The sequence below is a fragment of the Cereibacter sp. Soil_C_27 genome (assembly GCF_057657095.1).
The window spans coordinates 1-216,833 of the sequence record NZ_JBDGJD010000004.1; the positions used below are offsets into that span (position 1 = coordinate 1).

Sequence of the window (216,833 nt, forward strand, 5' to 3'; positions counted from 1 at the left end):
CCGTCGGCCGCGTTCACCACCAGGATCGCGCCGTCCATCTGCGCCGCGCCCGTGATCATGTTCTTCACGTAGTCGGCGTGGCCGGGGCAGTCGACGTGGGCGTAGTGACGGGTTTCCGACTCGTATTCCACGTGGGCGGTCGAGATCGTGATCCCGCGAGCCCGCTCTTCCGGCGCACCGTCGATCTGGTCATAGGCGCGGAATTCGCCGAAGTACTTCGTGATCGCAGCCGTCAGCGTCGTCTTGCCGTGGTCAACGTGGCCGATCGTGCCAATGTTGACGTGCGGTTTGTTACGTTCAAACTTTGCCTTTGCCATTGGGTGGCGCCTCGCGGAATTGGGGGGCCGGAATGCCCTGTTCTACACCGCGGCGCACTTATCCATTGGAAAAGGGAAAATCAAGTCTCACTTGGCCGGATTGGCCCGCGCCGCGGGTTCGGGTGGCAGCGGCGGCAGGCCGAACCACTCGGGATTTTCCAGAAGCCAGCGCTCGACCGACTTCGCGGCATTGTAGGAGAGCGCCTCCATCTGCTGCTTCTTGGTCCGCGTGATCCCCGTGCCGATCACCGACTCGCCCGACAGGCTCTCGAAGATCGTCATCTGCTTGCCCTCGGGATTGAGCTTCTTCTGCGCGGCGTCGTCCCAGATGTTGGCCGTGATCACGAGCACCGATTTCGGCGCCGCCACCACGGGGATGCCGGGCGGGGCCAGCGCATAGCCATCGACGCTGATCCCGAGGTTGTAGAGCTTGTCGCCCTCGTAGCGCCCGAAGCGGTTGGCCACCGCCTCCTTCATCACCGATTCCCACTCCTCGACGCTGGCCTCGCGCGAGATCGGCACCTTCTCGACATTGTCGGCCACGACGATGTTCAGGCCCAGCGCGAAGTTGCCCAAGGGCACCGGCGGCTCCTCGAGGTCGTTCTTCTCGCAGCCCGCGACAAGGGCCAGTCCGAGGCAGAGGGCCGTCAGGCGGAGGAAGGACATCGGGAATTCCTGTGCTTGTGGTCGCGCCCGCATAGCCCGGGCGCCTTCGGCACGCAACTGCCGCAGGGGCGCAGGGGGGCGGCCGGGCCGCCCCCCGGTCAGGCGAAGCGGTTGTCGCGCGGGAAGCCGCGCGGCGCCATGCGGCCGGCGGTGGCGCGGGCGGCCTTCCACTCGCTCATGTCGGGTTCAGACCGGGTGCGGCCGCCGCTTTCCTTCCAGCTGATGCCGGTGGCCCAGTTGAAGGTCGTGGCATCCACCAGACCGCCGTCCTTGTATTTCTGCAGCCGGACGCCCTTGCCCTTGGCCATCTCGGGCAACTCGCCCAGTTCGAAGACCAGAAGCTTGCGGTTCTCGCCGATGACCGCGACATGGTCGCCCTTCACCGGCCGGCAGAGCGCCAGCGTCACGCCCTCCTTCACCGTCAGCACCGCCTTGCCGGCGCGGGTCTGGGCCAGGACCTCCTCCGAGGGGACGATGAACCCGTCGCCTGCGGTGGAGCAGACCAAGAGCTTCTCCGCCGGGCGCCAGATCGCCAGATCGACGATGGCGGCCTCGTTCGGCAGATCGACCATCAGCCGCACCGGTTCGCCCATGCCGCGCCCGCCGGGCAGGTTGGCACCAAGCAGCGTGTAGAACCGCCCGTTGGAGCCGATCAGCAGGATCTTGTCGGTGGTCTCGGCATGGAACAGGAAGCGCCCCTCGTCGCCGTCCTTGAACTTCACCTCGGTATCGAGCGGCTGGTGCCCCTTCATGGCGCGGATCCAGCCCATCTTCGAGCAGATCACCGTGATCGGCTCGCGCTCGATCATCGCCTCGTAAGAGACTTCCTCCACCTCGCCCGCCTCGGCGAATTCGGTGCGGCGGTTGCCGAGCTTGGTGCCCTTGCCGAAGGTCTTCTGGATGATCCGCAGGTCGGCGCCGATGCGCTTCCACTGCACCGGCTCGTTGGCCAGCAGATCCTCCAGCCCGGCCCGCTCCTGCATCAGCGCGTCGCGTTCGGCGATCAGCTCGAGCTCTTCCAGACGGCGCAGGCTGCGCAGCCGCAGGTTCAGGATCGCCTCGGCCTGCACCTCGGTCAACTCGCCCTCGCCAGAGGCGGGGGAGACATAATCCTTCTCCGACATCGCCCGCGGGAAGTCGCGGCCCCAGTGCTCGGCCATCAGCGCGGCCTTGGGGTCGGGGTCGTAGCGGATGATGTCGATCACCCGGTCGAGGTTGAGGAAGGCGATGATGAAGCCTTCCAGCACCTCGAGCCGGTGGTCGATCTTCTCCAGCCGGTGCTGGCTGCGGCGCAGCAGCACGTCGCGCTTGTGGTCGAGGAAGGCGCGCAGCACCTCCTTGAGCGAGCAGACCTTGGGGGTGCGCCCGTCGATCAGCACGTTCATGTTCAGGCTGAAGCGGATCTCGAGATCGGTGCTGCGGAACAGCATCCCCATCAGCATCTCGGGGTCCACCGTCCGCGCCCGCGGCTCCAGCACGATGCGCACGTCATCGGCGGATTCGTCGCGCACGTCGGCCAGGAGCGGCACCTTCTTGGTCTGGATCACCTCGGCCAGTTTCTCGATCAGCCGCGACTTCGGCACCTGATAGGGGATCTCGGTGATGATGATCTGCCATGTGCCGCGGCCCAGATCCTCGACGTTCCACTTGGCGCGCAGCCGGAAGCTGCCCCGCCCGGTGCGGTAGCTGTCGATGATCGACTGGCGCGGCTCGACGATGACGCCGCCCGTGGGGAAATCGGGGCCGGGCACCAGACCCACCAGCGCCTCGTCCTCGATCGAAGGCGTCTTGATCATCGCGAGGCAGGCGTCGATCAATTCATGCAGGTTGTGCGGCGGGATGTTGGTTGCCATGCCGACCGCGATGCCGGAAGCGCCGTTCGCCAGCAGGTTCGGGAAGGCCGCAGGCATCACCACCGGCTCTTCCAGCGTGCCGTCGTAATTCGGGCGGAAGTCGACGGCGTTCTCGGCCAGACCCTCCATCAGCGTCTCGGCGATGGCGGTCAGCCGGGCCTCGGTGTAGCGCGAGGCCGCCGGGTTGTCGCCGTCGATGTTGCCGAAGTTGCCCTGCCCGTCGACCAGCGGGTAACGCACGTTGAAATCCTGCGCCAGACGCGCCATCGCGTCATAGATCGCCGCGTCGCCATGCGGGTGATAGTTGCCCATCACGTCGCCCGAGATCTTGGCCGACTTGCGGAAGCCCCCCGTCGGCGACAGCCGCAATTCGCGCATCGCGAACAGGATGCGGCGATGCACCGGCTTCAGACCGTCGCGCGCATCCGGCAGCGCCCGGTTCATGATGGTGGACAGCGCATAGGTCAGGTAGCGCTCGCCGATGGCGCGGCGCAGCGGCTCCGACGTGGTGAGGGGCGCGGTGTTCGGATCTTCGGGTGGCTGAGTCATGCCCCGTCTCTAGTCGGGAGCGCGTCTCTGGTCCAGTCTCATGCATCGGCGCTTTTTCGCGGAACCATCGGCGGATTTCCGCATTGCATACCAGTCAACACTGAAAAAATAACCCATTTATCCGACGAGCGAGGTTTCCCCATGCTCCGCCTGACGTTTTTGCTCTGCTCCGCCCTTTTCCTGACCATGCTGATCGGGGGCCGCGATTACGGCCAGATGCGCGCCGGCCTCGCCGCCGCCGCCATCGACCCGTCAGAGATCACCGCCGATGCCGAGGCGCAACCGATCATCCAGCCGGTCGAGGTTGCCTCGCTCGACATCCATGCCAACCTGGCCAGCACCGCCGCCGAGGCTTCGGCCATTCCGATCGTGATCCAGGGCACGCCGATTCCGCTGCCCGAGCCGGCCGCCGCGCCGGTAGAGGACACGGGACTCTTGCTCTACGTCACCGCCGTGAACCTGAACGTGCGCAGCGGCCCCTCCACCGCCTATCCGGTGGTGGGCAAGCTGGCCGAGGGCGAAGCCGCGCTTCTGGTCGGGGATGACGAGGGCGGCTGGGCGCCGATCCGCATCGAGGGCGACGGCGTCGAGGGTTATGCCTCCGCGAAATATCTCTCGAGCGTCGCACCCTATTGATCGCTGCCCCTTTGCCTCCTGCCGGCAAACCTCCTAACAGGGGGTGGGTCTCGGCAGGAGTGTTTCGTGAAATCCGTTCTGATCACCGGCTGTTCCTCGGGCATCGGTCTTGATGCCGCCCGCAGCCTGCACCAGCGCGGCTGGCGCGTCTTCGCCACCTGCCGACAGGAGGCCGATTGCGAGCGGCTGAGGGCGGAGGGGCTGGAGAGCTTCCGGCTCGACCTCGCCGACGAGGCCAGCATCGGCGAGGCCGTCACCGAGACCCTGCGTCGCACTGGCGGCACGCTCGACGCGCTTTACAACAACGGCGCCTTCGCCTGCCCCGGCGCGGTCGAGGACCTGCCGCGCGGCGCGCTGCGCGAGATCTTCGAGGTCAATCTCTTCGGCACGCATGACCTGACCCGCCGGGTGATCCCGGTGATGCGGGCGCAGGGCCACGGGCGCATCGTCACCTGTTCGTCGGTGCTGGGCCTCGTCGGCTACCAGTGGCGCGGCGCCTATGTGGCGACGAAATTCGCGCTCGAGGGCCTCACCGACGTGCTGCGCATGGAGATGGCCGACACGCCGATCAAGGTGATCCTGCTCGAGCCTGGGCCGGTCACCTCGCGCATCCGCAAGAACTCCATCGCCGCCTTCGAGCGCTGGATCGACTGGAAGGCCTCGGCCCGCGCCGACCAATATCAGGCGAGCCTGCTGAAACGGCTCTACGAGGAGCGCGGCCCCGATAGGTTCGAGCTTCCGCCCTCCGCCGTCAGCGCTAAACTCATCGAGGCGCTGGAGCATCCGCGCCCTGCCCCGCGCTACTTCATCACCACGCCCACCCATCTGATGAACATCGCCCGCCGGCTGCTGCCGACCCGGGCGCTGGACTGGGTGATCTCCAGGGGCTGAGGCGAATTAGCTTTCGCTTTTGCCGCCCCTGCCGCTACATCTCGCCGACACACCGGAGGACGCCCCATGCTCGACGATCCGCTTTTCATCATCGCCGCCGTCGCGGTGCTGGCCGTGCTCTTCATCCTGCTGGTCGGCATCGGCGGTTTCGCCAAGGGTGGCGACTTCAACCGCAAACATGCCAACCGCATCATGCGCTACCGCATCTACGCGCAGGCCTTCGCCGTCGCGCTGATCCTGCTGTTCGTCGCGGTGCGGCAATACGGAGTTTTCTAATGGTCGTCCTGTCGAAGATCTACACCAAGACCGGCGATGCCGGCGAGACCGCGCTCGGCAACGGCGCCCGCGTCGCCAAGCATTCCAGCCGGGTCAACGCCTATGGCACGGTGGATGAGACCAACGCGACCGTCGGCCTCGCCCGCCAGCATGCCACCGGCGAGATGGACCTGGCCCTCGCCCGGATTTCCAACGACCTCTTCGACCTCGGCGCCGATCTCTGCCGCCCCGAGATGGAGCGCGACAGCGAGGCGGGCTATGTGCCGCTGCGCATCCTCGACACGCAGGTGGCGCGGCTGGAGCGCGAGATCGACGCGATGAACGCCAATCTGACGCCGCTGCGCAGCTTCATCCTGCCGGGCGGCTCGGCGCTGGCGGCGCATCTGCACCTCTGCCGCACCGTCTGCCGCCGCGCCGAACGGCTGACGGTGGAGCTCGGAACGATGGAATCGATCAATGGCGAGGCGGTGCGCTACCTCAACCGGCTGTCGGACTGGTTCTTCGTCGCCGGGCGCATCGCCAACGACAACGGCACAGCGGACGTGCTCTGGGTGCCGGGCCTGACCCGCGAGCCGTGAGGACGCGACGTAGTGGCATCAGGGCCTGTCGGTTTTGATCTGTTTTCCCTGCTGCGTTGCGGCTAACAACGGCTCGGAGTGCTTGAATTGGTGCCCTCCGGGGCACGGGATAAAGGGAGATTGCGCGGATGAAGGTTCTTGTGCCTGTCAAACGAGTGATCGACTACAACGTCAAGGTGCGCGTGAAGGCGGACGGGACGGGTGTCGATCTGGCGAACGTGAAGATGTCGATGAACCCCTTCGACGAAATCGCGGTCGAGGCGGCGATCCGTCTGCGCGAGGCCGGCACGGCGACCGAGGTCGTCGTCGTCTCCATCGGCGTGAAGCAGGCGCAGGAAACCCTGCGCACCGCGCTGGCGATGGGCGCCGACCGCGCCATCCTGATCCAGGCCGCCGATGATGTGCATCAGGACATCGAGCCGCTGGCCGTCGCCAAGCTGCTGAAGGCGGTGGTCGAGGCCGAAGCGCCGGGTCTGGTGATCTGCGGCAAGCAGGCGATCGACAACGACATGAACGCGACCGGGCAAATGCTGGCCGCGCTCCTCGGCTGGAGCCAGGGCACCTTCGCCTCGGAACTGGCGATCGAGGGTGACACCGCGCTGGTGACGCGCGAGGTCGATGGCGGGATGCAGACCATCAAGGTCAAGATGCCGACCATCGTCACCGTGGACCTGCGGATGAACGAGCCTCGCTATGCCTCGCTCCCGAACATCATGAAGGCCAAGAAGAAGCCGCTGGAGGAGAAGACCGCCGCCGACTACGGCGTCGATGTCGCGCCGCGGCTGACGGTGGTGAAGACCACCGAACCGGCGGGCCGCAAGGCCGGCGTCAAGGTCGGCTCGGTGGACGAGCTGATCGCCAAACTCAAAGACGAAGCGGGGGTGCTCTGATGGCTGTTCTGCTGATTGCCGAAGTGACCGGCGGGGCGCTGGGGCTCGACTCCACCGCCAAGGCGCTGAGCGCAGCGAAGGTTCTGGGCGACGTGACCGTTCTGGTCGCGGGCTCCGGCGTGTCGGGCGCTGCTGCCGAGGCGGCGGGGCTGGCGGGCGTGGGCAAGGTTCTGGCCGCCGATGACGCCGCCTATGGCAACGGGCTGGCCGAGCCGCTGGCCGATCTGATCGTCAGCCTCGCGCCGGGCTACAGCCACATCTTCGCGCCCGCCACCTCGGCGGCGAAGAACGTGCTGCCGCGGGTTGCGGCGCTGCTGGACGTGATGGTTCTGTCGGACGTGACCGCGGTGATCGATGCCGACACCTTCGAGCGGCCGATCTATGCCGGCAACGCGGTGCAGACCGTCAAGTCGGGCGACGCGACCAAGGTGGCGACGATCCGCACCGCGACCTTCGAGGCGGCGGCGGCGGGCGGTTCGGCCCCGGTGGAGACCATCGCCGCGGCCGGCGACAAGGGGCTGTCGTCCTGGGTCGAGGACAAGGTGGCGACCTCGGACCGGCCGGAGCTGACCTCGGCCAAGATCGTCGTCTCGGGCGGGCGCGGGATCGGGTCGGAGGAGAACTTCGCCATGATCGAGCAGCTGGCCGACAAGTTGGGTGCCGCCGTGGGTGCGAGCCGCGCGGCCGTCGACTCGGGCTACGCGCCGAACGACTGGCAGGTCGGGCAGACCGGCAAGGTGGTGGCGCCGACCCTCTATATCGCGGTCGGGATTTCCGGGGCGATCCAGCATCTCGCCGGGATGAAGGATTCGAAGGTGATCGTCGCGATCAACAAGGACGAGGAGGCGCCGATCTTTCAGGTGGCCGATTACGGGCTTGTCGGCGACCTGTTCACGCTGGTGCCGGAGCTGACCGGGAAGCTGTGATTTTCACGCGTGAAAATCGGGGCAAGACCTTGATTTTCCATGTGATTGCCGAAGACGTTAGGGATTTGGCAATTCTTTGACTCCCAGAAACGGGTGCCTGCGAGGGCACCCGTTTTGCGTTACAGAAGCCCCTTCAGCACCGGTTCGAGCTGCTCGGCCAGTTCGGTGTGGATCGCGGGGCCCGGCACTTCGGCGGCGGCCAGTTCGTCCAAGGGCGAGTAGGCCATGCCCGCCAGACCCTTGGCCCGGGCGGCGGGGCTGCTGACATATTCGACGTAATCCGTGGCATGCGCCCGCACCGCCGCCACCATTTCGGCATCGACGAGCACCGGGCTGCGGCCCAGCACGACCGGGCCGCCCGGCGGTTCGGGCGGATGGTCGGCCATCCACAGAAGCACCGTCTTACTGCCGATCCGGTCGAGCAGCAGCCGCATCCGCGCCACCCATGCCGTACGCAGCTCTTCCGCCAGCACCTCGAACTTGTCCGGCGAGACGGATTGCAGCGTCTGCAGCATGTGCCGGGTGAAGTGGAAATCGGCAAAATCCACCTCGCGGAACAGGGTGCAGAGCTGCGGCGAGGCGCGCAGGAAGCGGTCGTTGCGGCGCGGATGCACCGCGTAGAAGCGGTTGGTCAGATTGGCAGCGCCCACCACCTGCACCACGGTCACCCGCGCCGCCGAGGCCATGTCGAGCAGGGCGCAGTCGTTCACATAGACGTCGATCCCGGCGTTGATGCAGCCGAAGTTCACCATGCGCAGGCCGATCCCGGCCTCGACCAGCGCCGGATAGGGCTGCGCGACGAATTTGCCGTAGGTTTCGGTGCCGCCGAAGACGGCGCAATAGGGTCTGTCGAGCTCGCGGCGCGGGCCGCGAAACATCAGTTTCGATTTGCCATACCGGCATGGAAAATAATCCAGGGCACAATCGCCCGAAGACTCAAAAGCCATGTTCACCCACCCAAGTCAGTAACACCCGCCGGACAGACTGGCGGGAAGCCCTTGCCAAAAGGCTAAGGTGACAAAAGGCGGCAAGTTTTAGCCATCTTCGCGGCCTTGCACCTTCGGTCCGGCGAGGCCATTGTTCGGGCCGAGACAACAGGAGGCAGCACATGGACATCCAGAAGGTCGGCGTCGTCGGGGCGGGGCAGATGGGCAGCGGCATCGCCCATGTCTTTGCGCTGGCAGGCTATGACGTGCTGCTGAACGACATCAACGCCGAGGGGCTGCAGAAGGCCGTGGCGCTGATCGACCGCAACATCGAGCGGCAGGTGTCGCGCGGCAAGGTGACGGCGGAGGCCAAGGCCGCGGCGATGAGGCGGATCTCGACCACGCTGAAGCTGGCCGATCTGGGCCAGACCGATCTGGTAATTGAGGCCGCGACCGAGCGCGAGACGGTGAAGCAGGCGATCTTCGAGGATCTGGTGCCGCATCTGCAGCCGCATACCATCCTGACCTCGAACACCTCGTCGATCTCGATCACCCGGCTGGCCTCGCGCACCGACCGGCCGGAGAAGTTCATGGGGTTCCACTTCATGAACCCGGTGCCGGTGATGCAGCTGGTGGAGCTGATCCGCGGCATCGCCACCGACGGGCCGACCTATGACGCGCTGCTGGCGGTGGTCGGCAAGCTGGGCAAGACGGCGGCCAGCGCCGAGGATTTCCCCGCCTTCATCGTCAACCGCATCCTGATGCCGATGATCAACGAGGCGGTCTATACGCTTTATGAAGGCGTGGGGTCGGTGAAATCGATCGACGAGTCGCTGAAGCTGGGGGCCAACCATCCGATGGGGCCGCTGGAACTGGCGGATTTCATCGGGCTGGATACCTGCCTGGCGATCATGAACGTGCTGCACGAGGGGCTGGCCGATACCAAGTATCGCCCCTGCCCGCTGCTGACGAAATATGTCGAGGCCGGCTGGCTGGGCCGCAAGACGCAGCGCGGCTTCTACGACTATCGCGGCGAGGTGCCGGTGCCGACGCGCTGAGCGTCAGTAATCCTCGCCGAAGCGGGCGGAGACCAGAAGATCGAGCGCGGCCACCAGCTTTTCCGCATCGGCGCCGCTGGTGCGCACCTCGATCTCGGTGCCGCGCGAGGCGGCGAGCATCAGCAGCCCCATGATCGAGTCGCCCGAGACGCACATGCCGTCCTTCAGCACCTCGGCCTGCGCGTCGTGACGTTCGACCACCTCGACGAATTTGGCCGAGGCCCGGGCATGCAGCCCCTTCTCGTTCACGATCTGCAAAATCCGTGATGCCATTCAGTCCGCCTCGCCGCCAAGATCCAGACTGTTGATGTACTTGCGTCCGGCGTCGAGCGCCAGAGCGACAGCCTCGGGAACGGCGAGTTCGCGCGATTTGGCAAGCTTGATGAGCATGGGAAGATTGGCGCCGTAGATGATGCGGCGGTCACGGCCGGCACAGGCGGGCAGCGAGAGGTTGGAGGGCGAGCCGCCGAACATGTCGGTTACGACGACGACCCCCGCGCCGCGATCGACACGGGTGGCTGCCGCGCTGATCTCGGCCTGCTTGGCGGTGCGGTCGTGGTCGTCCTCGATGGCGATGGCTGCCATCGCCTCCTGCTTGCCGACCACATGCTCGACGGCGGAAAGATATTCCCGCGCCAGACCGCCATGAGCAACGATGACGATACCGATCACGCCCAGTTCACCCTGTTCCCGTGGGGAGCATCGTTGCCGCCCTGCGTTCCAGTTCCCTATGTCGTTTTGACACCGGCCAACCGGCCTGTGCAAGCACATTGCCCAACATTTCCGCCACGGCGACCGACCTGTGTTGCCCGCCGGTACAGCCGAAGCCGATGGAGAGATGCGCCTTGCCTTCCTCCAGTTGTGCGGGGAGCAGGAAGAGCACCAGATCGGTGAGTTTCTCGAAGAAGGGCAGGAATCGCGGGTCGGCGCGGATATGCTCGGCCACCGCGGTATCGCGGCCGTCGAGGCTGCGCAGCATCTCGACCCAGTAGGGGTTGCGCAGGAAGCGGCAGTCGAAAATCATGTCGACCCCGCGCGGCACGCCCCGCTTGTATGAGAAGGACTGCACCGAGACCGCCAGCCGTGTCGAGGCGCCGCGGTCGAACCAGCGGCCGAGATCGGCCTTGAGATCGTGCGGCGACATCTCGGTGGTGTCGATCAGGTGATCGGCGCGCACCCGGATCGGGGTGAGAAGATCGATCTCGCGCTCTACCCCTTCGGTCGGGGTTTCGGCGGGGGCGAGCGGATGGCGGCGGCGGGTCTGGGAATAGCGGCGGATCAGCTCGCTGGCGGCGCAATCGACATAGAGCACCTCGAGCGAGACGCGGGGATCCCGCGTCAGCGTGTCGATCAGTTCGATCAGGGCGGTGACGTTGAAATCGCGGTTGCGCACGTCGAGGCCGAGGGCGATGGGGCGGCCGAGTGGCGGGCCGTCGGTCAGGCGGGGAACGAGCGACAGGGGCAGGTTGTCGATCACCTCGTAGCCCATGTCCTCCAGCGCGTGGATGGCAGTGGACCGCCCGGCACCCGAGGGGCCGGTGACCAGCACGAGCCGGTGTTCCTGAAGCTGTTCCACCCTATCCATGATCTCTACCCGTGAGGCGGCCGGGCCCGGACGTCAGCCGCAGCAGCACCGCAGAGGGAAAATGGCTGCCTTCCTGCCCAAGCACAAGGTCAAGCGGCAGGCCGAGCACCGTAATGTTACGGGACTGTGGCAATCGCTCCGTCTCGCGCTGGCCCAGATCGACGGCCAGAACCACTCGTGCTTCCTGAATGGCGGGGCATGTCAGGATGCCGATGCCGCGCGCCTCGATCAGGCCGAAGAGCGTCGGCGGACAGCTGGCGAGGAGGCTGTCGCCCTCGCGCCGGAGGTGGGTGCGGTCGTCGGCGACGAGCGCGGCACCCAGGGCGATGAGCTGCAGCGCGAGGGAGGACTTGCCGGAGCCGGAGGGGCCGAGGATCAGCAGGCCCCGCCCCTCCACCGCCACGCAGCAGCCATGCAGGACGGTGCCCGCCGCCCCGGTCACACCGGCAGACCGACCACGAACCGGGCGCCGAGCGGATCGGAGGTGATGTCGGCATGGGTCGGGCGGATGTTCTCGGCCCAGATCACCCCGCCATGCGCCTCGACGATCTGCTTGGAGATGGCGAGGCCGAGGCCGGAGTGGTTGCCGAACTGGCCCTCGGGGCGTTCGGAGTAGAAGCGCTTGAACACCTTGGTCAGCGCCTGCTCGGGGATGCCGGGGCCGGTATCCTCGACCACCACCAGCACCCGGTTCTCGCGGCGCCGCGCCCAGACCCGCACCGCGTCGCCCTCCTCGCAGAAGGAGAGGGCATTGGTGATGAGGTTGACGAAGACCTGCGCCAGCCGCGCCTCGAGCCCGCGGATCACGATGGTGTCGGGCGGCAGGTCGGTGATGAAATCGACGCCGCGCTGCCGAGCCTGATCGGAGAAATAGTCGCTGAGGCCGGAGAGCGTGTGCAGCAGGTCGAACTCTTCCTCCTCCTCCTTCACCAGCTCGCTGTCGAGCCGGGAGGCGTTGGAAATGTCGCTCACCAGACGGTCGAGGCGGCGCACGTCATGCTCGATCACCTCGAGCAGCCGCTCGCGCTGGTCGTCGCGCTTGGCCACCCGCATCGTGCCGACGGCGGAGCGCAGCGAGGCGAGCGGGTTCTTGATCTCATGCGCCACATCGGCGGCGAATTGTTCGTTGGCCTCGATCCGGTCATAGAGCGCCGCCACCATGCCACGCATCGCCACCGAGAGCCGCCCGATCTCGTCGGGGCGGGCGGTGAGATCGGGGATGCGGACGCGGCCGGGGGCCATCTTGCGGGCATCGCGGTCGCGGCCCAGCTCGGCGGCGGCGGCGAGATCGGAGAGCGGGTTGGCGATGGTGGAGGCCAGGACGAGGCTGAGGCCGATGGAGACGAGGAGCGCCACGACGAACATCTGCAGGATCTGCTCGCGCTCGTAGCGCACCAGCCGGTCGATCTCCCCCGCAGCCGAGGTCAGGGCGACGACCCCCGCCACCTCGCCCCCGCGCCAGATCGGTGCCGCGACGGTAAAGAGCGCCCCGCCCGAGGCATCGCGCCCGACATTGGCCGACAGGCTGCCGCCACGGGCCAGCGCATAGGCCTGCCGCGCCAGATCCTCGGCCTCGACCTCGGCCGGCTTGGCACCGCCGAAGGAGAGCAGGCCCGAGGCTCCGTCCCAGAGGGCATTGAGGAAATCGGTGATGACCGTCGATTGCGCCGAAGGTTCGGGCGGCGCGCCTTCGTCACGGGCGGAGCCGACGAGGGCGCCGAAGCTGTCGTAGATGAAGACCTCGACCCCGGCATCGAGGTCGATGGCGGCCAGGGTCTCGGTCACGTCGATGCCGTCGCCCGCCGCCATGTTCACCGCGCCGGTGCCGGGCATCCGCGCCTCGAACACATTGGCGATCAGGCGCGACTGGCCGACCAGCGCGCGTTCGCGCTGCAGCACGAGATTCTCGCGGAACGGGTTGACGAAGAGCACGCCCGAGACGAGCACCACCAGCGCCAGCAGGTTGAAGATGATGATCTTGCGCGCCAGCGGCGAGCGGTTGAGCGACACCAGCCCGCGCCGGACGCGGGTCTGGTGCAGCGCCGGATCGGCGAGCTGGTCGGGGGACAGCCAGTCTTCGCCCAGCAGCACGTCACCGGGCCGGGAGGAAGCGGCGGGCCGGGCATCCTTGCCCGTGCCGGAAATCCGCGGCGTGGCCGTCATTTCACTCCTCGTTGTAGCGGTAGCCGATGCCGTAGAGCGTCTCGATGGCCGAAAACTCCGGATCGGCGCTGCGCATCTTCTTGCGCAGCCGCTTGATGTGGCTGTCGATGGTGCGGTCGTCGACATAGACCTGATCGTCATAGGCCACGTCCATCAGCTGGTCGCGGCTTTTCACGAAGCCGGGCCGCTGGGCCAGGGCCTGCAGCAGCAGGAACTCGGTGACGGTGAGCGAGACGTCGCGGCCCTTCCAGGCCACGGAATGGCGCAGCGGGTCCATCCGGAGGTTGCCGCGCTCCATGATCTTGTTCTCTTCCGAGACGGCGACCTCGCCGGTGGCGATGGCCTCCTGCCGGCGCAGCAGGGCACGGATGCGTTCGACCAAGAGCCTCTGCGAGAAGGGTTTCTTCACATAGTCGTCGGCGCCCATGCGCAGGCCCAGAACCTCGTCGATCTCGTCATCCTTGGAGGTGAGGAAGATCACCGGCATCGAGGTCTTCTGGCGCAGGCGCTGCAGCAGGTCCATGCCGTCCATCCGGGGCATCTTGATGTCGAGCACCGCCATGTCGGGCATACGCTTGTTGAAGGCATCGAGCGCCGACTGGCCGTCGTTATACGTCTCCACCTCGAAGCCCTCGGCTTCGAGCGTCATGGCGACCGATGTCAGGATGTTCCGATCATCGTCGACAAGGGCGATCCTGGACATGGGCGCATTCCTACTCATTTCGGAGACTTGATCGTGCTGCATGATCCGGGTTCCGCAGGGGGGAATCAACTGGTATTCGCGAATCGCCCCACCCGGCGGGTTGAGCCTGTTGCCGAAAACGACAAGGTCTGGCTAATTTACCGCACTCCTCGCCTGCGGTTGCGCTAACCTGTCGCTGGTTGCGCTAACGTTGAAACGCGACCCTTTTGCGACGCGGACCCCTCATGTTATAGCTTTTGTGTCGGCACCCGCTCCGGGGTCGACCGCATCCTAATTGGCCCAGGATGTCGCCTTCGGACCGGAAACCGCCGCTACACACGGCATCGGGGAGCTTGCAGTATGAATTTCGGACGCGTGAACCCAGCGCAAACGCTGGACGCACAAGGCATAAGCGGTCTCGCAAACGTTCATTACAACCTGGTCGAACCGGCGCTGGTCGAGGCGGCCGTCAAGCGCGGCGAAGGCCGGCTCGGCAAGGGCGGAGCATTTCTCTGCTCGACCGGGCAGTTCACCGGGCGCTCGCCCAAGGACAAGTTCGTGGTGCGCACCCCCGCGGTCGAGGATTCGATCTGGTGGGAGAACAACGCCCCGATGACTCCCGAGGCCTTCGAGGTGCTGCATGCCGACATGCTGGCGCATATGAAGGGCGGCGACTACTTCGTGCAGGACCTGTACCTCGGCGCCGACCCGACGCACCGGCTGGACGTGCGGATGGTGACCGAGCTTGCCTGGCACGGGCTGTTCATCCGCCACATGCTGCGCCGTCCGGAGCGGTCGGAGCTGGACAGCTTCGTGCCGGAATGGACGATCGTCAACTGCCCCAGCTTCAAGGCCGACCCCGCGCGCCATGGCTGCCGCAGCGACACGGTGATCGCGATGAACTTCGACAAGAAGATGATCCTGATCGCCAATACCGAATATGCCGGCGAGAACAAGAAATCGGTCTTCACGCTGCTGAACTACATCCTGCCCGGCAAGGGCGTGATGGCGATGCACTGCTCGGCCAATCATGCCCTCGGCAATCCGGTGGATACGGCGGTGTTCTTCGGCCTGTCGGGCACCGGCAAGACCACGCTCTCGGCCGATCCGTCGCGCACGCTCATCGGCGATGACGAGCATGGCTGGTCGGAGCGCGGCACCTTCAACTTCGAAGGCGGCTGCTATGCCAAGACCATCAACCTCAGCCCCGAGGCCGAGCCGGAGATCTTTGCCACGACCTCGCGCTTCGGCACCGTGGTCGAGAACATGGTCTATGACGAGGAAACGCTGGAGCTCGACTTCGAGGATGACAGCCGCACAGCCAATACCCGCTGCGCCTATCCGCTCGACTTCATCTCCAACGCCTCGGACACCGGGCTGGGCGGGCATCCCAAGAACATCATCATGCTGACCTGCGACGCCTTCGGGGTGCTGCCGCCGATCGCGCGGCTGACGCCGGCGCAGGCGATGTATCACTTCCTGTCGGGCTTCACGTCGAAGGTGGCCGGGACCGAGCGGGGCGTGACCGAGCCGCAGCCGACCTTCTCCACCTGCTTCGGCGCGCCCTTCATGCCGCGCCGTCCGGAGGTCTATGGCAAGCTGTTGCAGGCCAAGATCGCCAAGCATGGCGCGACCTGCTGGCTGGTGAACACCGGCTGGACCGGCGGCGCCTATGGCACCGGCACGCGGATGCCGATCAAGGCGACCCGGGCCCTGCTGACGGCGGCGCTCGATGGCTCGCTGGCAACGGGGCAGTTCCGCCGCGATCCGAACTTCGGCTTCGACGTGCCGGTGATGGTGCATGATGTCGACAGCAAGCTGCTCGACCCGCGCTCCACCTGGGCCGATCCGGCGGCCTATGACGCGCAGGCGGCGAAGCTGGTGGCGATGTTCGCCGACAACTTCGCGCAATATGTGCCCCATATCGACGCGGATGTGAAAGCGGCGGCCATCGGCTGAGGCCGAGCGACAGCCGGAATGGAAAGGGCGCCCCGGGGGCGCCCTTTTTCGTTCAGGACAGCGCCTGTCGGATCAGGTTGAGCCCGGTGACCACCAGCAGGATCTGGGTCCAGCGGCGGAAGCGGGTCTGGTCCAGCCTGTCCTGCACCGCGAAACCGGCCACCATACCGATGAAGGCGGGAACGGCGAGGGCCAGTGAGAAGGGAACGGTGGCGGCGTTCAGCACGCCGGAGTTCAGATGCGCGAAGGCCAGCGTCGCCGCGCCGATCAGGAAGACCACGCCCTGCACCCGGATTGCCTCCTGCTTTTCGGCGCCGACCGAGAGCAGGTAGATCAGCAGCGGCGGACCCCAGATGCCCGACACCCCGCCATAGAGGCCGCCGATGATGCCCAGCACCGTCTCGGCCCGGCGGCGATGCTCCAGCCGCAGGGCGAGGCTGCGGCCGGCCAATTGCAGCGCGGCGAAAGCGGTGATCGGCAGGCCGAGCATCAGGAGGAAGACGATCTGCGGAATGTCGCGGACGAATTGCGCCGAGACGAGAATGAAGACAATCGTGCCGGCGAGGAAGCGCCAGTATTTGCGCATCGAGTCGAAGGCCGCCTGCGAGCCCTGGCGGAAGGCCTGGCTGAAGTTGGTGAGCAGGGTCGGCAGGATCAGCCCGGCGAGGGCGACTTCGGGCGGCAGGAAGGCGGAGAAGGCCGAGATCATGATCATCGGCATGGCGAAGCCGACGGCCCCCTTCACGAAACCGGAAAACAGCGTGACCGCCATCGCGGCCCAGAAGGCTGCGGGGGTGAGCCCCGCCATCAGCATGTCCATGAAACCCCTCCGGTTGCGGAGGTGTCTTAACGCCTTGATCCTGCAAGCGCACGGCCAAATCGGCAGAGACACTTTCATGCGCCGAGAACTTCTCTCGTGAATTTTTGTTGCGCTGCGGATGCAAAGTGATTACCTCCCTCGCAGTCGCAGCAAGAGGAGTCTCGCCATGCCCAAGGACGCCATGCCCCGCCCCGCCGCCCCGCTGATCGCCGGTCTCCTGCCGCTGACCGCCGAGGCCCTGCCGGAGGTGGAGGCGCTGTTCGGCCGGGCGCGCGAGGCGCTGCGGGCCGAGGTGACGCTGGGCGGCAAGGTGTCGGGTGCGGCGCTGGAACAGCACCAGCATGCGGCGCATGCGCTGGCCTGGCTGGCCACCTATACCGAGGCGCTGCGGCAGATGCGGGCTTGGGCGGTGAAGCTGGAGGGCGAGGGTCGCTTCGGCGAGATGGAGGCGCTGATCCTGCAGATCGGCTATGGCGAATACCTCTGCCAGATCCGCGGCGGCATCCCGATGTCGCAGGGCGAGATGGCGCGGCTGTCGGATCTGGGGATCGAGGCGGAAGCTCCCGGTGCGGCAGTGGCGGCGCTGATGGCCGGCAACAGCGCGGCGGCGCGGATGCGGCTGGTGGAGCTGATGCGCGACAACCACGGGCGGGCGACCTTCGGCGCCTCGGGGCTGGACGAGGAGCTGGAGATGATCCGCGACCAGTTCCGCCGCTTCGCCGACGAGAAGGTGGCGCCCTTCGCCCATGGCTGGCACCTGCGCGACGAGCTGATCCCGATGGAGATCATCGAGGCGCTGGCGGAGATGGGTGTCTTCGGCCTGACGATCCCGGAGGAATTCGGCGGCTTCGGGCTGTCGAAGGCCTCGATGGTGGTGGTTTCGGAGGAGCTGTCGCGCGGCTATATCGGCGTCGGCTCCCTGGGGACGCGCAGCGAGATCGCGGCGGAGCTGATCCTGTGCGGCGGCACCGAGGAACAGAAGGCCCATTGGCTACCGAAGCTCGCCTCGGCCGAGATCCTGCCGACGGCGGTGTTCACCGAACCCAACACCGGGTCCGATCTTGGGTCGCTGCGGACGCGGGCGGTGAAGGAAGGCGAGGACTGGGTGGTGAGCGGCAACAAGACGTGGATCACACATGCCGCCCGCACCCATGTGATGACGCTGCTGGCGCGGACCGAGCCGGAGACGACCGATTACCGCGGGCTGTCGATGTTCCTGGCCGAGAAGATGCCGGGCACCGACGAGGCCCCCTTCCCCACCCCCGGCATGAGCGGCGGCGAGATCGAGGTGCTCGGCTATCGCGGGATGAAGGAATACGAAATCGGCTTCGACGGCTTCAAGGTGAAGGGCGAGAACCTCTTGGGCGGCGTGCCGGGGCAAGGCTTCAAGCAGCTGATGCAGACCTTCGAGAGCGCCCGCATCCAGACCGCCGCCCGCGCCATCGGCGTGGCGCAGAACGCGCTGGAGGTGGGCATGGGCTATGCCGAGGACCGCAAGCAGTTCGGCAAGGCGCTGATCGAGTTTCCGCGCGTCGCCGGGAAACTGGCGATGATGGCGGTGGAGATCATGGTGGCGCGGCAGCTGACCTATTTCTCGGCTTGGGAGAAGGACCACGGCCAGCGCTGCGATCTGGAGGCGGGGATGGCGAAACTGCTGGGGGCGCGGGTGGCCTGGGCCTCGGCGGACAATGCCCTGCAGATCCACGGCGGCAACGGCTTTGCGCTGGAGTATCAGATCAGCCGCATCCTCTGCGATGCGCGGATCCTGAACATCTTCGAGGGGGCGGCGGAGATCCAGGCGCAGGTGATCGCGCGGCGGCTGCTGGACTAGGCGGCCTTCGGCAGCGGCTGCCCGCCGCGCGAGGGGCGGGCGGTGCCGAGGCGGGGGTGCAGGCGGCCCGCCATGACCCATGCCGCCGCCATGCCGAGACCGCAGGCGGCGAAGACCCCGGCGAGGGGCGCTGCCAGCAGCACCAGATAGGCCGCGCCGGGGGTCAGAATGCCCGAGACATCGCGGAAGCTGGAATAGACGGCGGCCATCTCCGTCCGCTCCGAGGGTTTCACCGCCATCATAAAGGGCAGCCCCCCCGCCACGTCGAGAAGGACGAGGCTGGTGGAGCCGACCATCAGCAGCAGCACCGTGACCCACGGCAGGCCGGAGGCCAGCGTCGCGCCGATGAAGGCCATGGCGCAGAGTGCGAAGGCGGAGCGCACGGCGATGCGGACGGTGCGGCGGTAGACGAAGCGCAGGAGGAACGGCGTGGTGAAGAGGAGCGCGTTGGAGAGCGACAGCGCGACGCCGCCGACCTTGTCGCCGAGGCCGGATTCGATGCAGTAGATCGGCAGGTAGACCACATAGACCCACCAGCCGCAGGAGCGGATCACCGCGAAGAGCCACCCGGCGATCAGCCGCGGCTGGCTGAAGAAGCGGCCGAGATAGGCCAGCGGGTTCAGCGCCGGGCCCTTGGCGCGGGTGATCTGCTTGCCGTTGCCAAGCCGCAGGATCCAGAAGGCGATGCAGAGCGCCACCGAGAAGACCGCGGCGATCAGGAAGGGCGCGGGCTGCCAGAGGCTGCGCAGCCAGACGCCGAGCATCGGGCCGAGCGCCCAGGGGGCGGCGGCATAGAGCATCTGCATCGACTGGCAGCGACCGAGGTCGGCGCGGGCGATGTAGTCGAGCACATAGGCGTTGAAGCAGACGAAGATCGTCACCGTCGCCAGCGCATTGGCCAGAAGCGCCAGCGGCACGGTGATCGGCCCGCCGATGACCGCCAGCGTCATGCCGACGAGATAGAGCCCGGTGCCGAGCGTGTAGAGCCAGCGGCGCGGCACATGGCGGGTGGCCCAGGGCACCAGCAGGCCCCAGAGCAGCGAGGCGATGCCGACGAGGAAGTAGATCCGCGAGACCACGCCCGCGTCGCGCACCGCGTCATAGATAGTCAGCGGCATGACCGAGATCAGGATGCCGCGCACCGCGGCCTCGAGCCCGGCCAGAAGGGCGAAGGATTCGACACGCGGGGTCGGCGTGTGTTTCAGGAAGATGGGGATATTGCGCGTCGCCATGGCCCGCCCATTGGCCCCCTCCGGGCGCCCTGCGTCTGGCTTGTGCGCGACATTCCGGGTCGCGGATGGTCAGGGGCGGGAGAGCAGGTCGAGAAGCCGGGCCCGCGCCTCTGGCAGGCCGCGGTCGTTGCGGGCGTGGGCGAGCTCGCGCGTCAGGAAATGGCCGGTGATCGCCAGACCCTGGGCCAGCTCGGTCCGGGTGGCGGGCCCCTGCCCCAGAAGCACGGGCGGCAGCGGGAAGAGGCGCGGCGCCCAGTCGCCCGCCGCCTCGGCGCTGATGGCGCGGCCGGTCTTGGGGCTGACATAAGCCAGATCCTCGCGGCTGCCGGTGACGGCGCAGGTGGAAAGATCGAGCCCGAAGCCGATCTCGTCCAGCAGCAGCATCTCCCAGCGCAGGTAGTGCGGCGGCCAGCCGGGGGTCTCCAGCGCGTCTAGGAGCGCCATGGTCATGTGCCAGAGATGCAGATGCGGCTCGCGTTCTGGCAGGGCGACGCGGATCATGGCGCAGATCGCGTTGAGCCCGGCCAGCGCCAGCCGGTCGGCCATGAGCCCGGCGCGCGAGCGCAGCGGCTCCACCGTATAGGCGCCGATATGGTCGTCGAGCCGGGCGCGCCAGTTCACCGCGAGCTGGGCGCCAGGTTGCAGGATGGGGGCCGAGCGGCGCGAGGCCCCGCCGCGCACCACCCCGGCATGACGCCCATGCGCCGCCGTGAACACCTCGATGATCGCCGAGCTTTCGCCATGCCTGCGCATGGAGAGCAGCGCGCCCTCGTCCCGCCATTCCATCGCCGGACTATCGGGCGAAATGCGCGAGGCGACAAGTTCAGTTGGAGAGGCCGGGCTCGTCGAGCAGGGTGCGGCCCTGCCGGTCCTCGATCTCGATCACCCAGAGGTCTCGGTCGAAGCCGCGCTGCTTGGCGATGGAGGCATCGACCGTCGCCTCCTCGCCCTCGGCCAGCACGATCCAGGCCCGTTCGCCGGTCATCAGATCGAAGCTGCGGTGGAAGGCCTTCGCCTTGCCGTCGAGCGTGGCGAGCTTGACCAGCACCGCGCCCGAGGTGGCGTCACCCTTGGCGGTGATGAAGGCCGGGATGTCGGCCAGCCGCAGCCGGGCCAGATAGGCCCGGACCCAGAAGTCGGCGGTCAGCCGCGCCATGAAGCCTCAGTTGCCATCCTTGAAGTCCAGACCCATCTCGGAATAGCGCTCGGGTTCTTCCAGCCAGTTCGGGCGGACCTTCACCTGCAGGAAGAGATGCACCGGGCGCTCGAGGAACTCGGTCATGTCGATGCGGGCCTGCTGGCCGATGGCCTTGATCGTCTCGCCCTTGTTGCCGAGCACGATGCCCTTGTGGCCGTCGCGGGCGACATAGACGATCTGGTCGATCCGGGTGGAGCCGTCGGGACGGTCCTCCCATTTCTCGGTCTCGACGGTGAGCTGGTAGGGCAGCTCCTCGTGCAGGCGCAGGGTCAGCTTCTCGCGGGTGATCTCGGCGGCGATGTTGCGCATCGGCACGTCGGCGATCTGGTCCTCCGGGTAGAACCAAGGGCCGGCGGGCAGTTCGCCTGCCAGCCACTGCTTCAGCTTGTCGACGCCGTAGCCCTTTTCCGCCGAGATCATGAAGGTCTCGACGAAGGGGAAGGCGTTGTTCATCTCTTCGGTGAGGGCAAGCAGGGTCTCGGCCTTCACCCGGTCGATCTTGTTGATCGCCAGAGCCACCGCCTGCCCGCGCGGAATGCGGTCGCGCATCGACTCGATGATCGCCTTGGTGCCTTCGGTCAGGCCGCGATGCGCCTCGATCAAGAGCACGATGATGTCGGCATCGGCGGCCCCGCCCCAGGCGGCGGCGACCATCGCCCGGTCGAGCCGGCGGCGCGGGCGGAACAGGCCGGGGGTGTCGACGAAGACGATCTGCGTCGCGCCCTCCATCGCCACGCCACGGATGCGGGCGCGGGTGGTCTGGACCTTGTGGGTGACGATCGAGACCTTGGCGCCGACCATGCGGTTGAGCAGGGTGGACTTGCCGGCATTCGGCTCGCCGATCAGGGCGACGAAGCCGGCGCGGGTCTCGCCCGGCACGCCGCCGATGGCGCCGGTATCCTCGTTGTCCTCGGGGCCGGTGTCTTGCGGCCCGGTATCCTGGGGATCTTCAGTCATCTGTCGCCTCCATCCGCGCCAGAAGCGCCCTTGCCGCGGTCTGTTCCGCTGCCCGCTTGGTATTGGCCGAAGCCGTCTCTGCCGCGCCATTGCCCAGACGCACCTCGACGGTGAAGACCGGCGCGTGATCCGGGCCGGAGCGGCTTTGTTCGGTATAGGTCGGCGGCGGCAGGGCACGGGCCTGCGCCCATTCCTGCAGGGCCGTCTTGGCGTCGCGGGCGTCGGTCTCCACCGTGTGGATGCGCTTGCCCCAGAGCCTGAGCACCATGCGCCGCGCCGCCTCGAAGCCGCCGTCGAGATAGACCGCCGCGATCACCGCCTCGAGCGCGTCGCCGAGCAGCGCCTCCTTGCGGCGACCGCCCGACATCATCTCGGACCGGCCGAGCTTGAGCACCTCGCCCAGCGCCAGATCGCGGGCGACATCGGCGCAGGTTTCCTTGCGGACCAGCGCGTTGAAGCGCGGCGCCAGCTGGCCCTCGCTCGCCTTCGGGTCGGCCTGCAGCAGCGCTTCGGACATGACGAGACCCAGCACCCGGTCGCCGAGGAACTCCAGCCGCTGGTTGTCGGGCCGGGTTGCCGAGGAGATCGAGGCGTGGGTCACGGCGCGCAGCAGGAGCTCGGGCTCGCGGAACTCATGCCCGATGCGGCCTTCGAAGGCCCGGAGATCGGAGGATAGCTTCAATCGACCGCCTTGAAGAAACGGTCGGCCCGCCACGTCCAGAAATAGAGCATCGAGCGGCCCGCCGAAGAGAATACGATCCGGTCGGCGCGGCCGATCAGGTGGTCGAAGGGCACGAAGCCGACGCCGCCGACGGCCTGGCCATAGCGGCTGTCCTGGCTGTTGTCGCGGTTGTCGCCCATGAAGAAGAAATGCCCGGCCGGCACGGTGAAGACATCGGTGTTGTCGCCGAAGCCGTTGGTGTCGATGTTGAGCACGTCATGCGAGGGGCCGTTCGGCAGGGTCTCGGTGAAGCGCGAGCTGGTGCAGAGACCGCCCTCGCCCACAGGGCCGTTCTCGCAGCGCGGCAGGCTGCCCATCGGGCCCTGCTGCTCGTAGACCTCCTCGAAGGTGCCGTTCGGGGTCTGCGGCACTTCCTGACCGTTGAGGAACAGGATGCCGTTCTTCATCTGCACCGTGTCGCCCGGCAGGCCGATCAGCCGCTTGATGAAGTCCGACCCGTTCACCGGATGGCGGAACACCACCACATCGCCACGCTCGGGCTCGGAGCCGAGGATCCGGCCGGTGAAGGGGCAGAGCGAGAAGGGGCAGGAGAAGCGCGAATAGCCGTAGGCCATCTTGTTGACGAAGAGGAAATCGCCGATCAGCAGCGTGTCCTTCATCGAGCCGGAGGGAATCCAGAAGGGCTGGAAGAACAGCGTGCGGAAGATGCCTGCGATCAGCAGCGCATAGACGATGGTCTTGACGGTCTCGAGGATGCCGCCGTCGGTCTTTGCCTTGCTCGCCATTCGGTCCTGCCTTCTCTGGGTGCGGGGCTTGCCGCCCGACCATTTCCGAGTTTCGCGCTACATGCGCGCGGGGCGCGGGGGAGTCAAGTTGGCTGGTCGCCCGGAGGCGGCGCCGCGGCCGCCAGAGGCCGCGCCTCGATCACCACGAAGGCCTGCGCCCAGGGGTGATCGTCGGTGAGCGTCACATGCACGACGGCCTCGTGCCCGGCGGGCGTCATGCTCTGCAGCCGCTCCGCCGCCCAGCCGGTCAGATGCATGACGGGCTGGCCGGTCACGAGGTTGCTCACCGCCATGTCCTTCCAGGCGATGCCCATGCGCAGCCCGGTGCCGAGCGCCTTGGAGCAGGCCTCCTTGGCGGCCCAGCGCTTGGCATAGGTCGCGGCGGTATTGGCACGGCCCTCGGCCCGCGCCTGTTCGCGCGGGGTGTAGACCCGGTTGCGGAAGCGGTCGCCGTGACGGGCCAGCGTCTTCTCGATCCGCTCGATGTTGCAGAGATCGCTGCCGATGCCGAGGATCATGGGTGGCGGGACCAAGAGTTTTCACAAAACTCTTGGCAAGACTTTTCTGAAAAGTCTTGCCGGAGCGGGGAGCGCGCGGGAGGGAGCGGGCAAGATCCCCGGAAGGATCTTGCGAGAGTCTTGGAAAACTCCTGCGTCACGCCAGCGTCTCGCGGGCCGCGGACATCCGGCGGCGCATGCCTTCGATGGCGCTGCCCAGACCGCGGAAGATCGCCTCGCCGACGAGGAAATGGCCGATGTTCAGCTCCATCACCTGCGGGAAGGCGGCGATCTCGGCCACGGTGTCGTAGCTGATGCCATGCCCGGCATGGACCTCGAGCCCGAGCGAATGGGCGAGCGCCGCGCCTTCGCGCAGGGCCTCGAGCTCCACCGCGGCCTCGGCGCTGCGGCCCTCGGCGATCAGGTCGCAGTAGTGTCCGGTGTGCAGCTCGACCACTGCCGCCTTGATCTCGGCCGAAGCCTCGATCTGGCGCACGTCATGGCCGATGAACATCGACACGCGGCAGCCCGCCTCGCGCAGCGCGGCGATGTAGTCGGTGAGCCGCGGGATGTCGCCCGCCACGTCGAGCCCGCCTTCGGTGGTGCGCTCCTCGCGCTTTTCCGGCACGAGGCAGACGGCATGCGGGCGATGGCGCAGGGCGATGGCCTGCATCTCGGGCGTGGCGGCCATCTCGAAGTTCAAGGGCACGGTGATGCCCGCCATCAGCGCGGCGATATCGTCGTCGCGGATATGGCGGCGGTCTTCGCGCAGATGGGCGGTGATGCCGTCGGCGCCCGCCGCCTCGGCCACCAGCGCCGCGCGCAGCGGGTCGGGCCAAGCGGAGCCGCGGGCGTTGCGCACCGTGGCCACGTGATCAATGTTCACCCCCAGCCGCAGCCGCCCGAGTGGTTTCATGGCTTGGCGCCCCTTCCTGTGACTTGGCCCATGTTACGGCCTTCCGCTGCTTCCGTCATCCTGCGGCAGCAGCGGGCTGCGTATTTCTGTGAGCGGGCCGTGCTTTGCGTGCAACCGCCGCCGCTTGCGCTCGCAGGCCTGCTTGGCGCGCAGGATCTGGTAGGCGCGGATCACCGGGATGGTGAGGAAGTAGAAGACGAAGCTCACCAGGAGGCCGGGCAGGATGCCGCCGACCAGATAGGGCAGGAAGATGGTCTGGAGGAAGGCGCCGAGCTTGTGCCAGCGGGTCGACTCGGTGGTGAAGATCGCCAGCAGGTTGTGGGTGATCTCCTGACCGGCGCTGGTGAAGGATTCGAACACCGTCATCAGGTTGAAATGCGCCGTGGTGCCGAGCATCCAGTGGCCGAGCTCGATCGAGCTGACGGCGATGAGCGGCGTGGTCAGAGGGTTGCCGACGAAGGTCGCCAGCAGCGCCGCGAGGATGTTGCCGCGCAGGACCCAGGCGATCAGCGCCGCGCCGAGGAAATGGAAGCCGAAGAGCGGGGTGAAGGAGATGAACACGCCCGCGAAGACGCCGCGGGCGATGCGGTGCGGCTCGTCCGGCAGGCGTTGCAGGCGGTGCTGCACGTAATAGGCCGCCCGCCGCCAGCCGCCGCGCGGGTAGACGGATTCCGTCAGCAACTGCGTATAGGTGCGCTTGTCACGCCGTTTGAACACCAAGATCCTCCTCGCCCGGTCAGGGCTTCCTGCTCAGATCCCGGTGGCGCGAGATCTGCGCCACGTCGGTCTCCGCTTCCAGCGCGGTCATCACCATGTGCAGGTGTTCGACATCGCGCAGGTCCACGTCTACCAGCAGTCTGTAATAGTCCGGCTTCCGGTCGGTGAAGCGGAGATCGGAGATATTGGCCTTCTGTTCGCCGATCAAGGTGCAGATCCTTCCCAAAACGCCGGCGTCGTTCGAGATGGTCAGGTCGAGCGTCACCGTATGCACGGCGGCGTGGCGACCGGCATGCCAGTGCAAATCCACCCAGCGGGCAGGTTGTTCCTCGAATTCTTCGAGAGCGGGACAATCGATGGCATGGATCACCACGCCCTGCCCGCGATAGGTGATGCCGACGATGCGCTCGCCCGGCACCGGCTGGCAGCAGGTGGCGCGGCGGAACTGCTGATCCTGCGACAGACCGACGACGGGGCGCTGCGCATCGACCTCGGGCGCGCCGGAGCGGGCGAGCTCGGGATAGAGCGTCTCGACCACGCGGCGGGCGGTGAGCTCGGCGCTGCCCAGTTGCGCCAGAAGCTCGGTCTCGTCGGAGAGGCCGAGCATCTTGGCGGCGGTGCGCAACGCCTTGTCGGTGGCCTTGCGCCCCACGTGGTCGAAGGCGGCGCGGGCGAGCTCCTGCCCCAGCTTGACGAAACGGCCCCGGTCCTCCTCGCGCAAGCTGCGGCGGATCGCGGCCTTGGCGCGGCCCGTCGTCACGATGTCGATCCAGGAGGATTGCGGTCGCTGACCCTCGGCGGTGATGATCTCGACCGACTGGCCGTTCTTCAGCCGGGTCCAGAGCGGCACGCGGATGCCGTCGATCTTGGCCGAGACGCAGGAGTTGCCGATGCGGGTGTGGATCGCATAGGCGTAGTCGAGCGGCGTCGCCCCACGCGGCAGCTGCACCACATCGCCCTTCGGCGTGAAGCAGAACACCTGATCGGTGTACATCTCGAGCTTCACGTTCTCCATGAACTCGTCGTGGTCGTCCTCGTCCAGCCGCTCGGTCAGGCCGGCGATCCATTTCGCCGGATCGACGGCGAAGGGGTTCAGCGCGCGCACGCCCTCGCGGTAGGACCAATGCGCGGCCACCCCGGCCTCGGCGACCTCGTGCATCTGGCGGGTGCGCACCTGCACCTCGACCCGCTTGCCGTCGCGGCCCGAGACGGTGGTGTGGATCGAGCGGTAGCCGTTGGATTTCGGCTGGCTGATGTAATCCTTGAACCGGCCCGGCACGGCGCGCCAGCGTTGGTGGATGACGCCGAGGATGCGGTAGCAATCCTGCTCGGAGGCGCAGATCACCCGGAAGCCGTAGATGTCGGAGAGGCGCGAGAAGGCGAGATCCTTCTCCTGCATCTTGCGCCAGATCGAATAGGGCTTCTTGGCGCGGCCATAGACATCGGCCTCGATCTGGGCCTTTTCCAGCTCCAGCCGGATGTCGGCGGTGATCTTGTGCACCACGTCGCCGGTCTCGCGCTGCAGCGTGATGAAGCGGCGGATGATCGAGTTGCGCGCCTCGGGGTTCAGCACGCGGAAGCCGAGGTCTTCCAACTCCTCGCGCATCCATTGCATGCCCATGCGCCCGGCGAGCGGGGCGAAGATCTCCATCGTCTCGCGTGCCTTCTGCGCCTGCTTCTCCGGGCGCATCGACTTGATGGTGCGCATGTTGTGCAGACGGTCGGCGAGCTTGACGAGGATGACCCGCAGATCCTTCGACATCGCCATGAACAGCTTGCGGAAGTTCTCGGCCTGCTTGGACTGGGCGGAGGACAGCTCGAGATTGGTCAGCTTGGTGACGCCATCCACCAGCTCGGCAATCTCGGGGCCGAAGAGGCGCGAGACCTCGGTATAGGTGGATTTGGTATCCTCGATCGTGTCGTGCAGCAGCGCGGTCACGATGGTCGCATCGTCCAGCCGCTGTTCGGTGAGGATGGCGGCGACGGCGACGGGATGGGTGAAATAGGGCTCGCCCGAGTGGCGGAACTGGCCCTCGTGCATCTGCTTGCCGTAGGCATAGGCCCGGCGGATCAGATCGGCGTTGGTGCGCGGATTGTAATTGCGGACGAGGGCGATCAGGTCTTCGACGTCGATCATTGCCCTCGTCGCTTTCTCTTCAGTCGCTGCGGGTCAGTTCTGACCCTGCGCTTCCATCAGGGCGCGCAGCAGTTTCTCTTCCGACATGTCGTCCTGCATCGGACGATCGACCTCGCCGCCCATGAGCAGCGCCATCTGGTCTTCTTCCGGCTCGTCCACCTCGATCTGGGTCTGGTGGCTTTCGATCATCCGCTCGCGCAGGGATTCCGCGCTCTGGGTCTCGTCGGCGATCTCGCGCAGCGACACGACGGGGTTCTTGTCGTTGTCGCGGTCTACCGTCACCGGCGAGCCTGCGGCAATCTCGCGCGCCCGGTGGGCGGCAAGCATCACCAGCTCGAAGCGGTTCGGAACCTTGTCAACGCAGTCTTCAACCGTCACGCGGGCCATGGGATACTCCAGTTTCGGACAGGGGGCATGGAACGGCCCTATGTAAGACCTGCCAGACCTCTTGACAAGCCCGGAATCCTGGCCCTTCCGGAGCGGCTCATTCGGCCAGAGGCCGCACCGCCTCGCGGTCGGCGGCGGGCAGCGCGGCGAGCATTTCGGTGACCGTCAAGCCCAGGATCGGATGGCGCCAATCGGGCGCCAGGTCTTGAAGAGGAACAAGAACAAAGGCACGGTCCTGCATCCGCGGATGCGGCAGGATCAGCCGGTCAGGGGTGCGCCGCTGCTGCTCGGCGAGGGGCAGGTTGCGCCAGAACGTCTGCGTCGCGCGGTCGGGCAAGACCGAATCGCCCCAGGCGATCAGATCGACGTCAACTGTCCGAGCCGACCAGCGCATCAGCCTTTCGCGCCCGAAACGCGCTTCTACCGCGTGCAGGCGATCCAGAATTGCCGCTGGGTCAAGATCTGCATCAAAAGGGATTACGGCGGCTGCATTCACATAGTCCGGCCCGGCGCCGGCTGGAAAGCAGGGGGTGGCATAAAGCCGGCTCAACCGGCCAAACCCAAGCCCTGCCTCGCAAATCGCAGAAAAGGCGTTGCGGATCAGCGCCGCAGGCGGCAGGCCGCCGAGCGACAGGTTCCCGCCGAATGCAACCAGAGCGAGCTTTCCAGAAGGGTCGGGCAATGCTATAACTTTCTCAAGGGCCCCGCTTGTCGGCGCACTCTTTTGACTGATATCTCAGGACTTGTCGATTTTCCTAAAAAACGTATTGCGCGCGCAGAAGGCAGATTGACGGGGCACAGATTTCAAGGGGACACAAGTAATGTTTTACAAGGACGAACGGCTCGCGCTGTTCATAGACGGGTCTAACCTTTATGCCGCGGCGAAGGCGCTAGGGTTCGACATCGACTACAAGCTGCTCAGGCAGGAATTCATGCGCCGCGGCAAGCTGCTGCGGGCCTTCTACTATACTGCGCTGCTGGAGAACGACGATTACTCGCCGATCCGGCCGCTGGTGGACTGGCTGCACTACAACGGCTTCACCATGGTGACGAAGCCGGCCAAGGAATACACCGACAGCCAGGGCCGTCGGAAGGTCAAGGGCAACATGGACATCGAGCTGACCGTCGATGCCATGGAGCTGGCGCCGCGTGTCGATCATATCGTTCTGTTCTCGGGCGACGGCGATTTCCGCCCGCTGGTCGAGAGCCTGCAACGCCAGGGCGTGCGCGTGTCGGTGGTCTCGACCATCCGCAGCCAGCCGCCGATGATCGCCGACGAGCTGCGCCGCCAGGCCGACAATTTCATCGAGCTCGACGAGCTGCGCGACGTCATCGGCCGCCCTCCGCGCGAGCCGCGGATGGAACGCGAGGAGATCGCCGCCGAGGCGAAGTGACCCGAGCCGGGAGACACCCGGCAAGGGACGCCGAAGCGCAAGCGGCGTGACGACAGGGGGGCCAGCCGGTTTGGGGAAACCGCGCTGGTCCTTTTCATTGGCCCTGCCCCGCCGCCGGCCTTGCGGCGCGGGATGCGACGCCGTGGGGGACTGGACCTGCGGCGCCGCAGGGCTTACCTCTGGACCACCCTGACCGATGAGCCCTCGCATGACCCGACCCGCCCTGACCCTGTTTCTCGCCGCGCCGCGCGGCTTCTGCGCCGGCGTGGACCGCGCGATCAAGATCGTCGAGCTGTCGCTGCAGAAATGGGGCGCGCCGGTCTATGTCCGGCACGAGATCGTGCACAACAAGTTCGTGGTGGACCGGCTGCGCGAGATGGGCGCCGTCTTCGTCGAGGAACTGGACGAGGTGCCGCAGGACCGTCCGGTGATCTTCTCGGCGCATGGCGTCCCCAAGGCGGTGCCGGCCGAGGCCGAGCGGCGCGAGATGGTCTATGTCGATGCGACCTGCCCCCTGGTGAGCAAGGTGCATCTGGAAGCCGAGCGGCATCACGAGAACGGGCTGCAGATGGTGATGATCGGCCACAAGGGCCATCCCGAGACCATCGGCACCATGGGGCAGCTGCCCGAGGGCGAGGTGCTGCTGGTCGAGACGGTGGAGGATGTGGCGACGCTGGACGTGCGCGATCCGGAGCGGCTGGCCTATATCACCCAGACCACCCTATCGGTCGATGACACGGCAGCCATCGTCGCGGCGCTGCGGGCGAAGTTCCCCGCCATCGAAGTGCCGCACAAGGAAGACATCTGCTATGCCACGACCAACCGGCAGGGCGCCGTGAAGGCGATCGCCGACCGGATCGACGCGCTTCTGGTGATCGGCGCGCCGAATTCGTCGAACTCGCGGCGGCTGGTCGAGGTCGGGCGCGCGGCGGGCTGTGGCTATGCGCAGCTGGTGCAGCGGGCGACCGACATCGACTGGCGGGCGCTGGAAGGCGTGACCCGGGTCGGCGTGGCGGCAGGGGCCTCGGCGCCGGAAGTGCTGGTTGACGAGGTGATCGCAGCCTTCGAGGCGCGGTTCGACACGACGGTCGAGCTGGTGGAGACGGTGAAGGAGCGCGTCGAGTTCAAGGTGCCGCGCGTGCTGCGCGAGCCGGTGCCGAGCGCGGTCTGATCCGGGGCCAAAATCCTTGAGAAGGATTTTGGCAAGAGTTTTGTGAAAACTCTTGCCGCGCGGGGGGCGCGTTGCGCATCCTGCCGTTCGGGAGGATCGCCGCATGAGCTTCGAATTCCTGCTGACCGCCTTCATCGTCTGCGTCTCGCCGGGGATCGGCGTGGTCTATACCCTGTCCATGACACTCGGCGGCGGGATGCGCGCCGGGTTGCTCGCCGCGCTCGGCTGCACCCTGGTCACCGCGCTGCATATGGTGGCGGCGATGGCGGGGCTGGCGGCGGTGCTGCACACCAGCGCGGTGCTGTTCCAAGTGCTGAAATTCGCCGGCGTCGCCTATCTCTTGTGGATGGCCTGGGCCACGCTGCAGGGGACGGGCGGGATGCGGATCGACGCGGCCGAGCCGGGGACGGCGGGGCGGATCGTCTGGCGCGGCATCCTGCTCAATCTGCTGAACCCCAAGCTGCCCCTGTTCTTCGTGGCCTTCCTGCCGCAGTTCATCCCTGCCGGCAGTCCCACCGGGCTGCTGGTGGAGCTTGGCCTCGGCTTTACCGCGATGACCTTCGTCACCTTCGTCGGCTATGTGCTGCTGGTCGCCAGCTCGCGCCGCGCGATCCTGTCCAGCCCGCGGGTGATGACATGGCTGCGCCGCGCCTTCGCCGCCTCCTTTGCCGGGCTCGGGGCGCGGCTGGCGCTGGAGCGGGCCTAGCGGCTGCGGATCGTGTCGCCCGGCTGCAGCTTCGGCTCCAGCTCGGTGATGACCCCCGCAGTCGCCCCATCCTCGCGCAGCCCGGCGATGATCTCGGCGGCGCGGCGGCCGATCTCGTGGCGGCAGGCGTCCATCGTCGCCAGCCGGCAGGGCAGACCCTCCAGCAGCTCCACCCCGTTGAAGCCGGCGAGTCCGACCTTGCCCGGCACGTCGATGTCGTGGTGCAGGCAGTAGAGCAGCCCGCCCGCCGCGATCATGTCGTTGGAGTAGTAGAGGAAATCGAGATCCGGGCTGCGGGTCAGGATCGCCTCGGTCATCTCGCGCCCCTTCAGGAGCTGCGAGCCGCCGGAGTAGAACTCGCGGTCCTGCACCTCGAGCCCGGATTTCGCGAGCTCTTCCTCGAAGCCCTCGAGCCGCTTCCGGGCGCGGTGGTCATGCGGCATCATCGTGCCGAGAAAGCCGATCCTGCGGTAGCCCGCCGCGACGATGGCCGCCGCCATGTGCCGCCCGGCGCGGAAATGCGAGATGCCGACAGCGCTGTCGACCGGGGTGCCGTCGATGTCCATGACCTCGACGATGGGGATGCCGGCATTCTCCAGCATGGCGCGCGCGGCGGGTGAATGCTCCAACCCGGCGATGATGACGCCGGAGGGGCGCCAGGAGAGCATCTCGTAAAGCACCTTCTCCTCGCGCTCGGGCGAGTAGTTGGTGACGCCGACCACGGGTTGCAGGCCGGTGTCCTCAAGCACGTCGGAGATGCCGGTCATCACCTCGGGAAAGACCATGTTCGACAGCGACGGGATGATGACCGCGACAAGGTTCACCCGCTGGCTGGCCAGCGCCCCTGCGATCTTGTTCGGGACATAGCCCAATGCCCGCGCCGCCTCCAGCACCCGCTCGCGCGTGGTGCCCGAGACGTCGCCGCGGTTGCGCAGCACGCGGCTGACGGTCATTTCGCTGACGCCTGAAGCCTCGGACACGTCGCGGAGGGTCAGGGTGCGACGGGGAGGGGTAGCCGGGTCTTTTGCCACAGGGCGAGGGCCTTTCGTGCAGTGCTCATTTTCTTGTTAGCGCCAAAGGCGGGGCTTGTCCAAGGGCGCGTCTTGCGCTAATGTTAGCGGTAACGGCCACCAAGTTGTGGCGACCTCATCCTGCGCGTCATGCAAGCTCTCCGAAGACGACGCGACGGACCAGAGGGGGAGTGGTGGGCCAAAAGTCACTCCCCCTTGCCTCCCCCCTCCCCAGACCGCACAGCGCTCAGTTGCCCTGTTGCCGAACGCCGGCATCCGGTTTATGCAATGGGGCGGAGATGATGTCTGCGTAGCTCAGCTGGATAGAGCACAGGATTCCTAGTTCAAATTGGGCGTTGCGAGGGGAAACCGCGCAACGGATCTGCTCAAAGTCGGGGAACGCTAACGCGTCGAGGCGCCAGGCCAATCCCGAGCCAAGCCCGGTCCGCCGGGAAGGTGTAGAGACTGGACGGGCAGCACCTAAGGACGTTCGCGTCGATGGTGAAGGGACAGTCCAGACCACGAACTCCCGAAAGGGGGGCGGCGAAAGTCGAAGTGGTATGAATCCTGGGGCCGTGGGTTCGAATCCCGCCGCGGACACCATCTCCAAATCTCCCTCCGGCTCCCCTGCCCGCCCGTGCTTTCGCGCCGCGGCGGGTTCCGCTATGCAGGGGGGCTTGCGGGGAGAGTGCTATGATCGATGCGCTGGTGATCGGGGCCGGGCCTGCCGGGTTGATGGCGGCGGAGGAGCTGGCGCGGGCCGGGCGGCGGGTGGTGGTCTGCGACGGCAAGCCGAGCGTCGGGCGCAAGCTGCTGATGGCGGGGAAGTCGGGGCTGAACCTGACCAAGGACGAGCCGCCGGAGGTGTTTGCCGGACAGTATCTTGAAGCGGCGGATTGGCTGCGGCCGATGCTGGCGGCCTTCGGCCCGGCCGAGGTGCAGGACTGGGCGCGGGGGCTCGGGCAGGAGATGTTCACCGGGTCGTCGGGGCGGGTGTTTCCCGTCGCGATGAAGGCCTCACCGCTGCTGCGGTCCTGGCTCGCGCGGCTGGCCTCCCTGGGGGTGGAGGTCCGGACGCGCTGGCGCTGGACCGGCGACGGGTTCGAGACGCCGGAGGGGCCGCAGCATCTGAAGGCGCGGGTGACGGTGCTGGCGCTTGGCGGGGCGAGCTGGCGGCGGCTCGGCTCCGACGGGGCCTGGGCGCCCTGGCTGGAGGTGCGGGGCGTCGGGATGGCGCCGTTCCGCCCGGCGAACATGGGGTTTCTGGTGGATTGGTCGCCGCATATGGCGCGGCACTTCGGCGCGCCGGTGAAGGGCGTGGCCCTCTGCGTCGGTGCGCGCCGGGAGCGGGGGGAATTCGTCGTCTCCGGCCGGGGGCTGGAGGGGGGCGGGATCTATACCGTCTCGAAGGACTTGCGCGAGGGGGCGGCGCTGAGGCTGGATCTGCTGCCCGATCTGAGCGTGGAGCAGCTGGCGGCGCGGCTGGCGCAGGGCAAGGCCAAGGAGAGCGTGGCGAACCGGCTGCGCAAGCTGGGGCTGTCGCCTGTCGCCGTGGCGCTGCTGCAGGAGTTCGGTCGCCCGCTGCCCGAGGGCGCGGCGCTGGCGGGGCTTGTGAAGGCGCTGCCGGTGCCGCTGGCCGGGCCGCGACCGCTCGACGAGGCGATCTCGGTCGCGGGCGGGATCACGCGGGCCAGCCTGACGGAAGGGCTGGAGCTGCGCGCCCTTCCCGGCACCTACGCCTGCGGCGAGATGCTGGACTGGGAGGCCCCCACCGGGGGCTACCTGCTGACCGCCTGCCTTGCCAGCGGACGCTGGGCCGGGCGGGCGGCCGCAGGGCTGTAGGCTCAGAGCCCCGGCAGGACGTCGAGGATGCCGCGCTTGCCGAAGGTCACGCCCTGATTGGGGCCGAAGCTCATCTTGGCGCCGATACCGAGATAGGTTTCATTGCCGATGCCCATGCCGTCGGAGTTCAGCCGCCCGACTTCGGCGGTCAGCCCCATGCCGTTGAACATGGTGTAATCGCCGGTCAGGCCGACGCGGGTCAGCGAGGCATCGTCGAAATCGACATTCTGCAGCTTGCCGCCGAGACCGAAGGCGCCCGAAACGGCGAAGCGGCCCTCGACCCCCATCAGCGAGCCGGTCAGGCCCGAATCCTCGCCGCGACCGACATAGGCCTCGACGTCGAAGCTGTCGCCCTGCTGGCCGACCTCGAAGCCGTAATAATCCACATTGTCGCCGTCCAGCTTGTCGGAGCCGTAGAACAGGCCGAGCGAGGTCTGGTCGGTGACGTGGTAGAGCCCGTGCAGCGTGACGCTGGTGCCGGTCTCGTCGGTCTCGTTCAGCCAGTTCACCCCGAGATCGCCCTGCAGACCGAAGGTCGGGCCGAAGCCGAGCTCGGCCGATCCTTCCAGCGTGGTCTTGGCGTAGGAGGTGTCATCGGTGAAGAAGGAATGCGAAAGACCGACCTCGGCGCCGGTCATCTCGACGGCATGGGCGGGAATCGCAAAAGCGAGGGACGCGCCAAGCGCAATCCCGGTAAGTGGCCTGTTCATCGACTGCTCCGTCTTTTCTTGGTCTTGGAGGCAAAGCCTAGCATAGCACGATTCGCAGCGCATCCCGCAGATGTCGTCCGCGAGGGCAGGCAGAGGAGCGCGAGGGAGATCGGCGCCTTTCCGCCGCCCTCAGCGCGGCAGCATCGCGAGGCGGATCAGCGCCCGCTCCATCAGCGCCATCTGCGGCGCGCGGCTGGCCGAGCGCAGGGTCAGGTCGGTCTCGACCAGGAGGGCCAGCGCCTGCTCCAGCCGGAACAGGCCCCAGCGCTGCGCCTGCCGCTGCATCTGCTCCTTGCGCGGGCCGAAGAACGCGGGGCGCCCGCCGCCCCCGCCCGCTGCCGCCTGATGCAGCGAGCGGAAGTGCCGCATCGCGCCGATGCAGAGCGTCACCGGGTTGGTGCCCTGCGCCTCGAGCCTGCGGATCAGCGGGCCGATCTCGCCCCGGCGGCCCTCGGCCACGGCATGCAGCACGTCGTCCACCTCGGCCTCGATCGAGGCGGGGGCCATCGCCGCGACATCGGCGGAACTGAGCGGCGTGGTGTCGCCCCATTTGTAGAGCGCGATCTTCTCCACCGTCTGGCGGAAGTCGCCCGGGTCGAGATCGCGGGCCAGCGCCGACAGATCGGCCATCGCCGCGCCGTCGATGCCGCTGAGGCCCGAGGCCTTCAGCGTCGCCTCGATCTCCTCGCGGCTCGGCGGATCGTCGTAGAGCCCGGCGGAAAAGGCATTGGGATGCGCCTCGAACAGTTTCTTCAGCGAGGACTTGCCGGTGAGCCCGCCCGCCGTCACCACCAGCTGCGCATCGCCCGGGCGCCACTCCTTCAGCGCGACGCCGATGGTCGCGGTCGCGAAATCGCCTGCCTCCTCCAGGAGCACCACGCGCGGGCCGGGGAAGAAGCCGGTCGCGGTCAGCGCATCGAGCAGCGCCGCCGGGTCCTTGCGCAGATCGGAAGCGGGCAGCCGGGTCAGCCGCATCTCGGCGGGGCCCTCGGGGCCGATCAGCGCCGCCACCACCTCCTGCCGCTTCAGCGCCACCCGCATCGCGTCCTGACCGAAGATCAGCAGGCCGGTCTTCGTCGGATCGGGTTTGGCGAAATAGCGCGTGGCCTCGATGCCCCGAAGGATCATCCGACCCAGCTTCCCGAGGTGGCGACCAGCTGCATGGTGATCTGGTCGGCGAGGATGCGCATCAGCCGGTAGGCCGCATCCTGCTCGGCCGAGATCAGCGCGACGGTCGATCCGGTGGCGGAATAGGAGGTGAAGTTGCGCACGGTGCCGCCCGTGACCCTGCGGCCCGTTGCCGTCTCGGTCAGCGCCCAGTCGATGGCGCCGGTGAGATTGTAGCGGGTGATCGAGTTTTCCGTGGTGATGCCGACGCCGACCGGATCGGTGCGGATCGTGTAGCTGAGCGCGAAGCGTGGCGCCTCGGGGCGGCCGATGCGCTCTTCCAGCCGCTCGACCAGATCGAAGCCGTTCTTGTCGTCGGGATCGTCCACCCGGATCGAGCCCTGCAGCTGGGCCGCGGGCCCGCCCGGCGCATAGGCGGGCTGGAAGCCGCAGGCGGCGAGCGCGCCCACGGTCAGAAGCAGGAAGCTGCGGCGGTCAGATGACGACATTGACGATGCGGCCCGGGACAACGATGAGTTTCTTCGGGGCGCTGCCAGCCAGCACCTTGACGACAGTCTCATCCGCCAGCACCAGCTTTTCAACCTCGGCGATGGGCATGTCCTTCGGCACGCTGATTTCCGCGCGCCGCTTGCCGTTGATCTGGATCGGCAGGGTGACCGTGTCCTCGACCAGGAGCGCGGGATCGGCCTTGGGCCATGCAGCCTGCGCCACCAGCCCCTGCCCGCCCAGCATCGCCCAGATCTCCTCGGCCAGATGCGGCACCATCGGCGACATCAGCTGCGCCATGGTCAGCATCGCCTGCTTCCGCGCCGCAGCCCCGGCGGTGGAGCGGTTCAGCGTGTTGGTGAACTCGTAAAGCTTGGCCACCGCCTTGTTGAAGGCGAAGCCCTCGATCCCGGCGGTCACCTCGGCGATGGCCCGCGCCGTCGCCCGCTCCAGCACCGCATCCTCGGCATTGGGTGCAGCATCGGCGCGGCCGATCTCGTCGGCCAGACGCCAGACCCGGCCCATGTGCTTGAAGGCAGCCTCTGCGCCGGAGGCCGTCCATTCCACATCGCGCTCGGGCGGCGAGTCGGACATGACGAACCAGCGCGCGGTATCCGCGCCGAAGGACTGGATGATCGACACAGGATCGACCACGTTCTTCTTCGATTTCGACATCTTGGCCGAGGGGATCACCTCCACCGCCTCGCCCGTGGCCTTCACCGCGCCGTTCTCGACATCCTCCGGCAGGTGATAGACCGGACGGCCCGCCGCATCGCGGGTCATGTAGATCTCGTGCGTCACCATGCCTTGGGTGAACAGCGCGTTGAATGGCTCGATCGCCTTCGCGGGCAGGTGCCCGGTCTTGTGCATCGCGCGGGCGAAGAAGCGCGAGTAGAGCAGGTGCAGGATCGCATGCTCCACCCCGCCGATATACTGATCGACGTTCATCCAGTAATCGGCGTCTTCGGCATCGGTCGGCGTCGCGGCATGCGGCGCGGTGAAGCGCGCGTAATACCAGCTCGAGTCGACGAAGGTATCCATCGTGTCGGTCTCGCGCCGCCCCGGGGCGCCGCATTTCGGGCAGGTGCAGTCGCGCCAGGTCGGATGGCGGTCGAGCGGGTTGCCCGGGATGTCAAAGCTCACATCGTCGGGCAGGCGGACCGGCAGGTTTTCCTTGGCTTCGGGCACGACGCCGCAGCTTTCGCAATGGATCACCGGGATCGGGCAGCCCCAGTAGCGCTGGCGGCTGATGCCCCAGTCGCGCAGGCGGTAGTTGGTGACGCCGCGGCCCACGCCCTGCGACTCGCAGAATTCGATGGCGGCGTTCACCGCCTCCTCGCCGGTCTGCACTTCCTGCCCCGCGAAGCCGCGGATGTAATGCACCTTCTCGGATTTCAGCGGCACATAGGCCTCGGCCAGCGGCGCCTCCTCGGCGCCCTCGGCGACGAAGACCGGCGGGATCGGCAGGCCGTATTTCGTGGCGAATTCGAAATCGCGCGCGTCATGTGCCGGGCAGCCGAAGATCGCCCCGGTGCCGTAATCCATCAGGATGAAGTTGGCGATGTAGACCGGCAGCTCGAAGGCGGTATCGAAGGGATGCCGGACGCGGATTCCGGTATCCATGCCGCGCTTCTCGGCCTTCTCCAGCGCCTCCTCCGAGGTGCCGATGCGGCGGCATTCGGCGACGAATTCGGCGATCTCGGGATTGTCGCGCTCCAGATGCTTGGCCAGCGGATGATCCGGCGAGATCCCGGCGAAGGACGCCCCCAGTAGCGTATCGGGCCGCGTGGTGTAGACCTCGAGCCGGTCGAACCCCTCCGGCGCATCCACGAGCGAGAAGGCGAACTGCAGCCCGCGCGACCGGCCGATCCAGTTGGCCTGCATCAGCCGGACCTTCTCGGGCCAGTCCTTCAGCGTGTCCAGCGCCTCGAGGAGTTCGCCGGAATAGTCGGAGATGCGGAAGAACCACTGCGTCAGCTCGCGCCGCACCACCGGCGCGTTCGACCGCCAGCCCTTGCCGTCGATCACCTGTTCGTTGGCGAGCACCGTCATGTCGACCGGGTCCCAGTTCACCACCGCGCTCTTGCGATAGACCAGCCCCGCCTCCAGCATGTCGATGAACATGGCCTGCTGCTGGCCGTAATATTCCGGATCGCAGGTGGCGAATTCGCGGCTCCAGTCGATCGAGAGGCCCAGAGGCTTCATCTGCTCGCGCATCACCTCGATGTTGCCGTAGGTCCAGTCCTTGGGGTGGCCGCCCCGCTCCATGGCGGCATTCTCGGCGGGCATGCCGAAGGCGTCCCAGCCCATCGGGTGCAGCACCGAATAGCCGGCGGCGGCCTTCTGCCGGGCCACCACATCGCCCATGGTGTAGTTGCGCACATGGCCCATGTGGATGCGCCCCGACGGATAGGGGAACATCTCGAGCACGTAGTATTTCGGCCTGGCCGCGTCGCGCCTTGCGCGGAACACGCCCGCCTCGTCCCAGGCGGCTTGCCATCTGGCTTCGGTTACGGCGGGATCGTAGGACATGGCGGCCTCATGGGTCTGGCGTACAGGCGCAGTTACACCGACCCAAGCCCGGAGGTCCAGAGCCGCGCCCTGCTTCTTCTTGGTCGAAAGGCTCCGGGGCCCGCGGCGGGGCCCGACACTCCCGGGACCGGGGCGCCCCCCGCCACAGATGCCGGGGCGCCGCCGGGCTCAGAGGTTGGAGTCGCGGATGCGCAGCTGGCGCGCACGGGTCAGGATCGCATCCTCGATCGCGCGCTGGGTCTCGGCCGAGACCGGACCGCCCTGCGACTCCAGCGCCACCTTCAGCGAGCGGGCATCGAGCGCCGGGTCCTGCACATAGACGGTGGCGCGATAGGCGCGGCCGCCACCCGGCGGACGGCCATAGCCCGTGACGATGACACCGGTGAAGGGATCGACCGATTCGACGGGCAGGAAGTTCAGGACCTCGAGCGAGGCGTTCCAGATATATTTGTTCACCTCGACCGTGACATTCGGGTCGTCGGCATTGGAGAACAGGTCCCAGATCGTCGAGCGGCGCGGGGCATCCTCGCGCGACAGGCGCTGGACTTCCTGCGGGCCCAGCTCTTCCATCTGGCCGGGGCTCATGTAGGTGGTCGCGTTGATCGGTGGGTTGGCGGCGGGGCTGCCGCTGCAGCCTGCCATCGTAAGCCCGAGACCACCGGCGATGGCGGCGCGCACAAGGCGGTTCAAGGTCATGCAGTCCCCCGTTCACAGATAATCCGCTGTCTAGCCGAGCGGTTGGGGCCGAACAAGGCTTTTCCCAGAAGCACAGGCGCTTCGGCAGATCCCGGCCCGGTTTTTCCGCGCTGCAGCGCCCGGATCTGGCGTTCACGAGACTGTGGCAAAGCTGCACCAACCCCCGCGTTCTTCCCGAAAGCCCGGTCGTTCGGATTGCAATCGAGCCCTCAAAGCGGGAAACAAAGGCATACCCAGTTCGGATTCCCCTGAGTTGGGCAGCACCTTCCAGATAAAACGAGGGAAAACTATGAAAAAGATTCTGCTTGCGACTACCGTGCTCGCATTCTCGGCTGGCTACGCTGCCGCTGAAGTCAGCTTCGCGGGTCAGGCCAAAATGGGTCTGAAGTACGACGGCACCCAGGACGAAGAGACGACGGCCCACAGCGAAGCCGTTCTCTACGTTGCGATGTCGGGTGAAACCGACACCGGTCTGGCCTTCGGCGCCACCATCGACATGATCGTCGAGAACAACGGCGACCTGGCCAACGACGACACCACCGTCTTCATCTCGGGCGCCTTCGGCAAGCTGAGCATGGGTGCTGTTCCGGAAGCCGACGAAAACGGCGGCATCGCCGACACCGGCTGGGACGACCTGAACACCGACGACGTGGCCGAGAACATCTCGGGCGACGAACTCGACGACTACCTCGACGGCCAGTCCCTCGACCACAACGTGAACTACACCTACTCGGCCGACGCGTTCTCCGTGTCGATCTCGGGCAAGGTTGACCGCGACATGGCCGACAGCTACGCCATCGGCGGCAAGTACAACTTCGGCGACGCCTACGTTGGTCTCGGCTATGCCAAGCACGACGGCCTGCTGTTCTCGGCAGCCACCACCTCCGTGGTCGGCGAAGCTGAAGCTGAAGTCGTCACCGCTGTTGCCGGCGGCACCTTCGACGCGTTCGGCATCGCTGCGATGTACAGCGACGGCACGATCACCGACTCGATCGGCGATCTTGACGTCAGCGCCTTCGGTCTGCGCGGCTCCTACACCATGGACGCCCTGACCCTCGTCGCCGCCTACAGCGACGCCGACATGGGCGACTTCGCTGCTGACCAGACCATCTACAGCATCGGCGCGGCCTACGACCTCGGCGGCGGCGCTCAGATCGTCGGCGGCGTGGCTCAGTACGAGCTCGGCGACGCCGACAAAGAAACCATCGCGGACTTCGGTATCACGATGAGCTTCTGATCCTTCACAGGATCCGATCGGGAAAAGCGGGCTTCGGCCCGCTTTTTTCATGTCCGGGGTGCAGCGTCGCGCGGGTCGTGCTAGACCGCAGCCCTGACGACAGAAGGAGGGCGGCATGGGTCTCGAGGCGATACAGGCGCGGATCGCGGCGGCGGAAGCGGCCAGCGGGCGTGCGGCGGGCTCGGTGCATCTGATCGCCGTCTCCAAGGTGCAGCCGCTGGAGCGGGTCGAGGCGGTGCTCGAGGCGGGCCACCGGACTTTCGGCGAGAATTACGTGCAGGAGGCAGCGGGCAAGTGGCCAGACCTGCGGGCGCGGTTCGGCGCGCTGTCGGTGCACATGATCGGGCCGCTGCAGAGCAACAAGGCCAAGGTGGCGATGGGTCTCTTCGAGGCGATCCACACGCTCGACCGGCCCTCGCTGGCCGAGAAGCTGGCCAGGCTGGCGCAGGAGCGCGGCGGCTGCCCGGATCTCTTCGTGCAGGTGAACACCGGGGCCGAGCCGCAGAAGGCCGGCGTGCTGCCGGGCGAGGCCGATGGCTTTGTCGCCGCCTGCCGGGGGATGGACCTGCCGGTGCGGGGGCTGATGTGCATCCCGCCGGAAGAAGGCGACCCGGCACCGCATTTCACGGAGCTGGCGCAGATCGCGGCGCGGAACGGGCTCGCCGGGCTGTCGATGGGGATGAGCGCCGATTTCGAGGTGGCCATCGCGCATGGCGCGACCCATGTCCGCGTCGGCAGCGCGATCTTCGGCGCGCGCGACTACGCCAGCCAGAGCCGCGCATAGGGCGGCAGGGTGATCTGCCCGGCCTCGGGCAGCACCGGCGCCTCGGCCAGCACATCCTGCAGCCGCACGGCCCCCTGCCCGCGCAGAAAGGCCTCGGGCACGTCCAGAGCGCGCTCGGTGAAGTTGAAGAGGCAGAGCAGGCTGCCCACCGGCGCGCGGCGGGCGAAGGCGAAGAGGCCCGGAATCCCGGCCTGCAGGATCTCGGTCGGCACTGCCCCGTGCAGCTCGGGCGTGGCGCGGCGACGGGCGAGGATGGCGCGCAGCCCGCGAAAGACCCGCCCCGCCGGAGTCTCGGCCTGGGCCCGCGTCGCCGCCAGATCCCAATCCATGCGCGGCCGGTGGATCCAGCGGCTGTCCTGCGCGTGGTCGGGTTGGTCGAGATAGCTGCGGTCGTTCGGCATCGCCAGCTCGTCACCCATGTAGATCAGCGGGATGCCCCCATAGGCCGCGATCAGCGCATGGCCCATCAGGATGCGCTGCACCGCCATCTCCTCGGCCTCGGGCGTCACCGCCGCCTCCAACCCCGCCAGCGCGGCCAGGCTGCCGGAGATCCGCTTGTCGCCGGTCGCCTCGTTCACCTGAAACGGCACGCCGCGGGCGAAGGAGCCGGGAAAGCTGCCCTCGTAGAAGGACGAGAGAAAGCCGCGATGCGCCGGGCCGCTGATCCCGAGCGCGCCCGCATCCTCGTCGGTGATGGCCCAGCCGATGTCGTCGTGACAGCGCAGGTAGGTGGCGTAGGTGGCGTTGTTCAGCGTCAGCGGGAAGTGGGTGCGCAGCACATGGGTCATCATCCAGGTGTCGCGGGTGGCCAGCGCCGACCAGAACTGCACCATGAGCGAGTTGTGATAGGCGAGATTGCCCTCGCGCCCGTCATGCCGCCCGCGCCCGAGATAGGGCAGCATTTCGGCGGGGCCGACGATGGCCTCGGCCAGATGGATCACCGCCGGGGCCACGATGCGCGAGCAGGCCCGGAGCGCCTGCAGGATCATGTGCACCTCGGGCTCGGACTGGCAGCGGGTGCCGATGCGCTTCCACATGAAGGCGACGGCATCGAGCCTCAGCACATCGACGCCGCGATTGGCGAGGAACAGCATGATCTCGACGATCTCGAGAAACACCTTGGGGTTGGTCCAGTTCAGATCCCACTGGTGCTCGTTGAAGGTGGTCCAGACCCATTTGCCGAGCTTGGGGTAGAAGGTGAAGCTGCCCGGCGCGGTGTCGGGAAACACTTCGACCAGCGTCTCCTCGAAGCGGCGCGGCAGAGCCTCGCTGTCGAACATCAGGTAATAGTCCTGATAGGTCTCGCGCCCGCGCGCCGCCCTCACCGCCCAGGCATGCTCCTTGGCGGTGTGGTTCAGCACGAGGTCGATGCAGAGGCTGATGCCGCGCGCCCTGAGCGCCGTCGCCACCTCCTCGAAATCCTCCATCGTGCCGAAATCCGGGTTGATGTCGCGGTAGTCCATCACCGAATAGCCGCCGTCGCTATCGCCCGGGCGCGGCTTAAGGCAGGGCATCAGATGGACGTAGGTGATGCCCAGATCCTGAAGGTAGTCGAGCCGGTCGAGCACGCCCTTCAGCGTGCCGCTGAAGCGGTCGATGTAGAAGACATAGCCCGCCCGGTCGGGGCGCTGGAACCAGTCCGGCTCCAGATCGCGCTTCAGGTCCAGCCGCCGCAGGTCGGCGGGGCGTGCGGCCCAGCCCTTGCGCAGCACCTTCATCAGCGCGCCACGGAACACCGCATAGTCGTGGCGGTGGCCGTAAAGCTCCTCCAGCATGGGCCAGAGATCCGGGGCACTGCGTTCCAGCCGAAGCGTGAAAATCTCGTCGTCCGGGGCATGAGCCATCGCGGGATCTCCTTTTTGCCACGATATGCGGCAGCAGATCCCATGGGAAGCACGCTCAATGGACGATTAGTCGCGCTTCCGGGCGCAGGCGGTTGGCGATCCACAGCAAATCGGGGAGGGCAAAGGCGACGCATCCGGCGGTCGGGTGACGCGGCCTGCGCCAGCTGTGCAGGAAGATCGCCGAGCCCCGGCCCGGCTTCGCCCAGGGCCAGTTCCAGTCGGTGGTCAGCACCACGTCATAGAGCGGATCGGGCCGCGACAGCCGCTCGTGGCCGAAGGGATGCGGAGCGCGGACCATGTGGTTGTAGTCGGGATCGCGCGGGTCGTCGGACCAGAGATCGCCCGGCTGGATCGGCACCGCCCATTCAGGAAGCACGGATGGCGCGATGCGGTCGGGCCGGTAAAGCAGGCCGGTGATGCCATGCGTGCCGCGCGGCGTGGCGCCATCGCCCTCGCGCTTGGCCCCGGTGATCCCGCCGCGGCCGATGGAGCAGGCAAACTGCCGCCCGCCGAAGCGCGCCCCCCAGGGCCCGACCAGAAGATCGCCGCGCCTCATGCCAGATGCCCCGACTTGGCGGCCTTGGTCGCGAGATAGCCCGCGTTCTCCTCGGTCTGGCCGACATGCAGCGGCACACGCTCGGTCACGGTCAGGCCATTGGCGGCCATCATCCGCAGCTTGTTGGGGTTGTTGGTCATCAGCCGCACCGCCGAAAAGCCCATCTGTTTCAGCAACCCCGCCCCGATGCGGAAGTCGCGCTCGTCATCCTCGAAGCCCAGCCGGTGGTTGGCCTCCACCGTGTCGAAGCCCTGATCCTGCAGAGAATAGGCCCGCATCTTGTTGGCCAGCCCGATCCCCCTGCCCTCCTGATTGAGGTAGAGCAGCACCCCCGCGCCCTCGGTCCCCATCTGCGCCAGCGCGGCGCGCAGTTGCGGGCCGCAGTCGCATTTCAGGCTGCCCAGCACGTCGCCGGTGAAGCAGGCCGAATGCAGCCGCGCCAGCACCGGCTGGCTGCGGTCGGGGCGGCCGATCTCGATGGCGTAATGCTCGGCACCGCCATCCTCGGGCCGGAAGACATGCACCCGCCCGGCCTGCGAGGCGACCATCGGCACCCGGGCCGAGACCACCGGATGCAGCGGCGAGCCGCGCAGCAGCTCCGGCGCCACTTCCGACAGGGCGAGCAGGGTCAGCGCATGCTCGGCCGCCAGCGCCAGACCGTTCGGCACCGGCACCAGCAGCGCCGCCGGCAGGAGATGCGCCGATTTCGCCAGCGCGATCGCCGCGCGGTGCAGCCCGACCGCCCCGCCGCGCAGCGAGCGGAACGGCCCTTTCATCGGCACGCGCAGATCGTCGACCGGGTTGGCCAGCGCCCGCAGCCAATCGATCCCCGCCGTCTCCGGCACCTCGATCCGCGCCAGGTCGCCGTCATAGGCATGCGCCTTCAGCGTCTCGGCGCGGCGCTGGGTGATCGCCAGCTCCGGCGTGCCCAGAAGCCGCAGATCGGCCAGACGCGCGGCATCCAGCGCCTCCACCGCCACCACCAGCGCGGCCTGACCCGCATCGGTGAGCACCACCGGCACCCCCATGCGCAGATCGCCCCGCGCCCGGGCTATGCGTTCGACGATACTCGGAGCAAGCGGCATGGGCGTTCCTTTCCTCCGTCTGTCTAGCTCCGGCTGAAGCGAATTGAAACATTTCCCCGCTTTCCGACACGAGCCCGTGAGAAATCGGTCGCATTGCTTGTCGCAGGGGTGAGCCGGGCGCATGTCACTGTCAGAACAAAGGAGGACGCCATGGCATCCCTACGCAAGATCCTGCTGGTGGACGATGAAGATGATCTTCGCGAGGCGCTGAGCGAACAGCTCGTGATGACCGAGGATTTCGATGTGTTCGAGGCGAGCACCGGCGCGGAAGGCATGGAGAAGGCCAAGGCGGCGCTTTACGATCTCGTTATTCTCGACGTCGGGCTTCCCGACACCGATGGACGCGAATTGTGCCGCCGCATGCGCAAGGCCGGAGTCAAATGTCCGATCCTGATGCTGACAGGCCATGATTCGGACAGCGACACGATTTTAGGCCTCGACGCGGGGGCCAATGACTATGTGACCAAGCCGTTCAAGTTTCCCGTGTTGCTGGCCCGCATCAGGGCGCAGTTGCGCACGCACGAACAATCCGAAGACGCGGTGTTCCAGCTTGGCCCCTACACGTTCAAACCGGCGCAAAAGATGCTGGTGGACGAGAAGGAGAAGAAGATCCGGCTCACCGAGAAAGAAACCAACATTTTGAAGTACCTGTACCGCGCCTCGCAGGGCGTGGTGGCGCGCGACGTGCTGCTGCACGAGGTCTGGGGCTACAATGCAGGGGTGACCACCCATACGCTTGAAACCCATATCTACCGCCTGCGTCAGAAGATCGAACCCGATCCCTCCAATGCGCGGCTTCTGGTCACGGAATCGGGCGGATACAGACTTGTTGCATGAATCGAAATTGTTGCGCAGATTGTATCCCATAGGTTGAATTCCGCAGGACCGTTTTCTGCAAAACGCGATCCCTCCGCCGCGTCGGGGACTTCAGACGCGGCACCCTCCCTGTTGGACCTGGCCGGGCCTCGTGCCCGGCCTTTTTTTACCGTTTCTGCACCTTTGACCGGGTAGTTTCTTGCAAGACGGGTCCTCCTGTTTCGGGAAATGTCCGGGTTTTTAGGAGGTATCGGTAAAAATGGCTCGTTTCCTGTCTCTCTGCGCCCTGCTCGCGTGTCTCGGCCTTCCGGCTCTGGCCGAGGATCTTGCCTTCACGCTGGCCAACCTGTCCGGCGTCGATCTGGCCGAATTCTACGCCTCGCCCGCCGATGTCGACGATTGGGAAGAGGATATCCTCAGCAGCGCCATGCTGGCCTCAGGTGCCAGCGGCACGGTGACGATCGCCGACGGGCGGGCGCACTGCAGCTACGATCTGAAGATGGTCTTCACCGACGGCGACGAGCTCGAGAATTCCGTCGATCTCTGCGAGATCGGCAGCTACACCATCCACTGACCTCGGCGCCCGTTTCGGGTGGTGCAGCGGGCAGGCCAACGTTATCCTCCGGCTCCTGACCAGAGGAATACGCATGACCTTCACTCTCGCCACCTGGAACATCAACTCCGTCCGCCTGCGCGAAGGGCTGGTCTCGCGGCTCCTGGCCGAGGAGATGCCCGACATCCTCTGCCTGCAGGAGTGCAAGTCGCCGGTGGAGAAGATGCCGCTGAACGTGTTCCACGACCTCGGCTATCGCTATGCCGTGGCGCGCGGCCAGAAGGGCTACAACGGTGTCGCCATCCTGTCGAAGCTGCCGATCATGGATGCGGGCGAGCGCGACTTCGCCCAGCTCGGCCATGCCCGCCATGTCGCGGCGCGGCTGGAGAACGGGGTGACGATCCATAACTGCTATGTCCCGGCGGGGGGCGATATCCCGGACCGCGAGTTGAACGCCAAGTTCGGACAGAAGCTCGACTACCTGACCCAGATGCGGGACTGGTGCCGCTGGGAGACGCCGGACCGCGCGATCCTGGTCGGCGATCTCAACATCGCCCCGCGCGAGGACGACGTCTGGAACCACAAGGCGCTGTTGAAGATCGTCAGCCACACGCCGGTCGAGGTCGATCACCTGAACGCGGTGATGGAGGCCGGCAAGTGGATCGACGTGACCCGCCACGACATCCCGCAGGGGCAGCTCTATTCCTGGTGGTCCTATCGGGCGGCGGATTGGGATCTGGCCGACAAGGGCCGGCGGCTCGACCACATCTGGGCCACGCCCGACATCGTCAACGCCGCCCACGACAGCCGCATCCTGCGCAGCGCCCGCGGCTGGCTGCAGCCCTCCGACCACGCGCCGGTGTTCGCGACCTTCGATCTGTGACGCCATGAAGCCGCCGCAATCGCGGCTAGACTTCCCCGAAAACGGGGGGTCGGATGACGCAGGAAGCCACGGATTTCAGCCTCGTCCGCCGAATTCCCACGGGCACGCTCGCCGTGCTGGCCGACGGCGAGAACCTGTCGCGCGCCTCGGTCGAGCCCCTGCTCGGGCGGCTGTTGCAGGCGGGGACGCCGACGATCCTGCGGGCCTATTGTGACCGGCTGAACCCGAACGGCTGGGAAAAGGATCCGCGGTTCCAGGTGACCTATCTCGACACGCTGGCGGGCAAGAACTCCGCCGACATCCGGCTGGTGATCGACGCGATGGATATCGCCCATGCCTCGACGGTGGATTCCTTCGCCCTGCTGTCCACCGACCGCGACTTCGCGGCGCTGGCCCACCGGCTGCGCGCCTCGGGGTTCTGGGTGCTCGGCGCCGGGCGGGCGGAAGCCTCGGCGCAATTCCGGCTGGCCTGTTCGGAGTTCCACGCATTGCCCGGCGAGCCGGAACGCCGCCCGGCGGCGGAGCCGACGCCGACGGTCGATCAGCGCATCCTGAAGGCGGTGCGCACGGAGGCGGCGCTGATGGCCCTGCTGCCGCTCGGTCCATTGGGCAACACGCTGCGGACCAAGCACGCGCTGGTGAAGACCGACTGCGGCCGCACCACATGGTCCGCGTATTTCCGCAGCCGGCCGGAGCTCTACGAGATCGTCGGCGAGGGGCCGGCAACCTGCCTGCGGCTGCGCGGCACGCGCCCCGTGCCGCGCTGATTCCCCGTGGGCGGATATGCCGCCTTGCTTTCCACGCCAGATCCGCTAGTTTGGAATCATTCTAAACCACGGAGCCGCCATGATCCCCGGACTGTCCTCCCGTCGCCGCTTCAAGGATCTGTCCGAACAGGAGATCCTCGCGCTGGCCATCTCCTCCGAGGAGGACGATGCCCGGATCTACCGCGGCTATGCCGAGCGGCTGAGGGCGGAGTATCCGGCCTCGGCGGCGGTGTTCGAGGGGATGGCGGCAGAGGAGGACGGGCACCGGCAGCGGCTGATCGAGCTGCACCGCCGGCGCTTCGGCGAGACCATCCCGCTGATCCGGCGCGAGCATGTCGCGGGGGCCGAAGCGCGCAAGCCGGTCTGGCTGATGGCCAATCTCTCGCTGGAGACGATCCGCGCCGAGGCCTGGAACATGGAGGCGAGCGCGCGGCAGTTCTACGAGACCGCTGCCACCCGGGTCACCGACGCCGGCACCCGCAAGCTCTTGGGCGATCTCGCCGCCGCCGAGGCGGGGCACGAGCGCAAGGCCGATGCGCTGGCAGAGGACCATCTGACGCCTGAAGCACGCAGCGACGAGGACCAGACGGCGCGGCGGCAGTTCATCCTGACCTGGGTGCAGCCGGGGCTGGCCGGGCTGATGGATGGCTCGGTCTCGACGCTGGCGCCGATCTTCGCCACCGCCTTCGCCACGCAGGACCCTTGGACGACGTTCCAGGTCGGGCTCGCGGCCTCGGTCGGGGCCGGGATCTCGATGGGCTTCACCGAGGCGGCGCATGACGATGGCGTGCTGTCGGGGCGCGGCGCGCCGTGGAAACGCGGGCTGGCCTCCGGGGTGATGACGACGCTGGGCGGGCTGGGCCACGCCCTGCCCTATCTGATCCCGGATTTCTGGACGGCGACGGTCATCGCCATCATCGTGGTCTTCGTCGAGCTCTGGGCGATCGCCTGGATCCAGAACCGCTTCATGGAGACGCCCTTCGTCCGCGCCGCGCTGCAGGTGGTGCTGGGCGGCGGGCTGGTGCTGGCGGCGGGGATCCTGATCGGCTTCGGCTGAGCAATCCCGCAGGCCCGATGATTTCAGGGCAGCGGGCCCGGAAAGCCCGCCAGAAGTCGCAGAGACGGCCTCGGCGGCTTGCATCTGCCGGGGGGGCGTGAAAGCTTGGCCCGACACCGAGCCGAAAGCCCCGCATGCTGCCGATCCTGCTGAAAACCCTGCCCTTCTTCGCACTGATCGGGGTCGGCTACTGGGCGGGGCGCGTGCGCTTCTTCACGCCGGAGGCCACGGCCTATCTGACGAAGTTCGTCTTCTACTTCGCGCTCTCCGCGATGCTGTTCCGCTTCGCCGCCAATCTGTCGCTGGACGAGATCTATTCGACGCCCTTCGTGCTGGCCTATCTCCTCGGCTGCGGCACCGTCTATGCCCTGGCCACGCTGGTCGCACGGCTGCGCCGGGTCAGCGTCGAGGAGGCGGCGGTCGAGGCGCAATGCGCGGTGATCGGCAACACCGGCTTTCTCGGCATCCCGATGTTCGTCGTCCTGCTGGGGCCGCAGGCGGCAGGGCCGATGCTGATGACGCTGGCGATCGATCTGATCGTCTTCTCCAGCCTGATCACGCTGATCATCACCGGGATGCGACAGGGGCGGATGAGCTGGGCCGTGTTCCGCGCGCTGGGAATGGGGCTGTTGAAGAACCCGATGATCGTCTCGATGGTGCTGGGGCTGCTCTGGTCGTCGAGCGGGGTTCCGGTGCCGGGACCGCTGAACGAGTTTCTGGCGCTGCTCGGCGCCGCGGCCACGCCCGGCGCGCTCTTTGCCATCGGCGCCTCGCTCGCCACCAAGTCGGCGGAGCGGATGGAGGTGGCGGCCTGGCTCAGTTTCTGCAAACTTGTGCTGCATCCGGCGGCGGTGGCCTTTGCCGCGCTGGTGGTCTTCGAGGTGGAGCGGGAGGCGGCAGGTGTGATGATTGCGGCCTCGGCTCTGCCGGTGGCGGGGAATGTCTATATCCTCGCCCAGCATTACGGGGTGGCGCCGCAACGGGTGTCCGCCACCATCCTGATTTCGACGGCGATCAGCATCCTGACGATTACCGGGGTGATCGCCTGGGTCACGAGCTTCTGAGAGGAGAGAAGAGATGAAGACCATTTCCGAGAACCGGGCCTTCGGCGGCATGCAGGGGGTCTATACCCACAGTTCCGAAGCCACCGGCTGCGACATGACCTTCGGCCTGTTCCTGCCGGAAGAGGCCGAGAGCGATCCGGTGCCGCTGGTCTGGTACCTGTCGGGCCTGACCTGCACACACGAGAACGCGATGGTGAAGGCCGGGGCGCAGAAATGGGCGGCGGCCGAGGGTGTGGCGCTGATCTTCCCCGACACCTCGCCGCGCGGCGAGGGGGTGGCGAACCATGCCGATTACGATCTGGGGCAAGGCGCGGGCTTCTATGTCAACGCCACCGAGACGCCTTGGGCGCCGCATTTCAAGATGTGGGACTATGTGACCGACGAGTTGCCGCGGCTCCTGTTCAACGCCTTCCCGCTGGACGAGGGGCGGCAGGGCATCACCGGGCATTCGATGGGCGGGCATGGCGCGTTGACCATCGCCATGAGCTTCCCGGGCCGCTTCCGCTCGGTCTCGGCCTTCGCGCCGATCGCCAACCCGACGCAATCCGACTGGGGCCGCAAGCAGTTCACCGCCTATCTGGGCGAGGACGAGACGAAATGGGCGCCGCATGACGCGACGCTGCTGATGAAGAAGCGCGGCTTCGACGGGCCGATCCTGATCGATCAGGGCGCCTCCGACCAGTTCCTCGACCTCCTAAAGCCCGAGGCCCTGGCCGAGGCGATGATGCAGCGGCGGCAGAACGGCGCCTTCCGGATGCAGAAGGGCTATGACCACAGCTACTTCTTCGTCTCGACCTTCATGGAGGACCACATCGGCTTCCATGCCTCGGCGCTCTATGCCTGACGGGGGCGCGATCTACATCGACGCCGACGCCTGCCCGGTGAAGGCCGAGGCGGAGCGGGTGGCGACGCGGCACCGGATGCGGATGATCCTCGTCTCGAACGGGGGCATCCGGCCTTCGGCCAATCCGCTGGTCGAAAGCGTCTTCGTGCCCGACGGGCCGGACGTGGCCGACATGTGGATCGCCGAGCGGGCGGGACCGGGGGATGTGGTGGTGACCGGGGACATCCCGCTGGCGGCGAAATGCGTGGCGGCGGGGGCTCTGGTGCTCAAGCACAACGGCGAGCCGCTGACCCCGGCCAATATCGGCAATGCGCTGGCGACGCGCGATCTGATGCAGGATCTGCGCTCGGCCGATCCGTTCCGGCAGGGCGGCGGGCGGCCCTTCTCCAAGGCCGACCGTTCGCGCTTTCTCGAGGTGCTGGAACGGCTGGTGCGACAGGCGAAAGGAAAGCCATGAAACCGGAAGCGGTGGTGTTCGACATCGGCAATGTGCTGATGGAATGGAATCCGGAGCGGTTCTACGACGGGACGATCGGCGAGGCGCGGCGGCGGCAGCTGTTCGCCGAGGTCGATCTGATCGGCATGAACGAGAGCATCGACGCGGGCGCGCTGTTCCGCGAGACGATCCACGCGCTGGCCGATGCGACCCCGCATTGGGGCGCAGAGATCCGCATGTGGCATGACAACTGGATCGACATGGCCTCGCCCCGCATCGACCATTCGGTGGCGCTGCTGCGGGCGCTGCGCGCCAAGGGCGTGCCGGTCTTCGCCCTGACCAATTTCGGGGTGCACAGCTTCGCCTATGCCAAGACGCAGTACGACTTCCTGAGCGAGTTCGACCAGACCTTCGTTTCGGGCGAGATGGGCTGCATCAAGCCCGATCCGGAGATCTTCCGGCTGATGGAGGCAAGCTGCGGCGTGGCGCCGGAGGCGCTTCTCTTCACCGACGACCGCGCCGACAACATCGCCGCCGCCGAGGCGCGCGGCTGGCAGGTGCATCATTTCACCGGACCGGACGGCTGGGCACGGCGCCTCGTCGCGGACGGGTTGCTGAACGAGACGGAGGCGGGGCTATGATCGACATCATCGGGCCGGAGGCCGAGGCGCATCTGACCTGGAACGGCCTCACCGACGCGCTGGAGGCCGGACACCGCCTGCCCAAGGCCGAGATCGCCGACGTCTTCCTCTACCGCGGCAAGGACACGCTTCTGTCGCGGGCGGCCTGGATCAGCGGGCTGGGGCAGCTGGTGAAGACAGCGACGATCTTTCCGGGCAACCCCTCGCACGGCCTGCCCTCGGTGAACGGCGCGGTGAACCTCTATTCCGACCGCGACGGCACGCTGGAGGCGCTGGTGGATTTCCACCTCGTCACCAAGTGGAAGACCGCTGGCGACAGCCTGCTGGCGGCCAAGAAGCTGGCGCGGCCCGATAGCCGCAACATCCTGCTGGTCGGTGCGGGAACCGTGGCGCAATCGATGATCGAGGCCTATGGCAGCCTGTTCCCCGAGGCGCGCTTCACCGTCTGGAACCGGTCGCCCGGGAAGGCGCAGGCGATGGCGGGCGGCAAGGTGAGCGCCACCGAGGATCTGGAGGCGGCGGTGCGGGCGGCGGACATCATCTGCACCGCCACCATGAGCCATGAGCCCCTGGTGAGGGGCAAATGGCTGAAGCCGGGCACCCATCTCGACCTGATCGGCGCCTACCGGCCCGACATGCGCGAGGTGGATGACGAGGCCCTGCGCCGCGCCTCGATCTTCGTCGACTCGCGGGCGACGACCATCGGCCACATCGGCGAGATCAAGGACCCGATCGCGCGGGGGGTGATCTCGGAGGCGGATATCTTCGCGGATTTCTACGACATGCCGCAGGGCGGCTTCGCCCGCCGCTCGATGGACGAGATCACCCTGGCCAAGAACGGCGGCGGCGCGCATCTGGATCTGATGACCGCGTCCTACATCGCCGCCATGTGGCGACTGCGCTGAGGGGGATTGTCGGGAAAATTGGTCGGAGCGAGAGGATTCGAACCTCCGACCCCCTGCTCCCGAAGCAGGTGCGCTACCAGGCTGCGCTACGCTCCGACCGTGGCGTCGGGGTAAACCGTCCGACGGGCATTTGCAAGAGGGCAAGATGCGGTTTCCGCGCCGATCTTACAGGTCGCGGTCCCGCGCCTCGTAGCGTTTCAGGAGCAGCGAGATCCGCGGGCTGATGCCGCTGGCGGGGCCGGAGCGCGACTTCAGCACCGGCTGGTTCTCCGACACGCGGCCGTGCGACTCGCGCAGCACGATGTAGAGCCCGCTGGCGATGATGACCACCGCCCCGACCCAGGTGAAGAGATCCGGGCTTTCATGGAAGATCAGCGCGCCGAAGATCGCGGCCCAGATCATCTGCGAATACTGCATCGGCGCGACGATCACCGCCTCGCCCACCCGGTAGGCGGCGATGATGGCCAGCATGGCGACGAAACCGCAGGCGGCGATGATGCCGATCATGCCGAAATGCTCGACCGGCATCGGGCGGTAGACGAAGGGCAGCGCGAGGCCGAGTGCGATGAAGTTGGCCATCATCGGATAGATCAGCAGCACCACCGACCGCTCCGCCTGACCGATCTTGCGCACCGTGACCGAGGCGAGCGAGGAGGTGACCGCGGCGGTCAGCGCCGCCAGATGGCCGAGGCTCAGCGCATCCGCGCCGGGGCGCAGCACGATCAGCACGCCGACGAGGCCGGCGACGATGGCGAGACCGCGGCGGATGCCGATGGTCTCGCCCAGCATCGGGATGGCGAGCAGGGTGATGAGCAGCGGTGCCGCGAAGAGGATGGCGTAGGTCTGCGCCAGCGGCAGCACCGAGAAGGCGTAGAAGGCGCTGACCCCGGTGATGACGGTGCAGGCGCTGCGTAGCGCGGTCCACCACGGGTGGCGCGGCCTGAGATTGCCGTCGGTGCGGTCGTTCATCAGCATGACCGTGACAAGCGGGAAGGTCAGCAGCTGCGAGAAGAAGATGATCTGGATCGGCGAGTAATGCGCGCCGAGCATCTTCACCACGACATCGTGCGAGGCATAGATCGCGAAGGAAGCCAGAGCGAACAGGGCGCCGCGCAGGTTCGATTTCACGACGGTCATCGGGGCCGCTCTCTTGGGTCGGGTGACGGAATGTCGCACCATTGCCTGCCTCGCGCCGGAGCGCAAGGCAGGGGCTTTGCCGCGGCTCAGAGGCTGGCGTCGAGCGCGGCGACGATGGCGTCGCCCATGCCGGCGGTGGAGATCGGCGTGCCGCCTTCGGGGCCCATCAGATCGGCGGTGCGCAGGCCGTCTGCCAGCACCTTCTCCACCGCCTTCTCGACCCGCGTCGCCTCGTCACCCATGTCGTAGGAGTAGCGCAACGCCATGGCGAGGCTGAGGATGCAGGCGATCGGGTTGGCCTTGCCCTGGCCGGCGATGTCGGGGGCAGAGCCATGCACCGGCTCGTACATCGCGCGCGGGCGGCCGTTGGCCATCGGCGCGCCGAGGCTCGCCGAGGGCAGCATCCCGAGGCTGCCCGTCAGCATCGCCGCACAATCCGACAGGATGTCGCCGAAGAGGTTGTCGGTGACGATCACGTCGAACTGCTTGGGCCAGCGCACCAGCTGCATCGCGCCGTTGTCGGCATACATGTGGGTCAGCTCGACTTCCGGGTATTCGTTGTCATGCACCCACTGCACCTCCTCGCGCCAGAGGATGCCCGACTCCATGACATTGGCCTTCTCCATCGAGCAGAGCTTGTTGTTGCGGCGCTTTGCCAGCTCGAAGGCGGAACGGGCGACGCGGCGGATCTCGTCGGTGGTGTAGCGCTGGGTGTTGACGCCGAAGCGACCGCCCTCGTTGTCGGGGAAGATGCCACGCGGCTCGCCGAAATAGACGCCCGAGGTCAGCTCGCGCACGATGACGATGTCGAGCCCGGCGACGACCTCCTTCTTGAGGCTGGAGAAATCGGCCAGCGCATCGAAGCACTGGGCCGGGCGCAGGTTGGAGAACAGGTCCATCTCCTTGCGCAGGCGCAGCAGGCCGCGCTCGGGCTTCACGCTGAAGTCGAGGTTGTCGTATTTCGGCCCGCCGACGGCGCCGAGCAGCACTGCGTCGACCTCCATCGCCTTGGCCATCGTGTCGTCATGCAGCGGCGTGCCATGCGCGTCATAGGCAGAGCCGCCCACCAGATCCTCGGTCACGTCGAAGGTCACGCCGCGCTTGGCGCCGAGCCAGCCGATGATCTTTTTCACCTCGGCCATCACTTCGGGGCCGATGCCGTCGCCGGCAAGGATGAGGAGGGAAGGATTGGCCAATGTACGCTCCTGCGGTCAAGAAAGGTTGGTTTCCCGCCTATCGGCTTGCCCCCCCTCGGTCAAGCGCAGGAGGCTCAGGGCAGCAGAATGTCGACCCAGAGCGGGCGATGCCGCGAGGCCGTGGCGGCGACCTCGGCCAGAGGATCGCCCGGCGGCGGCCAGAGCACGCCGGCACCCGCGATCTGCAGATCGGCGGAGGGCAGCACCAGATCGACCCGCAGATGCCCGGGCCCGGCGCGGGCGCTGTAATCGGCCGTGTCGAGCGCCGGATCGCCCGACTGTCCGGCGTCGATATGGCCGCCGCGGCCCCGCGGCCGCGGGTCCTGCAGCGCAGGATGGGTGAGGAGACCCTGCAGCCCTTCGCGCCGCCCCTCGCCATCTGCGGGGTCGAGATTGGCATCGCCCAGAAGCACGAAAGGCCCCTCGGGCGGCGGCATCGGCAGGCGGCCTTCGAGCAGCTGCCGCCAGAATACCGCCTCGTCATGGTTGCGCCTGCCGTTGCGATCCTCCGGCCCGTCGAAGACCGGCGGGGTGGCGAGCCAGGTGAGCAGCCGCAGGCTGCCGCCCCGAGGCAGGAGCAGCGGCACCTCCCAATGCGCGGTGGTCGAGAGGCGTTGCAGATCGCCGAGCGGCCCCGTGTCAGGCGAAAGGCTGCCCGGCAGGTCACGCCAGAGGAAGCCGGAAAAATCGCGCACCGCCGCCGCATCGACCGGCAGGCGCGAGAGCAGCGCCATTCCACCCTGCCCGGCAAAGCTGCCGTAACCCTGCGCGTCGCGCGGCCCGCCCCGCCTGCCGTCGCCGTCAAGATCGAGCCCGGTCGCCCGCCCGGTATTGGGCCGCAACGCAAAGCGGTAAGGATAGGAAAGCCCCGCCGCCGCCAGCCGGTCTGCCAAGGCGCGCGAGGCGTGCAGCTCCAGATCGTAGTCGATGCCCGTCACCAACAGGGCATCGGCCTGCAGCGCGAGGATCATCCGCTCCACCGCCAGCACCTGCGGATCGTCCCCTGCAACAACGGCCTGCAACAGCAGCCCCGGCCCGTCGCGCGTGAGATCGGCATTGTAGGTGGCGATGCGCAGCGTCTCGGCCGCCGCGACCAGCGGCAGCCAGAGCGCGATCAGGCAGGCATATAGCCCGCAGCGCCGACGGCCACGCCAAGGCGGCGCTTCTCGCGGATCATCTCCGCGATGCGGGCCATGGCGATCCCGCGCATGAAGAGGCTGGCAGGCAGGAAAGCCCATGCTGTCATCGTCCAGATCAGGGTCTGCGGCGAGGTCAGCGTCAGCGGGGTCAGCCCGCTGCCGGCGATCTTCACCACGGCCGGGATCAGGAATGGCAGAAGAAAGCCTAAGGCCACGTTAAAACGCGCGTCGCGGTTCAGCCTCTGGATCACGTCGCCGCCGGCGGTCGGGTCGAAGGTCGGCAGGTTGACCCAGACGTTGAAGGCCTGCGCCCGCGTCGGCCAGCGGTTCAGCCGCAGCATGACAACGAAGACCGCCAGCCCCACCAGCGAGATGAGATAGCTCATCCCGGCGGCGGTGCGCACTGTGGCCACCTGACCCTCGCTCGCCTCGGGCGAGAGCATCAGCGTGGCCAGCCGGACCGGACTGTAGGGGAAGTCCATCGCCTGGCCGATGAGATTTCCGATCGCACTGACAAGGGTCGTCAGTGTGGTGGGCTGCACCGTCCCGGCCTGGATCAGCGTCAGCGCCAGAACCGTGACCAGCAGAAGCAGGTAGCGCACCCGGTTGAAGGGGGGCGCATCGCGGAATTCGATGAGGCCGGGATAGGTGGCATTGTATTCGACGAAGGTGAGCAGCGCGGCGAAGAGCGCCACCAGCGTCACCATCTGCTTGCCGTCGGACGTGACGCCCGGCAGCAGGATCGACGGGATGACAATGACGCCGATGATCAGGAATGCGCGCATCAATGCGCCCGTCAGCCGTGAGAACACCGCTTTTCCACCTTCAACCCGCGTGGACACGAAGGCCCACGCGCCCCTCTTTCCCATCAGGCCCCGCACGTTCCGGCGAGTTACCGCGATCTTGTTCAAAATTTGCCTGCTTTCCCCGGTCCCCGCAACGTTCTCCCATGGAAACTTAAACTTTGTGGCAGTTTGGCGGTAATTCTGTCGCGAAGTTGCATCAAAGTCGGGAACAAAAAAGGCCGCCCCTAAAGGCGGCCCCAGATCTAGTGCTTTTGGCGGTGCCTACACCCAAGGGCGTAGGGTCGCGGCGGACTTCTCGAAGCCGTCGATCGAAGCGGCTTTCTCCAGCGTCAGGCCGATATCGTCGAGCCCGTTCAAGAGGCAGTGCTTGCGAAACGAATCAACCTCGAAGGGGAAGGACTGGCCGTCGGAGGTGGTGACGGTCTGATTTTCCAGATCGACGGTCATGCGGGCGTTGGCGCCCTTGCGGGAATCCTCCATCAGCACCTCGACCACCTCGGGCGGCATGACGATCGGCAGGATGCCGTTCTTGAAGCAGTTGTTGTAGAAGATGTCGGCGAAGCTGGTGGAGATCACGCAGCGGATACCGAAATCAAGGAGCGCCCAAGGCGCGTGTTCGCGCGAGGAGCCGCAGCCGAAGTTGTCGCCCGCGACGATGATCTCGGCATTGCGGTAGGCCGGCTGGTTCAGCACGAACTCCGGGATCTCCTGCCCGTCCTGGGTGAAACGCATCTCATCGAACAGGTTCTTGCCGAGGCCGGAGCGCTTGATCGTCTTCAGGAACTGCTTGGGGATGATCATGTCGGTGTCGATGTTGACCAGCGGCATGGGGGCCGCGACACCGGTGATCTTGGTGAATTTATCCATAATGGTTTCCCTTGGGTTACCGGCTCCGGAGGGTCCGGGCGGCATGCACATCGGATGCACAGGTCATGCACATCCGATGCAGACGGGTTCAGACGGTCTCGGCCATCATCTCGCGCACGTCGGTCAGGTGGCCGGTCACCGCCGCCGCCGCCGCCATGGCGGGCGAGAGCAGGTGGGTGCGGCCGCCGCGACCCTGACGCCCCTCGAAATTGCGGTTCGAGGTCGCGGCGCACCGCTCGCCGGGCGAGAGCTGGTCGGGGTTCATCGCGAGGCACATGGAGCAGCCCGCCAGACGCCATTCGAAACCGGCGTCGATGAAGATCTGCGCCAGACCCTCTTCTTCGGCCTGCGCCCGGACGAGGCCGGAGCCGGGGACGACCATGGCGCGCATGCCCGGCGCCACCTTCTTGCCCTTCAGGATTGCCGCCGCCGCGCGCAGATCCTCGATCCGGCCATTGGTGCAGGAGCCGATGAACACCGTGTCGATCTTGATGTCGGTCAGCTTCTGGCCCGGGGTCAGGCCCATGTAGTCGAGCGAGCGCTGCGCCGCCTCGACCTTGCCCCCGGTGAAGTCGGTCGCGGCCGGCACGCTGCCGGTGATCGGCAGCACATCCTCGGGCGAGGTGCCCCAGGTGACAACGGGGGCGATGTCTTCGCCCTTCAGGGTGATGACCTTGTCGAAATGCGCGCCCTCGTCGGTGTAGAGCGTCTTCCAATAGGCGAGCGCCGCTTCCCACTGCGCGGCCTTCGGCGCATGCGGGCGACCCATGACATAGGCGAAGGTCGTCTCGTCCGGCGCGATCAGGCCGGCGCGGGCGCCGCCCTCGATCGCCATGTTGCAAACGGTCATGCGGCCTTCCATCGACAGTTCGCGGATCGCCTGACCGCAATATTCGATGACATAGCCGGTGCCGCCCGCCGTGCCGGTGGCGCCGATCACGCTGAGGGTGATGTCCTTGGCGGTGACACCGGGACGCAGCGAGCCGGTGATCTCCACCTTCATGTTCTTCGACTTCTTCTGGATCAGCGTCTGCGTCGCCAGAACATGCTCCACCTCGGAGGTGCCGATGCCATGCGCCAGCGCGCCGAAGGCGCCGTGGGTCGCGGTGTGGCTGTCGCCGCAGACCACGGTCATGCCCGGCAGCGTCCAGCCCTGTTCGGGGCCGACGATGTGGACGATGCCCTGACGGATGTCGGAGACGGGGTAGTAGTTGATCTTGAAGTCGCGCGCGTTCTTGTCGAGCGCATCGACCTGGATGCGGGATTCCTCGTTGTCGATGTGGACATCGCGGCCCGCGGTGGTCGGCACGTTGTGGTCCGGCACGGCGATGGTCTTTTCGGGCGAGCGGACGGTGCGGCCCGTCATGCGCAGGCCTTCGAAGGCCTGCGGGCTGGTCACTTCATGGACCAGATGGCGGTCGATGTAGAGCAGGCAGGTGCCGTCTTCGGCCTGATGGGCGACGTGATCGTCCCAGATCTTGTCATAGAGGGTACGCGGAGCGGTCATGGCTCTCACCTTCGATTGGGGGATAGCTGTAGGGTCTCTCGGATCAGCGGCATCGCGGCGCGAAATGCGCCCGCCGCGTCAAAGCCGGGCGAGGATGGTGCGGGTCATGCCGAAGAAGCGGGCCGGAAGCCGCGCATGATCGGTGATGTTGAAATAGACGAACCCTTGCATGGCTTTCGAAATAAGCCCCTGCCGGAGAAATTGCAAAGTCTTTCGCGCGGGCTGCCCGCTTGCCCTGCGCCCGGCAAGCGTCTATTGGCACGCTTTGCACTGGCGGGGCGCGATTGTTGAGTCGGCGTCCTTCGGGTGCTATGCTGAAACCTGTGACCCCTGCGCCGGGGCATGATCGGCGCGCAACTCTGGAGGACGATGTCCTGTCTCATTCTGACCCCACGACCGGGCTTCCGGTCGGGCAGCGGCCGGCTCGCATGAGCGCCGCACAAAACGCAGCCGATCAGCCGACGAGCGAAGTCTTGCTGGAGCATATCCTTGCGTCGCTCGACGACGACAAGGCCGAGGATGTCGTGCAGATCGATCTGCGCGGCCGTTCCGACATGGCCGATTACATGGTGATCTGCTCGGGCCGCTCGTCGCGTCAGGTCGCGGCGATCTCGGAAAAGCTGATGGACCGGCTGAAGCAGCAGTTCGGGCGGCTGTCGAAGGTCGAGGGCAAGGAGACCGGCGACTGGGTGCTGATCGACACGGGCGACGTGATCGTCCATGTCTTCCGGCCCGAGGTGCGCGAGTTCTACCAGCTTGAGAAGATGTGGCTTCCGGGCGGCACCCAAGGGCTGTCGTCGGGCATGTCGCAGGACTGATGCGGCTGCATCTGTGTGCGGTGGGGCGGCTCCGGACCGGGCCCGAACGCACGCTGGTCGACGATTATCTGGGACGTTTCGACAAGACCGGGCGGGCGCTGAGCCTCGGCCTGGTTTCCCAGCATGAGGTCGAGGACAAGCGCGGGGGCGGCATGGAGGCCGAAGCCGAGCTGCTGGCCCGCGCCGTGCCCTCGGGGGCGCTGCTGGCGGTGCTGGACGAACGCGGGCGGGTGCTGTCCTCGCCGGAATTTGCGACGCAGATCGGCGGCTGGCGCGATTCGGGGCGACAGGACGTGGCCTTCGTGATCGGCGGCGCCGACGGCATCGCCCCCGCGCTGCGCGACCGGGCGGATTTCGCCCTGTCCTTCGGGCGGATGGTCTGGCCGCATATGCTGGTGCGGGTGATGCTGGCCGAACAGCTGTATCGTGCGGCGACGATTCTCGCGGGCGGGCCCTATCACCGGGTCTGACTTGTGCTGTGTCGCGTCCTTGTGTAGCGGGAGCCCATGCCAGATCTTTTCGCCTATACCGACGGAGCCTGCAGCGGAAACCCCGGACCGGGAGGCTGGGGTGTGCTCATGCTGGCCCGCGAGGGGGCCGAGGTGGTGAAGGAACGCACGCTTTCGGGCGGCGAGGCGCTGACCACCAACAACCGGATGGAGCTGCTGGCGGCGATCTCGGCGCTGGAGGCGCTGTCGCGCGACAGCGAGATCACCATCGTCACCGACAGCGCCTATGTGAAGAATGGCGTGACGACCTGGATCCACGGCTGGAAGCGGAACGGCTGGCGCACGGCGGACAAGAAGCCGGTGAAGAATGTCGATCTCTGGCAGCGGCTGGACGAGGCGCAGGCGCGGCACAAGGTGATCTGGCGCTGGATCAAGGGCCATGCCGGCCATGCCGAGAACGAGCGCGCCGACGAGCTGGCCCGCGCCGGGATGGCGCCTTTCAAGCCGGCGCGGCAGAAATCGCTTTGATTTAGCGAACGGTCGTTTACCCTGCGGTGCATGGGCCGTCCGAGAACCATTCCCGATGCCGACATCCACGCCGCGATCTGCACGCTTCTGGCGCAGGGCGGCGACAAGGCGGTGTCCTTCTCCTCCGTCGCCCGGGTCAGCCGGCTGGCGGCGCCGACGCTGGTGCAACGCTATCAGTCGCGCGAGGGCATGATCCGCGCGGCGCTGACGGCGGCCTGGGACGGGCTCGATCAGGCACTGGACGCGGCCGAGATGGAGCAGAAGCCGGCGGCGCTGCTGAAGCAGCTGTCGGAGATCAACTCGGTGTCGCTGATGCCCGCGACGCTGCGCGATGCGGGGCTGCGCGAGCGGGCGGCGGGCTGGCGTGCCCGCGTCGAGGCGGCGCTGGCGCTGCGGCTCGGCGGCGGGACCAAGGGGCGCGAGGCAGCGTCGCTGATGTTCTCGGCCTGGCAGGGGCAGATGCTGTGGCAGGATGCCGGCGGCCGGGGCTTCAAGCTGAAGGAAGCGGCGAAGCGGGTTCAGCGCGCGACATAGCGCCGCCAGAGCCAGATCAGCAGCGCCGCGCCCAGAACCGCGCCGACGAACATCGCCAGCGCGCCGGAGAGGAAGGCGAGCAGGCGCAGCAGCAGCCAGCCCATGACGACGCCGCCGACACCGACGGCGATGGTGGTCGGCACATCGGCCTCGACCCGCATGATCCGAGTGGCGAGAAATCCGGCGGCCGTGCCGATGACGAGGATCAGGAGCAGCGTGGGCATGGGGCACCTCCGGCCCTGATATGGGGGCGGCCCCGTTCGCCGCGCAAGGGATCAGAGATCGTGGGCCAGCGTGCCGGGGGCGAGGGGGAAGCCGCGCAGGAACTCGTCACGCTCCATCGGGCGCTTGCCCTCGCGCTGCGCGAGGGTGACCTCCACCGCGCCGCTGCCGCAGGCGAAGGTCAGCCCGTCGATCAGGGCGCCGGGGGCGCCGGAGCCTTGGGCGAGACGGCTGCGCAACAGCTTCACCCGCTCGCCATTCAGGAGCGTCCATGCGCCGGGAAAGGGCGAGAGGCCGCGGATACGGCGATCCACCTGCTCGGCGGGCTGCGTCCAGTCGATCTGCGCCTCGGTCTTGGCGATCTTGTCGGCATAGGTCACGCCGGTCTCGGGCTGCGGCTGCGGCGCCAGATCGTCGAGCGAGGCCAGCGCGCCGAGGATCAGCCGCGCGCCCATGTTGGAGAGCCGGTCGTGCAGATCGGCGGTGGTCTCCTCGGGGCCGATATGGGTCGCCTCGCTCATCAGCACCGGGCCAGTGTCGAGCCCCGCCTCCATCCGCATGATGCAGACGCCGGTCTCGGCATCGCCCGCGAGGATCGCCCGGTGGATCGGCGCCGCCCCACGCCAGCGCGGCAGGAGCGAGGCGTGGATGTTCAGGCAGCCATCGGAGGGGGCGTCGAGAATCGGCTGCGGCAGGATCAGCCCATAGGCGACGACCACGGCGACATCGGCGCCCAAGGTCGCGAACTCGGCCTGCGCCTCGGGCGTGCGCAGCGAGGTCGGGTGGCGGGTGGGCAGGCCCAGCGCCTCGGCGCGCGCCTGCACCGGGGAGGGGCGGTCCTTCTTGCCGCGCCCGGCGGGGCGGGGCGGCTGGCTGTAGACGCAGACCACCTTGTGATGCGCGTGCAGCGCCTCGAGCACCGGAACCGAAAACTCGGGCGTCCCCATGAAAATCACTTTCATTCGCGCGCCTTTCCCTTCCGGTTTCCGGAAGAATTTTTCATTTCCGTGGCCGGAGCTTTTCCGACTTCGTGATCAGCATCTTGCGCTTCAGGGGCGAGAGATGGTCGAAATACATCTTCCCGGCCAGATGGTCGATCTGGTGCTGCACCGAGGTGGCCCAGATATCGACGAAATCGCGGTCTTCCATCTCTCCGGCCGCGTTGAGGAAGCGCACCGTCACCGCGCGCGGTCGCGAGATCACCGCCGAGACGCCGGGCAGGTTGGGGCTGCCCTCGTCATGCTCGCGGAACTGGCCCGAGGCATGCAGCACCTGCGGATTGGCCAAGAGGATCGCCTTGCCCCGGCTTTCCGAGCAATCGACCACCGCCAGCGCCAGCCCGACGCCGATCTGCGGCGCGGCGAGGCCGTAGCCGGGCATGGCATCCATGGTCTCGACCATGTCGGCCCAGATCGTGCGGATCTCGTCGGTGATCGCCTCGACCGGGAGGGCCGGGGTCTTCAGGCGCTTGTCGGGATAGGGGACGAAAGGGCGTTTCATGCGGCATATCCGGCGAGGGCTTCGGCCCGGGCCTCGGGCGTGAGGCGGTCGAGGGTGACGAGACCGTCAAGATGGTCGTATTCGTGCTGGGCGCAGATGGCGGCCATGCCGGTCAGCGTCGCCTCCTGCACCGAGCCGTCGAGCGCCGCCCAGCGCAGGCGGATGCTCTCGGCGCGGGGGACGAAAGTAGTGACATCGGGGATCGAGAGACAGCCTTCGGGGCCCTCGACGCGGGTATCGGAGGACCAGAGGAGTTCCGGGTTCACCATGACCAGCGGATCGGCGGTGCCTTCCTTCCACGTCACGTCCATGACGAAAAGGCGCAGCAGCACGCCGACCTGCGGCGCGGCGAGACCGCGGCCGGGGGCGTCATACATCGTCTCCAGCATGTCGGCGGCCAGACGGTCGAGATCGGCGCCGAATTCCGCCGGGGCGCAGCGGGTGGAGAGGCGCGGGTCGGGCCAGCGCAGGATCGGCAAGAGGGCCATCAGACCCGCGATCCGGTTTCGCGCGCCTTGTCCCGTTTCAGCTTTTCCAGTTTGCGGGTGATCATCTGCCGCTTCAGCGGGCGCAGATAGTCGATGAACAGCTTGCCATCCAGATGGTCGATCTCGTGCTGCACGCAGGTCGCCCAGAGGCCGGAGAACAGCTCTTCCTCCTGCTTGCCGTCGATGCCCATCCAGCGGACCTTCACCGAGGCCGGACGCTCGATATCGGCGAACTGGTTCGGCAGCGACAGGCAGCCCTCCTCGTAGGTGGAGATGTCTTCCGACGACCAGACCACCTCGGGGTTGAGCATGGCGATCGGGCGGGCCTTGCTGTCGGGCTCCTTCTCGCAATCCATCACGATCATCCGCTTGATGACGCCGACCTGCGGTGCAGCGAGACCGATTCCGGGCGCGTCATACATGGTCGAGAGCATGTCATCGGCCAGACGGCGCAGGTCGTCGGTGATCTGGCCCACCGGGTCGCAGATCTTCTTCAGGCGCGGGTCGGGATGGATCAGGATCGGGCGTATCATAGGCCCGATTTAAGGGAAGCGCCGGGTTGGTGCAAGGATCAGCAGGCGGCCCGGATGCGTCACGGCTTCGCAGCAGCGACAGGCCCGGACTTGCACCTGCGGAGCGTCGCGCTAGGCTGCGGCAAAACAAGGAACCTGCGATGAGCTTTGACGAGAAGATCGACCGCCTCGGCACCCATTCGGTGAAATGGGACATGATGGAAAAACTCTATGGCGTGCCGCCCGAGACCGGGATCGCCATGTGGGTGGCCGACATGGAGTTCCGCCCGCCGGCCTGCGTGCAGCAGGCGGTGGAGAAGATGGCGGCGCATGGGGTCTACGGCTATTACGGCGACGATGCCGAATATCTGGACGCGATCCGCTGGTGGATGAAGACCCGGCACGGCTGGGACGTGGCGCGCGAGGAAATCTTCACCACGCATGGGCTGGTGAACGGCACCGCGCTCTGCGTCGATGCCTTCACCGCGCCGGGCGATGGCGTGGTGCTGATGACGCCGGTCTACCACGCCTTCGCGCGGGTCATCAAAGCCGCCGGTCGCACGGTGGTGGAATGCCCGCTGGCGCTGGAGAACGGGCGCTACGAGATGGATTTCGCCGCCTGGGACAAGCAGATGACCGGGCGCGAGACGATGCTGGTGTTCTGCTCGCCGCACAATCCGGGCGGGCGGGTCTGGACGGTGGAGGAGCTGCAGGGGGTCGCGGACTTCTGCCAGCGGCACGGGCTCTTGCTCGTGTCGGACGAGATCCATCACGATCTGGTCTATCCGGGGCAGAAGCACAGCGTGATGCCGGTGGCGGTGCCCGGGATCGAGGACCGGCTGGTGATGATGACCGCGCCGACCAAGACCTTCAACATCGCCGGCTGCCATACCGGCAATGTCATCATCCCCGATCCGACGCTCAGGGCGAAGTTCGCCGCGCGGATGGCGGCGCTGGGGATCTCGGCCAATTCCTTCGGGCTGTTCATGGCGACGGCGGCCTATTCGCCCGAGGGGGCGGCCTGGGTCGATGACCTGATGGGGTATCTCGAGGAGAACCGGCGGATCTTCGACGCGGGGCTGCAGGCGATTCCCGGGCTGAAGTCGATGCAGTTGGAGGCGACCTATCTGGCCTGGGTGGATTTCACCGATACCGGCATGACCGCGCCGGAGTTCATCGCCCGGGTCGAGACGGAGGCGCAGATCTGCGCCAACCACGGCGCGACCTTCGGCACGGGGGGCGAGAGCTTCCTGCGCTTCAACATCGCGGCGCCGCGGGCGCAGGTGGAGGAAGCGGTGCAGCGGTTGCAGAAGGCCTTCGCCGATCTGCAGTGACAGGCCCGGGTGGGGGAGACCCCACCCGCCTCAGTGGCGCGGCAGATAGCCCACCGGCGCGTTCTCGTCCTTCCAGAAGTCCAGCGCCGCCGTCTCGCTGGCCGGGGTGGCGCGCTTGAATTCGCAGATCAGCTCGCCATTCTCGACCGTCGACAGCACGATCAGGCAGTGGCAGACGTGACGCGCGCCGTCGTAGAGATCGACGAGGCCGCGCAACTGCGGCATCTGGTCGGCGTCGAGCGCCAGCCCGCCCTCCCACAGCCGGAGCACCGGCAGTTCGGTCCCGCCCACGCGGACGCGCAGGCGCGACTTGCGTTTCAGCTCGGTCTTGCGGGCGGCATCGAGGCCGTCGCGTATGTCTTGTGGTAAATATTCAAGCATGAGTTCCCCCTGCTGCCTGAATAACAGTCTGATCGCAAACCGTTAAAAATCAAGCTACCCGAATGGCGTGCCGCGAGATGTTCGGGGCCGTGCCAATTCCGCCACGCGGTCAGGCGGCGCGGCCATAATGCTCGACGATGGCGGCCAGATCCTGCACCGGCGTGGCGCTGCGCAGGAAGGCGCAGGCGTTGGAGCAGAGGCCGAAGATCGACCCGTCGGAAAAGACGGTGCTGTCGGTCAGGAAGACGATCTTGGCCCAAGGCTGGCGGAATGCGGCGAAATCGGCCACGGCAAGGGCCGATCCGCGCTCCAGCATCAGGTCGAGCATCACCACCTGGATGCGCTGGCGCGCCAGCACCTCGCTCGCCTCGTCCTGAGTCGCGGTGACATGCACGGTGCAGCCCGCCTCGCGCAGCGGCGCGGCCCAGGCGCCGGCCAGATCCTCGCGCGCTTCGACGATCAGGACATGCATGGGGTGCCTCGAGTTTTAGGAAAGTTTAATGCGTCCCGATCAGGCTTGCCGGAAATCCTTAATCATTGGTTAACAGATCAGAAAGATTGATTAATGGCGCAAGGATCCGCTCATCGGCTCGCCAGTTGCCTTGGCGGTCGGAATGCGCTTTGTCAGGCCGAGGCGCGGAGGCAGCATGACCCATATTCCGGAACCACCCGATCACGGCGGCGGCGTCGATGCGGCGGCCGCACGCCATGGCGGCACGCGCGGCGACTGGCTGGACCTGTCGACCGGGATCAACCCCCTGCCCTATCCGCTGCCGCCGCTTGCCCCCGATTCCTGGACGGCGCTGCCGGATGCCGGGGCGATGGCCCGGCTGGAGGCGGCGGCGCGCGGCTTCTGGCATGTGCCCGACACGGCGGCAGTGCTGGCCGCGCCGGGGGCTTCGGCGCTGATCGCCCGGCTGCCCTTCGCGCTGGAGGGGGGGCGGGTGGAAATCACCGCGCCGACCTATAACGAGCATGGCCGGGCCTATGCGGCGGCGGGCTGGGGTTTCGGTCCGGACGGTGCGAAGGTGCTGGTGCATCCGAACAACCCCGACGGGCGGATCTGGCGCGAGGAGGAGGCCGGAGCGGAGATCTGCGTGATCGACGAGAGCTTCTGCGACGTGATGCCGCAAGCCTCACTGATCCGCCTTGCCGCAAGGCCCGGGACGGTGGTCCTGAAGAGCTTCGGCAAGTTCTGGGGGCTGGCCGGGCTGCGGCTGGGCTTTGCCATCGGCGATCCGGCGATTCTTGCGCGGCTGGCGCAGATGCTGGGGCCTTGGCCGGTCTCGGGCCCGGCGCTGGAGATCGGCGCGCAGGCGCTGGGCGACAGCGGCTGGGCCGAGGCGACGCGCGCGCGGTTGGCGGCGGATGCCGCGCGGCTCGACGCGCTGGTGGGGCTGCCGCTGGTCGGCGGCACGTCGCTGTTCCGGCTCTACGAGGCGGGCGATGCGCGGGCGCTGCAGGAGGCGCTGGCACGGCGGCGGATCTGGAGCCGGGTGTTTCCTTACAGCGACAGCTGGCTGCGGCTCGGCCTGCCGGGGCCGCAGGACTGGCCGAGGCTCGAGGCGGCGCTGCGGGAGATCAGGGCATGAGCGCCGCACTGCTGGTTCCCGCGCTGCTGCTCGACGCGGCTTTGGGCGAGCCCGACTGGCTGTGGAAGCGCTGGCCGCATCCGGCGGTGCTGATGGGCCGGGTGGTGGGCTGGTGCGACGCGCGGTTGAACCACGGGCGGGCACGGCGGGCGAAGGGCGTGCTGGCGATGGCGCTGATGGGACTCGGCGCGCTGATCCTCGGGGCGCTGATTGCGGCCGTGCCGGATTACGGGGTGCTCGAGGTGATCGTGGCGGCGATCCTGCTGGCGCAGCGCTCGCTGGTCGATCACGTCCGCGCCGTGGGCAATGCGCTGCGCCAGAGCCTCGGCGACGGGCGGCTGACGGTGGGCTGGATCGTCGGGCGCGATACCGCCGCGATGGACGAGCCCGCAGTGGCGCGTGCGGCGATCGAGAGCGCCGCCGAGAACCTGAGCGACGGCATCGTCGCCCCGGCGCTGTGGTTCCTGGTCTTCGGCCTGCCGGGGCTGATGCTCTACAAGATCACCAACACTGCCGACAGCATGATCGGCCACCGCACCCCGCGGCATGAAGAGTTCGGCTGGGCGGCGGCGCGGCTCGACGACGTGCTGAACTGGATCCCGGCGCGGGTGACGGCGGCGCTGATCGCGCTGAGCCATGGTGTGACCGATGTCCGCCGCATCCTGCGCGACGCGCCGCTGCACCGTTCGCCCAACGCAGGCTGGCCCGAGGCGGCGATGGCAGTCGTGCTGGGCGTGGCGCTGTCGGGGCCGCGCAGCTATCACGGGCGACGGCAGGACTTCCCATGGGTGAATGCCGAAGGCCGCCGCGATGCCGGGCCGGAGGATATCGACGCAGCCTGCGGCGCGTTGTGGCGGGCCTGGGCGGGGCTCTTGCTGCTGGCGCTGGGAGTGGCGCTTGTCTGAGCTGCCGCGCTGGGGCGTCGTGGCAACGGTGAAGGCGCCGCTCGACCCGCTGCGGGCCTTCGTGGCGCATCATCTCTGGCTCGGGGCGGCGCGGGTCTGGCTCTGTTTCGACGACCCGACCGATCCGGCGATTGCCGCCGCCAAGGCCTTGCCCCGCGTCACCGTGCTGCGCTGCTCGGCCACCTACTGGCGCGAAACCTGCGGCAGGCGGCCCGAGCGGCACCAGAACCGCCAGTCGCGCAACGCCCAGCGCGTCTATGCCGAAACCGATCTGCCCTGGCTCGCGCATCTCGACGTGGACGAGTTCCTGCTGCCGGAGCGTCCGCTGGCGGAGATCCTCGCCGAAGCCCCCGAAGATAAGCCGATGCTGCGCGTGGCGCCCTGGGAGGCGCTGCACGACCCGGGGCTGCCCAACGACATCTTCACCGCCCGAGAGTTCCGCGCCGCGATCCGCGACCCGGCGGCGCGCGAGATCGCCTTCGGCCGCTATGCGCCGCTGCTGCCCGAGGGGGTGATGAGCCATGCGGCGGGCAAGTGCCTGTTCCGCACCGGGCTCTCGCGCTTCGAGCCCCGGCTGCACGGTGCCTTCCGCGCCGGGGCGCGGCTGGAGGGCGGCGCGTTCCATCCGGACCTTGCGCTGTTGCATTTCCATGCCGAAGATCCGGCGACATGGCAGGCGCGGCTGGATTTCCGGCTGTCGCTTGGGGCATATCAGTATAATCCGGCGCTGCAGGCGCATCTTCTGGCCGCCGATGCGGCGGAGGTGGCGGCCTTTCATGCCCGGGTCCAGTCGCCGGACGCGGCGACCCGGGCGCGGCTGGCCGGGCTTGGCCTGCTGCGCAGCGAAACCCTGAAGCTGCGCGAGAAGATCGCGTGGATGGAGACGACATGCCTGTGACCGAAGCCGATCTCGCCGCCGCCCTGCCGCATGTGCTGGCCGCCCCGAAGACAGAAGGCGCGATCGACAGCCTCTGCTTCCGCCCCGGCTTCAACCAGCGGACCTTCCCCGACAGCCTGACACTGACCGTCGCCGAAGGCATCCCCGGCGAGCGCTGGATGACCCATCCCTGGCTGCGGCTGGAGGACGGGAGCCCCGACCCGCGCATCCAGGTCTCGATCCTGCCGACGCGGGTCTGCGATCTGGTCTGGCGCGACCGCGAGGCCACGCCGCATCCGGGCGATACCATCGTGGCCGATATCGACACGTCCGAGGCGAACATGCCCGTGGGCACGCTGCTGCGCGCCGGCACCGCGGTGCTGCGGGTGTCGGATGTGTTCAACGACGGCTGCGTGAAGTGGAAGGTGCGCTATGGCGCGGCGGCGAAGGCCTGGATCGTGGCGCCGGGGCATCCCGAACTGCGGCTGCGCGGCGTGTTGTGCGAGATCGTCGAGGACGGGGTGGTGACGCTGCGCGACCGGCTGATCCGGCTGGATTAACCACGAATCGCGGCGCTGCTTTACTTTTTGTTAGCGACTGCGCAGCATAGTGGAGGAACGGCGATAGTTCCTTTGTTTCCAGTGCTCACGAAACGACCCCGCAGAGCGGCTACTCTGCGGGGTCTCCTTTTTATCGGGTCAGTTTCCGATCCAAAGGCGGATGATGGCGATCAGCAACATTCCTGCTGCAATCAGCACCATCCATCGGCGATAGCTGTGTTCCTCCAGCTTGCTCACCTCCGTTCACCGCAAAGGCTTGCGGCACCGAAGGCGTAGCGCGGCAGGGTTAACAAAGGCTTGAGTGGTTCAGGCAACCAGCGCCTCGGCCTTCTTCAGATCGACCGAGACCAGCTGGCTCACCCCTTGCTCGGCCATGGTCACGCCGAAGAGCCGGTCCATCCGCGCCATGGTCACCGCATGGTGGGTGATCACCAGGAAACGCGTCTCGGTGCGGCGGGTCATCTCGTCGAGCATGTCGCAGAAGCGGGTGACGTTGGCATCGTCGAGCGGCGCGTCCACCTCATCGAGCACGCAGATCGGTGCGGGGTTGGCGAGGAAGACGGCGAAGATCAGCGCCATCGCCGTCAGGGTCTGCTCGCCGCCCGAGAGGAGGCTCAGCGTCGCCAGCTTCTTGCCCGGCGGCTGGCACATGATCTCGAGCCCCGCTTCCAGCGGGTCGTCGCTTTCCACCAGCACCAGACGCGCCTCGCCGCCGCCGAAGAGATGGGTGAAGAGCGTGGCGAAGCTGCCGTTCACCTGCTCGAAGGCGGTCAGGAGCCGCTCGCGACCCTCGCGGTTCAGCCCCTGGATGCCGGCGCGCAGCTTCTTCACCGCCTCCTCCAGATCGGCCTTCTCGCTGGCGAGCGTGTCATGCTCCACCTGCACGCTGGCCGCATCCTCCTCGGCGCGCAGGTTCACCGCGCCGAGGCTCTCGCGCTGCCGCTTCAGCCGGTTGACCTCTGCCTCCAGCGTCTCGGCGTCGGGCATCTGTGCGGGATCGGCACCGAGGCTTTCCAGCAGCTGCGGTGGGGTCAGGTCGGTCTCCTCACGGATGCGCTCGGCGGCGGCCTGCACGGTTTCCAGCGCGGCATCGGCGCGGGCCTCGGCGCGGGCGCGCGCCTCGCGGGCTTCGCCGGCCAGCCGTTCCGTGTCGCGCTCGGCCATCTGCGCCTCGCGCAGCGCCGCTTCCGCCGTGGCCAGCGCCTCGGAGGCATGGCTGCGGCGGTCTTCGGCGGCCTCGATCGCCTCGCTCAGCTCCTCGCGCTTGGCGGCAAGCTCCTCGGGGACTTCCGCCGCCTCGCGCAGATCCTCCTCGGTGTCGGCCTTGCGCTCGGCCAGTTCGGAGGAGCGTTTCTCGGCGGTCTCGAGCCGGTGCTTCCAGCCGGAGAGTTCCTTCGCCACCTCCTGCCGCCGCCGGGTGCGGGCCTCGCCCTCGCGGCGCAGCTCGTCGTGATGCGAGCGGCGCGACATCATGGTGATGCGCGCGGCCTCGACCGCCATCTTCAGCGCCTCGATCCCGGCGCGGGCCTCGTCGAGATCGGGCAGGCCGCTGGCCCCGGCCTCGGCCTCGCGCAGCCGGGCGCGGGCTTCCATCGCCTCGTCCTCGTAGCGGCTGACGGCGAGGCGCGCGGCCTCCAGCTTGCCCCCGGCGATGGAGCGGTCGGCCTCGGCGCGGGAGGCGGCGCGGTTCGCCTCGGTCACGCGGGCATCGGCGGCGCGACGGGCGTCGCGGGCCATCTGGTCGGCGCGGGCCAGTTCGGCCAGCCGGGCCTGCAGTGCCTCATGCGCCTGTTTCGCCTCGTCGGCGCGGGCGCTCACCTCGTCGAGATCGCGTTTAAGCGCCGCCAGACGGTTCAGCTGCTTCAGCCGCAGCGCTGCCGCCGAGGGCGCATCCTCGCCGCCCGCGCGGAAGCCGTCCCAGCGCCAGAGGTCGCCGTCGAGACTGACCAGCCGCTGCCCGGGACACAGCGCGGCCTGCAGCGCGAACCCCTGCTCACGCGCGACGAGGCCGATCTGGCCGATCCGGCGGCGCAGCACCTCGGGGACCACGACATGCGCCGCCAGAGGCTCGGCACCCACGGGCAGGGGCTGGGGATCGCTGTACTCCGGCAGGCCGGCCCAGCCGGAGCGGGCATCGGCGGCGACCTCGGGGGCGCGCAGGTCGTCAGCCAAGGCCGCGCCCAGCGCCGCCTCGTAGCCCGGCGTCACCTGCACCCGGTCGAGAAGCTGCGCCCCGGCCGAAGCCTCGCGCTCCACCAGCCGCGACAGGGCGGCGACCTCGGCGCGCAGCGCATTGGCCTCGCCCTCGGCGCCGGAGCGGGCGGCGCGGGCCTCGGCCTCGCGGTTCTGCGCCTCGGCGCGGGCCTCCTCGGCCAGGGCCAGGGCTTCCTCGGTGGCCTCGGCCTGCTCCTGCGCCTCTTCCTGTGCGGCTTCGGCGGCCTCATAAGCCTCGGCGGCGGCGGCTTGCGCCTCTTCGGCGGTCTCGGCGGAGTCGCGCGCCTTCAGCGCCTCGGCTTCCAGCTTCTGCAGCGTGGTCCGGGTGTCCTGCAACAGCCGCTGCGCCGACTGGTGCCGGGCGGCGAGCCGGGCGACATCCTCGGTGCGTTCCGACAGCGAGCCCTCGCGCTCGGCCAGCACCGCCCCCGCCTCGCGCGCGGCCTCGGCTGTCTCGGTGAGCCGGTCGTCATGGCCGTCATGGGCGCGGGCAAGCTGCTCCTGCTCGCCGTCCAGCCGGGCGATGGTGTCGACCGCGTCGCGGTTCAGCCCGGCCTCGCGGTCCATGTCGCGGGAAAGCTGATCGACCCGCGCCATCAGCGTCTCGATGGTCTGGCGGGCGCGGGCATCCTGCTCGGTCAGCGCGTCGCGCTGCACGGTCAGCCGCTGCAGGATGGCCCCGGCGATGGCCTCTTCCTCGCGCTTGGCGGGCAGGCCCTCTTCGGCGGCGGCGCGGGCGGCGGCGGCGCTGCGGGCGGCGGTCTCAGCCTGACCGGCGCCGAGCATGCGGGCGCGCAAGAGGGTCTCGGCCTCGGCGCGGGCCATGTCGGCCTCGCGCCAGCGGCGGAACAGCAGCGAGCCTTCGGCGCGGCGCAGGTCTTCGCCGATCTCGCGGTAGCGCGCCGCCTGCCTGGCCTGCCGCGCCAGTGTGGCCAGCTGCTGCGCCAGCGCTTCCAGCACGTCATCGACGCGGGCGAGGTTGGTCTCCGTCGCGGCCAGCCGCAGCTCGGCCTCGTGCCGCCGCTGGTAAAGGCCGGAGATCCCGGCGGCCTCCTCCAGGATGCGGCGGCGGGATTTCGGCTTGGCGTTGATCAGCTCGGCGATCTGGCCCTGCCGCACCAGCGCGGGCGAATGCGCCCCGGTGGAGGCATCGGCGAACAGCATCTGGATGTCGCGCGCCCGCACCTCCTTGGTGTTGGCCTTGTAGGCCGACCCCGCGTCGCGGGTGATGCGGCGCACGATCTCCACCGTGTCGGCCTCGTTGAAGCCTGCGGGGGCGAGCCGTTCCTCGTTGTCGATCACCAGCGCCACTTCGGCGAAGTTGCGGGCCGAGCGGGTGGCGGTACCGGCGAAGATCACGTCTTCCATGCCGCCGCCGCGCATCGCCGTGGGTCGGTTCTCGCCCATCACCCAGCGCAGCGCCTCGAGGAGGTTCGACTTGCCGCAGCCGTTCGGCCCGACAACGCCGGTCAGCCCCTCGTGGATGATGAGATCCGTGGGGTCGACAAAGCTCTTGAAGCCGTTGAGACGCAGGCGGGTGAACCGCAATTGGATGCTCCGTTGATTCCGAAGGGCTGGAATAGGGTCTGGCGCGCGGGGTTGCAAGTCAACCGCCACTCCCCGCATCTGGCGGTTTGGCGCTGGTTATCCCCAAGATGTTGGCGTCTTGACCCGGGAAGCGGCGGGATGCCAGATGCCGGGATGGATAGCATGACCCCCCGGCGCGCGACGCATGACGAAGACTGGCCGGCCCTTCTGGCGCTGATCCGGCAGGCCTTCGCCGGGATGGAGGGGCGGATCGACCCGCCCTCCTCGATGCACCGGCTGACGCCGGAGGGGATTGCCCGGCAGGCGGCGGAGGGCGAGATCTGGCTGATCGGCGCGCCGGTGCTGGCCTGCGTGTTCCTGACGCCGAAGCCGGATGCGCTTTATGTCGGCAAGCTGGCGGTCTCGCCTTTGGCGCAGCGTCAGGGCCATGCGCGGGCGCTGATGGCGGTGGCCGAGGAGCGGGCGCGGGCGCTCGGGTTTCCGGCGCTGGAGCTGCAGGTGCGGGTGGAGCTGGTGGAGAACCATGCGACCTTCGCGGCGCTCGGCTTTCGCCAGACGGCGGCGACCGCGCATGAAGGCTACGACCGCCCGACCTCGCTGACCTTCCGCAAGCCGCTCTGAGCTTGCGCGCCGCCTGCGGCAGGCTACCATCGCGGCAAAGCGAAGGAGACCGCATGACCCTGACCCTGCTCGGCATTTCCGGCGCGTTGCGCGCAGGCTCCACCAACCGGCTGCTCTTGGCCGAGGCCCGCCGCCGCTTCGGCGCGGCGACCCATACCGAAGGCGATCTGCGCCTGCCGCTCTATGACGAGGATCTGGAGATCGCGGAGGGCATCCCCGAAGCGGTGCAGCGGCTGGCGGAGCAGATGAAGGCCGCCGATGCCATCGTCATCGCCACGCCGGAATACAACAAGGCGCTGCCGGGAGTGCTGAAGAACGCGCTCGACTGGGTGAGCCGGGTGAAGGGCGGGGCGATGCGCGACAAGCCGGTGGCGATCGTCTCGGCCTCGGACGGGCGGGCCGGGGGCGACCGGGCGCAATTCTCGCTGCGGCTCTGCCTGACGCCGTTCCGCCCGCGGCTGATCTCTGGACCGGAGGTGATGGTGGCCTTCTCGCGCTCGGCCTTCGACGAGGCCGGGGCGCTGAAGGACGAGCGCACGGCGAAGGCGCTGGACGAGCTGATGGCGGGGTTGCGGGCCGAGGCCGAGAGGAACTGAGGTTGGCAGGGGCTGAGGCTCAGGCCTGCCCCTTCACCCGCGCCCGCCAGAGGGTGAAAAGCCCGGCGCAGACCACGACGCCCGCGCCGATGGCGACGTTGGTCCGCAGCGTGTCGCCGAAGATCACCATGCCCAGCACCGAGGCGAAGACCAACTGCAGGAAGGCAAACGGCTGCACCGCGCTGGCCTCTGCCACCTCGTAGGAGCGGATCAGGCACCAGTGCCCCAGCACCCCGGTGCAGCAGAGCGTCACCATCCAGCCCCAGTCGGGCAGGGTCATCGGCTCCCAGAACCAGACGCCGATACAGGTCATGGCGACGGCGCCCACCGTGCCCGTCCAGAAGAAGCTGACGGCGGCGCCGTCGCGGCGTGAGACGTAGCGGGTCAGGAGGCCATACATCGCGAACATGAAGGCGGCGGCGAGCGGCATCAGCGCCCAGGGCGAGAACACCGCGAAGCCCGGCTTTAGGATGATCATCACCCCGACGAAGCCGATGCCGATGGCCGTCCAGCGCCGCCAGCCGACCTTTTCGCCCAGCACCGGGCCGGAGAGGGCGGCCACCAGCAGCGGATAGGAGGTGAAGACGGCATGGCTTTCGACCAGCCCCAGATGCACGAAGCCCACCACCATGACGCAGACCTCGGCCGCCAGCAGCAGCGCCCGCGTCGCCTGCAGCACCGGATGCCGCGCCCGCAGCGCCACCTTGAGGCCCCCGGAGGTGCGGCTGGTCAGCGCGATGACGAAGGCGGCGAAGAACCAGTAGCGGATCATCACCACCATGAAGACGTTGTATTCCCCGGCCAGATGGCGCGAGAGTCCGTCCTGTATGGTGAAGATGAAGGTGGTCAGCACCATGAGCCAGATGCCGAGCCGCGTGTTCTGTTCGGTCATGTCCGCAGTTTTCCCGAGGACATGTGCCGTTTGCGCCCATGTCCCGGCGACCGTGTGACCTCGAATGCCGCCGCCTGCAAGGCCCGCCGCACATGACCGGCCGCCGTATAGGTGGCGAATGTGCCCTCGGGGGCCGTGTGCCCGGCAACCGCGCACATCAGCTCTTCCGACCAGAGCTCGGGGTTCTTGGCGGGCGAGAAACCGTCGAGAAACCACGCATCCGCCTGCCCCTGCCAGGCGGGAAGCGTCCCGCGCGCATCGCCGAGGATGACCTCGACCTGCAGCCCGCCATTCGTGAAGCACGAATGACCGGCCTGCCAGGCGGCAAGGAAGGGGCCCGCCACCGCCTCGGCCTCGGGGAAGGCCTGCAGGGCGCGGGCGATCTCTTCGGCGCGCATCGGGAAGGCCTCAAAGGAGGTGTAGTGCAGCCTGCCCTCGCAGCCCGCGCCCTGCCAGGCGATCAGGGTCGCCAGCATGTTGAGCCCGGTGCCGAAGCCGAGTTCGGCGATACGGAAGCCGGGGCGGAAGCGGTCGGGCAGGCCGTTTCCGGCGAGGAACACATGCCGCGTCTCGGCCAGACCGTCGGCCAGCGAGAAATACGGGTCGTCGAACCGCGTCGAGACCGGAACGATCCCGTCGCGCCACGCGACATCTGCGCTCTGGTCGCTCTCTGCCATCTGTCCTAAGCCTGCTGGTTCGGAGCGGACAATGGACAGGGAAGCGGGCAATGGCAACGCCGGATCTGACGGTAAGGGGCGCGGGCATCTTCGGGCTGGCGACCGCATGGGCCGCCGCCCGGCGCGGCGCGAAGGTGCGGCTGATCGAGACGGTGCGGATCGGCGCCGGATCGTCGGGCGGGCTGGTCGGCGCGCTCTCGCCCCATGTGCCCGAACAGTGGAACGACAAGAAGGCCTTCCAGTTCGACAGCCTGGCGATGGCCGAGGGCTGGTGGGCCGAAGTGGCCGAGGTCTCCGACCTGCCCACTGGCTATGCCCGGCTCGGGCGCTATCAGCCCTTGGCCGATGCGCGCGCGGTGGAGGCGGCGCGGGCCCGGGGGGTGGAGGCGCAGAGCCTCTGGGAGGGGCGTTTTCACTGGCAGGTGCTGGCGGCGGGTGCGCCGGGGATGCCGCAGAGCCCGAGCGGCTTCGTGATCCATGACACGCTGAGCGCCCGCATCCACCCGCGCCTCGCCTGCGCCGCGCTGGCCGCGGCGATCCAAGCCGCAGGGGGCGAGATCGTGATCGGCGCGGCGGAGGAGGCCGGGCCGGTGATCTGGGCGACGGGCCTCGACGGGCTGCAGGCGCTGGGCGAGGATCTGGGCAAGCCGGTGGGCAGCGGGGTGAAGGGGCAGGCGCTGCTGGTCGAGGCCGATCTGCGCGACCAGCCGCAGGTCTTCGCCGACGGGCTGCTGATCGTGCCGCATGCCGATGGCACGGTGGCGATCGGCTCGACCAGCGAGAAGGAGTGGCTTTCGCCCGACACGACTGACGAGCAGCTGGAGGCGGTCCATGCACGGGCGCTGGCGGTCTATCTGCAGCTGGAGGGCGCGCCGGTGCTGGAACGCTGGGCGGCGCTCAGGCCGCGGGCGCGCAGCCTTGCACCAATGCTGGGAGAGTGGCCGGGGCGGTCGGGGCAGTTCGTCGCCAATGGCGGCTTCAAGATCGGCTTCGGCATGGCGCCGAAGGTGGCCGAGGTGATGGCCGATCTGGTGCTGGAGGGGCGGGACGCGATCCCCGAGGGTTTCCGCGTCGCGGCCTCGCTGGTCTCGCGCAAGGGCCGCTAGGCGCTGGTCCAGCTCAGGCAGCCGACCGAGACCGGGCCGCGCGAGACGAGCAGCGCGCCGTGCCGGTAGAGGCTGAGCGCGCTGGCCTCGGGGCCGAGCGCCATGATCCAGACGGCCTCGCTGGCGTCGGTCCAGATCAGCCGCCCCTCCACCGCATCGGCGGCGGCGGCGACCTCGGCGAAGGAGATGCCGGGGCGGAAGAGGACGAGCGTGCGGCCATCGGGATCGGCCTCGGGAGGCAGCGCGGCAAGCGGACCCGCGACCAGCACCGCCAGCGCCAGCGTGACGGCAGCGCGCCGCCCCGTGCCGCCGGGGCCGGGCGGCGGGCTTCGCAGCAGGTGGATGCCCAGGGCCAGCACGGCGAGGCCGAAGGGGACCAGCCAGGCGAGATCCCAGAAGAGCGGGTAGGCGCTGTCCATCCTGATCCGGTGGATCTGCAGCAGCCAATGCGAGAGCACCGCGTCGAGCACATGCCAGCTGCCGAAGCCGATCAGCGCCCAGCCGGTGAAGCGCCGCTCCACCCCCGGCACGGCGAAGGCGGCACGGCGGGTCCAGATCAGCCAGAGGCCGAGCAGCGCGAAGAGGTAATGCGAGACATGGAACAGCCCGTCCGCGAGGATCTGGAAACGCAGGTCCTGCGGCGTCTCCGAGGGCGCCATGCCAGAGAGCAGGTGGTGCCACTGCAGCACCTGATGCAGGAGGATGCCGTCGAAGAAGCCGCTGAGCGCGAAGCCGAGCCAGAAGCCGCCCCAGAGGAGCCGCCGGGTGGGGTCCGCCGCCGATCGGTCTGCCATGCGCCGCTCCTTTTGGTTGCCTGGGGCTGCAACATGGGATGGGGGGCGTTGTTCCGGGGGCCGCGCGGGATGGGAATTGTTGGGGTGATCCGCTGGCGGGCGCGCCTCCTCCGGGGCTGCCAAGGGGCGCGCGTGACATCGGGAAACGGTCCACCGGCGGGCGCGCCTCTCCCGGCCCGCCGCTTGCGCGGCGTGCGTTCGGCGCTGACGATCTTCCACTGGAAGATCGTCCGGGCGCGCCTTACCCCTTCAGCTCCTCCGTGATCCGGACGGGGCCGCCGGTGCCGCGGAGCTTGGCGCGGTAGATCACCACCGATTCCGCCACGCGCATCACATAGGTCCGCGTCTCGGCGAAGGGGATCGTCTCGACCCAATCGACCACATCGACATCCGGCAGGCGCGGGTCGCCGAATTCCTGCACCCAGCGACGCGGGCGGCCCGGGCCGGCGTTGTAGCCCGAGGCGATCAGCGCGATCGAGGGGCCGAACTCCTCGACCAGCTGCGCGAGATAGGCCGTGCCCATCCGCACGTTGAAGGCGGGATCGCTGGTCAGCATCCGCGGCTCGAAGACCGAGCCGGTCTTGGCCGCCATCATCTTGCCGGTGCCCGGCATGACCTGCATCAGCCCGCGCGCCCCGGCGGGGCTGACCACCACCGGGTTGAACTCGCTTTCGCGCCGCGCGATCGACAGGGCCAGCGCCCGGCTGACCGGCAGCCCGTCCGAGGGCACCATCTCCGACACCGGGAAATAGGCCGAGGGCAGGATGATCCCACGCTCCGCCCCCTGCTTGCCCAGGAGCACGGCGATATGCGGCTCGTCCATGGCAAGCGTCATGTCGGCCAGCATCGCCAGATCCTCCGGCCCCAGCCCCTCGGCCAGATGCAGAAGGAAGCGCTTGCCCAGATCGAGTTCCCCGGCCCGCAACAGAAGCCGCGCCGCCTCCAGCACCGACGATCCGGCAAAGCCCGCCTGCCGCCAGTCGCCGACCCGGGTCGGCTGCAGCAGCGCGGGGTCGAGCGGGATGCCCGCGCGCTCGGCCGAGAGCAGCCCGTAATAGGCCGTCTGGTGCTTCGCCCCTTCGGCATAGGCAGTCCCGGCGGCGTCCAGGCGGCCGAGGGTCTCCAGCGCGCGCGCCTGCCAGTAATGCGCGCGCGACAGGCTGATCGGGGTGCGCACCGCCGCCTGCAGCCGCTGGAAATGCCCCAGCGCCGCTTCCGGCTGGTTCAGCTTGCGCAGGGCGATGAAGCCCGCGAGGAACTCAAGCTCGGCGAAATCACTGCCCGAGGTCAGCCAATGCTCCGCCGCCGCACGATAGGCCAGCGCCGCCTTGCCCTCGTCGAGCAGCCCGCGCGCGATCCCGGCGCGGCGCCCGGCCCATTGCGCCGGATCGCCCAGCGTCGCGGCGCTGGTGCTGCGCTCCATCAGCAGCGCCGCCGCATCGTCGGTCCGGCCCTTGCGGGCGCGCCAGATGAACCGCTCGTAGGCAAGCCCCGGATCGTTGGCGAGCGCGGCCGGAACGGCGGCGATCAGCGCGTCGATGCCGGGCGTGTCGGCCCGCAGGGCCATCCGCGCCCGCGCCAGCGCCTGCCAGCCCGCCGAGACGCGCGGCAGCATCCGCAGCGCCTGCTCGGGCCGGTTCTGCCAGAGGAGCTGGTCGAGTCGTGCCTCATGCGCCCGGGCCAGCGCCTGCGGGTAGAGCCCCAGCAGGACGGCTTCCTCCTCCGGCTCGAAGCCGAGCGTCGTCCAGGCCCGCAGCGCCTCGGCTTCGGCCTCGGCGCCGCGCCCGGCGCCGGCCAGCGCGCGGACATTGGCGATGGCGCCCGCCGCCGTCTGCGGCTCGGCCCCGTCGAAATAGCCCAGCACCCGGGCGGGCGTGGTGGAACGTGCCACCGCCGCCTCGCCCTTCTCGCGCAGGAGCGGCATGCCCGGCCAGTCGGGATAGCGCGCGAGGAACTGCTCGTAATCGCCGAGCAGCCCCTGCCCGGCGCGCAGCCGGTGCCATTCGATCACCGCCTGCCCCACCGATCCGGCCCCCTGCGCCGCCGTGGCCGCCGCGGCCCAGTCGCGCTGCGCCACCCGCTGCAGCGCGCCGCGCAGCGCATCTGCCTCGTCGGCGCGGGCGCCATGCGGTGCGGTCAGCCCGGCGACAGCCAGACCGAGGATCAGGACAAGCGGCGCAAGGCGCCCGGCGGGACGGGAAGGGAGGCGGAGCATTCGGATCATGGCGTGGATTTTGCCCCAGCCCGCAGGCCCCCGCAACACACATCCGCGCCAGCCTGCATCCCTGCGGCGTCAGGAACTTGGCAAGCCAGACGACCGGCGCTAGGAAGGCCGGGTTTGCAACCGGGCGACTCAGGGTCAGCCCACCCATCAGGAGAAGCGTGTCATGATCAAAGGGTCCATTCCCGCCCTTGTGACGCCGTTCAAGAACGGCGCCCTGGATCTCGAGACGCTGAAGAAACTGGTGGATTGGCAGATCGCCGAAGGCTCCACCGGCCTCGTGCCCGTCGGCACCACCGGCGAAAGCCCCACGCTGAGCCACGAAGAGCACGAGACGGTGATCGAGGCCGTGGTCAAGGCCGCCGCCGGCCGGGTGCCGGTGATCGCGGGCGCGGGCTCGAACAACACGGTCGAGGGCATCCGCCTGATCCGCTTCGCCGAACGGGTCGGCGCCGATGCCGCACTGGTGGTGACGCCCTATTACAACAAGCCGACGCAGGCCGGGCTGATCGCGCATTTCACCGCGCTGCACGACTGCTGCACCCTGCCGATCATCATCTACAACATCCCCGGCCGCTCGGTCGTCGACATGACGCCGGAAACGATGGGCACTCTGGCGAAACTGCCGCGCATCGTCGGCGTCAAGGACGCGACCGGCAAGATCGAGCGTGTCAGCCAGCAGCGCGCCAGCTGCGGCGCCGATTTCATCCAGCTTTCGGGCGAGGATGCGACGGCGCTCGGGTTCAACGCGCATGGCGGCACCGGCTGCATCTCGGTGACGGCGAACGTGGCGCCCCGGCTCTGCGCCGAGTTCCAGCAGGCGACGCTGGCGGGCGACTACGCCCGCGCGCTGGAGTATCAGGACCGGCTGATGCCGCTGCACGAGGCGATCTTCCTCGAGCCGGGGCTCGCGGGGGCGAAATACGGCCTCTCGAAGCTCGGTCTCTGCGAGGAGGAGGTCCGCCTGCCGCTGATCGGCCTGACCGACGGCACCAAGGCGCGGATCGACGCCGCGATGCGCCACGCCGGGTTGATCAACTGAGCCTGCTCCGGCCTTCGGCAGCGGAGGCCAGCGCGGGCAACCTGCGCGGCAGCATCCTCATGGTGATCTCGATGGCGGGCTTCGCCATCGAGGACATGCTGCTCAAGTCGGTGTCGCGCAGCCTGCCGGTGGGCGAGATCCTGATCCTCTTCGGTCTGGGCGGCATGATCTGCTTCATCGTGCTCGCCGCCCGGCGCGGCGAGCACGCGCTGCATCCGGCGATCCTGTCGCGCCCGATCCTGCTGCGCGCGCTCTGCGAGAGCGCGGGACGGCTGTTCTACACGCTGGCCATCGCGCTGACCCCGCTCTCGAGCGCCTCGGCGATCCTGCAGGCGACACCGCTGGTCGTGGTCGGCGGCGCGGCGCTGATCTTCGGCGAGAAGGTCGGCTGGCGGCGCTGGACGGCGATCGGCGTGGGATTCCTCGGCGTGCTGGTGATCCTGCGGCCGGGGGTGGAGGGCTTCAGCCTGGCCTCGCTGCTGGCGGTGGCGGGGATGCTGGGCTTTGCCGGGCGCGATCTGGCAACCCGCGCCGCCCCGCCGGTGCTGTCGAACCTGCAGCTCGGCATCTATGGCTTCTTCATGCTGATCCCCACCGGCGCGGTGCTTCTGGCCCTGACCGGCGGCGCGGTCCGTCCCGATGCCACGCAGGCGGCGCTGCTCCTTGCCGCGACGGCGGTGGGGGTCGGCGCCTATTACGCACTGACCGCCGCCATGCGGATCGGCGAGGTCTCGGTCGTCACCCCGTTCCGCTACACCCGGCTACTTTTCGCGCTGATCCTCGGCGTGCTGGTCTTCGCCGAACGCCCCGACGCGCTGACTCTGACCGGCAGCGCCATCGTGGTGCTCTCGGGCATCTACACCCTGCTGCGCACCGGCCGCCGCGCCGCCCGCTGACCAGCTTGGGCGTGCCACCCTCGGCCGGCTCCTCCGGCTGATTCGGCTGAAGGCCGCAGATCATGGTTTCGCGAAGCTTGGCGAGCGGGGGGCTGCGGGATGGTCGGGGCGGCCAGGGCGCGCTGTTTCGCGGCGGGCGCCAATGCCCTGTGCGGGCCGTTTCTGCGACGAAAATACGTCAGAATTCCGGTGCTTATTGGGCGCAGGGCCGTTTCTGGCCGTTCTCGTCTCTCCCACCGCCTCACACAAAGGATCGCGTCATGTTCATGCAGGATATCGCCTGTCTCGCCCGCGCTGCCGCTCCCGTCGGTCGCCCGGAGCCCACCCCGATCTGCGGCCCGCTCACCGGCCTCCTGACCGGTACGCTGGTCGAGACCGCCACCGGCTGGCAGCCGGTGGAGCGGCTGGCGGTGGGCGACCGGGTGCAGACGCTCGACGGCGGGCTGCGGCCGATCCTCGGGCTCGACCGGCGGGAGGTCGGGGCCGAGGCGATGGCGCTGCATCTGCCGGGCGGCGCCTTCGGCAATTGCGCCGATCTGCTCGTCCTGCCGGGTCAGGAGCTGCTGGTCGATACGCTGGGTGCCCTTGAGGATGCCGCCTTCGCGAGGTTCGCTGCCTTGGCGCTGGAGGGGATCGCCGGCATCCATCGGGTGCCGCTGCCGCAGGCGAGCGCGATCGTCACCCTGCGCTTTGCCGAGGAGGAGGCGATCTGGGCCAACAGCGGACTGCTGCTGCATTGCCCCGCGCTTCCGGGCGAGACGGACTGCTTCTACCCGCAGGTCGGCGCCGCCGAGGCCCAGGCGCTCATCGCCCCCTTCGCCAGGGCGGCGTGAGGCTCAGTGCCGCTTAGACGCCGCCTGGTTCATCCGCACGTGGCGCAGCGCCTCGACCAGAAGCGCCGTCAGCAGGCCGAAGTTCAAAAGCCCGTTGGCAGCCGCCATCGCCCCGAGGATGCGCCAACGCTGCGGCATCAGCACATCGCCGTAGCCCAGCGTGGTGAAGGTCACCATCGAGAAATAGAGCGCTTCCTCCATCGTCCGGAAGGCGCCGAGCACCCAGAAGGTCAGTGCCCAGAGCCAGACCCCCACCGTCAGCATCGCCAGCGCCCAGAGCGCCGTGCCCGCCACCACGAGGATCAGCTTGGGGCGGTGCGGCTCGATCATCAGCCAGCGGTGCCAGCGCAGGAAAGCGGCCTCGACCAGCCATGCGCTGGGGGCCATCAGCAGGATGGAGGTCAGCAGCACGATGGAACCGGACAGGATCTGCAGGAACATGGGGAGCCCTCCGCCTTTCCTCTACACCGGCGCGGCGCGGCTTGTCTTCTGTCTCGCATGCCGCAGAGCCGCCGTCGCAGGCCTGCACTGGACTTGGCGGCACCGCTCGCCTATCTCGGGGGGATCATGGCCGAAAAATCCGATCCCAACAGCAAGCTCATCGCCGAAAACCGCCGCGCGCGTTTCGATTACCATATCGAGGACGATCTGGAGGCCGGCATCATGCTGTTCGGCTCCGAGGTCAAATCGCTGCGGCAGGGCGGCTCGAACATCGCCGAGAGCTATGCCTCGGTCGAGAATGGCGAGCTCTGGCTGATCAACGGCTATATCGCGCCCTACGTCCGCGCCAAGACCTTCGGCCATGAGGAGCGGCGGCGGCGCAAGCTTCTGGTCTCGAAGAAGGAGCTGTCGCGGCTGTGGAACGCCACCGCGCGCGAGGGCATGACCATCGTGCCGATGAAGATGTATTTCAACGAGCGTGGCATCGTGAAGATCAAGCTTGGCGTCGCCAAGGGCAAGAAGCTCGCCGACAAGCGCCAGACCGAGATGAAGCGCGACTGGGACCGGCAGAAGGCCCGGCTGCTGAAACAGGGCTGAAGCCCGGTTTTTCCGGCTTGCGTTGACAGGTCACGCCCGGGGGGCTTGCCTGCCCGGCCTTCGGGCATTACTCCGGGCGGGCCTTGCGAGGAGCCCGGACATGACCGCCGCCGCCACCGACGCCACCACAGCCGCCGCAAAAGACGATCCCAGAACGCTGGTCTCGACCGACTGGCTTGCCGCCCATCTGCGCGACCCCGACCTGCGCCTGCTCGACGCTTCCTGGTTCATGCCGGGCACGCCGCGCGACCCTCGGGCCGAGCATGAGGCCGCCCATATCCCCGGCGCGCGCTTCTTCGACATCGACGAGATCAGCGACCAGCGTTCGTCGCTGCCGCATATGGCGCCGCCGCCCGAGAAGTTCATCAGCCGGATGCGGGCGATGGGCGTGGGCGACGGGCACCAGGTGGTGGTCTACGATTCCACCGGCATCTTCTCGGCGCCGCGGGTCTGGTGGACCTTCCGGCTGATGGGCAAGCTCGATGTCGCGGTGCTGGATGGCGGCTTTCCCAAATGGCAGGCCGAGGGCCATCCGGTCGAGGACATGCCGGCGCAGGTACGCGACCGCCACATCACCGTGCAGCGGCAGGCCGGGCTGGTGAAGGACGTGACGCAGGTCGCCCATGCTTCGAAGCTGGGCGAGGCCGAGATCATCGACGCGCGCTCCGCCCCGCGCTTTGCCGGCAGCGAGCCCGAGCCGCGGCCCGGCCTGCGCTCGGGCCATATCCCCGGCTCGAAGAACCTGCCCTGGGGCAACCTGCTGAATTCCGACGGCACGATGAAATCGCCCGAGGCGCTGCGCAGGCTCTTCACCGAGGCCGGGGTCGATCTGGCGAAACCGGCGATCACCACCTGCGGCTCCGGCATTTCCGCCGCCATCCTCAGCCTCGCGCTGGAGCGGATCGGCCACCGCAACCATTCGCTCTACGACGGGTCCTGGGCCGAGTGGGGCATGTATGACGACCTCAAGGTCGCGAAAGGATAGACGATGCTCTCCGCGCTGAAACCGCAACCCGCCGACAAGATCCTGCAGCTGATCCAGATGTATCGTGACGACCCGCGCGAGGCGAAGATCGACCTCGGCGTCGGCGTCTACAAGGACCCGACCGGGCTCACCCCGGTGATGCGCGCGGTGAAGGCGGCCGAGGCGAAGCTCTGGCAGACCGAGACCACCAAGACCTATACCGGGCTCGCGGGCGAACCGGCCTATGCCGCCGCCATGGCCAAGATGATCCTCGGTGAGGACGCCGCGGCCGACCGGATCGCGGCCATCGCCACCCCCGGCGGCACCGGGGCGATCCGGCAGGCGCTGGAGCTGATCAAGCTGGCCTCACCCGAGGCGACCGTCTGGCTCAGCAACCCGACCTGGCCGAACCATCCCTCGATCATCCGCTATCTCGGCATTCCGATGCGGGAGTACCGCTATTTCGACGCCGAGACCGGGGGCGTCGATTTCGAAGGCATGATGCAGGATCTCGCCGGGGCGAAACCCGGCGACGTGGTGCTGCTGCACGGCTGCTGCCACAACCCGACCGGGGCCAATCCGAATGCGGTGGAATGGGCCGCCATCGCCGCATTGCTGGAAAAGACCGGGGCGATCCCGCTGATCGACCTGGCCTATCAGGGCTTCGGCGACGGGCTGGAGGAGGACGCCGCCGCGACCCGGCTGATCGCCGCCCGCCTGCCGGAAGTGCTGATCGCTGCCTCCTGCTCGAAGAACTTCGGCATCTACCGCGAGCGCACCGGCGTGCTGATGGCACTGGGCGACCCGGCGCTGAAGCCCACGGTGCAGGCCAACCTGAACTTCCTCAACCGGCAGAACTTCTCCTTCCCGCCCGACCACGGCGCGCGGCTGGTGACGATGATCCTGACCGATGCCGAACTGACCGCCGACTGGAAGTCGGAGCTGGAGGAGGTGCGGCTGAACATGCTGACTTTGCGCCAGCTTCTGGCCGACGCGCTCAGGGCCGAGACCGGATCGGACCGCTTCGGCTTCATCGGCCAGCACCGCGGCATGTTCTCGCGGCTAGGGATCACGGCGGACCAGGTCGAGCGGCTGCGCAGCGAGCATGGCATCTACATGGTGGGCGACAGCCGGCTGAACATCGCCGGGCTGAACCGCAACACTGTGCCGGTGCTGGCCCGCGCGGTGGCGCAGGTGATCCGCTAGACCGGACGAGCCGCCCTCGGGGCCATCGAGGCCCCTCGGACGGCATTGCCATGGACGAAAGGAACCGGCAGGCGCAGACCGTCTGCCGGTTTTTCCTTGCCCAAATACTCCCCGCCGGAGGTGCCTTGGGTCAGCCGGGGACGCTCCGCGGGGGAATATTTCTGCGAGGAGAAGGCCAGGTGCCGCACCGGGGCGGCTTGCGGCGGCAGGCCTTCGGCGCGGGTTCGATGCCCGCGACGACGGCTCCCCCCCCCCCGCCGGCAGGAAGCCCGGACGGCAAAAGGCCCGGACCGAGGTCCGGGCCTTTCGGAGGGCGGCGGGGGGAGGACCCGCCTGCCCCCGTGGTCTCAGGCGTGATAGGCCGATTCGCCGTGCGAGGTCTGGTCGAGGCCGATGCGTTCGCTCTCGGTGTCGACGCGCAGGCCGACGATCATGTCCACCAGCTTGAACAGCACGAAGGAGACGATGCCGGTCCAGACCACGGTCACCGCGACCGCCTGGATCTGCACGATGGTCTGGCCGATCATGGTCTGGGCCTCGTCGGCATAGCCGATACCGCCGAGCGAGCTGGAGGTCAGGATGCCGGTGCCGACCGCGCCGACGATGCCCGCGACGCCGTGGATGCCGAAGACGTCGAGGCTGTCGTCATAGCCCATGGCATTCTTCACCACGGTCACGAAGAAGTAGGCGAAGAGCACGGCAATGATGCCGAGCAGGATCGCGCCCATCGGGCCGACGGTGCCGCAGGCCGGGGTGATGGCGACGAGGCCGGTCACCATGCCCGAGGCGGCGCCCAGCATCGAGGCCTTGCCGCGCTGCATGCCTTCCACGACACACCAGGCCACGGTGGCGGCAGCGGTGCAGATGAAGGTGTTGATCATGGCGAGGGTCGCGCCGCCGTTGGCCTCGAGGTTGGAGCCGACGTTGAAGCCGAACCAGCCGACCCAGAGCATCGAGGCGCCGATCATGGTCATCACCATCGAATGCGGCGCCATGTTCTCCTTGCCGAGCCCGATGCGCTTGCCGATCACCATGCAGCCGATCAGAGCCGCCACACCGGCGTTGATATGCACCACGGTGCCACCGGCGAAGTCGATGGCGCCCCAGTTGAAGATCAGGCCCGAGGCGTCCCAGACCATGTGGGCGATCGGGAAATAGGCGAAGGTCACCCAGAGGGCCGAGAACAGCAGCACCGCCGAGAACTTGATGCGTTCGGCGAAGGCGCCGACGACCAGGGCGGGGGTGATGCAGGCGAAGGTCATCTGGAAGCAGATGAACAGGTATTCCGGGATGACGTAATCGGCCGAGAAGGTGGCCGCCATCGACTCGGTGGTGACGCCGGCGAGGAACATCTTGCCGAACCCGCCCCAGAAGGCGCTGGTGCTGCCGCCGAAGGCGAAGGAATAGCCGTAGATCACCCAGATCACCATCACCAGACAGGCGACCAGCGTGCACTGCATCAGCACCGACAGCATGTTCTTCGAGCGCACGAGCCCGCCGTAGAACAGTGCGAGGCCCGGCAGGATCATGAACAGGACCAGCACGGTCGAGATCATCATCCAGGCCACGTCACCCTTGTCCATCACGGGGGCCGCCGCCTCGGCGACCTCGGCGGCTGCGGTGGCGGCCTCGGTGGTCGCCTCCTGCGCCCAGAGGGGCAGCGCGGAACCCGCGACGAGCGCGGAAAGTCCCGAAAGTTTCGCCAGAGTCTTCATTTATTCTATCCCTCTCCCGTCCGCGTCAGAGCGCGTCGTCGTTGATTTCGCCCGTGCGCACGCGGACAGCGTGTTCGACATCAAGCACGAAGATCTTGCCGTCGCCGATCTTGTCGGTCTTGGCGGTGGCGCGGATCGTCTCCACCACTGGGTCGGCAAGGCTGTCGCTCACCACGATCTCGAGACGGACCTTCGGCACGAAATTCACGGCATATTCCGCACCGCGGTAGATCTCGGTGTGACCCGATTGCGAGCCGAACCCCTTGATTTCCGTGACCATCATGCCGCGCACGCCGATGGTGGTGAGCGCCTCGCGCACCTCCTCCAGCTTGAACGGCTTGATTGCTGCAATGATGAGTTTCACATCGTTCCCCTGTCTTACTCGGCCCTCGCCGGACCCCACGTCATCACAAGGCAAGGTTCGACCCCGACGCACAACAATCGGGCAGGAGAAAAGCGGGCGGACCCTTCAGTTGTTGCACATTTTTTGCACTCATTTGAGGGATTGCTTAAATTAAAAGCAACATGATGAGTGGCTTTAAAGCCGCGCCCACTCCACATTCCCGACCGCGGCAGATAGAGTCGCGCGAAACGACATCGCGAAACAGGCGGGCAGATCGGGCATGAGCGGCACAGGCAAGCGGCGCGCGCCGCTGGTGGCGGACAAGCGATATGCGCCTTCGGGCGGCGGGCGCGGCACGGGTGGGAACTCGGGCGGCGGCTCGGGCAGTGGGCGGGGCGGTTCGGGCGGCGGCTCGAAGCCGCCGCGCAAGCCTGCGCCGCGCAGGCCCGCCAAGCGGCGCAACCCCTTGGTGGCGCTTGTGCTCGGCTTCTTCGGGCTGATCTGGCGCATCGTCTGGGGTGTCGGCTGGCGCATCGCCTTTCTGGTGGCGCTGGGGCTCGGCGCCACGACCTACTACTTCTCCGCAAAGCTGCCCGAGGTGACGGCGCTGCTCGACGCCCGCGCCAAGGGCTCTGTCACGCTGCTCGACCGCGACGGCAAGGTCTTCGCCTGGCGCGGCGAGACCTTCGGCGGGCAGATCACCTCGGATTCGGTATCGCCCTACCTGCGCGACGCGGTGGTGGCGACCGAAGACCGCCGCTTCTACCGGCATTTCGGCGTCAGCCCGCGCGGCGTCGCCTCGGCGATCAAGATCAACCTCTCCGAGGGCCGCGGCCCGCTCGACGGCAACGGCGGCTCGACCATCACGCAGCAGGTGGCCAAGCTCCTCTGCCTCGGTACCGAATACGATCCGGCGGAGTGGAAGTCCGAGGCGGAGTACGAGGCCGACTGCCGCAAGGGCGGGATCTGGCGCAAGATCAAGGAAGTGCCCTTCGCCATGGCGATGGAGGCCAAATATTCCAAGGCCGAGATCCTGACGATCTACTTCAACCGCGCCTATCTCGGCGCGGGGGCGCGCGGCTTCGAGGCGGCGGCGCAGCGCTATTTCGGCAAATCGGCCAATGCGGTGACGCCAGCCGAGGCCGCGATGCTGGCGGGCCTGCTGAAGGCGCCGTCCTATTACGCGCCGACCGGCAATATGCAGCGCGCGCGCGACCGGGCGAACGTGATCGTCGGGCTGATGCAGGAGCAGGGCTATCTGACCATGGCCGAGGCCGAGGAGGCTCGGCGCAACCCGGCCAAGCTTTCGGAGGCGGCGCAGAGCCGGTCGGGCGGGTTCTTCGCCGACTGGGTGATGGAATCGGGGCCTTCGTTCCTGACGCGTGACACGACCGAAGACGTCATCATCCGCACCACGCTGGACCAGAAGCTGCAGAAGGCCGCCGAGACCGCGCTGGCCGATGTCTTCGCGACCAAGGTCAAGGAAGGCTCCAAGGCCCAAGCGGCGGTGGTGGTGATGTCGGCGGATGGCGCGGTGCGCGCGATGGTCGGCGGCCGCAACATCGAGGCGGCGGGCTCGTTCAACCGCGCGACGCAGGCGCTGCGCCAGACCGGCTCGGCCTTCAAGCCCTTCGTCTATGCCGCCGCGATGGATCTGGGCTACAGCCCGGCCGATTTCGTCGACGACAGCCCGCTGACCATCAACATCCGCGGCTCCGGCCCGTGGTCACCCTCGAACTACGACCGCAAGTTCCGCGGGCTGGTGACGCTGACCGACGCGCTGAAGCAGTCGCTGAACATCCCCGCCGTGCGGATCTCCGAGGCGGTGGGCAGCGATCTGGTGCGGCAGGTGGCAGCCAACTTCGGCATCCAGAGCGATCTGGCCGCCGGTCCGGCGCTGGCGCTGGGGGCCTCGGAATCGACGCTGCTGGAGACGACGGGGGCTTATGCCGGCATCCTCAACGGCGGCTCGGCGGTGAAGCCCTACGGTCTGGTGGAGTTGCGCCTGCAGGGCGATGACGCGCCGCTGATCGGTCAGGAGGGCGGCATCGGCGAGCGGGTGATCTCGGAAGAAGCGGCAAAGCTGCTGACCTACATGATGACCGAGGTGATCAACTCCGGCACCGGCACCCGGGCAAAGCTGCTCGACCGCGAAGCGGCAGGCAAGACCGGCACCACGCAGGCGGCGCGCGATGCGTGGTTCGTGGGCTTCACCGCCGATTACGTCGCCGGGGTCTGGATGGGCTACGACGACAACAAGCCGCTGACCGGCGTCACCGGCGGCGGGCTGCCCGCCGAGATCTGGCGCGAGGTGATGATCCGGGTCAACGCCGACCTGCCGCCGCGCCCGCTGCCCAAGATCATCCCCGAGCCGCGCGTACCGCCCGCCACCTCGGCCGATGTGAACACCCAGCCAGTGCCGCAGGGCTCGCAGGACTGGATGGCGGCCCCCGTGCCGCAGGCGCGGGTCCAGCCCCGGCCCGAGCCGCAGCAGGACATTGGCGAGCGCATCCTGAACGACGTGCTCGGCGTGTTCGGCGCCGGGAACTGAGACAGCAAAACGCCGCCCCGAGGGGCGGCGTTTTTCGTTTCGCGCCTTGGGCGGCGGTCAGCTTGCGGTCTTCAGCTCTTCGGTCAGGCCCGCGATGCTGCCGCGCTGGCGGTCCAGCATGGCACCGATCTCGGTCCGCTCGGAGGCGAGCATGTTCACGCCCTCGATGATGATGTTGAAGAACAGCGGCCGTCCGGCCTTGTCCGACACATGCCAGCGCAGCTCGAACGGGGCCTCGCCGCGCAGATAGGCGGTGGAGATCACCTCGACGCTGCTCTTGAGCGGGCGCGCGTCGTTCACCTTGATCTCGCCGCCGATGAACTCGCGGAAGCGGCTGCCGTACTTGCGGCTGATGTAGCCCTGATAGGCTTGGGTGAAGGCCGCCATCTCGGCGCGGCTGGCGCTGCGGCCCGCCACGCCCAGCGCGGTGCGGGCGATGGCCGGAACGTCGGCGTATTGCACGAACATCCGCTCGAAATCGCCATACATCTGCTGCTCGGACTTGCCCGAGTTGATCGTCCGGTTGACCTCGGCGATCGCCCGCACCACGAGGTCGCGGGCCACGCCCACATCGAGCGCCTGAGCGGGCTGCCACGGCAGCGCCGCGACGGCGACACCGGCGAGCAGACCCAGCGTCACGGCGCGGCGGGTCAGCAAGAGCGGGGAAAACTGATCATTCGACATTGGGGTCCTCGATGGTATCGGTCGCATAGGGATCAACGAACCCCGCATCGGCATCCGTCGCATAGGGGTCGATGAACTCGTCATCGGCACCGCCGGTCTGGCCAAGCTCGAACCGGCGATTCTGCAGGTAGAGCAGCCGGGCCTGCGCGTAACTATCCGCGCTTCCGTAGAGAACGGAATCCAAAGTGTCGGCATAACGGTGGCGATCACCAAGCTTTGATCCGAGCTGGGCGGCGGTCACGTAATAGCCCTCAGGATTCGGGATCACCAGACGCAGCGGGTTCAGCGCAATGTCGACGGCGGTGCCGACCAGATCGCGCTCGGTCGTCGGCCCGATCCCCGGAAACTCGCCATAAACGCCTTCCGGCGCGCCCCAGACATGCATCGTCTCGCCGAAATCGGTCTTCTTGCCCTGCAGCCCCATGGAAGAGGCCACATCGAACAGACCGCCGATGCCGAACACCGTGTTGACCGCGAAACGCGCCGTGTTCTGCGCCGCAAAACCCAGCCGGGCCTGCAGCACGTTGTTGACGACATCGCCCGGGAGGTCGAGATTGGAGGCGAGGTTGTTGACGCCGCGCTGCACCGGCTCGGGGATGACGCTGCCATAGCCGTTCGCCGCCGGACGGATCAGCGCCCGGTCGATCCCGCGGTTGAAGGCATGGACCCGGCGGTTGGACGCCTCGGCCGGATCGTTGATCCCGACCGGCGCCGGCGCGGGTCCACAGGCGGTCAGCGCCGCGAGAAAGATCAGCGAGACGGCGGTCTTCGGCGAGGAAAGCAATGGTGTTTTCAAGGTCATCTTTCTATTGTCCGCCCTAGCAAGTCGCTAACCACCGACTTTTACGATAATTGACAAGCGATAAGCAGCCTCTCACGGCGAAGCAACCGGAGACCGTGACCGCAGGGATACGCAGGAAGATTCCTGCCGAAGCTCAAGACATCGCGGTAACGATACGGAAGCGCCGGGGGGATACAAGAGGTCGAATGACAAGCGGGACGAACGGATCATGAGAGGCAGGGACACAAGGCGCGGCATGCAGGAGCTGCGTGCGGCACGGCGGCTCTCGCTGGGGCTGATGCTGACGGTCTTCGTGTTCAGCATCTTCGTCAACCTGCTGATGCTGACAGGCCCGCTCTACATGCTGCAGGTCTACGACCGGGTGCTGGGCAGCCGCTCCGAAGAGACGCTGCTGGCGCTCTCGGTGCTCGTCACCTTCCTCTTCATCGCCATGGGCCTGCTCGACCATGCGCGCAGCCGGATCATGGCGCGGATCGGCGCCAAGTTCCAGGATCAGCTCGACCGCCGCGTGTTCGAGGCCTCGGTGCGCCGGCTTTCCGTCGCCCCGGGCGATCCCGCCGCGATCTCGGCCCAGCGCGATCTCGAGTCGATCCAGCGGCTCTGGGCCTCGCCGGTGCTGACCGCGCTCTTCGACCTGCCCTGGACGCCGCTGTTCTTCGCCGCGATCTTCGTCTTCCACTCCTGGATGGGCTGGCTCGCCATCGGCGGCGGCGTGATCCTGATCTGCGTGACCCTGCTGAACCAGCGCTTCACCGAAGTCCCGATGCAGAGCGCGACTCAGCTCAGCCTGCAAGCCGAACGCTTCGCCGACAACATCAAGGCCGAGGCCGAGGTGGTGCGCGCGCTCGGCATGTCGGGCAACGGCTTCGACCGCTGGCAGCGCGCCCGCTCCGAGGCTCTGGGACAGAACATCAAGGCCTCCGACCTCACCGGCGTCTTCGGCGTCCTCTCGAAGACGCTTCGGCTCTTCCTGCAATCGGCCATGCTCGGCCTCGGCGCCTGGCTGGTGCTGCGGCAGGAGCTGAGCGCCGGCGCCATGATCGCCGGCTCCATCCTGATGGGCCGCGCCCTCGCCCCGATCGAGGTCGCCATCGGCCAATGGGCCGTGGTCCAGCGCGCCCGCGAGGGCTGGGGCCGTCTGGCCGAGCTCTTCACCTCGCAGCCGCCGGAGCAGAAGCGCACCGCCCTGCCCCGCCCCAAGGCGCATATCGAGGCGCAGAACCTCTCCGTAGTGCCCCCGGGCGAGTCGACGGCGGTGCTGCGCGGCATCAGCTTCCGGCTGGAACCCGGTCAGGCGCTGGGGGTCATCGGCCCCTCCGGCTCGGGCAAATCCACGCTGGCGCGGGCGCTGATCGGCGTCTGGCGGCCGATGGGCGGGCAGATGCGGCTCGATGGCGCCACGCTCGACCAATACGACCCCGACGTGCTCGGCGGCTACATCGGCTACCTGCCGCAGCGGGTCATGCTATTCGAGGGCACCATCGCCGAGAACATCGCCCGGCTGAAGGGCAGCCCCGACGGCGGCGCCGTGGTCGAGGCGGCGAAGAAAGCCGCCGCGCATGACATGATCCTCTCGCTGCCCGACGGCTATAACACCCGCGTCTCCTCGCTGGGCGGCCGGCTCTCGGGCGGGCAGATCCAGCGCATCGGCCTCGCCCGCGCCATGTATGGCAACCCGGTCTTCCTCGTTCTGGACGAGCCGAACTCCAACCTCGACAACGAGGGCTCGATGGCGCTGAACCTCGCGATCCGCGCCATGAAGGAGGCGGGAGGGTCGATCTTCATCATGGCCCACCGCCCCGCCGCGATCCAGGAATGCGAGTTGCTTATGGTGGTGGAAAACGGCATGCGCCGCGCCTTCGGTCCGCGCGATCAGGTGCTGCGCGAGATGGTGAAGAACCACACCGAAATCGTGAAAAGTGCAGGCCCCGGAGGCGTGACATGACCGAGAGACCCGTCTGGTCCACCCGCAAACCCGCCGCCATCGGCCTCGCCACCCTCCTGATGCTGGTCGGCGGCTTCGGCACCTGGAGCGTCGCCTCCTCGATCTCCGGCGCCATCATCGCCCACGGCCAGATCGAGGTGGAGCAGAACCGCCAGATCGTCCAGCATCCAGATGGCGGCGTGGTCGAGGCGATCAACGTCTCCGACGGCGACACCGTGGCGGCGGGCGACATCCTGCTGACGCTGGACGGCTCCACCCTGCGCTCCGAGCTCGCCATCGTCGAGGGCCAGCTCTTCGAGATCTCCGCCCGCCGCGCCCGGCTCGAGGCCGAGCAGGACGATGCCGAGGCCGTGGTCTTCCCCGAAGAACTGGAAGCCGCCGCCGAACGCCGCGCCGATGTCGACGAGCTGGTGCGCGGTCAGGCCCGGCTGTTCGACGCCCGCCGCGCCACCCTTGCCCAGCAGGTCGATCAGCTGGCCAAGCGCCGCGGCCAGATCGCCAACCAGATCGAGGGCATCGCCGCGCAGAGCGACGCGCTCACCACCCAGCTCTCGCTGATCCAGCGCGAGCTGACCGACCAGCAGAGCCTGCTCGACCGCGGCCTCGCGCAATCCAGCCGCGTCCTCGCCCTGCAGCGCGAGGAGGCCAGCCTGCGCGGTCAGGTCGGAGAGCTGACCGCCAGCAAGGCCGAGGCCGAGGGCCGCATCACCGAGATCGACATCGAGATCCTCAGCCTCGGCTCGCGCCGCCGCGAAGAGGCGATCACCGAATTGCGCGACTTCGGCTATCGCGAGCTGGAGCTGGTCGAGCGCCGCTCGGCCCTCGGCGAACAGATCGCCCGGCTCGATATCCGCGCCCCGGTCTCGGGCATCGTGCTGGGACTGCAGGTCACCACCCCCCGCGCCGTGCTCAAGCCCGCCGATCCGGTGCTCTACCTGATCCCGCAGGACCGCCCCCTGGTGATCGCGGCGCAGGTGCCGCCGATCCACATCGACCAGCTGCATACCGGCCAGCCGGTGCGTCTGGTCTTCTCGGCCTTCTCCAGCCGCACCACGCCCGAACTCGCCGGCCATGTCACGGTGATTTCCGCCGACGCGCTCTCCGACCCGCGCACCCAGGCCTCCTACTACCGGGCCGAGATCGTGCTGGACGAGGGCGAGATCGGCAAGCTTGCCGACAAGGCGCTGGTCCCCGGCATGCCGGTGGAGGCCTTCATCAAGACCGCCGACCGCTCGCCGCTGGCCTATCTCTTGAAGCCGTTCACCGACTACTTCACCCGCGCCTTCCGCGAAACCTGAGCCCCCTTGCCGCCCCCGGCGGAGGGGGCTAGCCTCCGCCCCAACTGAAGGAGGCCCCCCATGTCGATCGAAACCCGCCTTGCCGAACTCGGCGTCACCCTGCCCGACGCCCCCGCCCCGGCGGCGAATTACGTTCCTTACGTGATCAGCGGCGATCTCGTCTTCGTCTCCGGCCAGATCAGCCAGGGCCCCGACGGCCAGATCAAGGGCAAGCTCGGCGCCGACATGGAGATCCCCGCCGGGGCCGAGGCCGCCAAGGCCTGCGCCATCAGCCTGCTCGCCCAGGTGCGCAAGGCCTGCGACGGCGACCTCTCGCGCCTCGTCCGCGTGGTCAAGCTGACCGGCTTCGTCAACTCCACCCCCGACTTCGGCGACCAGCCCAAGGTGATCAACGGCGCCTCCGATTTCCTCGTCGAGGTGCTGGGCGACGCCGGCCGCCACTCGCGCTCCGCCGTCTCCGCCGCGAGCCTGCCCTTCGGCGTCGCGGTCGAGATCGAAGGCATCTTCGAGATCCGCTGATGCGCATCCCCCTGCCCGCGGCTTTCCGCACCACGCCCATTGCCCACCGCGCGCTGCACGACCGCGCGGCGGGACGGCCGGAAAACTCGCGCGCCGCGATCCGCGCGGCGATCGCCGCCGGCTACGGCATCGAGATCGACCTGCAGCGGTCGGCAGACGGGCAGGCGATGGTGTTCCACGACGACGATCTCGACCGGCTGACCGGGGCCAAGGGTCCGGTCGCCGCTCTAATGGCGGCGGAACTCGGCGCGACCCGGCTGCGCGACGCCGAAGACGGCATCCCGACCCTCCCCGAGGTGCTGGCGATCGTCGCGGGCCGCGTTCCGCTGCTGATCGAGCTGAAGGACCAGACCGGCGACATGGGCAAGGCCGTGGGCCCGCTGGAGGCCGCGACCGCCGCGGCCCTCGTCGGCTATGACGGCCCGGTGGCGCTGATGTCCTTCAACCCGCACAGCATCGCCGAGATGGCCCGCCTCGCCCCGAACCTGCCGCGCGGCCTCGTCACCTGCGATTACGACCCCGCCGACTGGGCCCCGCTGCCAGCCGAAACCTGCGCCCGGCTGCGGGACATCCCGGATTACGACCGGGTGAACGCCAGCTTCCTGTCGCATCAATGGCAGGATCTGGCCCGCCCGCGCGTCGGCGCGCTGCGCGATGCCGGTGCGGCGATCCTCTGCTGGACGGTCCGCTCGCCCGAGGCCGAGGCCGAGGCGCGGCGCATCGCGGAAAACATCACCTTCGAAGGCTACCTCGCCCCGTTCCCGGCTTGACCCCGGCGCGCGCCGCGCCACCATCCCCGCCGGACCCGGGCTTTCATCTTCGCTCAAATATCCTCGGGGGGTCCGGGGGGCAGACAGCCCCCCGGCCTAGCCCGTGCAAGAGGCGCGCCGCATGACAACCGAGATCGAGCTCACCGCGCTGAGCTCCCTGACAGAGATCGACGCCGCCGACTGGGATGCCGTCGCCTGCCCCGAGGCGGCGACCGGTCGGCCTGTCGATCCCTTCACCACCCACCGCTTCCTCGCGGCACTCGACCGCTCGCACTCCACCGGCACCGGCACCGGCTGGCACCCGCGCCCGCTGATCGCCCGGGCCGCGGGCCGGGTCATCGCCGCCGCCCCGCTCTACGCCAAGGGCCACAGCCAGGGCGAGTACATCTTCGACCACAACTGGGCCCGCGCCTATGAACAGGCGGGCGGGCGCTACTACCCCAAGCTGCAGCTCGCCGTGCCCTTCACCCCCGCCACCGGCCGCCGCCTGCTGACCCTGCCGGGGCTGGAGGCGACGGGCCGGTCCGCGCTGCTGCAAGGCGCGCTGTCCATCGCCCAGCAGAACCACCTCTCCTCGCTGCACATCACCTTCTGCACCGAGGAGGAGGCCGAGGCCGGCGCCGAGATGGGTCTCCTGCACCGCGTCACCCAGCAATTCCACTGGGAGAACCGCGGCTACGGCGACTTTGCCGATTTCCTCGCCGATCTCTCCTCGCGCAAGCGAAAGACGATCCGCAAGGAGCGCGAGACGGCCGCGGGTTTCGGCGGCGAGATCCGCTGCCTGACCGGCGACCAGATCGAGCCGCAGCACTGGGATGCCTTCTGGACCTTCTATCAGGACACCGGGGCGCGCAAATGGGGCACCCCCTATCTCACCCGCCGCGCCTTCTCGGAGTTCCACGCCACGATGCGCGACGACATCCTGCTGGTGCTGGCCGAACGCGACGGCCAGCCGGTGGCCGGGGCGCTGAACTTCATCGGCCGCGACACGCTCTTCGGCCGCTACTGGGGCTGCACCGAGGAGCACCCCTGCCTGCATTTCGAGCTCTGCTACTATCAGGCGATCGACTGGGCCATCGCCAACGGCCTCTCCCGGGTCGAGGCCGGGGCGCAGGGCGAGCACAAGCTGGCCCGCGGCTATCTGCCGAGCCCGGTGCATTCGCTGCACTGGCTGGCCGATCCGGGCCTGTCCGACGCGGTGGAGCGGTATCTTGTGGCCGAACGCGAGGCGATCGACGAGGAGATCGAGGTTCTGACCGCCTACGGCCCCTTCCGCCGCAGCGGCGCCGAGGAGTGACGGGGGCGCCCGGCCATGGCATCCTCGTCCGCGCATAGCTGAAGGAGACCGCCATGCAGGCACTCACGCTCTACACCCATCCGCAGTCGCGGGGCCGCATCGCCCGCTGGATGCTGGAGGAGATCGGCCAGCCCTATGAGGCCGTGGTGCTCGATTTCGCCGGCGGCGCCAAGACGCCGGAGTTTCTCGCGCTGAACCCGATGGGCAAGGTGCCGGTGCTGCAGCATGGCGAGCGGATCGTCAGCGAATGCGCCGCGATCTGCGCCTATCTGGCCGACACCTTCCCCGAGGCGGGGCTCCTGCCCGAGGAGACCTCGGCCTACTACCGCTGGATGTTCTTCGCCGCCGGCCCGCTCGAGGCGGCGGTGACCAACAAGGCACTCGGCCTGACGATCCCGGCGGAGCGCGGCGTCATGGTCGGCTACGGCGATTTCGACCGGATGCTGGCCGCGCTGGAAAGCGCTGTCTCGGGGCGGGACTACATCGCGGGCCACAGGTTCTCGGCCGCCGATGTCTATGTCGGCAGCCAGATCGGCTGGGGCCTCGCCTTCGGCACCCTGCCCGCCACCCCCGCGCTCACCGCCTATTGGGACCGGCTGAAGGACCGCCCCGCCCTTGCCCGCGCCAATGCCGCCGACGACGCGCTGATGGCAAGGGCATGAGCGGCCCCGTCGATCCCGAAGCGCTCGCCGCCCTGATCGAGGCCGGCTGGAGCCATGACGCGACGCGCGGCGCGCTCCGCAAGACCTTCACCTTCCGCAACTTCATCGAAGCCTTCGGCTTCATGACCCGCGCGGCGCTCTGGGCCGAGAAATGGGATCACCATCCCGAATGGCGCAACGTCTACAAGACGGTGGAAGTCACGCTCACCACCCATGACGCGGGCGGGCTGACCGAGCGCGACCTCAGGCTCGCCCGCAAGATGGACAGCCTGACAGCCTGACCGGGGGCGCAAAATCCTTGAGAAAGGATTTTGCCAAGAGTTTTTCTCAAAACTCTTGGCCCCGGCCCGGCCGCCGCGCCCTCAGATCGCCTCGAGCATCGCCTCGCCGCCCGACACGGTGCAGGCGCCGGGGTTGTCCTCGATCTGCAGCACCCGCACCTCGCCATCCACCACCTGCATCGCATAGCGGTGCGAGCGACCGATCAGCCCGGCGGCCGGCGCGTCGAAGGACAGGCCCATCGCCTTGGTCAGCGTGCCCTCGGCATCGCCCAGCAGCGTGATCCCCGCCGTCCCGGCGCCGGTCACCTCGCTCCAGGCCTTCAGCACGAAGGGATCGTTGACCGAGACGCAGACGATCTCGTCGACGCCCTTGGCATCGAAACCGGCCTTGGTGCGGATGAAGCTCGGCAGATGCGAGATCGAGCAGGTCGTGGTGAAGGCGCCGGGCACCCCGAAGATCACCACGGTGCGCCCCTTGGTCAGCGCCCCGAGATCGACCTGTTCCGGCCCGTTCTCGCCCAGTTTCACCAGTGTCGCCGCCGGCAGGCGGTCGCCTACAGAAATCCGCATCAGTTCGTCCCTCGTGCGTTGCGTTTCCAATGGGCCGAGATATAGGCTCCGCCCCGACGCCCGGCCAGCGATTTTGCCGCAGACGGGCCGCGAACGGAGAATGCGCATGACACATATCGTGGTGATCGGAGCCGGGCAGGCCGGGGCCGCCCTGGTCTCGAAGCTGCGCAGCGCCGGCCATGCGGGCGAGATCACCCTGATCGGCGCCGAACCCGCGCTGCCCTACCAGCGCCCGCCGCTCTCCAAGGCCTATCTCTTGGGCGAGATGGAGGAAGACCGGCTCTACCTGCGCAATGCCGCGTTCTACGCCGACTCCGGCATCGCCCTGCGCCTCGGCACCCCCGTCACCGGTATCGACGCCGCAGCGAGGACGGTGACGCTGGGCCCCGAGACCCTCACCTATGACCAGCTCGCGCTGACCACCGGCTCGATCCCGCGCCACCTGCCCGCGGCCCTCGGTGGCACGCTGGCGGGCGTCTTCACCGTGCGCAGCCTCGCCGATGTCGACGCGATGCGCCCCGAATTCGTGGCCGGGCGCCGCCTCGTCATCATCGGCGGCGGCTATATCGGACTGGAGGCGGCGGCGGTGGCCTCGAAGCTCGGGCTCGACGTCACTCTCGTCGAACTGGCTCCACGCATCCTGCAGCGCGTCGCCGCCCCCGAGACCTCGGATCACATCCGCGCCCTGCATGCCCGCCACGGGGTGAAGATCCTCGAAGGCACCGGCCTCGACCGGCTGCTGGGCGAGACCCGCGTCACCGGCGCGCGGCTGACCGATGGCAGCGAACTTCCCGCCGATTTCGTCATCGCCGGCGTCGGCGTCGCCCCCGCCACCGCGCTGGCCGAACTGGCGGGCCTGACGCTCGACAACGGCATCGCCACCGATGCCCATGGCCGCACCTCCGACCCCGCGATCTGGGCGGCGGGCGATTGCGCCTCCTTTCCGTGGCAGGGTGGGCGGCTGCGGCTGGAATCGGTGCAGAACGCCATCGATCAGGCCGAACTGGTGGCCGTGAACATGCTGGGAGCCGCCCGCGACTATCACCCGATGCCGTGGTTCTGGTCCGACCAATATGACACCAAGCTGCAGATCGCCGGGCTCAGCACCGGCTACGACCGCATCGTCACCCGTGGGCCGGAGGGCGAGACGGTCTCCTTCTGGTATTACCACGGCGAGACGCTGCTGGCGGTCGATGCGATGAACGACCCCCGCGCCTACATGGTCGGCAAGCGCCTCTTGGAGAGCGGCCGCAGCCCCGATCCGGCCCGGGTCGCCGATCCCGCGACGCCGTTGAAGACCCTGCTGACATGAGGATCATCGGCGGCGCGCGGCGCGGCACCCATCTCGCGCCGGTGGGCGAGGGCGATGCCAAGGCGCATCTGCGCCCCACCTCCGACCGGGTGCGCGAGGCGATCTTCAACCTGCTGATCAACGGCGGCTACGGCGCGCCGCTGCAGGAGGCCCGCGTGCTCGACCTCTTCGCCGGCACCGGCGCACTGGGGCTCGAGGCCCTGTCGCGCGGCGCCGCCCACGCCAGCTTCGTCGAGACCGGCGCCCCTGCCCTGGCCCTCCTGCGCCGCAACATCGACATCCTGCGCATGGGCCCCGCCACCGCGATCCTGCGCCGCGACGCCACCGCCCCCGGCGCCAACCCCGGCGCGCCCTTCGACGTGGTCTTCCTCGACCCGCCCTACGGCAAGGGCTTGGGCGAGGCCGCGCTCGCCGCCGCCGGCCAGACCGGCTGGCTCGCCCCCGAGGCGCTGGTGGTCTGGGAGGAAAGCACGCCCCCCGCCCCGCCCCCGGGCTTCACGCAACAGGACCAGCGCCGCTACGGCGACACGCTGGTCACCATCCTGAGAGCCCCATGACCAAAGCCGTCATCTTCGATTGCGACGGCGTGCTGGTCGACAGCGAGCCGCCCGCCTTCGCGCTGCTCGCCGAAGACCTCGCCCGCCACGGCCTGCCGCTGACCCCCGCCGAGATGGAGCTGCATTTCCTCGGCGGCACCATCAGCGGCGCCGCCGACAAGGCCCGCGCCCTGGGCGCCGCCCTGCCGCGCAACTGGGTCGCGGATTTCTACGAAAGGCTCTACGCCCGGCTGGCCGAAGGCATCCCGCTGATCCCCGGCGTTACCGACCTGCTCGACCATCTCGACGCGACGCGCATCCCCTATGCGGTGGGTTCCAACGGCACGCTCCGCAAGATGCAGGTGACGCTGGGCCAGTTCCCCGGCCTGCACCAGCGCTTCCACGGTCGGCTCTTCTCCGGTCAGGCGCTCGGCGCGCCGAAACCGGCGCCCGACCTCTACCTGCACGCCGCCGCCGCGCTGAACACCCTTCCAGCCGATTGCGCGGTGATCGAGGACAGCCCGACCGGCGCCCGCGCGGCGAAAGCCGCCGGCATCCCCTGCTTCGGCTATGCCGCCGCCGGCCATGCCGAGGCGCTGGCGGCCGAAGGCGCCACGATCTTCACCGACATGGCGGAGCTTCCCACCCTGCTCGGCCTCTGATCATTTTCTGTCTCTAAATATCCTCGGGGGTGGGGTCCGGGGAGGGGGCAGACAGCCCCCTCCCCGGCGCTCGGCCCCTAGCCATAGGTCGGGTGGAATTTCCCCGCCGGCGACAGGGTGAAGATCTCGCAGCCCGTGGCCGTCACCCCCACCGAATGCTCGAACTGCGCCGAGAGCGACTTGTCCCGCGTCACCGCCGTCCAGTCGTCGGCCAGCACCTTGGTCTCGGGCCGCCCGAGGTTCACCATCGGCTCGATGGTGAAGAACATGCCTTCCTCCAGCACCGGCCCGGTCCCCGCACGACCGTAGTGCAGCACGTTCGGCGGGGCGTGGAACACCCGGCCCAGCCCGTGACCGCAGAAATCGCGCACCACCGACATGCGGCTGCCCTCGACGTAAGCTTGGATCGCCGCGCCGATGTCGCCGAAGGTATTGCCGGGCTTCACCGCCTCGATCCCCTTCATCAGCGCATCATGCGTGACCTCGATCAGCCGCTCGGGCTTGCGGCCCAGCGCGCCGGCCACATACATCCGGCTGGTGTCGCCGAACCAGCCATCCACGATCACCGTCACGTCGATGTTCAGGATATCGCCGTCCTTCAGGACCTTGGCGCCCGGAATCCCGTGGCAGACCACATGGTTGACCGAGATGCAGGAGCCGTGCTGATAGCCCTTGTAGCCGATGGTGGCCGAGGTCGCGCCGTGGCGCTCCACCTCGGCGGTGATGAAATCGTCCAGCGCCGCGGTGGTGACACCCGGCTGCACCAGCGGCGCCACGGCATCGAGGATCTCCGCCGCGACGCGGCCCGCGGCATGCATTCCGGCGAAATCCGCCGGCTCATACAATCTGATGCCGTTCTTCGTGATACGTCCGCGCGACTCGTCCAAAGCGCCAGTCCTTCCGGTGCAAGTTTGAGCCAAGATAATCAGTCTTCCCCGGCTTTGCCAGACCTGCCCCCCGGGAGAGGGTTTGAAACGCCGCCCGCCGCGCCCTATAGCTTGGATCAGCCGCAGCCAAGGAGCCGTCATGCCCGCCAATCCCACCGCCGCCATGCTGGTCATCGGAGACGAGATCCTCTCGGGGCGCACCCGCGACGGCAACACCCATTACCTCGCGGGCGAGCTTACCCGGCACGGCATCACCCTGCGCGAGGCCCGCGTCGTCTCGGACGACCGCGAGGCGATCATCGAGGCGGTGAACGCGCTGCGCGCCCGGCACGACACCGTCTTCACCTCCGGCGGCATCGGCCCAACGCATGACGACATCACCGCCGAGGCCATCGCCGCCGCCTTCGGCGTGCCGATCTCGATCCGCGCCGATGCCTTCGCCCTGCTCGACGCGCATTACAAGCGCCGCGAGATGGAGTTCAACGAGGCCCGGCAGCGCATGGCCCGCATCCCCGACGGCGCCACGCTGATCGACAACCCGGTCTCCATCGCCCCCGGCTTCACCCTGGGCAACGTGCATGTCATGGCCGGGGTGCCCAACATCTTTCAGGCCATGGTCGCCTCGGTGATCCCGACCCTCACCGGCGGCGCACCGCTGCTCAGCCAGTCGCTCCGGGTGGATCGCGGCGAGGGCGAGATCGCCGGCCCCTTCGGCGAACTCGCTGCCGCGTTTCCCGACCTTTCGATGGGCAGCTATCCCTTCGTGCAGGACGGCGCCTTCGGCTCCAACCTCGTGATCCGCGGCACCGACGCGGGCCGCATCTCCGAGGCGATGACCCGGCTCGCGGCACTCTTCCCACAAGCGAGATGACCCCCGCCGAGCTCTACGCCACGCTCGACGCGACATGGCCCGCCGCAGGCACCCATCGCGCGGGGCCCTGGCTCATCCGCGACGGCCAGGGCGGCGGCAAGCGCGTCTCGGCGGTGACCGTCGCCGCCCCCTGGGCCGCCGAAGACATCCCGCTCGCCGAAGCCGCGCAGGCGGCCCTCGGCCAGCCCGCGCTCTTCATGCTGCGCGACGGCGACGCGGCGCTCGACGCGGAACTGGAGCGTCGCGGTTATGCCATCGTCGATCCTGTCATCGGCTATGCGATGGATCTGGGCAGGGTGGAGCCCGCCCCGCCGATGAGCGCCTTCGCTCACTGGCCGCCCCTCGGCATCGCCGAGGATCTCTGGGCCGAGGGCGGCATCGGCCCGACGCGTCTGGCGGTGATGCAGCGCGTCCAAGGCGCCAAAGCCGCGATCCTCGGGCGGCACAACGACCGTGCCTCGGGCGTCGCTTTCGTCGCGATCCACGGCGAAACCGCCATGCTGCACGGGCTGGAGGTGACGCCGAGCCAGCGTCGGCAGGGTTCCGCCAACAACATGCTGCGTTGCGCCGCAGCATGGGCGCAAGATCATGCTGCAAAACGCTTTTCTCTGGTCGTCACCACCGCCAACGATCCGGCGCGCCGCCTCTATGCTTCCTTTGGCATGCAATCTGTGGGACAGTACCACTATAGAATGAAGTGAGCCCGAAGAGGCCAGAGCAGTTGCCCATCGACCGGAAGCGACCCGCGGCCCCGCGCCGCCTTCTGCCCCTGTTCGCCGGTCTGGCGGCGTTCTGCCTCGCCCAGTCCGCCTTCGCCCAGCCCGCCGCAGCCCTCACCCTCAGCTTTCCCGCGCCCGACACCGTCACCGCCTCGCGCGCCGAGGCGCTGACCTCCTACCGTCTGCCGGTCGGGCCCTGGACCCCCGCAGGCATCACCACCAAGCTCACCGAAGGCCCGCTGGAGCAGGGCGCCTGGCGCATCGACGGGCCGGGGCTTACCACGCTGCAGCTGCTGCGACCGCTGCGCGAGCAGCTGACGCAGGCAGGCTACCGGGTGATCTTCGAATGCGAGACCGATGTCTGCGGCGGCTTCGATTTCCGCTATGGCACCGACATCCTGCCCGAGCCCGATATGCACGTCGATCTGGGCGATTTCCGCTACCTAGCGGCCGAGCGCCCCACCCCCAATGGCACCGAGGCGCTGAGCCTGCTGGTCAGCCGCTCCGCCACCGCCGGTTTCGTGCAACTGACCCGGATCGGCGCGCCGCCCGAAGTGCCGCTCGTCACCGCCTCCACCAAGTCGCCCGAGCCCGAAGCGCCGCTTGCGACCTCGGGCCTCGGCGCGCGGCTGGAGACCGGCGGCGCGCAGGCGCTGGAGGATCTGGTCTTCGCCAGCAGCTCCGCCGAGCTGGTCGAGGGCGACTATCCTTCGCTGGTCGAGCTCGCGGCCTATCTCACCGCCAATCCCGCCCGCAACGTGACCGTGGTCGGCCACACCGATGCCTCCGGCGCGCTGGCGGGCAATCTGGTGCTGTCGAAACAGCGGGCGCAATCGGTGCGCAACCGTCTCGTCGGGCTCGGCGTGCCCGCCACGCAGGTCAGCGCCGATGGCGTCGGCTATCTGGTGCCGCGCGACAGCAACCTGACCGAAGAAGGGCGCACCAGAAACAGACGGGTCGAGGTCATGCTGACCTCGACCCAGTAGCGTCGCACCTTCGGCTCGTCCTCACCAGTTGTCGGGGCCCTTGTCCATGTAGCGGCGGGCCAGAAAATCGATGAAGGCCCGCACCTTGGGCTGGGTGAAGCGCCCCGGCGGGTAAACCGCATAGATCCCCAGCGTCTCCACCGGCAGCCCCGGAATCGCCTCTTCCACCTGCCCCGCCCGCATCGCCTCGGCAAACAGGAAGGACGGCAGATAGGCGATGCCCAGCCCCGAGATCGCGGCGTTCAGCAAGGACTGGCCATCGTTCACCGTCAGCCAGCCCGCCGTCCGCACCTGCCGCCGCTCGCCCGAGGGGGCGATGACCTTCCAGACATTGCCATTGGCCTGATTGGAATAATGCAAAAGCTTGTGGTCGTTCAGATCGTCGATCTTGATCGGCCGCCCGAATTTCTGGAAATACCCCGGCGCCGCGATCATCCGCTTTGTGGTCTCGGTCAGCTTGCGGGCCCTGAGGCTCGAATCCTCCAGATCGCCGATCCGGATTGCCATGTCGAAGCCTTCGGAAATCAATTCCACATAGCGGTTGTTCAGCACCATGTTCACGGTGATGTCGGGATATTCCAAAAGGAAATCGCCCAGAATGGGCGACAGCAGATTGACCCCGAAATCGGTCGCCACCGAAATGCGCAACAGCCCCGAAGGTGCCGATTGCATCGATGTCACCAGCGCATCCGCCTCGCCCGCGTCATTCAGCACCCGCCGCGCCCGGTCATAATAGGCAAGGCCGATCTCGGTCGGGCTGACCCGCCGCGTGGTCCGGTTCAGCAATCGCGCCCCAAGCCGGGCCTCCAAGGCCGAGACATGCTTCGAGACCGCCGATTTGGAAATACCCATCTTCTTGGCCGCATCGGTGAAGCCGCCCTGATCCACAACCGTGGCAAAGGCTTCCATTTCGGTCAATCGGTCCATTGTCGATCCCATGCGGATAGTGCTCGCGTCCCTTTCTTATTGACGCTGAATTCGGGCGAGATTGCGGTGGCGGGCGGGCAAGTAGACGATTTTCTCCTGTTCAGTTAACCATTTAGAAACAGCAGCTTATCCGGATAGGTTGCGCACACACGCCCAGGTTGCGGCGCTCGCGTGGCGAGGGCGTGGCAGGCGTTAGTTATCTTACTGAGAAGTTTAGCTTTCCCCGCGCCGCCCGCTCACAGCGCCGCCGCCAGCCGCGCGCCCTGCTCGATCGCGCGTTTGGCGTCGAGTTCGGCGGCCACATCGGCGCCGCCGATCAGGTGGTGCCTGATTCCCGCCACAGTCAGCGCCTCGGCCAGCGCCCGCTGCGGCTCCTGCCCGGCACAGAGCACCACCGTATCGACCGCCAGCAGCACCCGCTCGCCCGAGGCGTCGAGAATCTCCAGCCCCTCCGGCAGGATTCGCCGATACTGCACCCCGCCCTGCATCTTCACCCGCTTCATCTGCAGCGCCGCGCGGTGGATCCATCCGGTCGTACGCCCCAGCCGCCGCCCCGGCTTCTCGGCCCGGCGCTGCAGCAGCAGCACCTCGCGCGCCGGGGCCTCCGGCTGCGGCGCGACCACGCCGCCGCGCACCTCCGCCGGATCGCCGACGCCCCATTCCCGCCGCCACAGCGCCGGATCGAGCGTAGGGCTCTCGCCGCCCTGCACGAGAAACTCCGCCACGTCAAAGCCGATGCCGCCCGCGCCGATCACCGCCACCCGCGGCCCGACCGGCGCGCCCTGCAGCACCTCTATATAGCTCAGCACCTGCGGCCCCTCCTGCCCCGGGATGCCCGGATCGCGCGGCAGGACCCCGGTCGCCACCACCACCTCGTCGAAGCCGCCCAGCGCCTCGACCGTGGCCGCCTGCCCGAGCCGCACCCCGATGCCCAGCCGGGCCACCTCGGCCTCGAACCAGCGCACCAGCCCGTGGAACTCCTCCTTGCCCGGCACCTCGCGCGCGAGGTTCAGCTGCCCGCCCAAGCGCTCCGAGGCCTCGAACAGCACCACCTCATGCCCCCGCCCCGCCGCCACCAGCGCCGTCATCAGCCCGGCAGGCCCTGCTCCCACCACCGCGACCCGCTTGCGCACCGACGCTGCCTCATAGCGCAGCACCGTCTCGTGACAGGCGCGCGGGTTCACGAGGCAGCTGGTCAGCTTGCCGCTGAAGGTATGGTCGAGACAGGCCTGATTGCAGGCGATGCAGGGCGCGATCTCCGCCGCCCGGCCCTCCGCCGCTTTCCGCACGAAATCGGCATCCGCCAGAAACGGCCGCGCCATCGACACCATGTCGGCCACGCCCCCGGCCAGCAGCCCTTCGGCCACCTCCGGCGTGTTGATCCGGTTCGACACGATCACCGGAATCCCCACCTCCGCCCGCAGCCGCGCCGTCAACCAGGCAAAGCCCGCCCGCGGCACCGAGGTGGCGATGGTCGGCACCCGCGCCTCATGCCAGCCGATCCCGGTGTTCAGCAGCGTCGCCCCGGCCGCCTCCACCGCGCGGGCCAGAAGCACGACCTCCTCCCAGGACGACCCCTCCGGCACCAGATCGATCAGCGAGATGCGGTAGATCAGGATGAAGGCCGGCCCCACCGCCGCCCGAACCCGCCGCACCACCTCGACCGGCAACCGCATCCGGTTCTCGTAGGCACCGCCCCAGCGATCCTCGCGCCGGTTCACATGGGTCACGAGGAACTGGTTGAGGAAATACCCCTCGCTCCCCATGATCTCCACGCCGTCATAGCCCGCCTCCAGCGCCCGCTCCGCCGCGGTGACGATATCGGCGATCTGCTTTTCGATCCCCGCCTCGTCCAGCGCCTTGGGTGCAAAGGGCGAGATCGGCGATTTCACCGCGCTCGCCGACACGCAGTCCTTGCCATAGGCATAGCGCCCGGCATGCAGGATCTGCATCGCGATGCGGCCGCCCGCCGCATGCACCCTGTCGGTCACGCGGCGGTGGTTGGCGATGTCCTCGGGGGTGAAGAGCCCCGCCGCGCCGGGAAACACCCCGCCTTCGAGGTTGGGCGCCATGCCCCCCGTCACCATCAGCCCGACCCCGCCCCGCGCCCGCGCGGCATAGAACTCGGCCACCCGCTCCCAGTCGCCGGTCTCCTCCAGCCCGGTGTGCATCGAGCCCATCAGCACCCGGTTGGGCAGCACGGCAAAGCCCAGATCCAGCGGTGCCAGAAGATGCGGATAGTCGGTCATGCGGGCCTCCCTGCCTGCCGCGCAGCATGGCGCGCAGCCCTTCTGCTGTCACGGCGAACGCGGCGTCATACGCTAACGCTGCAATGCAGCATCGTCATGGCACCCATGCAGCATTGTCTGTGAACATCGGTATGCAAAGCCACTATATCCGCCGCAGAGACAGGAGAAACCCGATGATCCGCACGATCCAGACCACCCCCGCCAAAGCTGCGTCCGATGCGCTGCCGGCCTATTACACGCCCGACCACAACCTGCGCGCCCTGCGCGTGCTGACCGAGCTCGAGCAGATGTACGGCTACTACAGCGCCGAGTGACCGCGCCGGAACCGGCTATCCCGCCGTTTCCAGACAATGGCGCCGGAACGCGCGCTTGAGCATGTCGAGCTCGGCGCGCAACAGGTCGATCTCGGCCCGCAGGTCATCCTCCATCGCCACCCCGGTGATCAGGGTGAAATGCCCCAGCCGCTCGCCCGAGGTGGCATCGCGGATCAGGAAGGTCTGCACCCCCTCCGACAGCACCTCCACCGGAATCGGCACCCGCACGGCCCAGCCGCCGGGCTGGCCCGGCAGCGCGGCGATCTGCAGCGCAACCGGCGCCTCCAGATGCGTCACCGCCAGACGCGGCTCCGCCTCCCTCCCGGTCAGCACCCCCTCCCAGACCCCGGCCCGGATGCCCAGCGGCGTCAGCTTCGCCCCGCTCACAGCTCCGCCCTCGGCCTGCGGCACAGCGTGACGTCGCGCAGGATGATCTGGTTCATCTCCGGTCCCTCGAAGATCAGATCCACCCACATCCGCTCCACCCGCTTCTCGTTCATCCGCGTATAGGCTAGGTCGAACTCCACCATCACCTCCTCCTCGTTCAGCGGCAGCTCGCGCACCACCTGCTCGACATTCGGCCCGTGGCGGACGTTCAGCCTTGCATAGATCTCCAGCGGCTTCTCCATCTCGACGATCACGTCGAGCCGGATCACGTGCCGGAGCTTCAGCCCCGCGACCGCCTCCTCCGGCAGATCCAGCACCAGCGACAGGAAGCTGCCGTCGAACCGGAAGACATCCATCCTGAGCCCGAAGGGCGCCAGATCGGCCTCGCGCGTGTTGCGGATCTGGCGCAGCGTCAGCTCGCTCATCCGGCAGTCGTGAAACAGCGTCGCCCCCTCGGCCACGGGCGCCCGCCCCGGCACCGAGGCCAGTCCCGGCATCGGGATCGGCCCGCGCCACAGACTCGGGCGCCAGACCCAATCGGCCCCCATCGGCCGCCGGATCGCGTTCGATCCGATCACCGGCAGCGCCAGCCGGTTCTCCGCCACATGGATCACCCGGTCGAGCTGCCGCCTCAACGCCCGCGCCCGCCCGCCGAGGCTGCGCAGCGCCGCCAGATCCAGTGCCGCCGTGCGCTCGGCAAGTGCCGTCCAGCGCCGCAGCATCCGGCGATGCCGCCAACGGTCGATCAGCGCCCCGATACCTCCCATCCCGCTCCCCGGCTTGCCCAGCCGCGGATCGGGCGGCTGCAGGCCGGGCCATGTCAGCACAACCGGAAAGGGAATTCACCGTTACCCGCTGTCGCGCCCCCGAAGCCTCAGCCCTGCGCGCTGCGGCGATTGGCCTGCGTCATCGCGCTGACGAAGCTCTCCAGCAGCTTGCGCCCCGCGTCGCGGCTCAGGGGCGTCGAGGCCGTGCCGGTGGTCGTCAGCGTCACCAGCCGCCCGCCGAGTCCCAGCACCGCCCGCCAGCTCTCGCCCTGCACGCCGCGCCCCGCCGAGGCATCGCGCCAGCGGATCAGGAAGGCGCCGCGCCACGACATCGCTTCCAGCACCGTCACCGGCCCCGCCCGCCCGCTGCGGCTCAGCGCCGCCCGCCCGGCCTCGGAGGTGAAGAACTCGGCCAGCGCCTTGCCCTGATCGGCGAGGCCGACGCCCGAACCCGGCGCACCGACCGCCACGGTCAGCACCGCGGGCGGGCGGTTCGCCACCCCGGCGCAGCGGCCGATCAGCACGATCCCCGGTCCGGCCTGCGTCTCGCGGTCGACGCAATACCCGGCGGGGGGGCTGATCCGCAGCCCCTTCGACTGCGCCGCGGCGCCCCCCGCCAGAAGCGCCAGCGCCAGCGCCAACCCGAGCTTACTGATCCATGTAGACATGCCGTTCCGCCTTGGCCCCCGGATGCGTCACCGCGCCCTGCCGGGCTCCGCCCACCAGCCGCGCATATTTCCACAAGGCCCCGCTGGCATAGTCGGTCTGGCGCGGCCCTGCCCATGCGGCCTTCCGCGCCGCCAGTTCGGCGTCGCTCAGCGCCACCGACAGCTCGCCGGTCAGCGCGTTCAGCGTGATCATGTCGCCGTTCCGCAGCAGCGCGATCGGCCCGCCATGCGCCGCCTCGGGCCCGACATGGCCAACGCAGAAGCCCCGCGTCGCCCCCGAGAAGCGCCCGTCGGTGATCAGCGCCACCTTCTTGCCCATCCCCTGACCGCTCAAGGCCGCCGTGGTCGACAGCATCTCGCGCATCCCCGGGCCACCTGCGGGCCCCTCGTTGCGGATCACGATCACCTCGCCCTCGGCATAGGCGCGGTTCTGCACCGCCTCGAAGGCCTCCTCCTCGCAGTCGAACACCCGCGCCGGGCCGGTGAAGACCTGCTCCTCCGGCGTCATGCCCGCCACCTTCACGATGGCGCCATCCGGGCAAAGGTTGCCGCGCAGCCCCACCACCCCCCCGGTGGCCGAGATCGGCGCCTCGACCGGATAGATCACCTTGCCATCGGCCTCGCGGGTGATCAGGTCCAGCTCCTCGCCGATCGCCCGTCCCGAGGCGGTCACGCAATCCTCATGGATCAGCCCCGCCTTGCGCAGCTCCTTCAGCACCACCGGCACCCCGCCCGCCTCGTAGAGATCCTTGGCCACATAGGCGCCGCCCGGCCGCAGGTTCACGAAATAGGGCGTGTCGCGGAAGATGTCGCAGACGTCGAACAGGTCGAAGTCGATCCCCGACTCATGGGCGATGGCGGGCAGATGCAGCCCGGCATTGGTCGAGCCGCCGGTGCAGGCCACGACCCGCGCCGCATTCTCCAGCGACTTCCGCGTCACGATGTCCCGGGCGCGGATGTTCTTCTCGATCAGATGCATCACCGCGACGCCCGAGGCATCGCCATACTGGTCGCGGCTCTCGTAGGGCGCGGGCGCGCCCGAGGAATTCATCAACGCCAACCCGATCGCCTCCGACACGCAGGCCATGGTGTTGGCGGTATACTGCCCGCCGCAGGCCCCGGCCGAGGGGCAGGCCACCCGCTCGAGAATCGCCAGCTCGGCATCGCTCATCCGGCCAGCCTGATGCTGGCCCACCGCCTCGAACACGTCCTGCACCACGACATCCTTGCCGTTCAGCCGCCCCGGCAGGATCGAGCCGCCATAGATGAAGACCGAAGGCACGTTGAGCCGCACCATCGCCATCATCATCCCCGGCAGCGACTTGTCGCAGCCCGCGAGCCCGACCAGCGCGTCATAGCAATGGCCGCGCATGGTCAGCTCCACCGTATCGGCGATGGCGTCGCGCGAGGCGAGCGACGACCGCATCCCCTCGTGGCCCATGGCGATCCCGTCGGTTACGGTGATGGTGGTGAATTCGCGCGGCGTGCCGCCGCCCTTCTTCACCCCCATCTTCACCGATTGCGCCTGACGGTTCAGCGCGATGTTGCAGGGCGCGGCCTCGTTCCAGCAGGTCGCGACCCCCACCCAGGGCTGGTGGATCTCCTCCTCGGTGATGCCCATCGCATAGAAATAGCTGCGATGCGGCGCCCGGCTCGGCCCCTCGGTGACATGGCGCGACGGCAGCTTGGCCTTGTCGAAACGGCTGTTCTTCATAGGCGTCCTCCCGGAATGGCTCCTTTCGGGATAAGCGGCAGGCGGCAAGGCGGCAAGGCCGAAAGCCAGGTCTTCTGCGAAGACCCCGAAGCCGATCTTTCGCAGAAAGATCGAAAACCCAAGTTTTCGCAGAAAACTTGGCCCCCGCGCTTTCCGCAGCTTCCGGCTTGCCCCACCGTCGGGCGCCGGCAAGTCTGACACGTCAGAAGGAGCCCGCCCATGCGCCCCGTCACCACCTATGCCGCGCTCGACCGCCTCGGCCGCATCCGCCTGTCGCGCCATTTCTTCCTGCGCGACTTCCTCTTCTCCGAGATCGCCAGCTTCCATGCCCTTCCCAACCTGCCCGACGATCCCGAGCTGATGATCGCCGCCGGGCGCCGCCTCGCCGGCGATCTGCTCGACCCGCTGGTCGAGACCTTCGGCCCGCTGACGCTCCGCTCCTCCTACCGCTCGCCCGCGGTGAACGGCTTCGGCAATACCCACGGCCTCAACTGCGCCCGCAACGAGGCGAACCACGCCGGCCACATCTGGGACCGGCGCGACGCCCGGGGCCGGATGGGGGCGACAGCCTGCCTGCAGATCCCCTGGTTCGCCGACCAGTATGACCGGGGGCGCGACTGGCGCGACCTCGCCTGGTGGCTCCATGACCACCTGCCCTATTCCGAGCTCCAGTTCTTCCCGATCCGCGCCGCCTTCAACCTGAGCTGGCACGAGGCGCCGGCGCGCAGCATCTCGAGCTACATCGCCCCCAGGGGCCGCCTGCTAGCCGCCGGAGCGGAGCCCTCCGAGAGCCCCGAAGCGCGCCGGGCGCGCTACGCCGACTTCCCCCTCTTCCGCGGCATCGCCCTGCCGCCGATCCCAGAGCGCTGGCGTTCCGCGTCCGCATGAGCCGTGCATCGCCCGTGCATGCCCGGTGCATCGCCCGGAATCCCATGCCGATTGCATTTCCCGCCCCCCGGGACTATCTCGGGTCCCAACCGCCGCGACGACAGGGCCGCCCGCAATGAACTGGATCTCGAACTACGTCCGTCCCAAGATCAACTCGCTGTTCTCCCGCCGCGAGGTGCCGGAAAACCTCTGGACCAAGTGCCCCGAATGCGGAACCATGCTGTTCCACCGCGAGCTGGCCGACAATCTGAACGTCTGCACCACGTGCGACCACCACATGGCGATCAGCCCCCGCGAAAGGTTCAACGCCTTGTTCGACGGCGGTATTTTCACCGAGGTGAAGGTGCCCGAGCCCCTGGCCGACCCGCTGATCTTCCGCGACCAGAAGAAATATCCCGACCGGATGAAGGCTGCGCAGAAGTCGACCGGCGAGAAGGAGGCGATGCTCGTTGCCGAGGGCGAGATGGCCCGCGCGCCGGTCGTCATCGCCGCGCAGGACTTCGCCTTCATGGCGGGTTCGATGGGCATGCATGTCGGCAACGCCATCGTCGCCGCCGCCGAGCGCGCCGTGAAGCTGAAATGCCCCCTGGTGCTTTTCGCCGCAGCCGGCGGCGCCCGGATGCAGGAGGGGATCCTGTCCCTGATGCAGATGCCGCGCACCACGGTGGCAGTGCAGATGCTGAAGGAGGCGGGGCTACCTTATGTGGTCGTGTTGACCCATCCCACCACCGGTGGTGTGACGGCCAGCTATGCCATGCTGGGCGACGTGCAGATCTCCGAGCCGAATGCGCTGATCTGCTTCGCCGGTCCCCGGGTGATCGAGCAGACGATCCGCGAGAAGCTGCCCGAAGGCTTCCAGCGCGCCGAATACCTTCTGGACCACGGCATGCTCGACCGCGTGACCCACCGCAAGGCGATGCGCGACGAGCTGGTGACCATCCTGCGCATGCTGATGAACCTGCCGCCGGCGATCAAGGGCGACCTGCCCGCGCCCGCTCCGGCGGCACCGCCAGTGGCGGAGCCCGCGCCGCCCCTCCCCGAGGCCGAGGCGAAGGCCGCCTCGTGATGCCCTCCTCCGACATCATCCTCGAGCGGATGATGTCGCTCCACCCCAAGGTCATCGACCTGACGCTGGACCGGGTGCACCGGCTGCTCGCCGCCCTCGGCCACCCCGAGCGCGCCCTGCCGCCGGTGATCCATATCGCCGGAACCAATGGCAAGGGCTCGACACAGGCGATGATCCGCGCCGGGCTCGAGGCCTCGGGCGACCGGGTGCATGCCTATACCTCGCCACATCTGGCGCGATTTCACGAGCGCATCCGGCTGGCCGGAGAGCTGATCTCGGAGCCCGCGCTGGCGGCGCTGCTCGACGAATGCGTGGCGGCCAACGGGCCGGAGGAGATCACCTTCTTCGAGATCACCACCTGCGCCGCCTTCCTCGCCTTCGCCCGCACCCCTGCGGATTTCACCCTGCTCGAAGTCGGGCTCGGCGGCAGGCTCGATGCGACGAATGTGCTGGAAAAGCCGCGACTTACCATCATCACGCCAGTCTCGGTCGATCACCAGCAATATCTGGGCGAGACCCTGCCCGAGATCGCGGGCGAGAAGGCGGGCATCCTGAAGCGCGGCGTTCCCTGCGTCGTCGGCCCGCAGAGCCCCGAGGGGCTCGAGGTGATCGAGGCGCGGGCGGCGCGGCTCGGCGTGCCGCTGCTGGCGCATGGCCAGCACTGGCAGGTCTGGACCGAACGCGGGCGGCTGGTGTTTCAGGACGAGACCGGGCTTCTCGATCTGCCGCTGCCCAACCTGCCCGGCCCGCACCAGATCCAGAACGCCGGGGCGGCGCTGGCGGCGCTGCGCCATCTGGGCAAGGACGAGGCAGCCTGCGAGGCAGCGGTAACCCGCGCCTTCTGGCCGGCGCGCATGCAGCGGCTGCGGCAGGGGCCGCTGGCCGAAAGCGCACCGGGGGTGGAGCTCTGGCTCGACGGCGGGCACAATCCGGCGGGGGGCGAGGCGGTGGCGGCGACGCTGGCCGGGATGCCGAAGCGCGCCACCTATCTGATCTGCGGCATGCTCAACACCAAGGATATCGGCGGCTACCTGCGTCCGCTCGCCCCGCATGTGACGCGGCTGCATGCCGTGTCGATCCCGGGCGAGAAGGCCACGCTTCCGGCGGCGGAAACCGAGGCTGCCGCTCGTGAAGCACGAATGGCGGCGGTCAGTTCGGGGTCGGTGGCCGAGGCTCTGGCGGCGATCGCCGCCGAGGATGCCGGGGCGCGGGTGCTGATCTGCGGCTCGCTCTACCTGGCCGGAACAGTGTTGCGCGAGAACGGGTAAGGCGATTTTCACGGAATGACATTTGCGTGAAAAACCTGCCACCAATCAGAAGATGTCTGGGAGAGTCACGAACCCCGGATAGAGTGGCCTCCAGTTCGACCCAGCATGGAGCCAGACCTGTGAACCTGATCGCGAAAACCCTTATTGCCAGCCTCGCCCTCGCCGGGGCCGCCGTGGCCAAGGAAGAGCCGAAAGATCCGACCGTGAAGGCACGGGTCGCGGTCATGCAGACCATCGCGCAGAACACCAAGACGCTCGGCGAGATGGCCAAGGGCACGACCGCCTTCGACGCGGCCAGCGCCGAAGCCGCCGTCGCCGCCATCGAGGCTGCCGCCAAGGAAATCCCCGCGAAGTTCGAGCCGCAGGCCACCGACCCGGTGTCGGAAGCCAAGCCTGAAATCTGGACCAACTGGGCCGATTTCACCGCCAAGGCCGAAGCTCTGGCCACGGCGGCCTCGGCGGTGGATACCTCCTCGCTCGACGGCGTGAAGGCCGGGGTCGGCGCGATGGGCGGTGCCTGCAAGGACTGCCACACCGACTACCGCATGTGACGCGCTCGGATCAGCCGCAGGCCACGCGGCTGATCCGTTTCGCCTCGTCGATCTCGATGTTCAGCCGTTCGGCGTTGAAATCCATCGTCACCGCCATGTCGGGCGTGATGATCCGCGTCGGCTGGGCAAAGCGCATGGTGTCGAGCACCGAGGCGGGCTGACCCACCAGCATCTGCAGACCCGAGGCCTGACAGGCGTCCTCCGCCGGAGCGGCGGCGGGCGGAGCTTCCGGGCTCTGCATCTGGCAGGCGGCGAGGGCCAGAACGAGGCCGAGCGGGACGAGGGTCGGGATCGGGCGCATGGGGATCTCCTTTTTTCGCGCAGGCTAGAGAGCCCTGCCGCGCGCGGCAAGCCGGGCCTCGGTCGATCAGCGCATTGCTGCGCAACCGGGAATGCGCGAGGGCGGTTGCAGCGCGCCGCGGTTTCCATCACTCTGGCGGCAAATATCTGACAGGGAGAAACACAGTCATGCGCACCCGTGCCGCCGTCGCCGTCGCCGCCGGAAAACCGCTTGAGATCATGGAGGTAAACCTCGAGGGGCCGAAGGCCGGCGAGGTTCTGGTCGAGATCAAGGCCACCGGCATCTGCCACACCGACGAATTCACCCTCTCCGGTGCCGATCCCGAAGGTCTGTTCCCGGCAATCCTCGGCCACGAGGGCGCGGGCGTGGTGATCGAGGTCGGCCCCGGCGTGACCACGCTGAAGCCGGGCGACCATGTCATCCCGCTCTACACGCCCGAATGCCGCCAGTGCCCCTCCTGCCTCAGCCAGAAGACCAATCTCTGCACGGCGATCCGCTCCACCCAAGGCCAGGGCCTGCTGCCCGACGGCACCACCCGCTTCTCGATGCTCGATGGCACGCCGATCCATCACTACATGGGCTGCTCGACCTTCGCCAACCACACGGTCGTGCCGGAGATCGCGCTGGCCAGGGTGCGCGAGGACGCGCCCTTCGACAAGATCTGCTACATCGGCTGCGGCGTCACCACCGGCATCGGCGCGGTGATCAACACCGCCAAGGTCGAGATCGGCGCCAAGGCGGTGGTCTTCGGTCTGGGCGGCATCGGGCTGAACGTCATCCAGGGTCTGAAGCTGGCCGGGGCCGACATGATCATCGGCGTCGATCTGAACAACGAGCGCAAGGCCTGGGGCGAGCGGTTCGGCATGACGCATTTCGTCAATCCGAAGGAGATCGAAGGCTCGATCGTGCCTTTCCTCGTCAACATGACCAAGACGCCCTTCGACCAGATCGGCGGGGCGGATTATTCCTTCGACTGCACCGGCAACGTGAAGGTGATGCGCGACGCGCTGGAATGCACCCATCGCGGCTGGGGCGTCTCGGTGGTGATCGGCGTGGCGCCGGCCGGGGCCGAGATCCAGACCCGGCCTTTCCAGCTGGTGACCGGGCGGGTCTGGAAGGGCACGGCCTTCGGCGGCGCGCGCGGCCGCACCGACGTGCCGCAGATCGTCGACTGGTACATGGACGGCAAGATCCAGATCGACCCGATGATCACCCACACGCTGAAGCTGGAAGACATCAACAAGGGCTTCGACCTGATGCACGCCGGCGAGAGCATCCGCTCTGTCGTGGTGTATTGATGGCCGATGCACGCGCCCCCCGTCTCTGCGTCCTGATCGACGCGGACAACGTGCCGGCGGGCTATGCCGAGGCGATCTTCGAGGAGATCGCCAGCCTCGGCGAGGCCTCGGTGCGGCGGATCTACGGCGACTGGTCGGCGCAGCGTCTGGGCGGCTGGGCCAAGAAGGTCGCCGCCCTCGGGCTGGTGGCGGATCAGCAGTTCTCCAACACCAAGGGCAAGAACGCGAGCGACATCGGGCTGGTGATCGCCGCCATCGACTTCCTGCATTCGGGCTTGTTCGACGGCTTCGTGTTGGTCAGTTCGGACAGCGATTTCACCCGGCTCGCGGCGCGCATCCGCGAGCAGGGGCTCGATGTCTACGGCATCGGCGAGAAGAAGACGCCCGAGGCCTTCCGCATGGCCTGCAAGCGCTTCATCTATGTCGAGAACCTCAACAGTGACGAGCCGGTGCGCGAGACGCCGCCGCGCCCCGCCGACCAGCCCGAGCCGGTGCCCGAGCCTCCGGTGCAGCGCGGGGTGAAGGAGCCGCCGGCCAAGGCGATTCCGCTGATCGCGGCGGCGATGCGCGCCATCGACCCGGAAGGCGAGTGGTACACGCTGGGCCAGATCGGCCAGTTCATCACCCAGGCCAATCCGGATTTCGACACCCGGACCTACGGCAGTGCCAAGCTGTCGGACCTCATCAAGAAGATCAGCCGTTTCGAGGTGAAGCCCGGGCCGGGCGGCCAGCTTCTGGCCCGCGACGTCGCCTGACGTCCGAAAAGGCCTGGGCCGTCCTTGACCGTCGCCGCGCATCGTCTAGGGTGCGCGGCACTTCCCCATTGTATAGGAGCGTCCGCCATGGCCCAGCGTCTGCATCTCGTGTTCGGCGGCGAGTTGGTCAACCCGACCCAGAACGTGTTCAAGGACGTCAACGCCATCCATGTCGTCGGCATGTTCCCCGACTATGCCTCGGCCTTCGCCGCGTGGAAGTCGGAGGCGCAGCGCACGGTCGACGATGCCCACATGCGTTACTACATCGCCCATATCCACCGCCTGCGCGACGAGGCGCAGCCCGCGTCTTCCACCGAAGAGCTTGGGAACTGACACCCGGATGTAATGGCTTATTCCTTCGGCTTCCCGCTGCAGAAATCCACCGCGCGGCGCGAGACCGTCCCGGACCTGCCACGCCCGGCCCGACCGGACGGGCGTCTCGTCTGGCTGCATGCACCGACGCTTGACGCCGCCCGGTCGATGACCGAGCTGGCGCGGCGGGTGATCTTCGACGAGGGCTTTCAGGTGCTGCTGACGACACCCGCGCCGGTGGCCTCGGTCGGCGGGCTGATCGTGCAGCCCGCCCCGCCCGACACGCCTGCCGAGGCGCGGGCCTTCCTCGACCATTGGCAACCCGAGGCCGCGGTGATGTCGGAGGGCGAGCTGCGCCCCTCGCTGCTGCGCGAGGCCATCGACCGGCATGTGCCGCTGGCGATGGTCGACGGCATGAGCCCGCATATCCTGCAGGGCCGCGAGCGCTGGTGGCCGGGGCAGATGCGCGGCCTGCTCGCCCATTTCCGCTATGTGCTGACGGTGGACGAGACCGCCGCCCGCGCCTTCCGCAAGGGCGGCGGCGCCGCCAACGCGGTGGTGGTCTCGGGCCGGATGGAAGAGGGCAGCGGCGTCCTGCCCTGCACCGAGGCCGAGCGCGCGGCGCTGGCGCGGGTGCTGGCGACGCGGCAGGTCTGGCTCGCGGTGGCGCTGCCCGAGGCCGAGGAGGCCGCGGTGATCGCCGCGCATCGCCACGCGCTGCGGCTGGCGCATCGCCTGCTCTTGGTCATCGCCCCGAAAGACCCGGCCCGCGCCGCCCCGCTTGCCGAGGCGCTGCAGAAGGACCCCGGCTGGACGGTCGCCTGCCGTGCCGCCGACGAGGAGCCGGAACCCGAGACAGAGGTCTTCATCGCCGACGGCCCGACCGAGCTCGGCCTCTGGTATCGGCTGGCGCCGGTCAGCTATCTCGGCGGCAGCCTGACCACGGGGTGCCTGCGCGACCCGATGGAGGCGGCGGCGCTTGGCTCGGCGGTGATCCACGGGCCGCGCGCCGGACAGTTCGGCGGGGCGATGGGACGGCTCGGGGCGGCGCGGGCGACGATCCCGGTCAGCTCCGACGCCGAGCTGGCCGAGGCGCTGAGCGACCTCCTGGCCCCCGATCGCGCCGCGCGTCTGGCGCATGCGGCCTGGGCGGTGGCTTCGGACGGAACGGATGTGACGGATCGCGTGGTGGCCCTGATCGGGCGAATGATGGATATCGAACGATGATACTTCGCCCCCTCTCCTTCTGGCTGACCCCGCCGGGCCAGCCCTCGTGGCAATCGCGGCTGCTCTCGCCCCTCGGCGCGCTCTATGCTGCCGCCACCGCGCGGCGGATGCGCCAGCCGGGCTATGCTCCGCAGGTCCCGGTGATCTGCATCGGCAATCTGAGCGCAGGCGGCACCGGCAAGACGCCCACCGCCATCGCGCTGATCCAGCGGCTCTCGTCCTGGGGGCTGAAGGTGCATGTCGTCTCGCGCGGCTATGGCGGGAAGCTCGACGGTCCGGTGCGCGTCGATCCGGCGAAACATCTGGCGGCAGAGACCGGCGACGAGCCGATGCTGCTGTCGGCCTTCGGCCCGGCCTGGGTGGCACGCGACCGTGCGGCAGGGGTGAAGGCGGCGGAGGCGGCGGGTGCAGATGTGATCCTGCTCGACGACGGGTTCCAGAACCCCACGGTGCAGAAGTCGCTGTCGCTGGTGATCGTCGATGCGAGGATGGGCTTCGGCAATGGGATGTGCCTGCCTGCCGGGCCCCTGCGCGAACCTGTGCCGGTGGGGCTGGCGCGGGCCGACATGCTGCTGTCGATCGGCGATGCCGAGGCGCAGGCGGGCTTTGCCGCCGCCTGGCCGGGCCTCGGCCTGCCGCATCTGACCGGGCGGCTGCAGCCCCTGGCGACCGGGATGGACTGGCGCGGAGCGCGTCTGCTGGCCTTCGCCGGAATCGCCCATCCGTCGAAGTTCTTCACCACGTTGAAAGCCGAGGGTGCCGATCTGGTGGGGGCCGTGCCGCTCGACGACCACCAGCTGCTGCCGCTGCCGCTCCTGCAACGGCTGGAGCATGACGCGGCGGCGCTCGGCGCGCAGCTGGTGACCACCGAGAAGGACGCCGTCCGCCTGCCGCCCGACTGGCGCGCCAAGGTGCTGACGCTGCCGGTCCGGCTGGAGCTGGACGATTGGGCGCCGTTGGATCAGGCGCTGGCGGGCCTCGGGCTCAGGGCGCCCAGCACCTCGGCCTGATGCTCGCCGAGCTTCGGCGCCGCGCGCTCCAGCGCCAGATCGGCGCCGGAGAAGACGAAGGGCGAGCGCAGCCCCGGCACGCCCTCGACCGTCAGCCGCATGCCGCGATGCACGATCTGCGGATCGGCGAAGACCTCGGCCAGATCGTTGATCGGCCCCGCCGGAACCCCCTCGGCCTCGCAGGCGGCGAGCAGATCGGCCTTGCTGCGCTGGCTGGTGGCCATGGTCAGCGCCTCGGTCATCGCGGCGCGATTGGCCACGCGGTCGGCATTGGTGGCGAAGGCGGGGGCGGTCGCAAGCGCGGGCAGGCCCAGGAGCCTGCAGAGCCTCTGATACTGCCCGTCATTGCCGGTGGCGATGATGATCCAGCCATCGGCGCAGTCAAACACCGCATAGGGCGCGAGGTTCGGGTGGGCGTTGCCCATCTTCTGCGGCGCGGTGCCGGTGGCAAGATAGTTCATCGCCTGATTGGCCATGATACCCGCTGCCACATCCATCAGCGCCATGTCGACCTGCTGACCCACGCCGGTGCTGCCGCGCTGGTGCAGCGCCGCGAGGATTGCGGTCGCGGCATAGATGCCGGTGAAGATGTCGGTCACGGCGACGCCGACCTTCTGCGGCTGGCCTTCAGCCTCGCCGGTGACGCTCATCAGCCCGGCCATGCCCTGAATGATGAAATCGTAGCCCGCGCGATGCGCATAGGGGCCGGTCTGGCCGAAACCGGTGATCGAGCAATAGACCAGCCGGGGGTTCACCTTGCGCAGGCTTTCCCAGTCGAGCCCGTATTTCACCAGCCCGCCGACCTTGAAATTCTCGATCACCACATCCGCCTCGGCCACCAGACGGCGCACCGTTTCCTGCCCCTCGGGGGTGCGGAAATCGACGGTGACCGACCGCTTGCCGCGGTTGGTCGCGTGGAAATAGGCGGCGGAGCGGTCGCCCTCGCGCTCGATGAAGGGGGGGCCCCAGCGGCGGGTGTCATCGCCCTCGGGCGCCTCGACCTTGATGACATCGGCACCGAGATCGGCGAGCGTCTGCCCCGCCCAAGGCCCGGCAAGGATCCGGGCCAGTTCGATCACGCGGACGCCGGCAAGCGGCGCGGGCCTCATTCCGCCAGTTCGGCGTCGAGGACTTCCTTAAGGTCGGCATAGCTCATGTTCGAGTGCTTCTCGCCGTTGACGAAGATCGTCGGTGTCGCGGTCACGTCATCGGCCGCCGAGTTCTTCTGATAGGCATCGACCATCGCCTGCGCCATCGCTCCGTCCTCGAGACAGGCGCTCAGGGTCGCATCGTCCATCCCGGCGGTGCGGCCGATCTTCTTGAGGTTCTCGACCACGGTGGCCGGCTCGTTCGAGGCGGCCCATTCCTTCTGCGTCTCGAACAGGATGCCGGAGACGCCGAAATAGCGCATTTCGCCGCCGCAGCGCGCGACCATCGAGGCCCAGAGGCCGTAGCGGTCGAAATAGACCTCGCGGAAGGTGAACTTTACCTTGCCGGTGTCGATGTAGTCGGTCTTCAGCTGCTTGAAGACCTCGGAGTGGAAGGTCGCGCAATGGGGGCAGGTGTAGGAGGCGTATTCCACCATGGTGATCGGCGCATCGGCGGCACCGATGGTCATGTCGGGCACCACGGGCGCCTCGGCGGGGGCGGCAGCGGTCTCCTGCGCCTGAGCGGCGAAGGACAGCGCGCCGGTCGTCCCGCCCTGCCCCAGCCACAGCCCGGCACCTGCCATCATCACCAGCGCAAGCGCCGAAAGCCCGAAATTCTTGACCATTCTCTGCCTCATTGTGTCTTTGCGCGAGATAAGAAGTTTTGCGCGAGGGTTTCAAGGGCTGCACGCAGCCCCTCGTCCTTGGCCCCATCCGCCGCCGCATGGGCCTTGGCCTGAACCGCGGGGTCCAGCGGCTTGGGCGCGGGGGGAGCCGGATCGAACTGGGCCTGCCCTTCGGCGAAGCCGGTGGGAGCCGTCTGGGTCAGGGTGATGCGGGCGATGGCGGCATAGCCGTAGACCGCATTCACCCGGTCGCGGATCTTGGGCAGCTGCATCTGCACCATCGGCGCCTGCGCCGAGGCGACCAGCACGGTCAGCGTGGCGCCGAAGCCCTCGCGCCCATAGCCCACCTTCACCGGGCGGGTGATCCGGGCGAGGTCTTCGCCGACGATATCGGCCCATTGCGTCAGGAGCCGCGTCACAGCGAAGCCGCGCTTCTCGCCCACCACGCGGATGCGGTCCTTCAGAAGGCCCGACGCCGGCTCGAACCCGCGCATCCGGCGGGTCGGCTTGGCAGACGGGGGGGCCGGGGCACGGGTCATCTGTTCATTCCTGCAACTGGACCTATTCTATGCGACGGGGCGCGGGGCGCCAGCATCCTGCGACCACGGGGAGCATAAAGATTGCGTGACATGAAGGATAGCGGGCCGAGCGCGGTGCTGCTCGGCTGGTACGATCGTCACGCGCGGTCGATGCCGTGGCGCGTGCCGCCCGCCGAGCGCGCCGCGGGGGTGCGGCCCGATCCCTACCGGGTCTGGCTGTCGGAGGTGATGCTGCAGCAGACCACGGTGGCGGCGGTGCGCGACTACTTCCACCGCTTCACCGCGCGATGGCCCGATGTCGCGGCGCTGGCCGCCGCCGAGGATGCCGAGGTCATGGCCGAATGGGCGGGGCTTGGCTACTACGCCCGGGCCCGCAACCTGCTGAAGGGCGCGCGGGCGGTGGTGGCCGAACATGGCGGGCGCTTTCCCGAAACGCGCGAGGGGCTGCTGACCCTGCCGGGGGTCGGGCCCTACACCGCCTCCGCCGTGGCGGCGATCGCCTTCGACGAGGCGGCGACCGTGGTCGACGGCAATGTGGAGCGGGTCATGGCGCGGATGTTCCGCGCGGAAACCCCTCTGCCCGCCGCCAAGCCCGAGCTCACCCGACTGGCCGAGACGCTGACGCCCGCCGAGCGTCCCGGCGATTATGCGCAGGCGGTGATGGACCTCGGCGCCACGATCTGCACGCCGCGCAAGCCTGCCTGCGGCATCTGCCCCTGGTATGCGCTTTGCGAGGCGCGCGCGGCGGGGGTGCAGGCCGACCTGCCGCGGCGCTCACCCAAGGCGGAAAAGCCGGTGCGCGAGGGCACGGTCTGGGTCTGCTTGCGCGAGGATGGCGCGGTGCTGCTGGAGACGCGGCCCGAGAAGGGGCTTCTGGGCGGGATGCTCGGCTTTCCCGGCACCGACTGGGATCGCGGCAAGACCGATGCCGCCCCGCCGCTCGCCGCCGACTGGCAGCCCGGCGGGACCGAGGTGCGCCACACCTTCACCCATTTCCACCTGAGGCTGACCGTGCTCGTGGCCAAGGTGCCGCCCGACGCCCGCCCCCAGCGCGGCACCTTCCTGCCGCGCGCGGGCTTCCGCCCGGCCGACCTGCCCACCGTGATGCGCAAGGTCTGGGAAGTCGCAGCGTCGATTGGTCATGGTGAAGCCAAGCCCCCGGTGCTCTAGCCTGCGCGACTCGTAGTCGTGTTAGTGTGGAGTGTTCACATGGTATCCTCTCCCGACGTCGGCACCTCCGGTTCCCCGCCCGATATCGCAAGGCTGACCCACGCCCTGCCGTTCGCGCTGTCGCTGCTGACGGTGCCTCTCGCCATGATCGGAGCCGCCTATGGCGGCTGGACGGTCCTGCTGCTGCCCCTCTTCGCCTGGGGCTTGTTCGATATCCTCGATCTCGCCATCGGCCTGAACACCAGAAACGAGGACCCAGCGACCGAAGAGAAGGATCTCTTCTGGTATCGCGCCATCACGATGATCTGGGCGCCGGTCCAGTTCTGCCTGATCTTCGGCCTGATCTGGTACGTCACCCGCGCCCCGCATCTCGCGCCGCTCGAGAAGATCGGCCTCTTTTTCGGTGTCGGCGTCGTCTCGGGCATCGTCGGCATCGTGCATGCGCATGAGCTGCTGCACCAGAAGAACCGGCTGGAGCGCTGGCTGGGAGACCTCCTGCTGGCGATGGTGTTCTACAGCCATTTCCGCACCGAGCATCTGCGGGTGCATCACGTCCATGTCGGCACGCCGCGCGATGCGGTGACGGCGCGCTACAACGAGAATTTCCACCGCTACCTCAAGCGCGTGCTGCTGGACTGCCCGCGTTCGGCCTGGCAGGCCGAGGTGGCGATGCTGACCCGTGCCGGGCGCAAGCCGTGGTCGGCTTCGAACCCGTTCTGGGTCTATGCCGCGCTGCAGGTCGCCATGCTGGCGCTGGCGATCTGGATCGGCGGGGCGCAGGGCGCGCTTCTGCTGGTCTGGCAGGCCGTGGTCGCGATCTGGCAGCTGGAGCTGACCAATTACGTCGAACATTACGGCCTGACCCGCCGCCATCTGGGCGAGGGCAAGTACGAGCCGGTCATGCCGCATCACAGCTGGAATTCGGCGCATCGCGCGTCGAACTGGCTGCTGATCAACCTGCAGCGCCATTCCGACCACCATTTCAAGCCGGACCGGCGCTTTCCGCTGCTGCAGACCTATGGCGAGGATCAGGCGCCGCAGCTGCCCTACGGCTATCCGATGATGGCCGCCGTGGCGCTGGTGCCGCGGCTCTGGCGCAAGAAGATGAACCCGCGGGTGCAGGCCTGGCGGGCGAGATACTATCCCGACATCACGGACTGGCAGACCTACAACAAGGCGCAGAACCCGATGCCGGCGGGCGCCTGCTGACAAACTCCGCAGAAGCCAAAAGACCCCGCCGTGCAGGCACGGCGAGGGAAGTGGGTGCCGCGGCAGGCTGCGGCACCGGCGGAAACTGAAATCTCGGGTATCTTCCCGGTGGCGCGCCCGCCTCAGTGCGGGCGGCCGTCTTCCATCTCGGCGCGGATCTGCTGGCGCAGGATGTCGATCGGGATCATCTTGCCCTCGCGCTTGAAGTGCCAGTAGGTCCAGCCGTTGCAGCTTGGCGCGCCTTCCAGCGCGGCGCCGACCTGGTGGATCGAGCCTTTCACGTCATTGCCGATCAGCGTGCCGTCGGCACGGACCTTGGCCTTGTGGCGGTTGCCGATCGAGAACAGCTCCTCGCCCGGGCGCAGCATGCCGCGCTCCACCACCTGCCCAAAGGGCACGCGCGGCTCGGCCCGCTTGGAGCCGGTGACCTCCAGCGCGGTCGCGTCATAGCGGCGGACGCGGGTCATGCGCTCGGCGGCGACCTTGCGGTAGGCCTCCTCGCGCTCGATGCCGATGAAGTCGCGGCCCAGCATCTTGGCGACGGCGCCGGTGGTGCCGGTGCCGAAGAACGGGTCGAGCACCACATCCCCCGGATTGGTGGTGGCGACGATCACCCGGTGCAGCAGGCTTTCCGGCTTCTGCGTCGGATGCGCCTTGTCGCCGGCCTCGTCCTTGATCCGCTCGTGCCCGGTGCAGATCGGCAGCACCCAGTCCGACCGCATCTGCACACCCTCGTTCAGCGCCTTCAGCGCCTCGTAGTTGAAGGTGTATTTGCTGGCCTCTTCCTTCGAGGCCCAGATCAGCGTCTCGTGGGCGTTGGTCAGCCGCTTGCCCTTGAAGTTCGGCATCGGGTTCGACTTGCGCCAGACCACGTCGTTCAGGATCCAGAAGCCCTGATCCTGCAGTGCCGCGCCGACGCGGAAGATGTTGTGATAGCTGCCGATCACCCAGATCGCGCCATTCGGCTTAAGCAGGCGGCGCGCCGCCGCGAGCCATTCGCGGGTGAACTTGTCGTAGACGGCGAAGCTGGAGAACTGGTCCCAGTGGTCGTTGACCGCGCCGACCAGCGAGTTGTCGGGCCGGTGCAGATCGCCTCTGAGTTGCAGGTTGTAGGGCGGGTCGGCAAAGATGAGATCAACGCTGCCCGCGGGCAGGCTGTTCATCACCTCGATGCAGTCGCCCGCAAGTATTTCGTTCAGCGGAAGCGTCGCCGCCTCCGGTTCTCTTGTCTTCGTCGCCATGTCTGCCTCTGCCCCCGGCTTTGCGCCGTTTTATGTGAAGGCAGGATGAGTCATTGGCGAATCGCCGTCAAATTCTTTATTGAATCAAGGGGTTAGCAAAACCTCTTGATACAAGATATTGTGGACGGGCCGGAACGAACGCCTATGGTGAGGGGTCACACCAAGATTTAGGAGCGCCGCGAGATGGTCCTTGGTGGGGTAGCCCGCATTGCGGCACCAGCCGTAGCCCGGATGCTGTTGCTCCAAATCCACCATGAGCGCATCGCGCGTCACCTTGGCCACGATCGAGGCCGCCGCGATCGACAGCGAGAGGGAGTCGCCACGCACGATCGCCCTGCACTTGTGCGGCAGACCGGCGGGGATCATGTGGCCGTCGATCAGCGCGAAATCGCAGCGGACGGGCAGGCCGGCAATGGCGCGGGCCATGGCCAGATGGCTGGCACGCAGGATGTTCAGGCTGTCGATCTCCTCGACCGAGGCATGGGCCACCGAGACTTCCGCCAGGGCATGGATCTCCTGGCAGAGCTCGGCGCGGCGGGCGGCGGTCAGCTTCTTGCTGTCGTCGAGCCCTTTCGGAATGCGCCCCGGCGTCAGGCGGACGGCGGCAGCGGTGACGGGACCGGCGAGCGGGCCGCGCCCCACCTCGTCCACGCCGATCACGCAGGTGAAGCCGCTCTGCAGGGCTTCGGTCTCGTGGCTGAAATCTGGGAAGGTCGGTTGCATGGGCCAGCAATACCGCTGCTGCCGCGGCAGGAAAAGGCCCGGGGGAAAATCGGGGGGCGAAAGCTGCTCGGCCTTCCGCCCCCCACCGAGCGCCCGGGGGGGCGCGCCCGGAACCTCAGGAGCCGTAGCCGCGGGAATGGCCGTAGCGGTTGCCCCGGCCATGGTCGGGCTGCAGGCGGAAGCCGGCTTCGGCCAGACAGCGGGCCGGGTAGAAGCGCTCGATCTGGCCCCGGCTGCGGACCTCTTGCGCGCAGTCGCGCGGCAGGCGGTGGCTGAACCCCTCCTTGCGCAGGCAGCTTTCGGGGTAGATCACCGAGTCGCGCCCGGCGCTGTCGATCCGGTAGGCGCAGGCCGAAGGCAGCACCGGCGCGCGGCTCTCCTGCTGCGGACGCCCGGGATGCGGGCGCCCGTTCCAGCGGCCGTCGTTCCAGCGCCCGTTGTTCCAGCGGTCGTCGTTCCAGCGCCCGTCGTCCCAGCGGTCGGTCCGGCGGTCATCGGGCCTGCGGTCCTCGTCCCAGTGGTGCGAGTCGCGGCGGTCTTCGTCCTTGTCGTCGTCGTCATCGTCCTCGCGGTTCTTCTTCACCTGATGGGCGATGACCGCGACGGCGGCGAGGGCGGCGAGCGCCTTGGCGATGTCTTCGGGCTCGGCCGAGCGGGCGGGAACGGCGGCGGCAGTCATCGCGGCGAAGGCGGTGGCGGCGGCGGCCAGTGTCGCGGTGAGGCGTCTGAGGGGCGTCATGGCGGGGCTCCTTGCTTGCCCGGTGTGGGGCGGGAGGGGGAGGGCGCACCGGGGTGCGGCGACCGTCGGCCCAAGGCTGCGGGTCAGGCAATATCGGCCCCCTGCTATGCGATAACAGCTGCGTCAAACCCCTTATGTTATTGAATATCCATCCCCAGATGCGCAGTATGCGGGGAAATCAGAACAACAGGAGCAGTCGATGAAACTTCCTGCCTTGCTGGCGGCACTCGCGCTGGGGGTTGCCTTGGCCGCCCCGGCGGAGGCTGCCTGCTACGCGGATTACAAGGCCAAGCAGGACCGCCCCTTGCGGCTGCATTATGGCGTGGCAAAAGTTCCCGACAAGGCGTGCAACCGAAAGGCCGCCACGCAGGTTTTGTCGCGGAGGCTGGATCGCGGAGGCTGGACGCTGTTGAACGTCCTGTCCACATTCGGCCCCGAGGGTCTGGAAGAAAGGAAAGCAAGTGCCGGAGACTACTTCCTCCGCTACTGAGGCGCTGAGGGCCGGCAACCGGGTGGTGACGGGGGGGATCGCGGCCATCGTGCTGATCCTCGCCGCGACGGCCGTGTTCCTGTTCCTCAACCTGCCCGACGCCGACGCCTTCAACGCGCGGGTGGAGCGGATCTTCATCGAGAACGACGCGCTGCGATCGGGCACCGAGATCAGGTTGCTGGAAATCCTCGCGCAATCAGGCACTTCCTTCTCGGATGTGCTGGCGAGCTACCGCATGGTGATCTTCGTGCTGCTGGTGTTCTCGGCAGCATTGCTGATCGCCGCGCTGGTGCTGCTGGTGACGATCATCGCGCTGAACCGGCGGATGTCGGCGATCCAGCGGTCGGGGATCCAGGTCGCCTCGCTGATGATCTCGCGCGAGAGCCGGGCGGTCTACATCAACGACATGGAGTTCTCGCTGACCGAGGCCGCCATCGAGACGCTGAGCGTTCTGGCCGAGGCGCGGATGGATGACGAGGTGCTGAACGGGGCGCAGATCGAGGGCATGATCTCGGGCCGCGACGCTGCCGATTGCGACGAGGCGGCGGGGGCGACGCGGGTGAAGCGGTTGCGCGACGCCCTTGGCAACCAGATGGTCAGCGAACTTCTGGTCAAGACCATCGCCCGGCGCGGCTACATGCTGGCGGTTGGCAAGGACGTGATCCGCATGGTCTGACGAAAGGCGACGAACGGGGGTTAAGCACTTGGCGACGCTTGAGTTTGGCCCCGTGCAACCGATGCACATCCGATGCACGGGGCGTGCAGACGAAAATCCGGCCTGCGGGCGTTAACCCTATTCGCGGCTGTCATGCCGCTGTCACGCGCCGCGGCCACAAGGCTTGCACCTGAGGGGGTGTGGCCTTATACGCGCTGCTTTCCCTTTCGCCTGACCGGGAGGCCGCGATGATCCAGACGCCCTACTACCTGATCGACGAGGCCAGCCTCCTGCACAACATGCAGAAGGTGGCCGAGCTGCGCCGCCTGTCGGGGGCCAAGGCGCTGCTGGCGCTGAAGTGCTTTGCCACCTGGCCCGCCTTCGACGCGATGCGCGAGCATATGGACGGCACCACCTCCTCCTCGCTCTACGAGCTGCGGCTGGGCCGCGAGAAGTTCGGCAAGGAGACCCACGCCTATTCCGTCGCTTGGGGCGATGACGAGATCGACGAGGCGGTGGGCTATGCCGACAAGATCATCTTCAACTCCATCGGCCAGCTGGAGCGGTTCGCGGGTCGCGCCGAAGGCATTTCCTGCGGTCTGCGGCTGAACCCCGGCATCTCGACCTCGGGCTTCGATCTGGCGGACCCGGCGCGGCCCTTCAGCCGTCTGGGCGAGTGGGATGCCGAGAAGATCGCCGGCGTGCTGGACCGGATCAGCGGCGTGATGATCCATTACAACTGCGAGAACGCCGATTTCGACCTGTTCGACCGGCAGCTGGCCGAGATCGAGACCCGCTTCGGCGCGGTGCTGGAGCGGCTGGACTGGGTGAGCCTCGGCGGCGGCATCCATTTCACCGGCGAAGGCTATCCGCTGGAGAAGCTGGCGGCGCGGCTGAAAGGATTTTCCGAGCGTTTCGGCGTGCAGGTCTATCTGGAGCCGGGCGAAGCGGCAATCACCCGTTCGGCCTCGCTCGAGGTGACGGTGCTCGACATTCTGGACAATGGCAAGCAGCTGGCGATCGTCGACAGCTCGGTCGAGGCGCATATGCTGGACCTGCTGATCTATCGCCAGTCGGCGCGGATCGAGCCGGACCGGGGCGACCACAGCTTCATGATCTGCGGCAAGTCCTGCCTCGCCGGGGACATCTTCGGCGAGTTTCGCTTCGAGGAACCATTGAAGGTCGGCGACCGCCTGTCCATTTCGGATGCGGCGGGCTACACGATGGTCAAGAAAAACTGGTTCAACGGGGTGAAGATGCCGAGCATCGTTCTGCGTGGAACCGATGGTTCGCTGCGCGTCGCGCGTGAGTTCGGCTATGCCGATTATGCCTCCAGCCTCGGCTGAGGCGCTTCCCTCTGTCCTTAAAGGAGACGGTCCGAAGTGAAGAAGAACGTGTTGATCATCGGTGCCGGTGGCGTCGCTCAGGTGGTGGCGCATAAATGCGCGCAGGCCAACGATGTGCTGGGCGACCTGCATATCGCCTCGCGCACCCTGTCGAAATGCGAGGCGATCCTTGCCTCCGTCGAGGAAAAGGGCTCGATGAAGGCGCCCGGCCTGTTCAAGGCCCATGCCGTCGATGCGATGGACACCGGCGCCGTGGCCCAGCTGATCCGCCACACCGGGGCCGAGATCGTCATCAACGTCGGGTCGTCCTTCGTCAACATGACGGTGCTGGAAGCCTGTCTGGACACGGGCGCCGCCTATCTCGACACCGCGATCCACGAGGATCCGGCGAAGATCTGCGAGACGCCGCCGTGGTATGGCAACTACGAATGGCGCCGCCGCGAGCGTTGCGCCGAAAAGGGCGTGACGGCGATCCTCGGGGTCGGCTTCGATCCGGGCGTGGTGAACGCCTATGCGCGGCTGGCGGCGGACGACTATCTCGACACGGTGACGAGCATCGACATCGTCGACATCAACGCGGGCTCGCACGGGCGCTGGTTCTCGACCAACTTCGACCCGGAGATCAACTTCCGCGAATTCACCGGCACGGTCTATTCGTGGCAGAAGGGCGCTTGGCAGGAGAACAGCATGTTCGAGGTCGGGCAGGAGTTCGACCTGCCGGTGGTGGGCAAGCAGAAGGCCTATCTAACCGGGCATGACGAGGTGCATTCGCTCTCGGCCAACTATCCCGACGCCGATGTGCGCTTCTGGATGGGCTTCGGCGATCACTACATCAACGTCTTCACCGTGCTGAAGAACCTCGGGCTGCTGTCGGAGAAGCCGGTGGTGACGGCCGAAGGGCTGGAAGTGATTCCGCTGAAGGTGGTGAAGGCCGTGCTGCCCGACCCGTCCTCGCTGGCGCCGGACTACAAGGGCAAGACCTGCATCGGCGATTTCGTCCGCGGCACCAAGGACGGCGCCCCGGCGGAGGTCTTCGTCTACAACGTGGCCGATCACGAGGAAGCCTATGCCGAAACCGGCGCGCAGGGGATCAGCTATACCGCGGGCGTGCCCCCGGTGGCGGCGGCGGTGCTGATCGCGCAGGGCGAGTGGGACGTGGCGCGGATGGTCAATGTCGAGGAGCTGGACCCGAAGCCGTTCCTGCGGCTGCTGGGCGAGATGGGCCTGCCGACGCGGGTGCGCGACGCCGCGGGCGACCGGGCGATCTGACTTTGAGCGGCCTGCCTTCGGGCAGGCCGTTCGCTTTCGGGCTCAGTCGAGCCGCTGCACCCGGCGCAGGTCGGGAAAGAGCCGCGCCCACAGGGCCGCGACAGCCAGCGTGGCGGCGCCGCCGAGCGCCACGGCGGCCACCGGGCCGATGAGCGTGGCCATCGTGCCGGCCCGGAAGGCGCCGAGCTCGTTCGAGGCGCCGATGAACACCTGATTGACCGAGTTCACCCGCCCCCGCAGCGCATCCGGCGTCCAGAGCTGGATCAGCACGCTGCGCAGGTTGACGCTGACCATGTCGAAGGCCCCTGTCATCAACAGCGCCAGCGCCGAAAGCCAGAGCGTGGTGGAGAGGGCGAAGACGAGGGTGAAGAACCCGAAGGCCGCCACCGAGAGAAACATGATGAGCCCCGCGTTCCGGCGGATCGGATGGGCCATCAGCCAGAAGCCGACACCAATCGCCCCCACCGCCGGGGCCGAGCGCAGCAGGCCGAGGCCGGTCGGCCCGATCTCCAGCACGTCGCGGGCATAGACCGGCAGCATCGCCATCGCCCCGCCCAGAAGCACCGCGAAGAGGTCGAGCGAGATCGCCCCCAGCACTGGCTTCGAGGCCCAGATGTAGCGGAAGCCCGCGCTCAGCGTCTCCCATGTCTTTGCCCCCGCCACGGCGATCTGGCGCGGCTGGCGCGGGATGGTCAGCACCAGCGCGGCGGCGGTCAGCAGCAGCACCAGCGTCACCGCATAGGGCAAGCCCGGCGAGAGCCCGTAGAGCAGCCCGCCCACCACCGGCCCGCAGATCGTCGCCGCCTGATTGGCGGTGGAATTGGCGAGGATGGCGTTGGAGAGATGCTCGGGCGGCACGAGATTGGGCGCGAGCGATTGGCGGGCGGGGTTGTAGAAGGCCCGCCCGGTGCCGAAGACCAGAATCAGTGCGAAGATCGGCCATGTGGGCGAGGTTGCGTCGAGCGTAGCGGCGTAGGTGAGGAGGCCCGCGGCGACGCAGGATTCGACCACCAGGCAGGCGCACATGATGCCCCGGCGCGAGAATCGGTCTGCGGCGGCCCCGGTGACGAGCACCAGCAGCAGGGCGGGCGCGAATTGCGACAGGCCGACCAGCCCCAGATCGAACGGGTCGCGGGTGAGGTCGTAGACCTGCCAGCCGATGGCGACGGTCTGGATCTGCACGGCGAAGCCTACGAGTAAGAGGGCGGTCCAGTAGGCGGGATAGCCGCGATGGCGGAAGGCCACCCAGCGGCCGACGGGAGCACGGTCTTGCACAGTCACGCCGCGTCCTTCTCGTCTGTCCGGGCTCGGATGCGAAAAAGCCGAAAGCGGGGCGGAAGGCCAGCGGAAATCGTGTCAGTATGGCAAGTTCATGACAGCGGCATGCGCTTGGTCTGCGATGTCAGGAGATGTTCGGGGGATTGGTGAGCGGGGCGGGTATCGAACCCGCGACCCGCTGATTAAAAGTCAGCTGCTCTACCACTGAGCTACCCGCCCTCACCATCCCGAGGCCGGAGCCTCAGCACCGAAACAGCTTATCGTGGCGCGGTGTCCCGGCCAGTCATTCCGTCTCGACAGGGCCGCTTCCTAAGTGGGGATCGGCAGGGGGTCAAGTGGCAAAGCGCAGAAATCTTGACGGCTCTGGCAAAAACCCTGCGCGGAGCGTATATGCCGCGCCATGATGGATATGCGCGCCTCCGACGGGCTCGGCTTCATGAAGATGCATGGGGCGGGCAATGACTTCGTGGTGATCGACTCGCGCGGGCGCGGGGCGGTGACGACGGCTGCGCTGGCGCGTGCGCTGGGAGACCGCAACCGCGGCGTGGGATTCGACCAGCTGGCCGAGATCCGCGATTCGGCTGAGGCCGATTTCGCGCTGGATTTCTGGAACGCCGACGGATCGCGCGCCGGGGCCTGCGGCAATGCCACCCGCTGCGTCTGCGATCACGTGATGCGCGGACTGGGCCGCGATGCGGTGACGCTGGTGACGGCGCGGGGTCTGCTGCGCGCGGTGCGCCGGGCCGACGGGCTGGTGAGCGTGAACATGGGGCAGCCGCAGCTTGACTGGCGCGAGGTGCCGCTGGCGCAGGAGGTGGACACGCTGCGCCTGCCGCTGGCGGGCGAGCCGGTGGCCGTCGGCATGGGCAACCCGCATTGCATCCGCTTCGTGCCGGATGCCGAGGCGGTGGCGCTGGCCGCCGAAGGCCCGGGAATGGAACATGACCCGCTGTTCCCCGAGCGCACCAATGTCGAGTTCGCCAGCCAGACCGGCCCGGACCGGCTGCGGCTGAGGGTCTGGGAGCGGGGCGCGGGGATCACGCTGGCCTGCGGCTCGGGCGCCTGTGCGACGGCGGTGGCGGCCAACCTGCGCGGGCTGACCGGGCGGCAGGTGGTGCTGGAGATGGACGGCGGCGTGCTGGAGGTCGACTGGCGCGAGGATGGCGTCTGGCTGACCGGGCCGGTGGCGCATGTCTTCGACGGCTGGCTCTCGCCCGCCTATCTGGAGGCCCACGCATGAGCGCGCCGATCTTCGCCACGCTGGGCTGCCGGCTGAACGCCTATGAGACCGAGGCGATGAAGGAGCTGTCCGCCGCCGCCGGGATCGAGAATGCGGTGGTGGTGAACACCTGCGCAGTGACGGCGGAGGCGGTGCGCAAGGCCAAGCAGGAGATCCGCCGCCTGCGCCGCGAGAACCCCGAGGCGACGCTGATCGTCACCGGCTGCGCCGCGCAGACCGAGCCCGCGACCTTCTCGGCCATGGCCGAGGTGGACCGGGTGATCGGCAACACGGAAAAGATGCAGGCAGGGACCTGGGCTGCGATGGCCGCGCCCGACCTCATCGGCCAGACCGAGCGGGTGCAGGTCGATGACATCCTGTCGGTGAAGGAGACCGCCGGGCATCTGATCGACGGCTTCGGGCGGCACCGGGCCTATGTTCAGGTGCAGAACGGCTGCGACCATCGCTGCACCTTCTGCATCATCCCCTACGGGCGGGGCAACTCGCGCTCGGTGCCCGCCGGGGTGGTGGTGGAGCAGATCCGGCGGCTGGTGGACAAGGGCTTTCACGAGGTGGTGCTGACCGGGGTCGATCTGACCTCCTGGGGCGCCGACCTGCCGGCGACGCCGCGTCTGGGCGATCTGGTGATGCGCATCTTGCGGCTGGTGCCGGATCTGGCGCGGCTCAGGATTTCCTCGATCGATTCGATCGAGGTGGATGAGGCGCTGATGGGGGCCATCGCGAGCGAGCCCCGGCTGATGCCGCATCTGCACCTCAGCCTGCAGGCGGGCGACGACATGATCTTGAAGCGGATGAAGCGGCGGCATCTGCGCGACGACGCGATCCGCTTCACCGAGGAGGCGCGCAGGCTGCGGCCCGACATGGTGTTCGGCGCGGATATCATCGCGGGCTTTCCGACCGAAACCGAAGAGATGTTCGCAAACTCGCTGAAGCTGGTCGAGGACTGCGGGCTGACCTTCCTGCATGTCTTCCCCTTCTCGCCGCGCAAGGGCACGCCGGCCGCGCGGATGCCGCAGCTGGCCGGTCCGGTGATCCGCGAGCGGGCGGCGCGGCTGCGTGCGGCGGGGGATGCGGCGCTGGCGCGGCATCTGGCGGCGCAGCGGGGCGCGCAGCATGAGGTGCTGATGGAATCGGCGCGGATGGGGCGGACGGGGCAGTTCACCGAGGTGAGCTTCGACGCCGACCAGCCGGAGGGGCAGATCGTGCGGGCCACGATCACCGGGCAGGAGGGCGGGCGCTTGACCGCCACCGTTGCCGATCAGGTGCGGGCGGCGTAGAACGGCGTCAGATCAGCGAAAGGCCCCTGCAATGAGCGCACCGAAACCCGTCGTCCTCTGCATTCTCGATGGCTGGGGGCTGCGCGCGGAGCGGGAGGCGAATGCGCCCGCCTTGGCGAACACGCCGAATTTCGACCGGATCATGGCGGGCTGCCCGCATGCGACGCTCATCACCCACGGGCCGGATGTCGGGCTGCCGCGCGGGCAGATGGGCAATTCGGAAGTGGGCCACACCAATATCGGCGCGGGCCGGGTGGTGGCGATGGATCTGGGCGCGATCGATCTGGCCATCGAGGACGGCACCTTCGCGCAGAACAAGGCGCTGCTCGGCTTCATCGCCGCGCTGAAGGCCAGCGGCGGGACGGCGCATCTGATGGGGGTCGCCTCGGACGGCGGTGTGCATGGGCATATCCTGCATCTGCTGACCGCCGCGCGGGTCGTGGCGGCGGCGGGTGTGCCGGTGGTGATCCATGCGATCACCGACGGGCGCGACGTGCCGCCCTCCTCGGCGCCGGGCTATCTGGCGCAGCTGGTCGAGGGGCTGCCGCCGGGGGTCAGCATCGGCACGGTGATCGGGCGCTACTGGGCGATGGACCGCGACAATCGCTGGGACCGGGTGCAGCGCGCGACGGACGCCATTCTGCATGCGAAGGGCGAGCGGGCGGACAGCGGGCCGGAGGCGGTGGGCGCCGCGATGGAGCGGGCCGAGACCGACGAGTTCATCGCGCCGACGGTGGTGAATGGCTACCAAGGCGCCAGGGACGGCGACGGGTTCTTCTGCCTGAACTTCCGCGCCGACCGCGCGCGCGAGATCCTCGCGGCGCTGGCCCAGCCGGGGTTCGACGCCTATGACACGGGCAAGCGGCCTGATTGGGCGGCCTTCCTCGGGATGGTGGATTATTCCAAGACGCATGACGGCTTCATGTCCACCGCCTATCCCAAGCAGGTGATCGAGAACACGCTGGGCGAATGGGTGGCCAAGCAGGGCCGCAGCCAGTTCCGGCTGGCCGAGACCGAGAAATATCCGCATGTGACCTTCTTCCTGAACGGCGGGCGCGAGGCTCCCGAGGCCGGCGAGGACCGCTACATGGCGAAATCGCCCAAGGTCGCGACCTACGACCTGCAGCCCGAGATGTCGGAGCCCGAGGTGGCCGGGCAGCTGGTGGCGGCCATCGAGCATGGCTACGACCTGATCGTGGTGAACTTCGCCAATCCCGACATGGTGGGCCATACCGGCATCCTCTCGGCGGCCATCGCCGCCTGCGAGGCGGTAGACGAGGGGCTGGGGCTGGCGCTGGCGGCGCTGGAGAAGGCGGGCGGGGCGATGATCGTCACCGCCGACCACGGCAATTGCGAGACGATGGTCGATCCGGTGACGGGCGAGCCGCATACCGCGCATACCACGAACCTCGTGCCGGTGATCCTTGTCGGCGGGCCGGAGGGGGCGAAGCTGCGCGACGGGCGGCTGGCCGATCTGGCGCCGACGCTGCTGCAGCTGATGCAGCTGCCCCAGCCTTCGGAGATGACCGGCGTGAGCCTCATCACCGCATGATCCGTCCGCTGGCCCTCGCGCTGCTCCTGGCCGCGCCCGCCTCGGCGGCGACGGTGGCCGAGCAGGCGGCGCAGGCAGCGGCGGAGCTGCAGACGGCGGTGGCCGAGCTGCAGCAGGCGGAAACCGCACGCGACCGGGTATCCTCGCTGACCCGGACGATCCAGGCCTACGAGCAAGGCTTGGGCGTGCTGCGCGAGAACCTGCGGCAGGCCTCGATCCGCGAGGCGACGCTGGCGCTGCAGTTCGAGGCCAAGCGCGAACGGGTGTCGCAGCTTCTGGGCGTGCTGTCGCGGCTCGACCCGCGCCCGGGGCCCTTGCTGCTGATGCATCCTTCGGGGCCGCTGGGCACCGCGCGCTCGGGCATGATGCTCGCCGATGTGACCCCAGCGCTGCAGGCCGAGGCGGAGAAACTGCGCACCGATCTGCAGGAGCTGCGCGACCTGCGCGCCTTGCAGGCCTCGGCGGGCACCACGCTGGCGGCGGGGCTGGAGGCGGCGCAACAGGCGCGCACCGCGCTGTCGCAGGCGATCTCGGACCGCACGCCGCTGCCGCGCCGCTTCATCGAGAACCCGGAGGTGCTGAAGGGCCTCGTCGAGAGCGCCGACACGCTCGACGCCTTCGCCAACGGGCTGAGCATCGACATCGGCGCCGACGGGCCGGATTTCACCGCCGCCAAGGGCACGCTGCCCTTCCCGGTGCTGAGCACGGTGCTGCGGCAGGCCAACGAGTCGGACGCGGCGGGGGTGCGGCGCCCCGGCATGGTGCTGGCGACGCGGCCCCGCGCGCTGGTCACGGCGCCCTGGCCGGGGACGATCCGCTATCGCGGGCCGCTGCTCGACTACGGAAATGTGATGATCCTTGAGCCCGGTGGCGGCTATCTGTTGGTGCTTGCCGGGATGCAGACCGTCTATGGTGAGGTGGGCGAAGTGGTTTCCGCCGGAACGCCGCTCGGCCTGATGGGCGGGGGCGAGCCGGGCGTCGCGGAGTTTCTCGTCTCGGCCCAAGATGGCGGTGGCGCGCGGGATACGGAAACGCTTTATATGGAACTCAGGCAAGGAACCGAGCCGGTCGATCCGGCGGAATGGTTCGCGGCAAGCGGAGAATGAGACGGCAATGAGGAAATTCGTGATGGCCGCTCTGGGCGGCACGGTCGCAGGCGTGCTTCTGACGACCCAGATCGCCGGGCCGCTGGTCGCGCAGGAGGCCACGAAACAGACGTCGGTCTACGAGCAGCTCGACCTGTTCGGCGACATCTTCGAGCGCATCCGCGGCCAGTATGTCGAGGAAGTGGACACGACGAAGCTGATCGAGGCGGCGATCAACGGCATGCTGACCTCGCTCGACCCGCATTCGAGCTATCTGGCGCCGAAGGACTTCGACGACATGCAGGTGCAGACCCGCGGCGAGTTCGGCGGTCTGGGCATCGAGGTGACGCAGGAAGAGGGCTTCGTGAAGGTCGTCTCGCCGATGGACGACACCCCCGCCGATGCCGCCGGGATCGAGGCCGGCGACTTCATCACCCATGTGAACGGCGAGTCGGTTCTGGGCCTGACGCTGGATCAGGCGGTGGAGATGATGCGCGGCCCGGTCGGGTCGGAGATCCTGATCACCGTGGTGCGCGAGGGCCGGGCAGAGCCCTTCGACGTCTCGATCATCCGCGACACGATCAAGCTGGTCGCCGCGCGCAGCCGCGTGGTCGGCAACACCGTCGTCGTCCGCCTGACCACCTTCAACGACCAGACCTTCTCGGGCCTTGAAGAGGGGCTGAAGAAATCGATCGAGGAAGCCGGCGGTGCCGACAAGGTCTCGGGCGTCGTGCTCGACCTGCGCAACAACCCGGGCGGTCTGCTGACCCAGGCGATCCAGGTCTCCGACGCCTTCCTGGACAAGGGCGAGATCGTCTCGACCCGCGGGCGCGAGGCCAGCGACGGCGAGCGGTTCAACGCCACCGCGGGCGACCTCACCGGCGGCAAGCCGATGGTCGTGCTGATCAACGGCGGCTCGGCCTCGGCCTCGGAGATCGTGGCGGGCGCGTTGCAGGACCACCGCCGCGCCATCGTCGTCGGCACCAAGAGCTTCGGCAAGGGCTCGGTCCAGACCGTGATCCCGCTGCGCGGCGAGGGCGCGATGCGCCTGACCACGGCGCGCTACTACACGCCCTCGGGCCGCTCAATCCAGGCCCTGGGCGTGGCGCCCGACATCGTGGTGCAGCAGCCCGCCGCCAAGCCCGCCGAGGAGGAGACCGAAACGCCGAGCATCGCCACCTCGCGCTCGGAAGCCGATCTGCGCGGCGTGCTGTCGAACGACTCGATGACCGAGGACGAGAAGAAGCAGGCCGAGGAAGAGCGCGCCCAGGCCGAAGAAGCCGCCAAGCTGCGTGACGAGGATTATCAGCTGGCCTATGCGGTCGATATCCTGAAGGGCCTTTCGGCTATCGCGCCGAAACCCTGAGCTTGCTATGGGTGGGGCGCCCTGCCCCACCCATAGGTTCGCCATGATCGACCCCGCTTCCCTGCCCTACCGCCCCTGCGTCGGCATCGTGCTGATGAATGCCGACGGCCTGATCTTCGCCGGGCAACGGCTCGACAACCCGGTGCCTGCCTGGCAGATGCCGCAGGGCGGGATCGACGAGGGCGAAAAGCCCCGGGCCGCCGCGCTGCGCGAGCTGTGGGAGGAAACCGGGATCACCGCCGATCTGGTGGAATTCGTCGCCAAGACCCCGGACTGGGTGACCTACGACCTGCCGCCGGAGCTTCTGGGCAAGATCTGGGGCGGCAAATATCGTGGCCAGCGGCAGAAATGGTTCCTGTTCCGCTATCTGGGGCGCGACGACCAGATCCTGATCGGCACCGAACATCCCGAGTTCTCGCACTGGCGCTGGATCGGTGCCGAGGAGATGGTGGCGGGCATCGTGCCCTTCAAGCGCGCCGTCTACGAACAGGTGGTCGCCGCCTTCCGCGACCACCTGCGCTGAAGGTCGGGCGCTGAAGGTCAGGCGCCGGAGCGCAGCCGCTCCAGCACGCCCGGGCTGGCATAGCCGTCGGGGATCAGCCCGACCGATTGCTGCCAGGCCCGGAGCGCCCTGATCGTGTTCGGCCCCACCATGCCATCCGCGCCCTCGGTGTCGAAGCCCGCCCGGGTCAGCAGCTCCTGCAGCTCGATCCGCTCCGCCGACAGGAGCGCCCGCTCGCCCTCGGGCCAGGAGGCGCGGATCGGCGGGCCGCCGCGCAGGCGGTCGGCCAGATGGCCCACGCCGATCACATAGGCATCGGCGGCATTGTAACGCGAGATCGCCCGGAAGTTGCCGTAGATCAGGAAAGCAGCGCCCCGCGCCCCGCCGGGCAGGAGCAGCGCCGCCTCGCCATGCTCGGGCAGGGCGCCGCCCTCTGCCGTGCGCAGCCCCAGCCCCCGCCACTCCGCCGTCGGGCGCCGCAGCGCCTTGCCCGACCCGGCGTAGTCGAAGCCTGCGGGCAGCGTCACCTCAAGGCCCCAGGGCTGGCCCGTCTCCCAGCCGGATTTTGCCAGATAGGCGGCGGTGGAGGCCAGCGCATCGGCGGGATTGTCCGACCAGATGTCGCGCTTGCCGTCGCCGGTGAAATCCACCGCGAAGGCGAGGTAGGAGGTCGGGATGAACTGGGTATGGCCCATCGCCCCGGCCCAGCTGCCGGTCATCACCTGCGGCTCCACATCGCGCTGCTGCACGATCTGCAGGGCGGCGATCAGCTGCTCTTCGAAGAAGGCGCCGCGCCGCCCGTCATGCGCCAGCGTGGCCAGCGCACCGATCAGCGGATGGTCGCCGCGATGGCTGCCATAGGAGCTTTCCATCCCCCAGACCGCCAGAACCACATGCCGGTCGACACCGTAGCGCGCCTCGATCTCGCGCAAGAGCGCGCCATGCTCGGCCAGCGCCGCTTGTCCGTTGGCCAGCCGCCGCTCCGACACGGCAGAGGCGAGGTAATCCCAGACCGTGCGCGAGAATTCCGCCTGATTGCGGTCGCGGGCGATGGCATCGGCATCGTAGCGGAGGCCGCGGAAGGCCCGGTCCAGCGTGGCAGGCGCGATGCCCGCCGCCTCGGCACGCGGGCGAAACGCCGCGACCCAGGCCTCGAGCCCGGCCTGATCCTCGGCGCTGGCCACCGGCTCCGCCGGTTTGGTCTCGCTCGCCATCGCCGCCCCCCGCGCTGCGGGCCGGGGCGAGACCTCGACCGGCCCGGCCTCGGCCATATCCGTGACAAGAAGGGCCGCGAGGGCCATGACTGAAGATCGCATCGTCGAACCTGCCCGTTGTTCTTGTGATTGCCCCCAGCCTACCCTGCCCGGCCCGCCGCGCAAAGCGCCGCGACGGCCCTCCGGCGAAAGCCCGCAGGTTTCCCTCGGACGAAAAGCGGGCGACCGGCCGGCAGTCTGCGATGGCAATGCCGCCCGAGGGGGCTCGATGCCCCCGAGGGCGGCTCCCCCCGGCTCACTTCCGGCTGCGCACCACCTTGCGCTTCAGCTTGGCGTCGCGCGCCGCGGCCTTGCCGGGCTTGCGCGGCATCGGTCGGCCGCGCTTCGGACGGCCCGAGCGCAGGGCGCTGCCCTCGATCTCCAGGAGTTCCAGCATCAGCCCGCCGGTCAGCGGGATCGCCTCGGCCAGCCGCACCGTCACCCGCTGGCCGATGCCGATCACCGTGCCGGTGTCGGCTCCCATCAGCGTCTGGCTGTCGGCGTCGAAATGGAAGAACTCGCGCCCGACCGATCGGATCGGGATCAGCCCGTCGGCGCCGGTCTCGTCCAGCTTGACGAAAAGCCCGAAGCGCTGCACGCCCGAGATCCGCCCGCCGAACTCCGCCCCCACCCGGTCTGCCAGGTAGGCAGCGAGATAGCGGTCGGTCGTGTCGCGCTCGGCCATCATGCTGCGCCGCTCGGTGTCCGAGATCAGCTTGGCGGTATCGGCCAGATCCTCGATGTCCTGCGGCGACAGCCCGTCATCGCCCCAGCCATGGCCGAGGATCAGCGCGCGATGCACGATGAGGTCGGAATAGCGCCGGATCGGCGAGGTGAAATGCGCGTAGCTCTGCAGGCTGAGGCCGAAATGGCCGAAATTCTCCGGGTGGTAATAGGCCTGCGTCATCGAGCGCAGGGTGGAGATGTTCAGCAGCTCGTCGAACTCGGTGCCCTCGGCCTGCGCCAAGAGCCGGTTCAGATGCGCGGTCTTCAGCACCTGCCCCTTGGCCAGCGTGAAGCCCGAGGCCTCGGCCACGTCGCGCAGCGCCTCCAGCTTCTGCGGGCTCGGCTCCTCATGGACGCGGAACAGCAGCGGGCGGCGCAGCCGGGTCAGCTCCTCGGCGGCGGCGACATTGGCGAGGATCATGAATTCCTCGATCAGCCGATGCGCGTCGAAGCGTTCGCGGAAGGCGACCGAGGTGACCTTGCCCTCCTCGCTCAGCTCGATCCGCCGCTCCGGCAGGTCGAGATCGAGCGGCTGGCGCAGGGTGCGAGCCTGCTTGGCGGCCTCGTAGGCGGCATAGAGCGGCTTCAGCACCGGCTCGAGCAGCGGCTCGGTCCTGGCGTCCGGCGTGCCATCGATGGCCGATTGCACCTGCCCGTAGCTGAGGCTCGCCTTCGAGCGCATCATGCCCCGGGTGAAGCGATGCGCGAGCTTCGCCCCCTGCGCCGACAGCTTCATCCGCACCGCAAGGCAGGGCCGGTCGACATGTTCGTGCAGCGAGCAAAGATCGCCCGACAGCACGTCGGGCAGCATCGGCACCACGCGGTCGGGGAAATAGGTGGAGTTGCCGCGCTTCCTCGCCTCGCGGTCCAGTTTCGAGCCGGGGCGGACGTAATGCGCCACATCGGCGATGGCCACCCAGACGATATGCCCGCCGGGGTTCTGCGGATCGCTGTCGGGCTCGGCGAAGACCGCGTCGTCGCGGTCGCGCGCATCCGCCGGATCGATGGTGATCAGCGGCAGCTCGCGCAGATCCTCGCGCTGGCCCAAGGGCGCCGGGTTGGCGGCATCGGCCTCGGCCACCACCGCATCGGGGAAGCTGTCGGGGATGCCGTGCTGGTGGATGGCGATGATCGACACGGCGCGCGGGCCGGAGGGATCGCCCAGCCGCGCCACGATACGGGCCTGCGGCAGGCCGAGGCGCTTCGGCCCGGCCTGTTCGGCCTCGACCAGCTCACCGTCGCGGGCGCCAGCCGTGCCGTCGCGCGGCACCCGCCATTCCTTGTCCTGCCCCTTGTCGATCGGCACGATCCGCCCGCCCTCGGATTCGGCGCGGAAGATGCCCAGAACCTTGTGCGGATTGGCCCCGAGCTTGCGGATCAGCCGCGCCTCGTAGGCGTAGGTCTCGCCCTCGGTCTCGGTCAGCCGCGCGAGGATGCGGTCGCCCTCGCCCAGAGCCGGATCGGTCTTCTGCGTGACCACGAGGATGGCGGGCGGCTCGCCCTCGCCCAGCCATTCCAGCGGGCGGGCGAAGAGATCGCCATCGGCATCGGGCGCCAGCACCTGCAGGATCGACACCGGCGGCAGGGCCGAGGCATCGCGGTAGGCGCGCTTGCCCTTCTCCAGCGCGCCCTCGGCCTCCATCTCGCGCAGGAGCCGCTTCAGCTCGATACGCTCTGCGCTGCCCTTGATGCCGAAGGCGCGGGCGATGTCGCGCTTGGCGGTCAGGGTGGGATTGTCGGCGATCCACTGCAGGATCTGCGGCTTTGAGGGTAACTGGTCCATCTTCCGGAGGTAGCACGCGGCAAGCGGGGCGTCATCCTCGAAGCGGAAACATTCTGGCCCGCTCAGCCGAGCGCCAGCACCATGTCGCGATGCGGGATGCCGGCGTCGATATATTCCGGACCCAGAGCGGTGAAGCCGAGCTTCTCGTAGAAGCCGAGCGCATGGGTCTGGGCGCCGAGCCTGGCCTGACGCACCCCGGGGATGCGGCGCAGCTCGGCCACCGCCGCGCGGATCAGCGCCGCGCCGAGCCCGGTGCCGCGCTGCTCGGCCAGCACGCAGACCCGGCCGATCTTGCCGGTCTCGCCGCGGACCAGCAGGCGGGCCGAGCCGACCGGGCGGCCCTCGACCTCGGCCAGCAGGTGGATCGCCTCGCCGTCGAGATCGTCGATCTCGTCGGCTTCCGGCACACCCTGTTCCTCGATGAAGACGGTGCGGCGCAGGGCGCGGCAGGCGGCGATGTCGGTGGTGACGGCGATCATGCGAAATAGTCCCGCAGGACGCGGCCATAGATCGCCTTCAGCGCCACGATCTGCGCCACCTCCACCCGCTCGTCCACCGCATGCATGGTCTTGCCGACGAGGCCGAATTCCACCACCGGGCAATGGTTCTTCACGAAGCGCGCGTCCGAGGTGCCGCCCGAGGTCGAGGGCACGGGGCGCAGGCCGGTCTCGGCCTCCACCGCATCGGCGATGAGATCGGAGAAGCTGCCGGGCGGCGTGAGGAAGCTGTCGCCGCTCACCACCACCTTGAGCGTGATCTCCACCCCGGTCTCGGCCTGCACCTTCGCGGCCTCGGCGGCGAGCCAGTCGCTCAGGCTCTGGCCCGAGTGCAGGTCGTTGAAGCGGATGTTCACCGTGCCGCGGCAGAGCGCCGGGATGACATTGGTCGCCGGGTTGCCGGTATCGACCGTGGTGATCGCCAGCGTCGAGGCGTCGAAATGCTCGCTGCCCTCGTCGAGCACATGGGTGTCGAGCCGGTCCATCAGCCGGCAGAGCGCCGCGACCGGGTTCTTGGCGCGATGCGGATAGGCCGAATGGCCCTGCACGCCGCGGGCGGTGACATGGGCGGTGAGCGACCCGCGCCGGCCGATCTTCATCATCTCGCCCAGCCGCTCGGGCGAGGTCGGCTCGCCCACGAGGCAGACCGCCATCGCCTCGCCCTCTGCCGCCATCCAGTCGAGGATCGCCTGCGTGCCGTCGACAGAGGCACCCTCCTCGTCGCCGGTGATGGTCAGGATCACCGCGCCGTCGGGCGGGGTCTCGCGCACGAAATCCACCGCCGCGGCGGCAAAGGCGGCGACGCCCGATTTCATGTCGGTGGCGCCGCGGCCCCAGAGATAGCCGCCCTCGATCTCGGCGCCGAAAGGGTCATGGGTCCAGGCGGCGGCATCGCCCACCGGGACGACATCGGTATGGCCGTTGAAGCCGAAGGACCGGTTCGCGCCGCGCCGCCCCCAGCGGGCAAAGAGGTTCGGCACCCCGTTGCGGTCCACCCGGGTGCAGTCGAAGCCCGCCTCGGAGAGCAGGCGCTCCAGCAACACCAGCGCCCCGCCCTCCTCGGGCGTGACGGAGGGGCAACGCACCAGAGCGGCGGTCAGGGCGACGGGATCGACGGGAGACGGCATCGGCAGGTCCTTGGCGTGGGGATCAATCGTAGAACGGCGTCATCTGCGCCACGACGACCGAGTTCTCGGCCAGGGCGCGCTGCATCAGCGCGCGCTCCTCGGCGTCGATCTCCTCGCCCGCCTCCAGCCGCTCCTCGAGCGTGCCGTAGCCCGACACGTCGAGCGGCGCCATGTCGGCGGTCTTCAGCAGGGCCACCGTCTCGCGCACGGCCTCGGCCTCGTCGACGCCGGTGGCATAGCACATCAGCGCGGCGCCGGTGGCGTCCTTGGGCAGGCCGTCATTCGGCCTGCGGCCCACCTCGATCACGAGGGTATAGACCTGCTGCGGGCGCTTGATCTTCTCGGGCTGATCCTCGGTCATCTGACGGCTCCGTTCCTGTCGCCTCCCGTTCGCGCGTTTTTTCCTGCGGTGCAAGCGAAAGCCGCGCGCGGTTGGTGTCTTTGCAGAAGGGACAGGGCTCGCCCTCGGTGGCCGGGTCGAGCCAGGCGCCGCAGTTGCGACAGCAGGCGGGCTGGGCCAGCACCGAAGGCATGGGCGGCGTGATCTCGAAGGGCGGCACGATGGACAGGCCCGGGCAGACCGGGTCGTTGCGGAAGACAGAGAGATGGCCGCTGGCTTCCAGATAGGCGCGGCGCACCTGGCCGAGGTTCTCGATTCCCTCCAGCCGCAGCATCTCCTTCAGCTCTATCGGCCCGATCTTGCGCTCGGTCAGGCCGGGCATCAGGATGCGCCCGTCGCGCATGATCTCGACCGGAACCCCGTCGACGATGCGCTTCACCGGCTGGTAATGCCGGATCAGCACGTCGATCAGCTTGTCGAGCGCCACCACCACGGTGATGACCACCATCGCATGCAACAGCGGCACGTCCGGGTAGAACAGCGCATCCCCCACCGCCGAGCCGAGCGCGATGACGAGGAGGAACTCGACGATCGACAGCTGCGCCACGCTGCGCCCGCCGACCCAGCGCAACAGCATGAGCGTGTAGCTGTAGATGACGAGGGTGCGGAAGACGATTTCCAGAAGGAACAGCGGCGGCTCGTCGCCGAGGAACATCCGCGCGAGGTCGAAGGGAACGACGGGATCTTCCATGCAACGCACACTCCGCAAACAGGCGCGGCACCCGGCGCCGCGCCCTCGGAAACGCCCCGCCCCGGGGGCGGTTCCGCCGGGTCAGGAACGCGTCAGTCGCGCAAGAGCTCGTTGATCGAGGTCTTGGAGCGGGTCTGGGCATCGACCTTCTTCACGATCACCGCACAATAGAGGTTGATGCCGTTCTTCGAGGGCATCGAGCCCGCCACCACGACCGAACCCGCAGGCACCTCGCCATAGCTCACCGAGCCGGTCTCGCGGTCGACGATCTTGGTCGACTGGCCGATGAACACGCCCATCCCCAGCACCGAACCCTCTCGGACGATGCAGCCCTCGACCACTTCGGAGCGCGCGCCGATGAAGCAGTTGTCCTCGATGATGGTCGGGCCGGCCTGCATCGGCTCCAGCACGCCGCCGATGCCGACACCGCCGGAGAGGTGGACGTTCTTGCCGATCTGGGCGCAGGAGCCGACCGTGGCCCAGGCGTCGACCATGGTGCCCTCGTCGACATAGGCGCCGACATTGACGAAGGAGGGCATCAGCACCACGCCCTTGGCCACATAGGCCGAGCGGCGTACGACGCAGTTCGGCACGGCGCGGAAGCCCGCGGCGCGCCAGTCGGCCTCGGTCCAGCCGGCGAACTTGCTGTCGACCTTGTCCCACCAGCCGCCGGCCTGCGGACCGCCCGGCTGCTGCTCCATGTCCTTCAGACGGAAGCCTAAGAGCACCGCCTTCTTGGCCCACTGGTTTACATGCCACTTGCCGTCGGCCTGCCGCTCGGCCACGCGCAGGCGGCCCTTGTCGAGCGCCTCCAGCGTCGCCTCGATGGCGTCGCGCGCCTCGCCGGTGCTGGCGGGGCTGATGCCGTCGCGGGCCTCCCAGGCGGCTTCGATGGCGGTTTCCAGGGCGGCGTTCGCGGGGGCGGTCGACATGGCGGCGTCCTTTTTCATGGTCTTGTCCGGTCAAGGGCTATAAACCGTGGGGTCACCTCCCGCAATCCGCCCAAGGTCGGCAAGGAAGCTCATGAAAGACGAACCCCGCAGCCATCCGTTCCGCGACTCGACCGAGGATCTGGAAACCACGCACCGGATTCCCGACACGCCGCAGAGCCGCGCCCCGGCCTACCGGCTGGCCTATGCCGATCTCGACTTCCTGATGCGCGACGACCTGAGGCCGGTGCGGCTGCAGCTTGAGCTGATGAAGCCGCAGATCGTGATGGACGAGCGCGGCATCGCCTCGACCATCGTGCTGTTCGGCGGCGCGCGCATCCCCGATCCCGCGCACAAGGAGACGGCGAAGACCCCGGTGCTGGCGGAGCTGTCGCATTACTACGAGGAGGCGCGGCGCTTTTCCCGGGTGATGACCGAGCGCAGCATGGAGAGCTATGGCCGCGAGAACGTCATCGTCACCGGCGGCGGTCCGGGGGTGATGGAGGCGGGCAACCGCGGCGCCAACGAGGCGGGCGGGCAATCCATCGGGCTCAACATCGTGCTGCCGCACGAGCAGGCGCCCAACGCCTATGTCACGCCGGACCTGTCGTTCAACTTCCACTATTTCGCGATCCGCAAGATGCATTTCCTGATGCGGGCCAGGGCGGTCGTGGTCTTCCCCGGCGGCTTCGGCACGCTGGACGAGATGTTCGAGAGCCTGACGCTGATCCAGACCAAGCGGATGAAGCCGATCCCCTTCCTGCTGTTCGGTCGGGCCTTCTGGGAGAAGATCATCAACTGGGAGGCGCTGGCCGAAGCCGGCACCATCTCGCGCGAGGATCTGCGGCTGTTCCGCTTCGTGGAAACGGCGGAAGAGGCGGTGGCGGCGATCGACGGCTGGCCCGATCCGGGGTGTTGAGGGAAGGGCTCGGGTGTCGGGGGCGTTTCCGTGAGGGGCGCGATGACGGCGGGTTGTTGGGGTGTGGCACGGGTGGGGTGTAACCCCACCCTACGAAGACCGTGGGGCCCGCCCACGTGCCACCAAACGCTCCGCGTAGGGTGGGGTTTTACCCCACCTTCCCCGCGACGCCGTAGGGTGCGCATTCATTGCGCACCGAACTCCACGCCACGTTGAAATGCCTCCGCCCCGTCCCCGTAGGGTGGGGTTCCACCCCACCCCCGCCGCACCATCCCCACCTCACCCCATCGTCTCCCGCATCCACCCCGCCTCGAACCCGACCCGCTCGCACCCGGCGAACCGCGCCATCCGCTCCAGCTCCGCCTCGAGCCGCGCCATCCTCCCCGTCCCGAACCGCACCCCCGGCTCCGGCCAGAGCGCCTTCACCTGCAGCACGCTCTGGTCACGGAAGGCCTTCATGTCGATCCGCCCGACCAGCCGCGTGCCTTCCAGCAGCGGGAAGACGTAGTAGCCGTAGGTCCGCTTCGGCTCGGGCACGAAGACCTCGATCCGGTAGCGGAAGCCGAAGAGCCGCTCGGCGCGGTTGCGGTCGCGCAGCGCCGGGTCGAAGGGCGAGAGGATGCGAAGCCGGGCGGGCGGTTCGGGGGCGGTGGCGGCGCGCTCCATGAGATCGGGCCGGGCGAAGCTGCGACGGGGCGCGCCGTCGGCGCCCTCGATCCGCGCCTCGACGATCTCGCCCCGCGCCAGCGCCGCGTGGCACCAGTCGCGCGCGTCCTGCGGAGCGACGGTGGCCCAGAAGGCGGCGATCTCGCCCGAGGTGGCGAAGCCCAGCCGGTCGAGCGCCGCGTTGCAGGCCCAGTCGATCGTCTCCTCCGGCGCCGGATGCCGCGCCAGAACCTCCGCGGGCATCACCCGCTCGGTCAGGTCATAGACCTTCTGGAAGCCGGCGCGGTGGCAGACCGAGATCTCGCCCACCCGCCACAGATATTCCAGCGCCGCCTTCGACGGATGCCAGTCCCACCAGCCACCGGTGCCGCGCGCCTCGCCCTCGCCGACCTCGGCCGCCGAGACCGGGCCGTGATCGGCGATGCGCTGGCGCACCGCGTCGAACTGGGTCTCGAAACCGTCGCGTTGCCAGCCGCGCCAGCGCTCCAAGAGGCGCGGGCGGTCGCGGGCAAAGCGCATCCGCCAATGCGGAAAGAACTCGGTCGGGATCAGCGAGGCGTCATGGGTCCAATGCTCGAAGAGCCAGCGGTGCCGGTCGAGGAGCGGGGAGAGCGCCTCCTGCCGGTAACTCTGCCGCCGGGCGAAGAGGATCATGTGATGCGCCCGCGCGACGGTCGAGATCGAGTCGAGTTGCACGAAGCCCAGCCGCCGGATCAGCGCCAGAAGATCGGGCCCGCGCGCCGGGCCGGTAGGCGGCTCGGCCAGCGCATGCAGATCGAGGAACAGGCGGCGCGCGGCGGGGTTGGGCAGGAGCACTGTCATGCAGAAGGGGTAACAGGGTGAGAAAACCCGTCAAGCTGCCGCGCGTTCCGGCTTTTCCCGCTGCACGCCGCGCGATATAGGGCCGCATGCGCCAGACCCTGACCGAGATCTACGACGCCCGCATCAAAGCCGGAACCCTGCGCCCCGATCCGGCCCAGCACGCGGTGCTGGCCGATCTGGAGGTGCTGCGCGACTGGCTGGAGGCCAACCCGGAGCGGAAGCGCGGGTTGTTCGGCCTGTTCTCCAAGCCACCGCAGCCGCCGAAGGGGCTCTATCTCTGGGGCGGGGTCGGGCGCGGCAAGTCGATGCTGATGGATCTCTTCGTCAATGCGGTGGACATTCCGGCCAAGCGGCGGGTGCATTTCCATGCCTTCATGCAGGAGATGCAGCGCGGCATGCACGAGGCGCGCAAGCGCGGCGTCGAGGATGCGCTGCAGCCGGTGGCCGATGCGGTGGCGGCGGAGGTGCGGCTTCTGGCCTTCGACGAGATGCAGATCACCGACATCACCGATGCGATGATCGTGGGGCGGCTGTTCGAGAAGCTGTTCGCGGCGGGGGTGGTGATCGTCACCACCTCGAACCGCCCGCCGGAGGGGCTTTACGAGAACGGGCTGAACCGCGAGGTCTTCCTGCCCTTCATCGATCTTCTGCGCGATCACCTCGTGGTGCGGCCGCTGGAAAGCCCGACCGATTACCGCCAGCACCGCTTGGCCGGGGCGCAGGTGTATTTCCACCCGGCGGTGCGGGCCAAGACCCTGATCGCCGGCATCTGGACCGATCTGACCGGCGGCTCGAAGGGCGCGCCCTTGGTGCTGCCGGTGAACGGACGCACGGTGGAGCTGCCCTGTTTTGCCAACGGCGTCGGCCGCGCGACCTTCTGGGATCTCTGCGCGAGGCCGCTCGGCCCCGCCGATTTCCTTGCCATCGCCGAGGCGGTGCGGGTGCTGATCCTCGAGGACATCCCGCGGCTGTCGCAGGAGAATTACAACGAGGCCAAGCGCTTCGTCACGCTGATCGACGCGCTCTACGAGGCGAAGGTGCGGCTGATCGCCTCCGCCGCCGACGAGCCGGAGCGGCTCTATATCGAGGGCAGCGGCAGTTTCGAGTTCGCCCGCACCGCGAGCCGCCTGCGCGAGATGCAGGCGGCCGACTGGGGTCAGGCCGAGACGAACGCCGACCGGGCATAGCCCTGCACGTAGAGCAGCGCCGTCAGGTCGCCGTGGTTGATGCGGATATCACATTCCGCCGCCACCACGGGCTTGGCATGCAGGGCCACCCCGGCCCCGGCGCGCTTCAGCATGCCGAGATCGTTGGCCCCGTCGCCCACCGCCATCGCCTCGGTCACCGCGATGCCCAGCCGGGCGCAAAGCTCCTCCAGCGTCGCAAGCTTGGCCTCGCGCCCGAGGATCGGCTCGGCCACCCGGCCCGTGAGCTGCCCGCCCTCGGCCAGCAGAGTGTTGGCGCGATGCTCGTCGAAGCCGAGCCCCGCCGCGACGCGGGTGGTGAAATCGGTGAAGCCGCCCGACACCAGCGCGGCATAGCCGCCATTGGCCCGCATCGTCGCCACAAGGTCGCGCCCGCCCGGCATATAGGTGATGCGGTTCGTGAACACCCGTTCGATAACCTCGACCGACAGCCCGCGCAGCAGCCCGACCCGCTCGCGCAGCGCCGCCTCGAAGTCGAGCTCGCCGTTCATCGCCCGGGCGGTGATGCCCGCGACATAGGCGCCGACGCCCGCCTCGTCGGCCAGCTCGTCGATGCATTCCTGCTGGATCATCGTCGAATCCATGTCGGCCAAGAGCAGCCGCTTGCGCCGCCCCTCGGCCTTCTGCACCACCAGATCGACCTTCAGCGCCTGCATCTCGGCCCAGACATCCCAAAGGTTCGCCGGGCAGTCCTCCAGCGGAAACTCCGCCGCGACGCCGGGATCGAGCCAGAGGGCATCGCCGCCGCCCCAGGCATTGCGCAGCGCCTCCACGGTGGCGCTGTCGAGCGCCGGAGAGGCGGGGTCGGTCAAGAGGGTCGCTACATACATCGGGGGTCCACCATGCAAGGGCTGCCATCGCGCGGCTGCGTCGTTTTGGCCGCATGAAGCGGCGCTTTACGGCAATTTCTTTTCTTGCGCCAGAGAGCAACCCCCGATAGACCCGACGGCGGGACACCCCTCCCCAACGGGGGGCATTTATCTGGAAGGATACCATGTCTGATCTGCAGACCCCGGCCACGCGGCCGGCAAATCCGCGCTTTTCTTCTGGCCCCTGCGCCAAGATCCCCGCCTATTCGCTGGACATGCTCGCCGACGCGCCCTTGGGCCGCTCGCACCGTGCCGCCGTGGGCAAGGCCAAGCTGAAACGGGCCATCGACCAGACGCGCGAGATCCTCGGCGTTCCGGCCGACTACCGCATCGGCATCGTGCCGGGGTCGGATACCGGCGCGGTCGAGATGGCGATGTGGTCGCTGCTCGGCGCCCGCCCGGTCGAGATGCTGGCATGGGAGTCCTTCGGCGAGGGCTGGGTCACCGATGTGGTGAAGCAGCTGAAGCTCGACGCCACCGTGACCAAGGCGCCCTATGGCGAGGTGGTCGATCTCGCCACCGTCGATTTCGACAAGGACGTGGTCTTCACCTGGAACGGCACGACCTCGGGCGTGCGGGTGCCGAACGGCGACGCGATCCCGGCGGATCGCGCGGGTCTGACGATCTGCGACGCCACCTCGGCGGCGTTCGCGATGGAGCTGCCCTGGGACAAGCTCGATGTCGTCACCTTCTCCTGGCAGAAGGTGCTGGGCGGCGAGGGCGCGCATGGCATGCTGATCCTGAGCCCGCGCGCGGTGGAGCGGCTGGAAAGCTACGTTCCCGCCTGGCCGCTGCCGAAGATCTTCCGGCTGACCGCCAAGGGCAAGCTGATCGAGGGCATCTTCCAGGGCGAGACGATCAACACGCCCTCGATGCTGGCGGTGGAGGATTACCTCGTGGCGCTGGACTGGGCACAGAGCATCGGCGGGCTGACGGGCCTCGTCGCCCGGGCCGAGGCCAATGCCAGGGTGGTGGCCGAGTTCGTGGCGCAGAACGACTGGATCGCCAATCTGGCGGTGCGGCCCGAGATCGCCTCGACCACCTCTGTCTGCCTGAAGTTCACCGATCCGCGCATCATCGACGGGGCGGCCTTCGCCAAGGGCGTGGCCAAACGGCTGGAAAGCCAAGGGGTTGCCTTGGACGTGGGCGCCTATCGCGACGCGCCTCCGGGGCTCCGGATCTGGTGCGGATCGACGGTGGAAACCGCCGATGTCGCGGCGCTGATGCCCTGGATCGACTGGGCCTTCCAGGCCGAGATCGCGGCGCTTCAGGCGGCGTGAGCGCCAAGGGGTGCGCAATGAATGCGCACCCTACCGTTGGACGGTCACCGTCCCGCCAAACCCCAGACTCCCGTAGGGTGCGCATTTATTGCGCACCGTCCCGCCCCATCCTCTGAAGGACCGCATCCATGGCTCCCCGCGTTCTCGTTTCCGACGAACTCTCCGAAACCGCCGTCCAGATCTTCCGCGACCGTGGCGTCGAGGTCGACTACATGCCCAAGCTCGGCAAGGACAAGGACAAGCTGGCCGAGGTCATCGGCCAGTATGACGGCCTTGCCATCCGCTCGGCCACCAAGGTCACCGAAAAGCTGCTGGGCCTCGCCCCCAACCTCAAGGTGATCGGCCGCGCCGGGATCGGCGTCGACAATGTCGACATCCCCGCCGCCTCGAAGCGCGGCGTGATCGTGATGAACACGCCCTTCGGCAACTCGATCACCACCGCCGAGCATGCCATCGCCATGATGTTCGCCGTGGCGCGGCAGCTGCCCGAGGCCAATGCCTCGACCCATGCCGGCAAGTGGGAGAAATCCCGCTTCATGGGGGTTGAGCTCTACAACAAGACGCTGGGCGTGATCGGCGCGGGCAACATCGGCGGCATCGTCTGCGACCGCGCGCTGGGGCTGTCGATGAAGGTCGTGGCCTACGACCCCTTCCTCAGCGACGAGCGTGCGAAATCGCTGGGCGTGACCAAGGTGGAGCTGGACGAGCTTCTGGCCCGCGCCGATTTCATCACCCTGCATGTGCCGCTGACCGACAAGACCCGCAACATCCTCTCGGCGGAGAACCTCGCCAAGACCAAGAAGGGCGTGCGGATCATCAACTGCGCCCGCGGCGGTCTGGTGGACGAGGCGGCGCTGGCCGAGGCCTTGAAGTCCGGCCATGTCGCCGGCGCGGCCTTCGACGTCTTCGCGGTGGAGCCGGCGACCGACTCGCCGCTGTTCAACCTGCCCAACGTGGTGGTGACGCCGCATCTCGGCGCCTCGACCACCGAGGCGCAGGAGAACGTGGCGCTGCAGGTGGCCGAGCAGATGTCGGACTACCTTCTGACCGGCGCGGTGCAGAACGCGCTGAACATGCCCTCGGTCACCGCCGAGGAAGCCGCGGTCATGGGCCCTTGGGTCAAGCTCGCCAGCCATCTCGGCGCCTTCGTCGGCCAGATGACCGACGAGCCGATCAAGGCGATCAACGTGCTCTATGACGGCGCGGTGTCCGAGATGAACCTCGCGGCGCTGAACTGCGCCACCATCGCCGGCATCATGAAGGCCACCAACCCGGACGTGAACATGGTCTCGGCCCCGGTGATCGCCAAGGAGCGCGGCATCCAGATCTCGACCACCCGGCAGGAGAAGACCGGCGTCTTCGACGCCTTCATCAAGCTGACGGTGGTCACCGACAAGCGCGAGCGCTCGGTCGCGGGCACCTGCTTCTCGGATGGCAAGCCGCGCTTCATCCAGATCAAGGGCATCAACATCGACGCCGAGGTCGGGCGGCACATGCTCTACACCACCAACGAGGACGTGCCGGGCATCATCGGCCTTCTGGGCATGACCATGGGCAAAAATGGCGTCAACATCGCCAACTTCACCCTCGGCCGCTCAGGCGAGGGGCAGGAGGCCATCGCCATCCTCTACCTCGATCAGGCACTGGATCAGAAGGTGGTGGACACTCTGGAATCGACGGGTATGTTCCAGCAGGTGAAGCCGCTGGAATTCGATGTGGCCTGAAAGCGGGCCCTGCGTCCCGTTTCGGCGGCTTGACCGCCGGATATCCTGAAGGGGATCGGGGATAAGGCTCCCCGGTCCCGCCATCCATCAGAAGGCGTCTTCATGCGGACCTACGCCATTGGCGACATTCACGGGCATCTCGACCAACTGCTGGCCGCTCATGACCGGATCGCCGCCGACCGGCGCGCCACTGGCGACGAAACGGCCCCCGTGGTGCATGTCGGCGATCTGGTGGACAGGGGACCGGACTCGCGCGGGGTGGTCGAACACCTGCGGGCGGGGATCGACGCGGGTGAGAACTGGGTGGTGCTGAAGGGCAACCACGACCGGATGTTCACCGGCTTTCTCAAGGACATCAAGGATCACGACGCCGGGCTGCGCCGCGACCTGAGCTGGCTGCACCCGCGGCTGGGCGGGGGGGCGACGCTCGAATCCTACGGGGTGCGGGCGCCAGCCGGGCGGCCGCTGGCCCCGGTCCATGCCGAGGCGCTGGAGTTGGTGCCCGGCGCGCATATCGCCTTCATCGACGCGCTGCCCACCTTCTATCGCCGCGGGCCGGTGGTCTTCGTCCATGCCGGCATCCGCCCCGGCACGCCGGTCGAGGCACAGACCGAAACCGACCTGCTGTGGATCCGCGAGCCCTTCCTGTCGGACCATGACGACCATGGCGCGCTGGTGGTGCATGGCCATACCGCCATCGACGCCGCGACCCATTACGGCAACCGGCTGAACCTCGATTCCGGCGTTGCCTATGGCGGGCCGCTGAGCGTCGTGGTGATCGAGGATCAGACGGCGCATCTCCTGACGGCGGAGGGCCGGGTGCTGCTGCGCCCGATGGCCTGACTCAGCGCAGCCGGACCTGCGACCGGGCTGAGCGTCCCTCGGCATCGATCACCGACAGCGTGAGAAACCCGGGCCCCGGAAGCGCCAGCATCGTCTCGCGCCCGCGCTGCGCCACGGCGACCGGCACGCCATCCGCAAGCCAGGTGAAGGGCCCCGCCCCGCCGCGCACCCGCACCAGCAGCGCGCCGTCGTTCAGTTCCACCTCGGCGCCGTCGGGCGGGAAGGCCACGGCAGGGGCATCGGCGGCGGGCGCGAAGGCCGCCATGCGCGAGCGGAATCGGCGCAGCGGCTGCGGCAGTTCGGCGTTGGAGACCATCAGCGTCGCGGGCGGCGCCGGGCCGAGTGGCTCCAGCTGCGGCTTCAGCCGGGCGAAGGCGCGGAACAGCACCGGCGCGGCCAAATCGGCGCCGAACACCCCCGGCACCGGGGTGCCATCGGCCCGGCCCAGCCAGACCCCGATGACATGCCGCCCGTCGAAGCCGATGGCCCAGGCATCGCGGTGGCCGTAGCTGGTGCCGGTCTTGTAGGCCAGCCGGTTCAGCGGTGCCCCCGGCGGCGGCGCGAGACCCGAGAGGATATCGCCCACCTGCCAGGCCGCGACCTCCGACAGCACCCGCTCGCCCGGCAGGGCCTCGCCCGTGACGCGCAGCGGCAGCGCCACGCCGCCGCGTGCGAGGGCCGCGTAGATCTGCACCATGTCCTCCAGCGTCACGCCGACGCCGCCCAAAGCCACCGCCAGCCCCGGCTGCCCGCCCGGCACCACCGCCTCCACCCCGGCGCGGCGCATCGCGGCCAGCAGCTTCGCCGGGCCCAGCGCATCGGTCAGCGCCACCACCGGGATGTTCAGCGACAGTTGCAGCGCCTCGCGCACCCTTATGTCGCCACGGAACACCCGGTCGAAGTTCTGCGGCGTGTAGCCGCCGAAGCTGGTCGGCCGGTCTTCCACCAGCGTCTCGGGATGGGCGAGGCCCTCGTCGAAGGCGAGCCCGTAGATCAAGGGCTTCAGCGTCGAGCCCGGGCTGCGCAGCGCCCGCGTCATGTCGACGAAGCCCTGCCGCGCATCGCCCTGATAGGCGGCGGACCCAACCGAGGCGAGGATTTCGCCGCTGCGGTGATCGGCCACCACCATCGCCACCTGCAGACGCGCGCCACGCCCGGCGACGGTCTGGGCCGCCAGCTCCTCCATCTTGCGCTGCAGCGGCGCGTCCAGCGTCAGCTGATGCCGCCCGACGCCCGGGGCGGCCAGCCGCATCCGGTCGGCGAGATGCGGGGCGAGCGCCGGGAAGGGCCGGCGCACCGTCGGCACCGCCTCGCGCTCCGCCGCATCCGCCTGTTCGGCGTCGATCAGCCCGTCGCCCACCGCCCGCGCCAGAACGCGCGTGCGCGCCGCCTCGGCCCGCTCGGGGGCGCGGTCGGGGCGCCGGCCTTCGGGCGATTGCGGGATCGCCACCAGCAACGCCGCCTCGGCCGGGGTCAGCCGCCCCGGTTCCTTGCCGAAATAGGCGATGCTCGCCGCCCGCACCCCTTCGAGATTGCCGCCGAAGGGCGCAAGCAGCAGATAGAGCGACAGGATCTCGTCCTTGCCGAGCCGCCGCTCCAAAGCCAGCGCTACCCGCATCTGCCGCAGCTTGCCTGCAACCTTGCCGGTCCCGCTCTCCTCCAGCAGCCGCGCCACCTGCATCGTCAGCGTCGAGCCGCCCGAGATCACCCGCCCGTTCCAGACCGCCTGCCCCACCGCCCGCCCAATCGCCCGAAGGTCGATGCCCGGATGCTGGCGAAACCGCTTGTCCTCGTAATTCACCAGCATGGCGAGGTAACCCGCGTCCACCGCCCCCGGCGTCACCGCCATGCGCCAGCGCCCGTCAGCCACCGTGTAGGCGCGCAAGAGGCTGCCGTCGCGGGCCACCACCTCGACCGAGGTTTCCAGCGCCAGTGGCGGCAGGTCGGTGCGGGCGATCCAGCCCGTCACCCCGTCCTTCGCCACGGCGGCGAGCCAGAGCCCTGCCGCCGCCGCCATGAACCAGCGCGCCCGCATCACTCGGTGACGGTGACGGTTCCGGCGTCGGTCCGGGCGCGGAAGTCGGGCTGATACATGTCCTCGACCGAGGCCGCGGCATGGTGGAAGGTGCCGGGCGAGACGGCGCGGACGATATAGGCCAGCTTGAAGGGCGCGCCATCGGTGCGGTCCAGCGCGGTCAGGAAACGGTCCTGCCGGAACTCGCTATGCGCGACCTCCTCCTCGACCCCGAGCCAGTCGAGCGACGAGACCGAGCCCGCGCGCAAGAGGTTGGGGTTGTCGATCTCGAAGCCGGCGGGCAGCGGGTCCGACACCATCAGCCGCGCCTCGCCCGTGCCGAAGGGCGTCACCTCCAGCACCGTCACCAGCCGGGTGCCGACAGCGACACCCGAGGGCGAGACCGCCTCGCCCTCCAGCGTGTAATAGCTGCGCTTGATCGCATAGCCATTGCCCCCCGCCGGCTCCGGCTCGGCCGGCACGCCATAGGTGGTGACCGTCAGGAAGGTATCGGCGCCGTTGTTCCTCACCTCCACCGGCGCACCGCTGTCGTCGAGCATCCGCACCAAGGGCCCGGTCGGCGCCACGCCGTCGATGGTCACATCGGTGTCGGGCCGGTCGATCAATGCTTTGGCCGCCAGAAGCGCCCAGGTCGTCTCCTGCGTCGAGAGCGGGCCGTCGTTGGTGGCGATCCGGTCGGTCAGCACGCCGCGGTCCACCGCCTGCGACCCCGCCTCCACCGCCAGCGTCAACAGCGCCGCCGCATCGCGGAAATTGGTGCCGTAATCGGCGCGGAACACCTGCGCCGTCTCCTCTGCCTTCAGCCCCGCCATGCGGATGCCCGCCTTGCGGAACATCGCGTCGGCCCGGGTCTGGTCGCCATAGCTCGCCAGCGCCGCGCCGAGCTGCGCCTGCGCGATGGGCGTGGCGAAGGCATCGCCCTTCACATCGGCATAGTAGCGCAGGTCGCCCACCGCCGCCGCGCCCTCGCGCGCCAGCACCATCAGCGCATAGGCCAAGGCCTCGCCGCCGGTCTCGAAATCGGCGGTGTAGTTCACCTGATTGCGCAGGTTGTCGAGCGCCGAGCGGAAGGCCTGATCCGGCACCGCATGGCCCTGCGCCTTGGCGCGCGACAGGAAGTCGGTGACATAGGCATCGAGCCACATGTCGCCCGAAGACGGGTTCCACAGCCCGAAGGCACCTTCCGCCGTCTGGTTGGTCAGCACCTCGGCAATCGCCTCGTCGATGCGCTGGCCGATGGTCCCGGCCCCCTGCAGCTGCATCGCCTGCGCCACCTGATCGTAATAGATCAGCGGCAGCGCCTTGGAGGTGATCTGCTCGGTGCAGCCATAGGGATAGCGGTCGAGACTGGCCAGCAGCCCCGGCGCGTTCAGCCGGGCGATCGGCCCCACCGCCAGCGTCGCCTTGCCCGAGCCGGGCACCAGACCGGCGAAGACATTGGAGTCGAAGGTGAAGCTTTGCCCGCGGGCCAGGTCGAAACGGGTGATCCGCGCCACCTCGGGGTCATTGGCCTGCACCGGGATCGTCAGATGCTTGGTCAGCTGCCGGCCATCCGGCGTGGTCAGCGCCACGTCGATGCTTTGCAGACCCACATCACCCGCCGTGATCGGCACGGCGAAGGTGACCTTGCCCTTCTCGGTGATCTCGAAGCCCGAAGGCGCCGCGCCGATGCTCAGCCCCTGCGCCGAGACATCCATCCCGACCCGGCCCACCGGCCCGGTAGCATGGACGATCTCCAAGAGCATCCGGCTCTCGTCGCCCGGCGACAGGAAGCGCGGCACCGAGGCCGTCACCACCACCGGGTCGCGCACCAGCACATCGGCCTCGGCCTTGCCGACACCCTTGCCCGACCAGACCACCGCCATCACCCGCACCGTTCCGTTGAAGGACGGCAGATCGAAGCTGGCGCGGGCGTAGCCATCGGCCCCCACCGTCACCGGGCCGGTGAAATAGGCCACCAGCTCCTCGGTCGGCGGCGGGGCCTGCAGGCGGCCCTTGGCCCCTGCATCGCCGCCCGAACGCACCGTGCCCTGCGCCCCGTTCAGCCCGTCGATCAGCCGCCCGTAGACATCGCGGATGCCGACACCCAGCTTGCGCTGGCCGAAATAGTGATCGTCCGGATCGGGCGAGGTGAAGCCGGTCAGGTTCAGGATACCGACATCGACCGCGGCGATGGTGGCATAGGCGGTATCGCCCTCGGTCAGCCCGTCCACCTTCACCGCCACCTCCAGCGGCCCGCGCGGGGCGGCTTCAGGCGCGGTCTCCACCGTCGCCGTCAGACGGCGCGCGCCGGGGTCGATGGCGGCATGGGCCAGACCCATCGCCCGCGTCGGGTTGCGCCCCGCCGCCACATCCATCGGTCGCAGCACCGAGGCCGTCACATAGACCCCGGCGCCCCAGTCATCCGTCACCGGCAGCGAGATCAGGTTCTCGCCCTCCTTGACCTCGACCGCCTGCATGGCGACCAGCCGGTTCGACAGCACCGTCACCAGCGCCGTCCCCGCCGCGCGCGGCACCAGCCGCAACTCGGCCGTCTCGCCCGGCCGATAGGCGGGCTTGTCCAGCGACAGTTCCAGCGTGTCGGGGGTGGAGGTCACGTCGGCGGGCGCATACCAGCCCGCAGAGAAGGTGGTGGAGGTCGCGGCGGGTTGGCCGTCGGTTCGCTCCACCAGCAGCTCGTACTCGCCCCATTTCACCGCGCCGGAGATCTGCACCGGCTCGGCCCCCAGCGTCGCTTCGCCTTCGGCCACGATGCTGCGGCTGACGATCGGCTCCCAGTTCCAGTTGCCGTATTGCTGATACCATTGATAATCGGTCTCGATCCGGGTCAGCACCCATTTCACCGGCATCGGCGCCGGAGCCTGATCCGGCCCGACTCCGATCAGCTGGAAACGCGCGTCGGAGCCCTCGCCCACCACGCCGTCGAACAGGGGCTTCACCCCGATCATCGGCGCGGTCGGGGTGATCGGCTGCACCAGCTGCCGCTCCACCGGACGGCCCGAGCCTTCGGTGACGCGGGCGGTCACCTGCATCTCCAACGGGCGCGCCGGGTCGGTCACCTCGGGCAGCGTCAGCGCGACGGTCGCCGTGCCGGTGTCATCGGTGCGCTCGCCGCCGAAGGAGGCCATCTGCGCGTTGAACGGCTCGTCATGCCGCCCGAAACGGTAGCCGGGGAAGGCGGCGAGGCCCTTAGCCTCGCGCAGCAGCACCTCGCCCTCGATCCCCAGATCGGCCCCCGGCGCGCCGAAGAGATAGCGCGCGTCGAGCGTCAGCTCCGGGCTGTCCTCCAGCCGGACCTCGGGCTGCGTCAGCGCCAGCGCAAAGTCGATCCGTTCCGGCAGGAAATCCTCGACGAGGAAGGTCTGGCTCGCCAGCGCCTCGGCCTCCAGATCGGCGAGAACCTCCAGCCGCCAGACGCCGCGCGGCGCCGTGCCCGCGATCGGCAGGGCGAACACATGTCCGCCCGCGCCGCCATCCTCGGCCAGCGCGCGCGCATATTCCACGCCATCGGGCCGGGTCAGCACCGCCGTCAGCGGCAGGCCCGGGATCGCCTGCGCCTGCGCGTCGCGGGTCAGGGCGGTGACATGCACCGTCTCGCCCGCGCGATAGGCGCCGCGGTCGGTGGTCAGGAAGACATCGACCGGCGGCGCGGGCTCGTGCCCCTCGACACCGCGGTCGGACAGATCGAACTCCGGATCGGTCAGCGACAGGAAGGCGAGATCGCTGTCGCCCTCGCGGACCACGACCAGCGCCGGATCGGCGCCATTGGCGCCCCGCGTCAGACCGGGGGCGAAACTGGCATAACCCATCGCATCGGTGGTCGTCGTCGCCAGCACCGCATTGGCGCGCGACACCAGATCGACCGTCACCCCCTCTTTCGCCGCCGCCGTCCCGAGGCTGCGCACGAAGACATGCAGCCCGTCGACGCCCGACATGGTGGTGATCCCCAGATCCGAGATCACGAACCACTGCCAGGCCGCGGGGGTCTCGTATTCATCCACCCCCGGCACCGCCGCCTTCAGCGCATAGATCCCCGCCGGGAGCCCCTTTATCGCTTCGTCCATCGGCAGGCGGGTGGTGACGTCACGGTTCACCTCCATCCCCACCTCGGCGCTGCCCTTCCACAGCTCCTCGCCGACCTGCGACGAAAAGCCCTCGACCTGATACTGCGCCAGCGGCCGGGCGAAGTAATCGTCCTGGATGGTGCGCAACAGGTTGCGATCCGACACGCGGTAGAGCGTCAGGTCCAGCTTGGCGGTGTTCACCGTCTCCACCGGAATCGCGGCGCTTTCCGCGCGCGGCAGGATATAGGCGCGGCTCGGGAAGCGGGCGCCCGGGCTGCGGTCGCGGACATAGATGTTCAGCGCCACCGATTTCAGCAGCCCCTGCCCGTCCGCCGCCGGAAGCCCCTCGCGGAAGGTCAGCGCATAGCGCGCGCCATGCGCCATGCCGCCGACGCAGAGCTGGCGGTAACCGCCCTTCTCCACCGTCAGCCCGGCCTCGGGCAGCTGCACATAGCTGGAATAATCGACGCCCGACTCGGCCAGATCCTCCGAGAAGGTGGCGCAGACGCGGGGCCGGACGGAATCGGCCTGCACCTCGTGCTCCAGCACCCGGAAACCGTATTTCCCGGCGGCATCCTCCAGCAGCGCCGCCGTATCGTCGCGCGGCTGGACGCGCTGCGCCAGACGCAGCGCCAGAACCTTGTCGCGGCCGCGATCGATGCCCTCGGCGGCCTCGCCCAGCATCACCAGCGCGCTGTGGCGCAGCCCGTCGGGCTCGGCCCGCAGATAGCCGTTGATCGCGGCGTTGAATGCCCGCTCGCGGAAGGCGCGCTGGTTCTGGCCCTCGGGTGCGCCCGCCGCCAGCAGTAGCCGCGCATATTCGACCCAGCCATCCGCCCGGTCCTCGGCATTCAGCGCCGCCCCGGCGAAGTTGCTGGCCAGCGCGACATCGCCATTGGCCTCGGCCTCCCGCGCCGACTGCAGATGCTCCGCCGCGCTCCAGCCGTTCGTCGTGTGCAGATTGGCAAGCCCCTTCGCCTGCTCGGTCGCCTGCGCCAGATCGTAATCGGACAGAAAGCCGAGATCGGCCCGCCGTGCCACCGCCCGCGCCTGAACCGCAGGATCGGCCTTCACCACGAAGCCCGAGAACGCCCCCTGGAAGAAGCTCGGCGCGCCGGGGTCGGATTTGGGAAAGCACGAGCCGTTGCGCGAATTGAAGGTGAAGGCGGTGCAGCTTTCATTGGTGGCGCAAGCCCGCTCGCAGCCCTCCAGCGTGGTGTCGAGCAGCGTCGCCAGATCGCCGCCGGGCAGGTCGGTATCCGCGCTCAGGTTGAACCGCTGGTCGGGCACCAGCTCCTGCGAGAACACCGCCGTCGGCAGCGCCAGCCCAAGGGAAACAACGACAGCCCGGACAATCGTACGCATTGCACACCTCCTCCGCCAATGGCCGGATGCTCGCACCAGACCCCGGTTTTGACAAGCATTAGCATAGGTTGTGTGACTTTCGCTTGTTAAGCATCAATTCATCTTGCTGTCGCAGACTGCCCCGACACCGGGCCGGCCCCATGCGACCGGGCGGCGGGACAGGCAGCGGATCGGGGCTCGGGCGATGGATATGGCGGAACGGCTGGCGCGGGAACGCCGCGCGCGACTCGCTGCGGAGCGTCTTCTGGAACACAAGCAGCGCGAGCTCTTCGCGGCCAACGAGAAGCTGGCGCTGCATGCCCGCTCGCTCTCCGACCAGATCGTCGAGCAGCGCAACGTGGTCCGCGTCGCGCTCTCCGAAGCCGAGGCGCTGAAGGGCCAGAACAGCCGCTTCGTCAGCGATCTGGAGCGCGCGCATACCGCTGCCGTCATGGCCGAGCGCCGCCTGTGGGATTCGATCCAGACCATCCGCGACGGCTTTGCCGTCTTCGACGCCGGGCAGCGGCTGGTGACGGCCAATCTCGCCTATCTCTCCGCCTTCGAAGGCATCCAGATCGCCCCCGGCCTGCTCTACGCCGACCTCCTGCAGCGCATTGCGGGGTCCGGGCGGCTGGGGCTCGACGGCGCGGCGCCCGACGACTGGTGCGCCAGCATGCTCGCCCGGTGGGAGGCCGACCACATCGACCCCGTGGTGGTGCAACTTTCCAGCGGCACATGGCTGCGGCTGGAGGATCGGCGGGCGCGCGACGGCGACATGGTCTGCCTGATCGTCGACATCACCGAACAGATGCGGATCTGGGCCGCGATCGAGGCGATTCCCGACGGTTTCGTGCTCTACGATCGGGACGAGCGGCTGCTCACCTGCAACGCCCGCTACCGCGAGATCTACCCCCGCTCCGCCCCCGCCATGGTCCCCGGCGCGCGGTTCGAGGACATCCTGCGCTACGGGCTGCAGCACGGCCAGCACGCCGATGCCGTCGGGCGCGAGGAAGACTGGCTGATCGAGCGGCTCCTGCGCCACCGCAACCCGGTGGAGATGACCGAACAGCTGCTCGACGACGGGCGCTGGCTCCGCGTGCTGGATCAGGCGACGCCCGACGGCGGGCGCGTCGGCCTGCGCGTCGACATCACCGAGCTGAAGGAGCAGCAGTCGGCGCTCGAGGCCGCCCGTCTGGCCGCCGAGGCCGCGAACCGGGCGAAATCGGCCTTCCTCGCCAACATGAGCCACGAGATCCGCACCCCGATGAACGGCGTCGTCGGCATGGCCGAACTGCTCTGCGACACCCCGCTGACCGAAGACCAGCGCCTCTTCGCTGAAACCATCCGCTCCTCGGGCGAGGCGCTTCTGGTCATCATCAACGACATCCTCGACTACTCGAAGATCGAGGCCGGGCGGCTGACGCTGCATCCCGAGCCCTTCGATCTGGAACGCACGATCCACGAGGTCGCCATGCTCTTGCAGCCCCGCGCCCGGGCGCAGGGCATCGACCTCATCGTGGATTTCGACATGTTCCTGCCCACCCGCTACGTCGGCGACCCGGGGCGGCTGCGGCAGGTACTGACCAATCTCGTCGGCAATGCGGTGAAGTTCACCAGCACGGGCCATGTCACCATCCGCGTCGTGGGGCTGGAGACGGCGCCGGGCCTGCAGCAGCTGCATGTCACCGTGGAAGACACCGGCATCGGCATCGCGGCGGAAAACCTCGTGCACATCTTCGGCGAGTTCAATCAGGTGGAGGCCGAGACCAACCGCAAGTTCGAGGGCACCGGCCTCGGCCTCGCCATCACCAAGCGGCTGATCGAGATGATGGACGGCGCCGTCTGGGTGGAGAGCGAGGCCGGGCGCGGCTCCTGCTTCGGCTTCCGGGTGACGCTGCCGGTGGCCGACGACGCGGGCGCGCCGCATGCCGCCGACACGCTGACCCGCGCGCTCGTGGTGGACGACCAGTTCATCAACCGCACCATCCTCGAACGCCAGCTCACCCCCTGCGGGATCGAGGTCACGCTCTGCCGCTCCGGCGCCGATGCCTTGGCCGAGCTGGCGCAGCGCGGGCCGTTCGACCTGATCCTCACCGATCACGAGATGCCCGAGATGGACGGCTGCACCCTGGCCGAAAAGGTCCGCGCCGGCGGCTGGGGAATGCCCATCGTGCTCCTCTCCTCCGCCCCTGCCAAGGCCCGCGCCTCGGCCAGCGGCGCGCTCTTCGCCGCCGTGCTGCAAAAGCCCCTGCTGCGGTCGGAGCTCTACCGTCAGCTGCAGGTGCTCTCCGTCCCCGCGCCCCCGCCCGAGGCGCCGCCCGCGCCAAAACCGCGCGGCGAGCGTCGGATGCGGGTCCTGGCCGCCGAGGACAACCGCACCAACCAGCTCGTCTTCGGCAAGATGGTGCGCGACCTGCAGATCGAGCTCACCTTCGCCAACAACGGGCGCGAGGCGGTGGCGCTGTTCGGCAGCCTCGCGCCGGACCTGATCTTCATGGACATCTCGATGCCGGAAATGGACGGGCGCGAGGCGGCGCGGACCATCCGGCGGCTGGAGGCCGGGCAGCACCCCGGGCAGCACCATGTGCCGATCGTGGCGCTCACGGCGCATGCGATGGAGGGCGACGCCTCCTCGATCCTCGCCGCCGGGATCGACCGCTATCTGACGAAGCCGCTGCGCAAATCCGCCATCCTCGAGGTGCTGACCGAATTCCACCCCGCCGAGGCCTGCGATCTGGCCCCGCTCGCAGACGCCCGCTAGGAGGCGCGCAGGAACACCGGGCGGTCGGGTTCCGACAGCTCCGGCGCATGGGCATAGCCGCCCGCAGTGAAGCCGAGGATCTCTTCCGGCGCGGTCAGCCGGTTCTCCGCGATGAAGCGCGCCATGGCGCCCCGCGCCTTCTTGGCCCAGAAGCTGACGATCTTCTGCTCGCCGCCGCGATCCTCGAGAAAGGTCGGCGTCACCACCCGGAGCTGCAGCGCGTCGCGGTCGGCGGCGGTGAAATACTCGACCGAAGCGCAGTTGATCAGCACCGTGCTGCCGGTCTCCGCCGCCGTGGCGTTCAGCGCCTCTGCCACCCGGTCGCCCCAGAAGTCATAGAGCGTCGCACCGCGCGGATTGGCCAGCCGGCTGCCCATCTCCAGCCGGTAGGGCCGGATCGCGTCGAGCGGGCGCAAGAGCCCGTAGAGACCCGACAGGATGCGCAGATGCCCCTGCGCCCAGCGCAGCGCATCGGCATCCAGCGTCTTGGCCTCGAGCCCGGCATAGGTGTCGCCGTCGAACAGCCCCACCGCCGGGGCTTCCGGCGTCTCCGGCGCCTCGAAAGCCGCGAAACGGTCGCGGTTCAACAGCGCCAGCGGCTCGGAGATATGCATCAGCCTGCGCAGATCGCCCGCCGTCAGCCCGCGCGCCACGGCGGCAAGCTCGCCCGCCTCGCCGCCGAACTGCGGCACCGTCGGCGCAAGGCCCTCCGGCAGGGTCAGGGGCTTCGCGGCAAGCCGCTTGGCCGGAGAAAGCACCGTCAGCACGTCCTACGCCTCCCGCAACACGGCGAGGAAGGCCTCGCCGAACCGTTCGATCTTCTGCGGCCCGAGATCGCCGACCCGGTCCAGTTCCGACAGCGACGCAGGCCGCGCCTCGGCGATCTTGCGCAGCGCCGATTGCGGCAGGCTCAGCGGCTTGCCGGTGCCATCCTCGCCGCGCATCAGGTCCACCTGCACCTCGGCCAGCCGGTCGAAGACGGCACCCGCATCGCGTCCCGCCAGCCGGCGCCGCTGCGGATGCTGCGCCTCGGCCTCGCCGTTGATGACGGCGAGGAAGGCCAGACCGTAGCTGTCGAGCTTCTTTGCCCCGACCCCGGTGATATGCGCCATGTCGTCGAGCGAGCGTGGCCGCCGCTCGGCCATCTCGATCAGCGTGCGGTCGGTGAAGATCACATAGGCCGGCACGCCGCCGGCCTCGGCCAGCGCCCGCCGCTTGGCTTTCAGCGCCGACATCAGCGGCGCGTCCTCCTCGCTGACCATCGACTTCACCACCGGGCGCGAGCCCGCCGACTGGATCGTGTCGCGGCGCAGGGTGATCGCCGCCTCGCCGCGCAGGATCGGCCGCGCGGCCTCGGTCATGCGCAGCGCGCCGTAGCGTTCCGGGTCGGGCCGCACCAGATCGCGGCCCATCATCTGCCGGAACACCGCGCCCCAGGCCGGTTTCGACAGATCGCGGCCCACGGCGAAGGTCGGCAGCTGGTCATGGCCGCGCTCGCGCACCTTGGCCGTCGAGGTGCCGGTCAGGATGTCGATCAGATGCCCCGAGCCGAAATACTCGCCGGTGCGCAGGATGGCCGACAGCGCCTTGCGCACCGCCTCGGTCGCGTCGAAAAGCTCCGCCGGCCGGTCGCAGAGATCGCAATTGCCGCAGGGCTGCGCCGTCTCGCCGAAATAGCCCAAGAGCACCTGCCGCCGACATGCCGCGGCCTCGGCCAGCCCCAGCAGGGCGTTCAGCCGCGCGTGGTCGGCCTCCTTGCGGTCCATCGGCGCCGCGCCCTCGTCGATCTGGCTGCGGCGCAGGCGGATGTCGTCGGGACCGTAGAGCGTTAGCGTCTCCGCCGCCGCCCCGTCGCGCCCGGCGCGGCCGATCTCCTGATAATAGCCCTCGATCGATTTCGGCAGGTCGGCATGCGCCACCCAGCGGATGTCCGGCTTGTCGATCCCCATGCCGAAGGCGATGGTCGCCACCACGATCAGCCCGTCTTCCTGCTGGAACCGCACCTCCACCCGCCGCCGGTCCTCGGCCTCCATCCCGCCGTGATAGTGGCAGGCCGAATGCCCGGCCTCGCGCAGCGCCTGCGCCAGCGTCTCGGTCTTGGCGCGGGTCGCGCAATAGACGATCCCCGACTGGCCCTTGCGCGAAGCGGCAAAGCTCAGGATCTGGTCGCGCGGCTTGTCCTTCACCGCGAAGGCGAGGTGGATGTTGGGCCGGTCGAAGCCGCGCAGGAAGCTTTCGGGCGCGACGCCGTCGAACAGCCGGGTGACGATCTCGCCCCGGGTCTCCTCATCCGCCGTGGCGGTGAAGGCGGCCAGCGGCACGCCCAGCGTGCGGCGCAACTCGCCGATGCGCAGGTAATCCGGGCGGAAGTCGTGGCCCCACTGGCTGACGCAATGCGCCTCGTCCACCGCGATCAGCGTGACGTTGATCCGGCGCAGAAGCGGCGCCGCCGAGGCCAGCCGCTCCGGCGCCATGTAAAGCAGCTTGATCCGCCCCTCGTCCAGCGCCTGGAACACGCCCTCGGTCTCTTCCTCGGTATTGCCCGAGGTCAGCGCCCCGGCCTCCACCCCCACCTCGCGCAGCGCCCGCACCTGATCCCGCATCAGCGCGATCAGCGGCGAGATCACCACGGTGACCCCGTCGCGGCACAGCGCGGGCAGCTGGAAGCACAGCGACTTGCCGCCCCCGGTCGGCATGATCGCCAGCACGTTGCGCCCCGCCAGCACCGCATCGACGATCTCCTCCTGCCCCGGGCGGAAGGCGGAAAAACCGAAGACGGTGGCGAGCAGATCCTTGGGAGCGGGCATCAGGGTCAGTAGAAGGCCGCCGCGTTGTTGATCAGCACGATGCGCAGCGCATAGACCGCCAGCAGCACCACCAGCGGCGCGAGGTCGAGCCCGCCCATGTTCGGCAGGATTGAGCGGATGCGCGAGTACATCGGCTCCAGCAGACGGTTCAGCCCGTCCCACAGCTGCGCGACCAGAGGCTGCCGCAGGTTCAGCACCTGGAAGTTGATCAGCCAGCTCATGATGATATGCGCGAAGATGATGAACTGGACGACACTGAGGATCAGAAGCAGGATCTGCAGCAGGGATTGCATGTCGGAGGGTCCTTCACGATGGGTTGCGCCACAGGTATAGGCGGCCCCGGCAAAGGGCAACCATTTCCGCAGCGTCCGGCCTTGACGCCGCAGCCGAGACATAGCAGCCGGGCAGTTAAGGAGAAATTGATGTATCCCTACGCTCGCCTCGCCTGGCAGATGTGGAAGGCGCGCCATGCGCCCAAGCTCGGCCTGCTCGATCCGCATCTGTCGCAGCACCTCTGCCTGCCCTGGGATCTCGACCCCTGGATCGAGCTGAACAACGGCCGCACGCTGACGCTCTACGATCTCGGCCGGGTGCCGATGGCGCGGCGCATGGGGCTCGACCTCGTGGCAAAGGCGAACGGCTGGGGCATGACCGTGGCGGGCAATTCGCTGCGCTACCGCAAGCGCGTCGTGCTCTTCGACCGGCTCGACATGGTGAGCCGCTGCATCGGCTGGGACGCGCGCTTCTTCTACATGGAGCAGAGCATGTGGCGCGGGCAGGACTGCACCAGCCACATGCTCCTGCGCTCGGCGGTGATCTCGAAGGCCGGGATGGTGCCGCCGGCAGAGGTGGTGGCCGCGATGGGCCAGCCCGCCGAGAGCCCCGCCCTGCCCGACTGGGTGCAGCGCTGGATCGAGGCCGACGCGACGCGCCTCTGGCCGCCCCAGCGCTGAAGCTTGGGCTGAGCCCTGCTTGCGCGGCGGGCCGATTTCGGGCTTTCTGCGCGGCAGAACCTGCGGGGGGACCCATGGCAAGCGCGCGACAACGGATCTGGGGCTGGTTCTTCTTCGACTGGGCCAGCCAACCCTACAGCACCCTCCTGCTGACCTTCATCTTCGCCCCCTATTTCGCGCAGGTCGCAACCCAGCATTACATGGCCCTCGGCGCCACGCCCGAGGCCGCAGGGGCCGCCGCGCAATCCTACTGGGGGCTCACTCTCGGCATCTCCGGCCTGCTCGTCGCCCTCCTCGCCCCGCTTCTGGGCGCGGTGGCCGACAGCACCGGGCGGCGGATGGTCTGGATCTGGGCCTTCTCGGCGGTCTATGTGCTCGGCGCGCTCGGGCTCTGGTGGGTGATGCCCGGCGGTGGCCTCCTCTGGGGGGCGGCCTGTTTCGGGCTCGGCTTCATCGGCATGGAATTCGCCACCATCTTCACCAACGCACTCCTGCCCGCGCTCGGCACCCGCGACGAGATCGGCGCGATCTCCGGTTCGGGCTTCGCCTTCGGCTATCTCGGCGGCGTGGTGGCGCTGGCCGTGATGCTCCTCCTCTTCGCCGAAAGCGCCGAGACCGGCAAGACGCTGATCGGCCTCGATCCCGCGCTCGGCCTCGACGCCGCGGCGCGCGAGGGCACCCGCGCCGTCGGTCCCTTCACCGCGCTCTGGTATGCGGTCTTCATGGTCCCCTTCTTCCTCTGGGTGAGAGAGCCGCGCGCCACCCATCGCAAGCTCAGCCTGCGCCCCGCCGTAGCCAGCCTGACCGGCCTCCTGAAAAGCCTGCGCCACCGCCAGAGCCTCGCCGCCTATCTCGCCGCCTCGCTGTTCTACCGCGACGCGCTCAATGCGCTCTACGGCTTCGGCGGAGTCTATGCCTCGGGCGTGCTCGGCTGGAGCATCGTCGAGATCGGCAGCTTCGGCGTGCTCAGCGCCCTCACCGCCATGGTGGCCAGCTGGCTTGGCGGCCGCGCCGACAAGCGCTGGGGCCCGAAGCCGGTGATCGCCGTCTGCATCCTCATCCTGGTCGCGGTCTGCATCACCGTGGTCGGCATGACCCGCACGCAGCTCTTCGGCATGCCCCTGCCCGAAGGCTCCGCCCTGCCGGACCGGATCTTCTTCGCCTGCGGCGCGCTGATCGGCGCCGCGGGGGGCGCTCTGCAGGCCGCCAGCCGCACGATGATGGTGCGCCACACCACGCCCGACCGCGCCACCGAGGCCTTCGGGCTCTACGCGCTCTCGGGCAAGGTGACGAGTTTCCTCGCCCCTTCGCTGATCGCCCTGGCCACCTGGATCAGCGGATCGCAGCGCCTCGGCATCTCGCCGCTGATCCTGCTGTTCCTTATCGGGCTGGTTCTGCTAGTCTGGGTCAAACCGAATGGTGAACAGGCAGGCCGATGATCCGCATACTCACGCTTCTCCTCGGGCTGACGCTCGCCCAGGGCGCCCAGGCACAACAACTGGCCAACAGGCTGTTCGGCGCGCAGGATGCGCCCTCGCAACAGGCGCCGATGCCGATCGGCAGCTATGCCAAGGGCTGCGGCGCGGGTCTCGTGCAACTGCCGGAGAGCGGGCCGACCTGGCAGGCGATGCGCCTGTCGCGCAACCGCAACTACGGCCACCCCGAGATGATCGAGTTCCTGCAGGCGCTGTCGGTTGCTGCCCGGCAGATCGGCTGGAACGGTCTCTACATCGGCGACATCAGCCAGCCGCGCGGCGGGCCGATGACCTCGGGCCATGCCAGCCACCAGATCGGCCTCGATGCCGATGTCTGGATGCTGCCGCCGCCCCGGCTGAACCTGACGGTGCGCGAGCGCGAGAACATCAGCTCGATCCCGGTGCGCTCCGCCGACCAGCGCAGCGTCACGGCGAACTGGACCCGCTCGCACGAGGTGCTGCTGCGCTCCGCCGCCTCGGACGACCGGGTGGACCGGATCTTCGTCGCCGCCGCCGTGAAGATCGAGATGTGCAAGACCGCCACCCGTGCCGACCGCGGCTGGCTGCAGAAGATCCGCCCGATCGCCGGGCATGACACCCATTTCCACGTCCGTCTGAAATGCCCCTCCGGCGCACGCTTCTGCCAGACCCAGACCCCCTCGGTGGCCGAGCTGTCCAAAGGCGGCGACGGCTGTGACGAGACGCTGAACTGGTGGGTCACCGATTACCTCAATCCGCCCAAGCCCAGCGGCAAACCCGCCAAGCCCGCGCCCCGCGCCAAGACGCCGCGCGAATTCACGATGGCCGACCTGCCCGCTCAATGCGTCGACGTCCTCAACGCGCGCTGATCGCCGGGCTGGTTCTGCTGCTGGGGCTCGGGCCGGAAGGCAGCGCCACGCCGCAGCCCACCCCCGGCTATCTCGCCAGCTACCGCTGGACGATGCCCGACGACCCGCTGTTCGGCGGGCTCTCGGGCATCGAGGTCTCGCCGGACGGCACCGCCCTCACCGTGATCTCCGACCGCGGCACCTGGACCAGCGGCACCATCCGCCGCGACGCCGCGGGCCGCATCGTCTCGGTCGAGGCGGCACCGATGCAGCACCTCAGGGGCAAGGGCCGCGCGCCCCTGCAACGCGCCCGCAGCGACAGCGAGGGGCTGGCCATCGCCGCCGACGGCACGATGTTCGTCTCCTTCGAGGGCGCCGCCCGTGTCCTGCGCTACCGCACCCCCGGCGGCTCGGCCGAAAACCTGCCCGTCCCGCCCGCCTTCCGCCGCATGCAGGGCAACGGCGCGCTGGAGGCTCTCGCCATCGATGCCGAGGGCACGCTCTACACCCTGCCCGAACGCTCCGGCAGCACCACCCGCCCCTTCCCGGTCTACCGTTTCCGCAATGGCGAATGGGACCAGCCCTTCGCCATCCCGCGCCGCGACTCCTTCCTGCCGGTCGGCGCCGACATCGGCCCCGACGGCCGGCTCTATCTGCTGGAGAGGCAGTTCCGTGGCATCCTCGGCTTCGCCAGCCGCGTGCGCCGCTTTTCCCTCACCGACGACCGGCTCGGCCGCGGCGAGACCCTGCTGCAGACCGCCGCCGGCACGCATGACAACCTCGAGGGCGTCAGCGTCTGGCGCGATGCCGCGGGGCAGCTGACCCTCAGCCTGATCGCCGACGACAACTTCAAGTTCTTCCAGCGCACCGAGATCGTCGAATACCGCATCCCCGATTGACAGCGCCCCGCCCAGGGATTACGCCGCGCCGTCTCATCCGCCCCCCGAGAGGGGCCAAGTCTCCGCGACCTTGTCAAAACGGAACCCGAAATGACCCGCTCCTACACCTTTGGCGTTCTCGCCATGGCCATCGTCGTGGTGGCCTCCAACATCCTCGTGCAGTTCCTCTTCGGCCAGTGGCTGACCTGGGGCGCCTTCACCTATCCCTTCGCCTTCCTCGTCACCGACGTGATGAACCGCGTCCACGGCGTGCAGGCCGCGCGCCGCGTGGTCTGGGCGGGCTTCGCCACCGGCCTCCTCTGCTCGCTCATCGGCACGCAGATCATGGGCGAGTTCGGCCCCCTCGTCTCGCTGCGCGTGGCGCTCGCCTCCGGCACCGCCTTCCTCGTCAGCCAGATGCTCGACATCACCCTGTTCGACCGGCTGCGCGGCGGCAAATGGTGGCGTGCGCCGCTGGTCTCCAGCCTCGCGGGCTCCTTCCTCGACACGGTGATCTTCTTCGGCATCGCCTTCTCCGCCAGCCTCGCCTTCATCGAACCGGGCAACGACGTGTCCTGGGCGAACGAGGCGCTGCCGCTCCTGGGCTCCGGTCCGCTGGCCCCGCTCTGGGTCTCGCTCGCCACCGCCGACTGGGGTGTCAAACTTCTGCTCGCTTTGGTGGCACTTTTGCCCTTCCGCATCATCGTGCGGCGCATGACCGCACGGCTTGCGTAAAAAACCTTGACGCACACAAAATCTGTGCCACCTTTCCCTTATCGGCAACCATTTGAAAGGAGGTGATCCAGTGTCTAGAGTGATATTGGAGAGACGCGTCGGGACAGTCAGTGGGGGTGTTTGCTGAAGGCAGACCTTCGGTCGACAGACCGCTGATTGGATGATGTTCCTAACTGGCTCATCTCCTTGAACTCGGAAAGGGTCGCCAGCCGTGGCGACCCTTTCTCCGTTTCCGACCCTGCCCTGCGCCAACGAGTGACCTTCATGCTGCGGATCAACGACACCATCACCCTCGCCGACTGGGAGCTGACCGAGAATTTCTCGCGCTCCTCCGGTCCCGGCGGGCAGAACGTGAACAAGGTGGAAACCGCGGTGGAGCTGCGCTTCGAGGCGGAACGCTCGCCGCATCTCTCCGGCCCGGTGAAGACCCGGCTGAAACGCCTCGCCGGTCGGCGCTGGACGCTGGACGGCGCCATCGTCATCCGCGCCGAGGAGACCCGCAGCCAGATCCGCAACCGCGAACTGGCGCGCGAACGTCTGGTGGAGATGATCCAGGCCGCGCTCGTCGCCCCCAAGCGCCGCATCGCCACCAAGCCGACGCTGGGCAGCCAGCGCCGCCGCCTCGCCGCCAAGGCGGTGCGCGGCGAGGTGAAGGCCGGGCGCGGCCGCGTTGCGGAAGAAGACTAGACTACCACCTCGACCGGCTTCTGCGCGCCGACGCCGAACACCCGCTTGTAGCGCTCGATCTCCGAGGCCGGGCCCATCGCCTTGTTCGGGTTGTCCGACAGCTTCACCGTGGGCCGCCCGTTGGCCGCGATCGCCTTGCAGACAAGGCTGAACGGCGCCAGCGCATCGTCCTGCACCAGCCCGCGGAAATCGTTGGTCAGCATGGTGCCCCAGCCGAAGGACACCTTCACCCGGCCGAAGAACTGCCGGTGCAGCTCCTCGATCTTATCCACGTCCAGCCCGTCCGAGAAGATCACCAGCTTGCGCCGCGGGTCTTCGCCGCGGCTCTTCCACCACTCGATCGCCGTCTCGGCCCCCTTGGCCGGATCGCCGCTGTCGATGCGGATGCCGGTCCAGGTCGACAGCCAATCCGGCGCGCGCTGCAGGAAACCCTCCGTCCCGTAGGTATCGGGCAGGATGATCCGCAGGTTGCCGTCATGCTCCTCGTGCCAGTCGGCCAGCACCTGATAGGGCGCCTGCGCGAGCTCGGCATCGCTGTCGGCCAGCGCCGAATAGACCATCGGCAGCTCATGCGCATTGGTGCCGATGGCCTCGACCTCGCGCCGCATGGCGATCAGGCAGTTCGAGGTGCCGGTGAAGGCATCCTCCAGCCCCTCCTGCATCGCCTGCACGCACCAGTCCTGCCAGAGGAAGGAATGCCGCCGCCGCGTGCCGAAATCCGCGATCTTCAGCCGCTCGATCTTCTTCAGCCGCTCGATCTTCTCCCAGAGCTTGGTCATCGCCCGGGCATAGAGCACCTGGATCTCGAACCGGCCCATCTTCTCCAGCACCACGCGGCTGCGCAGCTCCATCAGCACCGCCAGCGCCGGGATCTCCCACAGCATGACCTCGTGCCACTTGCCCTCGAAGGTCAGCTCGTACTGCCCGTCGCGCTTCTCCAGATGGTAGGGCGGCAGCTGCATGCCCTCGAACCATTCCATGAAGTCGTGCCGGAACATCTGCCGCTTGCCGTAGAAGGTGTTGCCGCGCAGGAACGTGCTCTCGCCCCGGCTGAGCCGCAGCGTTCGGATATGGTCCAGCTGCTCGCGCAGCTCGCCCTCGTCCACCAGCTCGGCCAGACGGATGCTTTTCGTCCGGTTGATCAGGCTGAAGGTGACGGTGGTCTCCGGCTTGTTGCGGAACACCGACTGGCACATCAGGAGCTTGTAGAAATCGGTATCGATCAGCGAGCGGACGATCGGATCGATCTTCCATTTGTGATTGTGAACCCGTGTCGCGATATCGGCCATCTCAGTGCTCCAGAGCCACGCCGGCGGCCCGCATCTCTGCGCGCGCCTCGGCCAGCGAGCCGTTCAGGTCTATCCCGGCGCAAGCGCCCTCCAGCACGGTCACGGCAAAGCCGAGCCGCGCCGCGTCCAGCGCCGAATAGGCGACGCAGAAATCCGTGGCGATGCCCACCAGCGTCAGCGCCGTGACGCCCCGCGTCCGCAGATAGCCCTCGAGCCCCGTGGGCGTGCTGCGGTCATTCTCGAAGAAGGCCGAATAGCTGTCGATCCCGGCCCGGAACCCCTTGCGGATCACCAGATCCGCCGGATCGGTCGCGAGCGCGGGGTGGAACGCCGCCCCCGCCGTGCCCTGCGCGCAATGGGTGGGCCAGAGCACCTGCGGCCCGTAAGCCATCTCGATCATCGAAAACGCCTCGGCCCCGTGGTTCGCCGCGAAGGAGGAATGATCCGCCGGATGCCAGTCCTGCGTCAGCACCTTCACCGAAAACTCCCCCAGCAAGCCGTTGATCCGCGGGATGATCGCATCGCCCCCGGCCACGGCCAGAGCACCGCCGGGGCAGAAATCGTTCTGCACGTCGATGACGATCAGGGCTTCGGTCGCTGGCCGCATCGGCGCCTCCTCGCAGAGCATTAACGCTTTGGGTAAGTGCGCATCCCCCATACGTCAATGGCAGGGCTTGCATTTTCAGGCCCCGAGGGCCAATCAGCCGCGCATGATCACCGTCGCCGCGCTCTATCATTTCACCCGCCTCGCCGATCCCGCGGCGCTGATCCCGCCGCTGCGCGCGCTGGCCGAGGCGGAGGGCGTGCGCGGCACCCTGCTGCTCGCCCCCGAAGGCGTGAACGGCACCATCGCCGGCAGCCGCGCAGGCGTCGACGCGGTGCTCGCCCATCTCCAGACCCTCTGCCCCGGCCTCGAATGGAAGCAAAGCCACGCCGAGACGCTTCCCTTCAAGCGCCTCAAGGTCCGGCTGAAGCGCGAGATCGTCACCATGGGCCAGCCCGACGTCGATCCGCTGGCCCGCGTCGGTCATTACGTGGCGCCGCAGGACTGGAACGCGCTGATCTCCGACCCCGACGTGGCGGTTATCGACACCCGCAACGCCTACGAGACCGTCATCGGCACCTTCCAGGGCGCGATCGACCCCGGCACCGCCAGCTTCCGCGACTTCCCCGCGTGGTGGCAGGAGAACCGCGAGCGCTTCACAGGCAAGCGCATCGCCATGTTCTGCACCGGCGGCATCCGCTGCGAGAAATCGACCAACTACCTGCTCGGTCAGGGCGTGCCCGAGGTCTTCCACCTCAAGGGCGGCATCCTGAAATACCTCGAGGAGGTGCCCGAGGCCGAAAGCCGCTGGCAGGGCGAATGCTTCGTCTTCGACGAGCGCGTCTCGGTCGGCCACGGCCTCGTCCCCGGCGGCCACACCACCTGCCACGCCTGCGGCGACCCGCTGGCCGAGGCCGACAGGGCGAGCCCCGCCTACGAGCCCGGAGTCTCCTGCCCGCGCTGCATCGACCGCTATTCCGAGGCCGACAGGGCCCGCTTTCGCGAGCGTCAGCGCCAGATGAGCGAAGCCGCCGATCAGGGATAGGCCGCCGCACGCGGGTCTTGACGCATCGCCGACAATGCAAGACACCAAGGCGGCAACCCGCGCCAAAAATCTTGAGAAAGATTTTTGCAAGAATTTTTCAAAAATTCTTGCGCGCCCAGATCGAAGGCCTCGCATGACCGACGACCCGAGCTTCCCCGACCTCCGCAACGCCTCCGTCTTCATCACCGGCGGCGGTTCCGGCATCGGCGCCAGCCTGACCGAGGGCTTCCTGCGCCAGGGCGCGAAGGTCGCCTTCGTGCAGCGCTCCGACGCCTCGGCCTTCTGCGACGAGATGGAGCAGGCCACCGGCAACCGGCCGCTGTTCTTCCCCTGCGACATCACCGATATCGCCGCATTGCAGGCGGCCATCGCCAAGGCGGCCGAGGCGCATGGCCCGGTCACCGTGCTGGTGAACAACGCCGCCAACGACAAGCGGCACGAGACGCTGGAGGTCACCGAAGACTTCTGGGACTGGTCGATCTCGATCAACCTGAAAGCCTATTTCTTCGCGGCGCAGGCCGTGCTGCCCGGCATGAAGGCGGCGGGCGGCGGGTCGATCATCAACTTCTCGTCGATCTCCTACATGATGGGCAATGCCGGCTACCCGATCTACACCACCGCCAATTCCGGGATCAACGGCCTGACCCGCAGCCTCGCGCGCGAATTCGGCCCCGACCGGATCCGCGTCAACGCGCTGGCGCCGGGCTGGGTGCTGACCCAGAAGCAGAAGGATCTCTGGGTGACCGAAGAGGGCCTGCAGGCCCATGTCGACCGGCAATGCCTGAAGGACACGCTGGAGCCCGCCGATATCGTCGGCGGCGTGCTGTTCCTCGCCTCGAAGGTGTCGAAGATGATGACCGGCCAGTCGCTGGTGATCGACGGCGGGGTCGTGGTGACCGGATGACGGCTGTTCCCGCCGACTGGATCGCGGTCGACTGGGGCACCACCCATCTGCGCGCCTATGCGATGGGCGCGGCGGGCAAGCTGGCGGAGGCCTCTTCGACCGAGGGCATGGGCAGCCTCGGCCGCGACCAGTTCGAACCCGCGCTCCTGCGGCTGATCGAGCCCTGGCTCGGCCCCGGGACCACCCGCGTCATCGCCTGCGGCATGGTCGGCAGCCGTCAGGGCTGGGTCGAGGCACCCTATCGCGCCACGCCCTGCCTGCCGGTCGATCCCGCGGCCCTGCTGCGCATCGAGACGCGAGACCCGCGTCTCGCCGTCCACATCGTCCCCGGTCTCAGCCAGTCGCAGCCCGCCGACGTGATGCGCGGCGAGGAAACCCAGATCGCCGGGGCGCTGGCCTGGATGCGCAATTTCGACGGCGTGCTCTGCCTGCCCGGCACCCATTCCAAATGGGTGCAGGTCTCGGCGGGCGAAGTCGTCAGCTTCCAGACCTGCATGACCGGCGAGCTTTTCGCGCTGCTCTCCACCCAGTCGGTCCTGCGCCACGGCATCGGCGAGGGCTGGGACGAGGCCGCCTTCCAGACCGCGCTCTCCGACACGCTCTCCCGCCCGGAGCGTCTGGCCTCGCGCCTGTTCTCGCTCCGCGCCGAAGGGCTGCTCGCGGGCCTGCCGCCTGCCACCGCCCGCGCCCGGCTCTCGGGCCTGCTGATCGGCATGGAACTGGCGGCGACCAAACCCTATTGGCTCGGCCAGCCCGTCGCGCTGATCGGGGCCGAGGCCTTGTCGCAGACCTATGCCAGCGCACTGCAGACCCAGGGCGTCACGGCCAGGATCCTCCCCGCCACCGAATGCACCCTCGCCGGCCTCGCCGCCGCACAGGAGGTCAAATGACCCGCCCGCTGATCGCCATCCTGCGCGGCATCACCCCGCCCGAGGCGCCCTCCGCCACCGCGGCGCTGATCGAGGCCGGGATCACCACGCTGGAAGTGCCGCTGAACTCGCCCGACGCCTTCGCCAGCATCGAGGCGATGATCGGCGCGTTCGGCACTGACGCCACCATCGGCGCAGGCACCGTCCTGACGCCGGAGGAGGTGACCCGCCTTGCCGCGATCGGCGGCCAACTGGTCGTCTCGCCGAACTGCGACCCCGAGGTGATCGCCGCCACCAAGGCCGCCGGGATGCAAAGCTGGCCCGGCGTCTTCACCCCGACCGAATGCTTCGCCGCGCTGAAGGCCGGGGCCGACGGGCTGAAGCTCTTCCCCGCCAGCCTGATCGGCCCCGAGGGGCTGAAGGCGATCCGCGCCGTGCTGCCGCCCGCTACCAAGGTCTACGCCGTCGGCGGCGCCAGCCCCGCCAATTTCGCCACATGGCGCAAGGCGGGGGCCGACGGCTTCGGCATCGGCACCGCGCTCTACACCCCCGGCCTCTCTGCCGGCGAAATATCCACCCGCGCCCGCGCTCTCGTCGCGGCCTGTGACGAGGCGATGGCATGATCTTCGACACCCGCCCCTGCACCCTTGGCGAAGGCCCGCTCTGGCACCCCGAGCGCCAGCAGCTGTTCTGGTTCGACATCATCGGCAAGCGGCTGATGACCCGCTCCGAGGCTGGCCCCGAGGAATGGCAATTCGCCGAACACTGCTCCGCCGCCGGCTGGATCGATCGCGACCGGCTGCTGATCGCCTCCGAAACCGCGCTCTTCCGCTTCAACCTCGCCACCGGCATGCGCCACGACCTCTGCGCGCTGGAGGCGGACAAACCCGGCAACCGTTCCAACGACGGCCGCGCCGATCCTCAAGGCGGGTTCTGGATCGGCACCATGGGCAAAGCGGCGGAAAAGGGCGCCGGCGCCGTCTACCGCTACCACGGCGGCACCCTGCGGCGGCTCTACACCGGCGTCACCATCCCCAACGCCATCTGCTTCACCCCCGACGGTCGCCACGCCCATTTCGCCGACACCGATCTCGGCAAGGTCTGGCGCGTGGCGCTCGATGCCGAGGGCTGGCCCGCCTCCGAGCCCGAGCCCTTCCTCGACCTCGCCGCCGAGGGGCTGAACCCCGACGGCGCGGTGGTCGATGCCGAGGGGCTGTTCTGGAACGCGCAATGGGGCGCGGGCCGCGTCGCCGCCTATGCGCCCGACGGCAGCCTCGTGCGCTCCATCAGCTTCGACGCGCCGCACACCTCCTGCCCGGCCTTCGGCGGGCCGGGGATGACGACGCTGCATTGCACCACCGCACTGCAGGGGATGGACGCCGCCGCCCGCGCCGCCCATCCCTCCGCCGGGATGACCTTCGCCGCGCGCGAGATCGCGCGCGGTCAGGCCGAGCCCCGCGTCGCCCTCAGCCGGTGACGCGGCAATAGCCGAAGCCGTTCGGCCCCAGCCGCAACGCCTCGCCCTCCAGCACGGCAGCCTGTGACGGACCGTCCAGCCTGACCGCCCCCGGGACCGTCACCGAAACCGGCGCGCGGCCGAGGTTGAACACGCAGGCCAGCGCCTCCCCGTCCAGGTCCCGCACAAACCCCAGCACCGGCTCCGGCAGGTCGAGGAAGCGGCTCCGCCCCGCCACCAGCACCCGGTTCGCCTTCCGGAAGGCCAGCAGCGCCCGGTAGGTCTCCAGCACCGACCCCGCGACCCCCTCCTGCGCCGCCACGTTCCGCGCCAGCTGCGGCGGCTTCACCGGCAGCCAGGGCTTGCCTTCGGTGAACCCGCCCTCAGCCGATCCGTCCCAGACCATCGGCGTCCGGCAACCGTCGCGGCCCTTGTAATCCGGCCAGAAGGTGAAGGCCGGCGGGTCGGTCAGCTCGTCGTAGAGCACATCCGTCTCGGTCTGCCCCAGCTCCTCGCCCTGATAAAGGCACACCGACCCTTCGAACGACAGCAGCATCCCCGCCGCCAGCCGCGCCAGATCGTCCTGCGCGCCATGCTCGGCCCAGCGCGTCACATGGCGGATCACGTCATGGTTGGAGAACGCCCAGCAGGGCCAGCCCTCCGGCGCCGCCTCGTGGAAGCTCTCGATCTGGTGGCGGAAATGCGCGGCGGTGAAATGCTTCTTCAGCATCTCGAAGGTATAGGCCATGTGCAGCCGCTCGGGCCCGCTGGTGTATTCGGCCATGATCTCCAGCCCGCGCAGATCCTCGCCGACCTCGCCCACCATGGTCCGCCCCTCGTATTCATCCAGGAGCGCCCGCATCCGCAGCAGGAAGCCGATGTTCTCGCCTTGCGTCTTCGAGAACCGGTGGTCCTGCATCTCGTAGGGGTTCACGGCGGGCCGCAGCGCATTGGCCGGGTTCGGCGGGTTCGACCGCAGCTCCGCATCGTGGAAATAGAAGTTCACCGTATCCAGCCTGAACCCGTCCACCCCGCACTCCAGCCAGAAGCGCATCTGCTCCAGGAGCCAGTCCTGCACCTCGGGATTGTGGAAGTTGAAATCCGGCTGGCTCACCAGGAAATTGTGCAGGTAATACTGCCGCCGATGCGCGTTCCATTCCCAAGCCGAGCCGCCGAAGACCGAGAGCCAGTTGTTCGGCGGGCTGCCATCCGGGTTCGGGTCGGCCCAGACATACCAATCGGCCTTGGGGCTGTCGCGGCTCGACCGGCTCTCCTTGAAGAACGGATGTTCCGAGGAGGAATGGCTCAGCACCTGATCGATGATGACCTTCAGCCCCAGCCCATGCGCCCGCTGCAACAGCCCGTCGAAATCCGCCAGCGTGCCGAACAGCGGGTCGATTGCCGTATAGTCCGACACGTCATAGCCCATGTCGTCCATCGGCGAGGGGAAGATCGGCGACAGCCAGATCGCATCCACCCCCAGCCCTGCGATATGGTCGAGCCGCCGGGTGATCCCGGCAAGATCGCCGATCCCGTCGCCGTCGCTGTCCTGAAACGACCTCGGGTAGACCTGATAGGTCACCGATCCGCGCCACCAATCCTGCATGAAGACCTCGCATTCCGTTCCGTTCGCAGAAGACCTAAGCCCCCGGCGCAGGATTGAAACCGCCCCCCGCCGGTTTTCGTGCAGCCTGAGCTTCCGACCGCCGGCACGCATCACGGATCGCAAACCCTCGCATCACGAAATAGATATTGACCCTGACCCCGCGTCACCGCACCTTCGCCGCCTGCCCCGGAGCGTGCCATGACCAAAGCCCCCCTCTTCACCCCCGTGCTGATCGCCGGATGTGTCATCCTGATGCTCAGCTTCGCGATCCGCGCCAGTTTCGGCGTCTTCCAGATCCCGATCGCCGAGGAATTCGGCTGGATGCGCTCGGACTTCTCGATGGCCATCGCCATCCAGAACCTCGCTTGGGGCATCGGCCAGCCGATCTTCGGCATGCTGGCCGAACGCTTCGGCGACCGGAAGGCGATCATCGCCGGCGCGGTGCTCTATGCCGCGGGGCTCGTCCTTTCCAGCTTCGCCGTCACCCCGGGCCAGCACCAGTTCCTCGAGATCCTCGTCGGCTTCGGCATCGCCGGCACCGGCTTCGGCGTCATCCTCGCCGTGGTCGGCCGCGCCGCCTCGCCCGAGCATCGTTCGCTCACCTTGGGCATCGCCACCGCCGCCGGATCGGCGGGGCAAGTCTTCGGCGCGCCGGTGGCCGAAATCCTGCTCGGCTTCTACAGCTGGCAGGTGGTCTTCATCATCTTCGCCGCGGTGATCCTCGCCGCCCTGATGGCGCTGCCCTTCATGCGCGCCCCGATCACTGCCACCAAGGCCGAGCTCGAGGAATCGCTCGGCACGGTCATGCTGCGCGCCTTCCGCGACCCGTCCTTCACGTTGATCTTCGTCGGCTTCTTCTCCTGCGGCTATCAGCTCGCCTTCATCACCGCCCATTTCCCCGCCTTCGTGACCGAGATGTGCGGCGCCATCGACCCCACCGGCCCCTTGGCGGCTCTCGGCATCACCACGACCTCGGCCTTGGGGGCGGTATCGATCTCGCTGATCGGGCTGGCGAACATCGCGGGCACCATCACGGCGGGCTGGCTCGGCAAGAAATACTCCAAGAAATACCTGCTCGCCGCGATCTACACCGGGCGCACCATCGCCTCGGCGCTGTTCATCATGCTGCCGATGACGCCCGCGACGGTGCTGCTGTTCTCGCTCAGCATGGGCGCGCTCTGGCTGGCCACGGTGCCGCTGACCAGCGGGCTCGTCGCGCATCTCTACGGCATGCGCTACATGGGCACGCTCTACGGCTTCGTCTTCCTCAGCCACCAGATCGGGTCGTTCATGGGAGTCTGGCTCGGCGGCAAGCTCTATGACCTGAACGGCGATTACACCCTCGTCTGGTGGATCGGCGTCGGCATCGGGGCCTTCTCGGCCATCGTCCACCTGCCGATCCGCGAGAACCGAATGACGCTGCAAGCCGCCTGACGTTCAGGAAGCACGAAGGGTGGCGCATCCCGCGCCGCCCCCGCGTTCCTTGCCCCGTCGATCCTTGCCCCCCGATCCGCCCTTGCCCCCGCCGATCCAGCCGCTACACCTGTCCGGCCCGGTCCGGGCACCCTTGGGAGGGGGGAGGAGAATGCGCGCAGGAATCGTCTGTCTGGTCTTGGCCTATGTCCTGAGCCAGTTCTACCGCGCCTTCCTCGCCGTTCTGACCCCGGTGCTGAAATCCGAGCTCGGCGCCACTGCCGAAGATCTCGCCGCCGCCTCCGGCCTCTGGTTCCTCGCCTTCGCCCTGATGCAGCTGCCCGTCGGCTGGGCGCTCGACCACATCGGTCCCCGCCTCACCTCCGCCGTGCTGCTGGCTGTCGGCGGCGGCGGCGGCGCACTCGTCTTCGCCATGGCGCAGGGCCCGGGCGCCATCAGCCTCGCCATGGCGCTGATCGGCCTCGGCTGCGCGCCGGTGTTGATGGCCACCTATTACATCTTCGCCCGCATCTATTCCCCCGCCGTCTTCGGCACATTGGCAGGCGCGGTGATCGGCATCGGCAGCCTCGGCAATATCGCGGGCTCCCTGCCGCTGGCCTGGACGGTCGAGGCCTTCGGCTGGCGCGAGACGCTCTTCGCCCTCGCCGCCGTCACCCTCGCCACCGCCGCCGCCATCGCCCTCCTCGTCCGCGACCCCGCGAAACCCGAGGGCGGCGCCAGGGGCTCGGTCCTCGACCTCCTCAGGATGCCCGCGCTCTGGCCGGTGCTCATCATGATGGTGGTCTGCTACGCCCCCGCCGCCGGCCTCCGCGGGCTCTGGATCGGGCCCTATTACACCGATGTCTTCGCCGCCTCCGCCGCCCAGATCGGCACCGCGACGCTGGTCATGGGCCTCGCCATGGTCGCGGGCAACTTCGCCTACGGCCCGCTCGACCGCGCCTTGGGCACCCGCAAGGGCGTCATCCTCGGCGGCAACCTCGCCACCGCCGCCTGCCTGCTGGCCCTCTGGGCCTTCCCCACCGCCGGCGGCCTCGGCACACTCGCGCTCTTCGCCGGCATCGGCCTCTTCGGCGCCTCCTTCCCGATGGTCATCGCCCATGGCCGCGCCTTCGTGCCGCCGCAGCTGATGGGCCGCGGCGTGACGCTCTTGAACCTCTTCGGCATCGGCGCCGCGGGCATCGCGCAATTCGTCACCGGCCGCATCCACCATGCCGCCCCCGCCACCCCGCCCGAAGCCCCCTACACCGCGCTCTTCCTGTTCTTCGCCCTGGCCCTCCTCGCCGGTTGCGCCGTCTACGCCTTCGCGCAAGACCGCACCGACTGACTTCCGCCCACCCGCCTTCTGCGCTATCCCGGGAGGGCAAGGAGTCCGGATGCCCGCCACCGCCGCCCAGATCGAGGTCATCGCCCCCAACCTCAAGCGCCGGCTCTCCGGCGTGACGGCGACGATCGCCCGGCTCGTCCCGGTGCAGGCGCGCCAGATCGGCATCGCCGCCACCGGCCCCGGCCTGCCCGCCAGCCTGCCGCACCTGCCGCTGACAGCACTCCCCTTCCTGCCGCGCGACCGCTGGCGCGTCTGGCACGCCAGACGCAACACCGAGATGCTCCTGGGTCTCGCGCTGAAACACCTCTGCCGCCGCAAGCTGAAGCTGCTCTTCACCTCGGCCTCGCAGCGGACGCACTCCGGCTACACCCGCTGGCTCATCGCCCGGATGGACGCGGTCGTGGCGACCTCGCAGCGCAGCGCCCGCTATCTGGAGCGCCCCTCTACCGTCATCCTGCACGGCATCGACGCCGAAAGCTTCCGCCCGCCCGAAGACCGCGCGGCCCTGCGCCAGAGGCTCGGCCTGCCCGACGCCACCCTGATCGGCTGCTACGGCCGCATCCGGGCGCAGAAGGGCACCGACGCCTTCGTGCAGGCCATGCTGCGCAGCCTGCCGACCCGACCCGGCACCACCGCCCTCGTCATGGGCCGCGCCACCGACAAGCATCAGCCCTTCCTCGACGGGCTGAAGCAGGAGGTCGCCCGCGCCGGGATGCAGGACCGCATCCTCTTCCTGCCCGAGGTCAGCGTCGATGCCATGCCCGACTGGTATCGCGCGCTCGATCTCTACATCGCCCCGCAGCGTTGGGAGGGCTTCGGCCTCACCCCGCTGGAGGCGATGGCCTGCGGCGTCCCCGTCATCGCCACCCGCGTCGGCGCCTTCGAGGAGCTGGTGACCGAAGACACCGGCGCGCTCGTCCCCCCCGACGACATCCCGGCACTTGTCGCCGAGGCCGCGCGGCTGATCGACGACCCCGCGCTCCGCGCCCGGAAAAGCGCCGCCGCCCGCACCCGCGTCACCGCGGGCTTCCGCATCGAGGACGAGGCCGAGGCGCTGATCGCCGTCTACCGCCGCCTCTTGGACAGCGCGCCATGAACCATCTGAGCTTCCTCCTCGCCCGCACCCTGCGCCGCGAAGCGCCGCTGCGGGCCGCCTCGATCACCCCCGAGATGCTGCTCGCCCACTTCGCCGGGCAGAACATCGCGCTGATCGGCAATGCCCGCGGCCTCGCCAATTCGACCCACGGGGCCGAGATCGACCTCGCGCAGACGGTGATCCGCATCAACCGTGCGCCGATGCCCAGCCCGGTCTCGCATGGCACCCGCACCGATGTGCTGGCGCTGGCAACCTCGCTCGATGCGGCGGCGCTAAACCAGCTGAACCCGGATTACACCCTCTGGATGTCGCACAAGCGAAAGCGGCTGCCGTGGCATGTCATCAACCGCCCCGGGTTCTACCTGCATCCGCTGGCCGCCTACACCACGCTGAAGCGCAAGCTGAAGGCGCCGCCGACCACCGGGCTCATGCTGATCGACATGCTGGCGCGCTCCGAAGCGGCGCATGTCACGCTCTACGGCTTCGACTTCTTCGCCTCGCAATCGCTGTCCGGCCGCCGCCGCGCCGACCAGACTCCGCATGATTTCGCCGCCGAGGCTGCCTTCGTGCGCAACATCATCGCCACCGATGCGCGCTTCACCCTCAGGCATCACCCGGCGTAAACCCCTTTCCCCCGTGGCCCGGTTGCGCTAAAGGAGCGCGTCATTCCGACAACACGAGAGGAAGTCCCCGATGGGCTACAGGGTCGTCGTCGCGGGTGCCACGGGCAACGTGGGCCGCGAAATGCTGAACATCCTCGCCGAGCGCGAGTTTCCGGTGGATGAGATTGCCGCACTGGCAAGCCGCAAATCCATGGGCACTGAAATCAGCTTTGGCGACAAGACCGTCAAGACCAAGGACCTCGACACTTTCGATTTCACCGGCTGGGACATCGCGCTTTTCGCCATCGGTTCGGACGCCACCAAGAAATACGCCCCCATCGCCGCCGCTGCCGGCTGCGTGGTGATCGACAACTCGTCGCTCTACCGCTACGACCCGGCCGTGCCGCTGATCGTGCCGGAAGTGAACGCCGACGCGATCGAGGGCTACAAGAACAAGATGATCATCGCCAACCCCAACTGCTCGACCGCGCAGATGGTGGTGGCGCTGAAGCCGCTGCACGACCGCGCCCGGATCAAGCGCGTCGTCGTCTCGACCTACCAGTCGGTGTCCGGCGCGGGCAAGGAAGGCATCGACGAGCTCTGGGACCAGACCAAGGGCCTCTACGTCCCCGGTCAGGAAGTGGCGCCGTCGAAGTTCACCAAGCAGATCGCCTTCAACGTGATCCCGCATATCGACGTCTTCCTCGACGATGGGTCGACCAAGGAAGAGTGGAAGATGGTGGCCGAGACCAAGAAGATCCTCGACACCTCGATCAAGGTCACCGCGACCTGCGTCCGCGTGCCGGTCTTCGTCGGCCATTCGGAATCGATCAACATCGAGTTCGAGGATTTCCTCGACGAGCACGAGGCCCGCGACATCCTGCGCGAGGCCCCCGGCATCATGGTGATCGACAAGCGCGAGAACGGTGGCTACATCACCCCGGTCGAATGCGTGGGCGACTACGCCACCTACATCAGCCGCGTCCGTCAGGACTCGACGATCGACAACGGCATCAACCTCTGGTGCGTCTCCGACAACCTGCGCAAGGGCGCGGCGCTGAACGCGGTGCAGATCGCGGAAGTGCTGGGCAACCGGTGTCTCAAGAAGGGGTGAGCCGCGTCCGGCGATCCTCCAGTGGAGGATCGCCAGCGGCGAACGCCCGGAGCGCAAGCGAAGGGCCGGAGGAGGCGCGTCCGGCCCACGATCTTTCTGCGAAAGATCATATTCGCCCCGTAGGGTGCGCATTCATTGCGCACCCTTCTTCACCTCAAAAGGGTAAAGCATTCCCTAACGGAATCCGGAAACCCGTTCTTTTCCAAACCCTTACCCCGATTTTCACGCGTGAAAATCACACGGCCACATAGCCGATCCCCGGCACGAACTGCTCCAGCCCGCCCTCGCCGGTATTGGTCCAGAGCCCGTGCAGCGTCATCCGCTCGCCTTCGACGGCCTCCTTCACGAAGGGGAAGGTCATCAGGTTCTCGAGGCTGACCAGTACCGCTTCCCGCTCCAGCGCCGAGACCCGGTCCTCCGGGGGAAGATGCTCGATCCGCTGGAACCCGGGCCGCAGGATATCCATCCAGCGCCCGACGAAGCTCGACCTGAGCTCCAGCTCCGGCGCGATCCCCGAACACATGTCATGGCAGCCCCGCACCCCGCCGCAGTTGGAATGCCCCAGGACGACGATATGCGCCACCTTCAGCGCCAGGACGGCATATTCCACCGCCGCCGAGGTCCCGTGAGCCTCGCCATCCGGGCTGTAGGGCGGCACCAGATTGGCGATGTTGCGGTGGATGAAGAACTCCCCCTCATCCGCCCCGAAGATCGAGGTCACATGCACCCGGCTATCGCAGCAGGAGATCACCATCGCCCGCGGATGCTGCCCGCTGTCGGCCAGCTTGCGGTACCAGGCCTTGTTGTCGGCATAGGCCGTCGCCCGCCAGCCATGGAAACGCTGCACCAGATAGTTCGGAAGGGGTTTGGCCTGCTCCATCTGACATCCTCTCGCTGGGTATCCGGCTCATCTGATTAGGCCGCAAACGCGGCAAATTCGAGGGGTTTCTTGCAGCCGCAGAAACCTTTTCTTCAGCCCCCCGGCGCCACTCTCTCCACGGGTGTGCATTGAGGACGGGTGTGATGAACTGCACGATAACGGCCCTGCGGCCGAAGGAAAGGGTATGCCAGGATGCGGAACCGATTGCCGCGATGTATCGCGAGATGGGCACGCAGGCCGCCGAGCTGGTGGTCAACCGGGCTCTTGGTGAGCTGACGCTGACGATGGCGGGCCTCGCCGCGCAGGTCCGGGCGCATGATCTGACCGATATCGCCCGGCAGCTGCGACGGCTGCAGCGTATGTCGGAGCATCTGGGGATGACCAGCCTCGGCCATGTCGCCTCGGATGTCAGGCGCTGCATCGAGGCGGGGGACGTGACGGCCTTTGCCGCCGTCTGGGCGCGGCTGATCCGGGTGGCCGAACGTTCGCTGAGCGGCGACAAGGATCTGCTCGACCAGACGGTCTGAGGCTTCCGGCCTTGCGGGCAGCGGCGGAATGGCTAGGCTCCGCCGCGATATCCCTCTGAACCGGAACCTGCCCATGGCCCTCGCTTTCGCCGATCCCGCCGCCCCGTCGCGCCCGCTGCATGTGGTCGCCGCCGACAGTCTCGCCGTCTGGTGCGAGACGCAGAGCGACGCGGTGCAGGCCTGGCTCGAGGCGACCGGGTTCGAGGCGGCGCTCGGGGATCTGCGGCTGATCCCGGCGGCGGATGGCGGGGTGGCGGCGGCGGTCGTGGGCTTCGGCACGGCCAAAACCCGCGCCCGCGGGCGCTTCGGGCTGGCCCGCGCCAGCGCAGCACTTCCGGCGGGCGACTGGCATCTGGAGGGCGATCTGACCCCGGAACAGGCGGATGAGGCGGCGCTCGGCTGGCTGCTTTCGGGCTACAGGTTCGACCGCTACCGCAGCAAGGCCAAGCCCGCCGCACAGGCCCGGCTGAAGGCGCCCGAAGGCTGCGATGCCGCCCGGCTGCTTGCCATGGCCGAGGGCGAGATGCTGACCCGCCGCCTGATCGACACGCCCGCCTCGGACCTGGGGCCGGCGGAGCTGGAAGAGGCCTTTCTGGCACTTGCGCAGGAATTCGGTGCCAGCAGCACGGTCGTCCGCGGCGAGGATCTGCTGGCGCAGAACTTCCCGATGATCCATGCGGTCGGCCGCGCCTCGCCGCGCGCGCCGCGGCTGATGGAGATGCGCTGGGGCAGCGCCGGGCCGAAGCTGACGCTGGTCGGCAAGGGGGTGTGCTTCGACACCGGCGGGCTCGACATCAAGCCGAGCGCCGGGATGCTGCTGATGAAGAAGGACATGGGCGGTGCCGCGACGGTCATGGGCCTCGCCCGGATGATCATGGCGCTGCAACTGCCGCTACAGCTGCGGGTGATCGTGCCCGCGGTCGAGAACAGCATTTCCGGCGCGGCGATGCGGCCGCGCGATATCCTGACCTCGCGCAAGGGCCTGACGGTGGAGGTGAACAACACCGATGCCGAGGGGCGCCTGATCCTCGCCGACGCGCTGGCGCTGGCGGATGAGGAGGCGCCAGAGGTCATCATCTCGATGGCGACGCTGACCGGGGCCGCGCGCGTGGCGGTCGGCCCCGATCTGGCCCCCTTCTACACCGATGACGAGCCGATGGCTGCGGCGCTGCAGCAGGCCGCGCCCGGCGCCTGCGACCCTGTCTGGCGCCTGCCCTTCTGGGAGCCCTACGAGCCGATGATCGAGCCGGGGATCGCCGATCTCGACAACGCGCCCTCGGGCGGCTTTGCCGGGTCGATCACCGCGGCCCTCTTCCTGCGCCGCTTCGTCGAAACCCCGCGCTACATGCATTTCGACATCTACGGCCACAGCCCCTCCGACCTGCCTGCCCGCCCGAAAGGCGGTGTCGGTCAGGGGGCGCGGGCGATCCTCGCCGCGCTGCCGGGAATCCTCGACCTGTGAGCGACCGTCGCACCACCCCCGCCAACGCCCGCGCCGCGCATGAGAGCCTGAGTGGCGTGGTCGAGGCGCCACGCTACACCCCGGGCGAGGCCGCCGAGATCGCCGTGCCGCTGACCGATCTGCTGGCCGGCCCGCGCGGGGCGCGCGACCGGCAGCTGCTGATGGGCGACGGCTTTCTGGTGATCGACCGCCACGCGGGCTTCGCCTTCGGGCGCGCCGAAAAAGACGGGTTCTGCGGCTATGTCGCCGAGACGGCGCTCGGCGTGCCGCAGGGGGGGACGCATTGGGTCAGTGCCCCGGCGACGCACCTTTACCCCGAGCCCCGGGTGCAGGCGCGCGAGATCGCCAGCCTCAGCTTCGGCGCGAAGGTCTCGGTCATTCGTGAAGCACGAGATTTCACGGAAACCACGGCGGGTTACGTCCCAACCGGCCATCTGCGCCCCTTGGGCGAACGGTTCGCCGACCCGGTGGAGGTGGCAATGCTGTTTCTCGGCACGCCCTATCTCTGGGGTGGCAACAGCCGGAGCGGGATCGACTGTTCGGGGCTGGCGCAGGCCGCACTGCTGGCTTGTGGCATCGCCTGCCCGGGCGACAGCGACCTGCAGCGGGAGATCGGCACCGAGGTCGAGGAGGCCGACTTGCAGCGCGGCGATCTGCTGTTCTGGAAGGGCCATGTCGCACTGGTGGCCGACGAGACGCGGATGATCCACGCCACCGGCCAGTTCATGCAGGTGGTGATCGAAGACCGGCAGGCCGCCATCGACCGGATCGCGGCGCAGGATGCCGGGCCGGTGATCGCCCGCCGCCGCCCGCGCTAGTCGATCGGGCGGATCAGCTTGCGCTCGAGCACGCGCAGCACCGCGTCGAGGTCATGGCCGCGGCGCAGGATCTGACCGTCCATGCCGACGACGGAATACATGCCCTGCTTGTTGCGCAGGCGCGGGCGCTTCTCGATGCGGTAGAGCGGGTGTTCGGCGGTGCGGCGGAAGACCGAGAAGACGGCAATCTCGCGCAGGCACGACAGGCCGTAGTCGCGCCATTCGCCGCAGGCCACCATCCGGCCATAGAGCGACAGGATCTTCCCGAGTTCGCGTCGATCGAAGCTGACCTGTTCCGAGATCTGCGGGGCGAAGGGGATCGGGGGCTGCGCGGTCATGGGTCGAGCTTAGCGGGTTCGGCCTGCAAAGCAAGCCCGCCGACCCGCCGCAATCCGGCCACGGAAAGGCCCAGACAACTCCTTGCTTCCCGCATGAGCCTGCCCGGATCGGCGGCGATAACGGGTCTGGTAGCGAGTGACCTGTCCGGTCCCAAGACGGTGAAGCCCCCACCAGCCGCCCGGGGGCCGGATGTAAAGCGTTCGCAAATCCCCCTGCCGCATCCCCATTGCGGCAGGGGTCGATCTGCCCGAGGCTCAGCCCGGAAAGCCGACGGAAGCCTTCAGCACCCCGGTTTCGAAGCCGCGCCAGTTGCTCTGCACCGCGTTCAGCCGCTTCAGCGTCGCCGGGTGATCGGGGTCGAGAACGCCGAGCCGCACCAGCAGCGCCGCGATGGCCGCCTCGGCAGCACGGGTGCCGCCATCGACGATCTTCAGGGCGACGCCCAGCTTCTGCTCGGGCAGGATCGCGACAAAGACGGCTTCCGCCCCGGTCTTGATCGTCACCCGCCCGCGCATCGCCCGCATCAGTTCGGTGCAGGCCCGGCCCTCGCCAGCGACCAGCTCCGGAAAGGCCGCCATTGCCCGGGTCAGCCGCGCGGCCGAGCGTTGACGCAGATCCCCGCTGTCGTCGGCGGCGGCGAAGAAGGCCATCGCCCGCGCCAGACCATGCACGGTGGTGGCGAAGTTCGGCGCCGAACAGCCGTCGATGCCATGGCCGGGGCTGGTCTCGCCGGTGACCTCCTCGAAGGCGCTGCGCACGGCGCGCTGCACCGGATGGTCGAGCTCGATATACTCCGGGCCGGCCTTCAGATGCTGGTTGAGCATCAGGAAGCCCGCATGCTTGCCCGAGCAGTTGTTGTGGATCTGGCAGGGCTGCTCGTAGCCGCGGATCAGCCGGTCACGCTCTTCGGTGTCGCCGGGCATATGCGCGCCGCAGCGCAGGTCGGGCTCGGCCAGACCGAGCTCTCCGAGCCAGCGCGACACGTGGCCGGTGTGCAGCGCGGCGCCCTGATGGCTGGCGCAGGCCAAGGCCAGCTGCTGCTCGCCCAGCCCCGCCCCTGCACCGCTTTCCAGAAGCGGCAGCGCCTGCAGCATCTTGCAGGAGGAGCGCGGGAAGATGACCTTGTTCGGGTCGCCCCAGGCCTCGACCACCTCGCCGCGCGCATCGCAGATGACGGCGTGGCCGGTATGGGTGCTTTCGAGCAGGCCTCCGCGCCAGAGCTCGATCATTGGAACCGGACGTGACATGACGACCCCCTCACGGATGCGCGATTTTATGCCCATAGGGCTTTCATGACATGCGTTCTTTGCGTTAAAGAGGGTTATCGAGTTGAAACGGCCTGCGCTACAGGAAAAGCTCGCTTTTTCAAAGCGACGTAGATCGGGCAGAGGCATCTGACAGCTTGGAGGCTGTGAACGACATGAACACCTGGAAGGGGCGCGTCCTCGCCTGCGCAATGACCGCACTGGCCGGGACTGCCGTCGGCAGTATCACCATGGCGCAGGAATCCACCAACCGCGTTGCCACCAAGACCGACTGGAGCGTGTTCACCGAAGGCTCTCCGAAGGAGTGCTGGGGCGTGTCGAGCCCGAAGGAGATCGTGAACTCGCGCGATGGCCAGCCCGTCACCGATGCGCGGCGCGGCGATATCCTGCTCTTCGTCACCTTCCGGCCCGGCACCGGCGCCAATGGCGAGATCTCCTTCACCGGCGGCTATCCCTTTGCCGCGGGTTCGACGGTGAACGTGGCGATCGACGGCGCGAGCTTCGAGATGCTGACGGATGGCGAATGGGCCTGGCCGTCGAGCACCGCCGATGACGGCGCGATGCTGGCGGCGATGAAGCGCGGCTCCACCGCCGTGCTGACCGCCCGTTCGGGCCGCGGCACCCAGACCCGCGACACCTTCTCGCTCGCCGGTTTCACGGCCGCGATGACCGACGCCGAGGCACGCTGCAAGTAAGCCGCGGCGCCGCGCAGCCTTTTCGCCCCGGCCACGGCCGGGGCGTTTTGCATTTCTGCCGCGCTTGACGGTTTCGTTTCGGCCGCGAATCCCTTATATACATCGCCTTGCCCATCCCGAGGACGCCATGACCGTTACCGCCCCGATCACGCAAGACGTGCTGACCCTGCCGCGCAAGCTGCCCGCGGGCGGGAAGACCAATATTATCGGCCTCACTCGCGACCAGTTGCGCGCGGCGCTGATCGCGGCGGGCACCGAGGAACGGCAGGCGAAGATGCGCGTCGGGCAGGTCTGGCAGTGGGTCTACCACTGGGGCCTGCGCGATTTTGCCGGGATGACCAATCTGGCCAAGGACTACCGCGCTTTCCTGGCCGAGCATTTCAGCATCGAGCTGCCCGAGGTCGTCACCCGCCAGATCAGCGCCGACGGCACGCGCAAGTATCTCGTGCGGATCGCCGGCGGGCATGAGGTCGAGACGGTCTACATCCCCGAGGAAGGCCGCGGCACGCTCTGCGTCTCGAGTCAGGTCGGCTGCACGCTGACCTGCTCCTTCTGCCACACCGGCACGCAGAAGCTGGTGCGCAACCTGACCGCGGGCGAGATCGTCGGCCAGCTGATGCTGGCGCGCGACGACCTGGGCGAATGGCCGGAGCGCGGCGCGCCAAAGGACGAGACGCGGCTGGTGTCGAACCTCGTGCTGATGGGCATGGGCGAGCCGCTCTACAATTTCGACAATGTGCGCGACGCGATGAAGGTGGTGATGGACGGCGAGGGGCTGACCCTTTCGCGCCGTCGGATCACGCTGTCGACCTCGGGCGTGGTGCCTGAGATCGCACGCACCGCCGAAGAGATCGGCTGCCTTCTGGCCGTGTCGTTCCACGCCACGACCGACGAGGTGCGCGACCGGCTGGTGCCGATCAACAAGCGGTGGAATATCAAGACGTTGCTGGATGCGCTGCGCGACTATCCGCGGCTGTCGAACTCCGAGCGGATCACCTTCGAATATGTGATGCTGCGCGGGGTGAACGACAGCGACGCGGATGCGAAGCGGCTGGTCAAGCTGATCGCGGGAATTCCGGCGAAGATCAACCTGATCCCGTTCAACGAGTGGCCGGGGGCGCCTTATCAGCGCTCGGAGCCGGAGCGGATCGCCGCCTTTGCCGATATCATCTACAAGGCGGGTTATGCCTCGCCGATCCGGACGCCGCGCGGTGAAGACATCATGGCGGCCTGCGGTCAGCTGAAGTCGGCGACGGAACGGTCGCGCAAGTCGCGCGCCGAGATTGCCGCAGAGGCCGGGTTGTAAACCGGCCTCACTGCGGCAGAAGGGTCAGGCGCGCGCGGCGGCTTCGGCGGCGATATCCTCGATCTGGCCACGGCAAAGGCCGATGTCGGCGAGATCGCGGTCGGAGAGCGACTGAAGCTCGTTGCGGACCTTGCGGTAGACCTTGTTGCGGCGGGCTTCGACCGGGTCGATGGAGAAGGCGTTGCGGATCGCCTCGAACAGGCTGAACGGGCGTTGGGCGACAGTGGGAGCGTAGGACATGATCTGCTTCTTTCTCTGATTGATCCTTGTTTGCCTGCCAAATTTAAGCGATCCCCCCTCGGGTTTCATCAGACGTTCCGGGAATGCCGCAATGCGGCAACTGCATGGCTTGCGCGCATCTCCGTGTCACAAATAGCTGCGCACGAGGGCGCCGGAGATCAGGCTCCAACCGTCGGCGACGACGAAGAAGGCCAGCTTGAACGGCATCGAGACGATTGCGGGCGGCACCATCATCATCCCCATCGACATCAGCACGGCGGCGACCACCAGATCTATGATCAGGAAGGGCAGGAAGATGAGAAAGCCGATCTCGAAGGCGCGCTGGATCTCCGAGAGGAGGAACGCGGGCAACAGCAGCGACAGCGGCGCATCGACCGCCGCCCCTGTTTCTCCCGGCCGCAGCGCCTGAAGCGTAGCGAAGGTGTCCGGGTCGAGCCTGCCCGCCATGAAGCTGCGGAAGGGCGCCAGCACCAGGGGAATCGCCGCCTGAAGATCGAGCTCGCTGCGCCCGAGCGGTGCCACGCCCCTTTCCCAGGCTTCGGTGAAGACCGGGTCCATCACATACCAGGTGAGAAAAAGCGCCAGGCTGACGATCAGCATGTTCGGCGGCGACTGCTGCAGGCCGATCGCCTGCCGCAGGATCGACAGCACCGTGACGATGAAGGGAAAGCAGGTCACCATCACCGCAAGGCCCGGCACGAGGCTGAGAAGCGTGATCAACACGAGAAGCTGGATGCTGCGCGTCGACAGCGAGCCGGCGTCGCCGAAATCGATCGAGAACTCCTGCGCCAGCGCGGGCCCGGCAAGCCCCGCCAGCAGCAGCGCGAGGAGAAGGCGCAGCGTCACAACCCGCCACGCAGATTGGCCACTTCGGTGAGCCGGACCGCAAGCTGCCCCGCCTGATCGCCCTCCAGCTCGGTCAGCTCGCCCCGGGCGATCAGCCGGTCGCCGACGAAAAGCTCCACCGGGTCGTCCACGCGGCGGTCGAGCGCCAGCACCGCATCGCGCTGCAGCCGCAGCAACTCGCGCACCTGCGGCCGCGCCTTGCCGACCGAGATCGTGATCTCGATCGGAACCTGACTGAACGGGTTCGGGTCGGTCGTGTCATCCATGGCGGCGGTCCCTTTCGGTCAGATCGAAGAAGCCGCGCAGCGCCGCGGCAATGTCGGCGCTGGCGCGATCCAGATCGATGCGCGTCTCGCTCTGTCCCAGCCGCAGATGTGCCTGGCCCTCGCTCAGCGACGGCTCGTCGCAGAGCGTCAGCGGCAGACCCAAGGCCTGATCCAGCAGCGCCTCGACCGCAGGCCGGGCAGCCGGGTGGACCATCAGCGTCAAGGGCGCCTCGGCCATGTCGTCGGCCAGAGGCATCAGCGTCTCGAGCACCAGCGGTGCCAGCGCCTCTCGCGCGAGGCTGGGCAAGAGATGGGTCACGACCTCCACCAGCAAGGGCTCGATCGCGCGCAGCACATGCACCCGGGCCTCGTGGAAGGTGAAGCCAAGCGCCTGCAGATTGCGGGCCAGATCCGCTCGCAACCGCGACTCCTCGGCGGTCTGGGCCGCGGTCGCATCCTCCCAGCCGGCGCTGTAGCCCTGCTCGTAGGACTTGAGCCTGCCCTCCTCGAGCGCCAACGCATCGGTCACCACCGTCTCCGACCGCGGACCCTCGGTCTCGAAGACTTCAAGACGCAGCGGGGCCATCTATTTCTCCCGCTCCAGTTCCATCCAGCCCCTGAGGATCTCGACCGATTCCGTCTGCCGCTCCTCGATCAGCCGCCGCAGCCGGGCCACCGGGTCATTGTCTTCCTCGAGATCCATCGCGCTGGTATTGACCATGGAGAAGGTTGGCAAATCCCCGCCATCGTCGATCTCGCCCGTCAGGACACGGCGCGCATCGCCCTCCTCCCCCCCGTCATCCCCGCCCAGGGGCGCCGGGAGCGCAGGCAGGTCAGCTGCCGCGCGCGGCGGCGCCAGGAGCAGCGGACGCACGACGAAAAGCCCGAGGATCAGCGCCACCAAGGCCAGCACCGCAATCTGGATCGCCGACATCAGATTCAGCCCGCCCATTGCATCGAGAAAGCCCGGGCTGGCCAGCGTGCCCTCCTGCGGCAGCGGTTCGAACGCCAGCGAGCGCAGGGTCAGCTTGTCCCCGCGCGTCTCGTCCAGCCCCACGGCGGAGGCGACGAGATCGCGCAGGACGGCCAGTTCCTCCTCCGGTCGCGCCGTCCAAGTCACCGTGCCATCCTCTGCGGTGGCCTTCACCCCGTCGACCAGCACCGCGACGCTGATCTTGCGGATGGCCCCCGGCTGCCGCAGCACCTCGCGCTGGGTCTGGGACACCTCGTAATTCACCGTCTCCTTGGTCTCGTTGCTGCTGCTCTTGCCATCCCCTCCCGCTGCCGCATCGCCCTGCGGCAGGTTCGAGGCCACTGTCACCCCCGGTGCAGGCTGGGTGGAAGAGCTGCTGCGCTCCTGCGTCTCCGAAGAAATCGGCACCCGACCCTGCGGGTCGTAGGTCTGCTCGACGATCTGCTCCCGTTCGGTCTCCACATCGACGCTGACCTCGACCACCGCTCTCCCGGGCCCCACCCGCGCCGCCAGCAATCTTTCGACATTTCGACGCAGTTCCTCCGCGCGATCGCCCCCATCCGCACCCGGCTGCGCCTCCTCGCCCAGCTGGACCAGCCCGCCCACACTGTCGATCACCGCCACATCCGCAGGGCTCATGCCAGAAACCGCCGAGGCCACCAGATGCTTGAAGGCGCGGGCCTGCGCCTCCGTCACACTGCCCGAGCCTGTCGTGACCGTCACGCTGGCCGTCGGGTGCTGGTCGCGGCGGAAGGGTTGCGACATGCCCTGGGCGATATGCACGCGCGCCGCACGGATCTGCGGACTGGCCAGGATCGTGCGGGCCAGTTCTCCCTCCTTCGCCCGCAGATAAGCGGCGTCGAACATCTGCGACGTCGTCCCGAAGCCCGAAAGCCCGTCGAGCAACTCGTAGCCCGCCGCGCCGGCCGCCGGCAGCCCCTCGCCCGCAAGGATCATCCGCAACGCATCGCGCCGCGCGCCATCGACATAGATCGAATCGCCCCTGACCTCGAAGGCCACCTTCTGCTGCTCGAGCGCCGCGACCACCTCGCCCGCCGCCCCGCTGTCGAGCCCGGCGTAGAGCAGTGCCATCGAGGGCGTGCCCGCCATGCGGGACAGGCCCAGAACCGCAAGGAACATCGCCAGCGTCGCCCCGAGGACGACCACGCGCCGCCGGTTGTCCATGCTGGTCCAGAGCGAAATGAGATTCTGCACGCGGGCTCTCCGAAGGGGAGGCTTCTGCCTCGTCTGGCCCCAGAAATGACCGATCGGACTTAAGAATCGGTTAGGAGGATCGGGCCTATAAGTCGGGACGCCACAGAGCCGGAGACGATCATGGCCGCCGTCGACATTCCGCAGGACGAAGCCCCGAAGAAGAAATCGAAACTCCCGCTGATCATCGGGCTGGTGCTGGCGCTGCTGCTGGGCGGGGGCGGGTTTTACGCCACCTGGTCGGGGCTGATTCTCGGCCCCCCGCAGGAGGATCACGCGGCGGAGGAAGAATCGCCCCTGCCGGATCTGGCCTTCGTGCCGATCGAACCCGTGGTGATCAGCCTGGGGCGCGGCGCGGCGATGTCGCACCTGCGTTTCACCGCGCAGCTCGAGGTCGAGAAACCCTTCGTAGCCGAGGTGACGCTCCTGTTGCCCCGCATCCTCGACGTGCTCAACGGCTACCTCCGCGCGGTGGAGGTGGCGCGACTGGAGGATCCAGCAGCGCTGATCAGCCTGCGTGCGCAGATGCTGCGCCGAATCCAGATCGTGACCGGCGAAGGCCGGGTGCGCGATCTGCTGATCACCGAATTCGTGCTGAACTAGGAGGGGCCGATGGAACTCATTGCGGATATCCTGATGGCGGCAGGTGCATTTGGCGCGTCGCTCTACTGCTACGTCCTTGCCCAACGCCTGCGCCGCTTCTCGACGCTGGAAGGCGGCATGGGCGGGGCCATTGCCGTGCTCTCGGCCCAGGTCGACGACATGACCCGGGCCCTGGAGCGGGCTCGCGCCGCGGCCAATTCCTCCACCGCCACGCTGGAGGCGCTGACGGCACGGTCGGAGGCTGCGGCCTCGCGGCTGGAGCTCCTTCTGGCGTCGATGCATGACATGCCCGAGGCCAGACCCGACCCGCGTCATGAGGCAGAGCAGGAAGCCGAGCGGCGGCTGCGCTTCGTCCGCCGCAGAAGCCTGCGCGAGAACGCAGAGGCCGGGCCATGAGGCGCCACACGCGTCGCGGCGCGCTGGTGTTGCTCGCGCTGCTTCTGGCCTCGTCGGGCGCGCTGCGCATCGGTGCCGGTGTCGGCATTGCCCTTGCCCGCGCCCCGGAAAAGCCTGCCGATGGTGCGCCGTTGGTCTGCCCCGAACCGCCCGTCGCCCTCGCCGAAGCGCTCCGGCGGCGGGAGGAACAGGTGGCGGTGCAGGAGGCGGCGCTGGACGACCGGAAGGCCGCCCTTGCCCTCGCGGGACAGGCCATCGACGCCAAGCTGGCGGAACTCGCCGCCGCCGAGGCGTCGCTCTCCGACACGCTGGCCCGCGCCGATGGCGCCTCCGAAAACGATCTCACCAAGCTGACCTCGGTCTACGAAACCATGAAGCCGAAGGATGCCGCCACCTTGTTCGAGGCGATGGCCCCTGAGTTCGCCGCCGGCTTTATCGGACGGATGCGCCCCGACACCGCCGCCTCCGTCCTGTCGGGCATGAGCGCCGATGCCGCCTACAGCATCAGCGTCCTGCTGGCCGGGCGCAACGCGCTGGTCCCCACGGAATGACGGCTCGCCCGCCTACCGGGGGCCCTGCCCTCCCGGCCCCCTACAGGAGAAGAAGATGTTCGGCATAATTGGCATCGTGGTGATCTTCGTCATGGTGTTCGGCGGCTATGTTCTCGCGGGCGGCAAGCTCGGCATCATCCTGAAGGCCGTCCCTTTCGAGATGATCATGATCGGTGGCTCCGCCGCCGGGGCCTTCCTTCTGTCCAACGACGCAAGCTCGGTCAAACAGGCGCTCAAGGATATCAGCAAGGTCTTCAAGGGCCCGACCTGGAAGCCCGCCGATTACCGCGACCTGCTTTGCCTGCTGTTCGAACTCATCCGGATCGCGCGGGTGAACCCGGTCGGGCTTGAGGAGCACATCGAGAACCCCGAAGAATCCGCTGTCTTCGCCCGCTATCAGAAGATCAAGCACGACCACGAGGCGATCGAGCTGATCTGCGACACGTTGCGCGCCGCTTCGATGAATTACGACGACCCGCATCAGGTCGAGGAGGTCCTCGACAAACGGGTCGAGAAGGCCCAGACGCATGCGCTCCATTCCAGCCACGCCCTGCAGAACATGGCCGACGCGCTGCCCGCCCTGGGCATCGTCGCGGCGGTTCTCGGGGTGATCAAGACCATGGGGTCGATCGATCAACCGCCGGAGATCCTCGGCAAGATGATCGGCGGCGCCCTGGTCGGCACCTTCCTCGGCGTGTTTCTCGCCTACGGGATCGTCGGCCCCTTCGCGGCCCGCGTGAAGGCCGTGGTGGAGGAGGACGCCCATTTCTACAATCTCATCCGCGAGGTGCTGGTGGCAAACCTGCACAACCATCCAGCGAACATGTGCATCGAGGTCGGGCGGCAGAACACGCCCCACAACGTCCGCCCCAGCTTCACCGACCTCGAGGAGGCACTGCGGGCCCTGAAGCAGGAGGCGGCATGAGGTGGCTGGTGATCCTCGCCCTGCTCGCGCCCCCGGCGATGGCGCGCGAGGCCAATCTGCGATCCGGCGAACACGCCGGCTTCACCCGGATCGTCGTGGAGGATGCCGGTCTGACCTCATGGCAACTCCGGCGCGAGGGTGACCGCTATGTGCTGAGGGTCTCCCCATCTGACGTCCGTTTCGATCTGGCCAATGTCTACAAGCTGATCCGTCGCGACCGGCTGGCCGACATCCGCGCTGGCGCCGAGGAGGGGCGGCTGGAACTCGACCTCGGCTGCCTCTGCCATGCGGAAGCCGAGGAACTCCGCCCGGGGGTGATCGTCATCGACCTCGCCGATGGCCCTCCCGCCGCCGAGTCTCCCTTCGAAGAACCGCCGATGGCCGCGCCGGCACCCAAGCCGCCCAGCTACAGCTATGACTGGCGAGCCCCTGCATTCGCCGAACCGGCACCCACCCTACCGCTCGAAGATCCGGCGCTCAGCCTCATGCGGCAGTCGCTTCTGGAACAGATCAGCCGTGGCGCGGCAGCAGGCACGGTCGAAATCACGGACCCGCTTCCCGACTTGCCCCCAGCGACCGAGGCTCCGTCGCTTCCGCAAGTGCGCGTCGGCGAGGCCGCGGGCTTTGCGCCACAAGCCACCGATCGCCCCCCCGATCAGCTGACCGCCACCGGCCTGCAGTGCATTTCCGATGATCGGCTGGCCATCGACAGCTGGGGCAAGGAGGGTCCGGTCGCGGAGTCGATCTCGGCGGTCAGCAGCAGTCTGACGGCCGAGCTCGACCGTCCCGACGAAGAGAAGATCAGGGCAGCCGTGCGCTACTATCTCTTTCTGGGTTTCGGCGCCGAAGCGGCACAGATCATGCACAGCTTCAACCTTGCTGACCCGGAGCGCCCGCTGTGGGACGCGATGGCCCGCATCCTCGACGGTACGCAGGAGGATCCCGAAGTGCTGCAAGGCATGGAGGCCTGCGACACGGCAGCCGCGCTCTGGGCCGTCCTGGCCGACCCAGGCTCGAACACTGGCGCGCGGCAGATCGCTGCGGTGCTGCGCAGTTTTTCCAGCCTGCCGATCCACCTGCGGCGCGGTCTCGGGCCGCGCCTGGCGCAGATCTTCCTCGATGATGGCGATCCCTCCACCGCCCGCGCCATCCGCGACGCCATCGCCCGGGCGCCCGGGCCTCCCGGCCCGCAGGTCGAGGTGATGGAGGCAAAGCTCGAGATCGCGGAGGGGGACAGGGAGGCGGGCGAAAGGACGCTTGATGCTTTTGCGAGCACGCCTGGACCGGCCGAGCCGGAGGCGCTCCTCGCCTTGGCCGAACAGAAGATCGCCACCGGCGGCAACATCGCGCCCGATACGGTGACGGCACTCGCCGCACTCCTGCGGGAAAACAGCGGCGCAGCACTGGAGCCGCGAATCCTCACGACCTACCGCCGCGCCCTGGCGGCCTCGGGCGACAGCGACGCGGCCTTCGCCCTTCCCGCGTCGGATGAAGATGCGGTCTTGTGGAAGATTCTCGCCGAAAAGGGCTCCGACAGCAGTCTCTTGGCCCATGCCGTCCTCGGCGCGGAGGCCCCTGTGCCTGCTCTGCCGCCAGAAACCCGGACCGCGCTCGCACGGCGGCTGGTCGGGCTCGGCTTTGCCGATGCTGCCGCGCGCTGGGTCGACGATCGACCGGACGCTGCGGAGGCGGACCGGCTGCTTGCCGGCGAGATCGCCTTGCAGCAGGAGGACGGTCGCGCTGCCTTGCGCGCCCTTGCCGGGCTCACATCGGAGAAAGCGGCAGCGCTGCGCGGCGAGGCGGCCCTGCGGCTGGGCGATCCTGCCGCCGCCGAGACGGCTTTTGCCGAGGCGGGTGATCAGACAGGAGTGCTCCGGGCCGCACGGCGCGCCGAGGACTGGGACAGGATGGCCAGGGACGGCACGGGCGCCTGGAAGGACGCGGCAGATCTTCTCGTGCCCCCCGACCAACAGGCGGCGACCCCACCCGCGAGCGACATGGCCGAGCCAGATCCTCCCGGCCCGCTGGCCCTCGGGCGCGCGGCTTTGGCCGAGAGCGCTGCGACCCGGAACGCCTTGGCCGCCCTGCTGCGCGACACGCCCGCAGCGTCGCCCTGAGGCTGCTAACCGCTTCGAAAGACTCGCCCGATAGAGTGGCGATGCCGCCCGTGACGGCGAACAGGGAGAACCCCGTGCCCCTTCTGGATCTTGCCCATCGCCTGCTTTTCGCAGCAGGCTTCGCCATGTTGGCGCTGCCGATGCCGGCTCTCGCGCGGGCCGTCGACAGTCCCGGTCTCTGCGAAGAGGCGGCGGGCCGCGCAGCGCGGCAGTCCGGGGTTCCGCTTGATGTGCTGCGGTCGATCGCCCTGGTCGAAACAGGGCGGACCCAGGGCGGCGACCTGCGTCCCTGGCCCTGGGCAGTGAATGTCGGCGGCGAGGGACATTGGTTCGCAACCCGCCATGAGGCCGAAGGCTTCGCTGCCGAGACCCTGCGCATGGGACAGCAGAGCTTCGACATCGGCTGTTTCCAGATCAACTACCGCTGGCATGGCGCCGCCTTCGGGTCTATCGGGGCGATGTTCGATCCCGAGGCCAACGCGCTCTATGCGGCGCGCTTCCTGCAGCAGCTCCATGAGCAGAGCGGCGACTGGAGCATGGCCGCCGGCGCCTATCACTCCGCAACGCCCGATCTCGCGACCGCCTATCGCGCGCGCTTCGACACAGTCTACGCCGGGCTTGCCGGGGCGCCGCTGGAGTTGGCAGGCGCCAACGGGTTCCCTCTGCTGCAACCGGGCAGCGTAGGCACGCCGGGCTCGGTGGTTCCGGTCTCGCTCGGCGGCGGCAGACCGCTGATCGGCTACTGAGATGGCAGCGCGCGCCCCCGGCACCGGCAGCCTGTTCCAGCCGACTGTTCTCCTCGCCCTCGCGCTGATGGCGATCATCGTGATGATGGTGCTGCCGATCCCGGCCTGGATGCTCGATCTCGGCCTCGCCCTCTCCTTCGCGCTGGCGATCCTCGTCTTCACCGTCACGCTGTTCATCGAACGTCCGCTGGATTTCTCCGCCTTCCCGATGATCCTGCTCGCCTCGCTGATGCTGCGCCTGTCGCTCAACATCTCCTCGACCAAGCTCATCATCGGTCAGGGCCACACCGGCACCCAGGCGGCAGGGCATGTGATCGAGGGTTTTGCCAGCTTCATCATGGATGGCAGCGTGCTGATGGGGGTTGTGATCTTCTGCGTGCTGCTGATCGTGAACTTCATGGTCATCACCATGGGCGCCGGGCGCATGGCCGAGGTGGGCGCGCGCTTCGCGCTGGACGGGATGCCGGGCAAGCAGCTGGCGATCGACAGCGACATGGCGGCGGGAGCGATCGACCATGCCGAGGCCAAGCGGCGGCGCGAGCGCGAGCTGGCGGAGACGAATTTCTTCGGCTCGCTCGACGGGGTGTCGAAATTCGTCAAGGGCGACGCGGTGGCCGGCCTGCTGATCACCGGGCTGAACATCGTGGTCGGCCTGATCGTCGGCATCGTGCTGCACGAAATGCCGGCGGGCGAGGCGTTCAAGACCTATGCCATCCTCACCGTGGGCGACGGGCTGGTGAGCCAGATTCCGGCCGTGATCATTTCCATCGCCGCGGCGCTTCTGCTTGCCCGGGGCGGTGCCACCGGGGCGGCGGATATCTCCTTCTTTCGCCAGCTCGGCGCCTATCCGGGGGCGCTGGCGACGGTGGCGGCGCTGATGGCGACCTTCGCGCTGGTGCCGGGCATGCCCTTCCTGCCCTTCATGCTGGCCGCCGCCTGTCTCGGCGGGCTGGCGCTGGCGGGATACCGCACGCCGCCCGCCTCACCCGAACAGCCCGCGACGCCGGAGGCTCCGCGCCAGCGCCCCCTGGGGGATGTGCTGGATTTCGACGATATCCATATCGAATTCGCGCCGAACCTGGTCTCGATGGTACTCGATCCGGCGACGGGGCTCGATTCGCGCATCGCCAACATGCGCACCCATGTCGCCAGCGCCTTCGGCCTGATCCTGCCCGAGATCCGGCTGACCGACGAGGTGATGCTGCCGCCCGGCACCTATCGGATCCGGCTTCAGGGGGTGGAGCGGGTCCGCGACCGCCTGCTGCCGGAGCGGGTGCTGGTGCTTCTGACCGAGGGCATTGCCGCCCCCGAGGGCCTCGACGTGCGCGAGCCGGTCTATGGCGCCCCGGCCCGATGGGTGCTGCCCGACCATCAGGAGGATGCGGCGCTGGCTGGTCTCACCGTGGTTTCCCCCGCCGAGGTTCTGGCGACGCATCTTCTCGAAGTGATGAAATCCAATCTTTCGCGGCTCCTGACGCTGAAGGGGCTGCGGCGCCTGCTCGACGAATTCACCAATCTCAGCGACCGCACGCGGGCCGAGAGCAACCGGCGCCTGCTGGACGAGCTGGTGCCCGACAAGGTGCCGGTCGACCTGCTGCTGACGGTGCTGCGCCTGCTCCTGGACGAGCGGGTGTCGATCCGCAACCTGCCGCTGATCCTCGAGGCGATCTCGGAGGCGCGCGGTCTCGGCGCGCCGGAGCTGGTCTGCGAGCATGTCCGCCAGCGCCTCGGCTTCCAGCTGGTCGCCGAGCTGAAGCGGGAGGACGGGACGATCCCGCTGATCCAGCTCGCGCCGGAGTGGGAGAAGACCTTCGCCGCGCATCAGATCGAGGGCGACCGTGGCCTGCGCGATGTCGCCCTGCCGCCGGAGGCCTTCGGCCGCCTCGCCAATGCCATCGCCGAGCGGTTGAACCGCGCCGCCGAGAACGGCACCTATCCCGCCCTCGTCACCTCCACCCTGCGCCGCCGCTTCCTGCGCACCGTGATGGCCGCGCGCAACCTGCCCGCCCCGGTGCTCTCCTACGAGGAGATCGGCACCGAGGCCCGGCCCTCGATGGTCGGCCTCGTCCCCGCATGACGCCGCTTATCTCCCCGCTTGAGGCGCTGACCGGCCTTGCCGCACCGCTGATCTGGGCGGGGTTTCTGGTCTTCCTGCGGGTCGGCGCGGTGATGAGCCTGCTGCCGGCCTTCGGCGAGCAGTCGGTGCCGCAGCGCGTCCGCCTCGTGCTGGCACTGGCCTTCACCGCGGTCGTCGCGCCCGCCGTCATCGGCGTGGCCGCGCCGCCGCCGGGCACTGTGCTGCCGCTGCTGGCCGAGGTGGCGACCGGGCTCGCGCTCGGGCTCGGGCTGCGCTTCTTCGTGATGACGCTGCAGATGGCAGGGGCCATGGCGGCGCAGGCCACATCGCTGTCGCAGCTCTTCGCCGGGGCCGCGCCGGAGCCGCAGCCGGCCATCGGCAATCTCCTGATCACGGCGGGGCTGGCGCTGGCGGTGATGGCGGGGCTGCATGTGCGGGTGGCGGAGCTCCTGATCTTCTCCTACGATCTCCTGCCGATCGGCCGGCTTCCGGGCAGCGCCGACATGGCCGACTGGGGGCTGCATCAGGTGCGGCGGGGCTTTGCGCTGGCCTTCACGCTCTCCGCCCCCTTCGTCGTGGCCTCGCTGATCTTCAACATCGCCCTCGGCGTCATCAACCGCGCCATGCCGCAGCTCATGGTGGCCTTTGTCGGCGCCCCGGCCCTGACCCTCGGCGGGCTGGCGCTGCTGGCCGCGGTCACCCCCCTCGCCCTCGGCCTCTGGATCGAGGCGCTGAACGGCTTTCTCGCCGACCCGTTCCAGGTCGCGCGATGAGCGGCGAGGACGACAGCGAGAAGCAGCACGACCCGTCGCAGAAGCGGCTGGAGGATGCGCGCCGGAAGGGCGAGATCGCCCGTTCGCCCGATCTGACGGCAGCCGCGGCCTCCGCCGGGCTGCTGCTGGCCGCCGCCACCTTCGGCCCCGCCGCCCTGCGCGATGCGGCAGAGGCGGGCATGGCGCTTCTGGCCGAGCCCGACCGTCTGGCGCCGCAGATAAGCGAAGGCGGCGCGGCCCCTCTGGCGGGGATCCTGCGGGCCTGGCTCACCGCGGTCTCGCCGCTGTTCCTTGTCCCGGCGCTGGCGGCGCTGGCGGCGATCCTTGCGCAGAATGCGCTGGTCGTGACCGGCGAGAAGCTCTTGCCGCAGCTCTCTCGCCTGTCGCTGATCGCCGGGGTGAAGCAGCGGTTCGGGCGGAACGGGCTGTTCGAGTTCGCCAAGAGCCTCGTCAAGCTGCTGCTGGTCTCGGCGCTTCTCGGCTTCTACCTCGCGCAGCATGGCGCCGAGATCCTCGGCACGCTCTATCTCTCCCCGGCGCTCGCCATGGCGGCGCTGATGCGGATGCTGCTGCAGTTCCTGATGATCGTGGTGATCTTTTCCGGGCTGAACGGCGGCATCGACTATCTCTGGCAGCGGCTGGAGCTTCTGCGGCGCAACCGCATGTCGCGGCAGGATCTGATGGAGGAGATGAAGAGCGCCGAGGGCGATCCGCACATGAAGGCGCAGCGGCGGCGGCGGGGCTATGACATAGCCACCAACCGGATGCTGGCCGAGGTGCCCAAGGCCGATGTCGTGGTGGTCAACCCGACGCATTACGCCGTGGCGCTGAAATGGGCGCGCGGCCAGCGCCGTGCCCCGGTCTGCCTTGCCAAGGGCGTCGACGAGATCGCCCAGCGCATCCGCGAGACGGCGATCGAAGCCGGGGTGCCGCTGCACAGCGATCCGCCGACGGCGCGCGCGCTCTACGCTTCGGTGAAGCTCGGGCAGGAGATCCGGCCCGAACATTACCGCGCCGTCGCCGCCGCCATCCGTTTCGCCGAAACCATGCGCCGCAAGCGCCGGGGCCTGTCGTGAGCGCCCGCGCGCGGCTGGCCGCGCTCGAGACGATCGGGCAGCTGATGCTGGACGCGCGACTGGCCGAGCTGCGGGCCGCCGCCGCCGCCCGGGCGCAGAGCCTCGACCGGCTGGAGGCGCTGGTGGCCCGGCCTGCCCCGGATCTGGAGCCGATCGCCGCCGCCCAGGCCGAGCTGCGCTATCAGCGCTGGGCCGAGGCGCGGCGGGCGGAGATCAACCTCCAGCTCGCGCGGCAGACGGTGGCCTGGATGGCGGCGGAGGAGGCCACCCGGCAGGCCTTCGGCAAGACCGAGGCGCTGCGGCTCCTGCGGGAGAAGTTGCGCTAAGGCTCAGGTGTCCTGCCGCATGATGTCGACGATCAGCACATCCGAGACCATCTCGCCCAGCACCGATTGCGACACCTCGAGCAGCGCCTTGCGCAGCATCACCAGGTTGGAGCCATCGGTGAAGGAGCCCCGGAAGCCGCCGCTGTTGGCGTGATCGAACAGCACCTGCAGCATCGCGTCGCGCAGCTTCGGCTCGACCGCATAGACCTTCTCGGAACCGCCGGTCGTCACCTCGAGGCTGAGCGACAGGATGACCATCGAGGCCACCCGTCCCGCCTCGACCACCGGCACGATGAACTGGTTGTTCATCTTGACGTAGTCGGGCTGCTGTTCGGGCGGCAGCTCGGCCTCCGGCTTGGCCGGGGGCGCCTCGCCCTCGGCATGCGCGTCGGCGGCGAGCTCGGGCTCGGGGGCGGGACGCAGGAACAGCCCCGCCCCGGTTCCGGCGCCCAGCCCGATCAGGGCGAGCAGGATGGGAAGGATCTTGCCCATGGTCAGAACGGCAGCACGATGTCGGCGACCTGCTGGCCGAGCCGGGGTTGCTGCACGTCGCTGATCTGGCCGCGCCCGCCATAGGAGACGCGGGCCCCGGCGATTTTGTCATAAGTGATCTCGTTCTGCCGCGAGATGTCGGTGGGGCGGACATAACCGGTGACGATCAGCTCGCGCAGCTCGAAGTTCACCCGCACCTCCTGCTGGCCCTCGATCCGCAGCACGCCGTTCGGCAGCTCTTCCACCACGGTGGCGGCAACCCGCAGCGTCAGCTTCTCCTTGCGCTTAACCGTCCCGTCGCCGGAAAAATCCGAGCTGGAGCTGGTGTCCACCGCATCGGCCAGCGTCGCCCCCTCGGGCAGCGCGCGGTCCAGCCGCTGCGGCAGGCCGAGAAGCGACGGAATGGCCATCGACTCGGCGCCCGAGCGGCTGCGCCCGGTGGAGTTGGAGATCTCCGCCTTGTCGTCGATCTCGATCACCACAGTCAGGATGTCGCCGCGCTGCCCGGCGCGGCGGTCGCCCAGCAGCGAGGCCGTCCCGCCCGTCCAGAGCGAGGAGGCCTCGGTCGGGCCGGTGGGGTCGGCGGAGCGCGGCAGGGGCGAGGAATACATCGCGTGATGCTGGTAGCTGCCCTCCAGCGGAGAAAAGCCGGGCGCCTTGCCGACCTCTTCCAGTCGGGCGCAGGCGGGGATCGTCAGGAGAAGCAGGAGAGCGCGGCGCATGGGGATTCCTTCAGGGCGTGTCGCCGACCCGCACCACGCCATCGGGTCCGATCCGGCCATCGACGGTGGTGCGGGAGGCAAGGGTCATGACGCGGATGACATCGCCGACCCCGCCGCGCCCCAGCGCCCGCCCCTCGGCGGTGATCGCCAGACCGCCCGCGGCATAGGAGAGGGCGACGCGTTGGTTGCGGTCGACGATGGCGGGCGGGCCGATATCGGCAGCGAGGATCGGACGCCCGGCATAGAGCGCCACGCGCGCCTCGCGGCCCAGCACCTGCGCCGGATCGGCCAGCGCGCCGGGAAAGCTGTCTTTCGTCAGCGCGATATCGGCGGGGCCGAGCAGGCTCTGCGCGCGGATGGTGCGCGTGGCCACCAGGCTGTCGGCCTCGGCCATCAGCGGCAGCAGGATGAGGAGCAGCGCCAGACGCATCATTTCACCTGCGTCGTGGCCGATAGCATCTGGTCGACCGCAGTGATCACCTTGGCGTTCAACTCGTAGCCGCGCTGCGCCTTGATCAGCTCGGTCACCTCGCGGACCGAATCCACCGCGCTTTCCTCGAGATAGCCTTGCCGCAGCGTGCCCAGCCCGTCGATCCCCGGCGTTCCGACGATGGGCGGGCCAGAGGCCGGGCTTTCGACGAAGAGGTTGGAGCCGATCGCCTCCAGCCCCTTCTCGTTGGTGAAGCCGCTCAGCGACAGCTGGCCCAGAAGCTGCGCCTGCGCCTGATCGGTGAAATAGGCATAGACCTCGCCCGCGGCATTGATCGACAGGCTGGTGGCGTCGCTGGGGATGGTGATGCCCGGCGCCACCTCATGCCCGTCGGAGGTGACGATCAGCCCGTCCGCCGTCCGCTTCAGTGCGCCGTCGCGGGTGAAGGCCGCCCCGCCCGACGGCAGCGTCACCTCCAGATAGCCGCGCCCCTCGATGGCGACGTCGAGATCGCCGTTGGTCTGGGCGAGCGAGCCCTGCGCCAGTACCACCGAGACCGAGGAGGGCCGGACACCGAGGCCGAGCTGGATGCCGGTGGGCAGCATGCGGCCATCCTCGGCGGTCACGGTGCCGGGGCGCGCAAGCTGCTGATAATGCAGGTCGGCGAAATCGGCGCGGCGGGCGTTGTAGCCGGTGGTCGACATATTGGCGAGGTTGTTCGAGATGACATCGACGCGCGTCTGCTGCGCACTCATCCCGCTCGCCGCGATCTGCAGGGCCTTCATGGTCGTCTCCTACTGGCCAAGGATGCGCACCACGGCGCGCACCCGTTCGTCTTCGCGGTCGAGAAAGGCCTGCCCCGCCTCGTAGGCGCGCTGCACGTCGATCATCCGCACCACCTCGGCCACGGCATCGACGTTGGAGTCCTCCAAGGCGCCCTGCAGCAAGACCCCGCCTTCGACCGGCCCGAGATCGCCCTCGGCGGCAAAGAGCGTGCCACCTTCGTGGCGCAGGCTCAGGGGATCGGCGGGCTGCCAGAGCCCGACCCGCCCCAGCGGCGTGCCCCCTGCCGAAAGCGTGCCATCCTCTGCCATCGACACCGCGCCCGCGTCGGGCGGGATGAAGATCGGCGCGCCGCCCTGATCCAGCAGCCGGTCGCCATCGGGTGTCACCAGTTCGCCCTCCGCCGAGGGGGTGAAGCTGCCGGCGCGGGTCAGGCGCTGGCCGCGCGGCGTGTCGATCAGGAAGAACCCCTCGCCTTGGATCGCGAAATCGAAGGCGGCGCCGGTCCGGCTGATCCCCGCTTGCGAGAGATCGACCTGCCGCGCGCTGGCGCTGGCCATCGACAGCGAGGGATCGCCCTCCAGCCGCTTGACATACTCGCTGAACACCACCCCCTCGCGGCGGAAACCGCTGGTGGAGAGGTTGGCCATGTTGTTCGCCACCACCTGCATCTCGCGCATCAGGCCGGACTGGCGGGTGAGGGTGACGTAGCCGGCGGCGTCCATCTCAGCCTCCGGAGATCAGGGGGATGATGCGGTCGGTGAAGAAGGCGACCAGCGTCGCGGTCATGAAGCTCATCGAGGCCCAGAAGACGATCAGCATCGCCCCCACCTTGGGCACGAAGGTCAGCGTCATCTCCTGGATCGAGGTCAGCGCCTGGAAGAGGCCGATGCTGACCCCGGCCACCAGCGCCACCGTCAGGAGCGGCGCCGAGATCAGCACCGCCGTCCAGAGCGCCTGACGCAGGGTGTCGTAAAGCTGCGCCTCGGTCATACCGGCATCCTCAGGATCTCCTGATAGGCCTCCACCACCTTGTCGCGGACGGTCACCGCGGTTTCGACAGCCATCTGCGAGGCGGCCAGCGCCTGCACCAAGGCATGGGGGTCGGCCTTGCCGGACATGGCGGCAATGGCCGTCTGCTCGCCCTGCGCCAGCGTCTCGGCGAAGCTTTCCGCCATCTGTGCCAGACCCGCACCGGCCGGCTGCGGCTCGGGAGCCGCGGCCGACCGGGCCTTCGCATAGGTCTCGGCGGCAATCGAGGTTCTGATATCCATTCTGGAACTCCTCTATCTACGCAAAAGCTCGAACAGGCTCTGCGTCATCTGCCGCGCCTGATCGAACATCCTGAGGTTCGCCTCGTAGCTGCGCTGCGCTTCGCGCGCGTCAGCAATCTCGATCACCAGATCGACATTGGAGCCGTCATAGTGACCGCTATCGTCGGCCAGGGGATGGCCGGGATCGTAGATCTGCACCAGTTCGGCCTGATCGAGCTGGACCGGGCCGGGGGCGACGCGGCCTGTATCGGTCTCTTCCTGGAAACTGAGCGTCTTGCGGTGGTAGCCGGGGGTATCGGCATTGGCGATATTTTCCGAGACATGGCGCAGACGCATCGCCTGGGCATGCATCCCGGAGGCGGCGAGGCCGAGGGAGGTGGAGAGATCGCTCATCACCCGTTCCGCCCGAGGCTGCTGCGCAGCAGGCGCGAGGCGCTCTGATAGATCGAGAGCGCCATCTCGTGCTGCTGCTTGACGTCGACGGCCTTCACCATCTCCGCCTCGAGCGAAACGGAGTTGCCGTTGGGCGCGTCGGCGCCCCCGGCCTCGCGCGGCCCGGGCAAGGCAGGGCCCGAAGTGCTGGCCATGTGGCCTGGCCTCGTGCTGCGCAGGCTGGCCGTGGCGCCGTAGCTTTCGGCGAACTCAGGCAGGTCCTGCGCCTTGTAGCCGGGTGTGTCGGCATGCGCGACATTTCCGGCGATCACACCCATCCGCGACCCGGCGTGCACCGCCAGAGCATCGGCCATCCTGAAGATTTCCAGCTTCTGAAACACCGGGGCTTCTCCCTCGATCTGCTTCACCAAGGCTTAAGGGTGATTCCTTTAGAAACGGTTCTCACAGAACAAAGGGGGACTCGAATGTCGGAACTATTTGCAGCGCTTCGTGCAGAAATCGCGGCAGTGCCGCGCTGCCGCCGGATCGGTCGCGTGGCCGAGCTCGGGCGTGGCACGGTGCGGGTGACGGGGCTTTCCTCCGGCACCGCGCTCGGCGACCGGGTGCTGATCGTCGGGCAGCGCCGGGCGGTGGGGGGCGAGGTGTTGCGGCTGGCGCGCGACGGGCTGACGGTGCTGCCGGACGGGCTGTCGGAGGGGCTGGCCATCGGCGATGCGGTGGAGCTGGTGGGCCGGGCCGAGATCGCGCCCGACGACAGCTGGATCGGGCGGATCGTCGATCCCCTCGGGCGGCCGCTCGACGGGCGGCAGCTGTTCCGCGGCCCGGTGGCGCGGCCCCTGCGCGGCCCGGCCCCGGCTGCGGCCAGTCGCCGCAGCTTCGGCCCGCGGCTGGAAACCGGGGTGGCCGCCTTCAACACGCTGCTGCCTCTGGTGCAGGGGCAGCGGATCGGGCTGTTTGCGGGCTCCGGCGTGGGCAAATCCTCTCTCCTTGCGAAATTCGCGCGGGGGGTCAGCGCCGATCTCGTGGTCATCGGGCTGGTGGGCGAACGCGGGCGCGAACTGCGCGATTTCACCGAAAAAGTGCTTGGGGGCGAGGGGATGGCGCGGTCGATCATCGTGACCGCCACCTCCGACCAGTCGCCCCTGCTCCGTCGGCGCTGCGCCTGGGCCGCGATGGCCGTGGCCGAACATTTTCGCGATCAGGGCCTGCATGTGCTGCTGCTGATCGATTCGATTACCCGGTTCGCCGAGGCGCATCGCGAGGTGGCGCTGGCCGGGGGCGAGGAGGGCAACATGCGCGGCTTCCCGCCCTCGACCGCCCATACCATCATGTCCTTGGCCGAACGCGCGGGGCCCGGGCCCGAGGGGTCGGGCGACATCACCGCGATCTTCTCGGTTCTGGTGGCGGGGTTGGACATGGACGAGCCGGTGGCCGACATCCTGCGCGGCGTGCTCGACGGGCATGTGGTGCTCGACCGCAAGATCGCGGAGCGCGGGCGCTTTCCGGCGATCGACCTGCTTCGCTCGGTGTCGCGCAGCCTGCCCGATGCCGCTTCCGAGGCCGAGAATCAGCAGATCGCCACGGCGCGCCGCCTTCTGGGCAGCTTCGACCGGGCCGAGATGATGATCCAGGCCGGGCTCTACGCCAAGGGGTCGGACCCGCAGGTGGATGCCGCGATCCGCGTCTGGCCCGCGCTCGACGCCTTTCTGGCCGAGGATGCGCCGGATGGAATCGCGGGCAGCTTCCGTCGGCTCGCCGCCTGCCTGTCTGCCCCGTGATCAGTGGAGCAGCGACAGCAGACTGGAGGGGCGCGCGGAGTTCTGCAGCAGCTGCAGCGCAGGCGAGCTTGCCGCCTGCGCCGCGCTCTCCGACCGGATCAGGAAGCGGCGGATCAGCAGCTCCGTCTTCCCCGGATCGGCAAATTGCGCCACGCCTTCGTTGCCGAAGGCCGCCCCCGCCTTGGCCCGCAACGTCGCCACCTGCTGATCGAGATCGATGGAGGCGAAGCTCGTCGGCAGGCCGAAGGCACTTTCGAAGACCTTGCGCAGCGGGGCGGAGCCCAGCACGGTATACCACTTCGCCGTCTCGCTCGTTTTTGAGGCCGCGAGCGTCGACAGCTCGCGCTCCGCATTCAGCGCCAGCCGCATGTCGTCGTTCTGCGCCCCCACGGCCGTCTCGAACTGGCGGGCGTCATATTGCGCGAGGATCTTGTCGGCAAAACCCGAGATCTGGGTGCTCGCTGCGCCCAGCGCGAAGCCGAAGGCGGCAGAGAGTTTCTCATATTGCTTGTTCGCCAGCTTGTTGGCGAGGGCATCGGCGCTCAGTGTGCCCTCCTCCAGAACCTTTCGGATGAAATACCTGTTGTTGATGTCGGCCTCGAGACCGAAGGCGCCCAGCGCCACCTTCAGCAGGCGACGGTCAGACACCAGCGCCTCCGCCGTGGTGATCTTGCCGATCTTCTCGCGGAAATAGGCTTCGTCGCGCTGGTTGGCCGGAGCCGCCTCGAAAGCGGCCTTCTGCGAGGGCAGGGTGAGCTTGAGGAAGGTCCACCCCGCAACGCCACCGAAAGGGACGACCGGCGCGAAGCTCATTCCGACCGTGCGGCAAACAGCCGCTCCTCCCGGGGCAAGAGGCTGCGCAGCGCCTTCAGCACCTGGTAATGCTGATCCTCCATCACCGCCTTGGTCGCCACCGCGAACTGCAGCCGACTGTCGGGGTCGGTCAGCACCTGACTGAGCTGTTCGATGCCGCGCAGCAGCTGCAGGCGGGCCTCCGCCGGATCGACATCGCCAGACAGCACGAGCTGCGCGATATAGCAGACGCGGCGCACCGGCGTCGTCACCTCGCCGGGGTGGATGGCATCGCGCAGCCGCAGGATATTGGCGTTCGGCGTCATCACCGCCAGCCGC

Annotated in this window: 224 protein-coding genes and 2 tRNA genes (1 of these 226 running past the window's edge); 117 read left to right on the forward strand and 109 right to left on the reverse strand. The window is 68.4% G+C overall.

Features of this window, described 5'->3' with window-relative positions; genetic code table 11:
• The 3 genes from AC3A5Z_RS14775 to AC3A5Z_RS14785 form a co-directional block, all read right to left on the reverse strand.
• The coding region (locus AC3A5Z_RS14775; protein WP_487520117.1) for a GTP-binding protein at window positions 1–317 on the reverse strand (317 nt) is incomplete at its 3' end.
• A gap of 87 nt (window positions 318–404) precedes the next feature.
• Window positions 405–983 (reverse strand): hypothetical protein, encoded by a 579-nt coding sequence (locus AC3A5Z_RS14780; protein ID WP_487520118.1) that lies wholly within the window; start codon window positions 981–983, stop codon window positions 405–407.
• Window positions 984–1,081: 98 nt separating this feature from the next.
• Window positions 1,082–3,385, reverse strand: a complete 2,304-nt coding sequence (locus AC3A5Z_RS14785; protein WP_487520119.1) for a DNA topoisomerase IV subunit A — start codon at window positions 3,383–3,385, stop codon at window positions 1,082–1,084.
• A 141-nt stretch (window positions 3,386–3,526) separates the two neighbouring features.
• Here AC3A5Z_RS14785 and AC3A5Z_RS14790 point away from each other — a divergent pair, with 141 nt between their 5' ends.
• The 6 genes from AC3A5Z_RS14790 to AC3A5Z_RS14815 all read left to right on the forward strand — a co-directional run bounded on the left by AC3A5Z_RS14790 (window position 3,527) and on the right by AC3A5Z_RS14815 (window position 7,582).
• Complete coding sequence (locus AC3A5Z_RS14790) at window positions 3,527–4,021, forward strand: SH3 domain-containing protein (protein ID WP_487520120.1); 495 nt, start codon at window positions 3,527–3,529, stop codon at window positions 4,019–4,021.
• 66 nt (window positions 4,022–4,087) lie between these two features.
• Window positions 4,088–4,912 carry an SDR family NAD(P)-dependent oxidoreductase gene (locus AC3A5Z_RS14795; protein WP_487520121.1) on the forward strand — a complete coding sequence of 275 codons (825 nt, stop codon included), beginning with the start codon at window positions 4,088–4,090 and terminating at the stop codon, window positions 4,910–4,912.
• 66 nt (window positions 4,913–4,978) lie between these two features.
• A complete protein-coding gene (locus AC3A5Z_RS14800) occupies window positions 4,979–5,188 on the forward strand; it encodes a twin transmembrane helix small protein (RefSeq protein WP_107663511.1) in 210 nt (69 codons plus the stop codon).
• Complete coding sequence (locus AC3A5Z_RS14805) at window positions 5,188–5,766, forward strand: cob(I)yrinic acid a,c-diamide adenosyltransferase (protein WP_136791616.1); 579 nt, start codon at window positions 5,188–5,190, stop codon at window positions 5,764–5,766. The genes AC3A5Z_RS14800 and AC3A5Z_RS14805 overlap by 1 nt, the downstream gene beginning before the upstream one ends.
• Before the next feature lie 128 nt (window positions 5,767–5,894).
• Window positions 5,895–6,656 (forward strand): electron transfer flavoprotein subunit beta/FixA family protein, encoded by a 762-nt coding sequence (locus tag AC3A5Z_RS14810; RefSeq protein ID WP_136791617.1) that lies wholly within the window; start codon window positions 5,895–5,897, stop codon window positions 6,654–6,656.
• Entirely contained in the window at window positions 6,656–7,582 is a 927-nt protein-coding gene (locus AC3A5Z_RS14815) for an electron transfer flavoprotein subunit alpha/FixB family protein (RefSeq protein WP_107663508.1), read from the forward strand. The genes AC3A5Z_RS14810 and AC3A5Z_RS14815 overlap by 1 nt, the downstream gene beginning before the upstream one ends.
• 119 nt (window positions 7,583–7,701) lie before the next feature.
• Here the strand turns inward: AC3A5Z_RS14815 and AC3A5Z_RS14820 are convergent, their stop codons facing one another.
• On the reverse strand, window positions 7,702–8,529 hold the full coding sequence (locus AC3A5Z_RS14820) for a DUF6473 family protein (RefSeq protein ID WP_487520122.1): 828 nt from the start codon (window positions 8,527–8,529) through the stop codon (window positions 7,702–7,704).
• Between the two features lie 161 nt (window positions 8,530–8,690).
• Between AC3A5Z_RS14820 and AC3A5Z_RS14825 the strand changes: the two genes are divergently transcribed.
• Complete coding sequence (locus tag AC3A5Z_RS14825) at window positions 8,691–9,566, forward strand: 3-hydroxybutyryl-CoA dehydrogenase (RefSeq protein ID WP_487520123.1); 876 nt, start codon at window positions 8,691–8,693, stop codon at window positions 9,564–9,566.
• Between the two features lie 3 nt (window positions 9,567–9,569).
• On the opposite strand, the gene AC3A5Z_RS14830 is transcribed toward AC3A5Z_RS14825, so the two are convergent.
• Genes AC3A5Z_RS14830 through AC3A5Z_RS14855 form a run of 6 tightly spaced genes read right to left on the reverse strand, consistent with a single transcriptional unit; the run spans window position 9,570 to window position 14,017 of the window.
• Window positions 9,570–9,839, reverse strand: coding sequence for an HPr family phosphocarrier protein (locus tag AC3A5Z_RS14830; RefSeq protein WP_487520124.1), 270 nt, complete (start codon window positions 9,837–9,839; stop codon window positions 9,570–9,572).
• Window positions 9,840–10,238 (reverse strand): PTS sugar transporter subunit IIA, encoded by a 399-nt coding sequence (locus tag AC3A5Z_RS14835; protein WP_487520125.1) that lies wholly within the window; start codon window positions 10,236–10,238, stop codon window positions 9,840–9,842.
• A 7-nt stretch (window positions 10,239–10,245) separates the two neighbouring features.
• Window positions 10,246–11,151 (reverse strand): RNase adapter RapZ, encoded by a 906-nt coding sequence (gene rapZ, locus AC3A5Z_RS14840; RefSeq protein ID WP_487520126.1) that lies wholly within the window; start codon window positions 11,149–11,151, stop codon window positions 10,246–10,248.
• Complete coding sequence (locus AC3A5Z_RS14845; RefSeq protein ID WP_487520127.1) at window positions 11,144–11,593, reverse strand: HPr kinase/phosphorylase; 450 nt, start codon at window positions 11,591–11,593, stop codon at window positions 11,144–11,146. The genes rapZ and AC3A5Z_RS14845 overlap by 8 nt, the downstream gene beginning before the upstream one ends.
• A complete protein-coding gene (locus AC3A5Z_RS14850) occupies window positions 11,590–13,314 on the reverse strand; it encodes a sensor histidine kinase (RefSeq protein WP_487520128.1) in 1,725 nt (574 codons plus the stop codon). Before AC3A5Z_RS14850 ends, AC3A5Z_RS14845 begins: the two co-directional genes overlap by 4 nt.
• A 1-nt stretch (window position 13,315) precedes the next feature.
• Window positions 13,316–14,017 (reverse strand): response regulator, encoded by a 702-nt coding sequence (locus tag AC3A5Z_RS14855; RefSeq protein ID WP_487520129.1) that lies wholly within the window; start codon window positions 14,015–14,017, stop codon window positions 13,316–13,318.
• A gap of 339 nt (window positions 14,018–14,356) precedes the next feature.
• Here AC3A5Z_RS14855 and AC3A5Z_RS14860 point away from each other — a divergent pair, with 339 nt between their 5' ends.
• Window positions 14,357–15,955 carry a phosphoenolpyruvate carboxykinase gene (locus tag AC3A5Z_RS14860; RefSeq protein WP_487520130.1) on the forward strand — a complete coding sequence of 533 codons (1,599 nt, stop codon included), beginning with the start codon at window positions 14,357–14,359 and terminating at the stop codon, window positions 15,953–15,955.
• Window positions 15,956–16,007: 52 nt separating this feature from the next.
• Here AC3A5Z_RS14860 and AC3A5Z_RS14865 read toward each other — a convergent pair whose 3' ends face one another.
• Entirely contained in the window at window positions 16,008–16,775 is a 768-nt protein-coding gene (locus AC3A5Z_RS14865; RefSeq protein WP_487520131.1) for a sulfite exporter TauE/SafE family protein, read from the reverse strand.
• A 166-nt stretch (window positions 16,776–16,941) separates the two neighbouring features.
• Here AC3A5Z_RS14865 and AC3A5Z_RS14870 point away from each other — a divergent pair, with 166 nt between their 5' ends.
• On the forward strand, window positions 16,942–18,606 hold the full coding sequence (locus AC3A5Z_RS14870; RefSeq protein WP_487520132.1) for an acyl-CoA dehydrogenase family protein: 1,665 nt from the start codon (window positions 16,942–16,944) through the stop codon (window positions 18,604–18,606).
• Here the strand turns inward: AC3A5Z_RS14870 and AC3A5Z_RS14875 are convergent.
• The 12 genes from AC3A5Z_RS14875 to folK form a co-directional block, all read right to left on the reverse strand.
• On the reverse strand, window positions 18,603–19,838 hold the full coding sequence (locus AC3A5Z_RS14875; protein ID WP_136791625.1) for an MFS transporter: 1,236 nt from the start codon (window positions 19,836–19,838) through the stop codon (window positions 18,603–18,605). The genes AC3A5Z_RS14870 and AC3A5Z_RS14875 overlap by 4 nt on opposite strands.
• Window positions 19,839–19,907: 69 nt before the next feature.
• Window positions 19,908–20,624, reverse strand: a complete 717-nt coding sequence (gene recO, locus AC3A5Z_RS14880) for a DNA repair protein RecO (RefSeq protein WP_487520133.1) — start codon at window positions 20,622–20,624, stop codon at window positions 19,908–19,910.
• Between the two features lie 37 nt (window positions 20,625–20,661).
• Window positions 20,662–20,994, reverse strand: coding sequence for a DUF1491 family protein (locus tag AC3A5Z_RS14885; protein ID WP_487520134.1), 333 nt, complete (start codon window positions 20,992–20,994; stop codon window positions 20,662–20,664).
• A 6-nt stretch (window positions 20,995–21,000) separates the two neighbouring features.
• Complete coding sequence (gene era, locus AC3A5Z_RS14890) at window positions 21,001–21,915, reverse strand: GTPase Era (RefSeq protein WP_487520576.1); 915 nt, start codon at window positions 21,913–21,915, stop codon at window positions 21,001–21,003.
• A 70-nt stretch (window positions 21,916–21,985) separates the two neighbouring features.
• Window positions 21,986–22,675 (reverse strand): ribonuclease III, encoded by a 690-nt coding sequence (gene rnc / locus AC3A5Z_RS14895; protein WP_487520135.1) that lies wholly within the window; start codon window positions 22,673–22,675, stop codon window positions 21,986–21,988.
• Window positions 22,672–23,460: a signal peptidase I gene (lepB, locus tag AC3A5Z_RS14900; protein WP_487520136.1), complete on the reverse strand. Its 789-nt coding sequence runs from the start codon at window positions 23,458–23,460 to the stop codon at window positions 22,672–22,674. The genes rnc and lepB overlap by 4 nt, the downstream gene beginning before the upstream one ends.
• An 83-nt stretch (window positions 23,461–23,543) precedes the next feature.
• Window positions 23,544–23,978 (reverse strand): holo-ACP synthase, encoded by a 435-nt coding sequence (acpS, locus tag AC3A5Z_RS14905; RefSeq protein WP_487520577.1) that lies wholly within the window; start codon window positions 23,976–23,978, stop codon window positions 23,544–23,546.
• 136 nt (window positions 23,979–24,114) lie between these two features.
• Complete coding sequence (locus AC3A5Z_RS14910) at window positions 24,115–24,873, reverse strand: pyridoxine 5'-phosphate synthase (RefSeq protein WP_487520137.1); 759 nt, start codon at window positions 24,871–24,873, stop codon at window positions 24,115–24,117.
• A 33-nt stretch (window positions 24,874–24,906) separates the two neighbouring features.
• Entirely contained in the window at window positions 24,907–25,593 is a 687-nt protein-coding gene (locus AC3A5Z_RS14915) for a DUF2062 domain-containing protein (protein WP_487520138.1), read from the reverse strand.
• 16 nt (window positions 25,594–25,609) lie between these two features.
• Entirely contained in the window at window positions 25,610–27,727 is a 2,118-nt protein-coding gene (locus AC3A5Z_RS14920; RefSeq protein ID WP_487520139.1) for a RelA/SpoT family protein, read from the reverse strand.
• 33 nt (window positions 27,728–27,760) lie between these two features.
• Window positions 27,761–28,114 (reverse strand): DNA-directed RNA polymerase subunit omega, encoded by a 354-nt coding sequence (gene rpoZ, locus AC3A5Z_RS14925; protein WP_107663488.1) that lies wholly within the window; start codon window positions 28,112–28,114, stop codon window positions 27,761–27,763.
• 97 nt (window positions 28,115–28,211) lie between these two features.
• Window positions 28,212–28,796, reverse strand: a complete 585-nt coding sequence (gene folK, locus AC3A5Z_RS14930) for a 2-amino-4-hydroxy-6-hydroxymethyldihydropteridine diphosphokinase (RefSeq protein ID WP_487520140.1) — start codon at window positions 28,794–28,796, stop codon at window positions 28,212–28,214.
• Between the two features lie 139 nt (window positions 28,797–28,935).
• Here folK and AC3A5Z_RS14935 point away from each other — a divergent pair, with 139 nt between their 5' ends.
• The 3 genes from AC3A5Z_RS14935 (at window position 28,936) to AC3A5Z_RS14945 (ending at window position 31,385) form a co-directional block, all read left to right on the forward strand.
• Window positions 28,936–29,508 carry a LabA-like NYN domain-containing protein gene (locus tag AC3A5Z_RS14935; protein ID WP_487520141.1) on the forward strand — a complete coding sequence of 191 codons (573 nt, stop codon included), beginning with the start codon at window positions 28,936–28,938 and terminating at the stop codon, window positions 29,506–29,508.
• A 208-nt stretch (window positions 29,509–29,716) separates the two neighbouring features.
• Window positions 29,717–30,679, forward strand: coding sequence for a 4-hydroxy-3-methylbut-2-enyl diphosphate reductase (ispH, locus tag AC3A5Z_RS14940; protein WP_487520142.1), 963 nt, complete (start codon window positions 29,717–29,719; stop codon window positions 30,677–30,679).
• Between the two features lie 103 nt (window positions 30,680–30,782).
• The gene (locus AC3A5Z_RS14945) at window positions 30,783–31,385 is read left to right on the forward strand and encodes a LysE family translocator (RefSeq protein ID WP_487520143.1); all 603 of its coding nucleotides are present in this window, start codon (window positions 30,783–30,785) and stop codon (window positions 31,383–31,385) included.
• Here AC3A5Z_RS14945 and AC3A5Z_RS14950 read toward each other — a convergent pair.
• The gene (locus AC3A5Z_RS14950; protein WP_487520144.1) at window positions 31,382–32,416 is read right to left on the reverse strand and encodes a LacI family DNA-binding transcriptional regulator; all 1,035 of its coding nucleotides are present in this window, start codon (window positions 32,414–32,416) and stop codon (window positions 31,382–31,384) included. The two genes, AC3A5Z_RS14945 and AC3A5Z_RS14950, sit on opposite strands and share 4 nt — an antisense overlap.
• A gap of 675 nt (window positions 32,417–33,091) precedes the next feature.
• Between AC3A5Z_RS14950 and AC3A5Z_RS14955 the strand changes: the two genes are divergently transcribed.
• On the forward strand, window positions 33,092–34,237 hold the full coding sequence (locus AC3A5Z_RS14955; protein WP_487520578.1) for a TIGR03862 family flavoprotein: 1,146 nt from the start codon (window positions 33,092–33,094) through the stop codon (window positions 34,235–34,237).
• A 2-nt stretch (window positions 34,238–34,239) separates the two neighbouring features.
• Here AC3A5Z_RS14955 and AC3A5Z_RS14960 read toward each other — a convergent pair whose 3' ends face one another.
• The 5 genes from AC3A5Z_RS14960 to AC3A5Z_RS14980 all read right to left on the reverse strand — a co-directional run bounded on the left by AC3A5Z_RS14960 (window position 34,240) and on the right by AC3A5Z_RS14980 (window position 39,789).
• Window positions 34,240–34,947, reverse strand: coding sequence for a hypothetical protein (locus tag AC3A5Z_RS14960; RefSeq protein WP_487520145.1), 708 nt, complete (start codon window positions 34,945–34,947; stop codon window positions 34,240–34,242).
• A 129-nt stretch (window positions 34,948–35,076) separates the two neighbouring features.
• Window positions 35,077–36,075 carry a DNA polymerase III subunit delta gene (gene holA / locus AC3A5Z_RS14965; protein WP_487520146.1) on the reverse strand — a complete coding sequence of 333 codons (999 nt, stop codon included), beginning with the start codon at window positions 36,073–36,075 and terminating at the stop codon, window positions 35,077–35,079.
• Entirely contained in the window at window positions 36,072–36,563 is a 492-nt protein-coding gene (lptE, locus tag AC3A5Z_RS14970; RefSeq protein ID WP_487520147.1) for an LPS assembly lipoprotein LptE, read from the reverse strand. The genes holA and lptE overlap by 4 nt, the downstream gene beginning before the upstream one ends.
• Window positions 36,550–39,093 carry a leucine--tRNA ligase gene (gene leuS, locus AC3A5Z_RS14975; protein ID WP_487520148.1) on the reverse strand — a complete coding sequence of 848 codons (2,544 nt, stop codon included), beginning with the start codon at window positions 39,091–39,093 and terminating at the stop codon, window positions 36,550–36,552. The genes lptE and leuS overlap by 14 nt, the downstream gene beginning before the upstream one ends.
• A gap of 168 nt (window positions 39,094–39,261) precedes the next feature.
• On the reverse strand, window positions 39,262–39,789 hold the full coding sequence (locus AC3A5Z_RS14980) for a DUF3576 domain-containing protein (protein ID WP_487520149.1): 528 nt from the start codon (window positions 39,787–39,789) through the stop codon (window positions 39,262–39,264).
• Between the two features lie 289 nt (window positions 39,790–40,078).
• Here AC3A5Z_RS14980 and AC3A5Z_RS14985 point away from each other — a divergent pair, with 289 nt between their 5' ends.
• Together AC3A5Z_RS14985 and AC3A5Z_RS14990 are read left to right on the forward strand one after the other, a co-directional pair.
• A complete protein-coding gene (locus AC3A5Z_RS14985) occupies window positions 40,079–41,026 on the forward strand; it encodes a porin (RefSeq protein ID WP_487520150.1) in 948 nt (315 codons plus the stop codon).
• A 115-nt stretch (window positions 41,027–41,141) separates the two neighbouring features.
• The gene (locus tag AC3A5Z_RS14990) at window positions 41,142–41,810 is read left to right on the forward strand and encodes a YggS family pyridoxal phosphate-dependent enzyme (protein ID WP_487520151.1); all 669 of its coding nucleotides are present in this window, start codon (window positions 41,142–41,144) and stop codon (window positions 41,808–41,810) included.
• On the opposite strand, the gene AC3A5Z_RS14995 is transcribed toward AC3A5Z_RS14990, so the two are convergent.
• The 3 genes from AC3A5Z_RS14995 to ribA are packed head-to-tail and all read right to left on the reverse strand — an operon-like array spanning window position 41,786 to window position 45,295.
• Window positions 41,786–43,654, reverse strand: a complete 1,869-nt coding sequence (locus AC3A5Z_RS14995) for an amylosucrase (RefSeq protein WP_487520152.1) — start codon at window positions 43,652–43,654, stop codon at window positions 41,786–41,788. The genes AC3A5Z_RS14990 and AC3A5Z_RS14995 overlap by 25 nt on opposite strands.
• Window positions 43,655–43,709: 55 nt before the next feature.
• Window positions 43,710–44,210 carry a L,D-transpeptidase family protein gene (locus AC3A5Z_RS15000; RefSeq protein ID WP_487520153.1) on the reverse strand — a complete coding sequence of 167 codons (501 nt, stop codon included), beginning with the start codon at window positions 44,208–44,210 and terminating at the stop codon, window positions 43,710–43,712.
• Complete coding sequence (ribA, locus tag AC3A5Z_RS15005; RefSeq protein WP_487520154.1) at window positions 44,207–45,295, reverse strand: GTP cyclohydrolase II; 1,089 nt, start codon at window positions 45,293–45,295, stop codon at window positions 44,207–44,209. The genes AC3A5Z_RS15000 and ribA overlap by 4 nt, the downstream gene beginning before the upstream one ends.
• 150 nt (window positions 45,296–45,445) lie before the next feature.
• On the opposite strand from ribA, the gene AC3A5Z_RS15010 reads away from it, so the two are divergent.
• The 10 genes from AC3A5Z_RS15010 (at window position 45,446) to AC3A5Z_RS15055 (ending at window position 53,261) form a co-directional block, all read left to right on the forward strand.
• Window positions 45,446–46,132, forward strand: a complete 687-nt coding sequence (locus AC3A5Z_RS15010; protein ID WP_487520155.1) for a response regulator transcription factor — start codon at window positions 45,446–45,448, stop codon at window positions 46,130–46,132.
• Window positions 46,133–46,370: 238 nt separating this feature from the next.
• Window positions 46,371–46,685, forward strand: coding sequence for a hypothetical protein (locus AC3A5Z_RS15015; RefSeq protein WP_487520156.1), 315 nt, complete (start codon window positions 46,371–46,373; stop codon window positions 46,683–46,685).
• 73 nt (window positions 46,686–46,758) lie between these two features.
• The gene (locus AC3A5Z_RS15020) at window positions 46,759–47,547 is read left to right on the forward strand and encodes an exodeoxyribonuclease III (RefSeq protein WP_487520157.1); all 789 of its coding nucleotides are present in this window, start codon (window positions 46,759–46,761) and stop codon (window positions 47,545–47,547) included.
• A 53-nt stretch (window positions 47,548–47,600) separates the two neighbouring features.
• Complete coding sequence (locus AC3A5Z_RS15025) at window positions 47,601–48,314, forward strand: NYN domain-containing protein (RefSeq protein ID WP_487520158.1); 714 nt, start codon at window positions 47,601–47,603, stop codon at window positions 48,312–48,314.
• Between the two features lie 79 nt (window positions 48,315–48,393).
• Window positions 48,394–49,371: an iron exporter MbfA gene (gene mbfA / locus AC3A5Z_RS15030; protein ID WP_111467236.1), complete on the forward strand. Its 978-nt coding sequence runs from the start codon at window positions 48,394–48,396 to the stop codon at window positions 49,369–49,371.
• A gap of 134 nt (window positions 49,372–49,505) precedes the next feature.
• Window positions 49,506–50,435, forward strand: a complete 930-nt coding sequence (locus tag AC3A5Z_RS15035) for an AEC family transporter (protein WP_487520159.1) — start codon at window positions 49,506–49,508, stop codon at window positions 50,433–50,435.
• A 13-nt stretch (window positions 50,436–50,448) separates the two neighbouring features.
• The gene (gene fghA, locus AC3A5Z_RS15040; RefSeq protein ID WP_136792540.1) at window positions 50,449–51,279 is read left to right on the forward strand and encodes an S-formylglutathione hydrolase; all 831 of its coding nucleotides are present in this window, start codon (window positions 50,449–50,451) and stop codon (window positions 51,277–51,279) included.
• Window positions 51,272–51,736, forward strand: a complete 465-nt coding sequence (locus tag AC3A5Z_RS15045) for a YaiI/YqxD family protein (RefSeq protein ID WP_487520160.1) — start codon at window positions 51,272–51,274, stop codon at window positions 51,734–51,736. Before fghA ends, AC3A5Z_RS15045 begins: the two co-directional genes overlap by 8 nt.
• Window positions 51,733–52,356: an HAD family hydrolase gene (locus AC3A5Z_RS15050; RefSeq protein WP_487520161.1), complete on the forward strand. Its 624-nt coding sequence runs from the start codon at window positions 51,733–51,735 to the stop codon at window positions 52,354–52,356. Before AC3A5Z_RS15045 ends, AC3A5Z_RS15050 begins: the two co-directional genes overlap by 4 nt.
• Complete coding sequence (locus tag AC3A5Z_RS15055) at window positions 52,353–53,261, forward strand: ornithine cyclodeaminase family protein (protein ID WP_487520162.1); 909 nt, start codon at window positions 52,353–52,355, stop codon at window positions 53,259–53,261. The genes AC3A5Z_RS15050 and AC3A5Z_RS15055 overlap by 4 nt, the downstream gene beginning before the upstream one ends.
• A gap of 19 nt (window positions 53,262–53,280) precedes the next feature.
• Here AC3A5Z_RS15055 and AC3A5Z_RS15060 read toward each other — a convergent pair.
• From AC3A5Z_RS15060 to leuC, 7 genes are all read right to left on the reverse strand, one after another.
• A tRNA-Pro gene (locus AC3A5Z_RS15060) sits at window positions 53,281–53,357 on the reverse strand.
• A 69-nt stretch (window positions 53,358–53,426) separates the two neighbouring features.
• Window positions 53,427–54,398 (reverse strand): DMT family transporter, encoded by a 972-nt coding sequence (locus AC3A5Z_RS15065; protein ID WP_487520163.1) that lies wholly within the window; start codon window positions 54,396–54,398, stop codon window positions 53,427–53,429.
• 86 nt (window positions 54,399–54,484) lie between these two features.
• Window positions 54,485–55,594 carry a 3-isopropylmalate dehydrogenase gene (leuB, locus tag AC3A5Z_RS15070; protein ID WP_487520164.1) on the reverse strand — a complete coding sequence of 370 codons (1,110 nt, stop codon included), beginning with the start codon at window positions 55,592–55,594 and terminating at the stop codon, window positions 54,485–54,487.
• Window positions 55,595–55,668: 74 nt separating this feature from the next.
• Window positions 55,669–56,670, reverse strand: coding sequence for an endonuclease/exonuclease/phosphatase family protein (locus AC3A5Z_RS15075; RefSeq protein ID WP_487520579.1), 1,002 nt, complete (start codon window positions 56,668–56,670; stop codon window positions 55,669–55,671).
• A gap of 38 nt (window positions 56,671–56,708) precedes the next feature.
• Entirely contained in the window at window positions 56,709–57,518 is an 810-nt protein-coding gene (locus tag AC3A5Z_RS15080; RefSeq protein ID WP_487520165.1) for a hypothetical protein, read from the reverse strand.
• A 282-nt stretch (window positions 57,519–57,800) separates the two neighbouring features.
• Window positions 57,801–58,406, reverse strand: coding sequence for a 3-isopropylmalate dehydratase small subunit (gene leuD, locus AC3A5Z_RS15085; RefSeq protein WP_487520166.1), 606 nt, complete (start codon window positions 58,404–58,406; stop codon window positions 57,801–57,803).
• Window positions 58,407–58,494: 88 nt separating this feature from the next.
• The gene (gene leuC, locus AC3A5Z_RS15090) at window positions 58,495–59,913 is read right to left on the reverse strand and encodes a 3-isopropylmalate dehydratase large subunit (RefSeq protein ID WP_487520167.1); all 1,419 of its coding nucleotides are present in this window, start codon (window positions 59,911–59,913) and stop codon (window positions 58,495–58,497) included.
• Between the two features lie 428 nt (window positions 59,914–60,341).
• Between leuC and rsfS the strand changes: the two genes are divergently transcribed.
• The 4 genes from rsfS to AC3A5Z_RS15110 are packed head-to-tail and all read left to right on the forward strand — an operon-like array spanning window position 60,342 to window position 62,242.
• A complete protein-coding gene (rsfS, locus tag AC3A5Z_RS15095) occupies window positions 60,342–60,731 on the forward strand; it encodes a ribosome silencing factor (protein ID WP_248633245.1) in 390 nt (129 codons plus the stop codon).
• Window positions 60,731–61,201 (forward strand): 23S rRNA (pseudouridine(1915)-N(3))-methyltransferase RlmH, encoded by a 471-nt coding sequence (gene rlmH, locus AC3A5Z_RS15100; protein WP_487520168.1) that lies wholly within the window; start codon window positions 60,731–60,733, stop codon window positions 61,199–61,201. Before rsfS ends, rlmH begins: the two co-directional genes overlap by 1 nt.
• Window positions 61,202–61,237: 36 nt before the next feature.
• Window positions 61,238–61,708, forward strand: coding sequence for a ribonuclease HI (gene rnhA, locus AC3A5Z_RS15105; RefSeq protein WP_136792550.1), 471 nt, complete (start codon window positions 61,238–61,240; stop codon window positions 61,706–61,708).
• Window positions 61,709–61,738: 30 nt separating this feature from the next.
• Window positions 61,739–62,242 (forward strand): transcriptional regulator, encoded by a 504-nt coding sequence (locus tag AC3A5Z_RS15110; protein WP_487520169.1) that lies wholly within the window; start codon window positions 61,739–61,741, stop codon window positions 62,240–62,242.
• Here AC3A5Z_RS15110 and AC3A5Z_RS15115 read toward each other — a convergent pair.
• The 5 genes from AC3A5Z_RS15115 to def (AC3A5Z_RS15135) are packed head-to-tail and all read right to left on the reverse strand — an operon-like array spanning window position 62,227 to window position 64,985.
• Entirely contained in the window at window positions 62,227–62,466 is a 240-nt protein-coding gene (locus AC3A5Z_RS15115; RefSeq protein ID WP_487520170.1) for a GlsB/YeaQ/YmgE family stress response membrane protein, read from the reverse strand. The genes AC3A5Z_RS15110 and AC3A5Z_RS15115 overlap by 16 nt on opposite strands.
• A 51-nt stretch (window positions 62,467–62,517) precedes the next feature.
• A complete protein-coding gene (gene fmt, locus AC3A5Z_RS15120) occupies window positions 62,518–63,426 on the reverse strand; it encodes a methionyl-tRNA formyltransferase (protein WP_487520171.1) in 909 nt (302 codons plus the stop codon).
• Window positions 63,427–63,463: 37 nt separating this feature from the next.
• Complete coding sequence (def, locus tag AC3A5Z_RS15125; protein WP_487520172.1) at window positions 63,464–63,964, reverse strand: peptide deformylase; 501 nt, start codon at window positions 63,962–63,964, stop codon at window positions 63,464–63,466.
• On the reverse strand, window positions 63,961–64,452 hold the full coding sequence (gene def / locus AC3A5Z_RS15130) for a peptide deformylase (protein ID WP_487520173.1): 492 nt from the start codon (window positions 64,450–64,452) through the stop codon (window positions 63,961–63,963). Before def (AC3A5Z_RS15130) ends, def (AC3A5Z_RS15125) begins: the two co-directional genes overlap by 4 nt.
• Complete coding sequence (gene def, locus AC3A5Z_RS15135) at window positions 64,452–64,985, reverse strand: peptide deformylase (protein ID WP_487520174.1); 534 nt, start codon at window positions 64,983–64,985, stop codon at window positions 64,452–64,454. The genes def (AC3A5Z_RS15130) and def (AC3A5Z_RS15135) overlap by 1 nt, the downstream gene beginning before the upstream one ends.
• 140 nt (window positions 64,986–65,125) lie before the next feature.
• On the opposite strand from def (AC3A5Z_RS15135), the gene AC3A5Z_RS15140 reads away from it, so the two are divergent.
• Complete coding sequence (locus AC3A5Z_RS15140; protein WP_487520175.1) at window positions 65,126–66,298, forward strand: MalY/PatB family protein; 1,173 nt, start codon at window positions 65,126–65,128, stop codon at window positions 66,296–66,298.
• A 30-nt stretch (window positions 66,299–66,328) separates the two neighbouring features.
• Here AC3A5Z_RS15140 and AC3A5Z_RS15145 read toward each other — a convergent pair whose 3' ends face one another.
• A complete protein-coding gene (locus tag AC3A5Z_RS15145) occupies window positions 66,329–66,679 on the reverse strand; it encodes a hypothetical protein (RefSeq protein WP_136794167.1) in 351 nt (116 codons plus the stop codon).
• A gap of 109 nt (window positions 66,680–66,788) precedes the next feature.
• Window positions 66,789–67,151, reverse strand: a complete 363-nt coding sequence (locus AC3A5Z_RS15150) for a hypothetical protein (protein WP_487520176.1) — start codon at window positions 67,149–67,151, stop codon at window positions 66,789–66,791.
• A gap of 175 nt (window positions 67,152–67,326) precedes the next feature.
• Between AC3A5Z_RS15150 and AC3A5Z_RS15155 the strand changes: the two genes are divergently transcribed.
• The 4 genes from AC3A5Z_RS15155 to AC3A5Z_RS15170 are packed head-to-tail and all read left to right on the forward strand — an operon-like array spanning window position 67,327 to window position 70,613.
• Window positions 67,327–68,271 (forward strand): threonine-phosphate decarboxylase, encoded by a 945-nt coding sequence (locus AC3A5Z_RS15155; RefSeq protein ID WP_487520177.1) that lies wholly within the window; start codon window positions 67,327–67,329, stop codon window positions 68,269–68,271.
• Window positions 68,268–69,176, forward strand: a complete 909-nt coding sequence (gene cbiB, locus AC3A5Z_RS15160; RefSeq protein WP_487520178.1) for an adenosylcobinamide-phosphate synthase CbiB — start codon at window positions 68,268–68,270, stop codon at window positions 69,174–69,176. Before AC3A5Z_RS15155 ends, cbiB begins: the two co-directional genes overlap by 4 nt.
• A complete protein-coding gene (locus AC3A5Z_RS15165) occupies window positions 69,169–70,074 on the forward strand; it encodes a glycosyltransferase family 2 protein (RefSeq protein WP_487520179.1) in 906 nt (301 codons plus the stop codon). The genes cbiB and AC3A5Z_RS15165 overlap by 8 nt, the downstream gene beginning before the upstream one ends.
• Complete coding sequence (locus AC3A5Z_RS15170; RefSeq protein WP_487520180.1) at window positions 70,065–70,613, forward strand: hypothetical protein; 549 nt, start codon at window positions 70,065–70,067, stop codon at window positions 70,611–70,613. The genes AC3A5Z_RS15165 and AC3A5Z_RS15170 overlap by 10 nt, the downstream gene beginning before the upstream one ends.
• A 306-nt stretch (window positions 70,614–70,919) precedes the next feature.
• On the opposite strand, the gene smc is transcribed toward AC3A5Z_RS15170, so the two are convergent.
• The gene (gene smc, locus AC3A5Z_RS15175; RefSeq protein WP_487520181.1) at window positions 70,920–74,375 is read right to left on the reverse strand and encodes a chromosome segregation protein SMC; all 3,456 of its coding nucleotides are present in this window, start codon (window positions 74,373–74,375) and stop codon (window positions 70,920–70,922) included.
• Window positions 74,376–74,537: 162 nt separating this feature from the next.
• Here smc and AC3A5Z_RS15180 point away from each other — a divergent pair, with 162 nt between their 5' ends.
• Both AC3A5Z_RS15180 and AC3A5Z_RS15185 read left to right on the forward strand, forming a co-directional pair.
• Complete coding sequence (locus AC3A5Z_RS15180; RefSeq protein ID WP_487520182.1) at window positions 74,538–74,996, forward strand: GNAT family N-acetyltransferase; 459 nt, start codon at window positions 74,538–74,540, stop codon at window positions 74,994–74,996.
• A 53-nt stretch (window positions 74,997–75,049) separates the two neighbouring features.
• Window positions 75,050–75,592, forward strand: coding sequence for an NADPH-dependent FMN reductase (locus AC3A5Z_RS15185; protein ID WP_487520183.1), 543 nt, complete (start codon window positions 75,050–75,052; stop codon window positions 75,590–75,592).
• A gap of 19 nt (window positions 75,593–75,611) precedes the next feature.
• On the opposite strand, the gene AC3A5Z_RS15190 is transcribed toward AC3A5Z_RS15185, so the two are convergent.
• Together AC3A5Z_RS15190 and mnmC2 are read right to left on the reverse strand one after the other, a co-directional pair.
• Window positions 75,612–76,484 carry a DMT family transporter gene (locus AC3A5Z_RS15190; RefSeq protein ID WP_487520184.1) on the reverse strand — a complete coding sequence of 291 codons (873 nt, stop codon included), beginning with the start codon at window positions 76,482–76,484 and terminating at the stop codon, window positions 75,612–75,614.
• The gene (gene mnmC2, locus AC3A5Z_RS15195) at window positions 76,481–77,161 is read right to left on the reverse strand and encodes a tRNA (5-methylaminomethyl-2-thiouridine)(34)-methyltransferase MnmC2 (protein ID WP_487520185.1); all 681 of its coding nucleotides are present in this window, start codon (window positions 77,159–77,161) and stop codon (window positions 76,481–76,483) included. The genes AC3A5Z_RS15190 and mnmC2 overlap by 4 nt, the downstream gene beginning before the upstream one ends.
• Before the next feature lie 50 nt (window positions 77,162–77,211).
• On the opposite strand from mnmC2, the gene AC3A5Z_RS15200 reads away from it, so the two are divergent.
• Window positions 77,212–78,267, forward strand: coding sequence for an NAD(P)/FAD-dependent oxidoreductase (locus tag AC3A5Z_RS15200; protein ID WP_487520186.1), 1,056 nt, complete (start codon window positions 77,212–77,214; stop codon window positions 78,265–78,267).
• Here AC3A5Z_RS15200 and AC3A5Z_RS15205 read toward each other — a convergent pair.
• Complete coding sequence (locus tag AC3A5Z_RS15205) at window positions 78,264–79,061, reverse strand: DUF2243 domain-containing protein (protein ID WP_487520187.1); 798 nt, start codon at window positions 79,059–79,061, stop codon at window positions 78,264–78,266. The two genes, AC3A5Z_RS15200 and AC3A5Z_RS15205, sit on opposite strands and share 4 nt — an antisense overlap.
• A 241-nt stretch (window positions 79,062–79,302) precedes the next feature.
• A complete protein-coding gene (locus tag AC3A5Z_RS15210; RefSeq protein ID WP_487520188.1) occupies window positions 79,303–81,285 on the reverse strand; it encodes a lytic transglycosylase domain-containing protein in 1,983 nt (660 codons plus the stop codon).
• Between the two features lie 163 nt (window positions 81,286–81,448).
• Here AC3A5Z_RS15210 and dapA point away from each other — a divergent pair, with 163 nt between their 5' ends.
• The 3 genes from dapA to AC3A5Z_RS15225 all read left to right on the forward strand — a co-directional run bounded on the left by dapA (window position 81,449) and on the right by AC3A5Z_RS15225 (window position 84,053).
• Complete coding sequence (dapA, locus tag AC3A5Z_RS15215) at window positions 81,449–82,324, forward strand: 4-hydroxy-tetrahydrodipicolinate synthase (protein ID WP_487520189.1); 876 nt, start codon at window positions 81,449–81,451, stop codon at window positions 82,322–82,324.
• 59 nt (window positions 82,325–82,383) lie between these two features.
• The gene (locus AC3A5Z_RS15220; RefSeq protein WP_487520190.1) at window positions 82,384–83,220 is read left to right on the forward strand and encodes a DMT family transporter; all 837 of its coding nucleotides are present in this window, start codon (window positions 82,384–82,386) and stop codon (window positions 83,218–83,220) included.
• A gap of 260 nt (window positions 83,221–83,480) precedes the next feature.
• Window positions 83,481–84,053: a Hint domain-containing protein gene (locus tag AC3A5Z_RS15225; RefSeq protein WP_487520191.1), complete on the forward strand. Its 573-nt coding sequence runs from the start codon at window positions 83,481–83,483 to the stop codon at window positions 84,051–84,053.
• A 3-nt stretch (window positions 84,054–84,056) separates the two neighbouring features.
• On the opposite strand, the gene AC3A5Z_RS15230 is transcribed toward AC3A5Z_RS15225, so the two are convergent.
• On the reverse strand, window positions 84,057–84,494 hold the full coding sequence (locus AC3A5Z_RS15230) for an ion channel (protein WP_487520192.1): 438 nt from the start codon (window positions 84,492–84,494) through the stop codon (window positions 84,057–84,059).
• A gap of 126 nt (window positions 84,495–84,620) precedes the next feature.
• On the opposite strand from AC3A5Z_RS15230, the gene smpB reads away from it, so the two are divergent.
• From smpB to AC3A5Z_RS15245, 3 genes are all read left to right on the forward strand, one after another.
• Entirely contained in the window at window positions 84,621–85,091 is a 471-nt protein-coding gene (gene smpB / locus AC3A5Z_RS15235) for an SsrA-binding protein SmpB (RefSeq protein WP_107663597.1), read from the forward strand.
• A 100-nt stretch (window positions 85,092–85,191) separates the two neighbouring features.
• Window positions 85,192–86,076, forward strand: coding sequence for a 3-mercaptopyruvate sulfurtransferase (gene sseA, locus AC3A5Z_RS15240; protein WP_487520193.1), 885 nt, complete (start codon window positions 85,192–85,194; stop codon window positions 86,074–86,076).
• A gap of 3 nt (window positions 86,077–86,079) precedes the next feature.
• Entirely contained in the window at window positions 86,080–87,261 is a 1,182-nt protein-coding gene (locus AC3A5Z_RS15245; protein ID WP_136793758.1) for an amino acid aminotransferase, read from the forward strand.
• A gap of 347 nt (window positions 87,262–87,608) precedes the next feature.
• Here the strand turns inward: AC3A5Z_RS15245 and AC3A5Z_RS15250 are convergent, their stop codons facing one another.
• Together AC3A5Z_RS15250 and AC3A5Z_RS15255 are read right to left on the reverse strand one after the other, a co-directional pair.
• A complete protein-coding gene (locus tag AC3A5Z_RS15250) occupies window positions 87,609–88,976 on the reverse strand; it encodes an ammonium transporter (RefSeq protein WP_487520194.1) in 1,368 nt (455 codons plus the stop codon).
• A gap of 25 nt (window positions 88,977–89,001) precedes the next feature.
• Complete coding sequence (locus AC3A5Z_RS15255; RefSeq protein ID WP_107663586.1) at window positions 89,002–89,340, reverse strand: P-II family nitrogen regulator; 339 nt, start codon at window positions 89,338–89,340, stop codon at window positions 89,002–89,004.
• A 259-nt stretch (window positions 89,341–89,599) separates the two neighbouring features.
• Between AC3A5Z_RS15255 and AC3A5Z_RS15260 the strand changes: the two genes are divergently transcribed.
• The gene (locus AC3A5Z_RS15260) at window positions 89,600–91,870 is read left to right on the forward strand and encodes a transglycosylase domain-containing protein (RefSeq protein ID WP_487520195.1); all 2,271 of its coding nucleotides are present in this window, start codon (window positions 89,600–89,602) and stop codon (window positions 91,868–91,870) included.
• Window positions 91,871–91,927: 57 nt separating this feature from the next.
• Here the strand turns inward: AC3A5Z_RS15260 and AC3A5Z_RS15265 are convergent, their stop codons facing one another.
• The gene (locus AC3A5Z_RS15265; RefSeq protein WP_487520196.1) at window positions 91,928–92,554 is read right to left on the reverse strand and encodes an MlaC/ttg2D family ABC transporter substrate-binding protein; all 627 of its coding nucleotides are present in this window, start codon (window positions 92,552–92,554) and stop codon (window positions 91,928–91,930) included.
• On the reverse strand, window positions 92,544–93,356 hold the full coding sequence (locus AC3A5Z_RS15270) for an MlaA family lipoprotein (protein WP_487520197.1): 813 nt from the start codon (window positions 93,354–93,356) through the stop codon (window positions 92,544–92,546). The genes AC3A5Z_RS15265 and AC3A5Z_RS15270 overlap by 11 nt, the downstream gene beginning before the upstream one ends.
• Before the next feature lie 208 nt (window positions 93,357–93,564).
• On the opposite strand from AC3A5Z_RS15270, the gene AC3A5Z_RS15275 reads away from it, so the two are divergent.
• The 7 genes from AC3A5Z_RS15275 (at window position 93,565) to AC3A5Z_RS15305 (ending at window position 100,128) form a co-directional block, all read left to right on the forward strand.
• Window positions 93,565–95,301 carry a type I secretion system permease/ATPase gene (locus AC3A5Z_RS15275; RefSeq protein WP_487520198.1) on the forward strand — a complete coding sequence of 579 codons (1,737 nt, stop codon included), beginning with the start codon at window positions 93,565–93,567 and terminating at the stop codon, window positions 95,299–95,301.
• On the forward strand, window positions 95,298–96,599 hold the full coding sequence (locus AC3A5Z_RS15280; protein ID WP_487520199.1) for an HlyD family type I secretion periplasmic adaptor subunit: 1,302 nt from the start codon (window positions 95,298–95,300) through the stop codon (window positions 96,597–96,599). Before AC3A5Z_RS15275 ends, AC3A5Z_RS15280 begins: the two co-directional genes overlap by 4 nt.
• A gap of 60 nt (window positions 96,600–96,659) precedes the next feature.
• Entirely contained in the window at window positions 96,660–97,118 is a 459-nt protein-coding gene (locus AC3A5Z_RS15285) for a RidA family protein (protein WP_487520200.1), read from the forward strand.
• Window positions 97,118–97,888 carry a glycerophosphodiester phosphodiesterase family protein gene (locus AC3A5Z_RS15290; RefSeq protein WP_487520201.1) on the forward strand — a complete coding sequence of 257 codons (771 nt, stop codon included), beginning with the start codon at window positions 97,118–97,120 and terminating at the stop codon, window positions 97,886–97,888. The genes AC3A5Z_RS15285 and AC3A5Z_RS15290 overlap by 1 nt, the downstream gene beginning before the upstream one ends.
• 121 nt (window positions 97,889–98,009) lie before the next feature.
• Window positions 98,010–99,185, forward strand: coding sequence for a GNAT family N-acetyltransferase (locus tag AC3A5Z_RS15295; RefSeq protein WP_487520202.1), 1,176 nt, complete (start codon window positions 98,010–98,012; stop codon window positions 99,183–99,185).
• A gap of 53 nt (window positions 99,186–99,238) precedes the next feature.
• Window positions 99,239–99,847, forward strand: a complete 609-nt coding sequence (locus tag AC3A5Z_RS15300) for a glutathione S-transferase family protein (protein ID WP_487520203.1) — start codon at window positions 99,239–99,241, stop codon at window positions 99,845–99,847.
• Entirely contained in the window at window positions 99,844–100,128 is a 285-nt protein-coding gene (locus AC3A5Z_RS15305; RefSeq protein WP_487520204.1) for a 4a-hydroxytetrahydrobiopterin dehydratase, read from the forward strand. Before AC3A5Z_RS15300 ends, AC3A5Z_RS15305 begins: the two co-directional genes overlap by 4 nt.
• 81 nt (window positions 100,129–100,209) lie before the next feature.
• On the opposite strand, the gene AC3A5Z_RS15310 is transcribed toward AC3A5Z_RS15305, so the two are convergent.
• On the reverse strand, window positions 100,210–100,698 hold the full coding sequence (locus AC3A5Z_RS15310; RefSeq protein ID WP_487520205.1) for a redoxin family protein: 489 nt from the start codon (window positions 100,696–100,698) through the stop codon (window positions 100,210–100,212).
• A gap of 106 nt (window positions 100,699–100,804) precedes the next feature.
• On the opposite strand from AC3A5Z_RS15310, the gene AC3A5Z_RS15315 reads away from it, so the two are divergent.
• The 3 genes from AC3A5Z_RS15315 to AC3A5Z_RS15325 are packed head-to-tail and all read left to right on the forward strand — an operon-like array spanning window position 100,805 to window position 103,208.
• Window positions 100,805–102,010: an NAD(P)/FAD-dependent oxidoreductase gene (locus tag AC3A5Z_RS15315; RefSeq protein WP_487520206.1), complete on the forward strand. Its 1,206-nt coding sequence runs from the start codon at window positions 100,805–100,807 to the stop codon at window positions 102,008–102,010.
• Window positions 102,007–102,567: a 16S rRNA (guanine(966)-N(2))-methyltransferase RsmD gene (gene rsmD, locus AC3A5Z_RS15320; protein WP_487520207.1), complete on the forward strand. Its 561-nt coding sequence runs from the start codon at window positions 102,007–102,009 to the stop codon at window positions 102,565–102,567. The genes AC3A5Z_RS15315 and rsmD overlap by 4 nt, the downstream gene beginning before the upstream one ends.
• On the forward strand, window positions 102,564–103,208 hold the full coding sequence (locus AC3A5Z_RS15325; protein WP_487520208.1) for an HAD family hydrolase: 645 nt from the start codon (window positions 102,564–102,566) through the stop codon (window positions 103,206–103,208). Before rsmD ends, AC3A5Z_RS15325 begins: the two co-directional genes overlap by 4 nt.
• A 77-nt stretch (window positions 103,209–103,285) precedes the next feature.
• Here the strand turns inward: AC3A5Z_RS15325 and map are convergent, their stop codons facing one another.
• Window positions 103,286–104,095 carry a type I methionyl aminopeptidase gene (gene map / locus AC3A5Z_RS15330; protein ID WP_487520209.1) on the reverse strand — a complete coding sequence of 270 codons (810 nt, stop codon included), beginning with the start codon at window positions 104,093–104,095 and terminating at the stop codon, window positions 103,286–103,288.
• 139 nt (window positions 104,096–104,234) lie between these two features.
• Here map and AC3A5Z_RS15335 point away from each other — a divergent pair, with 139 nt between their 5' ends.
• Genes AC3A5Z_RS15335 through AC3A5Z_RS15345 form a run of 3 tightly spaced genes read left to right on the forward strand, consistent with a single transcriptional unit; the run spans window position 104,235 to window position 106,671 of the window.
• Window positions 104,235–104,966: a competence/damage-inducible protein A gene (locus AC3A5Z_RS15335; protein ID WP_487520210.1), complete on the forward strand. Its 732-nt coding sequence runs from the start codon at window positions 104,235–104,237 to the stop codon at window positions 104,964–104,966.
• The gene (locus AC3A5Z_RS15340) at window positions 104,963–105,667 is read left to right on the forward strand and encodes a GNAT family N-acetyltransferase (RefSeq protein WP_487520211.1); all 705 of its coding nucleotides are present in this window, start codon (window positions 104,963–104,965) and stop codon (window positions 105,665–105,667) included. The genes AC3A5Z_RS15335 and AC3A5Z_RS15340 overlap by 4 nt, the downstream gene beginning before the upstream one ends.
• Before the next feature lie 20 nt (window positions 105,668–105,687).
• Window positions 105,688–106,671 (forward strand): OmpA family protein, encoded by a 984-nt coding sequence (locus tag AC3A5Z_RS15345; RefSeq protein WP_487520212.1) that lies wholly within the window; start codon window positions 105,688–105,690, stop codon window positions 106,669–106,671.
• 21 nt (window positions 106,672–106,692) lie between these two features.
• Here the strand turns inward: AC3A5Z_RS15345 and AC3A5Z_RS15350 are convergent, their stop codons facing one another.
• Window positions 106,693–107,598, reverse strand: coding sequence for a LysR family transcriptional regulator (locus tag AC3A5Z_RS15350; RefSeq protein ID WP_487520213.1), 906 nt, complete (start codon window positions 107,596–107,598; stop codon window positions 106,693–106,695).
• A gap of 236 nt (window positions 107,599–107,834) precedes the next feature.
• On the reverse strand, window positions 107,835–109,847 hold the full coding sequence (locus AC3A5Z_RS15355; protein WP_487520214.1) for an oxidoreductase: 2,013 nt from the start codon (window positions 109,845–109,847) through the stop codon (window positions 107,835–107,837).
• Between the two features lie 173 nt (window positions 109,848–110,020).
• On the opposite strand from AC3A5Z_RS15355, the gene AC3A5Z_RS15360 reads away from it, so the two are divergent.
• The gene (locus tag AC3A5Z_RS15360; protein WP_487520215.1) at window positions 110,021–110,161 is read left to right on the forward strand and encodes a hypothetical protein; all 141 of its coding nucleotides are present in this window, start codon (window positions 110,021–110,023) and stop codon (window positions 110,159–110,161) included.
• Window positions 110,162–110,176: 15 nt separating this feature from the next.
• Here the strand turns inward: AC3A5Z_RS15360 and AC3A5Z_RS15365 are convergent, their stop codons facing one another.
• From AC3A5Z_RS15365 to ilvD, 4 genes are all read right to left on the reverse strand, one after another.
• The gene (locus AC3A5Z_RS15365) at window positions 110,177–110,548 is read right to left on the reverse strand and encodes a hypothetical protein (protein WP_487520216.1); all 372 of its coding nucleotides are present in this window, start codon (window positions 110,546–110,548) and stop codon (window positions 110,177–110,179) included.
• Window positions 110,545–111,315 carry a DUF6478 family protein gene (locus AC3A5Z_RS15370; RefSeq protein WP_487520217.1) on the reverse strand — a complete coding sequence of 257 codons (771 nt, stop codon included), beginning with the start codon at window positions 111,313–111,315 and terminating at the stop codon, window positions 110,545–110,547. Before AC3A5Z_RS15370 ends, AC3A5Z_RS15365 begins: the two co-directional genes overlap by 4 nt.
• 107 nt (window positions 111,316–111,422) lie before the next feature.
• Window positions 111,423–111,983: a cation transport ATPase gene (locus tag AC3A5Z_RS15375; RefSeq protein WP_487520218.1), complete on the reverse strand. Its 561-nt coding sequence runs from the start codon at window positions 111,981–111,983 to the stop codon at window positions 111,423–111,425.
• Window positions 111,964–113,697, reverse strand: coding sequence for a dihydroxy-acid dehydratase (gene ilvD / locus AC3A5Z_RS15380; protein ID WP_487520219.1), 1,734 nt, complete (start codon window positions 113,695–113,697; stop codon window positions 111,964–111,966). Before ilvD ends, AC3A5Z_RS15375 begins: the two co-directional genes overlap by 20 nt.
• Window positions 113,698–113,916: 219 nt before the next feature.
• On the opposite strand from ilvD, the gene AC3A5Z_RS15385 reads away from it, so the two are divergent.
• From AC3A5Z_RS15385 to AC3A5Z_RS15400, 4 genes are all read left to right on the forward strand, one after another.
• Window positions 113,917–114,585, forward strand: coding sequence for a hypothetical protein (locus AC3A5Z_RS15385; RefSeq protein WP_487520220.1), 669 nt, complete (start codon window positions 113,917–113,919; stop codon window positions 114,583–114,585).
• Window positions 114,586–114,700: 115 nt separating this feature from the next.
• Complete coding sequence (accD, locus tag AC3A5Z_RS15390; protein WP_136794379.1) at window positions 114,701–115,651, forward strand: acetyl-CoA carboxylase, carboxyltransferase subunit beta; 951 nt, start codon at window positions 114,701–114,703, stop codon at window positions 115,649–115,651.
• The gene (locus AC3A5Z_RS15395) at window positions 115,651–116,919 is read left to right on the forward strand and encodes a bifunctional folylpolyglutamate synthase/dihydrofolate synthase (RefSeq protein ID WP_487520221.1); all 1,269 of its coding nucleotides are present in this window, start codon (window positions 115,651–115,653) and stop codon (window positions 116,917–116,919) included. The genes accD and AC3A5Z_RS15395 overlap by 1 nt, the downstream gene beginning before the upstream one ends.
• A gap of 119 nt (window positions 116,920–117,038) precedes the next feature.
• On the forward strand, window positions 117,039–117,470 hold the full coding sequence (locus AC3A5Z_RS15400) for a c-type cytochrome (RefSeq protein ID WP_487520222.1): 432 nt from the start codon (window positions 117,039–117,041) through the stop codon (window positions 117,468–117,470).
• Between the two features lie 10 nt (window positions 117,471–117,480).
• Here AC3A5Z_RS15400 and AC3A5Z_RS15405 read toward each other — a convergent pair whose 3' ends face one another.
• Entirely contained in the window at window positions 117,481–117,771 is a 291-nt protein-coding gene (locus tag AC3A5Z_RS15405) for an I78 family peptidase inhibitor (protein WP_487520223.1), read from the reverse strand.
• Window positions 117,772–117,938: 167 nt separating this feature from the next.
• Here AC3A5Z_RS15405 and AC3A5Z_RS15410 point away from each other — a divergent pair, with 167 nt between their 5' ends.
• The 5 genes from AC3A5Z_RS15410 (at window position 117,939) to lpxK (ending at window position 122,373) form a co-directional block, all read left to right on the forward strand.
• Complete coding sequence (locus AC3A5Z_RS15410; protein ID WP_487520224.1) at window positions 117,939–119,069, forward strand: S-(hydroxymethyl)glutathione dehydrogenase/class III alcohol dehydrogenase; 1,131 nt, start codon at window positions 117,939–117,941, stop codon at window positions 119,067–119,069.
• Window positions 119,069–119,824 (forward strand): NYN domain-containing protein, encoded by a 756-nt coding sequence (locus AC3A5Z_RS15415; protein WP_136794347.1) that lies wholly within the window; start codon window positions 119,069–119,071, stop codon window positions 119,822–119,824. The genes AC3A5Z_RS15410 and AC3A5Z_RS15415 overlap by 1 nt, the downstream gene beginning before the upstream one ends.
• Before the next feature lie 87 nt (window positions 119,825–119,911).
• Window positions 119,912–120,157 (forward strand): DUF4170 domain-containing protein, encoded by a 246-nt coding sequence (locus AC3A5Z_RS15420; protein ID WP_487520225.1) that lies wholly within the window; start codon window positions 119,912–119,914, stop codon window positions 120,155–120,157.
• 12 nt (window positions 120,158–120,169) lie between these two features.
• Window positions 120,170–121,363: a 3-deoxy-D-manno-octulosonic acid transferase gene (locus AC3A5Z_RS15425; protein WP_487520226.1), complete on the forward strand. Its 1,194-nt coding sequence runs from the start codon at window positions 120,170–120,172 to the stop codon at window positions 121,361–121,363.
• A complete protein-coding gene (lpxK, locus tag AC3A5Z_RS15430) occupies window positions 121,360–122,373 on the forward strand; it encodes a tetraacyldisaccharide 4'-kinase (RefSeq protein WP_487520227.1) in 1,014 nt (337 codons plus the stop codon). Before AC3A5Z_RS15425 ends, lpxK begins: the two co-directional genes overlap by 4 nt.
• Here lpxK and AC3A5Z_RS15435 read toward each other — a convergent pair.
• Genes AC3A5Z_RS15435 through AC3A5Z_RS15445 form a run of 3 tightly spaced genes read right to left on the reverse strand, consistent with a single transcriptional unit; the run spans window position 122,325 to window position 124,686 of the window.
• Complete coding sequence (locus AC3A5Z_RS15435; protein ID WP_487520228.1) at window positions 122,325–123,482, reverse strand: CaiB/BaiF CoA transferase family protein; 1,158 nt, start codon at window positions 123,480–123,482, stop codon at window positions 122,325–122,327. The genes lpxK and AC3A5Z_RS15435 overlap by 49 nt on opposite strands.
• Entirely contained in the window at window positions 123,479–124,147 is a 669-nt protein-coding gene (locus AC3A5Z_RS15440) for a DsbA family protein (protein WP_487520229.1), read from the reverse strand. The genes AC3A5Z_RS15435 and AC3A5Z_RS15440 overlap by 4 nt, the downstream gene beginning before the upstream one ends.
• An 8-nt stretch (window positions 124,148–124,155) precedes the next feature.
• A complete protein-coding gene (locus AC3A5Z_RS15445; RefSeq protein WP_487520230.1) occupies window positions 124,156–124,686 on the reverse strand; it encodes a DUF721 domain-containing protein in 531 nt (176 codons plus the stop codon).
• 90 nt (window positions 124,687–124,776) lie between these two features.
• Here AC3A5Z_RS15445 and mutY point away from each other — a divergent pair, with 90 nt between their 5' ends.
• Together mutY and AC3A5Z_RS15455 are read left to right on the forward strand one after the other, a co-directional pair.
• Window positions 124,777–125,856: an A/G-specific adenine glycosylase gene (gene mutY / locus AC3A5Z_RS15450; RefSeq protein WP_487520231.1), complete on the forward strand. Its 1,080-nt coding sequence runs from the start codon at window positions 124,777–124,779 to the stop codon at window positions 125,854–125,856.
• Window positions 125,857–125,895: 39 nt separating this feature from the next.
• Complete coding sequence (locus AC3A5Z_RS15455) at window positions 125,896–127,065, forward strand: alkane 1-monooxygenase (protein WP_487520232.1); 1,170 nt, start codon at window positions 125,896–125,898, stop codon at window positions 127,063–127,065.
• Window positions 127,066–127,187: 122 nt separating this feature from the next.
• Here AC3A5Z_RS15455 and AC3A5Z_RS15460 read toward each other — a convergent pair whose 3' ends face one another.
• From AC3A5Z_RS15460 to AC3A5Z_RS15470, 3 genes are all read right to left on the reverse strand, one after another.
• On the reverse strand, window positions 127,188–128,306 hold the full coding sequence (locus AC3A5Z_RS15460; protein ID WP_107662818.1) for a site-specific DNA-methyltransferase: 1,119 nt from the start codon (window positions 128,304–128,306) through the stop codon (window positions 127,188–127,190).
• Window positions 128,307–128,390: 84 nt separating this feature from the next.
• Window positions 128,391–129,029 (reverse strand): ribonuclease HII, encoded by a 639-nt coding sequence (gene rnhB / locus AC3A5Z_RS15465; protein WP_487520233.1) that lies wholly within the window; start codon window positions 129,027–129,029, stop codon window positions 128,391–128,393.
• A 115-nt stretch (window positions 129,030–129,144) separates the two neighbouring features.
• A complete protein-coding gene (locus tag AC3A5Z_RS15470; RefSeq protein WP_487520234.1) occupies window positions 129,145–129,768 on the reverse strand; it encodes a hypothetical protein in 624 nt (207 codons plus the stop codon).
• 199 nt (window positions 129,769–129,967) lie between these two features.
• Between AC3A5Z_RS15470 and AC3A5Z_RS15475 the strand changes: the two genes are divergently transcribed.
• The 4 genes from AC3A5Z_RS15475 to AC3A5Z_RS15490 all read left to right on the forward strand — a co-directional run bounded on the left by AC3A5Z_RS15475 (window position 129,968) and on the right by AC3A5Z_RS15490 (window position 133,528).
• A complete protein-coding gene (locus tag AC3A5Z_RS15475; protein ID WP_487520235.1) occupies window positions 129,968–130,258 on the forward strand; it encodes a hypothetical protein in 291 nt (96 codons plus the stop codon).
• Window positions 130,230–130,934: a winged helix-turn-helix domain-containing protein gene (locus AC3A5Z_RS15480; RefSeq protein WP_487520236.1), complete on the forward strand. Its 705-nt coding sequence runs from the start codon at window positions 130,230–130,232 to the stop codon at window positions 130,932–130,934. Before AC3A5Z_RS15475 ends, AC3A5Z_RS15480 begins: the two co-directional genes overlap by 29 nt.
• A gap of 227 nt (window positions 130,935–131,161) precedes the next feature.
• Complete coding sequence (locus AC3A5Z_RS15485) at window positions 131,162–132,259, forward strand: carboxynorspermidine decarboxylase (protein ID WP_487520237.1); 1,098 nt, start codon at window positions 131,162–131,164, stop codon at window positions 132,257–132,259.
• A 36-nt stretch (window positions 132,260–132,295) separates the two neighbouring features.
• The gene (locus AC3A5Z_RS15490) at window positions 132,296–133,528 is read left to right on the forward strand and encodes a saccharopine dehydrogenase family protein (RefSeq protein WP_487520238.1); all 1,233 of its coding nucleotides are present in this window, start codon (window positions 132,296–132,298) and stop codon (window positions 133,526–133,528) included.
• 42 nt (window positions 133,529–133,570) lie between these two features.
• Here the strand turns inward: AC3A5Z_RS15490 and AC3A5Z_RS15495 are convergent, their stop codons facing one another.
• Together AC3A5Z_RS15495 and AC3A5Z_RS15500 are read right to left on the reverse strand one after the other, a co-directional pair.
• Window positions 133,571–134,809, reverse strand: coding sequence for an MFS transporter (locus tag AC3A5Z_RS15495; RefSeq protein WP_487520239.1), 1,239 nt, complete (start codon window positions 134,807–134,809; stop codon window positions 133,571–133,573).
• Between the two features lie 141 nt (window positions 134,810–134,950).
• Window positions 134,951–135,025, reverse strand: a tRNA-Lys gene (locus AC3A5Z_RS15500).
• Between the two features lie 181 nt (window positions 135,026–135,206).
• Here AC3A5Z_RS15500 and dapF point away from each other — a divergent pair.
• Genes dapF through AC3A5Z_RS15530 form a run of 6 tightly spaced genes read left to right on the forward strand, consistent with a single transcriptional unit; the run spans window position 135,207 to window position 141,849 of the window.
• Window positions 135,207–136,046 carry a diaminopimelate epimerase gene (dapF, locus tag AC3A5Z_RS15505; protein WP_487520240.1) on the forward strand — a complete coding sequence of 280 codons (840 nt, stop codon included), beginning with the start codon at window positions 135,207–135,209 and terminating at the stop codon, window positions 136,044–136,046.
• A complete protein-coding gene (gene mtaB, locus AC3A5Z_RS15510; protein WP_107662827.1) occupies window positions 136,043–137,323 on the forward strand; it encodes a tRNA (N(6)-L-threonylcarbamoyladenosine(37)-C(2))-methylthiotransferase MtaB in 1,281 nt (426 codons plus the stop codon). The genes dapF and mtaB overlap by 4 nt, the downstream gene beginning before the upstream one ends.
• A 31-nt stretch (window positions 137,324–137,354) precedes the next feature.
• Window positions 137,355–138,875: a 2,3-bisphosphoglycerate-independent phosphoglycerate mutase gene (gene gpmI, locus AC3A5Z_RS15515; protein ID WP_487520241.1), complete on the forward strand. Its 1,521-nt coding sequence runs from the start codon at window positions 137,355–137,357 to the stop codon at window positions 138,873–138,875.
• Entirely contained in the window at window positions 138,872–139,981 is a 1,110-nt protein-coding gene (locus tag AC3A5Z_RS15520) for a murein hydrolase activator EnvC family protein (protein WP_487520242.1), read from the forward strand. Before gpmI ends, AC3A5Z_RS15520 begins: the two co-directional genes overlap by 4 nt.
• 7 nt (window positions 139,982–139,988) lie before the next feature.
• Window positions 139,989–141,326, forward strand: a complete 1,338-nt coding sequence (locus tag AC3A5Z_RS15525; protein ID WP_487520243.1) for a S41 family peptidase — start codon at window positions 139,989–139,991, stop codon at window positions 141,324–141,326.
• Window positions 141,327–141,369: 43 nt separating this feature from the next.
• A complete protein-coding gene (locus tag AC3A5Z_RS15530) occupies window positions 141,370–141,849 on the forward strand; it encodes an RNA pyrophosphohydrolase (protein WP_487520244.1) in 480 nt (159 codons plus the stop codon).
• Window positions 141,850–141,866: 17 nt separating this feature from the next.
• Here AC3A5Z_RS15530 and AC3A5Z_RS15535 read toward each other — a convergent pair whose 3' ends face one another.
• The 7 genes from AC3A5Z_RS15535 to dapD all read right to left on the reverse strand — a co-directional run bounded on the left by AC3A5Z_RS15535 (window position 141,867) and on the right by dapD (window position 149,237).
• Entirely contained in the window at window positions 141,867–143,144 is a 1,278-nt protein-coding gene (locus AC3A5Z_RS15535) for a lytic murein transglycosylase (RefSeq protein WP_487520245.1), read from the reverse strand.
• A gap of 193 nt (window positions 143,145–143,337) precedes the next feature.
• On the reverse strand, window positions 143,338–145,590 hold the full coding sequence (gene rnr / locus AC3A5Z_RS15540; RefSeq protein WP_487520246.1) for a ribonuclease R: 2,253 nt from the start codon (window positions 145,588–145,590) through the stop codon (window positions 143,338–143,340).
• A gap of 62 nt (window positions 145,591–145,652) precedes the next feature.
• Window positions 145,653–146,069 carry a GNAT family N-acetyltransferase gene (locus AC3A5Z_RS15545; RefSeq protein WP_487520247.1) on the reverse strand — a complete coding sequence of 139 codons (417 nt, stop codon included), beginning with the start codon at window positions 146,067–146,069 and terminating at the stop codon, window positions 145,653–145,655.
• Window positions 146,066–147,214 (reverse strand): succinyl-diaminopimelate desuccinylase, encoded by a 1,149-nt coding sequence (gene dapE / locus AC3A5Z_RS15550; protein ID WP_487520248.1) that lies wholly within the window; start codon window positions 147,212–147,214, stop codon window positions 146,066–146,068. The genes AC3A5Z_RS15545 and dapE overlap by 4 nt, the downstream gene beginning before the upstream one ends.
• A 22-nt stretch (window positions 147,215–147,236) precedes the next feature.
• Complete coding sequence (locus tag AC3A5Z_RS15555; protein ID WP_107662836.1) at window positions 147,237–147,575, reverse strand: hypothetical protein; 339 nt, start codon at window positions 147,573–147,575, stop codon at window positions 147,237–147,239.
• Window positions 147,493–148,305 (reverse strand): DUF421 domain-containing protein, encoded by an 813-nt coding sequence (locus AC3A5Z_RS15560; RefSeq protein ID WP_487520249.1) that lies wholly within the window; start codon window positions 148,303–148,305, stop codon window positions 147,493–147,495. The genes AC3A5Z_RS15555 and AC3A5Z_RS15560 overlap by 83 nt, the downstream gene beginning before the upstream one ends.
• 92 nt (window positions 148,306–148,397) lie before the next feature.
• On the reverse strand, window positions 148,398–149,237 hold the full coding sequence (gene dapD, locus AC3A5Z_RS15565; RefSeq protein WP_487520580.1) for a 2,3,4,5-tetrahydropyridine-2,6-dicarboxylate N-succinyltransferase: 840 nt from the start codon (window positions 149,235–149,237) through the stop codon (window positions 148,398–148,400).
• Window positions 149,238–149,328: 91 nt separating this feature from the next.
• On the opposite strand from dapD, the gene AC3A5Z_RS15570 reads away from it, so the two are divergent.
• Entirely contained in the window at window positions 149,329–150,153 is an 825-nt protein-coding gene (locus AC3A5Z_RS15570) for an LOG family protein (RefSeq protein ID WP_107662838.1), read from the forward strand.
• 279 nt (window positions 150,154–150,432) lie between these two features.
• On the opposite strand, the gene AC3A5Z_RS15575 is transcribed toward AC3A5Z_RS15570, so the two are convergent.
• A complete protein-coding gene (locus AC3A5Z_RS15575) occupies window positions 150,433–151,635 on the reverse strand; it encodes a winged helix-turn-helix domain-containing protein (protein WP_487520581.1) in 1,203 nt (400 codons plus the stop codon).
• Window positions 151,636–151,727: 92 nt separating this feature from the next.
• On the opposite strand from AC3A5Z_RS15575, the gene zapE reads away from it, so the two are divergent.
• Window positions 151,728–152,828 (forward strand): cell division protein ZapE, encoded by a 1,101-nt coding sequence (gene zapE, locus AC3A5Z_RS15580; RefSeq protein ID WP_487520250.1) that lies wholly within the window; start codon window positions 151,728–151,730, stop codon window positions 152,826–152,828.
• Here zapE and serB read toward each other — a convergent pair.
• Window positions 152,798–153,676 carry a phosphoserine phosphatase SerB gene (gene serB / locus AC3A5Z_RS15585; protein WP_487520251.1) on the reverse strand — a complete coding sequence of 293 codons (879 nt, stop codon included), beginning with the start codon at window positions 153,674–153,676 and terminating at the stop codon, window positions 152,798–152,800. The two genes, zapE and serB, sit on opposite strands and share 31 nt — an antisense overlap.
• Before the next feature lie 164 nt (window positions 153,677–153,840).
• Between serB and AC3A5Z_RS15590 the strand changes: the two genes are divergently transcribed.
• From AC3A5Z_RS15590 to AC3A5Z_RS15600, 3 genes are all read left to right on the forward strand, one after another.
• The gene (locus tag AC3A5Z_RS15590; RefSeq protein WP_487520252.1) at window positions 153,841–154,995 is read left to right on the forward strand and encodes a phosphoserine transaminase; all 1,155 of its coding nucleotides are present in this window, start codon (window positions 153,841–153,843) and stop codon (window positions 154,993–154,995) included.
• Window positions 154,996–155,123: 128 nt separating this feature from the next.
• Window positions 155,124–156,719 carry a phosphoglycerate dehydrogenase gene (gene serA, locus AC3A5Z_RS15595; protein WP_136793940.1) on the forward strand — a complete coding sequence of 532 codons (1,596 nt, stop codon included), beginning with the start codon at window positions 155,124–155,126 and terminating at the stop codon, window positions 156,717–156,719.
• 102 nt (window positions 156,720–156,821) lie between these two features.
• Window positions 156,822–157,562: a metallophosphoesterase family protein gene (locus AC3A5Z_RS15600; RefSeq protein WP_487520253.1), complete on the forward strand. Its 741-nt coding sequence runs from the start codon at window positions 156,822–156,824 to the stop codon at window positions 157,560–157,562.
• A gap of 1 nt (window position 157,563) precedes the next feature.
• On the opposite strand, the gene pbpC is transcribed toward AC3A5Z_RS15600, so the two are convergent.
• Together pbpC and AC3A5Z_RS15610 are read right to left on the reverse strand one after the other, a co-directional pair.
• Window positions 157,564–159,600 carry a penicillin-binding protein 1C gene (gene pbpC / locus AC3A5Z_RS15605; RefSeq protein ID WP_487520254.1) on the reverse strand — a complete coding sequence of 679 codons (2,037 nt, stop codon included), beginning with the start codon at window positions 159,598–159,600 and terminating at the stop codon, window positions 157,564–157,566.
• A complete protein-coding gene (locus AC3A5Z_RS15610) occupies window positions 159,597–165,026 on the reverse strand; it encodes an alpha-2-macroglobulin family protein (RefSeq protein ID WP_487520255.1) in 5,430 nt (1,809 codons plus the stop codon). The genes pbpC and AC3A5Z_RS15610 overlap by 4 nt, the downstream gene beginning before the upstream one ends.
• Before the next feature lie 184 nt (window positions 165,027–165,210).
• Here AC3A5Z_RS15610 and AC3A5Z_RS15615 point away from each other — a divergent pair, with 184 nt between their 5' ends.
• Complete coding sequence (locus tag AC3A5Z_RS15615) at window positions 165,211–167,766, forward strand: hybrid sensor histidine kinase/response regulator (protein ID WP_487520256.1); 2,556 nt, start codon at window positions 165,211–165,213, stop codon at window positions 167,764–167,766.
• Here the strand turns inward: AC3A5Z_RS15615 and yaaA are convergent.
• The 3 genes from yaaA to AC3A5Z_RS15630 are packed head-to-tail and all read right to left on the reverse strand — an operon-like array spanning window position 167,763 to window position 170,866.
• Window positions 167,763–168,533, reverse strand: coding sequence for a peroxide stress protein YaaA (gene yaaA, locus AC3A5Z_RS15620; protein WP_487520257.1), 771 nt, complete (start codon window positions 168,531–168,533; stop codon window positions 167,763–167,765). The two genes, AC3A5Z_RS15615 and yaaA, sit on opposite strands and share 4 nt — an antisense overlap.
• A gap of 3 nt (window positions 168,534–168,536) precedes the next feature.
• Window positions 168,537–170,573: a DNA helicase RecQ gene (gene recQ / locus AC3A5Z_RS15625; protein ID WP_487520258.1), complete on the reverse strand. Its 2,037-nt coding sequence runs from the start codon at window positions 170,571–170,573 to the stop codon at window positions 168,537–168,539.
• Between the two features lie 5 nt (window positions 170,574–170,578).
• Complete coding sequence (locus AC3A5Z_RS15630) at window positions 170,579–170,866, reverse strand: YggT family protein (protein ID WP_107662703.1); 288 nt, start codon at window positions 170,864–170,866, stop codon at window positions 170,579–170,581.
• Window positions 170,867–170,995: 129 nt separating this feature from the next.
• On the opposite strand from AC3A5Z_RS15630, the gene AC3A5Z_RS15635 reads away from it, so the two are divergent.
• The 6 genes from AC3A5Z_RS15635 to arfB all read left to right on the forward strand — a co-directional run bounded on the left by AC3A5Z_RS15635 (window position 170,996) and on the right by arfB (window position 176,128).
• Entirely contained in the window at window positions 170,996–171,526 is a 531-nt protein-coding gene (locus AC3A5Z_RS15635) for an acyl-CoA thioesterase (RefSeq protein ID WP_107662702.1), read from the forward strand.
• Window positions 171,527–171,600: 74 nt separating this feature from the next.
• Window positions 171,601–172,965: an MFS transporter gene (locus AC3A5Z_RS15640; RefSeq protein WP_487520259.1), complete on the forward strand. Its 1,365-nt coding sequence runs from the start codon at window positions 171,601–171,603 to the stop codon at window positions 172,963–172,965.
• Window positions 172,962–173,849: a penicillin-insensitive murein endopeptidase gene (mepA, locus tag AC3A5Z_RS15645; protein ID WP_487520260.1), complete on the forward strand. Its 888-nt coding sequence runs from the start codon at window positions 172,962–172,964 to the stop codon at window positions 173,847–173,849. The genes AC3A5Z_RS15640 and mepA overlap by 4 nt, the downstream gene beginning before the upstream one ends.
• Entirely contained in the window at window positions 173,822–174,727 is a 906-nt protein-coding gene (locus AC3A5Z_RS15650) for an esterase-like activity of phytase family protein (protein WP_487520261.1), read from the forward strand. Before mepA ends, AC3A5Z_RS15650 begins: the two co-directional genes overlap by 28 nt.
• A gap of 90 nt (window positions 174,728–174,817) precedes the next feature.
• A complete protein-coding gene (locus AC3A5Z_RS15655; protein WP_487520262.1) occupies window positions 174,818–175,441 on the forward strand; it encodes a queuosine precursor transporter in 624 nt (207 codons plus the stop codon).
• A gap of 264 nt (window positions 175,442–175,705) precedes the next feature.
• A complete protein-coding gene (arfB, locus tag AC3A5Z_RS15660) occupies window positions 175,706–176,128 on the forward strand; it encodes an alternative ribosome rescue aminoacyl-tRNA hydrolase ArfB (protein WP_107662697.1) in 423 nt (140 codons plus the stop codon).
• Here arfB and pncB read toward each other — a convergent pair.
• The gene (pncB, locus tag AC3A5Z_RS15665; protein WP_487520263.1) at window positions 176,125–177,417 is read right to left on the reverse strand and encodes a nicotinate phosphoribosyltransferase; all 1,293 of its coding nucleotides are present in this window, start codon (window positions 177,415–177,417) and stop codon (window positions 176,125–176,127) included. The two genes, arfB and pncB, sit on opposite strands and share 4 nt — an antisense overlap.
• Window position 177,418: 1 nt before the next feature.
• Complete coding sequence (gene pncA / locus AC3A5Z_RS15670) at window positions 177,419–178,024, reverse strand: bifunctional nicotinamidase/pyrazinamidase (RefSeq protein ID WP_487520264.1); 606 nt, start codon at window positions 178,022–178,024, stop codon at window positions 177,419–177,421.
• Window positions 178,025–178,127: 103 nt separating this feature from the next.
• Here pncA and trhO point away from each other — a divergent pair, with 103 nt between their 5' ends.
• From trhO to AC3A5Z_RS15695, 5 genes are all read left to right on the forward strand, one after another.
• Window positions 178,128–179,006 (forward strand): oxygen-dependent tRNA uridine(34) hydroxylase TrhO, encoded by an 879-nt coding sequence (trhO, locus tag AC3A5Z_RS15675; protein ID WP_487520265.1) that lies wholly within the window; start codon window positions 178,128–178,130, stop codon window positions 179,004–179,006.
• 133 nt (window positions 179,007–179,139) lie between these two features.
• On the forward strand, window positions 179,140–179,910 hold the full coding sequence (locus tag AC3A5Z_RS15680; protein ID WP_487520266.1) for an SDR family NAD(P)-dependent oxidoreductase: 771 nt from the start codon (window positions 179,140–179,142) through the stop codon (window positions 179,908–179,910).
• On the forward strand, window positions 179,907–180,800 hold the full coding sequence (locus AC3A5Z_RS15685) for a 2-dehydro-3-deoxygalactonokinase (protein ID WP_487520267.1): 894 nt from the start codon (window positions 179,907–179,909) through the stop codon (window positions 180,798–180,800). Before AC3A5Z_RS15680 ends, AC3A5Z_RS15685 begins: the two co-directional genes overlap by 4 nt.
• Window positions 180,797–181,402, forward strand: a complete 606-nt coding sequence (locus AC3A5Z_RS15690; RefSeq protein WP_487520268.1) for a 2-dehydro-3-deoxy-6-phosphogalactonate aldolase — start codon at window positions 180,797–180,799, stop codon at window positions 181,400–181,402. Before AC3A5Z_RS15685 ends, AC3A5Z_RS15690 begins: the two co-directional genes overlap by 4 nt.
• The gene (locus AC3A5Z_RS15695) at window positions 181,399–182,256 is read left to right on the forward strand and encodes an SMP-30/gluconolactonase/LRE family protein (protein WP_487520269.1); all 858 of its coding nucleotides are present in this window, start codon (window positions 181,399–181,401) and stop codon (window positions 182,254–182,256) included. The genes AC3A5Z_RS15690 and AC3A5Z_RS15695 overlap by 4 nt, the downstream gene beginning before the upstream one ends.
• Here AC3A5Z_RS15695 and AC3A5Z_RS15700 read toward each other — a convergent pair.
• A complete protein-coding gene (locus AC3A5Z_RS15700) occupies window positions 182,246–183,841 on the reverse strand; it encodes an alpha-glucosidase (protein WP_487520270.1) in 1,596 nt (531 codons plus the stop codon). The two genes, AC3A5Z_RS15695 and AC3A5Z_RS15700, sit on opposite strands and share 11 nt — an antisense overlap.
• A 198-nt stretch (window positions 183,842–184,039) precedes the next feature.
• Between AC3A5Z_RS15700 and AC3A5Z_RS15705 the strand changes: the two genes are divergently transcribed.
• The 5 genes from AC3A5Z_RS15705 (at window position 184,040) to AC3A5Z_RS15725 (ending at window position 189,411) form a co-directional block, all read left to right on the forward strand.
• Window positions 184,040–185,275, forward strand: coding sequence for an MFS transporter (locus tag AC3A5Z_RS15705; protein ID WP_487520271.1), 1,236 nt, complete (start codon window positions 184,040–184,042; stop codon window positions 185,273–185,275).
• A gap of 151 nt (window positions 185,276–185,426) precedes the next feature.
• Window positions 185,427–186,599 (forward strand): MFS transporter, encoded by a 1,173-nt coding sequence (locus AC3A5Z_RS15710; RefSeq protein WP_487520272.1) that lies wholly within the window; start codon window positions 185,427–185,429, stop codon window positions 186,597–186,599.
• Between the two features lie 49 nt (window positions 186,600–186,648).
• On the forward strand, window positions 186,649–187,695 hold the full coding sequence (locus AC3A5Z_RS15715; protein WP_487520273.1) for a glycosyltransferase family 4 protein: 1,047 nt from the start codon (window positions 186,649–186,651) through the stop codon (window positions 187,693–187,695).
• The gene (locus AC3A5Z_RS15720; RefSeq protein ID WP_487520274.1) at window positions 187,692–188,318 is read left to right on the forward strand and encodes a glycosyltransferase family 29 protein; all 627 of its coding nucleotides are present in this window, start codon (window positions 187,692–187,694) and stop codon (window positions 188,316–188,318) included. The genes AC3A5Z_RS15715 and AC3A5Z_RS15720 overlap by 4 nt, the downstream gene beginning before the upstream one ends.
• Before the next feature lie 70 nt (window positions 188,319–188,388).
• The gene (locus AC3A5Z_RS15725) at window positions 188,389–189,411 is read left to right on the forward strand and encodes an aspartate-semialdehyde dehydrogenase (protein ID WP_487520275.1); all 1,023 of its coding nucleotides are present in this window, start codon (window positions 188,389–188,391) and stop codon (window positions 189,409–189,411) included.
• 235 nt (window positions 189,412–189,646) lie between these two features.
• Here the strand turns inward: AC3A5Z_RS15725 and AC3A5Z_RS15730 are convergent, their stop codons facing one another.
• Window positions 189,647–190,291, reverse strand: coding sequence for a carbonic anhydrase (locus tag AC3A5Z_RS15730; protein ID WP_487520276.1), 645 nt, complete (start codon window positions 190,289–190,291; stop codon window positions 189,647–189,649).
• A 143-nt stretch (window positions 190,292–190,434) separates the two neighbouring features.
• On the opposite strand from AC3A5Z_RS15730, the gene AC3A5Z_RS15735 reads away from it, so the two are divergent.
• The 3 genes from AC3A5Z_RS15735 (at window position 190,435) to AC3A5Z_RS15745 (ending at window position 193,098) form a co-directional block, all read left to right on the forward strand.
• Window positions 190,435–190,818 (forward strand): hypothetical protein, encoded by a 384-nt coding sequence (locus tag AC3A5Z_RS15735; RefSeq protein WP_487520277.1) that lies wholly within the window; start codon window positions 190,435–190,437, stop codon window positions 190,816–190,818.
• Window positions 190,819–190,891: 73 nt separating this feature from the next.
• Window positions 190,892–192,280 (forward strand): leucyl aminopeptidase family protein, encoded by a 1,389-nt coding sequence (locus tag AC3A5Z_RS15740; protein ID WP_487520278.1) that lies wholly within the window; start codon window positions 190,892–190,894, stop codon window positions 192,278–192,280.
• The gene (locus tag AC3A5Z_RS15745) at window positions 192,277–193,098 is read left to right on the forward strand and encodes a C40 family peptidase (protein ID WP_487520279.1); all 822 of its coding nucleotides are present in this window, start codon (window positions 192,277–192,279) and stop codon (window positions 193,096–193,098) included. Before AC3A5Z_RS15740 ends, AC3A5Z_RS15745 begins: the two co-directional genes overlap by 4 nt.
• Here AC3A5Z_RS15745 and AC3A5Z_RS15750 read toward each other — a convergent pair.
• Both AC3A5Z_RS15750 and AC3A5Z_RS15755 read right to left on the reverse strand, forming a co-directional pair.
• Complete coding sequence (locus AC3A5Z_RS15750) at window positions 193,095–193,436, reverse strand: DUF2794 domain-containing protein (protein WP_487520280.1); 342 nt, start codon at window positions 193,434–193,436, stop codon at window positions 193,095–193,097. The two genes, AC3A5Z_RS15745 and AC3A5Z_RS15750, sit on opposite strands and share 4 nt — an antisense overlap.
• 255 nt (window positions 193,437–193,691) lie before the next feature.
• Window positions 193,692–194,684, reverse strand: coding sequence for an asparaginase (locus tag AC3A5Z_RS15755; protein WP_487520281.1), 993 nt, complete (start codon window positions 194,682–194,684; stop codon window positions 193,692–193,694).
• Window positions 194,685–194,857: 173 nt separating this feature from the next.
• Here AC3A5Z_RS15755 and AC3A5Z_RS15760 point away from each other — a divergent pair, with 173 nt between their 5' ends.
• Both AC3A5Z_RS15760 and rlmN read left to right on the forward strand, forming a co-directional pair.
• Window positions 194,858–195,397: an invasion associated locus B family protein gene (locus AC3A5Z_RS15760; protein ID WP_487520282.1), complete on the forward strand. Its 540-nt coding sequence runs from the start codon at window positions 194,858–194,860 to the stop codon at window positions 195,395–195,397.
• Window positions 195,398–195,524: 127 nt separating this feature from the next.
• Window positions 195,525–196,703, forward strand: a complete 1,179-nt coding sequence (gene rlmN / locus AC3A5Z_RS15765; RefSeq protein ID WP_487520283.1) for a dual-specificity RNA methyltransferase RlmN — start codon at window positions 195,525–195,527, stop codon at window positions 196,701–196,703.
• A 24-nt stretch (window positions 196,704–196,727) separates the two neighbouring features.
• Here rlmN and AC3A5Z_RS15770 read toward each other — a convergent pair whose 3' ends face one another.
• The 5 genes from AC3A5Z_RS15770 to fliF all read right to left on the reverse strand — a co-directional run bounded on the left by AC3A5Z_RS15770 (window position 196,728) and on the right by fliF (window position 200,243).
• Complete coding sequence (locus AC3A5Z_RS15770) at window positions 196,728–196,943, reverse strand: DUF1127 domain-containing protein (protein ID WP_487520284.1); 216 nt, start codon at window positions 196,941–196,943, stop codon at window positions 196,728–196,730.
• Window positions 196,944–197,069: 126 nt separating this feature from the next.
• Window positions 197,070–197,783 (reverse strand): flagellar type III secretion system pore protein FliP, encoded by a 714-nt coding sequence (gene fliP, locus AC3A5Z_RS15775; protein WP_487520582.1) that lies wholly within the window; start codon window positions 197,781–197,783, stop codon window positions 197,070–197,072.
• Window positions 197,784–197,785: 2 nt separating this feature from the next.
• The gene (locus tag AC3A5Z_RS15780) at window positions 197,786–198,055 is read right to left on the reverse strand and encodes a FliM/FliN family flagellar motor switch protein (protein ID WP_487520285.1); all 270 of its coding nucleotides are present in this window, start codon (window positions 198,053–198,055) and stop codon (window positions 197,786–197,788) included.
• Window positions 198,048–198,641 (reverse strand): FliH/SctL family protein, encoded by a 594-nt coding sequence (locus AC3A5Z_RS15785; RefSeq protein WP_487520286.1) that lies wholly within the window; start codon window positions 198,639–198,641, stop codon window positions 198,048–198,050. The genes AC3A5Z_RS15780 and AC3A5Z_RS15785 overlap by 8 nt, the downstream gene beginning before the upstream one ends.
• Entirely contained in the window at window positions 198,642–200,243 is a 1,602-nt protein-coding gene (gene fliF, locus AC3A5Z_RS15790; protein ID WP_487520287.1) for a flagellar basal-body MS-ring/collar protein FliF, read from the reverse strand.
• A 120-nt stretch (window positions 200,244–200,363) separates the two neighbouring features.
• On the opposite strand from fliF, the gene AC3A5Z_RS15795 reads away from it, so the two are divergent.
• The 10 genes from AC3A5Z_RS15795 (at window position 200,364) to AC3A5Z_RS15840 (ending at window position 209,830) form a co-directional block, all read left to right on the forward strand.
• Window positions 200,364–200,843 (forward strand): flagellar basal body-associated FliL family protein, encoded by a 480-nt coding sequence (locus tag AC3A5Z_RS15795; protein ID WP_487520288.1) that lies wholly within the window; start codon window positions 200,364–200,366, stop codon window positions 200,841–200,843.
• 9 nt (window positions 200,844–200,852) lie between these two features.
• The gene (locus AC3A5Z_RS15800; protein ID WP_487520289.1) at window positions 200,853–201,239 is read left to right on the forward strand and encodes a hypothetical protein; all 387 of its coding nucleotides are present in this window, start codon (window positions 200,853–200,855) and stop codon (window positions 201,237–201,239) included.
• Window positions 201,236–201,790 (forward strand): MotE family protein, encoded by a 555-nt coding sequence (locus AC3A5Z_RS15805; RefSeq protein WP_487520290.1) that lies wholly within the window; start codon window positions 201,236–201,238, stop codon window positions 201,788–201,790. The genes AC3A5Z_RS15800 and AC3A5Z_RS15805 overlap by 4 nt, the downstream gene beginning before the upstream one ends.
• 55 nt (window positions 201,791–201,845) lie before the next feature.
• Window positions 201,846–202,715 (forward strand): flagellar motor stator protein MotA, encoded by an 870-nt coding sequence (motA, locus tag AC3A5Z_RS15810; protein WP_487520291.1) that lies wholly within the window; start codon window positions 201,846–201,848, stop codon window positions 202,713–202,715.
• Window positions 202,712–204,832, forward strand: coding sequence for a hypothetical protein (locus AC3A5Z_RS15815; protein ID WP_487520292.1), 2,121 nt, complete (start codon window positions 202,712–202,714; stop codon window positions 204,830–204,832). The genes motA and AC3A5Z_RS15815 overlap by 4 nt, the downstream gene beginning before the upstream one ends.
• 74 nt (window positions 204,833–204,906) lie before the next feature.
• Window positions 204,907–205,578, forward strand: a complete 672-nt coding sequence (locus tag AC3A5Z_RS15820) for a lytic transglycosylase domain-containing protein (protein WP_487520293.1) — start codon at window positions 204,907–204,909, stop codon at window positions 205,576–205,578.
• Window position 205,579: 1 nt separating this feature from the next.
• Window positions 205,580–207,655 carry a flagellar biosynthesis protein FlhA gene (locus tag AC3A5Z_RS15825; RefSeq protein WP_487520294.1) on the forward strand — a complete coding sequence of 692 codons (2,076 nt, stop codon included), beginning with the start codon at window positions 205,580–205,582 and terminating at the stop codon, window positions 207,653–207,655.
• Window positions 207,652–208,428 (forward strand): flagellar biosynthetic protein FliR, encoded by a 777-nt coding sequence (locus tag AC3A5Z_RS15830; protein ID WP_487520295.1) that lies wholly within the window; start codon window positions 207,652–207,654, stop codon window positions 208,426–208,428. Before AC3A5Z_RS15825 ends, AC3A5Z_RS15830 begins: the two co-directional genes overlap by 4 nt.
• Window positions 208,425–209,504, forward strand: a complete 1,080-nt coding sequence (flhB, locus tag AC3A5Z_RS15835) for a flagellar type III secretion system protein FlhB (RefSeq protein WP_487520296.1) — start codon at window positions 208,425–208,427, stop codon at window positions 209,502–209,504. Before AC3A5Z_RS15830 ends, flhB begins: the two co-directional genes overlap by 4 nt.
• Window positions 209,501–209,830 (forward strand): hypothetical protein, encoded by a 330-nt coding sequence (locus tag AC3A5Z_RS15840; protein WP_487520297.1) that lies wholly within the window; start codon window positions 209,501–209,503, stop codon window positions 209,828–209,830. The genes flhB and AC3A5Z_RS15840 overlap by 4 nt, the downstream gene beginning before the upstream one ends.
• A 3-nt stretch (window positions 209,831–209,833) precedes the next feature.
• Here the strand turns inward: AC3A5Z_RS15840 and AC3A5Z_RS15845 are convergent, their stop codons facing one another.
• Genes AC3A5Z_RS15845 through AC3A5Z_RS15885 form a run of 9 tightly spaced genes read right to left on the reverse strand, consistent with a single transcriptional unit; the run spans window position 209,834 to window position 214,331 of the window.
• The gene (locus AC3A5Z_RS15845; protein WP_487520298.1) at window positions 209,834–210,322 is read right to left on the reverse strand and encodes a flagellar basal body-associated FliL family protein; all 489 of its coding nucleotides are present in this window, start codon (window positions 210,320–210,322) and stop codon (window positions 209,834–209,836) included.
• A 2-nt stretch (window positions 210,323–210,324) separates the two neighbouring features.
• Window positions 210,325–211,044 (reverse strand): flagellar basal body L-ring protein FlgH, encoded by a 720-nt coding sequence (gene flgH / locus AC3A5Z_RS15850; protein WP_487520299.1) that lies wholly within the window; start codon window positions 211,042–211,044, stop codon window positions 210,325–210,327.
• A gap of 10 nt (window positions 211,045–211,054) precedes the next feature.
• Window positions 211,055–211,474 carry a flagellar basal body P-ring formation chaperone FlgA gene (gene flgA / locus AC3A5Z_RS15855; RefSeq protein ID WP_487520300.1) on the reverse strand — a complete coding sequence of 140 codons (420 nt, stop codon included), beginning with the start codon at window positions 211,472–211,474 and terminating at the stop codon, window positions 211,055–211,057.
• Window positions 211,474–212,259 carry a flagellar basal-body rod protein FlgG gene (gene flgG, locus AC3A5Z_RS15860; protein WP_487520301.1) on the reverse strand — a complete coding sequence of 262 codons (786 nt, stop codon included), beginning with the start codon at window positions 212,257–212,259 and terminating at the stop codon, window positions 211,474–211,476. The genes flgA and flgG overlap by 1 nt, the downstream gene beginning before the upstream one ends.
• A 9-nt stretch (window positions 212,260–212,268) precedes the next feature.
• Entirely contained in the window at window positions 212,269–212,982 is a 714-nt protein-coding gene (locus AC3A5Z_RS15865) for a flagellar hook-basal body complex protein (protein WP_487520302.1), read from the reverse strand.
• 1 nt (window position 212,983) lies between these two features.
• The gene (locus tag AC3A5Z_RS15870; protein WP_487520303.1) at window positions 212,984–213,250 is read right to left on the reverse strand and encodes a flagellar biosynthetic protein FliQ; all 267 of its coding nucleotides are present in this window, start codon (window positions 213,248–213,250) and stop codon (window positions 212,984–212,986) included.
• Window positions 213,247–213,531 (reverse strand): flagellar hook-basal body complex protein FliE, encoded by a 285-nt coding sequence (gene fliE / locus AC3A5Z_RS15875; protein ID WP_487520304.1) that lies wholly within the window; start codon window positions 213,529–213,531, stop codon window positions 213,247–213,249. The genes AC3A5Z_RS15870 and fliE overlap by 4 nt, the downstream gene beginning before the upstream one ends.
• 12 nt (window positions 213,532–213,543) lie before the next feature.
• Complete coding sequence (gene flgC, locus AC3A5Z_RS15880) at window positions 213,544–213,924, reverse strand: flagellar basal body rod protein FlgC (protein ID WP_487520305.1); 381 nt, start codon at window positions 213,922–213,924, stop codon at window positions 213,544–213,546.
• A complete protein-coding gene (locus tag AC3A5Z_RS15885; protein ID WP_487520583.1) occupies window positions 213,924–214,331 on the reverse strand; it encodes a FlgB family protein in 408 nt (135 codons plus the stop codon). The genes flgC and AC3A5Z_RS15885 overlap by 1 nt, the downstream gene beginning before the upstream one ends.
• A gap of 57 nt (window positions 214,332–214,388) precedes the next feature.
• Between AC3A5Z_RS15885 and AC3A5Z_RS15890 the strand changes: the two genes are divergently transcribed.
• Window positions 214,389–215,702: a FliI/YscN family ATPase gene (locus AC3A5Z_RS15890; protein ID WP_487520306.1), complete on the forward strand. Its 1,314-nt coding sequence runs from the start codon at window positions 214,389–214,391 to the stop codon at window positions 215,700–215,702.
• On the opposite strand, the gene AC3A5Z_RS15895 is transcribed toward AC3A5Z_RS15890, so the two are convergent.
• Both AC3A5Z_RS15895 and flbT read right to left on the reverse strand, forming a co-directional pair.
• Complete coding sequence (locus tag AC3A5Z_RS15895) at window positions 215,703–216,515, reverse strand: DUF1217 domain-containing protein (protein WP_487520307.1); 813 nt, start codon at window positions 216,513–216,515, stop codon at window positions 215,703–215,705. It abuts the gene before it with no gap.
• Window positions 216,512–216,833 carry the 3' portion of a flagellar biosynthesis repressor FlbT gene (flbT, locus tag AC3A5Z_RS15900; protein WP_487520308.1) on the reverse strand. Its footprint extends 83 nt past the window's final position, so the window shows 322 of its 405 coding nt (coding positions 84–405); the start codon falls outside the window, past its right edge; the stop codon is at window positions 216,512–216,514. Before flbT ends, AC3A5Z_RS15895 begins: the two co-directional genes overlap by 4 nt.

What these genes read in the sequence shown, in the direction of transcription:
- AC3A5Z_RS14780 (WP_487520118.1), bottom strand. Translation starts at nt 983, where the DNA reads ATGTCCTTCCTCCGCCTGACGGCCCTCTGCCTCGGACTGGCCCTTGTC.
- AC3A5Z_RS14785 (WP_487520119.1), bottom strand. Translation starts at nt 3,385, where the DNA reads ATGACTCAGCCACCCGAAGATCCGAACACCGCGCCCCTCACCACGTCG.
- AC3A5Z_RS14790 (WP_487520120.1), top strand. Translation starts at nt 3,527, where the DNA reads ATGCTCCGCCTGACGTTTTTGCTCTGCTCCGCCCTTTTCCTGACCATG.
- AC3A5Z_RS14800 (WP_107663511.1), top strand. Translation starts at nt 4,979, where the DNA reads ATGCTCGACGATCCGCTTTTCATCATCGCCGCCGTCGCGGTGCTGGCC.
- AC3A5Z_RS14805 (WP_136791616.1), top strand. Translation starts at nt 5,188, where the DNA reads ATGGTCGTCCTGTCGAAGATCTACACCAAGACCGGCGATGCCGGCGAG.
- AC3A5Z_RS14810 (WP_136791617.1), top strand. Translation starts at nt 5,895, where the DNA reads ATGAAGGTTCTTGTGCCTGTCAAACGAGTGATCGACTACAACGTCAAG.
- AC3A5Z_RS14815 (WP_107663508.1), top strand. Translation starts at nt 6,656, where the DNA reads ATGGCTGTTCTGCTGATTGCCGAAGTGACCGGCGGGGCGCTGGGGCTC.
- AC3A5Z_RS14820 (WP_487520122.1), bottom strand. Translation starts at nt 8,529, where the DNA reads ATGGCTTTTGAGTCTTCGGGCGATTGTGCCCTGGATTATTTTCCATGC.
- AC3A5Z_RS14825 (WP_487520123.1), top strand. Translation starts at nt 8,691, where the DNA reads ATGGACATCCAGAAGGTCGGCGTCGTCGGGGCGGGGCAGATGGGCAGC.
- AC3A5Z_RS14830 (WP_487520124.1), bottom strand. Translation starts at nt 9,839, where the DNA reads ATGGCATCACGGATTTTGCAGATCGTGAACGAGAAGGGGCTGCATGCC.
- rapZ (WP_487520126.1), bottom strand. Translation starts at nt 11,151, where the DNA reads ATGGATAGGGTGGAACAGCTTCAGGAACACCGGCTCGTGCTGGTCACC.
- AC3A5Z_RS14850 (WP_487520128.1), bottom strand. Translation starts at nt 13,314, where the DNA reads ATGACGGCCACGCCGCGGATTTCCGGCACGGGCAAGGATGCCCGGCCC.
- AC3A5Z_RS14855 (WP_487520129.1), bottom strand. Translation starts at nt 14,017, where the DNA reads ATGTCCAGGATCGCCCTTGTCGACGATGATCGGAACATCCTGACATCG.
- AC3A5Z_RS14860 (WP_487520130.1), top strand. Translation starts at nt 14,357, where the DNA reads ATGAATTTCGGACGCGTGAACCCAGCGCAAACGCTGGACGCACAAGGC.
- AC3A5Z_RS14865 (WP_487520131.1), bottom strand. Translation starts at nt 16,775, where the DNA reads ATGGACATGCTGATGGCGGGGCTCACCCCCGCAGCCTTCTGGGCCGCG.
- AC3A5Z_RS14870 (WP_487520132.1), top strand. Translation starts at nt 16,942, where the DNA reads ATGCCCAAGGACGCCATGCCCCGCCCCGCCGCCCCGCTGATCGCCGGT.
- AC3A5Z_RS14875 (WP_136791625.1), bottom strand. Translation starts at nt 19,838, where the DNA reads ATGGCGACGCGCAATATCCCCATCTTCCTGAAACACACGCCGACCCCG.
- recO (WP_487520133.1), bottom strand. Translation starts at nt 20,624, where the DNA reads ATGGAATGGCGGGACGAGGGCGCGCTGCTCTCCATGCGCAGGCATGGC.
- AC3A5Z_RS14885 (WP_487520134.1), bottom strand. Translation starts at nt 20,994, where the DNA reads ATGGCGCGGCTGACCGCCGACTTCTGGGTCCGGGCCTATCTGGCCCGG.
- lepB (WP_487520136.1), bottom strand. Translation starts at nt 23,460, where the DNA reads ATGGCGAGCAAGGCAAAGACCGACGGCGGCATCCTCGAGACCGTCAAG.
- acpS (WP_487520577.1), bottom strand. Translation starts at nt 23,978, where the DNA reads ATGATCCTCGGCATCGGCAGCGATCTCTGCAACATCGAGCGGATCGAG.
- AC3A5Z_RS14910 (WP_487520137.1), bottom strand. Translation starts at nt 24,873, where the DNA reads ATGAAACCACTCGGGCGGCTGCGGCTGGGGGTGAACATTGATCACGTG.
- AC3A5Z_RS14920 (WP_487520139.1), bottom strand. Translation starts at nt 27,727, where the DNA reads ATGATCGACGTCGAAGACCTGATCGCCCTCGTCCGCAATTACAATCCG.
- rpoZ (WP_107663488.1), bottom strand. Translation starts at nt 28,114, where the DNA reads ATGGCCCGCGTGACGGTTGAAGACTGCGTTGACAAGGTTCCGAACCGC.
- AC3A5Z_RS14935 (WP_487520141.1), top strand. Translation starts at nt 28,936, where the DNA reads ATGTTTTACAAGGACGAACGGCTCGCGCTGTTCATAGACGGGTCTAAC.
- ispH (WP_487520142.1), top strand. Translation starts at nt 29,717, where the DNA reads ATGACCCGACCCGCCCTGACCCTGTTTCTCGCCGCGCCGCGCGGCTTC.
- AC3A5Z_RS14945 (WP_487520143.1), top strand. Translation starts at nt 30,783, where the DNA reads ATGAGCTTCGAATTCCTGCTGACCGCCTTCATCGTCTGCGTCTCGCCG.
- AC3A5Z_RS14960 (WP_487520145.1), bottom strand. Translation starts at nt 34,947, where the DNA reads ATGAACAGGCCACTTACCGGGATTGCGCTTGGCGCGTCCCTCGCTTTT.
- holA (WP_487520146.1), bottom strand. Translation starts at nt 36,075, where the DNA reads ATGATCCTTCGGGGCATCGAGGCCACGCGCTATTTCGCCAAACCCGAT.
- lptE (WP_487520147.1), bottom strand. Translation starts at nt 36,563, where the DNA reads ATGTCGTCATCTGACCGCCGCAGCTTCCTGCTTCTGACCGTGGGCGCG.
- leuS (WP_487520148.1), bottom strand. Translation starts at nt 39,093, where the DNA reads ATGTCCTACGATCCCGCCGTAACCGAAGCCAGATGGCAAGCCGCCTGG.
- AC3A5Z_RS14980 (WP_487520149.1), bottom strand. Translation starts at nt 39,789, where the DNA reads ATGACCTTGAACCGCCTTGTGCGCGCCGCCATCGCCGGTGGTCTCGGG.
- AC3A5Z_RS14985 (WP_487520150.1), top strand. Translation starts at nt 40,079, where the DNA reads ATGAAAAAGATTCTGCTTGCGACTACCGTGCTCGCATTCTCGGCTGGC.
- AC3A5Z_RS14990 (WP_487520151.1), top strand. Translation starts at nt 41,142, where the DNA reads ATGGGTCTCGAGGCGATACAGGCGCGGATCGCGGCGGCGGAAGCGGCC.
- AC3A5Z_RS14995 (WP_487520152.1), bottom strand. Translation starts at nt 43,654, where the DNA reads ATGGCTCATGCCCCGGACGACGAGATTTTCACGCTTCGGCTGGAACGC.
- AC3A5Z_RS15000 (WP_487520153.1), bottom strand. Translation starts at nt 44,210, where the DNA reads ATGAGGCGCGGCGATCTTCTGGTCGGGCCCTGGGGGGCGCGCTTCGGC.
- ribA (WP_487520154.1), bottom strand. Translation starts at nt 45,295, where the DNA reads ATGCCGCTTGCTCCGAGTATCGTCGAACGCATAGCCCGGGCGCGGGGC.
- AC3A5Z_RS15010 (WP_487520155.1), top strand. Translation starts at nt 45,446, where the DNA reads ATGGCATCCCTACGCAAGATCCTGCTGGTGGACGATGAAGATGATCTT.
- AC3A5Z_RS15015 (WP_487520156.1), top strand. Translation starts at nt 46,371, where the DNA reads ATGGCTCGTTTCCTGTCTCTCTGCGCCCTGCTCGCGTGTCTCGGCCTT.
- AC3A5Z_RS15020 (WP_487520157.1), top strand. Translation starts at nt 46,759, where the DNA reads ATGACCTTCACTCTCGCCACCTGGAACATCAACTCCGTCCGCCTGCGC.
- AC3A5Z_RS15025 (WP_487520158.1), top strand. Translation starts at nt 47,601, where the DNA reads ATGACGCAGGAAGCCACGGATTTCAGCCTCGTCCGCCGAATTCCCACG.
- mbfA (WP_111467236.1), top strand. Translation starts at nt 48,394, where the DNA reads ATGATCCCCGGACTGTCCTCCCGTCGCCGCTTCAAGGATCTGTCCGAA.
- AC3A5Z_RS15035 (WP_487520159.1), top strand. Translation starts at nt 49,506, where the DNA reads ATGCTGCCGATCCTGCTGAAAACCCTGCCCTTCTTCGCACTGATCGGG.
- fghA (WP_136792540.1), top strand. Translation starts at nt 50,449, where the DNA reads ATGAAGACCATTTCCGAGAACCGGGCCTTCGGCGGCATGCAGGGGGTC.
- AC3A5Z_RS15045 (WP_487520160.1), top strand. Translation starts at nt 51,272, where the DNA reads ATGCCTGACGGGGGCGCGATCTACATCGACGCCGACGCCTGCCCGGTG.
- AC3A5Z_RS15050 (WP_487520161.1), top strand. Translation starts at nt 51,733, where the DNA reads ATGAAACCGGAAGCGGTGGTGTTCGACATCGGCAATGTGCTGATGGAA.
- AC3A5Z_RS15055 (WP_487520162.1), top strand. Translation starts at nt 52,353, where the DNA reads ATGATCGACATCATCGGGCCGGAGGCCGAGGCGCATCTGACCTGGAAC.
- AC3A5Z_RS15065 (WP_487520163.1), bottom strand. Translation starts at nt 54,398, where the DNA reads ATGACCGTCGTGAAATCGAACCTGCGCGGCGCCCTGTTCGCTCTGGCT.
- AC3A5Z_RS15080 (WP_487520165.1), bottom strand. Translation starts at nt 57,518, where the DNA reads ATGCGCGCATTCCTGATCATCGGCGTCATTGTCATCCCGTCGATCCTG.
- leuD (WP_487520166.1), bottom strand. Translation starts at nt 58,406, where the DNA reads ATGGATAAATTCACCAAGATCACCGGTGTCGCGGCCCCCATGCCGCTG.
- leuC (WP_487520167.1), bottom strand. Translation starts at nt 59,913, where the DNA reads ATGACCGCTCCGCGTACCCTCTATGACAAGATCTGGGACGATCACGTC.
- rsfS (WP_248633245.1), top strand. Translation starts at nt 60,342, where the DNA reads ATGAGCGCCGCACAAAACGCAGCCGATCAGCCGACGAGCGAAGTCTTG.
- rlmH (WP_487520168.1), top strand. Translation starts at nt 60,731, where the DNA reads ATGCGGCTGCATCTGTGTGCGGTGGGGCGGCTCCGGACCGGGCCCGAA.
- rnhA (WP_136792550.1), top strand. Translation starts at nt 61,238, where the DNA reads ATGCCAGATCTTTTCGCCTATACCGACGGAGCCTGCAGCGGAAACCCC.
- AC3A5Z_RS15110 (WP_487520169.1), top strand. Translation starts at nt 61,739, where the DNA reads ATGGGCCGTCCGAGAACCATTCCCGATGCCGACATCCACGCCGCGATC.
- AC3A5Z_RS15115 (WP_487520170.1), bottom strand. Translation starts at nt 62,466, where the DNA reads ATGCCCACGCTGCTCCTGATCCTCGTCATCGGCACGGCCGCCGGATTT.
- fmt (WP_487520171.1), bottom strand. Translation starts at nt 63,426, where the DNA reads ATGAAAGTGATTTTCATGGGGACGCCCGAGTTTTCGGTTCCGGTGCTC.
- def (WP_487520172.1), bottom strand. Translation starts at nt 63,964, where the DNA reads ATGAAACGCCCTTTCGTCCCCTATCCCGACAAGCGCCTGAAGACCCCG.
- def (WP_487520173.1), bottom strand. Translation starts at nt 64,452, where the DNA reads ATGGCCCTCTTGCCGATCCTGCGCTGGCCCGACCCGCGCCTCTCCACC.
- def (WP_487520174.1), bottom strand. Translation starts at nt 64,985, where the DNA reads ATGATACGCCCGATCCTGATCCATCCCGACCCGCGCCTGAAGAAGATC.
- AC3A5Z_RS15140 (WP_487520175.1), top strand. Translation starts at nt 65,126, where the DNA reads ATGAGCTTTGACGAGAAGATCGACCGCCTCGGCACCCATTCGGTGAAA.
- AC3A5Z_RS15145 (WP_136794167.1), bottom strand. Translation starts at nt 66,679, where the DNA reads ATGCTTGAATATTTACCACAAGACATACGCGACGGCCTCGATGCCGCC.
- AC3A5Z_RS15150 (WP_487520176.1), bottom strand. Translation starts at nt 67,151, where the DNA reads ATGCATGTCCTGATCGTCGAAGCGCGCGAGGATCTGGCCGGCGCCTGG.
- AC3A5Z_RS15155 (WP_487520177.1), top strand. Translation starts at nt 67,327, where the DNA reads ATGACCCATATTCCGGAACCACCCGATCACGGCGGCGGCGTCGATGCG.
- cbiB (WP_487520178.1), top strand. Translation starts at nt 68,268, where the DNA reads ATGAGCGCCGCACTGCTGGTTCCCGCGCTGCTGCTCGACGCGGCTTTG.
- AC3A5Z_RS15170 (WP_487520180.1), top strand. Translation starts at nt 70,065, where the DNA reads ATGCCTGTGACCGAAGCCGATCTCGCCGCCGCCCTGCCGCATGTGCTG.
- AC3A5Z_RS15180 (WP_487520182.1), top strand. Translation starts at nt 74,538, where the DNA reads ATGACCCCCCGGCGCGCGACGCATGACGAAGACTGGCCGGCCCTTCTG.
- AC3A5Z_RS15185 (WP_487520183.1), top strand. Translation starts at nt 75,050, where the DNA reads ATGACCCTGACCCTGCTCGGCATTTCCGGCGCGTTGCGCGCAGGCTCC.
- AC3A5Z_RS15190 (WP_487520184.1), bottom strand. Translation starts at nt 76,484, where the DNA reads ATGACCGAACAGAACACGCGGCTCGGCATCTGGCTCATGGTGCTGACC.
- mnmC2 (WP_487520185.1), bottom strand. Translation starts at nt 77,161, where the DNA reads ATGGCAGAGAGCGACCAGAGCGCAGATGTCGCGTGGCGCGACGGGATC.
- AC3A5Z_RS15200 (WP_487520186.1), top strand. Translation starts at nt 77,212, where the DNA reads ATGGCAACGCCGGATCTGACGGTAAGGGGCGCGGGCATCTTCGGGCTG.
- AC3A5Z_RS15205 (WP_487520187.1), bottom strand. Translation starts at nt 79,061, where the DNA reads ATGGCAGACCGATCGGCGGCGGACCCCACCCGGCGGCTCCTCTGGGGC.
- AC3A5Z_RS15210 (WP_487520188.1), bottom strand. Translation starts at nt 81,285, where the DNA reads ATGATCCGAATGCTCCGCCTCCCTTCCCGTCCCGCCGGGCGCCTTGCG.
- dapA (WP_487520189.1), top strand. Translation starts at nt 81,449, where the DNA reads ATGATCAAAGGGTCCATTCCCGCCCTTGTGACGCCGTTCAAGAACGGC.
- AC3A5Z_RS15220 (WP_487520190.1), top strand. Translation starts at nt 82,384, where the DNA reads ATGGTGATCTCGATGGCGGGCTTCGCCATCGAGGACATGCTGCTCAAG.
- AC3A5Z_RS15225 (WP_487520191.1), top strand. Translation starts at nt 83,481, where the DNA reads ATGTTCATGCAGGATATCGCCTGTCTCGCCCGCGCTGCCGCTCCCGTC.
- AC3A5Z_RS15230 (WP_487520192.1), bottom strand. Translation starts at nt 84,494, where the DNA reads ATGTTCCTGCAGATCCTGTCCGGTTCCATCGTGCTGCTGACCTCCATC.
- smpB (WP_107663597.1), top strand. Translation starts at nt 84,621, where the DNA reads ATGGCCGAAAAATCCGATCCCAACAGCAAGCTCATCGCCGAAAACCGC.
- sseA (WP_487520193.1), top strand. Translation starts at nt 85,192, where the DNA reads ATGACCGCCGCCGCCACCGACGCCACCACAGCCGCCGCAAAAGACGAT.
- AC3A5Z_RS15245 (WP_136793758.1), top strand. Translation starts at nt 86,080, where the DNA reads ATGCTCTCCGCGCTGAAACCGCAACCCGCCGACAAGATCCTGCAGCTG.
- AC3A5Z_RS15250 (WP_487520194.1), bottom strand. Translation starts at nt 88,976, where the DNA reads ATGAAGACTCTGGCGAAACTTTCGGGACTTTCCGCGCTCGTCGCGGGT.
- AC3A5Z_RS15260 (WP_487520195.1), top strand. Translation starts at nt 89,600, where the DNA reads ATGAGCGGCACAGGCAAGCGGCGCGCGCCGCTGGTGGCGGACAAGCGA.
- AC3A5Z_RS15265 (WP_487520196.1), bottom strand. Translation starts at nt 92,554, where the DNA reads ATGTCGAATGATCAGTTTTCCCCGCTCTTGCTGACCCGCCGCGCCGTG.
- AC3A5Z_RS15270 (WP_487520197.1), bottom strand. Translation starts at nt 93,356, where the DNA reads ATGACCTTGAAAACACCATTGCTTTCCTCGCCGAAGACCGCCGTCTCG.
- AC3A5Z_RS15275 (WP_487520198.1), top strand. Translation starts at nt 93,565, where the DNA reads ATGAGAGGCAGGGACACAAGGCGCGGCATGCAGGAGCTGCGTGCGGCA.
- AC3A5Z_RS15280 (WP_487520199.1), top strand. Translation starts at nt 95,298, where the DNA reads ATGACCGAGAGACCCGTCTGGTCCACCCGCAAACCCGCCGCCATCGGC.
- AC3A5Z_RS15285 (WP_487520200.1), top strand. Translation starts at nt 96,660, where the DNA reads ATGTCGATCGAAACCCGCCTTGCCGAACTCGGCGTCACCCTGCCCGAC.
- AC3A5Z_RS15290 (WP_487520201.1), top strand. Translation starts at nt 97,118, where the DNA reads ATGCGCATCCCCCTGCCCGCGGCTTTCCGCACCACGCCCATTGCCCAC.
- AC3A5Z_RS15295 (WP_487520202.1), top strand. Translation starts at nt 98,010, where the DNA reads ATGACAACCGAGATCGAGCTCACCGCGCTGAGCTCCCTGACAGAGATC.
- AC3A5Z_RS15300 (WP_487520203.1), top strand. Translation starts at nt 99,239, where the DNA reads ATGCAGGCACTCACGCTCTACACCCATCCGCAGTCGCGGGGCCGCATC.
- AC3A5Z_RS15305 (WP_487520204.1), top strand. Translation starts at nt 99,844, where the DNA reads ATGAGCGGCCCCGTCGATCCCGAAGCGCTCGCCGCCCTGATCGAGGCC.
- AC3A5Z_RS15310 (WP_487520205.1), bottom strand. Translation starts at nt 100,698, where the DNA reads ATGCGGATTTCTGTAGGCGACCGCCTGCCGGCGGCGACACTGGTGAAA.
- AC3A5Z_RS15315 (WP_487520206.1), top strand. Translation starts at nt 100,805, where the DNA reads ATGACACATATCGTGGTGATCGGAGCCGGGCAGGCCGGGGCCGCCCTG.
- rsmD (WP_487520207.1), top strand. Translation starts at nt 102,007, where the DNA reads ATGAGGATCATCGGCGGCGCGCGGCGCGGCACCCATCTCGCGCCGGTG.
- AC3A5Z_RS15325 (WP_487520208.1), top strand. Translation starts at nt 102,564, where the DNA reads ATGACCAAAGCCGTCATCTTCGATTGCGACGGCGTGCTGGTCGACAGC.
- AC3A5Z_RS15335 (WP_487520210.1), top strand. Translation starts at nt 104,235, where the DNA reads ATGCCCGCCAATCCCACCGCCGCCATGCTGGTCATCGGAGACGAGATC.
- AC3A5Z_RS15340 (WP_487520211.1), top strand. Translation starts at nt 104,963, where the DNA reads ATGACCCCCGCCGAGCTCTACGCCACGCTCGACGCGACATGGCCCGCC.
- AC3A5Z_RS15350 (WP_487520213.1), bottom strand. Translation starts at nt 107,598, where the DNA reads ATGGACCGATTGACCGAAATGGAAGCCTTTGCCACGGTTGTGGATCAG.
- AC3A5Z_RS15355 (WP_487520214.1), bottom strand. Translation starts at nt 109,847, where the DNA reads ATGACCGACTATCCGCATCTTCTGGCACCGCTGGATCTGGGCTTTGCC.
- AC3A5Z_RS15360 (WP_487520215.1), top strand. Translation starts at nt 110,021, where the DNA reads ATGATCCGCACGATCCAGACCACCCCCGCCAAAGCTGCGTCCGATGCG.
- AC3A5Z_RS15370 (WP_487520217.1), bottom strand. Translation starts at nt 111,315, where the DNA reads ATGGGAGGTATCGGGGCGCTGATCGACCGTTGGCGGCATCGCCGGATG.
- AC3A5Z_RS15375 (WP_487520218.1), bottom strand. Translation starts at nt 111,983, where the DNA reads ATGTCTACATGGATCAGTAAGCTCGGGTTGGCGCTGGCGCTGGCGCTT.
- ilvD (WP_487520219.1), bottom strand. Translation starts at nt 113,697, where the DNA reads ATGAAGAACAGCCGTTTCGACAAGGCCAAGCTGCCGTCGCGCCATGTC.
- AC3A5Z_RS15385 (WP_487520220.1), top strand. Translation starts at nt 113,917, where the DNA reads ATGCGCCCCGTCACCACCTATGCCGCGCTCGACCGCCTCGGCCGCATC.
- accD (WP_136794379.1), top strand. Translation starts at nt 114,701, where the DNA reads ATGAACTGGATCTCGAACTACGTCCGTCCCAAGATCAACTCGCTGTTC.
- AC3A5Z_RS15395 (WP_487520221.1), top strand. Translation starts at nt 115,651, where the DNA reads ATGCCCTCCTCCGACATCATCCTCGAGCGGATGATGTCGCTCCACCCC.
- AC3A5Z_RS15405 (WP_487520223.1), bottom strand. Translation starts at nt 117,771, where the DNA reads ATGCGCCCGATCCCGACCCTCGTCCCGCTCGGCCTCGTTCTGGCCCTC.
- AC3A5Z_RS15410 (WP_487520224.1), top strand. Translation starts at nt 117,939, where the DNA reads ATGCGCACCCGTGCCGCCGTCGCCGTCGCCGCCGGAAAACCGCTTGAG.
- AC3A5Z_RS15415 (WP_136794347.1), top strand. Translation starts at nt 119,069, where the DNA reads ATGGCCGATGCACGCGCCCCCCGTCTCTGCGTCCTGATCGACGCGGAC.
- AC3A5Z_RS15420 (WP_487520225.1), top strand. Translation starts at nt 119,912, where the DNA reads ATGGCCCAGCGTCTGCATCTCGTGTTCGGCGGCGAGTTGGTCAACCCG.
- AC3A5Z_RS15425 (WP_487520226.1), top strand. Translation starts at nt 120,170, where the DNA reads ATGGCTTATTCCTTCGGCTTCCCGCTGCAGAAATCCACCGCGCGGCGC.
- lpxK (WP_487520227.1), top strand. Translation starts at nt 121,360, where the DNA reads ATGATACTTCGCCCCCTCTCCTTCTGGCTGACCCCGCCGGGCCAGCCC.
- AC3A5Z_RS15435 (WP_487520228.1), bottom strand. Translation starts at nt 123,482, where the DNA reads ATGAGGCCCGCGCCGCTTGCCGGCGTCCGCGTGATCGAACTGGCCCGG.
- AC3A5Z_RS15440 (WP_487520229.1), bottom strand. Translation starts at nt 124,147, where the DNA reads ATGGTCAAGAATTTCGGGCTTTCGGCGCTTGCGCTGGTGATGATGGCA.
- AC3A5Z_RS15445 (WP_487520230.1), bottom strand. Translation starts at nt 124,686, where the DNA reads ATGACCCGTGCCCCGGCCCCCCCGTCTGCCAAGCCGACCCGCCGGATG.
- mutY (WP_487520231.1), top strand. Translation starts at nt 124,777, where the DNA reads ATGAAGGATAGCGGGCCGAGCGCGGTGCTGCTCGGCTGGTACGATCGT.
- AC3A5Z_RS15455 (WP_487520232.1), top strand. Translation starts at nt 125,896, where the DNA reads ATGGTATCCTCTCCCGACGTCGGCACCTCCGGTTCCCCGCCCGATATC.
- AC3A5Z_RS15460 (WP_107662818.1), bottom strand. Translation starts at nt 128,306, where the DNA reads ATGGCGACGAAGACAAGAGAACCGGAGGCGGCGACGCTTCCGCTGAAC.
- rnhB (WP_487520233.1), bottom strand. Translation starts at nt 129,029, where the DNA reads ATGCAACCGACCTTCCCAGATTTCAGCCACGAGACCGAAGCCCTGCAG.
- AC3A5Z_RS15470 (WP_487520234.1), bottom strand. Translation starts at nt 129,768, where the DNA reads ATGACGCCCCTCAGACGCCTCACCGCGACACTGGCCGCCGCCGCCACC.
- AC3A5Z_RS15475 (WP_487520235.1), top strand. Translation starts at nt 129,968, where the DNA reads ATGAAACTTCCTGCCTTGCTGGCGGCACTCGCGCTGGGGGTTGCCTTG.
- AC3A5Z_RS15485 (WP_487520237.1), top strand. Translation starts at nt 131,162, where the DNA reads ATGATCCAGACGCCCTACTACCTGATCGACGAGGCCAGCCTCCTGCAC.
- dapF (WP_487520240.1), top strand. Translation starts at nt 135,207, where the DNA reads ATGATGGATATGCGCGCCTCCGACGGGCTCGGCTTCATGAAGATGCAT.
- mtaB (WP_107662827.1), top strand. Translation starts at nt 136,043, where the DNA reads ATGAGCGCGCCGATCTTCGCCACGCTGGGCTGCCGGCTGAACGCCTAT.
- gpmI (WP_487520241.1), top strand. Translation starts at nt 137,355, where the DNA reads ATGAGCGCACCGAAACCCGTCGTCCTCTGCATTCTCGATGGCTGGGGG.
- AC3A5Z_RS15520 (WP_487520242.1), top strand. Translation starts at nt 138,872, where the DNA reads ATGATCCGTCCGCTGGCCCTCGCGCTGCTCCTGGCCGCGCCCGCCTCG.
- AC3A5Z_RS15525 (WP_487520243.1), top strand. Translation starts at nt 139,989, where the DNA reads ATGAGGAAATTCGTGATGGCCGCTCTGGGCGGCACGGTCGCAGGCGTG.
- AC3A5Z_RS15530 (WP_487520244.1), top strand. Translation starts at nt 141,370, where the DNA reads ATGATCGACCCCGCTTCCCTGCCCTACCGCCCCTGCGTCGGCATCGTG.
- AC3A5Z_RS15535 (WP_487520245.1), bottom strand. Translation starts at nt 143,144, where the DNA reads ATGCGATCTTCAGTCATGGCCCTCGCGGCCCTTCTTGTCACGGATATG.
- rnr (WP_487520246.1), bottom strand. Translation starts at nt 145,590, where the DNA reads ATGGACCAGTTACCCTCAAAGCCGCAGATCCTGCAGTGGATCGCCGAC.
- AC3A5Z_RS15545 (WP_487520247.1), bottom strand. Translation starts at nt 146,069, where the DNA reads ATGATCGCCGTCACCACCGACATCGCCGCCTGCCGCGCCCTGCGCCGC.
- dapE (WP_487520248.1), bottom strand. Translation starts at nt 147,214, where the DNA reads ATGCCGTCTCCCGTCGATCCCGTCGCCCTGACCGCCGCTCTGGTGCGT.
- AC3A5Z_RS15555 (WP_107662836.1), bottom strand. Translation starts at nt 147,575, where the DNA reads ATGACCGAGGATCAGCCCGAGAAGATCAAGCGCCCGCAGCAGGTCTAT.
- AC3A5Z_RS15560 (WP_487520249.1), bottom strand. Translation starts at nt 148,305, where the DNA reads ATGGAAGATCCCGTCGTTCCCTTCGACCTCGCGCGGATGTTCCTCGGC.
- dapD (WP_487520580.1), bottom strand. Translation starts at nt 149,237, where the DNA reads ATGTCGACCGCCCCCGCGAACGCCGCCCTGGAAACCGCCATCGAAGCC.
- AC3A5Z_RS15570 (WP_107662838.1), top strand. Translation starts at nt 149,329, where the DNA reads ATGAAAGACGAACCCCGCAGCCATCCGTTCCGCGACTCGACCGAGGAT.
- zapE (WP_487520250.1), top strand. Translation starts at nt 151,728, where the DNA reads ATGCGCCAGACCCTGACCGAGATCTACGACGCCCGCATCAAAGCCGGA.
- serB (WP_487520251.1), bottom strand. Translation starts at nt 153,676, where the DNA reads ATGTATGTAGCGACCCTCTTGACCGACCCCGCCTCTCCGGCGCTCGAC.
- AC3A5Z_RS15590 (WP_487520252.1), top strand. Translation starts at nt 153,841, where the DNA reads ATGTCTGATCTGCAGACCCCGGCCACGCGGCCGGCAAATCCGCGCTTT.
- serA (WP_136793940.1), top strand. Translation starts at nt 155,124, where the DNA reads ATGGCTCCCCGCGTTCTCGTTTCCGACGAACTCTCCGAAACCGCCGTC.
- AC3A5Z_RS15600 (WP_487520253.1), top strand. Translation starts at nt 156,822, where the DNA reads ATGCGGACCTACGCCATTGGCGACATTCACGGGCATCTCGACCAACTG.
- AC3A5Z_RS15610 (WP_487520255.1), bottom strand. Translation starts at nt 165,026, where the DNA reads ATGCGTACGATTGTCCGGGCTGTCGTTGTTTCCCTTGGGCTGGCGCTG.
- AC3A5Z_RS15615 (WP_487520256.1), top strand. Translation starts at nt 165,211, where the DNA reads ATGGATATGGCGGAACGGCTGGCGCGGGAACGCCGCGCGCGACTCGCT.
- recQ (WP_487520258.1), bottom strand. Translation starts at nt 170,573, where the DNA reads ATGCCCGCTCCCAAGGATCTGCTCGCCACCGTCTTCGGTTTTTCCGCC.
- AC3A5Z_RS15630 (WP_107662703.1), bottom strand. Translation starts at nt 170,866, where the DNA reads ATGCAATCCCTGCTGCAGATCCTGCTTCTGATCCTCAGTGTCGTCCAG.
- AC3A5Z_RS15635 (WP_107662702.1), top strand. Translation starts at nt 170,996, where the DNA reads ATGTATCCCTACGCTCGCCTCGCCTGGCAGATGTGGAAGGCGCGCCAT.
- AC3A5Z_RS15640 (WP_487520259.1), top strand. Translation starts at nt 171,601, where the DNA reads ATGGCAAGCGCGCGACAACGGATCTGGGGCTGGTTCTTCTTCGACTGG.
- mepA (WP_487520260.1), top strand. Translation starts at nt 172,962, where the DNA reads ATGATCCGCATACTCACGCTTCTCCTCGGGCTGACGCTCGCCCAGGGC.
- AC3A5Z_RS15650 (WP_487520261.1), top strand. Translation starts at nt 173,822, where the DNA reads ATGCGTCGACGTCCTCAACGCGCGCTGATCGCCGGGCTGGTTCTGCTG.
- AC3A5Z_RS15655 (WP_487520262.1), top strand. Translation starts at nt 174,818, where the DNA reads ATGACCCGCTCCTACACCTTTGGCGTTCTCGCCATGGCCATCGTCGTG.
- arfB (WP_107662697.1), top strand. Translation starts at nt 175,706, where the DNA reads ATGCTGCGGATCAACGACACCATCACCCTCGCCGACTGGGAGCTGACC.
- pncB (WP_487520263.1), bottom strand. Translation starts at nt 177,417, where the DNA reads ATGGCCGATATCGCGACACGGGTTCACAATCACAAATGGAAGATCGAT.
- pncA (WP_487520264.1), bottom strand. Translation starts at nt 178,024, where the DNA reads ATGCGGCCAGCGACCGAAGCCCTGATCGTCATCGACGTGCAGAACGAT.
- trhO (WP_487520265.1), top strand. Translation starts at nt 178,128, where the DNA reads ATGATCACCGTCGCCGCGCTCTATCATTTCACCCGCCTCGCCGATCCC.
- AC3A5Z_RS15680 (WP_487520266.1), top strand. Translation starts at nt 179,140, where the DNA reads ATGACCGACGACCCGAGCTTCCCCGACCTCCGCAACGCCTCCGTCTTC.
- AC3A5Z_RS15685 (WP_487520267.1), top strand. Translation starts at nt 179,907, where the DNA reads ATGACGGCTGTTCCCGCCGACTGGATCGCGGTCGACTGGGGCACCACC.
- AC3A5Z_RS15690 (WP_487520268.1), top strand. Translation starts at nt 180,797, where the DNA reads ATGACCCGCCCGCTGATCGCCATCCTGCGCGGCATCACCCCGCCCGAG.
- AC3A5Z_RS15695 (WP_487520269.1), top strand. Translation starts at nt 181,399, where the DNA reads ATGATCTTCGACACCCGCCCCTGCACCCTTGGCGAAGGCCCGCTCTGG.
- AC3A5Z_RS15700 (WP_487520270.1), bottom strand. Translation starts at nt 183,841, where the DNA reads ATGCAGGATTGGTGGCGCGGATCGGTGACCTATCAGGTCTACCCGAGG.
- AC3A5Z_RS15705 (WP_487520271.1), top strand. Translation starts at nt 184,040, where the DNA reads ATGACCAAAGCCCCCCTCTTCACCCCCGTGCTGATCGCCGGATGTGTC.
- AC3A5Z_RS15710 (WP_487520272.1), top strand. Translation starts at nt 185,427, where the DNA reads ATGCGCGCAGGAATCGTCTGTCTGGTCTTGGCCTATGTCCTGAGCCAG.
- AC3A5Z_RS15715 (WP_487520273.1), top strand. Translation starts at nt 186,649, where the DNA reads ATGCCCGCCACCGCCGCCCAGATCGAGGTCATCGCCCCCAACCTCAAG.
- AC3A5Z_RS15720 (WP_487520274.1), top strand. Translation starts at nt 187,692, where the DNA reads ATGAACCATCTGAGCTTCCTCCTCGCCCGCACCCTGCGCCGCGAAGCG.
- AC3A5Z_RS15725 (WP_487520275.1), top strand. Translation starts at nt 188,389, where the DNA reads ATGGGCTACAGGGTCGTCGTCGCGGGTGCCACGGGCAACGTGGGCCGC.
- AC3A5Z_RS15730 (WP_487520276.1), bottom strand. Translation starts at nt 190,291, where the DNA reads ATGGAGCAGGCCAAACCCCTTCCGAACTATCTGGTGCAGCGTTTCCAT.
- AC3A5Z_RS15735 (WP_487520277.1), top strand. Translation starts at nt 190,435, where the DNA reads ATGAACTGCACGATAACGGCCCTGCGGCCGAAGGAAAGGGTATGCCAG.
- AC3A5Z_RS15740 (WP_487520278.1), top strand. Translation starts at nt 190,892, where the DNA reads ATGGCCCTCGCTTTCGCCGATCCCGCCGCCCCGTCGCGCCCGCTGCAT.
- AC3A5Z_RS15750 (WP_487520280.1), bottom strand. Translation starts at nt 193,436, where the DNA reads ATGACCGCGCAGCCCCCGATCCCCTTCGCCCCGCAGATCTCGGAACAG.
- AC3A5Z_RS15755 (WP_487520281.1), bottom strand. Translation starts at nt 194,684, where the DNA reads ATGTCACGTCCGGTTCCAATGATCGAGCTCTGGCGCGGAGGCCTGCTC.
- AC3A5Z_RS15760 (WP_487520282.1), top strand. Translation starts at nt 194,858, where the DNA reads ATGAACACCTGGAAGGGGCGCGTCCTCGCCTGCGCAATGACCGCACTG.
- rlmN (WP_487520283.1), top strand. Translation starts at nt 195,525, where the DNA reads ATGACCGTTACCGCCCCGATCACGCAAGACGTGCTGACCCTGCCGCGC.
- AC3A5Z_RS15770 (WP_487520284.1), bottom strand. Translation starts at nt 196,943, where the DNA reads ATGTCCTACGCTCCCACTGTCGCCCAACGCCCGTTCAGCCTGTTCGAG.
- AC3A5Z_RS15780 (WP_487520285.1), bottom strand. Translation starts at nt 198,055, where the DNA reads ATGGATGACACGACCGACCCGAACCCGTTCAGTCAGGTTCCGATCGAG.
- AC3A5Z_RS15785 (WP_487520286.1), bottom strand. Translation starts at nt 198,641, where the DNA reads ATGGCCCCGCTGCGTCTTGAAGTCTTCGAGACCGAGGGTCCGCGGTCG.
- AC3A5Z_RS15795 (WP_487520288.1), top strand. Translation starts at nt 200,364, where the DNA reads ATGGCCGCCGTCGACATTCCGCAGGACGAAGCCCCGAAGAAGAAATCG.
- AC3A5Z_RS15800 (WP_487520289.1), top strand. Translation starts at nt 200,853, where the DNA reads ATGGAACTCATTGCGGATATCCTGATGGCGGCAGGTGCATTTGGCGCG.
- AC3A5Z_RS15805 (WP_487520290.1), top strand. Translation starts at nt 201,236, where the DNA reads ATGAGGCGCCACACGCGTCGCGGCGCGCTGGTGTTGCTCGCGCTGCTT.
- motA (WP_487520291.1), top strand. Translation starts at nt 201,846, where the DNA reads ATGTTCGGCATAATTGGCATCGTGGTGATCTTCGTCATGGTGTTCGGC.
- AC3A5Z_RS15815 (WP_487520292.1), top strand. Translation starts at nt 202,712, where the DNA reads ATGAGGTGGCTGGTGATCCTCGCCCTGCTCGCGCCCCCGGCGATGGCG.
- AC3A5Z_RS15825 (WP_487520294.1), top strand. Translation starts at nt 205,580, where the DNA reads ATGGCAGCGCGCGCCCCCGGCACCGGCAGCCTGTTCCAGCCGACTGTT.
- AC3A5Z_RS15830 (WP_487520295.1), top strand. Translation starts at nt 207,652, where the DNA reads ATGACGCCGCTTATCTCCCCGCTTGAGGCGCTGACCGGCCTTGCCGCA.
- flhB (WP_487520296.1), top strand. Translation starts at nt 208,425, where the DNA reads ATGAGCGGCGAGGACGACAGCGAGAAGCAGCACGACCCGTCGCAGAAG.
- AC3A5Z_RS15845 (WP_487520298.1), bottom strand. Translation starts at nt 210,322, where the DNA reads ATGGGCAAGATCCTTCCCATCCTGCTCGCCCTGATCGGGCTGGGCGCC.
- flgH (WP_487520299.1), bottom strand. Translation starts at nt 211,044, where the DNA reads ATGCGCCGCGCTCTCCTGCTTCTCCTGACGATCCCCGCCTGCGCCCGA.
- flgA (WP_487520300.1), bottom strand. Translation starts at nt 211,474, where the DNA reads ATGCGTCTGGCGCTGCTCCTCATCCTGCTGCCGCTGATGGCCGAGGCC.
- flgG (WP_487520301.1), bottom strand. Translation starts at nt 212,259, where the DNA reads ATGAAGGCCCTGCAGATCGCGGCGAGCGGGATGAGTGCGCAGCAGACG.
- AC3A5Z_RS15865 (WP_487520302.1), bottom strand. Translation starts at nt 212,982, where the DNA reads ATGGACGCCGCCGGCTACGTCACCCTCACCCGCCAGTCCGGCCTGATG.
- AC3A5Z_RS15870 (WP_487520303.1), bottom strand. Translation starts at nt 213,250, where the DNA reads ATGACCGAGGCGCAGCTTTACGACACCCTGCGTCAGGCGCTCTGGACG.
- fliE (WP_487520304.1), bottom strand. Translation starts at nt 213,531, where the DNA reads ATGGATATCAGAACCTCGATTGCCGCCGAGACCTATGCGAAGGCCCGG.
- flgC (WP_487520305.1), bottom strand. Translation starts at nt 213,924, where the DNA reads ATGAGCGATCTCTCCACCTCCCTCGGCCTCGCCGCCTCCGGGATGCAT.
- AC3A5Z_RS15890 (WP_487520306.1), top strand. Translation starts at nt 214,389, where the DNA reads ATGTCGGAACTATTTGCAGCGCTTCGTGCAGAAATCGCGGCAGTGCCG.
- AC3A5Z_RS15895 (WP_487520307.1), bottom strand. Translation starts at nt 216,515, where the DNA reads ATGAGCTTCGCGCCGGTCGTCCCTTTCGGTGGCGTTGCGGGGTGGACC.